192 protein-coding genes and 6 tRNA genes are annotated in these 228499 nt (G+C 34.5%); 105 read left to right on the top strand and 93 right to left on the bottom strand.

Going from position 1 to position 228499, the window contains the following annotated elements:
- Positions 1 to 213: 213 nt before the first annotated feature.
- On the top strand, positions 214 to 495 hold the full coding sequence (locus IRZ80_RS05395) for a hypothetical protein (RefSeq protein WP_194640533.1): 282 nt from the start codon (positions 214 to 216) through the stop codon (positions 493 to 495).
- Between the two features lie 302 nt (positions 496 to 797).
- On the opposite strand, the gene IRZ80_RS05390 is transcribed toward IRZ80_RS05395, so the two are convergent.
- The 3 genes from IRZ80_RS05390 to IRZ80_RS05380 form a co-directional block, all read right to left on the bottom strand.
- Positions 798 to 2060 carry a pyridoxal-dependent decarboxylase gene (locus IRZ80_RS05390; RefSeq protein WP_194640532.1) on the bottom strand — a complete coding sequence of 421 codons (1263 nt, stop codon included), beginning with the start codon at positions 2058 to 2060 and terminating at the stop codon, positions 798 to 800.
- A 63-nt stretch (positions 2061 to 2123) separates the two neighbouring features.
- Entirely contained in the window at positions 2124 to 3101 is a 978-nt protein-coding gene (locus IRZ80_RS05385; RefSeq protein WP_194640531.1) for a succinylglutamate desuccinylase/aspartoacylase family protein, read from the bottom strand.
- A gap of 131 nt (positions 3102 to 3232) precedes the next feature.
- Positions 3233 to 3709: a hypothetical protein gene (locus tag IRZ80_RS05380; protein ID WP_194640530.1), complete on the bottom strand. Its 477-nt coding sequence runs from the start codon at positions 3707 to 3709 to the stop codon at positions 3233 to 3235.
- Between the two features lie 326 nt (positions 3710 to 4035).
- On the opposite strand from IRZ80_RS05380, the gene uvrC reads away from it, so the two are divergent.
- The 12 genes from uvrC to IRZ80_RS05320 all read left to right on the top strand — a co-directional run bounded on the left by uvrC (position 4036) and on the right by IRZ80_RS05320 (position 21807).
- The gene (uvrC, locus tag IRZ80_RS05375; protein ID WP_194640529.1) at positions 4036 to 5832 is read left to right on the top strand and encodes an excinuclease ABC subunit UvrC; all 1797 of its coding nucleotides are present in this window, start codon (positions 4036 to 4038) and stop codon (positions 5830 to 5832) included.
- Between the two features lies 1 nt (position 5833).
- Positions 5834 to 8125, top strand: coding sequence for a patatin-like phospholipase family protein (locus IRZ80_RS05370; RefSeq protein ID WP_194640528.1), 2292 nt, complete (start codon positions 5834 to 5836; stop codon positions 8123 to 8125).
- A 271-nt stretch (positions 8126 to 8396) separates the two neighbouring features.
- Positions 8397 to 9554: a homogentisate 1,2-dioxygenase gene (locus IRZ80_RS05365; RefSeq protein ID WP_194640527.1), complete on the top strand. Its 1158-nt coding sequence runs from the start codon at positions 8397 to 8399 to the stop codon at positions 9552 to 9554.
- 166 nt (positions 9555 to 9720) lie between these two features.
- On the top strand, positions 9721 to 10881 hold the full coding sequence (gene hppD / locus IRZ80_RS05360) for a 4-hydroxyphenylpyruvate dioxygenase (protein ID WP_194640526.1): 1161 nt from the start codon (positions 9721 to 9723) through the stop codon (positions 10879 to 10881).
- A 282-nt stretch (positions 10882 to 11163) separates the two neighbouring features.
- Positions 11164 to 11937, top strand: coding sequence for a DUF3108 domain-containing protein (locus tag IRZ80_RS05355; protein ID WP_194640525.1), 774 nt, complete (start codon positions 11164 to 11166; stop codon positions 11935 to 11937).
- Positions 11934 to 12866, top strand: a complete 933-nt coding sequence (locus IRZ80_RS05350) for a tryptophan 2,3-dioxygenase family protein (RefSeq protein ID WP_194640524.1) — start codon at positions 11934 to 11936, stop codon at positions 12864 to 12866. Before IRZ80_RS05355 ends, IRZ80_RS05350 begins: the two co-directional genes overlap by 4 nt.
- 17 nt (positions 12867 to 12883) lie before the next feature.
- Complete coding sequence (locus IRZ80_RS05345; RefSeq protein WP_194640523.1) at positions 12884 to 14101, top strand: M23 family metallopeptidase; 1218 nt, start codon at positions 12884 to 12886, stop codon at positions 14099 to 14101.
- Between the two features lie 233 nt (positions 14102 to 14334).
- Positions 14335 to 15978, top strand: a complete 1644-nt coding sequence (gene pgi, locus IRZ80_RS05340; protein ID WP_194640522.1) for a glucose-6-phosphate isomerase — start codon at positions 14335 to 14337, stop codon at positions 15976 to 15978.
- A gap of 302 nt (positions 15979 to 16280) precedes the next feature.
- Positions 16281 to 19634, top strand: coding sequence for a TonB-dependent receptor (locus IRZ80_RS05335; protein WP_194640521.1), 3354 nt, complete (start codon positions 16281 to 16283; stop codon positions 19632 to 19634).
- A gap of 52 nt (positions 19635 to 19686) precedes the next feature.
- Positions 19687 to 20718, top strand: a complete 1032-nt coding sequence (locus tag IRZ80_RS05330) for a fasciclin domain-containing protein (RefSeq protein WP_194640520.1) — start codon at positions 19687 to 19689, stop codon at positions 20716 to 20718.
- A gap of 90 nt (positions 20719 to 20808) precedes the next feature.
- A complete protein-coding gene (locus IRZ80_RS05325) occupies positions 20809 to 21231 on the top strand; it encodes a hypothetical protein (RefSeq protein ID WP_194640519.1) in 423 nt (140 codons plus the stop codon).
- 81 nt (positions 21232 to 21312) lie between these two features.
- Positions 21313 to 21807, top strand: coding sequence for a septal ring lytic transglycosylase RlpA family protein (locus IRZ80_RS05320; RefSeq protein WP_194640518.1), 495 nt, complete (start codon positions 21313 to 21315; stop codon positions 21805 to 21807).
- Positions 21808 to 21839: 32 nt separating this feature from the next.
- Here the strand turns inward: IRZ80_RS05320 and IRZ80_RS05315 are convergent, their stop codons facing one another.
- A complete protein-coding gene (locus tag IRZ80_RS05315; RefSeq protein WP_194640517.1) occupies positions 21840 to 22316 on the bottom strand; it encodes a CYTH domain-containing protein in 477 nt (158 codons plus the stop codon).
- Between the two features lie 366 nt (positions 22317 to 22682).
- Between IRZ80_RS05315 and dinB the strand changes: the two genes are divergently transcribed.
- The gene (dinB, locus tag IRZ80_RS05310; protein ID WP_194640516.1) at positions 22683 to 23765 is read left to right on the top strand and encodes a DNA polymerase IV; all 1083 of its coding nucleotides are present in this window, start codon (positions 22683 to 22685) and stop codon (positions 23763 to 23765) included.
- Positions 23766 to 23783: 18 nt separating this feature from the next.
- Here dinB and IRZ80_RS05305 read toward each other — a convergent pair whose 3' ends face one another.
- From IRZ80_RS05305 to rseP, 8 genes are all read right to left on the bottom strand, one after another.
- Positions 23784 to 24725, bottom strand: coding sequence for a transglutaminase domain-containing protein (locus tag IRZ80_RS05305; protein ID WP_194640515.1), 942 nt, complete (start codon positions 24723 to 24725; stop codon positions 23784 to 23786).
- A gap of 6 nt (positions 24726 to 24731) precedes the next feature.
- Entirely contained in the window at positions 24732 to 25685 is a 954-nt protein-coding gene (locus IRZ80_RS05300; protein ID WP_194640514.1) for an alpha-E domain-containing protein, read from the bottom strand.
- A 125-nt stretch (positions 25686 to 25810) separates the two neighbouring features.
- Complete coding sequence (locus IRZ80_RS05295) at positions 25811 to 25987, bottom strand: hypothetical protein (RefSeq protein ID WP_194640513.1); 177 nt, start codon at positions 25985 to 25987, stop codon at positions 25811 to 25813.
- A gap of 58 nt (positions 25988 to 26045) precedes the next feature.
- Entirely contained in the window at positions 26046 to 26420 is a 375-nt protein-coding gene (locus tag IRZ80_RS05290) for a hypothetical protein (protein WP_194640512.1), read from the bottom strand.
- A 30-nt stretch (positions 26421 to 26450) separates the two neighbouring features.
- Entirely contained in the window at positions 26451 to 27887 is a 1437-nt protein-coding gene (locus tag IRZ80_RS05285; RefSeq protein ID WP_194640511.1) for a circularly permuted type 2 ATP-grasp protein, read from the bottom strand.
- A 636-nt stretch (positions 27888 to 28523) separates the two neighbouring features.
- A tRNA-Asn gene (locus tag IRZ80_RS05280) sits at positions 28524 to 28597 on the bottom strand.
- Between the two features lie 39 nt (positions 28598 to 28636).
- Positions 28637 to 28710, bottom strand: a tRNA-Asn gene (locus tag IRZ80_RS05275).
- Between the two features lie 82 nt (positions 28711 to 28792).
- Entirely contained in the window at positions 28793 to 30130 is a 1338-nt protein-coding gene (gene rseP / locus IRZ80_RS05270; protein WP_194640510.1) for an RIP metalloprotease RseP, read from the bottom strand.
- Between the two features lie 354 nt (positions 30131 to 30484).
- On the opposite strand from rseP, the gene IRZ80_RS05265 reads away from it, so the two are divergent.
- The 4 genes from IRZ80_RS05265 to IRZ80_RS05250 all read left to right on the top strand — a co-directional run bounded on the left by IRZ80_RS05265 (position 30485) and on the right by IRZ80_RS05250 (position 35496).
- Positions 30485 to 31555, top strand: a complete 1071-nt coding sequence (locus IRZ80_RS05265) for an NADH:flavin oxidoreductase/NADH oxidase (protein WP_194640509.1) — start codon at positions 30485 to 30487, stop codon at positions 31553 to 31555.
- Positions 31556 to 31660: 105 nt separating this feature from the next.
- Positions 31661 to 32701, top strand: coding sequence for a Gfo/Idh/MocA family oxidoreductase (locus IRZ80_RS05260; protein WP_194640508.1), 1041 nt, complete (start codon positions 31661 to 31663; stop codon positions 32699 to 32701).
- A 370-nt stretch (positions 32702 to 33071) separates the two neighbouring features.
- Entirely contained in the window at positions 33072 to 34364 is a 1293-nt protein-coding gene (locus tag IRZ80_RS05255; protein ID WP_194640507.1) for an aminopeptidase P family protein, read from the top strand.
- 328 nt (positions 34365 to 34692) lie between these two features.
- The gene (locus IRZ80_RS05250; protein WP_194640506.1) at positions 34693 to 35496 is read left to right on the top strand and encodes a TIGR00266 family protein; all 804 of its coding nucleotides are present in this window, start codon (positions 34693 to 34695) and stop codon (positions 35494 to 35496) included.
- 49 nt (positions 35497 to 35545) lie between these two features.
- Here IRZ80_RS05250 and IRZ80_RS05245 read toward each other — a convergent pair whose 3' ends face one another.
- Complete coding sequence (locus IRZ80_RS05245; RefSeq protein ID WP_194640505.1) at positions 35546 to 36730, bottom strand: AbiH family protein; 1185 nt, start codon at positions 36728 to 36730, stop codon at positions 35546 to 35548.
- Between the two features lie 89 nt (positions 36731 to 36819).
- Here IRZ80_RS05245 and IRZ80_RS05240 point away from each other — a divergent pair, with 89 nt between their 5' ends.
- Positions 36820 to 37620 carry an alpha/beta fold hydrolase gene (locus tag IRZ80_RS05240; protein WP_194640504.1) on the top strand — a complete coding sequence of 267 codons (801 nt, stop codon included), beginning with the start codon at positions 36820 to 36822 and terminating at the stop codon, positions 37618 to 37620.
- On the opposite strand, the gene IRZ80_RS05235 is transcribed toward IRZ80_RS05240, so the two are convergent.
- From IRZ80_RS05235 to IRZ80_RS05215, 5 genes are all read right to left on the bottom strand, one after another.
- The gene (locus IRZ80_RS05235) at positions 37600 to 38271 is read right to left on the bottom strand and encodes an ATP-binding cassette domain-containing protein (RefSeq protein ID WP_194640503.1); all 672 of its coding nucleotides are present in this window, start codon (positions 38269 to 38271) and stop codon (positions 37600 to 37602) included. The genes IRZ80_RS05240 and IRZ80_RS05235 overlap by 21 nt on opposite strands.
- Before the next feature lie 296 nt (positions 38272 to 38567).
- Positions 38568 to 41330, bottom strand: a complete 2763-nt coding sequence (locus tag IRZ80_RS05230; protein WP_194640502.1) for a PD-(D/E)XK nuclease family protein — start codon at positions 41328 to 41330, stop codon at positions 38568 to 38570.
- A gap of 63 nt (positions 41331 to 41393) precedes the next feature.
- Entirely contained in the window at positions 41394 to 42821 is a 1428-nt protein-coding gene (locus IRZ80_RS05225) for an OmpA family protein (protein ID WP_194640501.1), read from the bottom strand.
- Positions 42822 to 42932: 111 nt separating this feature from the next.
- Positions 42933 to 44126 carry a glycine C-acetyltransferase gene (gene kbl / locus IRZ80_RS05220; protein ID WP_194640500.1) on the bottom strand — a complete coding sequence of 398 codons (1194 nt, stop codon included), beginning with the start codon at positions 44124 to 44126 and terminating at the stop codon, positions 42933 to 42935.
- Positions 44127 to 44196: 70 nt separating this feature from the next.
- Positions 44197 to 47370 (bottom strand): UvrD-helicase domain-containing protein, encoded by a 3174-nt coding sequence (locus IRZ80_RS05215; RefSeq protein WP_194640499.1) that lies wholly within the window; start codon positions 47368 to 47370, stop codon positions 44197 to 44199.
- A 273-nt stretch (positions 47371 to 47643) separates the two neighbouring features.
- On the opposite strand from IRZ80_RS05215, the gene IRZ80_RS05210 reads away from it, so the two are divergent.
- Entirely contained in the window at positions 47644 to 48252 is a 609-nt protein-coding gene (locus tag IRZ80_RS05210; RefSeq protein WP_115813149.1) for a superoxide dismutase, read from the top strand.
- Positions 48253 to 49489: 1237 nt separating this feature from the next.
- Here the strand turns inward: IRZ80_RS05210 and IRZ80_RS05205 are convergent.
- From IRZ80_RS05205 to IRZ80_RS05190, 4 genes are all read right to left on the bottom strand, one after another.
- Positions 49490 to 51388 carry an amidophosphoribosyltransferase gene (locus IRZ80_RS05205; RefSeq protein WP_194640498.1) on the bottom strand — a complete coding sequence of 633 codons (1899 nt, stop codon included), beginning with the start codon at positions 51386 to 51388 and terminating at the stop codon, positions 49490 to 49492.
- 141 nt (positions 51389 to 51529) lie between these two features.
- Positions 51530 to 52453: a PfkB family carbohydrate kinase gene (locus tag IRZ80_RS05200; RefSeq protein ID WP_194640497.1), complete on the bottom strand. Its 924-nt coding sequence runs from the start codon at positions 52451 to 52453 to the stop codon at positions 51530 to 51532.
- A 75-nt stretch (positions 52454 to 52528) separates the two neighbouring features.
- Complete coding sequence (rnhA, locus tag IRZ80_RS05195) at positions 52529 to 53008, bottom strand: ribonuclease HI (RefSeq protein ID WP_194640496.1); 480 nt, start codon at positions 53006 to 53008, stop codon at positions 52529 to 52531.
- A 9-nt stretch (positions 53009 to 53017) separates the two neighbouring features.
- Entirely contained in the window at positions 53018 to 53587 is a 570-nt protein-coding gene (locus IRZ80_RS05190) for a phosphoribosylglycinamide formyltransferase (protein ID WP_194640495.1), read from the bottom strand.
- 178 nt (positions 53588 to 53765) lie between these two features.
- Between IRZ80_RS05190 and IRZ80_RS05185 the strand changes: the two genes are divergently transcribed.
- The 7 genes from IRZ80_RS05185 (at position 53766) to IRZ80_RS05155 (ending at position 62424) form a co-directional block, all read left to right on the top strand.
- Positions 53766 to 54002, top strand: a complete 237-nt coding sequence (locus IRZ80_RS05185; protein WP_007137004.1) for an acyl carrier protein — start codon at positions 53766 to 53768, stop codon at positions 54000 to 54002.
- A 186-nt stretch (positions 54003 to 54188) separates the two neighbouring features.
- Complete coding sequence (fabF, locus tag IRZ80_RS05180) at positions 54189 to 55448, top strand: beta-ketoacyl-ACP synthase II (RefSeq protein ID WP_194640494.1); 1260 nt, start codon at positions 54189 to 54191, stop codon at positions 55446 to 55448.
- A 1-nt stretch (position 55449) separates the two neighbouring features.
- Entirely contained in the window at positions 55450 to 56190 is a 741-nt protein-coding gene (gene rnc, locus IRZ80_RS05175) for a ribonuclease III (protein WP_194640493.1), read from the top strand.
- Between the two features lie 115 nt (positions 56191 to 56305).
- Positions 56306 to 56794 (top strand): IPExxxVDY family protein, encoded by a 489-nt coding sequence (locus IRZ80_RS05170; RefSeq protein ID WP_194640492.1) that lies wholly within the window; start codon positions 56306 to 56308, stop codon positions 56792 to 56794.
- Positions 56795 to 56799: 5 nt separating this feature from the next.
- Positions 56800 to 58230 carry a pyruvate kinase gene (pyk, locus tag IRZ80_RS05165; RefSeq protein WP_194640491.1) on the top strand — a complete coding sequence of 477 codons (1431 nt, stop codon included), beginning with the start codon at positions 56800 to 56802 and terminating at the stop codon, positions 58228 to 58230.
- A 105-nt stretch (positions 58231 to 58335) separates the two neighbouring features.
- Complete coding sequence (locus IRZ80_RS05160; RefSeq protein ID WP_194640490.1) at positions 58336 to 59982, top strand: DUF6377 domain-containing protein; 1647 nt, start codon at positions 58336 to 58338, stop codon at positions 59980 to 59982.
- Positions 59983 to 60306: 324 nt separating this feature from the next.
- Complete coding sequence (locus IRZ80_RS05155; RefSeq protein ID WP_194640489.1) at positions 60307 to 62424, top strand: glycoside hydrolase family 97 protein; 2118 nt, start codon at positions 60307 to 60309, stop codon at positions 62422 to 62424.
- 74 nt (positions 62425 to 62498) lie between these two features.
- On the opposite strand, the gene IRZ80_RS05150 is transcribed toward IRZ80_RS05155, so the two are convergent.
- From IRZ80_RS05150 to IRZ80_RS05135, 4 genes are all read right to left on the bottom strand, one after another.
- On the bottom strand, positions 62499 to 63848 hold the full coding sequence (locus tag IRZ80_RS05150; protein WP_194640488.1) for a DUF5689 domain-containing protein: 1350 nt from the start codon (positions 63846 to 63848) through the stop codon (positions 62499 to 62501).
- 18 nt (positions 63849 to 63866) lie between these two features.
- Positions 63867 to 66704, bottom strand: a complete 2838-nt coding sequence (locus IRZ80_RS05145) for a TonB-dependent receptor (protein ID WP_194640487.1) — start codon at positions 66702 to 66704, stop codon at positions 63867 to 63869.
- A 207-nt stretch (positions 66705 to 66911) separates the two neighbouring features.
- Positions 66912 to 68126, bottom strand: a complete 1215-nt coding sequence (locus IRZ80_RS05140) for an MFS transporter (RefSeq protein WP_228520810.1) — start codon at positions 68124 to 68126, stop codon at positions 66912 to 66914.
- Positions 68127 to 68483: 357 nt separating this feature from the next.
- Positions 68484 to 69845 carry a hydroxymethylglutaryl-CoA synthase family protein gene (locus tag IRZ80_RS05135; RefSeq protein WP_194640486.1) on the bottom strand — a complete coding sequence of 454 codons (1362 nt, stop codon included), beginning with the start codon at positions 69843 to 69845 and terminating at the stop codon, positions 68484 to 68486.
- A 431-nt stretch (positions 69846 to 70276) separates the two neighbouring features.
- Here IRZ80_RS05135 and IRZ80_RS05130 point away from each other — a divergent pair, with 431 nt between their 5' ends.
- The 4 genes from IRZ80_RS05130 to IRZ80_RS05115 all read left to right on the top strand — a co-directional run bounded on the left by IRZ80_RS05130 (position 70277) and on the right by IRZ80_RS05115 (position 74839).
- A complete protein-coding gene (locus IRZ80_RS05130) occupies positions 70277 to 70945 on the top strand; it encodes a succinate dehydrogenase cytochrome b subunit (protein WP_194640485.1) in 669 nt (222 codons plus the stop codon).
- Between the two features lie 12 nt (positions 70946 to 70957).
- Positions 70958 to 72967, top strand: coding sequence for a fumarate reductase/succinate dehydrogenase flavoprotein subunit (locus tag IRZ80_RS05125; RefSeq protein ID WP_194640484.1), 2010 nt, complete (start codon positions 70958 to 70960; stop codon positions 72965 to 72967).
- 7 nt (positions 72968 to 72974) lie between these two features.
- On the top strand, positions 72975 to 73736 hold the full coding sequence (locus IRZ80_RS05120) for a succinate dehydrogenase/fumarate reductase iron-sulfur subunit (RefSeq protein WP_115813277.1): 762 nt from the start codon (positions 72975 to 72977) through the stop codon (positions 73734 to 73736).
- A gap of 188 nt (positions 73737 to 73924) precedes the next feature.
- Positions 73925 to 74839 (top strand): helix-turn-helix domain-containing protein, encoded by a 915-nt coding sequence (locus IRZ80_RS05115; RefSeq protein WP_194640483.1) that lies wholly within the window; start codon positions 73925 to 73927, stop codon positions 74837 to 74839.
- Positions 74840 to 74986: 147 nt separating this feature from the next.
- Here the strand turns inward: IRZ80_RS05115 and IRZ80_RS05110 are convergent, their stop codons facing one another.
- The 5 genes from IRZ80_RS05110 to IRZ80_RS05090 all read right to left on the bottom strand — a co-directional run bounded on the left by IRZ80_RS05110 (position 74987) and on the right by IRZ80_RS05090 (position 81508).
- Positions 74987 to 75616, bottom strand: a complete 630-nt coding sequence (locus IRZ80_RS05110; protein ID WP_194640482.1) for a response regulator — start codon at positions 75614 to 75616, stop codon at positions 74987 to 74989.
- Positions 75613 to 77514: a histidine kinase gene (locus tag IRZ80_RS05105; protein ID WP_194640481.1), complete on the bottom strand. Its 1902-nt coding sequence runs from the start codon at positions 77512 to 77514 to the stop codon at positions 75613 to 75615. Before IRZ80_RS05105 ends, IRZ80_RS05110 begins: the two co-directional genes overlap by 4 nt.
- A 97-nt stretch (positions 77515 to 77611) precedes the next feature.
- Complete coding sequence (locus tag IRZ80_RS05100; protein ID WP_194640480.1) at positions 77612 to 79468, bottom strand: thiol-activated cytolysin family protein; 1857 nt, start codon at positions 79466 to 79468, stop codon at positions 77612 to 77614.
- 15 nt (positions 79469 to 79483) lie between these two features.
- Positions 79484 to 80311 (bottom strand): hypothetical protein, encoded by an 828-nt coding sequence (locus IRZ80_RS05095; RefSeq protein WP_194640479.1) that lies wholly within the window; start codon positions 80309 to 80311, stop codon positions 79484 to 79486.
- A gap of 51 nt (positions 80312 to 80362) precedes the next feature.
- Entirely contained in the window at positions 80363 to 81508 is a 1146-nt protein-coding gene (locus tag IRZ80_RS05090; RefSeq protein WP_194640478.1) for a hypothetical protein, read from the bottom strand.
- A gap of 215 nt (positions 81509 to 81723) precedes the next feature.
- On the opposite strand from IRZ80_RS05090, the gene IRZ80_RS05085 reads away from it, so the two are divergent.
- Complete coding sequence (locus IRZ80_RS05085; protein WP_194640477.1) at positions 81724 to 82491, top strand: amidohydrolase; 768 nt, start codon at positions 81724 to 81726, stop codon at positions 82489 to 82491.
- Here IRZ80_RS05085 and IRZ80_RS05080 read toward each other — a convergent pair.
- Positions 82480 to 84159 (bottom strand): Ig-like domain-containing protein, encoded by a 1680-nt coding sequence (locus tag IRZ80_RS05080; protein WP_194640476.1) that lies wholly within the window; start codon positions 84157 to 84159, stop codon positions 82480 to 82482. The two genes, IRZ80_RS05085 and IRZ80_RS05080, sit on opposite strands and share 12 nt — an antisense overlap.
- Before the next feature lie 263 nt (positions 84160 to 84422).
- Here IRZ80_RS05080 and IRZ80_RS05075 point away from each other — a divergent pair, with 263 nt between their 5' ends.
- The 3 genes from IRZ80_RS05075 (at position 84423) to IRZ80_RS05065 (ending at position 86624) form a co-directional block, all read left to right on the top strand.
- Positions 84423 to 84875, top strand: coding sequence for a 6-pyruvoyl trahydropterin synthase family protein (locus IRZ80_RS05075; RefSeq protein WP_194640475.1), 453 nt, complete (start codon positions 84423 to 84425; stop codon positions 84873 to 84875).
- Positions 84876 to 84894: 19 nt separating this feature from the next.
- The gene (locus tag IRZ80_RS05070; protein ID WP_194640474.1) at positions 84895 to 85650 is read left to right on the top strand and encodes a UDP-2,3-diacylglucosamine diphosphatase; all 756 of its coding nucleotides are present in this window, start codon (positions 84895 to 84897) and stop codon (positions 85648 to 85650) included.
- A gap of 77 nt (positions 85651 to 85727) precedes the next feature.
- Positions 85728 to 86624 (top strand): GyrI-like domain-containing protein, encoded by an 897-nt coding sequence (locus IRZ80_RS05065; protein WP_194640473.1) that lies wholly within the window; start codon positions 85728 to 85730, stop codon positions 86622 to 86624.
- Positions 86625 to 87086: 462 nt separating this feature from the next.
- On the opposite strand, the gene IRZ80_RS05060 is transcribed toward IRZ80_RS05065, so the two are convergent.
- The 6 genes from IRZ80_RS05060 to IRZ80_RS05035 form a co-directional block, all read right to left on the bottom strand.
- Positions 87087 to 88361 (bottom strand): MFS transporter, encoded by a 1275-nt coding sequence (locus IRZ80_RS05060; protein ID WP_194640472.1) that lies wholly within the window; start codon positions 88359 to 88361, stop codon positions 87087 to 87089.
- A gap of 8 nt (positions 88362 to 88369) precedes the next feature.
- Positions 88370 to 90058 carry a single-stranded-DNA-specific exonuclease RecJ gene (gene recJ / locus IRZ80_RS05055; RefSeq protein ID WP_194640471.1) on the bottom strand — a complete coding sequence of 563 codons (1689 nt, stop codon included), beginning with the start codon at positions 90056 to 90058 and terminating at the stop codon, positions 88370 to 88372.
- A gap of 251 nt (positions 90059 to 90309) precedes the next feature.
- A complete protein-coding gene (locus IRZ80_RS05050) occupies positions 90310 to 90654 on the bottom strand; it encodes a HopJ type III effector protein (protein WP_194640470.1) in 345 nt (114 codons plus the stop codon).
- A gap of 46 nt (positions 90655 to 90700) precedes the next feature.
- On the bottom strand, positions 90701 to 91135 hold the full coding sequence (locus IRZ80_RS05045; RefSeq protein ID WP_194640469.1) for a hypothetical protein: 435 nt from the start codon (positions 91133 to 91135) through the stop codon (positions 90701 to 90703).
- 1 nt (position 91136) lies between these two features.
- Positions 91137 to 91850 (bottom strand): 16S rRNA (cytidine(1402)-2'-O)-methyltransferase, encoded by a 714-nt coding sequence (rsmI, locus tag IRZ80_RS05040; protein WP_194640468.1) that lies wholly within the window; start codon positions 91848 to 91850, stop codon positions 91137 to 91139.
- Between the two features lie 50 nt (positions 91851 to 91900).
- Complete coding sequence (locus IRZ80_RS05035; protein ID WP_194640467.1) at positions 91901 to 92833, bottom strand: hypothetical protein; 933 nt, start codon at positions 92831 to 92833, stop codon at positions 91901 to 91903.
- A gap of 234 nt (positions 92834 to 93067) precedes the next feature.
- On the opposite strand from IRZ80_RS05035, the gene IRZ80_RS05030 reads away from it, so the two are divergent.
- A complete protein-coding gene (locus IRZ80_RS05030; RefSeq protein ID WP_194640541.1) occupies positions 93068 to 93661 on the top strand; it encodes a thymidine kinase in 594 nt (197 codons plus the stop codon).
- Between the two features lie 75 nt (positions 93662 to 93736).
- Here IRZ80_RS05030 and IRZ80_RS05025 read toward each other — a convergent pair whose 3' ends face one another.
- Complete coding sequence (locus tag IRZ80_RS05025) at positions 93737 to 95233, bottom strand: S41 family peptidase (RefSeq protein ID WP_194640466.1); 1497 nt, start codon at positions 95231 to 95233, stop codon at positions 93737 to 93739.
- Between the two features lie 54 nt (positions 95234 to 95287).
- On the opposite strand from IRZ80_RS05025, the gene IRZ80_RS05020 reads away from it, so the two are divergent.
- From IRZ80_RS05020 to IRZ80_RS04960, 13 genes are all read left to right on the top strand, one after another.
- The gene (locus IRZ80_RS05020; RefSeq protein ID WP_194640465.1) at positions 95288 to 95668 is read left to right on the top strand and encodes a hypothetical protein; all 381 of its coding nucleotides are present in this window, start codon (positions 95288 to 95290) and stop codon (positions 95666 to 95668) included.
- Between the two features lie 143 nt (positions 95669 to 95811).
- On the top strand, positions 95812 to 96054 hold the full coding sequence (locus tag IRZ80_RS05015; RefSeq protein ID WP_194640464.1) for a hypothetical protein: 243 nt from the start codon (positions 95812 to 95814) through the stop codon (positions 96052 to 96054).
- Positions 96045 to 96362: a type II toxin-antitoxin system RelE/ParE family toxin gene (locus IRZ80_RS05010; RefSeq protein WP_194640463.1), complete on the top strand. Its 318-nt coding sequence runs from the start codon at positions 96045 to 96047 to the stop codon at positions 96360 to 96362. The genes IRZ80_RS05015 and IRZ80_RS05010 overlap by 10 nt, the downstream gene beginning before the upstream one ends.
- A 31-nt stretch (positions 96363 to 96393) precedes the next feature.
- Positions 96394 to 98859, top strand: a complete 2466-nt coding sequence (locus IRZ80_RS05005; protein WP_194640462.1) for a bifunctional UDP-N-acetylmuramoyl-tripeptide:D-alanyl-D-alanine ligase/alanine racemase — start codon at positions 96394 to 96396, stop codon at positions 98857 to 98859.
- Positions 98860 to 98924: 65 nt separating this feature from the next.
- Positions 98925 to 99353 (top strand): large-conductance mechanosensitive channel protein MscL, encoded by a 429-nt coding sequence (gene mscL, locus IRZ80_RS05000; RefSeq protein WP_194640461.1) that lies wholly within the window; start codon positions 98925 to 98927, stop codon positions 99351 to 99353.
- Between the two features lie 590 nt (positions 99354 to 99943).
- The gene (locus IRZ80_RS04995) at positions 99944 to 100714 is read left to right on the top strand and encodes a threonine/serine exporter ThrE family protein (protein WP_194640460.1); all 771 of its coding nucleotides are present in this window, start codon (positions 99944 to 99946) and stop codon (positions 100712 to 100714) included.
- A gap of 1 nt (position 100715) precedes the next feature.
- On the top strand, positions 100716 to 101237 hold the full coding sequence (locus IRZ80_RS04990; protein ID WP_194640459.1) for a threonine/serine exporter family protein: 522 nt from the start codon (positions 100716 to 100718) through the stop codon (positions 101235 to 101237).
- A 139-nt stretch (positions 101238 to 101376) separates the two neighbouring features.
- Positions 101377 to 101598, top strand: a complete 222-nt coding sequence (locus tag IRZ80_RS04985) for a helix-turn-helix domain-containing protein (RefSeq protein ID WP_194640458.1) — start codon at positions 101377 to 101379, stop codon at positions 101596 to 101598.
- Between the two features lie 2 nt (positions 101599 to 101600).
- Complete coding sequence (locus IRZ80_RS04980; protein WP_228520809.1) at positions 101601 to 102860, top strand: DNA cytosine methyltransferase; 1260 nt, start codon at positions 101601 to 101603, stop codon at positions 102858 to 102860.
- Positions 102861 to 102872: 12 nt separating this feature from the next.
- On the top strand, positions 102873 to 104399 hold the full coding sequence (locus tag IRZ80_RS04975) for an McrB family protein (protein WP_194640456.1): 1527 nt from the start codon (positions 102873 to 102875) through the stop codon (positions 104397 to 104399).
- 1 nt (position 104400) lies between these two features.
- Positions 104401 to 106083, top strand: a complete 1683-nt coding sequence (locus tag IRZ80_RS04970) for a hypothetical protein (protein WP_194640455.1) — start codon at positions 104401 to 104403, stop codon at positions 106081 to 106083.
- 97 nt (positions 106084 to 106180) lie between these two features.
- Positions 106181 to 106627, top strand: coding sequence for a very short patch repair endonuclease (locus tag IRZ80_RS04965; RefSeq protein ID WP_194640454.1), 447 nt, complete (start codon positions 106181 to 106183; stop codon positions 106625 to 106627).
- Between the two features lie 104 nt (positions 106628 to 106731).
- A complete protein-coding gene (locus IRZ80_RS04960) occupies positions 106732 to 107046 on the top strand; it encodes an HPF/RaiA family ribosome-associated protein (RefSeq protein ID WP_115814697.1) in 315 nt (104 codons plus the stop codon).
- A 54-nt stretch (positions 107047 to 107100) separates the two neighbouring features.
- On the opposite strand, the gene IRZ80_RS04955 is transcribed toward IRZ80_RS04960, so the two are convergent.
- From IRZ80_RS04955 to IRZ80_RS04940, 4 genes are all read right to left on the bottom strand, one after another.
- Positions 107101 to 107667 (bottom strand): hypothetical protein, encoded by a 567-nt coding sequence (locus tag IRZ80_RS04955; protein WP_194640453.1) that lies wholly within the window; start codon positions 107665 to 107667, stop codon positions 107101 to 107103.
- Positions 107668 to 107686: 19 nt separating this feature from the next.
- Positions 107687 to 108388 (bottom strand): peptide chain release factor H, encoded by a 702-nt coding sequence (gene prfH / locus IRZ80_RS04950; RefSeq protein ID WP_194640452.1) that lies wholly within the window; start codon positions 108386 to 108388, stop codon positions 107687 to 107689.
- A gap of 9 nt (positions 108389 to 108397) precedes the next feature.
- A complete protein-coding gene (locus IRZ80_RS04945) occupies positions 108398 to 109789 on the bottom strand; it encodes an RtcB family protein (protein WP_194640451.1) in 1392 nt (463 codons plus the stop codon).
- 528 nt (positions 109790 to 110317) lie between these two features.
- Entirely contained in the window at positions 110318 to 110842 is a 525-nt protein-coding gene (locus IRZ80_RS04940) for a porin family protein (protein WP_194640450.1), read from the bottom strand.
- Positions 110843 to 111255: 413 nt separating this feature from the next.
- On the opposite strand from IRZ80_RS04940, the gene IRZ80_RS04935 reads away from it, so the two are divergent.
- The 15 genes from IRZ80_RS04935 (at position 111256) to IRZ80_RS04865 (ending at position 132388) form a co-directional block, all read left to right on the top strand.
- Entirely contained in the window at positions 111256 to 111762 is a 507-nt protein-coding gene (locus IRZ80_RS04935; RefSeq protein ID WP_194640449.1) for a nuclear transport factor 2 family protein, read from the top strand.
- Between the two features lie 76 nt (positions 111763 to 111838).
- A complete protein-coding gene (trmB, locus tag IRZ80_RS04930; RefSeq protein ID WP_194640448.1) occupies positions 111839 to 112513 on the top strand; it encodes a tRNA (guanosine(46)-N7)-methyltransferase TrmB in 675 nt (224 codons plus the stop codon).
- Between the two features lie 60 nt (positions 112514 to 112573).
- The gene (locus IRZ80_RS04925) at positions 112574 to 113206 is read left to right on the top strand and encodes a LysE family transporter (RefSeq protein ID WP_194640447.1); all 633 of its coding nucleotides are present in this window, start codon (positions 112574 to 112576) and stop codon (positions 113204 to 113206) included.
- Between the two features lie 9 nt (positions 113207 to 113215).
- Positions 113216 to 113548, top strand: a complete 333-nt coding sequence (locus IRZ80_RS04920; protein ID WP_194640446.1) for an MGMT family protein — start codon at positions 113216 to 113218, stop codon at positions 113546 to 113548.
- 184 nt (positions 113549 to 113732) lie between these two features.
- Complete coding sequence (locus IRZ80_RS04915; protein WP_194640445.1) at positions 113733 to 114860, top strand: Mrp/NBP35 family ATP-binding protein; 1128 nt, start codon at positions 113733 to 113735, stop codon at positions 114858 to 114860.
- A gap of 104 nt (positions 114861 to 114964) precedes the next feature.
- Positions 114965 to 115204 (top strand): NifU family protein, encoded by a 240-nt coding sequence (locus IRZ80_RS04910; RefSeq protein WP_194640444.1) that lies wholly within the window; start codon positions 114965 to 114967, stop codon positions 115202 to 115204.
- Between the two features lie 291 nt (positions 115205 to 115495).
- Positions 115496 to 115966, top strand: coding sequence for a hypothetical protein (locus tag IRZ80_RS04905; protein WP_194640443.1), 471 nt, complete (start codon positions 115496 to 115498; stop codon positions 115964 to 115966).
- A gap of 50 nt (positions 115967 to 116016) precedes the next feature.
- Complete coding sequence (locus IRZ80_RS04900) at positions 116017 to 116334, top strand: 2Fe-2S iron-sulfur cluster-binding protein (RefSeq protein WP_194640442.1); 318 nt, start codon at positions 116017 to 116019, stop codon at positions 116332 to 116334.
- 722 nt (positions 116335 to 117056) lie between these two features.
- Positions 117057 to 119279: a fasciclin domain-containing protein gene (locus IRZ80_RS04895; RefSeq protein WP_194640441.1), complete on the top strand. Its 2223-nt coding sequence runs from the start codon at positions 117057 to 117059 to the stop codon at positions 119277 to 119279.
- Entirely contained in the window at positions 119276 to 122563 is a 3288-nt protein-coding gene (locus IRZ80_RS04890; protein WP_194640440.1) for a SusC/RagA family TonB-linked outer membrane protein, read from the top strand. The genes IRZ80_RS04895 and IRZ80_RS04890 overlap by 4 nt, the downstream gene beginning before the upstream one ends.
- Before the next feature lie 16 nt (positions 122564 to 122579).
- The gene (locus IRZ80_RS04885; protein WP_194640439.1) at positions 122580 to 124079 is read left to right on the top strand and encodes a RagB/SusD family nutrient uptake outer membrane protein; all 1500 of its coding nucleotides are present in this window, start codon (positions 122580 to 122582) and stop codon (positions 124077 to 124079) included.
- Between the two features lie 14 nt (positions 124080 to 124093).
- Positions 124094 to 125887, top strand: a complete 1794-nt coding sequence (locus IRZ80_RS04880) for a fasciclin domain-containing protein (protein WP_194640438.1) — start codon at positions 124094 to 124096, stop codon at positions 125885 to 125887.
- 40 nt (positions 125888 to 125927) lie between these two features.
- Positions 125928 to 127397: a fasciclin domain-containing protein gene (locus IRZ80_RS04875; protein WP_194640437.1), complete on the top strand. Its 1470-nt coding sequence runs from the start codon at positions 125928 to 125930 to the stop codon at positions 127395 to 127397.
- Positions 127398 to 127417: 20 nt separating this feature from the next.
- Complete coding sequence (locus IRZ80_RS04870) at positions 127418 to 130597, top strand: SusC/RagA family TonB-linked outer membrane protein (RefSeq protein WP_194640436.1); 3180 nt, start codon at positions 127418 to 127420, stop codon at positions 130595 to 130597.
- Between the two features lie 87 nt (positions 130598 to 130684).
- A complete protein-coding gene (locus IRZ80_RS04865) occupies positions 130685 to 132388 on the top strand; it encodes a RagB/SusD family nutrient uptake outer membrane protein (protein WP_228520808.1) in 1704 nt (567 codons plus the stop codon).
- Positions 132389 to 132726: 338 nt separating this feature from the next.
- Here the strand turns inward: IRZ80_RS04865 and leuB are convergent, their stop codons facing one another.
- The 8 genes from leuB to IRZ80_RS04825 form a co-directional block, all read right to left on the bottom strand.
- Entirely contained in the window at positions 132727 to 133788 is a 1062-nt protein-coding gene (gene leuB / locus IRZ80_RS04860; protein ID WP_194640435.1) for a 3-isopropylmalate dehydrogenase, read from the bottom strand.
- A 166-nt stretch (positions 133789 to 133954) separates the two neighbouring features.
- Positions 133955 to 135475: an alpha-isopropylmalate synthase regulatory domain-containing protein gene (locus IRZ80_RS04855; RefSeq protein ID WP_194640434.1), complete on the bottom strand. Its 1521-nt coding sequence runs from the start codon at positions 135473 to 135475 to the stop codon at positions 133955 to 133957.
- Positions 135476 to 135743: 268 nt separating this feature from the next.
- Complete coding sequence (locus tag IRZ80_RS04850; protein ID WP_194640433.1) at positions 135744 to 136532, bottom strand: methyltransferase domain-containing protein; 789 nt, start codon at positions 136530 to 136532, stop codon at positions 135744 to 135746.
- A 14-nt stretch (positions 136533 to 136546) separates the two neighbouring features.
- Positions 136547 to 136846 carry an antibiotic biosynthesis monooxygenase family protein gene (locus IRZ80_RS04845; protein WP_194640432.1) on the bottom strand — a complete coding sequence of 100 codons (300 nt, stop codon included), beginning with the start codon at positions 136844 to 136846 and terminating at the stop codon, positions 136547 to 136549.
- Positions 136847 to 136925: 79 nt separating this feature from the next.
- Entirely contained in the window at positions 136926 to 137522 is a 597-nt protein-coding gene (gene leuD, locus IRZ80_RS04840) for a 3-isopropylmalate dehydratase small subunit (protein ID WP_194640431.1), read from the bottom strand.
- Between the two features lie 153 nt (positions 137523 to 137675).
- Positions 137676 to 139070: a 3-isopropylmalate dehydratase large subunit gene (leuC, locus tag IRZ80_RS04835; protein ID WP_194640430.1), complete on the bottom strand. Its 1395-nt coding sequence runs from the start codon at positions 139068 to 139070 to the stop codon at positions 137676 to 137678.
- 602 nt (positions 139071 to 139672) lie between these two features.
- Positions 139673 to 140437 carry a hypothetical protein gene (locus IRZ80_RS04830; RefSeq protein WP_194640429.1) on the bottom strand — a complete coding sequence of 255 codons (765 nt, stop codon included), beginning with the start codon at positions 140435 to 140437 and terminating at the stop codon, positions 139673 to 139675.
- 45 nt (positions 140438 to 140482) lie between these two features.
- The gene (locus tag IRZ80_RS04825; protein ID WP_194640428.1) at positions 140483 to 140920 is read right to left on the bottom strand and encodes a hypothetical protein; all 438 of its coding nucleotides are present in this window, start codon (positions 140918 to 140920) and stop codon (positions 140483 to 140485) included.
- Positions 140921 to 141177: 257 nt separating this feature from the next.
- On the opposite strand from IRZ80_RS04825, the gene dnaE reads away from it, so the two are divergent.
- The 6 genes from dnaE (at position 141178) to IRZ80_RS04795 (ending at position 149144) form a co-directional block, all read left to right on the top strand.
- Positions 141178 to 145701 (top strand): DNA polymerase III subunit alpha, encoded by a 4524-nt coding sequence (gene dnaE, locus IRZ80_RS04820; protein ID WP_194640427.1) that lies wholly within the window; start codon positions 141178 to 141180, stop codon positions 145699 to 145701.
- A gap of 280 nt (positions 145702 to 145981) precedes the next feature.
- Positions 145982 to 146944: an outer membrane beta-barrel protein gene (locus IRZ80_RS04815; protein ID WP_194640426.1), complete on the top strand. Its 963-nt coding sequence runs from the start codon at positions 145982 to 145984 to the stop codon at positions 146942 to 146944.
- Between the two features lie 301 nt (positions 146945 to 147245).
- Positions 147246 to 147563 carry a thioredoxin gene (trxA, locus tag IRZ80_RS04810; protein ID WP_007805142.1) on the top strand — a complete coding sequence of 106 codons (318 nt, stop codon included), beginning with the start codon at positions 147246 to 147248 and terminating at the stop codon, positions 147561 to 147563.
- Between the two features lie 173 nt (positions 147564 to 147736).
- Positions 147737 to 148663: a DUF58 domain-containing protein gene (locus IRZ80_RS04805; protein ID WP_194640425.1), complete on the top strand. Its 927-nt coding sequence runs from the start codon at positions 147737 to 147739 to the stop codon at positions 148661 to 148663.
- Between the two features lie 86 nt (positions 148664 to 148749).
- Positions 148750 to 148823 (top strand) — tRNA-Asp (locus tag IRZ80_RS04800).
- Positions 148824 to 149070: 247 nt separating this feature from the next.
- A tRNA-Asp gene (locus tag IRZ80_RS04795) sits at positions 149071 to 149144 on the top strand.
- 125 nt (positions 149145 to 149269) lie between these two features.
- Here the strand turns inward: IRZ80_RS04795 and IRZ80_RS04790 are convergent.
- From IRZ80_RS04790 to mce, 3 genes are all read right to left on the bottom strand, one after another.
- Positions 149270 to 149482 (bottom strand): hypothetical protein, encoded by a 213-nt coding sequence (locus tag IRZ80_RS04790; RefSeq protein WP_194640424.1) that lies wholly within the window; start codon positions 149480 to 149482, stop codon positions 149270 to 149272.
- A gap of 369 nt (positions 149483 to 149851) precedes the next feature.
- A tRNA-Ile gene (locus IRZ80_RS04785) sits at positions 149852 to 149925 on the bottom strand.
- 126 nt (positions 149926 to 150051) lie between these two features.
- Positions 150052 to 150453, bottom strand: a complete 402-nt coding sequence (mce, locus tag IRZ80_RS04780) for a methylmalonyl-CoA epimerase (protein ID WP_194640423.1) — start codon at positions 150451 to 150453, stop codon at positions 150052 to 150054.
- Positions 150454 to 150828: 375 nt separating this feature from the next.
- On the opposite strand from mce, the gene rbfA reads away from it, so the two are divergent.
- Positions 150829 to 151221: a 30S ribosome-binding factor RbfA gene (rbfA, locus tag IRZ80_RS04775; protein ID WP_194640422.1), complete on the top strand. Its 393-nt coding sequence runs from the start codon at positions 150829 to 150831 to the stop codon at positions 151219 to 151221.
- Between the two features lie 3 nt (positions 151222 to 151224).
- Complete coding sequence (locus IRZ80_RS04770) at positions 151225 to 152424, top strand: ABC transporter permease (RefSeq protein ID WP_194640421.1); 1200 nt, start codon at positions 151225 to 151227, stop codon at positions 152422 to 152424.
- On the opposite strand, the gene IRZ80_RS04765 is transcribed toward IRZ80_RS04770, so the two are convergent.
- Together IRZ80_RS04765 and dusB are read right to left on the bottom strand one after the other, a co-directional pair.
- Positions 152421 to 153008, bottom strand: a complete 588-nt coding sequence (locus IRZ80_RS04765; protein ID WP_194640420.1) for a DUF3575 domain-containing protein — start codon at positions 153006 to 153008, stop codon at positions 152421 to 152423. The genes IRZ80_RS04770 and IRZ80_RS04765 overlap by 4 nt on opposite strands.
- A gap of 59 nt (positions 153009 to 153067) precedes the next feature.
- Positions 153068 to 154060 (bottom strand): tRNA dihydrouridine synthase DusB, encoded by a 993-nt coding sequence (gene dusB / locus IRZ80_RS04760; RefSeq protein WP_194640419.1) that lies wholly within the window; start codon positions 154058 to 154060, stop codon positions 153068 to 153070.
- A 397-nt stretch (positions 154061 to 154457) separates the two neighbouring features.
- Here dusB and lepA point away from each other — a divergent pair, with 397 nt between their 5' ends.
- From lepA to IRZ80_RS04740, 4 genes are all read left to right on the top strand, one after another.
- Complete coding sequence (gene lepA / locus IRZ80_RS04755; protein ID WP_115814728.1) at positions 154458 to 156254, top strand: translation elongation factor 4; 1797 nt, start codon at positions 154458 to 154460, stop codon at positions 156252 to 156254.
- A gap of 237 nt (positions 156255 to 156491) precedes the next feature.
- On the top strand, positions 156492 to 157043 hold the full coding sequence (locus tag IRZ80_RS04750) for a DUF2306 domain-containing protein (protein ID WP_317174725.1): 552 nt from the start codon (positions 156492 to 156494) through the stop codon (positions 157041 to 157043).
- Positions 157040 to 157912, top strand: coding sequence for a YARHG domain-containing protein (locus IRZ80_RS04745; protein WP_194640418.1), 873 nt, complete (start codon positions 157040 to 157042; stop codon positions 157910 to 157912). Before IRZ80_RS04750 ends, IRZ80_RS04745 begins: the two co-directional genes overlap by 4 nt.
- Before the next feature lie 62 nt (positions 157913 to 157974).
- On the top strand, positions 157975 to 158934 hold the full coding sequence (locus tag IRZ80_RS04740) for a helix-turn-helix transcriptional regulator (protein WP_194640417.1): 960 nt from the start codon (positions 157975 to 157977) through the stop codon (positions 158932 to 158934).
- A 48-nt stretch (positions 158935 to 158982) separates the two neighbouring features.
- Here the strand turns inward: IRZ80_RS04740 and IRZ80_RS04735 are convergent, their stop codons facing one another.
- The 3 genes from IRZ80_RS04735 to IRZ80_RS04725 all read right to left on the bottom strand — a co-directional run bounded on the left by IRZ80_RS04735 (position 158983) and on the right by IRZ80_RS04725 (position 161480).
- Positions 158983 to 159462 (bottom strand): DinB family protein, encoded by a 480-nt coding sequence (locus IRZ80_RS04735; RefSeq protein ID WP_194640416.1) that lies wholly within the window; start codon positions 159460 to 159462, stop codon positions 158983 to 158985.
- A gap of 208 nt (positions 159463 to 159670) precedes the next feature.
- A complete protein-coding gene (locus tag IRZ80_RS04730) occupies positions 159671 to 160192 on the bottom strand; it encodes a hypothetical protein (RefSeq protein WP_194640415.1) in 522 nt (173 codons plus the stop codon).
- 355 nt (positions 160193 to 160547) lie between these two features.
- On the bottom strand, positions 160548 to 161480 hold the full coding sequence (locus tag IRZ80_RS04725; protein WP_194640414.1) for a 1-phosphofructokinase family hexose kinase: 933 nt from the start codon (positions 161478 to 161480) through the stop codon (positions 160548 to 160550).
- 167 nt (positions 161481 to 161647) lie between these two features.
- Here IRZ80_RS04725 and thiL point away from each other — a divergent pair, with 167 nt between their 5' ends.
- Positions 161648 to 162694 (top strand): thiamine-phosphate kinase, encoded by a 1047-nt coding sequence (thiL, locus tag IRZ80_RS04720; RefSeq protein ID WP_194640413.1) that lies wholly within the window; start codon positions 161648 to 161650, stop codon positions 162692 to 162694.
- Positions 162695 to 162778: 84 nt separating this feature from the next.
- Here thiL and IRZ80_RS04715 read toward each other — a convergent pair whose 3' ends face one another.
- The 4 genes from IRZ80_RS04715 to IRZ80_RS04700 form a co-directional block, all read right to left on the bottom strand.
- Positions 162779 to 163474, bottom strand: a complete 696-nt coding sequence (locus tag IRZ80_RS04715; protein ID WP_194640412.1) for a response regulator — start codon at positions 163472 to 163474, stop codon at positions 162779 to 162781.
- A complete protein-coding gene (locus IRZ80_RS04710; RefSeq protein ID WP_317174723.1) occupies positions 163474 to 165519 on the bottom strand; it encodes an ATP-binding protein in 2046 nt (681 codons plus the stop codon). The genes IRZ80_RS04715 and IRZ80_RS04710 overlap by 1 nt, the downstream gene beginning before the upstream one ends.
- A 93-nt stretch (positions 165520 to 165612) precedes the next feature.
- A complete protein-coding gene (locus IRZ80_RS04705) occupies positions 165613 to 165861 on the bottom strand; it encodes a hypothetical protein (RefSeq protein ID WP_194640411.1) in 249 nt (82 codons plus the stop codon).
- A gap of 174 nt (positions 165862 to 166035) precedes the next feature.
- Positions 166036 to 166845: a LytR/AlgR family response regulator transcription factor gene (locus IRZ80_RS04700; RefSeq protein WP_194640410.1), complete on the bottom strand. Its 810-nt coding sequence runs from the start codon at positions 166843 to 166845 to the stop codon at positions 166036 to 166038.
- Between the two features lie 600 nt (positions 166846 to 167445).
- Here IRZ80_RS04700 and IRZ80_RS04695 point away from each other — a divergent pair.
- Positions 167446 to 167862 carry a hypothetical protein gene (locus IRZ80_RS04695; RefSeq protein WP_194640409.1) on the top strand — a complete coding sequence of 139 codons (417 nt, stop codon included), beginning with the start codon at positions 167446 to 167448 and terminating at the stop codon, positions 167860 to 167862.
- 56 nt (positions 167863 to 167918) lie between these two features.
- Here IRZ80_RS04695 and IRZ80_RS04690 read toward each other — a convergent pair whose 3' ends face one another.
- Positions 167919 to 169457 (bottom strand): glycine--tRNA ligase, encoded by a 1539-nt coding sequence (locus IRZ80_RS04690; RefSeq protein ID WP_194640408.1) that lies wholly within the window; start codon positions 169455 to 169457, stop codon positions 167919 to 167921.
- Positions 169458 to 169553: 96 nt separating this feature from the next.
- Here IRZ80_RS04690 and IRZ80_RS04685 point away from each other — a divergent pair, with 96 nt between their 5' ends.
- Positions 169554 to 170237 (top strand): ComF family protein, encoded by a 684-nt coding sequence (locus IRZ80_RS04685; protein WP_194640407.1) that lies wholly within the window; start codon positions 169554 to 169556, stop codon positions 170235 to 170237.
- A 129-nt stretch (positions 170238 to 170366) separates the two neighbouring features.
- Here the strand turns inward: IRZ80_RS04685 and IRZ80_RS04680 are convergent, their stop codons facing one another.
- From IRZ80_RS04680 to IRZ80_RS04665, 4 genes are read right to left on the bottom strand one after another with little or no spacing between them, the layout of a single operon-like run.
- Entirely contained in the window at positions 170367 to 172628 is a 2262-nt protein-coding gene (locus tag IRZ80_RS04680) for a hypothetical protein (RefSeq protein ID WP_194640406.1), read from the bottom strand.
- A complete protein-coding gene (locus IRZ80_RS04675; protein WP_194640405.1) occupies positions 172588 to 173592 on the bottom strand; it encodes a hypothetical protein in 1005 nt (334 codons plus the stop codon). Before IRZ80_RS04675 ends, IRZ80_RS04680 begins: the two co-directional genes overlap by 41 nt.
- Before the next feature lie 22 nt (positions 173593 to 173614).
- Positions 173615 to 173785, bottom strand: coding sequence for a hypothetical protein (locus IRZ80_RS04670; RefSeq protein ID WP_194640404.1), 171 nt, complete (start codon positions 173783 to 173785; stop codon positions 173615 to 173617).
- A 2-nt stretch (positions 173786 to 173787) separates the two neighbouring features.
- Positions 173788 to 174546, bottom strand: a complete 759-nt coding sequence (locus IRZ80_RS04665) for an enoyl-CoA hydratase/isomerase family protein (RefSeq protein WP_194640403.1) — start codon at positions 174544 to 174546, stop codon at positions 173788 to 173790.
- A gap of 128 nt (positions 174547 to 174674) precedes the next feature.
- On the opposite strand from IRZ80_RS04665, the gene IRZ80_RS04660 reads away from it, so the two are divergent.
- From IRZ80_RS04660 to IRZ80_RS04645, 4 genes are all read left to right on the top strand, one after another.
- A tRNA-Ala gene (locus tag IRZ80_RS04660) sits at positions 174675 to 174748 on the top strand.
- A gap of 239 nt (positions 174749 to 174987) precedes the next feature.
- Positions 174988 to 177084 (top strand): prolyl oligopeptidase family serine peptidase, encoded by a 2097-nt coding sequence (locus tag IRZ80_RS04655; protein WP_410504215.1) that lies wholly within the window; start codon positions 174988 to 174990, stop codon positions 177082 to 177084.
- A gap of 164 nt (positions 177085 to 177248) precedes the next feature.
- A complete protein-coding gene (locus IRZ80_RS04650) occupies positions 177249 to 178238 on the top strand; it encodes an aspartate-semialdehyde dehydrogenase (RefSeq protein WP_194640401.1) in 990 nt (329 codons plus the stop codon).
- A 111-nt stretch (positions 178239 to 178349) separates the two neighbouring features.
- A complete protein-coding gene (locus IRZ80_RS04645; protein WP_194640400.1) occupies positions 178350 to 179504 on the top strand; it encodes a hypothetical protein in 1155 nt (384 codons plus the stop codon).
- 379 nt (positions 179505 to 179883) lie between these two features.
- Here the strand turns inward: IRZ80_RS04645 and IRZ80_RS04640 are convergent, their stop codons facing one another.
- Positions 179884 to 180105: a hypothetical protein gene (locus tag IRZ80_RS04640; RefSeq protein WP_194640399.1), complete on the bottom strand. Its 222-nt coding sequence runs from the start codon at positions 180103 to 180105 to the stop codon at positions 179884 to 179886.
- Positions 180106 to 180345: 240 nt separating this feature from the next.
- Here IRZ80_RS04640 and IRZ80_RS04635 point away from each other — a divergent pair, with 240 nt between their 5' ends.
- Positions 180346 to 182553 (top strand): TonB-dependent receptor, encoded by a 2208-nt coding sequence (locus IRZ80_RS04635; RefSeq protein ID WP_194640398.1) that lies wholly within the window; start codon positions 180346 to 180348, stop codon positions 182551 to 182553.
- Between the two features lie 205 nt (positions 182554 to 182758).
- Here IRZ80_RS04635 and mtgA read toward each other — a convergent pair whose 3' ends face one another.
- Positions 182759 to 183502 carry a monofunctional biosynthetic peptidoglycan transglycosylase gene (gene mtgA / locus IRZ80_RS04630; RefSeq protein ID WP_194640397.1) on the bottom strand — a complete coding sequence of 248 codons (744 nt, stop codon included), beginning with the start codon at positions 183500 to 183502 and terminating at the stop codon, positions 182759 to 182761.
- A gap of 3 nt (positions 183503 to 183505) precedes the next feature.
- Complete coding sequence (locus tag IRZ80_RS04625) at positions 183506 to 184618, bottom strand: NAD(P)/FAD-dependent oxidoreductase (protein ID WP_194640396.1); 1113 nt, start codon at positions 184616 to 184618, stop codon at positions 183506 to 183508.
- A 209-nt stretch (positions 184619 to 184827) separates the two neighbouring features.
- Here IRZ80_RS04625 and IRZ80_RS04620 point away from each other — a divergent pair, with 209 nt between their 5' ends.
- From IRZ80_RS04620 to IRZ80_RS04605, 4 genes are all read left to right on the top strand, one after another.
- Positions 184828 to 185241 carry a hypothetical protein gene (locus IRZ80_RS04620; RefSeq protein WP_194640395.1) on the top strand — a complete coding sequence of 138 codons (414 nt, stop codon included), beginning with the start codon at positions 184828 to 184830 and terminating at the stop codon, positions 185239 to 185241.
- A gap of 127 nt (positions 185242 to 185368) precedes the next feature.
- Entirely contained in the window at positions 185369 to 187270 is a 1902-nt protein-coding gene (locus IRZ80_RS04615; RefSeq protein ID WP_194640394.1) for an alpha/beta hydrolase family protein, read from the top strand.
- Between the two features lie 76 nt (positions 187271 to 187346).
- Positions 187347 to 188543: an aminopeptidase C gene (locus IRZ80_RS04610; RefSeq protein WP_194640393.1), complete on the top strand. Its 1197-nt coding sequence runs from the start codon at positions 187347 to 187349 to the stop codon at positions 188541 to 188543.
- A gap of 231 nt (positions 188544 to 188774) precedes the next feature.
- On the top strand, positions 188775 to 191216 hold the full coding sequence (locus tag IRZ80_RS04605; RefSeq protein WP_194640392.1) for a hybrid sensor histidine kinase/response regulator: 2442 nt from the start codon (positions 188775 to 188777) through the stop codon (positions 191214 to 191216).
- Here IRZ80_RS04605 and IRZ80_RS04600 read toward each other — a convergent pair.
- The 10 genes from IRZ80_RS04600 to pdxA all read right to left on the bottom strand — a co-directional run bounded on the left by IRZ80_RS04600 (position 191213) and on the right by pdxA (position 198928).
- Positions 191213 to 192553 (bottom strand): sigma-54-dependent transcriptional regulator, encoded by a 1341-nt coding sequence (locus IRZ80_RS04600; RefSeq protein WP_194640391.1) that lies wholly within the window; start codon positions 192551 to 192553, stop codon positions 191213 to 191215. The genes IRZ80_RS04605 and IRZ80_RS04600 overlap by 4 nt on opposite strands.
- Positions 192554 to 192685: 132 nt before the next feature.
- A complete protein-coding gene (locus IRZ80_RS04595) occupies positions 192686 to 193003 on the bottom strand; it encodes a PepSY-like domain-containing protein (protein ID WP_228520807.1) in 318 nt (105 codons plus the stop codon).
- Positions 192969 to 193265: a hypothetical protein gene (locus tag IRZ80_RS04590; protein ID WP_194640390.1), complete on the bottom strand. Its 297-nt coding sequence runs from the start codon at positions 193263 to 193265 to the stop codon at positions 192969 to 192971. Before IRZ80_RS04590 ends, IRZ80_RS04595 begins: the two co-directional genes overlap by 35 nt.
- Positions 193266 to 193317: 52 nt before the next feature.
- Complete coding sequence (locus tag IRZ80_RS04585; protein ID WP_194640389.1) at positions 193318 to 193614, bottom strand: hypothetical protein; 297 nt, start codon at positions 193612 to 193614, stop codon at positions 193318 to 193320.
- Between the two features lie 296 nt (positions 193615 to 193910).
- The gene (gene accC / locus IRZ80_RS04580; RefSeq protein WP_194640388.1) at positions 193911 to 195257 is read right to left on the bottom strand and encodes an acetyl-CoA carboxylase biotin carboxylase subunit; all 1347 of its coding nucleotides are present in this window, start codon (positions 195255 to 195257) and stop codon (positions 193911 to 193913) included.
- Between the two features lie 106 nt (positions 195258 to 195363).
- Positions 195364 to 195846, bottom strand: a complete 483-nt coding sequence (gene accB / locus IRZ80_RS04575) for an acetyl-CoA carboxylase biotin carboxyl carrier protein (RefSeq protein WP_194640387.1) — start codon at positions 195844 to 195846, stop codon at positions 195364 to 195366.
- 22 nt (positions 195847 to 195868) lie between these two features.
- Positions 195869 to 196867 carry a beta-ketoacyl-ACP synthase III gene (locus IRZ80_RS04570; protein ID WP_194640536.1) on the bottom strand — a complete coding sequence of 333 codons (999 nt, stop codon included), beginning with the start codon at positions 196865 to 196867 and terminating at the stop codon, positions 195869 to 195871.
- 177 nt (positions 196868 to 197044) lie between these two features.
- Complete coding sequence (rpmF, locus tag IRZ80_RS04565; RefSeq protein WP_035639771.1) at positions 197045 to 197242, bottom strand: 50S ribosomal protein L32; 198 nt, start codon at positions 197240 to 197242, stop codon at positions 197045 to 197047.
- Positions 197243 to 197251: 9 nt separating this feature from the next.
- Positions 197252 to 197794: a YceD family protein gene (locus tag IRZ80_RS04560; protein WP_194640386.1), complete on the bottom strand. Its 543-nt coding sequence runs from the start codon at positions 197792 to 197794 to the stop codon at positions 197252 to 197254.
- Between the two features lie 84 nt (positions 197795 to 197878).
- Positions 197879 to 198928: a 4-hydroxythreonine-4-phosphate dehydrogenase PdxA gene (gene pdxA, locus IRZ80_RS04555; RefSeq protein WP_194640535.1), complete on the bottom strand. Its 1050-nt coding sequence runs from the start codon at positions 198926 to 198928 to the stop codon at positions 197879 to 197881.
- A gap of 58 nt (positions 198929 to 198986) precedes the next feature.
- On the opposite strand from pdxA, the gene IRZ80_RS04550 reads away from it, so the two are divergent.
- A complete protein-coding gene (locus IRZ80_RS04550) occupies positions 198987 to 199574 on the top strand; it encodes a riboflavin synthase (protein WP_194640385.1) in 588 nt (195 codons plus the stop codon).
- A gap of 351 nt (positions 199575 to 199925) precedes the next feature.
- Here the strand turns inward: IRZ80_RS04550 and IRZ80_RS04545 are convergent, their stop codons facing one another.
- The gene (locus tag IRZ80_RS04545; protein ID WP_194640384.1) at positions 199926 to 200426 is read right to left on the bottom strand and encodes a DUF456 domain-containing protein; all 501 of its coding nucleotides are present in this window, start codon (positions 200424 to 200426) and stop codon (positions 199926 to 199928) included.
- 112 nt (positions 200427 to 200538) lie between these two features.
- On the opposite strand from IRZ80_RS04545, the gene IRZ80_RS04540 reads away from it, so the two are divergent.
- On the top strand, positions 200539 to 201015 hold the full coding sequence (locus tag IRZ80_RS04540; RefSeq protein WP_194640383.1) for a hypothetical protein: 477 nt from the start codon (positions 200539 to 200541) through the stop codon (positions 201013 to 201015).
- Between the two features lie 410 nt (positions 201016 to 201425).
- Here the strand turns inward: IRZ80_RS04540 and IRZ80_RS04535 are convergent, their stop codons facing one another.
- Positions 201426 to 202523 carry a glycosyltransferase family 2 protein gene (locus IRZ80_RS04535; protein WP_194640382.1) on the bottom strand — a complete coding sequence of 366 codons (1098 nt, stop codon included), beginning with the start codon at positions 202521 to 202523 and terminating at the stop codon, positions 201426 to 201428.
- Positions 202520 to 203464, bottom strand: coding sequence for a lysylphosphatidylglycerol synthase domain-containing protein (locus tag IRZ80_RS04530; RefSeq protein WP_194640381.1), 945 nt, complete (start codon positions 203462 to 203464; stop codon positions 202520 to 202522). Before IRZ80_RS04530 ends, IRZ80_RS04535 begins: the two co-directional genes overlap by 4 nt.
- Positions 203465 to 203543: 79 nt before the next feature.
- Here IRZ80_RS04530 and IRZ80_RS04525 point away from each other — a divergent pair, with 79 nt between their 5' ends.
- From IRZ80_RS04525 to IRZ80_RS04475, 11 genes are all read left to right on the top strand, one after another.
- Positions 203544 to 203966, top strand: a complete 423-nt coding sequence (locus tag IRZ80_RS04525) for a DUF1003 domain-containing protein (RefSeq protein ID WP_194640380.1) — start codon at positions 203544 to 203546, stop codon at positions 203964 to 203966.
- 8 nt (positions 203967 to 203974) lie between these two features.
- Positions 203975 to 204529, top strand: coding sequence for a crossover junction endodeoxyribonuclease RuvC (ruvC, locus tag IRZ80_RS04520; protein WP_194640379.1), 555 nt, complete (start codon positions 203975 to 203977; stop codon positions 204527 to 204529).
- Between the two features lie 36 nt (positions 204530 to 204565).
- Positions 204566 to 205456 carry a hypothetical protein gene (locus tag IRZ80_RS04515; protein WP_194640378.1) on the top strand — a complete coding sequence of 297 codons (891 nt, stop codon included), beginning with the start codon at positions 204566 to 204568 and terminating at the stop codon, positions 205454 to 205456.
- Between the two features lie 118 nt (positions 205457 to 205574).
- A complete protein-coding gene (gene hemW / locus IRZ80_RS04510) occupies positions 205575 to 206708 on the top strand; it encodes a radical SAM family heme chaperone HemW (protein ID WP_194640377.1) in 1134 nt (377 codons plus the stop codon).
- Positions 206709 to 206727: 19 nt separating this feature from the next.
- Positions 206728 to 208098 carry a glycine-rich domain-containing protein gene (locus IRZ80_RS04505; protein WP_194640376.1) on the top strand — a complete coding sequence of 457 codons (1371 nt, stop codon included), beginning with the start codon at positions 206728 to 206730 and terminating at the stop codon, positions 208096 to 208098.
- A gap of 87 nt (positions 208099 to 208185) precedes the next feature.
- On the top strand, positions 208186 to 208953 hold the full coding sequence (locus IRZ80_RS04500; protein ID WP_194640375.1) for a cyclase family protein: 768 nt from the start codon (positions 208186 to 208188) through the stop codon (positions 208951 to 208953).
- A gap of 10 nt (positions 208954 to 208963) precedes the next feature.
- Positions 208964 to 210016 (top strand): DUF4421 family protein, encoded by a 1053-nt coding sequence (locus tag IRZ80_RS04495; protein WP_194640374.1) that lies wholly within the window; start codon positions 208964 to 208966, stop codon positions 210014 to 210016.
- Positions 210017 to 210030: 14 nt separating this feature from the next.
- Positions 210031 to 210441 carry a GNAT family N-acetyltransferase gene (locus tag IRZ80_RS04490; protein WP_194640373.1) on the top strand — a complete coding sequence of 137 codons (411 nt, stop codon included), beginning with the start codon at positions 210031 to 210033 and terminating at the stop codon, positions 210439 to 210441.
- Positions 210438 to 210788 (top strand): DUF4260 domain-containing protein, encoded by a 351-nt coding sequence (locus tag IRZ80_RS04485; RefSeq protein WP_194640372.1) that lies wholly within the window; start codon positions 210438 to 210440, stop codon positions 210786 to 210788. Before IRZ80_RS04490 ends, IRZ80_RS04485 begins: the two co-directional genes overlap by 4 nt.
- Positions 210789 to 211157 carry an MmcQ/YjbR family DNA-binding protein gene (locus IRZ80_RS04480; protein WP_194640371.1) on the top strand — a complete coding sequence of 123 codons (369 nt, stop codon included), beginning with the start codon at positions 210789 to 210791 and terminating at the stop codon, positions 211155 to 211157.
- An 84-nt stretch (positions 211158 to 211241) separates the two neighbouring features.
- The gene (locus tag IRZ80_RS04475; RefSeq protein ID WP_194640370.1) at positions 211242 to 211949 is read left to right on the top strand and encodes a PH domain-containing protein; all 708 of its coding nucleotides are present in this window, start codon (positions 211242 to 211244) and stop codon (positions 211947 to 211949) included.
- An 82-nt stretch (positions 211950 to 212031) separates the two neighbouring features.
- Here the strand turns inward: IRZ80_RS04475 and IRZ80_RS04470 are convergent, their stop codons facing one another.
- The 4 genes from IRZ80_RS04470 to IRZ80_RS04455 all read right to left on the bottom strand — a co-directional run bounded on the left by IRZ80_RS04470 (position 212032) and on the right by IRZ80_RS04455 (position 218505).
- Positions 212032 to 213132, bottom strand: coding sequence for a DUF4407 domain-containing protein (locus IRZ80_RS04470; RefSeq protein WP_194640369.1), 1101 nt, complete (start codon positions 213130 to 213132; stop codon positions 212032 to 212034).
- A gap of 198 nt (positions 213133 to 213330) precedes the next feature.
- Positions 213331 to 214413, bottom strand: coding sequence for a phytase (locus IRZ80_RS04465; RefSeq protein WP_194640368.1), 1083 nt, complete (start codon positions 214411 to 214413; stop codon positions 213331 to 213333).
- Between the two features lie 29 nt (positions 214414 to 214442).
- Positions 214443 to 215711 carry a right-handed parallel beta-helix repeat-containing protein gene (locus IRZ80_RS04460; protein ID WP_228520805.1) on the bottom strand — a complete coding sequence of 423 codons (1269 nt, stop codon included), beginning with the start codon at positions 215709 to 215711 and terminating at the stop codon, positions 214443 to 214445.
- A gap of 25 nt (positions 215712 to 215736) precedes the next feature.
- Positions 215737 to 218505, bottom strand: coding sequence for a TonB-dependent receptor (locus IRZ80_RS04455; RefSeq protein WP_194640367.1), 2769 nt, complete (start codon positions 218503 to 218505; stop codon positions 215737 to 215739).
- A 466-nt stretch (positions 218506 to 218971) separates the two neighbouring features.
- On the opposite strand from IRZ80_RS04455, the gene IRZ80_RS21120 reads away from it, so the two are divergent.
- Genes IRZ80_RS21120 through IRZ80_RS04440 form a run of 3 tightly spaced genes read left to right on the top strand, consistent with a single transcriptional unit; the run spans position 218972 to position 221882 of the window.
- Positions 218972 to 220402, top strand: a complete 1431-nt coding sequence (locus tag IRZ80_RS21120) for a M4 family metallopeptidase (protein WP_194640366.1) — start codon at positions 218972 to 218974, stop codon at positions 220400 to 220402.
- The gene (locus IRZ80_RS21115; RefSeq protein WP_194640365.1) at positions 220339 to 221487 is read left to right on the top strand and encodes a M4 family metallopeptidase; all 1149 of its coding nucleotides are present in this window, start codon (positions 220339 to 220341) and stop codon (positions 221485 to 221487) included. The genes IRZ80_RS21120 and IRZ80_RS21115 overlap by 64 nt, the downstream gene beginning before the upstream one ends.
- A gap of 23 nt (positions 221488 to 221510) precedes the next feature.
- Entirely contained in the window at positions 221511 to 221882 is a 372-nt protein-coding gene (locus IRZ80_RS04440) for a DUF6970 domain-containing protein (protein ID WP_194640364.1), read from the top strand.
- A gap of 69 nt (positions 221883 to 221951) precedes the next feature.
- Here IRZ80_RS04440 and pckA read toward each other — a convergent pair whose 3' ends face one another.
- Together pckA and IRZ80_RS04430 are read right to left on the bottom strand one after the other, a co-directional pair.
- Entirely contained in the window at positions 221952 to 223553 is a 1602-nt protein-coding gene (pckA, locus tag IRZ80_RS04435) for a phosphoenolpyruvate carboxykinase (ATP) (RefSeq protein ID WP_194640363.1), read from the bottom strand.
- 65 nt (positions 223554 to 223618) lie between these two features.
- Complete coding sequence (locus IRZ80_RS04430; protein ID WP_194640362.1) at positions 223619 to 224020, bottom strand: DUF423 domain-containing protein; 402 nt, start codon at positions 224018 to 224020, stop codon at positions 223619 to 223621.
- A 288-nt stretch (positions 224021 to 224308) separates the two neighbouring features.
- Here IRZ80_RS04430 and IRZ80_RS04425 point away from each other — a divergent pair, with 288 nt between their 5' ends.
- Positions 224309 to 225679, top strand: coding sequence for a saccharopine dehydrogenase family protein (locus IRZ80_RS04425; RefSeq protein ID WP_194640361.1), 1371 nt, complete (start codon positions 224309 to 224311; stop codon positions 225677 to 225679).
- Positions 225680 to 225903: 224 nt separating this feature from the next.
- Here the strand turns inward: IRZ80_RS04425 and IRZ80_RS04420 are convergent, their stop codons facing one another.
- Genes IRZ80_RS04420 through IRZ80_RS04410 form a run of 3 tightly spaced genes read right to left on the bottom strand, consistent with a single transcriptional unit; the run spans position 225904 to position 228445 of the window.
- Positions 225904 to 227634, bottom strand: a complete 1731-nt coding sequence (locus IRZ80_RS04420; RefSeq protein WP_194640360.1) for a M56 family metallopeptidase — start codon at positions 227632 to 227634, stop codon at positions 225904 to 225906.
- The gene (locus tag IRZ80_RS04415) at positions 227631 to 228002 is read right to left on the bottom strand and encodes a BlaI/MecI/CopY family transcriptional regulator (RefSeq protein WP_194640359.1); all 372 of its coding nucleotides are present in this window, start codon (positions 228000 to 228002) and stop codon (positions 227631 to 227633) included. The genes IRZ80_RS04420 and IRZ80_RS04415 overlap by 4 nt, the downstream gene beginning before the upstream one ends.
- A 17-nt stretch (positions 228003 to 228019) precedes the next feature.
- A complete protein-coding gene (locus IRZ80_RS04410) occupies positions 228020 to 228445 on the bottom strand; it encodes a hypothetical protein (protein WP_194640358.1) in 426 nt (141 codons plus the stop codon).
- Positions 228446 to 228499: the final 54 nt, after the last annotated feature.

The raw sequence follows: 228499 nt of genomic DNA, 5'->3' as shown, positions 1-228499 counted from the left end.
GAGGAACTTATAGCACTTTTGTTGTTGTAATGAAAAAGATAAAAGGGAAATGGGTTCAAAAGTATTATATAAGTCCTCCTTGGCACAATTAGATTCAAAACTAGAAAAAGAAAATGAATAGCCCCAACCTATTGTTGCTTGGAAACATTTAACAAAAGAAGAACGTTTGCAGATTCTAGCAATTATCGATAATTTTATAAACACAAATTCGCCATGCCAATAGTATTAAGAAAAATATTAGTTTTATTTTGTTTGGTTAATTCTTGTTTATCCTTTTCTCAAGAAATAAAAAAGCAAGAATCAACAACGGTAGTTATAGACCTAAAAGACAAAAAAATAGCTAGTTACTTTATAAATAAAGACACTACAACTGCACAATTTAATTTTTATCTTAAGGGCTATGAAACAAAACAAGCAAGACACATAGGGTTAAAAAAATATAAAAACATATATCCTAGCCCAGGAAAACCAACTTTTATCTGTTTTTTTTTATAGTTCTTCTACCTTTTCATTAAATATCAAAAAGCCAGAAAAATTAAAAACTTTAGAAGGAATAAATTACATTTCATTAAAAGAATTTCAAAAAAACAATTATGAATGCACTCGTAGTATTTATATAATTCACCGACTGAAAGATGGAACTTATTTAAATTGGGAAAAGCGAGATTGTTAAAAATGCGATCCCAGAGGAAACCTACCTAAAACATGGTAATAAGTTTTGTCCCAAACATTTCACATTGGCAATAGCCAGACTTTTTTCTTCTATTTCAATTTCAGACAGTTCATTTCGCAGTGTCTTATACTTTGTCCGTAATGTTTTTTTTAACATAAAGTGTTTTTTTTAGATCGTCTATAAAAGTACTCAAATGATCTACTTCTACATGATCCATAATCACAATTTTATACCATGAATTTTCGCCGTTGTGTTTTTGTGGGACTAAATCAAATTTTTTGACCAAAGATTCTTTGATAAATTGCGCCTGAATAGTAACGATATTCATAAATGGCTCTCTAAAATAGGCAACGCCTAATTCGTCCAATTGATCACAAAGCCACTGCGTTCTCATTTGCAGAACCCGTATTTTTTCGCACCATCCGAAGGGTCCGTAAGCGAACAGAATCATCCATGTTGCAACTGCATTAGATCCTGACCGGCTGCCGCAAAGGGTTAGATCCATTCCTTCTATATATTCTGCTTCTTTGGTCAAAACGTTTTCTATTAATCCTTTACGGCAAAGAAAAATTCCGGTTCCATAAGGTGCCTGCAGCATTTTGTGAGCATCGATAGTTATGGAACTGATTTTTGGATTTTCGAAATTCAGCTCTGAATCCCGATTGCTGAAAGGATAGATAAAACCGCCATAGGCTGCATCAAGGTGTATTTTATAAATGAGATGGTGTTTTTCCAGAACCTGGACATAATCATTTGGATTGTCAATTGCCCCAAACATAGTAGTTCCCATATTTGAGATGATGATGAAATATTTTTTTCCTTGTTTTTTTGCCTTTATGATGATGTTTTCCAATCGAAAAGTATCAATTTCTCTCGTTTCAAAATCGACAGGTACTTTCAGCCAGTCCAGCATCAATATGTTAGATGCTTTTGGGATGGAGTAATGGGTGTCTTCAGATGCTAAAATCGCAATTTCATAAGGATTTGCGCCAAGTTTGTCAATAAAATAATTTCGGTACATCCAGACGGCCTGAATGTTGGCCTCGGTTCCTCCTGGTGAAATGTACCCATCATAGGATTTTGGCTGGGCTTTAAAAATATCTGCTGCAAGGACATCCAGTACTTCGCGTTCCATTTCCTGAGTGCCTTTGAATGCTTTTTCTGAACTGCCTAAAGTGTGGCATCCAATATGGTTTGGATTGGCCACATATGTTTTTAAAGTAGGGGCATCGGCTAAGAATGAGGCTTCCTCATAATATACCTTACTGTCTAATTTTGAAGCTGGATAACCCAAAGAAGTATCCAAAGTAAAGTTTACGTTTTCTTCAAGGGCTTTTTCGATTCGGGCTTGTCTTTCTTTTTGGGATAACTTTTTCCAATACAGCATAATCTCTATTTTTATTCAAAAATAAGAGTATTGACTGTTGAAAAATATGATAATTGTTAGGTTTTACTCGCTGTCTTCTTCGGCAGTGTTCGAAAGATGGTAAATAGCATCTCCTTGATACACGATGGGTGAGTGGTTGGCATTGAGTACATAACCGTCATTTGGAGCTTTTATTTTTCGTTCAAATTTTCCAAAAGGATCGGTTATCATTCCTAAAACGGTTCCTTTTTTTACAAATTCTCCAACCAGATTATTATCGATGAGCAGACCCGAACATTTAGCACGCAGCCAGCCCGATTTTTCAATATAAATTGTTGGTTTTTTTTGTGTGGGAGCATGATGTTTTGAATCCAGCATATCCAAATGTTTTAAAAGACGCTTTACCCCATTGATGCCTTCCTGTGCCACCTCATGATTTATGTCTAATGATTTCCCGCCTTCAAACAGCAGCATTTTCACATTCAGTTTTTCGCTTGCACTTCGAAACGAACCTGCTATATTTTTTGAGAATAAGGTAAAAGGCGCATTAAAAGCATCGGCTAATAACTGCACGCTGGGGTTATTTGGCGTAAGCCTGATCTGAGGGGCGTTAAAGCGGCCAGCACCGCCAGCATGAAAATCGACAGCATAATCTACAAGAGGCATAATGTCGGAAAGAATATGATAGGCAAACCGGCTGGCCAGTGATCCTTTTTTACTTCCAGGGAAAACACGGTTCAAATCTCTTCCATCCGGAAACTCTCTGGATTTGTTGATAAAGCCATAAATGTTTACAATGGGTATGCAAATGATGGTTCCTTTTTTGGGCTTATTTATTTTTTTTGTAATGAGCTGTCTCACGATTTCGATCCCATTAAACTCGTCACCATGAATCCCTGCCGAAAAAAGCACTACAGGTCCTTCTAATTTGGAACGTTTTACAATTATTGGAATCGTCAGTTTGGTAGTGGTATGCAATCGGGCAATTTCCAGCTGAATGGTTTTGCTTTCTCCCGGCAAAACAATTTCGCCAAAAATTATTAATGGTTTTGTGTCTTTCATCCTGTAAAATAAAAGCCTAAATATAGAAATTATTTTTTAGGCCAAATTACCAGATTACAGATAGAAACATAAATATTTAAAAAAGTTAAAAAACATGTACTCCGGCAAGGAATTGATTGTCATAGGAGCTTTTAGATCTTCTTTTTGGTTATTCCTGTCCGGGGAAAAAAACCTATCATATCTTCAATTTTTCTTTCATAGCCATATTCAGAAGCAAACCTGTTTTTGTATTTGGCATATTGATAATCTCTCAGGGCATCACTATAATTGTCGTAATCGCCCAGTATTTTAATATTTATGAGCTGTTTTTCGATAGATTTAATTTTGGATAGCATCTGCGAAACTTGGAAACGATTGTTATAATCACGATTAAACTCATCCCAGTCCACCTCGGGAGAGCTCAATTGGGGTTCGTTATCATGGTAGTTTTTTACCTTGTCAATGAGTAATTTGTTTTTCTCTTTTACGCGTCCATATTTTTGATGCTCTGATGGGCTCAGATTTACAGACATATTCTCTAGAGCAGCCGTTAAGACTGCCAAGGCTTGATTTATATCCTCAATCTGTGTATTCGAAAAATGAACTTTGCCTAAATTATCTATCGGCATACTGTATTGAATTTAAATATTTTATCTAAAATTATAAAAATTATTTAAAATTTTAATGTTACATTATAATATTTATTGTTTATAATTAAAAATTTTAAATAAAATAACTAAATTTTTAATTCTAGTTATTAAAAAATTAAAATTTATTATTAAAATTTTAAATAGGATTTATAATATTTTAATAATGAAAATTTAAAAATGGCGTTATTTATTGATATATCTTTCTGAAACATCTTATGAATGTTTTGGCAAAGACAGAGTTCGAACCAAAAAAGATTAATGATTATATTTGTATACTGAAAGTTAATCTGCATTCATAAAATCCAATGATCAACCCTAATGTAGCCCTGCAAATACAAACCCTGCCCGATGGTCCCGGGGTGTATCAATATTATGACAAGGAAGGGAAAATTTTATATGTCGGAAAAGCCAAGAATCTAAAAAAAAGGGTTGCTTCCTACTTTAATAAAATTCATGATACGGCAAAGACCAATGTGCTTGTAAAGAAAATTGTTACTATCAAACACATAGTTGTGCCTACAGAAACAGATGCGCTTTTATTAGAAAATAATCTGATAAAAACGCTTTTGCCAAGATATAATGTGCTATTGAAAGATGATAAAAGCTACCCTTGGCTATGTATCAAGAAAGAACCTTTTTCCCGAATTTTTGCCACCCGAAGAATGGTCAAGGACGGATCGGAATATTTTGGACCTTATACCAATTTCAAAACAGTGCACACGATTCTGGATTTAATAAAGGAACTTTATCCGTTAAGAACCTGCAACTATGATTTGAATCAGAGTAATATTGACAATGGTAAATTCAAAGTGTGTCTGGAATTTCATATCGGTAATTGCAAAGGACCTTGTGAAGGTTTTGAAACATTAGAACATTATCAAAAGCAGGTTGATGCCATCCGTGAAATCCTAAAAGGAAATTTCAAGGAGAGCATGAGAGATTTTAAACGTTTGATGACCAGTCTGGCGCAGGATATGCGATTTGAAGAAGCACAGAAAATAAAGGAAAAAATAGAAATTCTCGAGAATTATCAATCCCGTTCTACTATTGTAAATCCTAAGATTACCAATATTGATGTTTTTTCGATAGTTTCGGATGAGAGTGCAGCTTTTGTCAATTTTCTTCAGATATCACATGGTTCAATCATTCGATCCCATACAATGGAAATCAAGAAGAAACTTGAAGAAACGGATGAAGAATTATTAGAATTGGCAATTATTGAACTTAGAGAACGTTTCCAATTACTATCCAAAGAAGTTATTGTTCCGTTTGAAGTAGATTTAGGTGAAAAAATAAAGATTACGGTACCGCAGCTGGGGGATAAAAAACAAATATTGGATTTGTCGATTCGTAACGCCAAATTCTACAGAATTGAACAGCTGAAACAATTACAGATAGTAGACCCAGACCGTCATACCAACAGAATAATGGCACAGATGAAAAGCGATCTGCGTTTGCCGGTAGAACCAAGACATATAGAATGTTTTGATAATTCGAACATTCAGGGAACTAATCCTGTTGCTGCCTGTGTGGTGTTCAAGGACGGAAAACCCAGTAAGAAAGATTACAGGCATTTTAATGTGAAAACCGTAGTGGGGCCTGACGATTTTGCTTCGATGGAAGAAATTGTCTATCGCCGTTACAAAAGACTGCTGGATGAAAGTGAACCTTTGCCTAACCTGATTATCATTGACGGTGGAAAAGGACAATTGTCATCGGCCTTAAAAAGTATTGATGCCTTGGGACTGCGGGGTAAAATTGCTATTATAGGAATTGCAAAAAGACTTGAAGAATTATTCTATCCAGGAGATTCCATTCCATTGTATTTAGATAAAAAGTCGGAAACCTTGAAAGTTATTCAGCAGCTGCGAAATGAAGCACACCGTTTTGGGATAACATTTCACAGGGATAAAAGAAGTAAATCGGCACTAAATTCTTCGATTGAAAGCATTCCAGGAATCGGCGAAAAAACAATGCTTACCTTGATTCAGCATTTTAAAAGTGTAAAAAGATTGAAACTGGCGACAGAAAAAGAAATTTCGGAGGTTGTAGGTGTATCAAAAGCCAAAAAAATTACCGACTTTTACAATAAAAATACTTAATATGAGAATTGAGGCAACAGCCAAAAGGCAACAGCCAAAAGTAAAAATTGATTTTGTCTGCATTGAATGGGCAAAGGTTGGCAGCAGCCTGTTTTTTATATTAAAAGCCTTTTTTATCATTGCCTATTGCTTATTGCCTATTGCCTCAAACGCTCAGGATGCACCCAAAAGACCTAAAATAGGTTTGGTGCTAAGTGGAGGAGGAGCCAAAGGATTTGCGCATATAGGAGTATTAAACGTATTGGAAGATGCCGGAATAAAAATAGACTACATTGGCGGGACCAGTATGGGGGCTGTAATTGGAGGTCTTTATGCTATGGGATACAATGCAAAACAAATTGATTCTATTATTGATACTACTAATTTTAGTAATGTTATTAATGACTTTATTCCTCGGTCTTCCAAAAATTTCTATGAAAAACGAAATGATGAATTGTATGCTTTAATACTTCCATTCAATAAATTTAGTATTGGTACTCCCGAGGGATTGTCCAAGGGAATGTACAATTTTAATTTATTGAGCCGTTTGACATTTCCTGTAAGGCATGTTCGTAATTTTAATGAGCTGCCAATTCCTTTTGTATGTGTTGGAACCAATATCGCTCTAGGAGAGCAGGTGGTTTTTGACAAAGGAATTTTGTCTCAGGCCATAACAGGCAGTGCATCCCTTCCTTCCATATTTGCGCCTATTATCATTGATAACAATCTAATTATTGATGGAGGCGTAATTAATAATTATCCGATTGATGAGGTTCGTAAGATGGGTGCTGATATTATAATAGGAGTCGATGTTCAATCTGGATTATTGAGTAAAGATGAACTTAGAAGTGCCTCAAAAGTTTTTTTTCAGATTACCAATCTGCAGATGATTGAAAGAATGAAAAAAAATGCAAATCTGACTGAAATCTATATAAAGCCTGATGTTAAAAATTATGGAGTAGTATCTTTTGAAAAAGCGGCAGAAATTATTAAAAAAGGCGAGGACGCGGCTTTTTCTATATATGAAAAAATAGATCTTTTGGTAGATAAGGCTAATCCATATCACAAACCCAAACTGAAAGTGCAGACCGACAGCTTGAATATTGTCAGCATAAAAATAAATGAACTCAAAAATTATTCAAGGGATTATATTATTGGTAAATTAAATTTTAAGCCCAAGTCTAAAATTAGCTTTAGAGATTTGGAAACAGGAATAAATAACCTGAATGCCACACAGAATTTTAGCAATGTCAGTTATTATTTTGACAAAAACGGAGAATACGATGACTTGGTTCTTACTTTAACGGAAAGTCCTGTAAAGACAAATTTAAAATTTGCACTGCATTACGATGGCTTGTACAAAAGTGCTGTTCTTGCTAATATTACCAATAAAAAAACATTTTTTAAAAATGACTTTTTATCTGCCGATTTGGTTTTGGGAGATAACCTAAGGTATTATTTTGATTATTATATTGATAACGGATTTCAATTGAGTTATGGTTTTAAATCACAATTGAACCAGTTTAATAAAAATGTACCTGTCAGCGTAATAACATACAATATTAACGGTATAAATTCTATAAATATTGATTATTTAAATTTGTCAAATCAAGTATACATTCAATCCTTATTTGCGCAAAAATTTCTTATTGGTGTTGGAGCAGAGTTCGAATATCTTGACATTTCTTCGGAAACACTTGAGCTGAATTCAAATATTACAAAGAGTACATACGGCAGTGTTTTCGGGTATATCAAATACGATTCCTACGATAATAAATACTTCCCAAAAAAGGGATGGTATTTCTCAGCAAACCCTCAGTTTTATATGTTTTCTTCAGAGAGTGATGCTAATTTTAATCCTTTTTTTATAGTAAAAGGCGAAGCAGGTATTGCAAAAACAGTTTTTAAAAATGCAACCATTAAATTTCAAACCGAGGCAGGAACACCTGTTGGTGATAAAAGCATACCTTATTTCGATTTTATTTTAGGGGGTTATGGATATTATAATACCAACAATTTCAAGTATTTTTATGGTTATGATTTCTTAAGTATTTCAGGAAGCGGTTATTTGGAATCAACCATTACATTTGATTATGAAGTTTTCAAAAAAAACCATATTAATTTTTCTGCTAATTATGCTAATCTAGGCGATGATCTTTATAAATCGTTAGATTGGATTTCTTTGCCAAAGTATTCAGGATATGCTTTGGGTTATGGATTGGAAACTGTTATTGGACCAGTTGAGATAAAATATTCATGGTCACCGGAAATCTCCAATTCTTATCTTTGGTTTTCTGTTGGATTTATTTTTTGATTTACATTTTTTATTAAAAAAAATTACGACATTTGTAATTATGAAAGCAAATTGGAAAGGTTTATTAGAATATCTTCAATTCTTAATCAAGAGAAATCCAGAGTGATTTTTTTTAATTGGTTAATTCTTCAATTAGAAAATTAGATAATTCTATAAGGAGATCTGATTTGTAAAAACAGTTTTTAATTGTTTTCATTTCTTTTTTCAATGATATAGTAATTGTTATAATTTTCTAATTAACACATTTTCTAATTTTCTAATTTAAAAAGTCATGCCAATATATCATAAACTGGGAAATATCCCTCCAAAGCGGCACACCCAATTTGAAAATCCAAAAGGAGGACTGTATTATGAACAGCTTTTTGGGACAGAGGGTTTTCATGGCAATTCTTCATTGTCATATCATATTCACAGACCTACTCAGGTCAAGGAAATTTTAAAATCATATTCAGTCGAACCCAAAATAGCCATTGGGAAAAATATAAAATCACTATTATTAAAAGGTTTCGAATTAAAACCCGAAGACGATTTTTTGGACAGCCGTAAGCCCATGCTGGTCAATAGAGACTGCATCATCGGACTGGCCGCACCTAGAAGATCTCTAACCGCATATTTCTATAAAAATGCTGATGCCGACGAAATGATTTTCATTCACAAAGGCAAAGGAAAACTCCGCACCATGCTTGGAAATATCCCTTTTGAGTACGGCGATTATCTGATTATTCCGCGCGGTATTATTTACCAGATTGAATTTAATTCAGAAGTAAACCGCTTATTTTATGTAGAATCTTATTCTCCGTTTTACACGCCAAAACGTTACAAAAATGCATCGGGACAGCATTTGGAACATTCGCCTTTTTGCGAACGCGATTTTATTTTGCCTAACGAACTAGAATCTAATGACGAAAAAGGAGATTTCATCATCAAAATAAAAAAGGAAGGAATGATGCACGAAGTGGTTTATGCCACGCATCCTTTTGATGTTGTGGGCTGGGATGGTTATAATTTTCCATACGGTTTCAGTATACACAACTTCGAGCCTATAACTGGACGCGTACATCAGCCGCCGCCAGTTCATCAAACTTTTGAAACGGGAACTTTTGTGGTTTGCTCATTTGTGCCAAGATTATACGATTATCATCCAAAATCCATTCCGGCGCCATACAATCACAGCAATATTGACAGCGATGAGGTTTTGTATTATGTAGACGGCGATTTCATGAGCCGAAATAATATAGAGCAGGGACACATTACTCTGCATCCAAAAGGAATTCCTCACGGACCAGCACCCGGCGCGATGGAGCGAAGCATCGGACATAAGGAAACTCAGGAATTAGCCGTAATGGTCGATACTTTTCACCCGCTTATGGTGACCGAAGAAGCAATGGGAATAGACGATGGACAGTATTATAAATCTTGGACAGAATAAAAAAAATATTTAACCGCAAAGAGCTCAAGAAAAGTACACGCAAAGAACACAAAGCTTTGCGGAACTTTGCGTAAAACTTTGCGCTCTTTGCGGTAAGAAAAACACAATCTACAACAATATTTCGGTTCGTCAAATAAACGATTGACCGATTAAACAAATAAACATCATGAGTAAAGAAATAAAATCAGTAGAATACGGATTAGAGAAAATATTTGAAGGAGCACAGGATTTCCTTCCGTTATTAGGAACCGATTATGTAGAATTTTACGTAGGCAACGCAAAACAATCGGCTCATTATTATAAAACCGCTTTTGGTTATCAGTCATTGGCGTATGCCGGTTTAGAAACAGGCGTAAAAGACAAAGCTTCATATGTTTTGAGACAAGACAAAATCCGAATTGTTTTGACAACTCCTTTAACGCAGGACTCTCCAATCCATGATCATTTGAAAAAGCACGGTGACGGCGTAAAAGTAGCCGCACTTTGGGTAGAAGATGCCCGAAGCGCTTATGAAGAAACAATGAAACGCGGCGCTCGTTCTTTTATGGAGCCAACAGTAGAACAGGATGAGTATGGAGAAGTAGTGCGTTCAGGAATCTACACTTATGGAGAAACGGTTCATATTTTTGTGGAACGAAGAAATTATAAAGGTGTTTTCCTGCCAGGTTACAAAGAGTGGAAATCCGATTATAATCCAGAACCAACGGGGCTTAAATATATAGATCACATGGTAGGAAATGTGGGCTGGAACGAAATGAATACTTGGGTTAAATTTTATGAAGATGTGATGGGATTTGTAAATTTCCTGTCATTTGATGACAAACAAATCAATACCGAATACTCAGCTTTGATGAGTAAAGTAATGTCCAATGGGAACGGAAGAATCAAATTTCCTATCAATGAACCAGCCGAAGGAAAGAAAAAATCGCAAATCGAAGAATACCTGGATTTTTACGGAGGACCAGGAATTCAGCACATCGCCATTGCTACTGATGATATTATAAAAACAGTTTCGGAGTTGAAAGCGAGAGGAGTGGAGTTTTTATCATCCCCTCCTCACGCTTACTATGAAGCCATTCCCGAGAGATTGGGCGTACACATGAGTATGATGAAAGAAGATTTGAATGAAATAGAAAAACTGGCGATTATGGTTGATGCCGATGAAGACGGTTATTTATTGCAGATTTTTACCAAACCTGTTCAAGACCGTCCTACCTTGTTTTTTGAAATTATTCAGCGAATGGGAGCCAAAGGATTTGGTGCGGGGAACTTTAAAGCGCTTTTTGAATCTATTGAGCGTGAACAGGAATTACGAGGAACTCTGTAAAATTCAATTATTTTTACATTATCAAAAAAAATAATAGTTAAAGAACCCTTAAAGGTGCAAATGTTGTGTTAAACTTGGTTTTTTGCTAAAAATAATTCGATTTATGCAATAACTTTGCACCTGTAAACAACGAAGGGGTGGTTTCCTTCTTAGTTTCATATAAATTTTCATAATTTATAGTTTTTTGGTTAGTTAATAGCATAAAAACTCAGTCATTAATTTGACTGAGTTTTTTTGTTTTAATACATTTGAGATTTATTTTTTATAATATATCGAAATCCAATGAAAAAAATTATAATTTTCTTGTTAGTGATTATCACTTTAGGTTTCGATACACAAAAGGAAGAAGCTTTTGCTGCAGGCGAATTTCTAAAGTTTAGAGTTCATTACGGTATTATAAATGCAGGTTATGCAACTATCGAAGTTAAGGATGAAACACTGAATAATGAGCCAGTTTTTCATGTAATAGGAAAAGGCTTTTCAACAGGTATGACCAAATTCTTTTTTGAAGTTGAGGATGTTTATGAAAGCTATATAGACAAAGAAACCAGGAACCCGTATCGTTTTGTTCGAAAAATCAATGAAGGCGGTTATACCAAAAATCAGGAAGGATTTTTCAATCAGAGAACTAACAGGATATTGGTAAAAGATTATAAACACAAAACAGAAAAGGCTTTCGATTTTCCCAAAAACGCGCAGGATATTCTTTCCTCATTTTATTATCTGCGCAATTATCCCAATATCAATAAAATAAAAGCTGGAGAATCTGTTATTATCGACATGTTTTTTGATGGAGAGATTACAAAATTTAAGTTAAAATTTATAGGTAGAGAAGATATTAAAACTAAATTTGGAGTCGTTTCGACCATGATTTTTAGACCTTTGGTGCAGTCTGGACGTATATTTAAAGAAGAGGAAAGTTTAACTTTATGGATTTCAGACGACTATAATAAGATCCCCGTTCGGATAAAAGCAACACTTTTGGTAGGGTCTTTAAAAGCGGATTTGGAAGATTACAAAGGGTTAAATAATCCGTTTAAATTAAAAGCAAAATGACAATAAATGATACCACAGCATCAATTTTAGATGAAATTGATCAAAAATTCCAGCAGATTAATCAAAAAACGGAAACCCATCTTGAAGGATTGCTTTGGTCAAAACCAATAACATATTGGGATTATATACAGACAGATGCTTTATTGAATCTGCAGATTCAGAGAACAACACTGCCCGATGAAATGGTTTTTATAATGTATCATCAAGTCAATGAACTGCTTTTTAAAATGATACTTTGGGAAATGCATCAGATTTCCTATGCTGAAAAATTGACGGCAGTTTTTTTTACCGAAAGGTTAATGAGAATCAGCCGATACTTTGATATGCTTACCACTTCTTTTGATATTATGGGCGATGGAATGGAGGTAGAGCAATACATGAAGTTTAGAAATACGCTGACTCCGGCAAGCGGTTTTCAAAGCGCACAGTACAGAATGATAGAGATTGCTTCCACGGATTTAATTAATCTTATCGATTACCGTTTTCGTTCCACTATTGACCGAAATACGCCTTATGAACACGCCTTGGATCATATGTATTGGCAGGCTGCGGGAAAGGATCATCAAACAGGCGAGAAGTCCTATTTACTTTTAGAATTTGAACGTAAATACAAAGCGGCATTTATAACTCAAATGAAAGAATACAACACGATAAACCTTTGGCAGAAATTCAAACAGCTGCCAGATACTGACCGTGAAAATCCCGAATTAGTTAAGGCGATGCGTCATTATGACCATACAGTAAATGTTACTTGGGTTATGGGACATCTGAATGCTACCAGAAAATATATTGATAACGGTAAAGGAGACGGTGAAGCCACCGGCGGGAGCGATTGGAAAAAATATATGCACCCTAGATACCAAAGAAGGATTTTTTTTCCTGAGCTTTGGAGTAAGGAAGAACTAGCTAATTGGGGTGTAGAAAACTAAAGATAAAAAGAGATAATTTGAAAAAGATAATTGTAATTGCGGCAGTCCTTTTTTCCTTAATTTCTTGTGATAAAGATAAGGAAGCTGTAGAAAATCATGTGATTCCAAAATCTAAAAAAAGTGATTTTGGATTTAAGTTTTCGGATTTTAATGTTGTTCTGGATTCGGTAAAACCTGGAGATACTTTTGGAAGCATTCTGCAGAATCAAAATATTGGCGATAAAAAAGTATTTGATATTGTAGCTCAGGTAAAAGATACTTTTGATGTGCGTACCATTAGAATTAATAAAAAGTATACACTGCTTCGTTCCAAGAATAAAACGAACACTTTAAATGTTTTTATCTACCAGCCCGATGCGCTTCATTATTATGTAATAGATTTAAGGGATTCAATTGCAAAAGCTTCTAAAAAAACAAAACCTTTAACATTAAAACGCAGAACCATTGGCGGTGTATTAAAAGGATCCTTATCTGAAACTTTAGATAACGCAAAAGTGGAAGGTGCTCTAGCGAGTAAAATTTCTAAGATTTTTGCATGGTCTATTGATTTCTTTAAAGTTAAAAAAGGAGACCGTTTTGGTTTGACTTTTACTGAGCGCTATATTAACGATTCTATTTATGACGGTGTTGACAGTCTTCAGGCAGCTTTTTTTGAATATAAAGGCAAAATTATTTATGCTTTTCCATTCGAACAAAATCAAGGGTCAGGAAGTGTCGATTATTATGATGAAGATGGAAAAACACTGAAGAATTTCTTTCTTAAGACACCAATTAAATTTAGTCACATTACCTCTCATTTTAGTGCTAATCGTTTTCATCCTGTACAGCAGATCTGGAAAGCGCATAAAGGAACTGATTATGCAGCACCATATGGAACACCTATCTCAACTACAGCAGCAGGTATTGTAGAGCAAACAGGTTATACTGCGGGTAATGGAAATTTTGTAAAAGTGAAGCATAATAAGGTCTATTCGACTCAATATTTACATATGTCCAGAATATTAGTGCGACGCGGACAACATGTGACTCAAGGACAGACTATTGGTTTAGTAGGAAGTACAGGGCTGGCTACAGGACCGCATGTATGTTACCGTTTTTGGAAAAATGGAGTGCAAGTCGATGCTTTACGATTAAAATTGCCTAATGGAGAACCAATGAATCCAAAAAATAAAGCAAGATTTTTGAAGAAAATAGAGCATTTAAAATTTGAATTGGATAGCGTATCTAATTTGTAATAAAAAATTTCAGGGTATTTCAAGAGTTAAATTGTTATTCTCAAATTGAATTTATTTTTAGGGGGTTTAAGTGTTCTCACTTTCGAAAAATATTTTAGCCACAGATTCACAGATTAAAAAGGATTTAAAATTTGTGTATCTGAGGCTGTTTTTTTATTGTTATATAATTGTCTGATTTTAGTCCATTCAAACTTAATTCAGTAAATTTGCACAACATAAAAAATAAGAATAAAATGGCTTTAAATACAATAAACCCAACCGAAACTTCTGCCTGGAAAAAACTTCAGGCACACTATACTGAAATACAAAATGCTTCAATGGCAGCAATGTTTCAAGCTGACTCATCAAGAACCGAAAAGTTTCATTTGAAATGGAATGATTTTTTAGTTGATTACTCTAAAAACAGAATTAGTCAAGAAACTATTGATTTGCTGCTTGAATTAGCAGATGAAACTGGTTTGAAAAGTGCTGTTGCTGATTATTTTGGCGGAGAAATTATCAATCAAACGGAAGGCAGAGCTGTTCTGCACACTGCTTTGAGAGCTCCGGCATCTGCTGTAATCAATGTAGACGGCGTGAATGTGATGCCAGAAGTATATGAAGTAAAGAATAAAGTAAAATCGTTTACTAACGAAGTTACTTCAGGACAAAGAACAGGTTATACAGGAAAAGCATTTACTGATGTTGTTAATATAGGTATCGGCGGTTCTGATTTGGGGCCAGTTATGGCTGTTGAAGCTCTGCAATACTATAAAAATCATTTAAACGTACATTTTGCATCGAATGTTGATGGAGATCACGTAAATGAAATCATTAAAAAACTAAATCCTGAAACTACTTTATTTGTTATTGTTTCTAAAACTTTTACAACTCAGGAAACTTTAACTAACTCAGAAACTATAAAGGCTTGGTTTTTAAAATCAGCTAAGCAGGAAGATGTCGCTAAACACTTTGTGGCTGTTTCTACTAATATTCAAAAAGTAACTGAATTTGGTATCAACCCAGAAAACGTATTCCCAATGTGGGATTGGGTTGGAGGACGTTTTTCTTTATGGAGTGCAGTAGGTCTTTCAATAAGTCTGGCAGTTGGTTTTGACAACTTTAATGATTTGTTGGTTGGAGCTAATGAAATGGATGAGCATTTCAAAACAGCTGATTTTGACAAAAACATCCCAGTAACATTAGCATTGTTAAGCGTTTGGTACAATAATTTCTTTGGAGCCGAAAGTGAAGCCTTGATTCCTTATACACAATATTTACAGAAACTGGCTCCTTATTTACAGCAGGGAACAATGGAAAGTAATGGTAAAAGTGTTGGACGTGACGGGAAGCCTGTAAATTATGAAACAGGGACTATTATTTGGGGTGAACCAGGAACAAATGCACAGCACGCGTTTTTTCAGTTAATTCACCAAGGGACTAAATTGATTCCTTCGGATTTTATTGGATTCGTAAAACCATTATACGGAGATGAAGATCACCATGACAAATTAATGTCGAACTTTTTTGCGCAGACAGAAGCTTTGATGAATGGAAAATCTCAAGAACAGGTTCAGGCAGAATTTGATAAACAAGGATTAAGCGCAGAAAAGGCAAGTGCACTTTTGCCTTTCAAAGTATTTACAGGAAATAAACCAACTAATACAATTTTGATTCAAAAGCTGACGCCAAAATCTTTAGGTTCATTGATTGCTATGTATGAGCATAAAATTTTCGTACAGGGAATTATATGGAACATTTTTAGTTTTGACCAATGGGGAGTTGAACTAGGGAAGCAGTTAGCCAATTCAATATTGGATGAAATTAATTCTAAAGAAGTTAAAAATCACGATAGTTCTACACAATTTTTATTGAATCATTTTTTAAAAAACAAGTAGGTTTATTTGTTAACACAAATAATTAAAAAAGCCCTGATTTTTAAATATCAGGGCTTTTTTTTATGCAAAAAAAAGAGTGAATCTTTAAATAATTCAAATCAAAACGATTATTAACGAAATTTTAATTATGACATTCTTATTATTTACGCTTAAATTATGGTAAAAAAATAAAATATTAATTAATAAATATGGATATGCTTATTTAGTATGCATGTATAGTAAAATGAGCAATTTCTTAAAGTATTGTTAACATTTATTGCTTTAAATGTTATAATTTTGCCAAACTAAACAAACAAAATAATATGAAAAAAATCACCTTTATTTTTATTTTTTTCCTGTCTGTTATCGGTTATTCTCAGGTAACTACTTCAGGAATTTCAGGAACAGTGAAGTCTGTTACTGGCGAGAACATAGCGGGAGCGTCGGTGCAAGTGATTCACTTACCTACAGGAACAAAGTATAATGCAATTACAAATTATACAGGCGGTTACTCAGTACAGGCTATACGTCCTGGAGGTCCATACACTGTTAAATTTACCTTCATAGGTTCAAAACCGAGTGAAATTACTGATATTACAGCTCCATTAGGAAGTACAGTTACTGTAAACATAGTTCTTGTAGACGAAACAAGTCAACTAAAAGAAGTTGTTGTTTCATCATCAAAATCTAATGGTGCTTTTTCTAAAGGAAAAACAGGAGCGTCCCAACAGTTTTCTAACAGACAAATTAATGCTGTACCGATTATTGGAGCTCGTTCTATAAATGCTATTACAAAATATAATGCCAATGCAGGAAGCGGTGGTACTTTTGGAGGACAAGATTCAAGATTAAACAACTTTACAATTGATGGTTCTGTTTTTAATAATGGTTTTGGTTTAGGGAGTGATGCACAAGCGGGTGGTAGAACGGGTTCTACTGCAATTTCTCTAGATGCTATTGAACAATTACAAGTAAATATTGCTCCTTTTGATGTACGTCAAACTGGTTTTACAGGATCTGGAATCAACGCAGTAACTCGCAGTGGAACAAACGAAGTCGAAGGTTCAGTTTATAATTCTACTAGGAGTAATAAAAAAAGTTTTATAGGAACAAAGGCTGGTGAAGTAAGAATTGTTCCAGCTACTTTTGATGAAACAATTTGGGGCGCTAGGATTGGTGCTCCAATCATTAAAGATAAATTATTCTTTTTTGGTAATTTTGAAACTATTGATAATACAAGTCCTGCAACTAATTGGACTTCTACTAATTCTCCAAATGGAAGCGCTCAAGTTTCTGCACCAACATATGATCAAATGCAGGTACTTTCTGATTACATGCAAAAAAACTTCAATTATACTACAGGACCTTGGGAGAATTTTGATTCTAAAAAAGAGTCTAAAAAATTCTTAGGAAGAGTAGATTGGAATATAAATGATGATCATAAACTTTCTGTGCGTTATGTTCATAGTGATTCTTCTGCAGATCAAGGTGTTTCAAATTCAAGTTCTTTAGGCTTTGGAAATAGAACTGGGAATGTTAATTCTATGGCTTTTAAAAATAGTGGATATGTGATTGAAGATAACACTAGATCTATTGTTTTGCAATTGGATTCTAAGTTGTCTGAAACATGGAGTAATAACTTTATTGCGGGTTATGACAAGCAAATAGAAGACAGATCACTTCAAGGAGGAGGTCTGTTTCCAACTATTGATATTAAAAATGGCGCAGCAATTCCTGCTCCCGGAACAGGATATAGTGCAGGAAACACAAATTTTATCTCAGTAGGGTTAGATCCTTTTACGCAAGGAAATAAATTAAATTATTCTACTTTGCATTTTACAGATAACGTTACTAAATATTTAGGAAAGCATACTTTACTATTTGGTGCCAACTATGAAAATTTTAAATCAGAAAATTTATTTTATTCTGGTTCAAACGGAGTATTTATTTTTAACTCTTTAGACGAATTTTACAACGCCGCAAATGAATCTCTAGCTTTGGGTGGAGCTCCATCAAAAAATAATTTGCCAGTTAGAACTCAATTTAGATATTCTGCTTTATCAGGAGGCGCAGATCCATGGCAATTACTAGAGTCTAATAAAATTGATTTATACTTACAAGATGATTTTAAGGTAAATGATCAGTTTAAAATTATTTTTGGTTTGAGAGCTACAACAGTTTTCTTTAAAAACACAGCCATTGAAAATAAAGCTGTTACTGCTATGACTTTTGCAGATGGTGAAAAATTCAACACAGGTGAAATGCCAGATACACAGTATTTATTTGAACCAAGAGTTGGTTTCAATTTAGATGTTGCAGGAGATTCAAAAACTCAAGTACGAGGAGGAACAGGAATCTTTACAGGAAGACCTCCTTATGTATATTTGTCAAATGCTATTGGAAATAATGGAGTATTAACAGGTTTTGTTGATGCCAGCAATGCTTCAGTAGGTGCAGGAGGATATGGTTTTACAACTAGTCCAGCTCAGTATTTTACACCAGCTACACCAACTTTACCTTCTACTTTTGATTTGGCTTTCACAGACAAGGATTATAAATTTCCTCAAGTATGGAAAACTACTGTTGCAGTAGATCAAAAATTACCATTTGGTTTTGTTGGAACTGTAGAAGGAATATTTAGTAAAAATATTAATGAAGTAGGATATTATAATGCCAATTTAGCCAATCCGGTAGGATCAATCGCAGGGCCAGACAACAGACCGTTATTTGCAGGTACTGATAATGGAACTAGAATAAACAACAATGTTTCAAATGCAATTGTACTTACAAATACTAATCAAGGCTATTTTTATTCTACTACCTTTAAATTGGAATACCCATTTAAAAATGGACTTTGGGGGTCATTTGCCTATACGCATTCTGCTGCTTATGATTTGATTTCTCCGGGATCAACAGCTTCTGGTACTTGGCAGACAGGAACGAAGTCAGTTTATGGAAATAATGTTCAGGATTTAAGCATTTCTAATAACAATACACCAAACAGATATGTTGGTATTGTTGGATACAAAATTGATTATGGTAAAAAATATGGAGGAGCAACAACTATTAACTTAGGATATATCGGGGAACAAGCAAGCCCATTCTCTTATTCGTATGGAGGTGATTTGAATGGAGATTTAGTTACTGGAAATGATTTGCTTTTTGTTCCAGTAAAAGCAACAGATATTAGGTTTAATCCAATTACTCAAAATTTAGGAGGTTCAACATTAGTATTGTACACAGAAGCTCAACAACAAGAAGCTTTTGATAAATTTATTGATCAGGATCCTTATTTGTCTAAAAGAAGAGGGCAGTATGTGGAGAGAAATTCAAACATCTTACCAATGTTACACAGAGTTGATTTGTCAGTTACTCAAGATTTCTACGTGACTATTGCTGGTAAGAAAAACAGCTTTCAGTTTAGAGCGGATATCTTGAACTTTACAAACTTCGTCAATAGAGATTGGGGTATTTCTCAACGTGCTACCGCAACTAATATTTTGGCGGTGTCATCAGCTCCAAGTGTCGCTAATAATTTCACTCCTTTCTATACGATGGCTTTACAGACAGATAATGAGGGAAAAAGATTTTTAGCGAGAGATACGTTCCAAAAAAATACTTCAGTATCTGATGTTTGGCAGGCGCAATTTACATTAAGATATACTTTCGGTAAATAAAAAATATTTTTAAAAACTAGACGAATACTTTATAAACATAAAATAAATAATTATGAAAATTAAAAATCAAATTCTATATTTTGTTACCATTTTAGCGGTTGTATTAATGACATTTTCTTGTACTAATGATGACACTAAAGATGTAGTGAAACTTCCTTCTATACTTGAAATAGCAAAAGCAGATCCTAATTTTAGTATTTTGGTAGATGCATTAAAGAAAACAGGTTTAGATGTAACTTTAGGAAATCCAGGTTCATATACTGTTTTTGCACCAACTAATGCTGCGTTTACTGCTGCTGGAATTACAAGTGCTTCTATAAACTCATTGAATCCCCTTGTTTCTGCTGATGCTATTATAATTGCTAACTTAAAATTATCATTGCAGAATCACGTTATTGGTGTTGGAACTAGAACTTCTGATTTATTGGAGGTTGGGTATTATAAAACTTTTGGATATTACAAATCTACAACTACAGCTACTTCTGGTGCTAACTTGAATATATATTTTAATAAACCAGCAGCAGATATTTTAATAAATGGAGGTTCTGCAAATGGCGGAGCTAAAATCATAAAAGAAAATGTTGATGCAAGTAATGGTGTGGTACATGTTATAGATGCAGTTTTGTTATTGCCAACAATTGTAAATCAAATTGCTGCAAACCCAAGTTTGACTTCTTTGTTAGGACTAGTTAAAAGTGCTCCTCAAGCAAGTGTATTGGCTACTTTGAACGCAGCAACAGGAGTGGCTCCAGTTAGTGTTTTTGCTCCAAATAATGATGCATTTACTGCAGCATCAGGGACTGGCGGTTATTTAGTAGGTAAAACGGATGCTGACATTACTAAAATCTTAAACTATCATTTAGAGAAAAGTAATAGGGTTGCTGCTTCTACAACGGCTTTTTCAACTTCTGCAGATATAACTGTTACAACATTGTTTCCTACTTATACATTTGTGATAACTAAATCAACTTTGAAAATTGTTGACAAATCTGCACCGGCAGTAAATGCTAATGCAAAAGTTCTTAACATACAAGGTTCAAACGGTTCTATTCAGATAACCGACAAAGTTTTGCAGTCATTGTAATAAATAATTTTTTTATCAAAAACCCAGAATTAATTTCTGGGTTTTTTTATGGTCTTTTTTGCTATATTTGTTTAAATTAAAATAACATTTATGTACACGATTTTACAAAAATTTCACTCAGGCTGGGCTTATATTGCATTGTTAGTTCTTGTTATTGCAGTTGTTAATGCTATAATAGGAATGTCATCCAAAAAAGAATTTACCCCAAAAGACAGAAAAATTGGCTTATTCGGATTAATTGGAATACATGTTCAATTACTAGCTGGTATAATACTTTATTTTGTTTCTCCGGTGGGATTGGCATCTTTTGGACAAATGTCTGACAAAGCTTTACGCTTAACTTCTTTGGAACACCCGCTGATCAACTTAATTGCAGTCGCCCTAATTACAATTGGCTGGTCAAAACATAAAAAATTAACTTCAAGCGAATCAAAATTTAAAACCTTTTCTATTTTTTATGGTTTAGGATTGTTGCTTATTTTAAGCAGGATTCCTTGGTCATTGTGGTTATAAACCAAATTTAAAAATCCTGAAAAGGATTTTTTTTTACCCATATTTTTTTTGCCTTTCAAAGTTTCACCTAATAAACTATAAATGAAAAAAATAATCACACTTTCATTTTTACTAGCCAATGTTTGGGTAGTAAGCAGTCAAAGTACTATTATTACAAGCAAAAAATTTTCCATTAATAAAGACACTGTAAAAAAAACTGTAAAAGTTGCAGAAAAAGTTATTGAACCAGTTGCTATCGCCCCAGATACTGTAATTGTTGAAACTGGAAAGTTTGTATTTTTTAAAAAAGATGCCCACGCCTCTTATTACCATGATAAATTTAATGGTAAAAAAACGGCTAGCGGAAAACGGTTTGATAACCAAAAGTTATCAGCTGCACATCGAAAATTCCCCTTTGGAACCAAACTGCGGATTACCAATGAAGCCAATGGTAAATCTGTAATTGTGGAGGTAATTGACAGAGGTCCTTTTGCAAGAGGAAGAGAAATCGACTTAAGCAAAAGAGCTTTTATGGAAATTGCATCCAATAAAAGCAGCGGAGCCGTAATCGTAAAAATTGAAGAGTTACGAAAATGATAGTTTTTTAGTGATTTATGAAAAACTAATTACTAAGGATGCAGCCAGCTTTTAAACGGATTTTTGCTCAAATAAGCATTGTAATATCTTTTGTCACTGGTAACTTCTTTATCCAGCCAGATTGGTTTTTTGAAAGATTCAGTTTCTGACTTTAATTCGATTTCGGCCATAATTAAACCTTCGTTCTCACCATAAAATTCATCAATTTCTATAATATGACTGCCCGATTTTACTTCAAATCGGGTTTTGTCGATTACGCCTGTTTCGCATAATAGCAATAATTTTTCGGCATCGGCTGCAGGAATCTCTTTTTCCCATTCAAAACGTGACATGCCAGATTCATTAGAAATTCCTTTTATAGTCAAAAAACCTTTACTGCCTTTTATACGTACCCGAACAGTTCTTTCGGGAACAGAACTCAAATAGCCTTGCTTTATTCGGTTCTGAGCAAAAGCTTCTGCCTTAAATGCATCTGATGTAACCAAAAATTTTCTTTCTATTTCTATCATTTTGAATATTTTTTTAGGAGTTTTATCCAGCTGTACACTATGTCTTTTTTTTTAAAATAAAAAGGTAATTGCGAAAGTAATTTTGCATCTGGACTAGTAAAAATTCCAGAGCATTCGCTTTTAAAAGTTTCTGACACGAATTACACTAATTTGCACGAATTAAGATTGCTGTTTAATTACACAAAATATTCGAAACTGTAAAAGTTGTAAAATTTGATTTCAATTTTGATAAGAATTAGTGTTAATTGGTGAAATTCGTGTTTATCTTTTTTAAAAGCGAATGCCGTGTAAAAGCTCAAAGGTATTCATTTATTTTTTAACAGTTTTATCATTCTATCTCGTTTAAAACGTTTCTAAATTTGTGATATGCCAGAACCAATTCCACATAGAAAGATTATACACATCGATATGGATGCGTTTTATGCATCGGTGGAGCAGATGGATAATCCTGAATTACGTGGAAAGCCTATTGCTGTTGGAGGTGAAGAAAACCGCGGAGTAGTTTCGGCAGCAAGTTATGAAGCTCGGAAGTTTGGTGTTCGGAGTGCAATAAGCGGTGTTTTGGCCAAAAAAAACTGTCCTGAACTTATTTTTGTAAGACCCCGTTTTGATCGGTACAGAGAAATTTCAAAAAAAATACATACGATTTTCCAAGATTATACAGATTTGATAGAACCTTTATCTCTGGATGAAGCTTATTTAGATGTAACCAAAAATAAAAAAGGAAATCCCAGTGCTACATTATTGGCACAGGAAATTAGGATGCGGATATTTAAGGAAGTCGGCTTAACAGCTTCGGCTGGGATTTCGGTTAATAAATTTGTTGCCAAAATAGCAAGTGATTATAATAAGCCAAATGGGCAGAAAACGGTTAATCCTGATGAAGTTATTGCTTTCTTGGAACAGCTGCCTATTCAAAAGTTTTATGGAGTAGGGAAAGTCACGGCCGAAAAAATGTTTCAGCTTGGTATTTTTAGCGGTTTGGATCTTAAAAACAGACCTATCGAATTTCTAGAAAAGCACTTTGGCAAATCGGGAAGTTTTTATTATAATGTAGTGAGAGGCATTCACAACAGTGAAGTAAAATCCAATCGTATCGCCAAATCGGTTGCGGCCGAATACACTTTTGACAGCAACCTTTCTTCAGAGATATTTATGGTGGAAAAACTCGAGAAAATAGCATCTGAACTGGAACGCCGTTTAAAAAAGCATAAAATTTCAGGAAAAACAGTCACTCTCAAAATCAAATACAGCGATTTTACCCAGCAGACGCGCAGTAAAACCATGCCTTATTTTATTTCTGATAAATCATTGATTTTTGAAACAGTCAAAGAGTTATTGTATCAGGAAAGAATGAAGGATTCGGTACGGCTGTTAGGTATTTCTTTGAGCAATTTGAATACTGAAATCAAGAAAACAATTGTGGTACAGCTTAAATTTGATTTCTAGCCGAAGCTGTGAATTTCTTTATTGCTGTTGCTGCTGTTCGATATAACTTATCTGCTCGTTTATTTCCTGAGGGATTTTTTCGAGCTGAACATCATTCATTTCTTCATAATGACGCCCGTCTTCGTATCCTATTGAAACACTAACGGACAGCGTTTGCCTTGCTAATCCCTTGAAAGTCCCTTTGATTAAAGTACAATCATAAAAATTTCTGCCGACTGATAGTTTTACATGGTTGTCCATTGTCCAGATATTATTGGTCGGATCCAGTCCAAGCCAGCCTTGGATTGGGGAATAAATTTCGACCCAGGCATGTGTGGCACCTTCACCTCTTAGCCCGCTTTCGTTGGGGCATACATAACCGCTTACATATCGGGAAGGAATTCCGGCAGTTCTTAAAAACTGCAGTAAGATGTGAGCAAAATCCTGGCAGACACCTTTTTTTAACTCCAAAATTTCATCTATAGTCGTTTCTATATTGGTGATTCCTTTGGTATAGGTAAAATGGTTAAATATATATTCATTGCACAACTGGGCAACGGTAATAATTGAGCTGTTGGCGAGATCAAAACCTGCCAAAACAGTGTCTATATCCTGTTGTTTTGTGATCGTTTCGGGATAGCTGAGTCTTAATAAGGTGATGTCGTTATTTTTTTCTTTTTCTAAATCTTTTACAGTAATGGCATCGATTTCAGGAATTTTGAGCGAATGGCTTACCTTGACAGTCATTCGGGATTCGATAGCCATTTCATTATGAGATTCCAGATTATTGAAATTAGCGGCTAGGTTGCCGTAATAATCTCTAAAATAAGCTATTTCGGGATCATGTGAAATCAAGAGCTGATGGTCAAGTACTTCCTGGCCCTTAAAATGATGAGGAAATAAACGGATTTCGTTTATACTTTCTTTTATAGGCAAGCTGTATTGATATTTAGTGATATGTGTTATTTTAAATATTGCCATAAAATGTTAAGTATAGGAGAAAAATAATTTTGAAAAATCGACAGAAAACTGATTGAGCTGTGTTTTGGTAGTTTCTAAAACCTCTTCTAATTGTTTGTTGGTCATGTGATGATAATCCGTATAAACGATGTAGCTTTTTAACCTTCCAAATTGATTGTACAATGTTCGGGCTTCACTTATTTCGCTGTCTTTTACAAGGCTGTCCAAATATTTATTGATCAAGTCCAATGTAAAAATTACAGAATGTGCAAAATCATAATTAAAAATAACATGTTCAACTATTTTTCGGTTATGTTTAATGTTGCTGTAGCTCTTCAGATACAGTTCATAGCCAGATAATGAAAGCAAGAGCCTTTTCCAGTACATTACATCTTCGTTTCCGTCCAGATTGTAATTGATAGGAATATAATAGGCCTGCGTCATGGAAATCGTCTGCAGACATCGTTCAATTAATTTTCCAATATTCGAAAAACTCCAACCAAGCCCTCTAGGCATAGTAACATGGAAAATTCCGTTGTAAAGCAATAGTTCTTTATTGAGTTTGTTTACAACCTTTAAAGCATCGGAGCTTTCCAGTTTTCTAGGAAGATCGGGTGAATTCATATAATGGTAGAGCGAATTGATATGCTCCCAAAGTTCTTTGGTAATTTTATCCTGTGATCCTCTTGCATTTTCACGTGCTTTTACAACCAGATTTTTAACCGAATTATGATTTTGACTGTCACAAATAATATATTTCAAAATAAAGGCAGTATCATTTTGTACTTCTTCTATCTGATTGTACGTTAAATTGGTGTAATAGTTTAACAGGGGTTTGTAACCTTGACAATCATCGGTTTCTTTGTCAAATGACAGTATGTAACTTGTGTTAAGAGTAAGCAGCATGCCATCAGTTCTTTCCATATATCTGTTGAGCCAGAACATTCCGTCTGCAACACGGCTTAGCATATTTGCTTTCATTAGAATCGATTTTTAAAATTGGGATAAATTGCGTTAGATTTTTAGAAATCGTATGATTGTATTTTCTTCTGATGTTTCAAACTAGATTCATCAGAAGAAAATTAAGCTAAAACCAATCCTTTGTTTTAGCATTTGTATATAATCGGTTCGACTATAGTTTCGATAATGGATTCTATAATTGGATTATTCGATTCCATTTTAACTGTTATTTCTTTTTTCATCGAATGATTTGAAATGATTGAGGTTTCTGTGTTGAGTAAAAACATCCCGTTTGTAGCTCCGCTTGTCATAATTGTTTTCATAGATAAAAAATTTATTGGTTATAATTTATATTGAAATACTGTTTTGGTTTATTGCTGTTTAAAAATTAAAAAAGCTGCATTTGATTTTCTTTACAAATTCTATGATTTTATTTTCTGAAGTGTTGGTTGTGATAGTTTCCAATTTTGGTACAGTTACCGTTTCAGTAAACTTTATTTTCTGCTTTTTTATTTTTTTTGCTTTTTTTTTGCGTGGTTCTATTTCTATATTTATTCCGTCAAAAGGATCTGCAAGAGGATCAAAAACTATATTTTGTGATAATGTTGCATTTGAGGTTTCATCATCTTTTACATCATTAGTGATGACTTTAATTTTTTTTGGTTCAGGATGATTTATATGTTCAATAACCATCTCTGGTAAAAAGGCAAACATTGTTTTGTCTTTTTTTTCTGTGTTTGTTGTATTCTTTTCCATTTTGATTCATTTTAAAAAATTAAAACGAAATTACTTTATGATCCAAGTGTCTTTACTCCCTCCTCCCTGCGAAGAATTTACCACCAATGAACCTTCGGTTAGTGCGACTCGAGTAAGGCCTCCAGGTACAATTTCCACTCCATTGGGTCCGCATAAAGCGTAAGGTCTTAAATCAACATGGCGTAATTTCAATTGGCCGTCGATTAAACATGGGACAGTGCTAAGCTGAATAATAGGTTGTGCTATAAAATTTCTAGGGTTTGCAAGAATGGCAGTTTTTCCATTTTCAAGTTCTTCTTGTGTTGCTTTGTTTCCCATAATCATTCCGTATCCGCCGCTTCCATTGGTTTCTTTGATTACCATATTTTCCATGTCGGCAAATACTAGTTCTCTTTCTTCTGGGTTTTCCATTTGGTATGTTGGAACATTTTTAAGAATGGGTTCTTCGTTGAGATAATATTTTATCATATCCGGAACATAAGCATAGACAGCCTTGTCATCGGCAACACCATTGCCTACAGCATTTACCAGAGCTACATTTCCGTGACGATAGGCGCTGATTAGTCCTGGGACTCCCAGTGTACTTTCGGGTTTAAAAACCAATGGATCGAGATAATCATCATCCAGACGTCTGTAAATCACATCCACCTGCTGTAAGCCCGAAGTGGTTTTCATATAGACTTTGTTATTATTAACCACTAGATCCCTTCCTTCTACAAGCGGAATTCCCATTTGTCTTGCCAGAAAAGTATGTTCATAGTATGCCGAATTATAAACGCCAGGCGTAAGCAGCACCACATTGGGTTTAGATACATTTCGGGGTGAAAGCGAAATCAATATGTTGTGGAAAATATTTGGATAGTTTCCAACAGTGCTTACTTTATTGGTTGCAAGCATGTCAGGGAAAATACGTTTTGTAATTTCTCTATTTTCCAGCATATAGCTTACACCGCTTGGGCATCTGAGATTGTCTTCCAGAACATAGAATTCTCCTTTGGCACCGCGTATTAAGTCGATTCCAGCGATATGGACGTGTATGTTATGAGGCACTTTTATTCCGTGAACTTCTTGTATATAATGTGGGCACGAGGCAACTAATGAAGCGGGAATTACTCCTGCTTTTATAATATGCTGTCCGTTATAAACATCTTCCAAAAATAAATTAAGTGCTTTTAACCGCTGTTTGATTCCTGCTTCTACTTCGCTCCATTCCGTTTTTGTGATGATTCTGGGAATAATGTCAAAGGGAAAAATTCGTTCTATTCCTTGGTTGTCATCACTGTAAACAGTAAATGTTATCCCTTGGTTCATGAATAAATCTGAAGCTTGCAGCTGTTTGTCATTTAAATTTTCCTGGCTTAAGTTTTGCAGAGTATGCAGTACTTGAGTATAAGAATTTCTTACTCCTTCATTAGAGAACATTTCGTCCCAGCCTTTTGGGTTTAATTGCGGCATCAGTTTCATCATGTTTCCCTAGTATTAAATAATTAACAATTTCGTGTAAAAGGGTCTATTTTGCCTAGTCTTTGGTCTAAGTTATTAAATTATTATTAGTAAAAATGATATTTGTGTGATTATTTTTTAATTTATGTTATTTTGTGTTTTAAGCTGTTTTTTTTTAATAATTCTAATTTTTTTGATTGCATTTTTTTTAGAATTCGCATTATAAAGTTTTGGAAACCAGAAGATCTTTTGTTTTAATAAACGAATGGAATATATCTTTGGGACTAATGTTTTTACAAGGAAACAAGAGAAATGAAACAGGAAGTATATTATTTACTTGTATGTTATAATGTTGAATTTTTACTGTTCCATCTTGCTGAGTTTTGGTATAAGAAGATTGACTGCAATGCGGAACTAGATTTATAAGTTAGCAAATTCTTCACAGAAAACGTATGGACAGTACTTCGTTTTTGGAGTAAGGAAATAAATAAAGATTTGGATGCATGCTTGTCTGTGATAAAAGTGCTTCTTGATAAATAGCATAACTTTTGTTCTTGATCTTATTTTTGCCTAATCCCCAACTTTTGCTCCTGATCCGATGTATTTTTGTTCTTTAGCGTTTAAACAAAAAAAGACCATCATTGCTGATAGTCTTTTTTGCTCCCCCTCTTGGGCTCGAACCAAGGACCCTCTGATTAACAGTCAGATGCTCTAACCAACTGAGCTAAGGAGGAATTACCTTAAAGGTATGTATGTTTGCTAAAAAAAGTTTGCTCCCCCTCTTGGGCTCGAACCAAGGACCCTCTGATTAACAGTCAGATGCTCTAACCAACTGAGCTAAGGAGGAAGTTGTTGCTCTTTTTAGCGAGTGCAAATATAGTCGAATTTTTAATTCTCCAAAAATATTTTCACTCTTTTTTTAAATATTTTTATTTGCCTGCGATTGCCTTGTAAATATCATTCCCATTAGCAAACAAAAGCAATGAGATAAGAAGTACAAAACCAACCATTTGGGCATTTTCAAGGAATTTGTCGCTTGGTTTTTTACCGCTTACGATTTCAAACAATAAAAACATTACATGACCGCCATCAAGCGCAGGAATAGGCAATAAGTTCATTACACCAAGGGCAATTGATAAAAATGCTGTTAATTTCCAGAAAATTTCCCAACTCCATGTGTCTGGAAAAGCTTTGTAAATAGCATGAAAACCGCCTACTTGTTTATAAGCTTTGGTTTCTGGATTGAACATCATTTTTAATTGTTTCCCATATCCTAAGAATTGATCTTTTCCTCTTTTCAATCCTGCAGGAATTGATTCAGCAAAGCTGTATTCTATTTTAGTAACTTTAAATAGACCTAATTTTTTTAGAGAATCCAAATCAAGATTTAGCATAACGCCCAGTTTACCTTCCTTGGTAACCTTCACCTCAATTGGAACTACTTTATTGTCTCGTAAAACCGTTGCTGATAGTGTTTTTCCTTTATTTTCCTTTAAAATTGAAGTGACCTCATCATAATATCTGGCTGGTTTGCCATTTAATGTCTGCATAATGTCTTTTTCCTTCAATTGTTTATTTTGTGATGATGAAACATCCGAAATAACAAATGGCATTCTAATAGAAAACAATGATCCTTTTTCTTCTTTCGATAATTTATCTACCAAATCGATTGGCATTTTTATCGTTTGCTCTGCACCGTTTCTTTCAATCAAAACTTGTTTTGCAGTCAAGACTTTCATAGGCATATCGCTGTCAAACTTTAGAATTTTTTCACCGTCAACAGCAACAACTTTATCCCCAGTTTTAAATCCTGCATTTATCAAGGCTTTATTTTCTATCAAAAGACCGTCTTTCATATCAGCATTCGCAATGTAGGAATCCCCATAAACAAAAGCCATACCTATATATATAATGAAAGCCAGTATAAAGTTTACTGTTACCCCGCCCAGCATAATAATCAAACGCTGCCAAGCCGGTTTAGAACGAAATTCCCAAGGCTGTGCAGGCAGGGCCATTTGTTCTTTGTCCATGCTTTCGTCAATCATTCCCGATATTTTCACGTAACCACCAAGAGGCAGCCATCCGATTCCGTATTCGGTTTCACCAATTTTCTTTTTAAACAGTGAATATTTTACGTCAAAAAATAAATAAAATTTTTCAACTCTGGTTTTGAATGCTTTGGCGGGAAGGAAATGCCCTAATTCGTGAAGTATAATAAGTAATGATAAGCTCAATAAAAATTGAGAAAGCTTGATAACTATTTCCATTTTTTAATTTTCGGTTCTTTAATGACGGACAAAAGTACTGTTTTCTATTTTATTAATTACGCAATATTTTTTGGTATCGCTTTAAAACTTTGTTAATTAATGTATTTTTCATTTTTAATTTGGCGTTAGTGCAATAACTTTGTTACAACTGGACTCTTATATTTTTTTAGGAGCTGAAAGATTTGGCATTTTAGGAATAATGGTTCCCGCTCTTCGTTACAATCTTTTTATTTTTAAAGAAAAAATAAAAAGGATTTCCACTTCGATCGGGGCTAAAGATAAACATACTGCCTTTTTGCCAGTATCTACAATTACAATCAAATTCAGGTTTAAGTACTAACTATAATTTCATTTATGGCATCACAATTATTTTCTCCACTGCAAATAAAGAGTATCACGCTCAAAAATAGAATAGCAATTTCCCCAATGTGCCAGTATTCCGCCGATGAGGGTTTTGCCAACAATTGGCACTTAGTGCATCTTGGAAGCCGTGCCACAGGAGGTGCGGGTTTAATCATTCAGGAAGCGACAGCCGTTTCTCCCGAAGCCAGAATTTCTCCCTCCGATTTGGGTTTATGGAGCGATGACCACATCAAAAAGCTAAAAAAAATTACCAAATTTATTATCAGTCAGGACTCCGTTCCTGGAATTCAACTCGCTCATGCCGGCCGAAAAGCCAGTGTTTCATCACCTTGGTACGGTAATAAAAAACTAGCTCAAAATCAAGGCGGGTGGGAAACTTTTGCTCCAAGTGCTATTGGTTATCATGACAATGTGCCGGCTCCTACAGCCTTGGACAAAGAAGGCATTCAAAAAGTAATCACCGATTTCAAACTGGCAACCCGAAGAGCAGTTGTTGCAGGTTATCAAGTATTGGAAATTCATGGAGCACACGGTTATTTACTGCACCAGTTTTTGTCTCCTTTAACAAATACAAGAACTGATGAATACGGAGGCAGTTTTGAAAACCGAATCCGATTTACACTAGAAATTCTCAAAGCAGTACAATCAGAATGGCCGAAAGAATTACCATTACTTGTACGAATCTCCGCTAGCGATTGGGCTGAAGGCGGATGGAATGTCGAAGAATCTATTGAATTATCCAAAATCTTAAAAGAAAGAGGAGTTGATTTAATAGATGTATCTTCAGGCGGATTGGTGTCGCATCAGCAGATTATTTTAGAACCAAGTTACCAAGTTCCTTTTGCCGAGCAAATAAAAAAGGAATCCAAAATAATGACAGGAGCCGTTGGTTTGATTACTACTTCGCAACAGGCTGAAGATATTGTAGCAAGCGGTAAAGCAGATTTAGTTTTGTTTGCCAGAGAGTCATTAAGAAACCCAAATATGGGCTTGGATTTTGCCCGTGAATTAGGAGTTGATGTTCAATGGCCGAAACAATACGAACGAGCAAAAAAGCAATAAGTGATTTTCCTGCAAGGTTTCCAAAACCTTGTAGGTATTAAAATTTAAAAGTACACCTACAAGGTTTTCGAAACCTTGCAGGATTGCAAACTAATAATAAAATATATGCAAAAAATAAAAACCGCACTATTATCATACGGGATGTCTGGAAAAGTTTTCCATGCACCATTTTTAGAACTGCATGAAGGATTTGAGTTGCTTGGTTCTTGGGAAAGAAGCAAACAATTAATTCAATTGGATTACCCAAATGTAAAAAGTTTTGCCACGTTTGAAGAAGTGCTTCAAAGCGATGCTGACTTGGTTATTGTAAATACGCCAACCAGCACTCATTTCGATTACACAAAACAGGTTTTACTCGCAGGAAAACACGCCATTGTCGAAAAAGCATTTACCTCTACGGTTGCCGAAGCTCAGGAATTGGCAGATATAGCCAAAGAAAAAGGAATGAAACTTTCGGTATTCCAAAACCGCAGATGGGACAGTGATTTGAAAACTGTACAGCAGATTGTTTCGAGCGACGTTCTTGGAGAATTAGTCGAAGCCGAGTTTCATTTCGATCGTTACAATCCAATTTTGAGTCCCAAAGTGCATAAAGAAACTGCTAATGCTGGAGCTGGAATTCTAAAGGATTTAGGACCGCATATCATTGATCAGGCATTGTATTTATTTGGATTTCCAAAAAGTGTTTTTGCCGATATCCGCATAACGAGAGAACATTCGTTGGTAGATGATTGGTTTGATATTCTGCTTTTTTATTCGGATTTTAGAGTGAGATTAAAAGCTGGTTTTTTTGTTAGAGAAGCCAATCCGGCCTATGTTGTTCATGGCAAAAAGGGTACGTTCCTGAAACCTCGCGGTGATGTGCAGGAAGACGAATTGAAATTGGGCAAAAAACCAAACTTGGATACTTGGGGAACCGAACCAAAGGAACTGGAAGGCTTTTTGCATACCGAAATTAATGGCGAAATCATTAAGAAAAAAGTTCCAACACTTCAAGGGAATTATTATGATTATTTTGATGGTGTTTATCAGTCGATTGTAAATGATTCGTTCGAACCTGTCACAGCGCAGGACGGCACACGTGTAATGCAGATTATCGAGGCTTCCATTCAAAGCAGTGAACAGAAAAAAGCAATCGGCTTATAAAATTAAATATTTTGGATTCTAAAAATAGTCGACCACAGATTAGTTGATGGAAATTCTTTAAATCTGGCGGCAGATTACGAACTCGAATCATTGCTTTTTTTTCAAATTCTAAAAAAGCAAAATGTTGATTTTTAGCCCCGATGGAAGTGAAAATCCTTGTGGGCTGGGGTTCAGCCCACAAGATTGCAGCGGACAGCGGGAACCATATCTCCTAAAAATGACCCAAGCTTTCTGCTTCAAAAAAATTAACAATCAAATTATTGTCATTATTAAAAGTCCGTTATAAAAACCTTAAAAAAATCACTCAAAGAACTAATTTCGTTATAAAAGTTTCTATTTTTGAAGATTAAATACCAAAAATCATTTTCTTATGAAATATCATCAAATTGACTCTGCTCTTTTTATTAAAAACAGAGCAAAATTCATGTCTGCAATGAAACCTAATAGTGTAGCTGTATTTAATTCTAACGATATTTATCCAGTTTCTGCCGACAGCACCCTGCCTTTTGCACAGCATCGCGATATATTTTATTTGTCGGGAGTTGATCAGGAAGAGAGCGTTTTACTGCTTTTTCCAGATGCTCCGTATGAGAACCAAAGAGAAATTTTATTCCTAAAAGAAACCAGTGAGCATATTGCTATTTGGGAGGGCGAAAAACTAACCAAAGAGCACGCTTTTGAAGTTTCGGGAGTTAAAACGGTTTATTGGCTGCAGGATTTCGAGAAAATCCTGAACGAAATGATGACTTATGCCGATACGATGTACATCAATACCAACGAACACTACCGTGCTTCGGTCGAAACGGAAACCCGTGAGGCACGCTTTGTAAAATGGTGGAAAGACAAATATCCTGCGCATCAGGTTGCGAAAAGTAATCCAATATTACAGCGCATTCGTTCTGTAAAAGAATCGGAAGAATTAGATTTAATTCAAAATGCCTGTAATATTACCGAAAAAGGATTCAGAAGATTACTTTCATTTGTAAAACCAAACGTAACCGAATATGAAATTGAAGCAGAATTGATTCACGAATTCATACGTAACCGTTCCAAGGGTTTTGCCTACACGCCGATTATTGCTTCTGGAAATAATGCCAATGTTCTGCATTACATCGAAAACAATCAGCAATGCAAAGCAGGTGATTTAGTATTACTTGACGTTGCCGCCGAATACGCCAATTATTCGAGTGATTTAACACGTACAATTCCAGTTTCGGGACGTTATTCTGACAGACAGAAAGCGGTTTACAATGCGGTTTTGAGAGTTAAAAATGAAGCCACCAAAATGCTCACACCGGGAACACTCTGGAAACAATATCATGTAGAAGTGGGTAAAATCATGACATCGGAATTGCTTGGTTTGGGATTGATTGATAAAGCTGATGTGCAAAATGAAAACCCAGATTGGCCGGCTTACAAGAAATATTTCATGCACGGAACCTCGCACCACATGGGCTTAGATACGCATGATTACGGACTGTTGCACGAACCAATGAAAGCTAATATGGTTTTTACGGTTGAACCAGGAATTTACATTCCGGCAGAAGGCTTCGGAATCCGTTTGGAAGATGATGTCGTGGTTCAGGAAAAAGGAGAGCCTTTCAACTTGATGAGAAACATCCCGATTGAAGCAGAGGAAATCGAAAGTTTGATGAATTCTTAGTTTTATAGAAAATAGATTTTAGATAATAGACGGCTTGCGGTAATGCGAGCCGTTTTTTTTCAATAAACCCAAATTTTTCATTTGAATTAATCACTTTTTCTATTTGCTGTATTATTTGTTTCACAAAGTCTCACAAAGAACATTCAGAGAAACACAAAGAATTAATGTGAATATTTTAAAGAAGCCTTTCTTTGAGAATCTTCATTTTTCTTTGTGTATCTCTGTGAAATAATTTCATCATTAAGAAATTTTGAAATTAATTCACATGCTGTTTTGTAACATTATAAATTCATTCCCGACTCATTCATAAAATCAAAACACAGAAATCATGCAAGCACACGAAATAGATTATCAAATATTTGGGGAAGAAATGCAGTATGTCGAAATAGAGCTGGATCCGCAGGAAATAGTAATTGCCGAAGCGGGCAGTTTCATGATGATGGGAAACAACATACAAATGGAAACCATATTTGGCGATGGTTCACAACAGCAGGGTTCGGGTTTGTTTGGCAAGCTTTTAAACGCAGGAAAGAGAGTCCTTACTGGCGAAAGCTTGTTCATGACGGCATTCCTAAACCAAGGCTACACTAAAAGCAAAGTTTCGTTTGCCTCACCCTATCCCGGAAAAATTCTCCCAATAGATTTAACGCAGTTTCAAGGGAAATTTATCTGCCAAAAAAGTTCTTTTTTATGCGCTGCCAAAGGCGTCTCGGTAGGGATTGAATTTTCCCAAAAACTAGGACGTGGTCTTTTTGGCGGTGAAGGTTTTATTATGCAAAAGATAGAAGGAGACGGAATGGCATTCGTACATTCGGGAGGAACAATGGCTAAAAAAGAACTGGCTCACGGCGAAGTCCTGAAAGTCGATACGGGCTGTATTATTGGTTTTACTAAAGATGTCGATTATGATATCGAATTTATAGGCGGCATCAAGAATTCCATCTTTGGAGGCGAAGGCTTGTTTTACGCAACCCTTCGCGGTCCGGGAACTGTTTATATTCAATCTTTACCTTTCAGCAGATTGGCGGACAGAATCATCGCTTCGGCACCAAGAGCGGGCGGCAACAGCCGTGACGAAGGAAGTTTACTTGGCGGGCTAGGAAATCTTTTAGACGGCGATAATCGGTTTTAATTTTTTACAAATAACAACAAGAACGGCTTTCAGAAAATGGAAGCCGTTTTTATTTTTTAGGTAATTGAATTTGAGGTAATGGCTGACAAAGAGTTTTGTTGACTATTTTTTCTCTCATCAATTTTTTCTTATTGAAATGTCTAGAGATATTTTGAATGATCTCTGTATAATTATCAGTTCCATCTTCTCTTTGATGATAAAAAACCTTTATCGACCTACAATTTGGATGCTCAAAAATAGTATTAAGCATTGTTCTATCTGACAACCCACAAGAATGTCCCATTATATAAACTTGAAATTTTTGATCACTTTCTACAAAATCTAGAAGCTGTTTATAATTTGAATTTTGTAAATATTGAAAAGATTTAAAATTCTTTAAATATTCATTATCATCTAAATTTTCAATTGTCTTGTAATCATCATCCATTTCATCTCCAAAACCGAAATTAATTTTATTTTCAATAATATTCCCAATTTCTCCATGAATAAAATTAATAGATGTTTCAACCTTCTCATTATATTTCCCATTATGTAGATAACGATATAAAGTTGGAGTATAATTAAAGTTTAAAAAAAATAACTTTGTTTCTGTCATTCCTAACTTTTCCTTATTTAGTTGACTTGTAATTTCGGCATGATCCTCTTTTGAAAATTCTTCTAGTATTTTATCTTCATTACTAAATATTGAAATTGGCTTTATAACATTTGAAAATTTAAAAATTTCTCCTTTCGGATCCTTGAAATTTCCTAACTGAAACGAATTTAAAACATTATCTTTTAAATATTTTTCTAAAAGAGCTTTAACTTGGTCAAATTCTTGGTTTAAAATTATAGTTTGTTTCTTTTTTTCTTTCGATGACGATGCTAATTTTACTATTCTTTTTAAGTCTCTGTAATATTCATTTTCAATATCAACCCAATTCTCAATTGAATTTTCACAAATTTTCTTAAAAAATGAATTTTTAAAACCTATTTCAAAATTACCTGAAATATCTTCTCTATTCCTTTCACGAAATTGTTTTAATTCTTTATAAGAATTTATATTATCAATAGTTAAATTATACCTCCCACGTAACTCACAATTGATTTTGACAAAATCATCTATATGTTCTATTTTTTTACCCCCATTTGTGTTGCATGCTTTTTTCCAATAATCATCAATAAAATTTTTATAAGAAGTTGGCAATCCATGAGCCAAATCAAAACCGTTTCCAATAATTACAAGTCTGTTCATATTCTATTAAATGCTTTCTTCAAATGTAGCATTTTGGATTATAAAGAATTAATTTTGCAGATATAAATTCTCACTTAATTAATTTTACTTTGGAAACGCTTCTCTACAAAAACACACAAATATCCTATACTGATAACGGAAAAGGCACTGCAGTAGTCATGCTTCATGGATTTTTGGAAAATAAAACGATGTGGGATGTTTATGTTTCCGAATTAAGTAAAAAAAACCGAATCATAACCATCGATTTATTAGGTCACGGAGAAACCGAAAGTTTGGGCTACATCCAAACCATGGAAGAAAATGCCGATGTGGTTCATGCCGTTTTATCCAAATTAAAAATTCGAAAAGCAATTCTTGTAGGACATTCGATGGGTGGCTATGTTTCTTTGGCTTTCGCCGAATTGTATCCGGAGAAAATGAAAGGATTGGTGTTGCTCAATTCCACTTCCAAAGAAGACAGCTCCGAAAGAAAGAAAAACAGAGACCGTGCCATCAAAGCGGTCAAAAAAGATTACGAAACTTTCATCAGGCTTTCCATCGCTAATTTATTCAGTGAAGACAATAGAGAAAAACTAATCAAAAAAATCGAAGAAGTAAAAATTCAGGCTTTAAAAACACCTTTACAAGGAATAGTAGCGTCTCTAGAAGGAATGAAAATCCGTAAAGACAGGGAATTTCTGTTGCATACAACCACTTATCCAAAATTATTGATTTTAGGAAAAAAAGATCCTGTTCTCAATTATGAAGAAAATCTCGAGCAAATAAAAGGTACCCATATCGAATTGGTGACTTTTGGTGATGGTCACATGAGTTCGATAGAAAACCGAGAAGAATTACTTGCAGTTTTAAGTTCTTTTATCAAAAACAATCTAAAGCATTCCTTTTTTTAGATATCCTTTTTCAATCAATTCTTCTTTGCAAAGCAAATGGTGTGCTTTGGCTTCTTTGAGCAAAATCAATCTGTTTGACACTTTGATTACATTTTCATAATTATGATCGGAAATGATTATCCCTTTTATTTTTGAATTTTCCATTATCAATTCATTTACCTTTTCGACCATCAAAGGAGATAAACCATTATAAGGTTCATCGAGCAGAATAAATTTAGAAGAATTATTGAGAATAATTTTTATTTCTAAATACCGTAATTCACCACCAGATAAATGGGAGATTTTCTTCTCTAGCATCGTACTAATCAATTGATCAGTATAAAACTCGGAAATCCTATCTTTGGAAACGGACAGTTCTATTGCTTTTTTTACTGAAAATACTTTAGGAATATAATTGTCCTGTGGCAAATAACTAATCTCGTTAAATAAATCCTTGGTCTTAGTTTTTACACTGCCATCAATTCTAACAAATTTAAAATCGGCAGATTCAATTCCGAAAATAATTTTTAGCAAAGTTGATTTGCCCGAACCATTTCTGCCCAAAAGGCCAATGATATCACTTGTCTCGCATTTCAAATAAACATCTGACAATATGTTTTTATTCTCAAAAGTTTTCTGAACACTGTCTATCTCCAATAAATGCTTTTTCAAAACAATAGCTTTATTAGATTAAAAACACACACAGAAATCAATAAAAAGACAAACGTAATACACCATGATGAAACCCAAAGCTGTATTCTGGAAATTTGATTGTTAAAATAAAACACGTATTCATTTTTAGAATATACTTCTTTAAAAAGCAGACTTAAAACAAAACCAAAACTGAGAATTGAATAATTAAAAGCGATAGATCCTCCAAAAAGAAAAACAAAAAAACTAGCCACAAGATTAATTGAAATTGTGCTTTTGAAAAACTCAAATAAGTTGAACCATTTCTTACTCATTTTTTATACAATTTTCTCCTCAAAAGGAATCGTCTGATCCAATATTTCACTCAATAACGAAACAATCTGCTCCAAATAATTCGATTGAATTTCACTGTTGATAATAGCGATACTTTCCTTATCTTCTTTAAAATTAAAAGGCAGAAAACCAGATTTTAAATTTTTAAAAGAGACAATTCCGGCTTCTATTGGTTTCCCATTAGCATTTGCTTCATACATGTAAGCGTAAGCCAAAACTTGGATAATTTTATCGTTTTTAATATCATCTGCCAATCCTTTCCAAGATTTAAGGGTAACATTCGTTTTTTCAACTTTACCGGTTTTGTAATCAATGATTCTGATGTTTCCGTTGCGTTCTTCAATTCTGTCCACATTCCCTTTTATCAAAACCGGAAATGGCAAACTTGGGTGTTCTAACTTTCTTTCAAAAGTCTTTTCAAGCTCTAGAATTTTTATGGCATCTCCACTTTTAATGCTTTCCAATTCCGTTTTCAGGAAATTGAAGACATTGCGTTTTGCTACTTCAAAAGCCAATAAATTTCGCCCCTTTTTTATTTCACCTTCTTTGTAAACCAATTTGAATTGAATCAAAACTTCGGAATCAATTTTCTCGATACAATTTTTAATATCGATTTCCGAAATAAATTTGCCAATAAAAGGTTCATACAAAACACGCAAAGTCTCGTGAATAATTGTCCCCAAAGTGTTCAACGCAATATTTTCTTCAACCTCTTCCACTTCACTAATCCGCAGAATCTTTTGAAAATAAAACTGAATCGGATTCCGTATATAACTCGTCAACGCTGAAGGCGAAAACCCTTTTTCTGCAATTTCCTTCAAACGTTCCATTACCTTTTCTGATTTTGGAATTACCATTGGTGAATAGGCAGTGTCCGGCAAAACGGCATTATAAATTTCGTGAGTCAAAGTGTGATTGGGTTGTTTTTCAACTTCCAATTGCGTAATAAAACGGCTTTTTTCACCAGCATCCAACCCTTCGCTTTCGGTATTGTAAAGCAGATAAATGTTTTTGGCCCGTTGCAGCAAATGATAGAAATGGTAAGTATAAATAGCATCCTTTTCCTTGAAAGTAGGCAATCCCAACTCTCGCTTTACATCATAAGGAATGAATGAATTTTGCGATTTACCCGCTGGAAATTTCCCTTCATTCATCGAAGTTATAATCACGGTTTCAAAATCCAAAACCCTGCTTTCAAGTACACCCATAATCTGTAATCCATTTAAAGGTTCTCCCTCAAAAGAGACTTCTGCTAAATCAATTATTTGTTTATAAATTGCATAAAGTGTCTCTATTGAATCAATTACATTGTATTTGGAAAAGTAATTAATAAGTTTGTTAATCACTTTAAAAATAGCATACACAAAAGTTTTAGCTATTTTTTCCTCTTCATTTTCATTATTTAAATTATTCTTAACCTTTAACAGCAAACTAGAAATAATTTCAAGAACGGCAATTGAACCGTTCTCCCATTTTTGAAATAAAAACAAAAATAAATCATCCGCATTATTGTTTAAGTCCAATAATTTGTGATGGCTGATAAACGTATAGTTATTTGAATTGATAATTCCAACTAATGCTTTAGTATTTGCATAAGGCTCAATCAAGGGATGGGTTAACACATCCAAAACATCCTTATAATAAAAAACATAACTGCTGTTTGTTCTGGACAATGCATTGGTATGCATTTTGAACAACTTGGCAATTAAAATTTGTGCAGGATTGTTTTTCCCGGAATAACCCATAGTAATGTTTAACGCATTAACTGTAGTAGGTAATGAATATAACAGCGGAATTAACAAATTCTCCTCACCCAAAACAATGGCCACGTTATCTAGAGACTCCCTTGGATTATCTTTATTGATGCTTTCTATAATACTTCCAGCTATTTTGGCTTGACCAATTGTTTTTGGAGTACCGATAACTTGAATATTTTTAGTATTCGAAAAATCATCAGCTATCCATTCAAAAGGGTTTGACTTATAATGTTTCCAGCTTTCTTTAAAACGGCGGACAAATAAACCAGCATCATGATAAGGATCATTGAGAAATGTTTGATCAGCATCCCAATAAATTTTTGCCTGATCTGAAGCGATAAGATGCTGAATAATTTTTTCTTCAGAAGCATTCAAAGCGTTAAATCCAGCAAAAATAAATTGTTTGCCCGTTATCGATTTTGAAAAATTATTACTGTTTTTAACTGCCTCCCTATATATTAACCCTTGATAACCAATGCCTTTTTCGAGTAAATGATCATAGAGAGAATTATAATATTTAGGCAATAGTTTCCAGAAATCAATGTAATTTTCCAATAATTGGGTCTTGTTTTCAACTTCAATACCCCATTTCTTGATGTCCTCAATATCTTTTAAATAAGAAAGAACGTGATCTGGATCTAACAAATAGCGATCTATTTCATTAAAATCTTGCAGTAAAGTTTTTGCCCAATTGGCAAAAAGCTCAAAAGACTGTTGGTTTTTTTCTGTAATAGACAAATAGACTGCGTAAAATTCAAATAACAATTCTATGGGATCAATTGCTCTTATTCCGGAAATATCTTGTACAAAATCCTCAATACTTATAATTTCAGGTGAAAATATATTCTCTTCTGTTTGATTTTTTAATGCTTCTACAAGAAATATTTTTGCTCGTTTATTAGGTAAAACTATAACTGTTTCAGTTAGCTTATCATTATAATCTTGTAGTATTACCGTTGCTATTTTGTCTAAAAAAGAAGTATTTGTCATTTTATAAATATAAAAAAAGCCATTCAATTAAGAATGGCTTTTTAAAATTATTTAGATAATTGATTACAATTTACCTTCGGATATTGTACCAATGTGTCTAATTTCAGTTCTTCTGTTTAATGCTTTACCTTCTTTAGTTTTGTTGTCAGCAACTGGCTTAGTAGATCCAAAACCAGCTGAAGTTAAGTTAGCAGGATTAACACCTTTTTCGATTAACTTATCCATAACAACTTTTGCTCTGTCTTCAGAAAGTTTTTGGTTCACTTTAGCGCTACCAGTGTTATCTGTGTGACCTTCGATAGCGAATTTAGCATTTGGATAGTTTTTAAGGATTTCTTTAATCGCTTCTAATCTGCCATCTGTTGCTCCTTTATCAGCTGTTTCAAGAACTGCTTTACCAGTTACAAAATACACAGCTCTAGCTTGAACTTTTAGTTCTTGCAATACTTGCTCAGTTACTTCTGGACATCCTTTATTACTTGCAGGACCAGATACTGTAGGACAAGCATCTTCTTTGTCAATTACACCGTCTTTATCAGAGTCTAATTCAGGACATCCTCCATTTGAAACTGGACCAGCTACAGTAGGACATTTGTCTGAAGCATCAGTAACACCGTCACCGTCAGTATCAGGACAACCTTGGAATTGTTTCAAACCAGCAACTGAAGGACAAGCGTCATCAGGATCTGCTACACCGTCACCATCTGTATCAGCACAACCTTGGAATTCTGCTGTACCTGCAGTCGTAGGACATTTATCTTTAGAATCTTCGATACCATCAGCATCAGTATCTGGACAACCGTTAAATTGTTTTAAACCAGCAACTTCTGGGCAAGCATCATCTTTATCATAGATTCCGTCACCGTCAGTATCTTTAGCGCCAAACTTGAAAGTAAGACCTGCAGAATATTGAGAATAAGATGGAGAGTCCGGTGTTTTTCCGTCAGCATATGTTCTGTCTCCGAAAGATGTTTTATATGTACCTAGCAATGAAAGACCAACATTCTCAGTAAACCAAATATTTAATCCAATTCCTGGATTAACTGTACCGTAGCTCTCATCTCCTAAGAAAGTATATCCAGCTCCAACACTTAATGTAGGCTCTAATACTTTAGATTTAATCAACTCCATAAAGCTATATGTAACTGTTGCATCAATACCATAGTACATCAAATCACCAGGATTTACAACAACATTGGGAGCAGTTACAAATTTATCAATCTTATTGATTGAACCTGTAAGCCCTACAATAAAATTACTCCCCACATATCTAGAAACGTTTATGTAAGAAACAGAAGGAAGGATATTCCAGTTATCACTTACATTAAATGGCTGATCAAAATGACTCTTAAAGTCACCACCTGCACTAGATCTGTAGTCAACCGCATTTACTCCAAAACCGATTGCCCATTTATTGTTACTGTCCTGTGCCTGAGAGCTTAATCCCATCACCATCGTTACAGCAACTAAAAGTTTGTTAAGATGTTTCATACTTTGTTATTTTAATTACAATTAGTTAATTTCAAACAAAAATAGCATGATTTTCTGTAATATCAAAATAATTTGTTAAATAAAACGCTTCTCAAATTGAAATTTTAACAATTATATTACAGCAAGTCTTTGTCCTACGATTATAAAAGCATCTATTGCTTTATCCAAATGTTCTTTTGTATGTGCTGCTGATAACTGCACTCGTATTCTCGCTTTCTCTTTAGGAACAACAGGAAAAAAGAATCCAATTACATACACTCCTTCTTTCAGCAGTTCATTAGCCATAGTTTGAGCTAATTTTGCATCATATAACATTACTGGCACTATAGCCGAATCTCCTTCTACTATATCAAAACCAGCTTTTTTCATACCCGCTTTAAAGTAATTAGTATTCCACTCTAATTGATCTCTTAAAACTGTATTCTTTTCTAATAATTCAAATACTTTTATAGACGCACCAACAATAGCTGGCGCCAATGAATTTGAGAACAAATACGGCCTGGAACGCTGACGCAGCAATTCAATTATTTCTTTTTTGGCTGTTGTATAACCTCCCATAGCACCTCCCAAAGCTTTTCCCAGTGTACCAGTAATAATATCAACACGACCCATCACTCCTTTAGCTTCGAGAGTACCTTTTCCCTTCGCTCCAATAAACCCAGCCGCATGGCATTCATCAACCATAACCAAAGCATCATACTTATCAGCCAGATCGCAAATTTTATCCAATGGAGCTACCAATCCGTCCATAGAAAAAACACCATCAGTAACAATTATTTTGAAACGGGCTCCTGATTCATTTGCTTTAATTAACTGCTGTTCTAAATCTTCCATGTTACTGTTCTCATAACGATACCGAGCTGCTTTACACAAACGCACTCCGTCTATAATAGAGGCATGATTTAAACTATCTGATATAATAGCGTCATTTTCTCCAAACAAAGGCTCAAAAACACCTCCATTTGCATCAAAAGCTGCAGCATATAGTATAGTATCTTCTGTTCCATAAAAATCCGCTATCTTTTTTTCTAATGTTTTATGAATATCCTGCGTTCCGCAAATAAAACGAACAGATGACATTCCAAAACCATGAGTATCCATCGCATCCTTTGCGGCTTGAATCACTTCGGGATGAGAAGAAAGTCCTAAATAATTATTGGCACAAAAATTTAGAACAGTTTCTCCTGTCGAAATGGTAATTTCTGCTCCTTGTGCAGAAGTTATAATTCTTTCTTTTTTAAAAATTCCGTTTTCTTCAATAGTTTGAAGCTCCGACTGCAAGTGTTGCTGAATTTTACCGTACATTTTTATTAATTTTTAAAAATCTAAAGACAAATAAGCTTTAAATTTAATTATTTGATAAATTATTTGTTTTTCACAAATGTACTATATCGATTTTGGTTCCAATGTATACCAGTGCTTTTTTTAATACTTTAAAGCCCATTTTTTCAATAGCCATTTGATAATTTTCTAATTGATATTTATATTTCTGATTAGGAAGCCCTGTTTTATAATCCAGCAAAAAAACTTCTTTTGCTTTATTAATCACAATCCGGTCAGGTTTAATAGTACCACTCTCTTTTTGAATAATCGTTTTTTCATTTAAAACTTCATTCCCTTCAGCAAAATGCTCAGCTAAATCCTGATGATTTACTATTTCAGTTATTGCATTATAAACTATTTCCTTTTGAAGTATTGTAATTAACCCATTTTCGATTGCTTTATTAATTGCCAATTCAACATCGTTTCTTGTCGCTACAAAAGAAAGTATTTCGTGTATTACATTACCAAACTCAATTGCCTCCAACTGATGAGTACCCCACATTAATGCTTCTCTTTGAGCTATTTTTATGTTTTTAGGATTCAGGACTTCCAAAACTGCAGGAATATTTTTGGTAGTGTCAATATGTATTTCTTTATCTGATAACTTTGTTGAATTACCAAATTGATATTCTAATTTATTCTCCTCATAAAGTCTTTGCTGCATCAGATATTTTATAAAAAAAGAAGCCATATTACTTGGATATTCACCATCTTTTCTAGGCTTTACATTTTGAGAAATAATATACAATTGTTCTTCTGCCCTTGTCAAAGCAACGTACAGCACATTAATATTATCCAGCAGTTCTTCCTGTTTTTTTAAATTATAAACAGCAGAAGCCTCCTCGCCAAATTCCTCAATAGCACTGCTGTTATCTACCAATACTTTCGGCATATTAAGATCTTGCTCTTCAGAATTGAGCCATAACTTGTCTTTTGGTTTTCTATTATAATCTTCTTCAGCAAAAGGCATAATCACGACCGGAAACTCCAACCCTTTCGATTTATGAATGGTCATAATCCTTACCGCATTTGTTCCCTCGGGAGAAGGAATACTGAATTTCTCGGAGTTTTTATCCCAATAATTCAAAAAATCTGAAATCCCTGCCTGATTACGAACATCACGCTCAAGAACAATATCCAAAAAATACTGAACATAAGCTGTCCCTACAGATTGATCTGCTTCATTTTTATTCATTGTTAGAAACTTAGAAATAATAACTTCAGCTGCTTCATACAAAGATTTTTTTCTAATATTTTGAAAAGAGAGTTCAATATTACAGTTCTCGAGCCATTTTTCGAAAGTTGTTTCTTCTTTCAATTCCATTCCTTTGGCGATGAAATCATGAACAGGCAATTCATTTTGTTTATTTTGTGCCAAATACTGCAAAAAATTGGCTTTCGACTCTAAATCGGAGCTGTTTTTTAAATATTTCAGAATATGGATTATCAGCCGGACTTCAGTTGCATTTTGAATCATCAGTGTTTCGGAAGACAAAAGCGGAACCCCTTGTTCCGTCAAATAATTGGCAACTGCAATTCCCTGACTTCTTTTTCGAGTCAGGATTACAATATCTTTATATTCGAAACCCTCTTTTAATACTTTTTGAATCGTATTTAATGTCGCCAAAACATATAGTTCTGATTTATCGAGAGTTTCTTCATCATCTTCCGAAGATTCTATTTCGGGTAAAAATGAAATATTCACATAACCGCCTACTTTATTATTTATCTTTTGATGACTATGGTTTTCGTATAGATCTTTGTAATCTGGATTATCGAATTCACCTGATAACAATTTAAAAAAACTATTATTAAATTCGATTACCTGCGAATAACTTCTATAATTTTTATCTAAATGTTCTAATTTTTTTTCAGGATTACTGAACGGATTTTGATCTTTACTAAGCTCAATAAACTGTTCGGCTTTACCGCCACGCCAGCGATAAATAGACTGTTTTGGATCACCAACTATCATCAAAGTTCCTTTTTGGCCGGAATCATCCTGACCAGCAAGCGCATTATCAATAAGCGGAATCAAATTTTGCCACTGCATTTCGGAAGTATCCTGAAATTCGTCAATAAAAAAGTGACGGTAGCGCTCTCCCAATCTTTCATATATAAAAGGAGCCGGCTGATTTTGGATTTCACGGTGAATAATAGCATTGAATTCGGTAATAGACAACGTATTTTGCTCGTTTTGAATTTTTGTCAATTCATTACTTACCGTATTCAACAATGACAAAGGTGTAATGTTCTTCAAGAAAGCTTTATAGAAATTTCGTTTTTCGAAGTTTTTGTAAATTCCCGAAAGACTCTGCAGCAAATCAGGAATAATATTTTCTATTAAAGCGCGGTCTTTTGCCGTTTTATTAATTGCAATATCATCAAACTCCCGAAACATTTTATTCTTGGAATTAAATCTTCCATCCGTTATGCTTTGAAGATGATTAGGAAAAGTTCCTCTGGAGAATGATTTCAAATCAATTCCGTTTTTATCAATTAATTGCAGCAATTCACTAGAACACGCCGCATTTTCTTTTTCCAAATTTTTGCAGACCTGAACTAATTTATCTTTTACAGCTATAAAATCACTTATTGATTTATCTTGAAAATGGACAATTTCGTTTCGGTTATTTTCATTGAGTACTAATTTTCCTGTTTCCAGAATTTCCCGCGAGATGTCCCAAGATTTATCATCATCGGTTTTTTCCATCGTGAAATCGATAAGTAATTTGGTCAGCGTTTCATCTTCGCCCGCTTGTGCAATTATCGCATCCACGGCTTCGATTAATAAATTTTCGGTATCCAAAGTCACCTCAAAAGTCATAGGCAGTCCCAAATCGTGTGCAAAAGCCCGAATCACTTTGTGGGTGAATTTATCAATCGTAGATATATCAAAAGCTGCATAATTATGAATAATATGCTTGATAATCTGCTGTGATTTGGTCTTAATCTGAATTATAGAAAGTCCGGTATCTACGGATAAATCCTGCATTAAATCAGAAGCTTTTGCATTTGGTTCATCTTTAGCAAATTCGGACAAACTGCCTACAATACGGCTTTTCATTTCATGAACCGCTTTATTGGTAAAAGTAATGGCAAGAATATTTCGATAGGCATCATTCTTGTTTGCCGTTAAAATAATTTTTAGATATTCTTTGACAAGTGCATATGTTTTTCCGGAACCTGCTGAGGCATCATAAATGGCGAAAGATGGTCTTTCCATATATTAAGTACTGTTTTTATTTTTGAAAACAAATTTTGTTGAAATCACAAAATCCCAAGCCCCGATAGAAGTGGAAATCCTTTTTGTCTCGGCTTTTGGGACGAGATAAAAAGATTGAAACGAATAGCGGGAAACAGCTCCAAATTACTGTTTTTTTGACCGCCAAAAGGAACTATCATTTTATTTGATAAAATTATAACAAAATAGAATTTTCAATTCCAAAGTTAAATGTTTAATTTTGAAATTATTTATAAATCATTAAACAACTATACTATGGCTTTTGAATTACCACAATTACCTTATGCGTATGACGCATTAGAACCACATATTGATGCCCGTACAATGGAAATACACCATTCAAAACATCACAACGCTTACACTACAAATTTGAATGCAGCTATAGCAGGAACTGATTTGGAAGGAAAAACAATTGAAAATATCTTGATTAACTTAGATAAATCTAATGCTGCTGTTCGTAATAATGGTGGTGGTTTTTACAATCATAACTTATTTTGGACTGTTATGTCAGCTGATGGAGGCGGATTACCAACTGGTGAACTGTTAGAGGCTATCGAAAGCTCTTTTGGAACTTTTGAAGAATTTAAAGCAAAATTTGCTAAAGCTGGTGCTACACAATTTGGCTCTGGATGGGCTTGGCTATGTGTACAAAAAGGAGGTAAATTAGACGTTTGCGGTACTCCAAATCAAGACAATCCATTAATGCCTGAAGTAGGCTGCGGAGGAACTCCAATTTTAGGTATGGATGTTTGGGAACATGCTTATTATTTGAATTATCAAAACAGAAGACCTGATTATATTGAAGCTTTTTTCAGTGTAATTAACTGGACTGAAGTATCTAGACGTTTTGCTTTAGAGAAGTAAGAAAATAGAATAAAGGACATACAATACATGATAGACGGACGAACCTAGAGTTTGTTCGTCTATTTTTTTTAAGACACTTTTAATTTTATTTCTATTTTCTTTTTTGACTTTATTCCAATAAAAAAGGTGAAATGTTACTTTCACCCTTTTTGCCCCAAATCTACCATAAACTTAACCTACTAAAAATTATGGTACTCAAATTTACTTTGTAAAAACGTATTTCTAAATTATTCTCGATAAATACCCAATAAAGTCGTTTAACTAAAGAATTTGCTCATATTCAGTAAATTTTATTACTGAATATTCTATTTGTACGATATAAAACAGAATCATAAAAAGCAAAAACCTGACTTTATTCCAATAAAAAAGGTGAAATGTTACTTTCACCCTTTTTGCCCCAAATCTACCATAAACTTAACCTACTAAAAATTATGGTACTCAAATGTACTTTATAAAAACGTATTTCTAAATTATTCTCGATAAATACCCAATAAAGTCGTTTAACTAAAGAATTTGCCAGAATTCAGTAATTTTATTACTGAATATTCTATTCGTACGATATAAAACAGAATCACAAAAAGCAAAAACCTGACTTTATTCCAATAAAAAAGGTGAAATGTTACTTTCACCCTTTTTGCCCCAAATCTACCATAAACTTAACCTACTAAAAATTATGGTACTCAAATGTACTTTATAAAAACGTATTTCTAAATTATTCTCGATAAATACCCAATAAAGTCGTTTAACTAAAGAATTTGCCAGAATTCAGTAATTTTATTACTGAATATTCTATTCGTACGATATAAAACAGAATCACAAAAAGCAAAAACCTGACTTTATTCCAATAAAAAAGGTGAAATGTTACTTTCACCCTTTTTGCCCCAAATCTACCATAAACTTAACCTACTAAAAATTATGGTACTCAAATGTACTTTGTAAAAATGTATTTCTAAATTATTCTCGATAAATGCCCAATAAAGTCGTTTAACTAAAGAATTTACCCATATTCAGTAAATCTTATTACTGAATATTCTATTTGTACAATATAAAATAGAATCATAAAAAGCAAAACCTGACTTTATTCCAATAAAAAAGGTGAAATGTTACTTTCACCCTTTTTGCCCCAAATCTACCATAAACTTAACCTACTAAATTATGGTAGAGCAAACATAATTTGATATTAATGATTTTTAAAATAAATTCGACAAAGTACCTACATACCCGATAATCGGACAATTTAGTATGCTCTGGCGTCTTTACCTTCATAAAAATTCATAAAAGCTCTATTTACTACACGATTACCGCCTGGAGTAGGATAATCACCTGTAAAGTACCAATCTCCTAGGTTTTTTGGACAAGCTACATGTAAATCTTCTACTGTTTGGAAAATAATTTTTACTTCAGCATTAATATCCGATGAACTAAGCATTTCGGCAATTTTATCTGAGATTTCCTGGGAAGTGAAAGAATCATATATTGCTGTAACATAATTTACAACATCTGTATCATGATAATTTTCCTGCGCTTTACATTTAGCATACACTTCATCAACAATATGATACAGATTTCTTTCTTTCAATAACTCTAAAGCTGCTCTAAATGCAACAAGTCCTTCTAATTTTGCCATGTCAATTCCATAACAATCAGGAAAACGTATCTGCGGTGCAGACGAAACGATTACAATTCTTTTTGGTTTTAAACGATCCATCATTTTAATGATACTCATTTTAAGAGTTGTTCCTCTTACAATACTATCATCAATAATAACAAGATTATCCGTTGGCTTGATTACTCCATAAGTTACATCATAAACGTGAGCCACTAAATCATCCCTGCTGCTGTCTTCGGTAATAAAAGTTCTAAGTTTAGCATCTTTTATAGCAACTTTTTCAGTTCTAATTTTTACTGAAAGTAATTTTTCTAAAGAATCAACTGTTAATGTATCCTTATTTTCAAGAATAAAATTTTTCTTTCTTTGATTTAAAAAATCCTGAGCCGCTTCTACCAGACCATAAAAGGAAGTTTCAGCTGTATTTGGTATGTATGAAAAAACAGTGTTGTCAGTATCGTTATCAATAGACTCTAATACTGCAGGCAAAATCAATTTCCCTAAATCTTTTCTTTCCTGATAAATCTCTGCGTCGCTTCCTCTTGAGAAATAGATGCGTTCGAATGAACATGCTTTTTTTACAGTTGGAGTTAAAATTTCTTTCATCGAAATATCTCCATTTTTTTTGATGATTAAAGCATTACCAGGATCAATTTCTTTTACTTTTTCAAACGGAACATTAAAGACTGTCTGAATCACAGGGCGTTCAGAGGCTACCACCACAATTTCATCATCTTGATAATAATAAGCCGGACGTATTCCTGCAGGATCTCTAAATACAAATGCATCTCCATGACCCAAAAGACCTGCCATAGCATATCCTCCATCAAGATTTTTGGCAGAACGCATAAGTATTTTAGCGATATCCAAACGCTCTGCAATTACTGGAGAAGCATCTCTTTTAGAATAACCTTCGGCTTTACAGTCCTGATATAACTGCATTACTTCTTTATCCAAAAAATGGCCGATTTTTTCCATTACAGTAACAGTATCTGCCATTTCTTTTGGATGCTGTCCTAATTCAACCAGATTCTGAAAAAGTTCTTTAACGTTAGTCATATTAAAGTTTCCAGCCAAAATCAAATTCCTGTGCATCCAGTTGCTTTGACGCAAAAACGGGTGCACGCTTTCTATACTATTTTTACCAAAAGTTCCATAACGGACGTGTCCTAAATACAGTTCACCTATATAAGGAATATTTGCTTTCAGCTGTGCAACATCATCCGAATATTCAGGATGAGCCGCCATCACTTCGTTTACTCTTTCGTTTATCTGTTTGAAAACATCCTGAATAGGCTGTGCATGATTAGAACGGACACGGCTTATGTATCTTTCACCCGGTTCTACATCCATTTTAATGCTTGCAAAACCAGCACCGTCCTGACCGCGGTTGTGCTGTTTCTCCATCATCAGGTACATTTTCTGTATACCATAGAATGCGGTACCATACTTTTCTTTATAAAATTCAAGAGGTTTTAAAAGTCTGACTAAAGCTATTCCACATTCGTGTTTTAAAGCGTCGCTCATTGTTTTGTTGTTTGTAGTTGTTGGTATTTATTGGTATCTGTATAACTTTTCTTTAAACCAAATACGAAGCAAATTCGTACTGTTTCTTATAAATATTAACTGTGTTAATTAAAAAAAGCCTCATATCGAGGCTTTAGAACATTATAATTCTATATCAAACTGGGTCAGAGATTTAAACTGTTTAAGTCTTGAGACCACTTCATCCTCTTCTAAACCAATCATCCTTTCTGTTCCAAATTTCTCTACACAGAAAGAAGCTAAATTCGAACCGTAAATAATTGCGTTTTTCATATTCTCGAAAGAAACATTTTCACTTTGTGTTATATATCCTGAAAATCCTCCTGCAAAAGTATCTCCAGCACCAGTTGGATCAAAAACTTCTTCTAACGGTAATGCCGGTGCAAAGAAAATTTCTTTTCCATGAAACAACAAAGCTCCATGTTCACCTTTTTTGATTACCACATATTTTGGTCCCATTTCGTGAATTTTTGTTGCTGCTTTAACTAAAGAATATTCTCCAGAAAGCTGACGCGCTTCTTCATCATTTATAGTAATAACATCTACTCTTTTTATGATGTCTAATAATTCTGGCAAGGCGCAATCCATCCAAAAATTCATAGTATCAAGAACTACTAATTTTGGTTTGGTTTCCATTTGGTCCAAAACACTGCTTTGTACCAATGGATGCAGGTTACCTAACATTACAATTTCGGCATTTTTATAATCCTGAGGCACTTTTGGCTGAAAATCTGCTAAAACGTTTAATTCAGTTACCAAAGTATCTCTTGAATTCAAATCGTTGTGGTACAATCCGCTCCAGAAGAAAGTTTTACCTCCCTTAACAACTTCGATTCCAGAAATATCTATATTTCTATCTGTTAGCAAATCTAAATATTCCTGTGGAAAATCATCGCCAACAACAGAAACTACTGCCGATTTAACATTAAAAAAAGAAGCCGATATTCCTATATAAGTTGCTGCTCCGCCTAGAATTTTGTCTGTTTTCCCAAAAGGAGTTTCAATTGCGTCGAAAGCTACTGTTCCAACAATCAATAATTTATTCATTATATGAGTTTCGAATTAGGGTGCAAAGATAGTTTATAAGTTGCAATATTGCAAAGGGTGTATTTTGCAAAGTTTTCATAAAAGTTTGCCCTCTTCTTTTTCATAAAAGGCATCTATCGAAAGCTGTTTCTGCATAGAAGCCATAACAGCCAGTTCATCACATCTTTCATTCTGAGGATGATTATTATGCCCTTTTATCCATTTAAAATCAACCTGATGCTTTTTATAAACAAGCAGAAAGCGTTTCCACAAATCAGGGTTCTTCTTTCCGGCAAAACCTTTTTTTTCCCAGCCAAACACCCATTTTTTCTGAACCGAATCCACAACATACTTTGAATCCGAAATAACCAGAACGGCTGTATTCTCTTTTTTTAGTTTTTCAAGACCAACAATTACTCCCAGCAATTCCATCCGGTTATTGGTTGTGTGCCTGAAACCCTCGTAAAACTCCTTTTTATAAGGTTTTCCAACCCATTCCATAACAACACCGTAACCTCCATTTCCGGGGTTTCCCTTAGCAGCGCCGTCTGTATATATATGTACGTCGTAATTCAAGAGCGGTAATTAAAGATTATTAAGAAGCAGTTTTTCTATAACTTCAGGAAAATGTTTTTGTTCCAGTTCATGGATTTTTGCAGCAACCGTTTCTGGTGTATCACTTTCAAAAAGACTGACATGCTGCTGAAATATAATATTCCCTTCGTCATAATTTTCATTCACATAATGAATAGTAATTCCAGTTTCAATTTCTTTATTTTCTACTACTGCTTTGTGAATATGCATTCCATACATTCCTTTTCCGCCAAATTTTGGCAGCAGGGCAGGATGTATATTTATGACTCTATTTGGATAAGTTTCAATTAAATCATCTGGAAATTTTAATAAAAATCCCGCTAAGACAATTAAATCCGGTTCAAATTGAATTACATTCTGTAATACTTTTCCTGAATTTAATTCTTCTTTAGAAAAAATCACGGTAGGAACATCTAATTTTTTTGCTTTATCAAGAACAGTAGCTGCTGCATTATTGGTAAAAACAGCTGCTACCTTCCCAATCTCCCCATTGCCAAAATATTTTATAATGTTTTCAGCGTTAGTCCCCGATCCAGAAGCAAATATCAGTATTCTTTTCATAATTCTATTTTTAGATTTTATGCAAAAAAAGGAATAAAAAACGAAAATAAATAGGTTTACAAAATCTTTGTTGGAATAAATTTTATAAATTAGTACTCACATTTATTCACTAAATAGTTGTTTTAAAATAAAGTTGTTTTATTTTTGCCAACAAATTAAATTCTAAAATTAAAAGATTATGTCAGACATTGCATCAAGAGTAAAAGCGATTATCGTAGACAAATTAGGTGTTGACGAAAACGAAGTTGTAACAGAAGCAAGCTTCACTAATGATTTGGGAGCTGACTCATTAGACACTGTTGAGCTTATTATGGAATTCGAAAAAGAATTTGACATTCAAATTCCAGACGATCAAGCAGAAAACATCGCTACTGTAGGTCAAGCTATCTCTTACATCGAGGAAGCTAAAAAATAATAATTACACACCCGATTTCTAAAATTTCTTAATTTTAAATCGGGTGTTATTATTTAAAAAATTAAATTCCGATTGAATTTCAATCAAATTATATTTACAATAAATCCCCATGACTCTTTAGTTACTTTTTATAGTATAGAAAGCATGGGCTTTATTTGTTAAAAGATAACAAAAATAAAAACGTTTATGGTTTTAAGAAGAGTTGTTGTAACAGGCCTTGGAGCCCTTACTCCCATTGGTAATACTGTTGAGGAGTTTTGGAATGGCTTAATTAACGGTGTTAGCGGCGCTGCACCAATAACCTATTTTGATGCTTCAAAGTTTAGAACAAAATTTGCCTGTGAAGTAAAAAACTTCAATGTAGAAGATTTTATTGATAGAAAAGAAGCCAGAAAAATGGACCGTTATGCACAATACGCTATGGTTGCATCTGACCAAGCCGTAAATGATGCTAATTTTGACTATGACAAATTAGATAAAGACAGAGTCGGTGTTATTTGGGGTTCAGGAATTGGAGGATTAGAAACTTTTCAAATTGAAGTTCTTAATTTTTCAGAAGGGGATGGTACACCTAAGTTCAATCCTTTCTTTATACCAAAAATGATTGCAGATATAGCTGGCGGTCTTATTTCTATGAAGCATGGATTTAGAGGGCCAAATTTCACAACAGTTTCTGCTTGTGCATCATCAACAAATGCTATCATCGATGCTTTCAATTATATCCGTCTTGGTCATGCAGATGTTATTGTAACTGGCGGCTCTGAAGCTGCTGTAACAATTGCTGGAATGGGAGGTTTTAATGCTATGCATGCCTTATCAACAAGAAATGATGATCCAAAAACAGCTTCAAGACCGATGGACAAAGGAAGAGATGGATTTGTACTTGGAGAAGGTGCTGGAGCATTAATTTTAGAAGAATACGAGCATGCGGTAGCCCGTGGTGCAACAATATACTGCGAAATAGGAGGAGGCGGAATGTCTGCAGATGCATATCACATTACTGCACCGCATCCTGAAGGATTAGGAGCTAAAAATGTAATGTTAAACTGTTTAAGAGATGCTGGCTTAGAGCCAACAGATGTAGACGGTGTAAATATGCATGGAACTTCAACTCCGCTTGGTGATATTGGAGAATCTAAAGCAATTCTTCATGTTTTTGGTGAACATGCATATACAATGAATCTGAATTCAACAAAGTCTATGACTGGTCATTTACTTGGTGCAACTGGAGCAATAGAAGCAATATCATGTATTCTTTCATTAAAGCACGGAATTGTGCCTCCAACAATAAATCATTTTACAGATGATGAAAATATCGATCCAAAATTAAACTTTACTTTTAACGTTGCTCAAAAAAGAGAAATGAATGTTGTTATGAGTAATACATTTGGTTTTGGCGGCCATAACGCCTGCGTTTTGGTTAAAAAATTAGATTACAAAGCATAAAATGCGTTTTCTAAAAAAAATATTCTCAAAATCCCGTTCTCAAGAAGACGGGATTTTTTTTACTGCTATTCAATCCATCCTTGGATTTGACCCTATTTCTCTGGAATTTTACAGAAAAGCCTTTACGCATCGTTCATCAAACCGCATCGATTTAAAAGGCAATCCAATTAATTATGAGAGACTTGAGTTTCTAGGTGATGCGATGCTGAGTTCGGTTATTGCCGCCTACTTATTCAATGAAGCCCCATTAGGAGATGAAGGTTACTTAACGAAAATGCGTTCAAAAATAGTAAGCCGGGAGCATCTGAATGAACTAGGCAAAGACTTAAACCTAATTGAATTTGTTGAAAGCAAAGTTCCTGTGCATCACTTTGGAGAGAACATACATGGAAACATATTTGAATCTTTAATAGGTGCAATTTATTTAGATAAAGGGTACGAATACTGTGAAAAATTTATACAAAAAAGGGTTGTTATTCCCTATGTGGACATTGCAAGACTGGAAGGTAAAGTAATCAGTTATAAAAGCCTAGTGATAGAATGGTGTCAAAAAGAGAAAAAACAATTCCATTATGATATTTTTGACGACAATGCAATTGATGGTCAGCGGCTGTTTGGTGTTAAACTAAGTATTGATGACAAAGTAGTTGCAAAAGCCAGAGCTACTTCAAAAAAGAAAGCAGAAGAGAAAGCTTCGCAACGCGCTTACTTTGCTTTTCAGGAAAAAATTGAAAGAAAATAGCTAAATGATTATTAATGCTACATCGTTTTCGTTAATAAAATATCATAATCCTAGTCAGTAAGCGTCCTTTTACTAATTTAGAAATATTATATTTACAGCTTATTTTTTAATGACCATGGCGATTCATAAACTGAATTTTGGTGAATTTGACGAGATAGATTATAGTCTTATTGCTATTCACACCACATTAGAAGATTACCGATTGGCTTATTTTATCAATCAAAAACTTCATGTAAACCTGAATAAATCTATCAAAGAAATTCAAATTACTGATAAAGAAGGAGAAGTTCATTTTTCTAGATTTCATTATTATGAAAAGAAAAAAGATATTTCATGGGATTTGATACAAAATATAAACGAAGTCATTCAACAAAAAAAAGAAGACAATCAAAGTTTGTTTACAAATTTTGACATTGAAGTAGCAAAAAAAGTGTACATGATTCCTGAATTTAAAAAAGTAAATTACTTTTTGAAAATTGAAAACAGCGAAGACGACACCAATCTTTTGAAAATTCAAAGTGAGCTGAATTCAATAGATCAAATAGCTGCCAACTATATTGTTGAAATAAATAAGATAAAATCAAAAAACAATCTAATTTTTTAAAAAAAATGCTTACAAACAAAAAAACCAAAATTGTAGCCACTCTTGGGCCTGCATGTAGTACACGAGAGATCATTAAAGATATGATCGAGGCAGGTGTAAATGTATTTAGAGTGAATTTTTCTCATGCTGATTATGAAGATGTTAAAAACAAAATCAATATTATACGCGGCATAAACGAAGAATTTGGATACACTACTGGTATTCTTGGAGACTTACAAGGCCCTAAACTTCGTGTTGGGGTTATGGAAGATGGAGTTGTTGTTAATGATGGTGATTTGATTACTTTCACAACTGCTGAAGATATAATAGGTACTTCTAAAAGAGTATTTATGAAATACCAAAATTTCCCTAATGATGTTAATCCTGGAGAAAGAGTATTATTGGACGATGGTAAATTGATTTTTGAAATCGTTGAAACCGATAAAAAATCTGAAGTTGTTGCACGTGTTATCCAAGGAGGTGAATTGAAATCCAAAAAAGGAGTGAATTTGCCAAATACTAAGATTTCATTACCTGCATTAACAGAAAAAGACATTGCTGATGCCATTTTTGCAATAGAAATGAAATTAGACTGGATCGCTCTTTCATTTGTAAAAACACCTAGAGATTTACAAGATTTACAAGAATTGATTGCAAAACATTCTGAGCATAAAATTCCAATTATTGCCAAAATCGAAATGCCGGAAGCATTAGACAATATGGATAGAATTGTTGCTTATTGTGATGCTTTGATGGTTGCAAGAGGTGACCTTGGAGTTGAATTACCTGCGCATGAAGTACCATTGGTTCAAAAAGAATTAATCCGCAGAGCTAAAACTGCCAGAATCCCAGTTATTGTTGCTACTCAAATGATGGAAACAATGATTACCAGCTTAACTCCAACCCGTGCAGAAGTAAACGACGTAGCCAACTCGGTTATGGATGGAGCTGATGCCGTGATGCTTTCCGGAGAAACTGCTACAGGTAATTATCCAGTACAGGTAATCCAAAAAATGACTCAAATCCTTGAAGCTGTTGAAGATTCACCGCTTATTCAAGTTCCACAAAACTCACCTCAGGTAAGAACAAACCGTTTTATCACAAAAACAGTTTGCCAGCATGCAGCTATCATGGCCAATGCTATCAAAGCAAAAGCAATTTGTACTTTAACCAACAGTGGTTATACCGCATTTCAAATTTCGGCTTGGAGACCATCTGCACATATTTTGGTTTTTACTTCAAATAAAAGAATTTTGACTCAGCTTAATTTACTTTGGGGAGTAAAATCATTTTATTACGAAAAATCAGTTAGCACAGATGATACTGTTGTAGACGTAAATAATATCGTAAAAGAGAAAGGTTTTGTGAAAAAAGGAGATTTCTTAATCAACCTTGCTGCTATGCCTATTGTTGAAAAAGGTATGGTAAATACCTTAAGAGTTTCTGAAATAGAGTAACTTTTAGTACATCAAAATATAAAACCGTCTTAAATCTTTTAAAGATTCAAGGCGGTTTTTCATTTCAATTTTTAATTATTTTTACAGGAAACAAATCTGCGTTCAATGAATAAATTTTTACTGTTTGCTGCCATTTTGTTACTGCCCTACTATTCATTGGCACAAAAAAAACCAGATGACTTATTGTCTGAAATAGATCAGACAATTGAAAATAATTCCTTTTACACTCAAAAAAAAGAACGTGAGATTTCCCAGCTCAAATCACTTTTAAAAAACACCCATACTCCTATTTCTGAATATGAGGTTACCCAAAAACTGTACAATAGATATAATTCATATCAGTCTGATTCTGCTTTAGTATATGCCAGAAAGAATCTCAAAATAGCTGAAAAACTAAATGAAACTGAAAAACTGAATCAAGCCAAATTAAATCTCATAACAATAATGGGAACTTTAGGCATGTACAAAGAAGGTATCGACGCTTTGAATTCTCTTAAAACAGTTTCTATTGCAAACTTAAAAGGTTCTCTTTTTAGTGTGAGCAGAATGATTTATGGACAAATGGCTGACAATGCTTCTTCTAAACAAGAAAAAGAAAAGTACCAGCTGCTTTCCAAAAAATATCGGGATTCCTGTGTGAATTTTTATCCTGTCAATTCCATTTCATACATTATCGCAAAGGCAGATTGGTATCTTGACAATAAAAAACAAGATGAAGCTCTTGATTTATTACTTCCTCTTTTTCCAAAAATTCATCAGGATGACCCTAACCGAGCAATTATAGCCTATGTTATTTCCCAAGCTTACAAGCAAAAAAAGAATAGAGATAAAGAAAAAAAATGGCTCGGTATTTCGGCTTTATCAGACTTACAGCTGTCCAAAAAAGAGTATATTTCTCTTCGTTCGTTAGCTTTTTTACTATATGAAGATGGCGATATCGATCGGGCTTATACGTATATCAAACGTTCAATGGATGACGCAGTTCTGTGCAACGCACGCTTAAGAACTTATGAAATATCAAAAATGCTGCCCATCATCAGTGAATCCTATCAGCAGCAAAATGAAACTAATAGATTCCAATTGATTATCTTTTTAATTAGTGCCAGTTTCTTAGTACTGATTTTATTAGCTCTTTTGCTTTTGTTTTTTAAGCAGATGAAAAAATTAGCAGCCGCAAAAAAAGAGCTGAGTTTGGCAAATGATAAACTTTCTGAATTGAATTCCGAGCTAAATACTTTTAATGAAAAATTAAATTTTTCAAACAATACTTTATCTGAAGCCAATTTTTTAAAAGAAATTTATATTGGCCGTTATATGGACCAAAGTTCAGATTATTTAGGAAAACTGGATGAGTATCAGCGAAAACTAAATGTATTGGCAACGACCGGAAAAATAAACGATCTTGTAAATACGGTGAAGTCAAAAGAATATATCGAAAATGAATTAAAAGAATTTTATACCAATTTTGACAAAACTTTTTTACAGTTATTTCCAGATTTTATCAATGCTTTTAATGCGCTGTTACTTCCCAGCGAAGCTATTCTGCCAAAAGAAGGCGAACAGCTCAATACTGAACTGCGGATTTTTGCACTCATCCGTCTGGGTATAAAAGACAGTGCTAAAATTGCTGTTTTCCTTCGCTACTCGATTTCGACTATATACAATTACCGCTCCCAGCTCAAAAACAAATCTGCCGGTCCCAGAGATGAATTTGAAGAAAGAGTAATGCAGATTGGAAAAACTGAGGAATAAAACCTTTCATTTTTTAAATTTATTGAACACAGTTTTACTTGTTTTTGGAATTCTAAGCTATTCCTGTACCACTTTTTTTTAAAACTAAATAAATTCAACTTATTGATTTTTAGTAATTTATTTTGTATTTTTAAAAAACCAATCTACTTTTTATAAAAATCAAAATTTTCAGGACTTCAAAGCGTATACTTTTACTTTTTCGAAAACGATTTTTTTTTGAATATCAAAATACGGCATCTTTGGTCAATTTGATCAAGACTAATGATTTAAAAATAATCGATTTTGAAAAACTTAGATTTGAAATAATAACCAAATTTTATTTATATGAAACAGTTAGTCTATACCGCTTTATTTTATTTTTTGGCTTTGCAGTATGCCAATTCACAGCAGCTGAAATCTCCCAATGGTAATTTTATTATGGAGTTTGCATTACAAAATGACGGAACTCCAAGTTATAGTTTAAGCTACAAAAACAAAACAATCATAAAGCCGAGTAAATTGGGGCTTGAACTAAAAAATGATAAAAAGTCATTACTCAATGATTTTACAGTAATAGATCATAAAACTTCAACTTTTGATGAAACCTGGAAACCGGTCTGGGGAGAAACGGAGTCGATCCGCAATCAGTATAACGAACTGGCACTTACATTAAATCAGAAAGAAACCGATAGACAAATAATCATCCGTTTTCGGCTGTTTAATGACGGTCTTGGTTTCCGCTATGAATTCCCGGCACAAAAGAACTTAGTTTATTTTGTTATAAAAGAAGAAAGAAGCCAATTTGCCATGACAGGCGATCATACTGCTTTTTGGATTCCAGGAGATTATGACACTCAGGAATACGATTATACCACTTCAAAATTATCTGAAATAAGAGGATTGACCGAAAAAGCAAAAACCGCCAACTTATCACAGACATCCTTTTCATCAACTGGAGTGCAAACCTCTCTTATGCTGAAAACAAATGAAGGGATTTACATTAATCTGCACGAAGCCGCATTGATTAATTATTCCTGTATGCACTTGAATCTTGATGATAAAAACATGGTATTTGAATCATGGCTGACTCCAGATGAAAAGGGTGCCAAAGGATATATTCAGGCACCTTCACATTCTCCTTGGCGAACCATCATTGTAAGCGATGATGCCAGAGAAATTTTAGCTTCCAAAATGACTTTAAACTTGAATGATCCCTGCAAAATAGAAGATACTTCATGGATTAAACCTGTAAAATATGTAGGTGTATGGTGGGAAATGATTACAGGAAAAAGCTCATGGTCCTACACTGACGAATTCCCATCAGTACAGCTTGGCGTTACCGATTTTTCAAAAGCAAAACCAAACAGCACGCATGGCGCTAACAATGCCAACGTAAAAAAATATATTGATTTTGCTGCTGCAAATGGTTTTGATGCCGTATTAGTCGAAGGATGGAACCAAGGCTGGGAAGACTGGTTTGGCTATTACAAAGACTTCGTTTTTGATTTTGTGACACCTTACCCAGATTTTGATGTGAAAGGACTTCATGAATATGCAAAATCTAAAGGCGTAAAAATAATTATGCACCATGAAACATCTGGATCAGTTCGCAATTATGAACGCCATATGGACAAAGCATACCAGTTCATGAAAGATAATGGATATGATGCTGTAAAAAGCGGTTATGTAGGCGACATCATATCTAATGGCAATAATCATTACAACCAATTTATGATTAATCATTATCAATATGCGATAGAAAAAGCGGCCGATTATAAAATTATGCTCAATGCACACGAAGCAGTCCGGCCAACAGGTATCTGCAGAACCTATCCAAATCTAATCGGTAATGAGGCGGCGAGAGGAACAGAATACCAAGCTTTTGGAGGTTCAAAACCCAATCACGTGACATTATTACCTTTCACCCGATTGATTGGCGGACCAATGGATTATACTCCCGGAATTTTCGAAATGGATTTAAGTAAATTCAGTCCAAACAATAAATCGCATGTAAACAGCACTATTGCAAATCAATTAGCACTGTACGTTACGCTTTACAGTCCTTTGCAGATGGCGGCCGATTTCCCTGAACATTACAATAAGTTCCCGGATGCTTTCCAATTTATCAAAGACGTAGCAGTAGACTGGAGCGAAAGCAATTATCTGGAAGCTGAACCAGGACAATACATCACTGTTGCCCGAAAAGCAAAAGGAACAAATAATTGGTTTGTCGGGAATGTAAACGGATATGAACCGAGGACTTCGAACATTAATTTTTCTTTTTTGGATAAAGGAAAAAAATATACCGCTACTATTTATGCTGATGCAAAAGATGCTGATTACAAAACAAATCCGCAGGCTTACATCATTCGAAAAATAGAAGTGACCAATAAATCTAAGCTTTCTCAACTGAGCACCGCAGGAGGCGGTTATGCGATTAGCATTATTGAAAATAAAAAGTAATTTTCTTTTTGAACCATTAAGGAATTAAGGTTTTAATTCTTAATGTACCCTTAATTCCTTAATGGTTAATTTAATTATTTTTCTCCAAAAATCTTGACATCATCGACCATAAAAGCACCGTTTAAAGTTTTGTCTTTGCCAGAACCAATATATTTAAATGCGATGTGAATATTTCCTGTATAAGAAGACAGATCAATACCGCCGGAACTAATAAATGTGCGGGATGGTGTTGATAAGGACGGTACTTTGGCAGTTAATTTTGTCCATTTTGCCTTGGTTATACTGGAACCGTCAAAATTGGCTGACACATACACTTCTAATGTGTTGAGAGGAGAATCGATTTTCAAATCATGCTGTGCGCTTCGAAAAGACAATACAGACTTTTTATAATCTTTCAAATTAATTTTTGGGGAAACCAGCCAGGCAATATTTTCTGCTGCGGTAGTACTTGTCGTATTGAACTCGGCATAGCCATTACCACTATAGACTATGCTTTTCCATAATTTGGTGGCTTTTTCGACAACATTGCTCCAGCCAGGCAACGCAAAATTTACATTATTTTTAACGGATTGAAAATCTTCAGCAAAGAAGGGAATACTTCTATTTCCGTTCATTACAATATCTTTTTCAGACCTTACCATTAATTGATAATCGGTGCCGAATTTTGTCAAAACTCCACGGATTGTACCGCTTCCTTCTGGTACTAAATGATCTGAAAAATCGGCATAACCGCTTGTTCTGAAAATAATCTGACTTCCTGTTTTGTCCCGCAGATTCCAGTTTGTTGCTCCGCCAACATCATTGGTTTCTTCATAATAATGCCGTCCCAGCGCCGATTCGGTAAACTCCACATCTTTCAATTCGATTAATGTATTAATCTTGGCATCATCTAAAGCCTCTTCAACACTAACCAGCTTGACCAATTGGCTTTCATCAATCATTGTACAGGAAGCATTCAGTACTTTTTTATAATCGTTTTGAGAAATTCGGCCAACACCGCCTTCGTTATAGCTATTAACAAAAATATCCCCAATGCGCAGACCGCCATAATAAATATCGGTATATTGTTTTTTCATTTTGATATAAACTTTATTGCCCAATCTAAAATCAATATAGCTATTCGAGGCATCAACAGGAACACTAAAACCCGTCGCTGGTGCTTTGGCTGTTGCCAAAGTCTGAAACGAAATAGTCTTAAAAAAATTCCCTTCCTCATCACTGGAAACCACATAGGCTTCAATAATATCATCATATTTGTATTGTGTCACTATGGAACTTGTAACAGCGCGGACTTCTTCAACAGTACGGTTTACATTTAGGTCAGGCTGATTACAGGCTAATTTTGGCACATCAAATTCTTCTTTGGTACAACCATTTAAAATCATTACAATTCCTAAAAAAACAGTGCAGCATTTTAAATTCATATTCATTAATTTTTATATTTATAAATTGATGTACAGGTTTACAAAATAGGTTCTTCCATAACCATAAAAATATTTGTTACCAAAATTGGGAGTCCCGCTGGAAACATCCTGATTGAGCTGTCTGAAATTGGCATTTCTCGCTTGTTCATATCCTCCCGTTTTATATTTCAAATCGAGAACGTTATTCAGCGTTGCAAAAAGCCCGACGTTCTTTCCTTTTATTTTCCAAGATTTTCCGCCAGAAATGTTCAACAAATTAATAGGATCAAATTTTTCCTGTGTCAATAATTCACGAGCTCTTTCTTCTGAAGCTTCAGGGAAATTCAAACCGCTCGCCGGATTTTTATAAAATGTATCGGTTCTGGAAATAGGAGAAACATCTATAAAACACTCGGCCAGATAATTGATATTGGCACCAATCCACCAATATTTTGGATCGCGGTATTCGATCCCTAATGAAACGGCCTGCTGTGGCATTCCTGCCTGATGGTAATTTTTTAATGCAGAAGTTCCAAAATTGAATACTGGGTTTGGATTTTCTTCAGTGGCTTGGGCGTCATTGGTTATAGTGACATTGGGATTGCTAGCATAAGTATATTGCCCATACGCCACCGAAAAATTAGTCATCAGTGTCGGACTTAATTGATATTGAAAACTGAACTCGGCACCCAAATTCCTTTTGTCCAAATGTGTTAAAGTCTGGCTTACAAAAGCATCAGTGCTGGCATATCCTGCTCCGTCATCAAAAATTCCTTCGGCATAAAAGAACGAAGTTTGTGTGATGTTTTTTATTTTGGTATAAAAAAGAGTGAGGCGTGTTTGCCATTTTGGGGTACGATAAAAATAACTCGCATCCAGACTGCTTATGTTTTCATTCTCCAATCCAGCAACAACCGAATTATTCAAACGAGAATTCGGAAAAGCATTCCTAATTGTCGGTGCATTCGAAAGATAGGCTCCGTTAAAATTCACCTGTTGTCTGCCCGAAATTTTGAAAAGAATTCCACCTTTGAAGCCAAAATTCTCCAATTGCACTTTCTCACTTTTGCCAAAAGAATTCGTTGGATAAATTCCGTTTTGATACAAACCTTCCCGTTGATAATTGGTACTTACAAAATTTTGTGCCAAATAAAAATCGACTTTGTCGTAGGTGAATTTAAAATTGGTAAACAGATTTAAAGAATTCGCCACATAATTAAAATTGTAGCCGTAGGTGTCCCCCTCCACAACTTGTCTGTCGGGATGGTTCAAATCCGACTGCGCTTGATCTCCATTATAAAAAACATCAATATCTTCAAAATACAAACCTCCCAATAAATCTGTTAATTGCTGGTAATTATGAGATTTTAAATGGCTGTAAAAACCACCCGCCGTCAAAAAAAGATTATCATTTATCTGTGTATTGAAAGAGGAAGTTGCCGTCATAGTTTGGTCGTCAGTATGATCTTCATACAAAACATAATTGCTTTTTGCGGGTTTATAGGCAGTTATATTTCCGTTTCCATCCAAAACCGGCGACTGATTGGCATAATACAAAGCATTCCAATCGATTTGATTATTGGTCAAAAACTGCTCTTTGCTTTTCTCAGCTTCCTCATAATCAGGAGTAAATGCTCCCGAAAATTCACCATCATCCGAAGCATACATTGAAGAGTAATAGCTTGGCATTTTTTTGTAATAAGTTGGATCCGGACTAATGGCGTTTTGATAGTCAATATTACTGTTTGTGATTTTTCCAAATTGATACGTCAAACTTGAATTTAGCGTTGAATATTCATCGATGGTAAAAAAATGATTCAGCATCAAGATCGGTTCTTCGATGGTTTTTATTCTGGCATTTCGTTTTTTCCCGTCCTGCATCCCCCAATAAGAATTGTACTTTTCGCTTGTCAATTCGGTAACTTCGGCGGTATTTGGCGAATTTTTGGCTCGGGAATTGGGTGTGTAAAATCCGGAGAAATTTAAAGAATGCTGATCGTTTATTTTCTTTTCGACACTAATAAAACCAGCAATAGCATTATAATTCGTCCCTTCAAAATAACCTTCTTCAGCCCAGCGGGTACCTGCAGAAACTACAAATGCCCATCCTTTTGCATTCATTCCCGAGGCATACATTCCGACCATCCGCCAATCATAATTGGTATTGGTTCCCGAGAAGGAAAGCACCGTTCCTTTTCTGTAAATAGAAGCTCGGGTATTAATCTGCTGGGTTCCCAAAATTCCACCAAAAACATAGTCCGAAGGGAAAGAACCAATTGTGAATTCCTGATTCCGAACGGCATTATTCAGTCCGCTCCAATCACCCCATTGCGGACGGCCGTCGTACAATTTGTTCATTGTAACGCCATTAATGGTTGTGGTAGCATATTGACTGTCCAATCCTCGAATTCTAAATCGAGCCTGACCCCAATTGAACGCTGACGCCTGCTGAAAAGCATCTCTGGAAGACTGCAAAAGTCCCGAAGTACTTTCGGAACCGCTGTTGTCATCACTCAAATCGGTTTCGAGAAGCGTGATTAAGCCCGTCTGCTGTTCGACCATTTGACTGTCTTCCATCGGAATAACTCCCAAGTCAAGCATTTGATCTTTTGTAATCACAATAGAAAGCAGCAGATCCTTAAAACCCTGACTATGTAAAAGCACTAATTGATTTCCCGACAAAACATTATAAAAACTAAAAATGCCATCACTCGAAGTGAGTTGTATCAACTGAGTATTTGCAACAGTAACTACTACATTTTCTAATGGCTTCTGAGTTTTAGAATCTATTATTTTCCCTTTAACACCTGTTGGTTTTTGAGCAAAAACAAAAGTTATTTTCCATAAAAAAAGCATTCCTAACAAAAATTTCTTCATACCTATTTTGTAAACAAATGGAATGCACTGCGACAAAACACAAACAAACCCAGAGATTAAATTTGTTCAAAAAGGATAAAAAATGTTTTGGAAAAATAAAATGGTATTTTGAATATCAACCAAATAGAAATAGCTCCCGATTAACTTCGGGAACAAACATAAGAAAAAAACTATTTAAAAAAAGAAGCAAAAACTTATTTTTTGTGATTATTCACTAATCACTTTTATGCGTCCTACCATGAAAGCGATAAGAAAACCGAAGATTCCAATAAACGCGAAAGAAAAACGCAGACTTGAAAGTTCGGCTATATGGCCTATAACGGGCGGCCCCATCAAAAAGCCTAAGAAACTCACACTTGAAACAGTAGTCAGAGCTTCACCAGTTGGTATTGTCGGGTGTTTTCCTGCGATACTGTACAAAGTAGGAACTACGGTAGAAACTCCCAATCCGATAACCATAAAAGCAAGCATTGATGGAATTATATATGGAAAAGCCACTGCAGTAAAGAAACCAGATGAAATCATGATTCCGCTAATCTGCATTACTTTTTTTCGCCCATATTTATTGATTAATTTGTCCCCAAAAAAACGCCCGCTGGCCATCATAATCATAAACGAAGTATATCCCAAGATTATTAAAGCGCCAGGTGCTTTGACAATATCTTTAAAGAATACGCCACTCCAATCAAACATAATTCCTTCGCTGGCCATACTGCAAAATCCTATAACTCCAAGTAAAATCAAGGTCTTATCTGGTTTACGGAATCCTTTTTTCTTCTCCGCCTTAACCGTTTCCTTGGCTTTTATCAAGAGTTTGAAATTGAGACCAATTAACAAAAAAGCTGTAAAAGCAACGATTAAAAAATGAGTATACGTACTAAGCTGTAACGCTAACATCCCCAAACCTACCAGCGCACCGGTAAATCCAGCTAAACTCCACATTCCGTGAAAAGAGGACATAATGGTTCTTTTAAAAAGACCTTCGGTATAAATGCCCTGAGTGTTTACAGAGATATTAGTCAGGTTACCAAAGATTCCGAAAGTATACAATGCAAGTGCCAATTGCCATGCATTTTGTGCCAATCCCAAATTGGTTAAACTTACTGCATACATTGAAATAGCAAAAGGTAAAATCCGATGACTGCCGAAACGGGTCACTAATTTTCCCGAAAAATACATCATCGTTAACTGCCCGACTGGCAACGCAAAAAGAATAGTACCTAATTGCCCGTCACTTAAATGCAAAGTTGATTTAATAGTTGGAATACGGCTTGCCCAAGTCGCAAAACACAAACCCATAGCAAAATAAAACATAGAAACCGCCATACGAATCCTAAGCAGATAGGATGCTTTGACATCTCGATAGTTTTTTTTGTATTTTCCTTTGGCTTTATACCACCCTATAAAATTAAAATATTGCAAAGTCGTCGCTCTTTAAAATGAAATACAAAGGTACTAAATGAATTTGTTTAAATCCGTAGCTAACAATTACTAGCTGCATTATAACGTTATTGTTTATAATTTTGATCCCGATTATTTTTTTTGAAGCAGAAAGATTAGGCATTTTTAGCAGGTATTGGTCCCGCTTTCCGTGCCGAACCCCGGCACATAATGATTTCTACTACAATCGAGGAAATTTTGCTTTTTTGCTGTCATTAGAAAAACGTTAAACAAGACGTAAGACCTAACAGGTTCTTAAAACTTGTTAGATCTCAAAAAATAAAATGCCACAAAAGAATAATTCCATTGTGGCATTTTGTTTTTTTAAAGATAAAAAAATTAATCAATCCATTTGTAATAACGAGCTCCAATTAAATTTGGAATTTCGCTTTCTATTCGGTCAAGAATCCATTCGTTTTTTGGAGTTTGAATACTTTGCTTTTGTTCTTTTTTGTGTAATTTTTCATAAGTTTCAAAATCAATTTCAAAACTTTTTTCCAGCGTTTCAAAAAGGTTGACATTCGTTAAGGCCGATTTCCACTCAGACTGAATAGTTCCTTCAAAAACTTTCGATTTGGAACCGCTTCCGTAAGCCAGAAAACCGAATTTTTCATCTGTTATTTCTTTTTTGGTATCATAAAAATGAGCCAGAGTAGAAAGCAGTCCCATGAAAATAGAACCAGTATAAAGGTTTCCAATTAATGAAGAAGCCAGTTCCGCAGGCTGTAATTTCTCTGAAACAAAAGTTTTGTAATCATCCGATTTACTGATTTCCTTCAGTTTATTTTGGTATTCAGAAGCATTTTCATTACCAGATAAAATTGGCGCTGCTGCATCGAGAGCATAAATTTCAGATAACATTCTGCGTCCTTGAAAAGCATATGGCAAATGCATCACAATACTTTTCCAGGAATTATAAACAGTATCAGTAGTATTTTTTAATTTCTTGAAAGAGAAGTAAGCTTCTCTGGTACGGTCCATATAGCATTGGTTCGAATATTGGCCGTCAAAAACGGGCTGATCCTTGTGGATTTCGATTTCGCTTTCCAGATTATCAAACCAAGATTCGTTGTTTGTATTTCCTGTAATTTCCTTTTTCGAAATAGTTCTGTACGGTTTAAAAAAATCAAAAACACCTTTCGTGCTTACTCCCCAGTGATTTTCAAAAGTGATAATTCTCGGATTTGAAGAAATCAGCATAGCAGCTGCGCCAGCACCTTGTGTGTATTCTCCAGTAGAATTTAAATCGTATTTGGCAAAGTCTGTTGTAACAACAATTGCTTTTTTGGTCGGATTGAGATGAACAAAATCAAGACAGTTCTGCATGGCGTCAACACCGCCAATGCAGGCGAAAGTAAAATCGACAACATCACATTCAGACAAAGTATTTTCTCCAAACTTCTGCTCTATCAGTGAAATTAAGTAGGAGCCTATTGGTTTTGAACTGTCAATGCCGCTTTCGGTTCCGACATATATCCGGGCAATTTCGTCTAGCTTGATGTTATTATCCAGAATTAGTTTGGTCAAAGCATTGGCACCAAAAACCACAGTGTCCTGATGCGTATCAGGCAATGTCATCTTCAATAACCCTAAGCCTTTCTCGAGTTTTTCAGGTTCTATATTTCTAGCTGTGGCTAATGTTTTTATAGGTAAATGCAATTTGGCAACATCAAATGCAATAGCGTCAATTCCAGTTTTCATGTGTAAAATTTAAAAGCGGTAAAGTTAAAATTGCTTTTGGGGAAATACAATTTTTTAGAGGCTATAAAATATGTGTTTTACAATTTTTAGTGAATAAGCTGTAAATACTGTTTTGTATTATAGGATTGTCAGTTTTTAAGCCTTTTCTTCGTCAAATATAATTCGGAGTATGATTTTAGTATTTAATTTTTATGTGACAGCTGATTTTTGTCATTTAATTTCAGAAACAATATTTTTTTAGATATGTAATCGATTACAATTTGTTATAAAAATATCAAAACTACGTATTTTTATAAGTATTTATTACGTATTTTTTACGTACTTTAAAATGATTATAAATTGCGAAGTAAAATTGCATATTTGGTTGTTATTCTTTCCTAATTACCCTAAATTTGTTCGACTTTTTAAAAAAATATAATATTTATAACATTATGGCAAAATCTGCAATATTGAAGTCGTCAATAGCTAAAAAAGTGGCTATGGCGCTTTCAGGACTTTTTCTGATTTCGTTTCTATCGCTTCATTTCTTCATTAATTTCGTATCTGTTTTTAGTGAGAGTTCATTCAATGCGATGTCACATTTCATGGGTTACAACCCGTTAATTCAATTTGTTATGCAGCCTGTTCTGGTTGCGGGAGTAGTTTTTCACTTCGTTATGGGATTCGTCCTGGAATTGAAAAACAGAAAAGCAAGACCAGTTGCTTACGTTAAGTATGATGGTGCTGCAAATGCTTCATGGGCATCTAGAAACATGATTATCTCTGGATTGGTTGTCTTGGCATTTTTAGGATTGCACATGTACGATTTCTGGTTTCATGAAATGCTTTATAAATATGTTGAAGTCAATTCAATTGATGAAACAAGATATTACCATGAATTAGTTGCTAAATTTGAAAGCCCGGTTCGTACAGGATTGTATGTTGTTGCTTTTGTTTTATTAGCGTTACACCTTTGGCATGGTTTCACTTCCTCATTACAATCTGTAGGATTCGATAATAAAATTGGGAAGTCATTGCATAAAATCTGTTATGCATTTGCAATCATAGTTCCTTTTGGATTTATTTTCATTGCATTATTTCATCATTTTATAAATAATTAATATCAATCTATAATGAAGTTAGATTCTAAAATACCAGAAGGTCACATTTCACAAAAATGGACTGATTATAAAGACCATTTAAGGTTAGTTGCTCCAAATAACCGACCAAAAATAGATATTATCGTAGTAGGAACTGGATTGGCTGGAGCTTCTGCAGCAGCATCTTTTGCCGAAATGGGTTATAATGTAAAAGCATTCTGCTATCAGGATTCTCCACGTCGTGCGCACTCAATCGCTGCACAAGGAGGTATCAATGCTGCAAAAAATTACCAAAATGATGGAGACAGTACTTTCCGTTTGTTTTACGATACAATTAAAGGAGGGGATTACAGAGCACGTGAAGCAAACGTTCACCGTTTAGCTGAAGTTTCTGGAAACATCATCGACCAGTGTGTGGCTCAGGGAGTTCCTTTTGCCCGTGATTACGGCGGAATGTTAGACAACCGTTCTTTTGGAGGTACGCAGGTACAGCGTACTTTTTATGCTGCAGGACAAACTGGACAACAGTTATTATTAGGAGCTTATTCTTCTTTATCAAGACAGATCGGTTTAGGAAAAGTCGATATGTACAACCGCCACGAAATGCTGGAATTGGTAAAAGTGAATGGAAAAGCCCGCGGAATCATTGCCCGTAACTTGATTACTGGAGAAATCGAAAGACATTCTGCTCATGCTGTAATTATTGCAACTGGTGGATACGGAAACGTTTATTTCCTTTCTACAAATGCAATGGGATCGAATGTAACTGCAGGATGGAAAATCCACAAACAAGGAGCTTTGTTCGCAAACCCATGTTATGTACAGATTCACCCAACTTGTATTCCAGTTCACGGAACGAACCAATCTAAATTAACTCTGATGTCTGAGTCGTTAAGAAACTCTGGACGTATTTGGGTTCCAAAGAAAAAAGAAGATGCAGAAGCGATTCGTGCGGGTAAATTGAAGCCAACACAGATTGCCGAAGAAGATAGAGATTATTATTTAGAAAGAAAATATCCGGCATTTGGAAACTTAGTTCCTCGTGACGTTGCTTCAAGAGCAGGAAAAGAAGTTTGTGATGAAGGCCGCGGAATCGAAGCTAACGATACTAACGAAGGGGTTTACTTGGATTTTGCTACAGAGGTTCAATCTAAAGGAAGACAAACAGCTTACGCTAAAGGAAATCACAATCCTACTCAAGAAGAGATTCTTACTTTAGGAAAAAAATGGTTGGAGGAAAAATATGGTAACTTGTTTACTATGTACCAAAAAATCACCGATGAGAATCCTTATGAAACTCCAATGAAAATTTATCCAGCCGTTCACTACACAATGGGTGGTGTTTGGGTTGATTATAACTTACAATCAACTATTCCAGGCTGTTTCGTTGCAGGAGAGGCTAACTTCTCTGATCACGGAGCTAACCGTTTGGGAGCTTCGGCTTTAATGCAGGGATTGGCTGATGGATATTTCGTATTGCCTTATACTGTTTCTGATTATTTAGCTGACGATATCCGTACTGGAAAAATCTCTACAGATTTACCAGAATTCGTGGAAGCAGAGAAAAATGTAAAAGATCAAATCAATAAATTCTTGGCCAATAATGGAACTAAATCAGTGGATCATTTCCACAAACGTTTAGGAAACATTATGTGGAATAAAGTTGGAATGGGCCGTAATGAAAAAGGTTTAACAGAAGCTATTGAAGAAATTGCAGCTTTGAAAGAAGAATTCTTCAAAGAAGTTTACGTTCCAGGAAGCTCTGATGAATTGAACCCAGAATTGGAAAAAGCACTTCGTGTTGCCGATTTTATAGAATTGGGACAATTAATGGCTATGGATGCTTTACAGCGTAAAGAATCTTGCGGAGGACACTTCCGTGAAGAATATCAGGATGCTGAAGGAGAAACGCTTCGTGATGACGAAAATTTCAAATTTGTGGGAGCTTGGGAATACAAAGGCTACGACATCAAAAATGAAGAACTTCACAAAGAAGAATTGAATTACGAGTTTATCAAAATCGCAGCTAGAAATTACAAATAATAGGATCATGAGCGCAGCAAAAAATATAAATATAACCCTTCAGATTTGGCGTCAAAAGAACTCCAAAGAGAAAGGAAAAATGGAATCATATAAATTGAATGATGTTTCTACGGCAAGTTCGTTTTTGGAAATGTTAGATCAATTAAATGAGCAGTTAGTAAACGAAAGAAAAGAACCAGTAGCATTTGACCACGATTGCCGTGAGGGAATCTGCGGAATGTGTTCTTTGTACATCAACGGACGTGCGCACGGACCAGATACAGGAATTACTACTTGCCAGTTACACATGAGAATGTTCAACGACGGTGATACAATCGTTATAGAGCCTTGGCGTTCAGCAGCATTTCCAGTAATTAAAGATTTAATTGTTGACAGAACATCTTTCGACAGAATCCAGCAAGCGGGAGGTTTCGTTTCTGTAAATACTTCTGGAAATACTATTGATGCAAATGCAACTCCAGTTCCTAAAGATGATGCTGATAAAGCTTTTGAAGCAGCAGCTTGTATCGGTTGTGGTGCTTGTGTGGCTACTTGTAAAAATGGTTCTGCAATGTTATTCGTTGGTGCAAAAGTTTCTCAATATGCTTTGTTACCACAAGGTAGAGTAGAAGCAACAGCCCGTGTTTTAAACATGGTACGCCAGATGGATGAAGAAGGTTTTGGTAACTGTACAAACACTGGAGCTTGTGAGGTTGAATGTCCAAAAGGAATTTCTTTGGAAAATATCGCCCGTATGAACAGAGAATATCTTTCTGCAAGTTTGAAATAATAATCTGCTTTGTCATTCTGATGAAGTAAGAATCTAAAACGTCCCCAGAAATTGGGACGTTTTTTTGTTTGAAAATCTTTATAGAATCTTTTTTTCTCAAAATAAGGAAAATGACGTAAAGATGACATAATCAGATTTCATTAATTACAACAGATTTGAATTAATTTTGGAGGATTATTAATTGATTTATGGAAAACCAGAATTTAGCACAAGGAGTAAAAGAATTAAGAAAAAGAGAAGCTTTATCGCAGGATGAATTAGCCAGAAAAGCAGGATTATCATTGCGTACAGTTCAGAGGGTTGAAAATGGGGAAACGATCCCAACAGCTGAAACACTTAAAAGATTGGCTTCTGTTTTGGGTGTTGCACCAAATGAATTAATCGAATTTGAATCTGAAAAAGAAGTGCCTAAAATTGTTTTAAAAACTAAACATGAATATGTGCATTTTTTTGAAGACAAATTGGTTTTTAGTAAAACTCCAGATATTAATTTAGTAGCGGATTATAGCAAATCGGTAACCTATGTTTTTAGAACACTAATGGTATTTTTAATATCAATTCCTTTATTTACTGCGATGGGTATTTATTTTTATACTATATCAAATATTCCAATGGCCATTTACGGAACTACATTCGCTTTCATGTTCTTAACAGCAGCGTTAAATATTATGTTATTTAGCTCGGGATCACCAGTTGTTAGTTTTGCCAATATTACCAGCATAAAAGTGAATAGTAAAATGTCTCAAAATATTTTATCTATTTCTTTTATGGAATCGGGAAGAATTAAGCAAAGAGGAATGATTCTAGAAAAAGATCAAGTACAACCTATGATGGATGTCTTATTGACATGGAATATATTTGATAAAAAAGATATGGAAATGAATAAAAAACCACAAATACTCAAAGTGATTTTTTTCTGTTTATATATTCTAACGTCTAGTCTATTTGTGTTTTATAATCCAAAACAGCTTTATTTAACAACATATTTGCAGTCAGGATTATTACTTGTTATTTGTTTTATTTTGATTGGAAAAATGTTACGGAATTCTGTTTTTTTAAATCGTGATACGATAGCGATAGCAAACAGTCCCATTGATCGATGAAAAAAGGCTTTGCAAAAGTTAGTAAATGATGTATATAATCTGTCTGAATCTGTCATATCTGTATAATCCGTGGCTAATTTTTTAGTATGAAAACCGCCTTAATTCAATACTCACTAATTTAGCAAAATCTGAGAAATGGGCACTTTGTTATATCAAGCCTTTCTCAAAAGCGACTCGAACTAGACCAGCAGTGTTTTTTACTCCCAATTTTTGAATCAAATTACTTCGATGGGACTCCACTGTTTTAGCACTTACGAATAGTTTTGTTGCCATTTCTTCTGTCGTGTATTCTTGGATAATGAGATTTAAAATTTCTTTTTCTCTTGCGGTTAGTTTTGGGATAAAATAGCTAGAGGTTTCTAAACCTATCGAATCATTTAATAATATCTCACTTATTCTCTTAGGGAGGTATCTTTTGCCTTCCATTACTTCTTTAATGGCTTCTATCATTTCTGTTTTACTAGTGTTTTTCAGCAAATAACCAGAAGCACCATTTTTTAAAATCTGTTTGATAAACAAACTGTCTTCAAAATTTGTGAGGGCTATAATTTTTAGATTTGGATGTTTCTTCAATAACTCTTTGCAGGCATTGATTCCATTTCCATCAGGAAGGTTTATATCCAAAAGTAAAACAGCAATTGAAGCATCCAGATGCTCAAAGGTATCTTTTAGGTTTTCAAAAGATTGTACAATTTCGACTTCTTTATTAGATTTCAGCATTGTTTTGATGCCTTCGATTACAATTGTGTGGTCGTCTGTGATGGCTACTGGGATCATTTCGTTTTGTTTAAGTCGATGGAAAGCGTGTAGGAAGTTCCTGAATCGGAGCTGTTACTGTCTAATTGTGCATTCAAAAAGGCAACTCTGGTTTTGATGTTTTTATGACCTATTCCTTCAGTAATTGCATTTTTGTCAAAACCAATACCATTATCTTCAACGGTAATAAAAAGTTCCTCTTCTCTGTAATTGAATTGGATCATCGCTTCAGTGGCTTTAGAATGCTTGAGCATATTGGTTACCATTTCTTGAATGATACGATAAATAACAGTCTCATTTTTTTTGGCGAGAGCGATATAATTGCCAAAATATTGAAAATCAATTTTGATTTTTTTGGAACTATTAATCTTGAAACAATACTCTTTTATGGTTTCAATTAGTCCGTATTCCAGAATTGAAGCAGGCATTAAATCATGTGAAATATTCCGAACTTGCGCACAAGATTCGTCAATCATATCAATGACTTTGTTCAAATTATCGGCATCTATTGGGCTTAGTCCAGCTTCTTCTAATGTGGATAATCGGTATTTTATTGCAGATAAATCGCCATTGAGTCCATCGTGAAGTTCTTGAGCAATACGGCGTCGCTCTTTTTCTTCCCCGTCCATCAGGGCTTCGAGTGTATTGATTTCTTGTTGTTGTTGTAAGGCGAGTATTTCTTTGTTTTTGATGTTCTGTCTTTGTTTAAAGAAATACCAAATACCAATAGAAATGACAACCAATGCTATAAAAGCGATAAAATACAGTTGTTTTTCTTTGTTACTTTTGATTAAATCCAACTCTTGCTGTTTGAGCATTATTTGTTGTTCTGCAATTGATTTGTCTTTTTTTTCACTTTCAAATTTGGTTTGGAGTAAAGTAGTTTCTTTTACATGGTTTTGAGAGAAAACAGTATCCATAAGTATATAACTCTCTTCTAAATAATTATAAGCTTTTTGGGGTTGATGCAGTTTATTATGAATATCAGAAAGACGTTTCAAGGATTTATATTCTAATTCACCAGAACCTATTTTCTTGGAGAGTTCTAAGGATTGATTGGCCAACTCCAATGCTCTAGTATAGTTTTTTTGTTTTAAATATACATCACTTACAATGTATATCAAATCTGCTTTTCTTATAATATCGACCGATGAATCAGCTAATTTGAAAGCTTTTTCATAATATGGAATTGCTTTTGTGTAGTCTTTCTTTAATCTATAATATTCTCCAAAATTACGATAGACATAAAACCATAATTCATTGTTTTGTTCTTTGAGGGCAATAGTTTCTGCTTTCTTGAAATAATCAAAACTTTCGACAAAATTTTTATATTTAATATGACCAAGGCCAATATCTCCATACAGTAAAGCTAATTGCACTGCATTTGTTTTTGGAACAAATTGCTCTGCTTTTTTTAAATAAAAAAATTCCAATTCCTTGTTTTTGAATTGAGTATATATTGCTGAAAGATTTTGATAGCTCTGGCTGATTATACTGCTATCTTTTGTTTTTTCAAATATTTTAATAGAGGCTAAATAATTTTTGACAGCCCTAGAATAATCTCCTTTATATTGATGCATATTGGCTAAGTTGGCATATCCTTTTGCTTCTCCTATAAGAATTTTTGTTTTTTTACAATAGTTGATGCATTTGTTGTAATAGTATTGTGCGGAGTCATATTTTCCGATATTACTGTACACTATTCCACTGTATAATAGGGATTTGTAAGCTCCATCACTGTAGTTGGATTTCAAACTTAATTGATGACTTTTGGTATACAATCGCAATGCTTTTTGAGGTTGGTTTTGCTCAAAAGAATACGCTTCATCCATTATTTTTTGGATGGTTAAGCTGTCTTTTTGAGCTATGGCACAGAAAGAAAACAGATAGATGATGATGAAAAAATAATGCCTTTGCATTTGATATTTTTTTTCTAAAGTTATTAATAAATATAGTTGCAAATTGCTAGCAAAAGTAATTTGCAGCTATTTTAAATTTGAAGTAGCAAATCAAAAATTATTTTGCAGTGACCTCAATTGACCAATAGGTTTTAATATGCGAACTATTTTTATCTCCGTTTTCGAAAAAATTCAATTCAAAAAAGGAGTCATCACCTATTTTTAACTTTTTGGTTTCATTTGGTAGTAATGCATTTATTTGGTTGGCATAAGCACTAAGATTAATTTCTCTTGGTCCTCCATTACATTCTTTACAAACATATTTCGGATTCATCAGGTCTTTGTCATATAACTGTCCTTCTATGAAAATGCTACTTGCTAATAAATCGCCATTGGTACAATTAGAAAGCAAAACCTTTGATGAATTTATTTTAGTATCCGTTCCATTATATGCAGATGTTACTCCTTTTGCTGAATTGGTGTCATAGGTTTCTCCTTTTCTTTCCCAAAATGTATAATTCGTAATTTTTGTTATTCCATTTGTTTTGAAAGAATCTAATTTTAAATTTCCGTATAAATCTTCGGTATTGTCATTGTCAACTACTTTTTTTGCATTTAATTTTTCCAAAATAAGCTTTACTTCATAAAGTCTGTTGGCTAAACTGATTCCGCAATTTGTTGTGGCATAACTCAAATCCGTATTAATCCATACTGGTGTATGGTCTTTTACAAAACATAGTGTATAGCTCAAAGGAGCTCCAATATTTGTTTTGCTAAATTTAAGGTCAAGTTTACTTTTCAAATTATTTAGTACGTCTTCCAGTTTTTGACCTAAATCAATAGGTGCTCCACCATATTGAAAGGTTTTTACAGTTGTTGACCCTGAACTTAAAATACTTTCGGTACTACTTTTTGTTTCATTTGATGTCCCAACATTCACACTTCCAGATACAGGAATTCCTGTTACAGAGGCACCTAATTCTGATTTGGTTGATACTTTATCCATAACTGCATTCAAAATACTTTCTTTAGAATAATCAGAAGTTACAACAATGTAAAATTCCTGGCCGTAGTCCACACTTTTTATATAAACCAAATCTTCTTCTAATTCTGCTGGATTTACACCAGGAAATACACTAATATCGCCTGAATCGATATAAGATACAGATGAAGAATAAAATACTTGTTTTATTTTAATAATCACGCTGTTTTTTTCAAGTGTAGAAGAATTATTTTGGGTTGTAGTATTTTGAACCGAAACGGTATTAGAGGCACTTACGGATACAGGAATATTCGGTAATGGAACTTGCAATTTTGCACCAACATCCACACTCGAAGCCGTATTTAGCAAACTGTTTAATTGTTTACTGGATTCTATTAATGAAATCTCTGTGACGACATTGGCAGGAGTGACCCCATTAATGTACTTAGCCAACATATTTTTCCATTTGTTACTGATAGTTCCATAATCAAATTGGCTTATAGTTTCACTAGCATTACTTTCAATTATATTGGGATCAAAGATGTCAGTATTCAAGTTCATTGCACTCCTTCTTGTAAAACGTGTGTATGGAGTTGGAGCCAAATTTTTTAGTGTGCTAAATCGATATATAGCACCCGGATAAATAGACTGAGAATAGCCGGTAGGAGGGAAAAACAATCCTATTTCTTGCTGTGATGATTTGTAATTTACTGGTAAAGCACTGCAATTTCCGTTTATTAATTTTGCTGTGAATACCTGTTTTTTTTCTTCTGGAAATTTAGCAAAGTTGGACAAATCAACTACTTCAGTGGCGTTATTAGATAAACTAATTGATTTGTTAATAAGCGGTTTGGTTAATTTGGATTTATTGAGTTGGTTTTTCTTAAAGATTAAATATTTTTGATTTTTTGGAGATATTGGCTGTGCTATACAAATAGGTATTCCAATTATTACAAATAAAATTGTGATTGTGAGTTGGTTTAAATTTTTCATAATGTTTTTTTTAAATTAATTTACGCGTTGGTATATTTTTGTGCTTCCTCCTTTGAGCAGGAATCTGTTTTCGTCTGCCAGGAAAGGAATGCTTGTTTCCTCATTGGTATTTAGGTCATAAAAAATCACATTCTTACCTTCTGTATACCATCCTTCTTTGGTTACATTACCAGTGCCTCTGCTTTCTATAGTGGCATCGCTTGAGCCTCCGGCACTACTTCCTGTCCAAGATAGACATTCGCCATTGGGCTTGAATTGTATAAAGTAATCCGTTGCTAATGAAGTATAATTACTGCCATAACCGCCACTGCTTAGCACCTCGGTATAGCGCCAAGTACCAATAAGCCGTCTGTCTTTTGTTTTTGAATTAATTGTAGCACTCGGTTTAGAATTTGAAATTGGTGCATTTTCTATCGTAGTTAAACTGCTTTGCTTGGTTAAAATAAGAGCAATAACTTGATTGTTTAATTCTGGGAAAGTGATGGAAAAATGAAGCACACTATCTTTTAATACTGCCGAAAAATCATAATGAATGTTTTTGCTTTTGTCCTTCAGTTTTCCTTTCATAGTATTGCGATCACTTATGGCAATCATTTCATTTTTTACACCATCCATATAAAAAAACCCTCGCACAACATTTTGATTTTCTGTCATTTCTGCCGAGATAGCTGCGTTTTCATAGGAGGCTGCATAGTTTCCTGTAAATAAACCGCTGGCTGCCATTGTTTTTTTGGTTTGGGTCAATGGTTTGGATTTCTTGTTTTGCGAATTGGTTTCATTACAAGCCGATAAAAACAAGAATACAATACAAAGAAAAAAGGGTTGTATAGTTGTAGTTTTCATAAGTTACTTTTATTAATTTACAGCTAGAAGAGGATGTTTTTCCTTATGTTTTTAATTCACTACAAAAACATCAAAGGCTTCAGGATTAGTTCCAGGCAGGATTGTTGGGGTGTTATTCAGAAAATATTTGTTTTTACCTGTAATATGTACATCGCCATTTTTAGAAATGGCCATAGCAGGATTGAAGATATTGCCATCAGCATCAGATGTTAAAACAGTTTCTTGACTGTTTTTCCAGTATTTCAACACTGACCTTCCATTTGTGCCAGGATTTCTTTCGATACCAATAATGTGGACATCATCCCCTATAACTTCCATGTCAAGGGGTGAGGAAGAAGTGATTCCTGAGGTTAAATTTGTTTTTAAACCATTTTTCCAAAACCCAATTTTGCTGTTTTCATTATTAACAGCTAAATGCGCTGTGGCAAAAATGGTATTTGTTCTAGTTACTATTTTTCCTCGTCCAATACTAAAATCATTATGTATTCCAGATTCAAGAGTAGTAATGGTTCCGTTTTTCCAAACTTTTAGAGTATAGGTGTTTTCAGCGGTCAATTCGCGAAACAGAATGGCAACATCGGTTCCATTTACATCAATTCCATTGGCAAAAGCTCTTAGATTAGGATTTGAGACAGTGGTTGCGGCTCCATTTTTCCAATATTTTACCACGTTTTTAGCTCCATTATTTTCAGAGCCTGTAATATGAACATCACCATTGATGACTACCATATCACTAACAAAGTTGTTACTTAGCCCATTAGTAAGTATAGTCTCTACTCCGTTTTTCCAATATCTGAAAGAATTACCGATTCTGCCTAAGATATAAACATCACCGTTTTCGACTATTAAATCTTCGGCAATGGCATTTTGTGCCACAACACTTGAGATTCCGTTTTTCCACAATATAATAGCATTTGTTTCGTCAAAGTTTCCGTTTATGGCATAAACATCATTTCCGCTTACAGCTATTTTAAAGCCCGTAGTATTGATGTTTGTATCTGAGGGCAAGATTGTTGGGACTCCATTTTTCCAGATGGTTGGAATGGCTTTGTTGGCACTATTTCGAGTAATGCCTACGATGTAAACATCTGTTGCTTTTGAATTTGAAGGAGTAGAATCGTCATCACTTGAGCAGGAGATTAGTATAAAAGGGAAAGCTATTAGAATAAAGAAGATTGTTTTAAATTTTGTTTTCATTGTGTACATTTTTTTGTTGATACTGTTTTGAAAAAAGAGAATTAATAAATTCTTATTTACCATGGCAAGCTAGTACTACTTAATAATTTAATTGTCAGGGTAATTATTGATTTTTTCATCTAGGGGTTTTCCCTGATAGTAGCTGCGAATCAAAAAAAAATTTGGGTTGAGAGATAAATGAAAAGTGTTTTTTATCTTTGAATAAAATCCTAAAGTTGAAAACAGCTATCCTGCAATCTGCATTAGTTTGGGAGAATCCCCAAGCCAATCGAAATCATTTCGAAAAAAAAATCAATGCTATTGATGAAACAGTAGATTTGATTGTACTTCCTGAAATGTTCTCGACGGGTTTCACGATGAATCCATCAGCAGTTGCCGAAACCATGCAGGGTGAAACGGTTTTGTGGTTACAATCATTGGCGAAAGCCAAAAAATCAGCGATTACGGGAAGTTTAGTCATCAAAGAAAACGATAATTTCTATAACCGATTGTTGTTTGTTTTTCCATCTGGTGAAATCCAGTTTTATGATAAAAGGCATTTATTTACACTGGCAGGTGAAGACGAAATCTACACTGCAGGCAATAAAAAATTAATTGTTGAATATAAAGGCTGGAAAATCTGTCCGTTAATCTGCTATGATTTACGATTCCCAGTTTTTGCCCGAAATGTCGAAGAATATGATTTGTTAATTTATGTTGCCAATTGGCCAAAAATAAGGATAAATGCCTGGGATTCTTTACTCAAAGCACGAGCCATAGAAAATGTGAGTTATACTATTGGAGTTAATAGGGTTGGGGAAGATGATAATAAATTTGTACACAACGGACATTCCCAAGCGGTTGATTTCTTGGGAAATTATATTTTAGAACCTGTAGAGAATGAAGGCGTTTTTAAACTCGAATTGAATAAAGCTGAACTGCTTCTGGCCAGAAAAAAATTCAATTTTTTAAATGACCGTGATGCTTTCACGCTAAAAAGCTGATTTCTTTTTCTTCTTGTCAGCGTCTTTAGGTTTCTTCTTTTTGGGTTCTGGAGTATACGGAATACTTAAGTCGAAGGTTTCCTGCTGATCAAAATTAGCATGAAGTTCTATATCCTTAGAATAAACAACTTCTTCGGCTTGTCGTTTTTCAAGATAATCTCCGGTATCCCATTCCTTATTTTTATTGTCATCATAAATTGCCCTAACACCATATACGCCGGGTTCTAGCAAATTAAATTCAAGTTCGGTTTTTCCTTCAGTATATTGGCTTGCTTTTATAATATCTCCTTTATCATTGGTCAGTTCGATAATAACCGGAAAGCGATTTACATTTTTTAAAGAAAGAATGATGTTTCCGTAATCAGCAAAATTTCGAGTCTCTGTTTTAAAATCTAAAGTGTCATTCTTTTTTTCAAAAAAATCGGTAACAGCGCCCGGCATCATCTTAAAATTATATTTCTGCGCTTCATCGATTTTAAAATCAACATATAACTGCTGGTTAAACTCATCATAAGCTGTAGTAAAAGGCACAGCAGCTGAATCTTTGTCTGTAAGCGTCATTTTAGATTTGTCAAAATTAATAAGAGGAAGACTGGATTCCAATGTAAATCGGTCTCTAAAATTAAGTGAACCAGCTTGCAGGGCTTTGATGCTCAACGTGTCGTTTTTTTGTTTTTTAATTTTAAAAGAGAAGTCTTTCGAGTATTTACCTTTTTCGATATGCATTGAGAGAGAATCAGTCTTCAGCGGTTTATACCAAACCTGCAGAGAGTCTTTCTTACCCATTTTAGTAATAATAGCCGGCACTATTTCGTTATGATTTTTCAAAGTTAGTTTTGCCAGTTCACTATTCTTTCCAGAACTTCCTTCATAACCTACTATTAATCGGTTTCCAGATGCCTGAGTGGGTCTAATTGCTTTAAATGGTAATGTCATTTTAAATAATTCCAACTCAAAAACGGTGTCATTTGGAATCGTTACAATGCCTTTGTTAAACCCAATTAAATCCGATTTTGGATTGAATTTATTATTGCTGTTATTGTCTTTAAGTGCAACCAGAAAGTATTTTCCAGCTTTTAAGTTCTCCAATCGGAACGTTTTTAAACTATCCAAAGTATTGGTAATGTAACGCGGATTTTCTTTGTAAATAGTCGAATCATTAAATTTTTCGTTTGCTTCATAAAGCATAATAGAAACAAACGAAGCCACTTCTTTCTCATGAGCATCTTTTACTCTCCCGCCAAGAGCTAGTGAATCAATATAATTTCCCGTCGAAAACACATATTTAAACTGGTTGTAGGGATTGCCCTCGTTGTTATCGGCAATACTTTGGCCAAAATTCATGCTGTAAGTAGTATCTGGTGCCAAAGTATCATTAATAGTAATTGTTAATGTTTTCGAGGCCGTCGTAGGAAGAACAAGTAATTCATTTTTCATAGGAGGCGAAACAATCAATTGCTTATTTAAATTTTTAAGTTTGATATTTTCGTCAAAAGTAAGTTTGATTTTATTCCCGGTAAATTTAATAGAATAATTTTCGGGGTAACTGGATTTCAAAGTAGGTGCAATGGTGTCTTTCGCGCCGCCGGTAATAGAACCTCTTTTGGCACAGCTTATAAAAAAAATCAGAAGCAAAAAAGGAATATATTTAAAATGTTTTTTGAACATAATGTGCTAAAATTTTATTTTACAAAATAACAATTATATTTACTGTAATCGAAATATTTTGCAAATTATTAGGAGCTGTTTAACTTTGTTGAATCTTCGATTTCCTGCTTTCCGCTGTATCTTTTTATAAAGGAAAGAAAAATTGCTTTATAAAAAGGATGGAGTTTCGATCAGGGCCTATGGATTTGTAGTGACTGAAACCCTCTTTTTAATGACCATTTCTCGTGTGAATTCATTAAATTTGCACCCAAAATACAACTTCAATGAGCAATATCAGAATCACCAAACAATTTAATTTTGAAACCGGCCACGCTTTGTATGGTTACGACGGGAAGTGTAAAAATGTGCATGGCCATAGTTATAAATTATCTGTTACCGTTATTGGAAAACCAATTACTGATCGTAATAACGTAAAGTTTGGTATGGTCATTGATTTTTCGGATTTAAAAAAGATAGTAAAAGAAGAGATTGTTGATCAGTTTGATCATGCGACTGTTTTTAATGAAACTACTCCTCATATTGAATTGGCTAATGAATTAAAAGATCGCGGTCACCATGTAATATTGGTTGATTATCAGCCTACAAGTGAAAATATGGTAGTTGATTTTTCGCAAAGAATTATCAAAAGATTACCTTCGAATATTAAACTTTTTTCTTTGAAACTGCAGGAAACCGAGTCATCTTTTGCTGAATGGTTTGCAAGTGACAATCAATAATTTATCTACAAAGTAATTCATGCAGTTATCCAATAATAAAAAAATTTACTTCGCATCCGATCAGCATTTTGGTGCGCCAACACCTGAATTAAGTTTTCCAAGAGAACAAAAATTTGTCGCTTGGCTAGACGAAGTAAAAAAAGATGCGGAAGCTATTTTTTTACTGGGCGATTTATTTGATTTTTGGTTCGAATATAAAACTGTCGTTCCCAAAGGATTTGTCCGTATTTTAGGCAAGCTGGCCGAAATCCGTGACAGCGGAATACCGATTTATTTCTTTGTAGGAAATCATGATTTATGGATGTCTGATTATTTTGAAACAGAGTTAAATATTCCTGTTTACCACGATAATAAAGAATTTACTTTTAACAATAAAACCTTTTTGATTGGTCATGGCGACGGAAAAGGTCCTGGCGATAAAGGATACAAACGAATGAAAAAGGTATTCACTAATCCATTTTCAAAATGGCTGTATCGCTGGCTTCATCCGGATATTGGAGTTAAATTGGCACAATATCTTTCAGTGAAAAACAAACTGATTTCCGGCGAGGCTGATGTCAAATTTCTTGGTGACGAAAATGAATGGCTTATACTTTATGCGAAGCGTAAATTAGAAACTAAGCATTATAATTATTTTATCTTTGGACATCGCCATCTGCCAATGATTAAAACAGTAGGTGAAAACTCAGAATATGTTAATCTGGGTGATTGGATTAGTTATTTTACTTATGGTGTTTTTGATGGAGAAACATTTGAAGTGAAAAAATTCGAATAAATGCCTTTGACGATATAAGTCTTTTTAAGGATATTTAGTTTTTACTTTAAATAACATCAAAGTTTAGAAATTAAAGAATGAACGAAGATTATATAAAAAGGATAAACACCATTTTACTGTTCATAGATGACAATCTGGACTCAGATTTATCTTTAGAAATTGTTGCCAGCGCCGGAGCTTATTCTCCATTTCATTTTCATCGGATTTTTAAAGCGATAACAAATGAAACTTTAAACGCATACATCACCCGAAAAAGAATTGAAAAAACGGCATCGATACTTTTGCATCAAAAAAACGTAAGCATAGCTGAACTTTCGCTTCAGTATGGATTCAACAGCAATTCCTCATTTACAAAAACATTCAAAAAATTTTACGGAATCAGTCCTTCAGATTTTCGAAAATCTAGCAGTAAATTTAGCAAGATCCGAGAAGCAGAAAGCAAGAATGGACAAGAAAATGGATTGTTTGAAGAATATATTTGCAGCATTATGAACCACATTAATTGGATTAAAATGAATGCAAAAATTGAAATTATAGAAATGCCAAAACTGGATTTGGCTTTTATTACTCAAATTGGTCACGAAGGATTAGGAAATGCTTACGGCAGATTAATGAAATGGGCAATTCCTAAAGGTCTTTTGAAAGAAGGTTCTAAAATGCTGACTATTTATCACGATAGTTTTAAAATTACCGATCCTAATAAAGTCAGAATGAGTGCCTGTCTTATTTTAAAAGAAAAAATCAAAGCGGATGGCGAAATTGGATTGACAGCAATCGAAAAAGGAAAATGTATTGTGGGGCATTTTGAAATTGGAATTCATGAATTTGAAAAAGCTTGGACTGGTCTTTTTATTTGGATGAACGAAAATGGTTTTAAGAAAGCAGACCGAAATCCGTTTGAAATCTATCACAACAACTTTAATGAGCATCCTGAAAAAATAGCTATTGTTGATTTTTGCATTCCTGTGGAATAACTAACCGCTAAATCAATTCTTCTTTAAAAACAAAAGAGATACTCCATAGACCCGACAGGAATAGGAACTGCCGTCGGCCGCCAGCCTTCTAAACCGCACAGTAATTCAAAAGAAAGAGAGTTTAGTGTCTGGGGAAAAATATTTTAAAAAGAATTGATGATTTCTTGTGCTGTATGATGAGTTTACGGCACCGAAAAAATAAATTTTCTAACTTTTATAAAGGAATTATCAATAAGATTTGTATTGGCCACATCAAATAGCTAATAGCAATCATTATTGGCAGATTCAATTTCTTTTTAATGGATAATGCAGTCAGGAGAAAAGTGCTGACACCTAAAATTGAAATTATCGAAAGCGTCCCCGATACAATTATGCCTTGGTTTAAGTGAATGGGACTTAATCCTTGTTTAAAAAGAGAAGCTATTTTGTTTTTTAATGTATTGTATTGAATCTTTTTTTTAATTATTTATGGTTTTCGTGCTCTTCCAAGTCTTTTTGTAAATCCAGCGTTCTAAATCCTGGTAGTTTCAGTCCTGTAAAGATTACGACCAACAATGTCATGCTTCCTCCAAAAACAACTGCCGAAACAGCTCCCATAAGCTTTGCTGTCAATCCGCTTTCGAAAGCGCCTAATTCATTCGAAGAACCCACAAATATCGAATTCACTGCAGATACACGCCCTCGCATATGATCCGGAGTTTTTAGCTGTAAAATCGTCTGGCGGATCACTACTGAAAAACCATCGGTAACACCGCTCATAAACAAAGCAAAAACAGATAACCAAAACCAGGTTGAAAGCCCAAAAACAATAATACATATACCAAAACCAAAAATAGCAGCCAAAAGCTTAATTCCTGCGTTTTTGTAAAAAGGCAGATGAGTAGAAACGAACATCGTCAGCAATGCACCTACAGCCGGAGCAGCTCTTAAAATACCAAAACCTTCGGGACCTACTTTTAAAATATCCTGTGCGAAGATAGGCAGTAATGCCACTGCACCGCCAAAAAGAACTGCCACCATATCGAGAGTCAATGCTCCCAAAATAGATTTATTGGTAAAAACAAATTTCACTCCTTCCTTTAAACTTTCCATCACTGGCTCTCCGATTTTTGTGTTTAAAATAGGCTTCTTGGAAATTTGTGTTAGAATCAATAAAGCAAAAACGGAACAGGCAAAAATAGAACACATAGACCAATGAACTCCAATCCAGGTAATCGAAAATCCCGCCACAGCAGGTCCCGCCACAGATCCAATCTGCCAAACCGAACTGCTCCAGGTAGCAGCATTCGGATAAGCTTTTTTAGGAACAATCAATGCCAAAAGAGAAAAGATTGTCGGCCCAAGAAAAGACCGAACCAATCCGCCTAGAAAAACCAAAAAATAAATAGAATACAAAATCGCATTGGTAGACCATCCGCTCACAATTTTTGGACAAGTAAGTAAAAATAATCCAAAACTTATGATTGAAAACCCTAGAATACATTTAAGAAGCATTCCTTTTTTCTCTTTCTGATCTACAATATGACCGGCAAATAATGCCATTCCAATGGCCGGAATCACTTCCATCAATCCGATCATTCCCAGCGAAAGTGCGCTTTTTGTTAAACTATATACTTCCCATTCTATGATGATAAACTGCATTGACCACGCAAAAACCATAGCAAAACGCAATAATAAAAACACGTTAAATTCTCTATAGCGCAGGGCTGCATAAGGATCATTTTTCTTCTTACTCATAATCTTTTCTATTTAATATCTTTCAATCGCAATTGAATGCTCACTTTGTCATTCCACTCATTTTCATCGATACAGTATACGGCATCGAATTCCTGCTGACTGTTAGTTAAATCTTTTTTATTTCCCAACCCAAAGCCAATTGCAGCAAAACCTTCGGAGTTGTTTTGTTTTACAAACAGTTTTAAATGTTCGTCCTCGGATCCTAATGTTTTGGCATAACCTGTATCTTTTATTTTTTTTGTCAAAAAAACAGGCGTCATATTTTGAGGGCCAAAAGGTTCAAATTGTTTTAAAATCCGGATTAATTTTGGTGAAATGTCTGCAAAATTAATTTCGGCGTCAATGGTGATTTCTGGGGTTAAATGATCGGGATGAATGGTTTCCTGCACTGTTTTTTCAAATGCATTTTTAAAGATTTGATAATTTTCTGCTGCCAAAGTCATACCAGCCGCATACATATGTCCTCCAAACTGTTCTAAATGTTCCGAACAGGCTTCGAGCGCATTGTACACATCAAAACCTTTTACAGATCGTGCAGAAGCGGCATATTTGTCCCCGCTTTTTGTAAAAACCAACGTAGGGCGGTAATAAGTTTCAATTAATCGGGAAGCCACAATTCCAATCACGCCTTTGTGCCAATCTTCTTGAAAAACTACCGAAGTAAAGTTTTTTTCTTCCTGATTTTGGGTAATCTGCTGGAGTGCTTCTTTAGTGATTTGTTTGTCTAAATCCTTTCGATCCGAATTGTATTGTTCAATTTCGGAAGCGAATTGCTGTGCCTGTTCAAAATTAAATTCGGTTAACAATTCAACGGCATGATTACCGTGTTTGATACGTCCGGCAGCGTTGATTCGAGGGGCAATTATAAAAACAACATCGGTAATATCGAGTGTTTTCTTTTTTATCTGATGTATTAAAGCTTTAATTCCGGGTCTTGGCTGTGTATTGATTACCTGTAATCCGAAATAGGCCAAAACACGATTCTCACCAGTCATGGGAACAATGTCTGCAGCAATGGCAGTGGCTACTAAATCAAGATATAATACTAAATCTTCAATAGTTTGGTTTCTATTTGCACCCAAAGCCTGAATAAGCTTGAAACCCACTCCACAGCCGCACAATTCGTCATAAGGGTAATTACAGTCTTCGCGTTTTGGGTCTAAAACGGCAACTGCTTCAGGTAAAAATTCTCCTGGTCTGTGGTGGTCACAAATGATGAAATCAATGTTTCGTTCTTTTGCGTAAGCGATATGATCAATTGATTTTATACCGCAGTCCAAAGCTATGATTAATGAAAATCCGTTGTCGTCGGCAAAGTCAATTCCCTTGAAAGAAATTCCATAGCCTTCATCATATCGATCGGGAATATAAGTAGCGATATTTGGGTAATAGCTTTTCAAATAGGACGAAACCAGCGAAACAGCCGTCGTTCCATCAACATCATAATCGCCAAATATGAGTATGTTTTCCTGATTTTGAATTGCTCTTTCGATGCGTTCGATAGCTTTGTCCATATCCTTCATCAGGTAAGGATCGTGCAGATCGTCTAACGTTGGGCGAAAAAATTGTTTGGCCTGCTCAAAAGTTTCAATTCCTCTTTGGATTAGTAAAGTGGCGACAAAGTCTTCTATGTTAAGAGCCTGAGCTAAGTGTTTTATTTTTTCTTCTGAAGGTTTTGGCTTAATTGTCCAACGCATTTTTTATGGAGGTTTGATAAATTGTATATAAAATCAAGTGTATTCTAGCAACAATTTTTAGGATACGAATTTAATTTTTTAAAATCAAAACAGACGACAATTGTTTCTTAAATTATTGAGACAAAAGTAAAATATAAAACAATCAAATAGAGCAAATTGACAATCAGATTGTTTTGTTCAAATTGTAACTTTTTTGATTCAATATATATTAAAAACACACATAATGAATCAAAAAAGCTACAATTTTAAAATTATTTAAGTTCTAATGCTTTACCTTCAAATTTAATTCCATCCCAGCCGGTTTTCATAAAGTTGCGGATATTTTGGTGATTAGTACCATTTGGGTCTCCCAAAGTTTCTTCAAAATAATACGCTCCAAAACAAGCCAATGTTTCCTCAACGGATAATTTTTGCAACAGCGCAAAAGAAAATAATTTACAAGATCCTGAATTGGTTCCTGCTTCATTATGCGTGTCTCCGTTTTGAAAAGCGGTAGGGGTAAAATTGTAATTTTCCTCTATTACTGCAATTGTTTCTGCAAATGTGTTGGCTGTTGGGTTTTGTTTTAGTTTGTCTAAAAAAGATGTAATGCTCATTATGTATTTATTTAATTTTCGGTTATAGTTTTAAAATGGAAAAAATTTATTCAACTGTGTAAATGTAAAATGAACCATTCTTATCAAAAATATCTTGAAAATCTTCTCCCTTTATTGTAGTTTGTTTTTTATTCGAACGGATAACGATTTCTTCAATTTCATCAAAATCATTTGACTGACGAATTCCTCCCCAAATTTGCAATGTGTCTTTTTTATTCAACTTAATAGTTACAGTATATTTAGACGAATCCATTTTAATTAAATTTCCGTTTGAGCTATTATAATCTCGAATAAACTTTACAAATTCTTCAAACCCATTATAACTTTTGATATTTTTTTTAATCATTTCGTCATTCTGATTATACTTAATATCTACTGTAATTTGTTGATTACTACTATTTACAACAAACGAACCTGTATAGGGGTCGCATGAAACTAATGGGATCCAAAGAAAAAAACATATGATTTTTAATATTTTCATATTATTCTTCTTTCTGAAATTTATTTTTTTTGGCTTCTTTTACAATTGGTTTCCCTGCAACAATTACAACAATTTCACCACGAGGAGCTGTTTTCTCAAAGTGTGTCAGGACTTCACGAGCCGTTCCGCGACGATTTTCTTCGTGCAGTTTGGACAATTCACGACAAACACAAATTTGCCGGTCTTCGCCAAAATAAGTAACGAATTCAGCTAAGGTTTTCACCAATTTATGAGGCGAAACATACAGAATCATTGTTCGGGTTTCTTCGGCAAGTTCTAGATATCGGGTTTGTCTTCCTTTTTTTTCCGGAAGAAAACCTTCGAAAACAAACTTGTCATTCGGCAGTCCGCTGTTGACTAATGCTGGAACAAAAGCCGTTGCGCCAGGTAAACATTCCACCGCAATTCCGTTTTCGATACAGGCACGAGTCAATAAAAAACCAGGATCGGAAACAGCCGGTGTTCCTGCATCCGAAATTAAGGCTATGGTTTCTCCTGCCTTTAATCTCGAAATCAAATTTTCGATTGTTTTGTGTTCGTTATGCATGTGATGGCTGTGCATGTGCGTGCCAATCTCAAAATGCTTGAGCAGTTTCCCGCTCGTTCGAGTGTCTTCGGCAAGGATTAGATCTACTTCTTTAAGAATCCTAATAGCCCGAAAAGTCATGTCTTCGAGGTTGCCGATAGGAGTGGGTACGATATATAATTTTGACATTTTTCTTGTTTAAAGAAGGGATTTAATAAAATATTTTGAACCAAATGCCTTTAAAACGACAAGAATTTTTTCTCTATGATTTCCATAAAACGCTGTTCATATTCTTCTTTTCCTTCCCAATTATCGTAATCCGGTTTTACCATTTCATCGATAAAACTTTTAGTTTCCAGAAAAGTGTCAAATGTTATCAGCTGATTAAGAACACGGTTATAATCTTCATTGCTTCCGCCAAATAAATGTTTTACAAATGCAATTCGGTCGTTTAGGCCAATGGTAATTTCTTTTGCCAGCTTCTCATTCAAAGTAGCTGATTTAGGTTCAGCTTTTTCGAAATTAGTTTGCGGAGCGGATAAAATTGGTTCTTTTTCAAGCTGAAAAGAAGGAACAGTTTTGATAGCTTCCGGCTCTTGTTTTTTATCTGAAACTTTTACAAAATCAGGATCGGTATAGTGGCCTCCAAGAAGATCATCAAACGAAATCTGAACGGCTTCTTTTTTCTTTGGAGTTTCGGGTATTATGGTTTCTATAGCGTCAACAATTGGTTCAAATGCCATTTTTTCAGAAACGACTGGCTCTTCAATTGGTGCTGGTTTTTCGATAATTTCAGAAACAATAATTTCAGGTTCTTCGGCAACTGCAATTGGTTCAGGAGATACAACTTCTGCAGTCTCAATTTCAACAGTTTTGTCCTTTATTTTCTCAGTTATAGGTGTTTCTTCTATAATTGGTTCACTGACCGGAATTGGTTTTTGAAACTCCGGTATAGCCATGTTTTCAAAAAACTCTTTCATTTTCTCTACAACTTCAGCTTGACCAATGGTAGGTTTTGGATCTCCAAAATGCTCTTCAACAAATCGTAAAACAGCTAATTTTTCATATAATTTTTGTGTTTCCAAATAAAGCTGATTGATGTCTGATTTATTTTTAAGTTGTAAAATTCTATGAGCAATGCTGATTAAATCGGCTTCTAGTTTTTTTTGCATAACTTTTGAAATTATATGAATATGTGGCTTTATATAAATTGTTCTTTGCTGGTAATCGATGAAGCGGGTTAAATTTCTTTTTCAATTTTATTATTGAAATAAGACTTCTCAGATTTTCGAATTGATAAAAATTATCTACTTTTGAAACGAGGTAAAACAGAAATTTACCCAATTGATTTATTACCGATACAAAGTAATAAAAACTATTCATTTTTTAAGGCAGAAAAAAACAAAATGTTTCTCGAAAACACAGTAAATCATAAAGAGCAGTTTGGATGGATTGAAGTCATTTGTGGCTCAATGTTTTCGGGAAAGACCGAAGAACTTATCCGTAGATTAAAACGGGCTCAGTTTGCCAAGCAGAAAGTAGAAATTTTCAAACCCGCCATTGATACCCGTTATCATGACGAAATGGTAGTCTCTCATGACAGCAATGAAATCCGTTCAACGCCAGTTCCTGCAGCGGCTAATATTGCTATTTTGGCACAAGGCTGTGATGTAATCGGGATTGATGAAGCCCAGTTTTTTGATGACGAAATCGTGACGGTCTGCAATGATCTTGCCAATCAGGGGATTCGTGTAATTGTAGCCGGTTTGGACATGGATTTTAAAGGAAATCCTTTTGGTCCTATGCCCGCACTTATGGCTACGGCTGAGTATGTAACCAAAGTACATGCAGTATGTACCCGAACCGGAAATTTAGCCCATTACAGTTTTCGAAAAACCGATAATGATAAACTCGTAATGCTTGGTGAAACCGAGGAGTATGAGCCTTTGAGCCGTGCCGCTTATTATCATGCCATGCGGAAAGACGAGGAAAAGAATTAAAATAATAACCCCTTTCGAATCTTTGAATTTTGAAAGGGGGTATTTTTTTAAAAAATAGATTCTCTTTGAAATTATTTATTGTTTTTTCAGCCTTTTAAAATCTTCGATATATAGACCTTTGGCTGTATTTGTAGGGTTAAATGCAGTAAGATTGTCAATTTTAAAAGGCAAAGAGAGATCGGTGTTTTTTGCTGTCGTTCGCAAAGTCTGGCCCGTAATTAATTCGATGGCTTTCTTTAAACAAGGATCTTTTACGTTTCCAAATTCAACCAGATTTAAGAAAATGCTATAAGGATTGATTTCGTAATCGGGTGTGATATTCGCTGGATTTGCATCTTTATCTTTGTTATAATATGAAAAGGTAATGGGCTGCAATTGCCATTTGTGTTTGGTACTTCGATTAGTATAGGACGTATAATCATAAGCAGGAGAATCGTATAGTGTGTTAGATCCTACAAATTTGCCAACTGTTTCTTCACCTATTGTTATTACACTGATGTATTTTTTTAAGCATTGTATCGTAAGCTCACTCGCAGAAGCAGTTTGAAAACTTACCAGCACATATATTTTTGTCAAAGCGAGGCTGTTTATACTTTCTTCTCTCTGAAAAGTTGGCTGATTATCAACTAAGTTAAAAATTTTCACTTTTTCCGAAAGATTTTCATAGCCATCTTCACTATTGTGTTTATCATTGAAGTCCAAATAAATATAAGGCTTATTGGTAAAACTGCCGTTAATCATCTGCGCCAAAGCAATTGCCGTTTCTACTGAGCCTCCTCCATTGTATCTTAAATCCAAAACCAATTCGTTAATTCCATCCGATTGCATTTTAGCGAAAGCCAAATTGAGTTCATCATTATAATCTGATTTGAAACCATTAAAAACCAGATAACCAATGTTCTTCGCTCCATATATTTTCTTTTCGTAATAAGCAACTGGGTTTTCGTCAATTTCGGTTTTGGTTACAGTCACAGTTCCTGCTTTGTCTGTGGTTACCAAACTGCTGCTTGTAAATTGTACGCTTGCTGCCAGAGTAATTGTGATTTGTGTGTTTTCCAGCTGGTCATAATTGCTTGAAGTTAGCTGGCTTCCATTTATTTTTGTAATAACGTCGCCTCTTTTCAATCCTGCCAAAGCTGATGGTGAGCCAGGCACAACGTAGTTGATTAAGGCTACCATATTTATACTGGATGCGTCTTTAGGATAAATTCCATAGCTAAAACCACCATTTTTTTCGACTTCTGCAATTTTTGTAGCATACACTACCTCATTACTGTTTTCAATCCAAGAAAATCGATCGACAGTTCCTCTTTGATACAGGAGTGAATAAAAAAGCGCATCGGGAGTTTTTCCGTTAATAAAATTGTTATATGCTGCGGTAGAAGTGATTTTGCTGTCGGACAAATCGGTAACGTTGGGCTGCCAGTAGTACCAGGAATTCATCGCTTTCCAAACAAAGTTGTTAATCTCGTCTGGTTTGGTAGCTGTTGTTTCATTAGAGTCAGAATCCTTGCTGCAAGCTGTAAAGACCAATCCTAGAATTAATGTTGGAATAATATATTTTAATCTCATTGTTTTTTCAATGTTTAAATTAAGTTAGCTTTGTAGATATAAAACTCTAAAAGTATGAAGAATAGTATTTCAAAAGCCGTGTTTTTATTATTTTCTTTCGGAATTCTTTTTCTTTTCTCTTGTTCCAGACAACTTTTAGATATTCAAAATCAAACGTATAAAAGTTATAACAGGAATAGCGAGAAAGGATATGTAGTTAGTTTTGAATTAAATAATACTGCTGTTATTCCTAAATCGGTTGTGATTAATGGTATTGTTCAGGATATATCCGAAGTAAACAAAATTGGAGATACTTATACAGTAAATGTGATTGCACAAACTGCCATAATTCATAATTATCAAGTAAAATTAGATAAAAAAGAAAACGGAATTTATTTTGAGAAAAATTCCAATATATTTTTTCAACCTGTAAAATTTAGATTAATCGCCGATTAATTTTCTTTTTTAATAAAAATCAAAAGGAGTAAAAAATCTAAAATTCTGGTAATGATTTCAGAGGTTTTTTTAACTTAATAAAACTCTAAAATAAGGACTATTCCATTGCTATTTTTTTTAACTTTGATGTAAAATTAACGGCAATGGATTTACAAGCAAGAAAAATAGCATTTGTTCAAGAATTTCTTTCAATTGAAAGTGAGGAAATGATTTCCCGCTTAGAAAAATTGTTAAAAAATAAAAAAAGCGGAATAGAAGACATCAATTTCCAGCCGATGACAATGGAAGAGTTTGAAAGTAGAATTGACCAGTCAATGGATGATTCAAAAAATGGACGAGTTATTGAAGCAAACGAGTTATTGAAAGAGATTGAAAAATGGAGCTAAAATTAAATTGGACGGAATATTCCAAAAATGAATTGCGAAAAATATTTTTATATTATAAAAGCAAATCCAATTTAAAAACTGCAAAAAATAAAGTAAAAGAAATTTCAAAAGAAGTACTTATTCTTGAGAAGTACCCATTTATAGGTCAAAAAGAAAAGCTTTTAGTAAATAGAGAACAAGAATTTCGTTATTTTTTATGTGGAAATCATAAGATAGTTTATTATGTAGATTTAGAAATAAACTTAGTTGAAATTGTCGATATCTTTGATTGCCGGCAAGAACCTTTAAAAATTAAAAGAACAAAATAATGTGTTTTACAATTTTTAAATCTTCTTCAAAATGAATTTATCCTTAAAAAAAATCATTTCAATTCTGGATGCTAAAACAATCGACATTCAGGATATTATTGAAATTGATACTATCTCCATCGACAGCCGTTCCCTGCAAAACAACGAAAAAACACTCTTTTTTGCATTAGTCGGAAGCAATCACGATGCCCATATTTATATAAAAGACTTAATTGCAAAAGGCGTTCGTCATTTTGTGGTGACCCATATTCCAGATGGTTTTGAGGGAAAAGCCAATTTTTTGGTTGTCAAAAATACCCTTGAAGCTTTACAGCAAACGGCGTCCTATTACCGAAGTCTTTTTTCGTTTCCTATTATCGGCGTGACGGGAAGCAACGGCAAAACCATTGTGAAGGAATGGCTCAATTTCCTGCTGAGTCCTGACTATAATATCATCCGAAGTCCGAAAAGTTATAATTCGCAGGTAGGTGTGCCTTTGTCTGTGCTTGCGATTAATGAACAGCATAATCTTGGAATTTTCGAAGCTGGAATTTCGACGGTTTCAGAAATGGATAAACTCGAAAAAATCATTCGGCCAACGATCGGAATCCTTACTAATATCGGTTCTGCGCACGATGAAGGTTTTGAAAATCTGGAGGAAAAAATCAAGGAAAAAATGTTGCTTTTCCAAAATTCCGAAGTGGTGATTTATCAAAAAAATGAGTTAACAGATAATTTCATATCAAGTTCTTCCTTTGGAGAGGGGCGGAGTGAGGCTATTTCTTGGTCTTTTACCGATAAAACCGCTACGGTTTTTGTAGCCAAAAAAGAACATTCACTCGATCATACTCTTATTGAATATACCTATAAAGGGAATATTTCGACCTTGCAGATTCCTTTTGTGGATGATGCATCTGTCGAAAACGTGATTTCCTGTCTTTTGGTTTTACTGTATTTGGAATACGATGCTAAAACGATTCAAAGCCGAATCGAATTATTGTTTCCGATAGAAATGCGCCTGAAAGTGAAAAAGGGAATCAACAACTGCAGTCTGATTGACGACAGTTACAGTTCCGATTTTCAGTCATTGAAAATAGCTTTGGATTTTTTGGAAAGTCAAAAACAGCATCAGAAAAAAACGGTGATTCTTTCGGATATTTTCCAAAGCGGATTGTCGAATGAACAGCTGTATTCTAAAGTGGCCGAGCTGATAGTTTCCAATAACATCGGTCGTTTTATCGGAATCGGCGAAACGGTTTCGACATTAAAAACAAAACTTGACAATGCCTTCTTTTTCAAAGATACCGACGAATTTTTATTGCAGTTGGAACAGCTTAATTTTGAAAACGAAACCATTCTGATAAAAGGAGCAAGATCGTTTCAATTTGAAGAAATCGTGTCGGCATTGGCTGAGAAAACACACGAAACGGTTCTCGAAATCAATCTAAATGCGATAAGCCATAACTTTAATTTCTTTAAATCAAAACTGAAATCCGGTACCAAAATGATGGCGATGGTCAAAGCATTTGGTTATGGAAGCGGAGGATTTGAAATTGCAAAACTATTGGAACATCACAAAGTGGATTATTTGGGTGTGGCTTTCGCCGATGAAGGAATTTCGCTGAAAACAGCAGGAATCAAATTGCCGATTATGGTTTTGAATCCCGAAAACACAAGCTTTCCAGCAATTATTCAGCATCAGCTGGAACCTGAAATTTACAGTCTGAAAGGCTTGAATGCTTTTCTGAAAATTGCGGAACAGAAAAAACTAAAAGACTTTCCCATTCATATAAAAATGGATACCGGAATGCACCGTTTGGGTTTTGAGTTAAACACGATTGATGATTTAATTGCCACTTTGAAAGGAAACCAAACGGTTAAAGTAAAGAGTATTCTGTCCCATTTAGCGACTAGCGATGATTTACAGCAAAAAGATTTTGTTCAATACCAAATCGGGTTATTCGAAAAACTGTCCTCAAAATTGATGGATGAACTTCAAATTACTCCTATTCGTCATATTTTGAATACTTCGGGAATCAGCAATTTTCCCGAGGCACAGTTTGATATGGTTCGTTTGGGAATTGGTCTTTATGGCGTTTCTAATGATGCCGAAGAGCAAAAATATTTGGAAAACGTGGGAACGTTAAAATCGATTATTTCTCAAATAAGGACGATTCAATCGGGTGAAAGTGTTGGCTACGGAAGGCGATTTATCGCAGATAAGGAATCGAAAATTGCTACAATCCCTATTGGTTACGCTGATGGAATTTCGAGACATTGGGGAAATGGTATTGGCTTCATTACAATAAAAAATCAAAAAGCTCCCATCCTAGGAAGTGTATGTATGGACATGCTGATGGTTGATGTAACTGATATTGACTGTAAAGAGGGAGATTCGGTAGTGATTTTTGGCGAAAGCCCGACCGTGACTTATATGGCGGAACAATTGAAAACGATTCCGTATGAGATTCTTACCAGTATTTCCCAGCGTGTTAAGCGTGTTTTTTATAGGGAGTAACGCGGTTATTATGTTAAAAAATCACTATATTCGTTACATTATAAACTAACCAAAATCAATATATTATGGGATTTATCAGTGATTTCAAAGCCTTTTTGATGAAAGGGGAAATAGTAAATTTGGCAACAGCGGTAATCGTTGGTGGGGCTTTTGGCAAAATTGTGACTTCATTCACGAATGATATTTTGATGCCTCCCATTGGATTATTATTAGGAAAGGTTGATTTCAAAAACCTGAAACTTGTGCTTCAGGACGGTATTCCCGCAGTAATGGAAAATGGAGTTGAAAAAACGCCTGCAGTTGCAGAAGTTGCACTCAATTATGGTGCTTTCATACAAACCGTTTTTGATTTTGTGATTATCGGTTTCTGTATCTTTATAGTACTGAAAGCTTATGAAAAAACCAAGAAACAGGAAGTCGTTGCAGAAGCTCCGCCTGCAGGACCTACTCAGGAAGAATTACTTACCCAAATCAGGGATTTATTGAAAAAGTAATTCCTAAAGATTCTAAGAAAAAATCTTAACAACTTAGTATCTCAGTAACTTTACAACTTTAAAAAGAAATTATACCGCTCAACACTATATATTCTAACTAAACCACTCTATAAACGGGTGGTTCTTTTTTTGTTGATGATTCTAAGTGTCTAAAACAAAAATTTAGAAACTTTTGGTAATTTAGTTTCTCTGTTTTCTCTTCTAATTTGTTTAATCGGTGTTATCCGCGTACCACTTATCTGTCCCATGCGTAATGCATGAAATCCATAAAAGATTAAATTATCCTCTTTTTAACTTCAAAAAAAGAATAATTCATTAAAAAGTTGTGTTGAAAAATGAATTTTCGGCAAACGAAAGTCGTTTTGCTGACGTTTTTTGGGCCGTTAAAAACCTAAAATGAAGTTCAAAATCGAAAAATTGACTCCAAAAAAAGCAGATTCAAGCCCGATTTTTACAATTTATGGCAAGCGAAATCGATAGAAAGCACTTGTTATTTATTCTCTAAATAAATTATTGATTTCAGACAAAAATCAGCCTTTTTGAGAGGCCAATTCGTTAAATTTGAGAGTAAAATTAACAACCGCATTTATATGGAAATTGCAAAACCAAACAAATATGAACTGGGAGAAATGCTCCTGGAAATAGGTTCCCTACTCATTGTTTCGGGCGCCAATACCGAACGGGTCAAATTAACCATCAGCAGAATTGCCGGTGCTTTTTGCTGCGATTCGGATTTAATGATTAGCAATCATGCTTTGATGATTACCGTAAAGTATAAAGATCAGATTAAAACATTCACCAGCGTAAAATGGGTGCCCAATATGCATCTTAATTTCAATCTCATCTCCGATATCAGTACGATGAGCTGGAAAATAGTCGAAGAGAAATGGTCACTGGAACGTATAAATAATGAACTGAAACTGCTTGACCGAAAACCATTATATCCAAGAGCGTTGGTTTTATTTCTCGTTGCCTTGGCAGGGGCCTCTTTCTGCAGACTCTTTGGCGGGGGATTAGCCGAAATGATTCTTTGCTTTTTGGGAACTTTCCTAGGCTTGTTTGTAAGACAGGAAACGGTAAAGCTCAAATTCAATTTTTACCTCTGTATCTTTTTTGCGGCTTTAACCTCATCTTTTTTAGTTGGAGCCTGGTGGCATTTTAATCCTGATCAAGATTTTATACATGCCTTATCCACTTCTGTTCTGTTTTTGATTCCCGGAGTGCCAATGATTAATTCTTTCTCTGATTTTATTGACGGAAACATATTAAACGGAACCACACGAGGCGTTAACGTTTTGGTTATCGCTTTTGCCATTGCATTAGGGCTGATGGTTTCATTATTAATTTTTAAATTACATTAAAATGGATTTCGCATTATTAGAAAAAGGAATTTGGTTAGGATGTGCTGGAATTGGTTTTGGAGCATTATTTAATGTTCCCCGCCGCACTTTAGCAGCTATTTACATTATGTCGGCACTTGGAGGATTGCTCAAGTTTTATATGATTTCACTCGAATTTGGATTGGTTTTTGCTGCTTTCTGCGGATCGAGTCTTATCGGTTTTTTAAGTGTTTTGGCTGCTCATTACCGCAAAGCACCGCCAATGACCTTTTCGCTTCCTGCTTTAATTCCTATGATTCCTGGTTTTTTTGCCTATAAAGCGATGGTAGGCGTTATGAAATTAACCGCCGAAAAAGATCCGGATGTGTATTCCAAACTTTTCTTTGAAACTGCAAACAACGGACTTTCAGCTTGTTTTATCATTTTGGCTTTATCAGCTGGGGTTGCTATCCCACTGCTCATAGCCCGTAAAGAAACCGTGAAGCGGATTAAAACAGATAAAGTTTTAGAAATGCAGCTCGAAAACTTAGAAGAGGAAAATTAAAATAAACCTTTCTATAAATACAAAACGCCAGTCGAAAGATTGGCGTTTTTTTTGGTTTGAAAAACAAGTTGAAAACTAATCCTGAATGAGGACAATTGTAAGCAGGTCAATTGTCCTCACAAAACTATTTTTATAAACTATGAATATAAAAGAAAAATTCGGATTTAAAGTCAAAGAACTGAGAGAACAAAAAGGGTTCTCTATTGAATTTTTGGCAAATGTTTCAAATGTAGATAGAACCTATATCTCTGATATAGAGAAAGGAAAAAGAAATGTCTCTATAGAAATTATGGAAAAAATAATCCTCGCATTGGACAGTGATTTTGCGACTTTTTTTAATGATAACAGTTTTAAAAAATGAAAATGAAAGAGCAAATATCAATCGATGAGTTTGATAATAAAAAATTCAAAAAACATATTGGTGATATAGATGAAAGTAACAGAAAAGCTGTAGTTACTCATTTTCTTCATAATTATCATAATGGAGTGAAAAAGCATTATGAAAAAGAAGCCAATAAATATATTAAAGAAATTGTTGAATATAAAAATGAAGAAGAAAAGCTAAATATTCTTTACGATGATGCAGAGCAGTATTTATTATTTGAAGTAGAGAAAGTTCCTTTTCCAACACCAAAAGATTATAGTTTTAAATTTATTGACTTATTTGCAGGAATTGGTGGTTTTAGACTAGCATTACAAAATTTAGGAGGCAAATGTGTTTTTACTTCTGAATGGGATAAATTCGCACAAACAACTTACAAAGCTAATTTTGGTGAAACTCCTTTTGGTGATATCACAAAAGAAAGTACAAAAAAATATATCCCAGAAGAATTTGATGTTTTGTGTGGCGGATTTCCATGTCAGCCATTTTCTCATGCAGGATTGAAAAAAGGGTTTGAAGATACTAGAGGGACTTTGTTTTTTGATGTGGTTGATATTATTAATAGAAGAAAAGAAATTGGTAAGCCAGTTAAAGTAGTTTTTTTAGAAAATGTAAAAGGTTTAAAAAACCACGATAAAGGAAATACATTAAAGACCATAATTGAAACTTTAAATGAATTGGGGTATGAAGTAGCTACTGAAATTTTAAATTCTAAAAATTTTGGAATACCTCAAAACAGAGAAAGAATTTTTATAGTTGGTTGGTTAAAAGAGAAAAACAAAACATTTAGATTCCCATTTGGAATTGATTCAGAAGATGCTGTTATATACGAAAAAGAAAGTTTAGTTAATATTAAATCAACTGCTGTTGGTGATATTTTAATAAAAAGACCAGATGTAAAATATACGATTTCGGATAAATTATTTGCGGGACACATCCGAAGAAGGAAAGAACATAAAGAAAAAGGAAATGGATTTGGGTTTTCATCAGTAAATGAAAAAACTCAATATACAAGTACAATATCTGCACGATATTACAAGGATGGAAGTGAAATTTTGATTGAGCAAACTGATGCAAATCCAAGAAAATTAACTCCAAGAGAAGCTGGAAACCTGCAAGGTTATCCAGAAAATTATGTTATTCCGGTTTCAGATAATCAGGCTTATAAACAATTTGGAAATAGTGTTTCGGTTCCTGTTATTCAAGCAGTTTTTAATGAAATTAAAAAACAATTACTTTAAAATTTACATCATATGAGTTTAGTTGACATATCGGAATTAGGAAGCGAATTAAAAAAATATTTTCTACAAAATACTGACTGGCCTGAAGTTACATTTAATAATAGTGACAAAGTTGCTTTAAATGAATTGCCAAGTGTTGAAAAAGTAGAATCACATTCAATTAAATTTCAATCTGAAAACAACATCATTTTTGTTCCAAGTCAGTATATTTCATTTGCTGTTAAAATAAAACCTTTTGCGACAGAATTAAAAAAATATTCAGATTCGTTTGATAATATAAAGGCTCTAAATGATAAAAATGTTTTAGGGGAATTTATTAATAACAATGGTGATTTAACAAATACAGGAGATTTAGATTTAGCCGATTTGGAATTGTTTAAAAGTATGTTTGCGAGTTCTGAACATCAATTAAATTTTGGTGCTAAATCTATTTTAAATGGGACGCCTGATAATTATAAAGTTAGAGGGACTTCCGATTTTTTTGGGTCAGTTATTTTAAAAATCATTAATGTACCCGATGCATCATCTGCAAAATTAGGTAGTTTGATTTATAGTCTTACCCAAAAACCTGATGTTTATGATTATTTAGAGACAAGATTTTCAGGCATTCAAACTTCAGGGACTATAAATAATGAAGAAACTCTAAACACCATCTACTACGGTGCGCCAGGAACAGGAAAATCATTCAAAGTAAACGAAACATTAAAGGTTTTGGACAAGAAATACTATGAAAGAATAACATTTCATCCAGAATATGACAACGCTTGTTTTGTAGGTGGTTATAAACCTATTTCAAGAGATGGGGAAATAAAATATGAATTTGTGCCACAGGTTTTTACAAATATTTACACCAAAGCTTGGTTAGATTTAGATAATCAATATTATCTTGCTATTGAAGAAATTAATAGAGGTAATTGTGCCGAAATTTTTGGAGATATTTTTCAATTATTAGATAGAAACAGCAATTATGATGTAACACCCTCATCGGAATTGCAAGAACATTTGATTGCAGAACTTGGAGTAGAACACAGTGGTATAAAATCAGGTTTGAAATTACCACCAAATTTGAGACTATTGGCTACAATGAATACTTCTGATCAATCTCTTTTTCCGATGGATAGTGCATTCAAAAGGCGCTGGAATTGGGAATATATTCCAATTTGTTATGATGATATTCCAGAAAATGAATCATTTGAATACAGAGTTAAAATTGATGAAGCAACTTATTTTAAATGGATTGATTTTATTAAAAATGTAAATGCAATAATCAAAACGAATCCAAATCTTGGCATGGATAAGTGCATTGGTAATTATTTTATAAAATCGGACTCTAAAGAAATATCTTTAAAAGAATTTACAAACAAAGCAATATTCTATTTATGGAATGATGTTTTTAAAGATGAAGATAGTTCAGATTCTATTTTTGCAAAAGATGTTTCATATGAAGATTTTTTTCCAGTTGAAACAAATGGGAAGGATGAAGTTATGAGGATTCTAGAAGCTTTAAAAATAGGAACTATTGTAAAAGCGACTATCTAAAATGAAGATTCTAATTGAAGGCGAAGATTATTTAATTGACAACTTAACTTCTGTATTTGACGATCCAAAATTTTACAATCAAATCGGAAGTATTGGCAAGATAATTTCGGTAGGATACTACCATTCTTTCGAAAAAAAGGAATTGGTTTATATGTTGCCTAAAGTCTTTATGAGGGATAATCAAGAAACTGTTTTTGGAATTTCTAAAGATGATCTGTTTGATTTTGAAAAATCAGAAACTTTTAAACGTGATGAAAAGTATAAATGGATACGTCAATTATTAGTTTATTTTTACAATAGCCTTACAGAATATAAACGAAGAATTAGAGAGACTTCAATTATTGAATCTTCATTAGCTTTTGAGTTAAATACTAATCTGGGTGATTTAGAATATTCCTATTTGGATTTGCTTTTAAGTTTTGTTAATTTTTATAAAAAGAATAAAAACACTATTCTATATAAACATATTGAATATAAATCCAATCAAGTAAAGAAACCTAAATGGGATAAAACTATTAGAAAATCTTTACCTATATTTTCTTCAAAAAATACATCGATTTATATTGAAATAAATAATAAAAAGAAGATTGTAAATACAGAAGAAGAACTTTTAACTTACTTTTTTTCAATATTAAATCATTTTAATAAAGAACATCAGCTTCATCTTAAAATTGATTCAAGCTACAATATTATCAAAGGCGAAAGTTTTGAAAAACTGCAAAAAAATGGATTGTCAAAATTAAAAAAAATAAAGTATCGTTATTTCTCTGATACTTTAAAACGAATGTATGTTTTATGTGAACTGTATTTTTCAAAAACCGATACAAGCAGTAGGAAAAAGAAAAAAGAAGAATTTATATCGGTAAGAAACTACAATCTTGTTTTTGAAGATATGATTGATAAGCTGTTTTCAGACAAATTAGATGAAAAGAAAGAAATAAACAGCGTCTCTTTAGATGAATTAAAATATAATGAGGATGGCAAAATTATTGATCATATTTTTGATTATAAATCATTAATAGATACTTCCGATATATTTTATATTGGGGATTCTAAATATTATAAATCTGGAAGCGAAGCTGGTAAATTATCTAAATACAAACAGTTTACATATGCTAAAAATGTAATTCAGTTTAACATCGATTTACTAAATAATAATGATGTTTATAAAGAGAACATTAGATACAGAGATGAAATAACAGAAGGTTATAACATTACTCCAAATTTCTTCATTTATGGTTATATAGAAGATATTCATGATTTTGAAAAACATTCGTTAAAACATAAAAAAGAAATTCCTGTAAAATCTTTTCATTTTGTGGATAGATTATTTGATAGGGACACGCTTTTTGTTCATCAATATCAAATAAATTTCCTGTACGTTTTAAAATCGTATTCTGCATTTAATGAAACTAAAATTAAAGATTTCAGAGATAAAACGAAACTAGAGTTTAGAAATAAATTTATGAAATTCTTTAATAATTCAGCCGTTTCAAAATTTGAGATTTATGAAAAAGATTTATCAAATGAAGATGCTAAAATTTTAGTAGAAAATAATTTCAAACTTTTAAACGGAAAATGTTTTTATACAAATGATAATAAATTATTAATTGGAAAGCATGAAAATGATAAATTAATAGAGAAGTTTATTAAGGCTAAGGATTTTGTGTTAAAAATGTTGTAATCATTAGTTTTTCATGGATTTAAAAATATTTCCTTCTTAAACAACCTTACAAATAATCTCTCTAACTTTACAGTAACAGTTTTTAAACGGTTACGCCATGGACAATCTAACTTCAGTACAGCGTTCCAAAAACATGCGTGCTATAAAAAGCACAGAAACAAAAGCCGAAGTGCGTTTGGCCAAAGCATTATGGCATATAGGATTACGATACCGAAAAAACAATAAAAAAGTTTTTGGTTGTCCAGATTTGACTTTTCGAAATCTAAAAATTGCCATTTTTGTTGATGGCGAATTCTTCCACGGTAAAGACTGGGAAACGATAAAAAAACCAAAAACCAATTCAGAATATTGGATAAAAAAGATTGAACGAAATATACAACGTGATCTTGAAGTCAATCATTATTTAGAATCTCAGAATTGGAAAGTTTTGCGTTTTTGGAGCAATGACATCAAAAAAAATCTAGGTGCTTGTATTGCTGTAATTCTGAATACTATTAATTACAGGACGCAGCAATTAATGAATATTCCTCCTTCATGGGAATAAAAAAACAACTTTTTTCTTTCATAATCTTTTGCTAAAAGAGAGCTGTTTTAGGGAATAATTTTTAACTTTGAGAATAAGCATTAAAAACCAATAAATTCAATATAATGAAAGTACAAATTAACACCGACAAGAATATAGAAGGAAGCGAAAGATTAGAATCTTACTTTTCTAGTGAAGTATCAAGAGTATTATCCCGTTTTGATGATAAAGTAACGCGTATCGAAGTGCATTTTGGAGATGAAAACAGTGCTAAATCAGGTTTTGGAGATAAACGCTGCGTTATTGAAGCACGCCCTGCCAATATGCAGCCGATAGCCGTTACAGAGCACGCCGATTCGATTGAGAAAGCATTCAACGGAGCTTTGGACAAAATCAAAAAAGTACTAAATACTACATTCGATAAGCAGAAAGCTCATTAAGCAAATTATCAAGCATATATAAATTAGGCTGTCTTTTTGGGACAGCCTTTTTATTTATAGAAAAAACCACTTTCTTCTGCTTTTCTTTTTCTTTTCTTTTTCAGGAACCTCTTTTTCAGATTTTTTCTTCTTCTTGGGAGCTAATAATTTCTTTTTGGTTTTAAGACGTTTTTCGGTTTCTTCTATTTCTTCCAGATTGTCATTGGCAGTCATCAAAAGTCTTATTTCTTTTATCAGTTTCAAAGCTGGTATGATTTCCTGCTGTTTTTCTAACAGCATTACTTTTTTGAGCTGAATAGCGGTTTTATCTGTCCCTTTTACCGTTAAGGCAAAATCAATTAATTTTGAAGCTTCCTCATAATCTTCATTCAAAAGCAGGGCATTCAAATAATAAGGATAAACTGCAACTGCGTGAATATTGATGGCCAGCGCTTCCTGAAAGTAACGCTTGGCCTCCTCATAATCCTGCAGCTGTTCGGATTGCACTCTGCCGTATAAGCATAACGCTGTAGTGTCTTTTTCGTTATATGACAAAGCATAATCCAATGATTCTATGGTTCCTTCGAGCCAGTATGGATAATTGTCCAGTGCCTGAAAAATATATTTATCTGCTGTTTTCATATTGTTTTTAAGATTAGAATCATGAATCGATATATTCAGTTCTATGATTCAATTGCTGTTTTAATTTTTGTCTTTCGGATTTGTAGCTCTTGACTGTTTTTTCATTTTTAAAATCAGATCCGGTAAACGTTCTCGTTGGATTTCCTCTGGCCACATTCAATTGGTTTTCCCATTGATCACTGGCTTGTTTCCTGATCATTTCCAGTTCAAAAACTTTGAATTTTTCAAGCAGTCTTTCCGTAGCTAGTTTTTTGTTTTGGTGCTGCGAACGCGAATCCATAGCCACTGTACTCAATCCTGTGGGTACATGTGTAGCGCGGATGGCCGAGCTTACCTTGTTGACATGCTGTCCGCCCGCACCGGAACTTCTCATGGCCTGATACTGAATATCTTTTTCGGAAATGGATTTTATGGCTAAAGCATCCATTTCGAAAATACCGATAAACCAGTTTTTTCTTTTGTGCATTTTCCTGAAACTGCTTTGTCCAATCCATTGAATAGTTCCTTTCCAAGAGTTCACAAATTCGGCTACCGTTTTTCCTTTCAGCAGAATCAAAGCCGTTAAAACTGTTCCGTTCTCGTTTCCGGCTTCCCGCTGCAGGACTGTGGCTTCAATTTGACAGGTCTGTGCTTCATCCAGGATTTTTTTAAGCACTTGGGCAGCTACCCAAGTGCATTCCGCAGGACCCCGTCCTGCTGTTATTTGAATTATTTTTTCCATACTTTAAATTTATCGGTCCATGCGGACAATTTTTGGCGTAAACGTGCCTAATACAGTGACTAGTTCGTTTTGCAGTCCCATGACTTTGTGAATGTCTTTGTATGCCATCGGTGCTTCGTCAACATTGCCTCCAATCAGTGTAACATCATGGTCTTTCAATGTTTTTTTAATGTCACTTTGCGTAAAAGTGCTTTTGCATTTGGCTCTCGAAAACAATCTTCCCGCTCCGTGTGAAGCGGAGTTTAATGAATCAGGATTGCCTTTTCCCATAACCACAAAGCCTGGCGCAGTCATAGATCCCGGAATAATGCCCAGCTGACCTTCGTGGGCAGGAGTGGCTCCTTTTCTGTGGACAATGCATTCTTTTTCGTTCACCATTTCTTTCCAGGCAAAGTTGTGATGGTTTTCGATCGTTACAACCACTCTTTTGCCAATGGCTTTGGCCACTCTTCGGTGAATATCGTCGTGGCAGGCTTTGGCATAATCGCCAGCTAAATTCATTGCCAGCCAATATTCCTGTCCATCATGCGTGTTCAAATCGAGCCACGCCAGATGCTGTACATTCTTTGGCAGTGGACATTGTTTGGACGCCAGATAGGTGTAATGCTTTGCAATATTGGCTCCCATGCCGCGCGAACCGCTGTGTGATAAAACGCAAAAATAACTGCCCGGTTCCAGTTTCCATTCCGGCAGAACGGTATCCAGCTGTACGGTTCCAAATTCCACAAAATGATTGCCGCCTCCCGAGGTTCCCAATTGTTTGTATGCCTTAGAAAGTAATCCTTTAAGCAATGGAATGTCCTGAAACTCCGGTCTGCTGAAAACTTCATGATCGGCTTTGTTAGCGTGGGTTTCGTTCATTCCAAATTTGGTGTGCTCTTTTAAAATGGCCTGCAGCTGATAATCTTTTCCTTTGATAAAGGAAGCCGGCAGGTCAAATATTGACAAACTCATTCTGCATCCAATATCGACTCCTACACCATACGGAATAACCGCATTGTCTGTTGCCAAAACACCGCCAATCGGCAATCCATAACCAGAGTGAGCATCAGGCATTAAAGCACCTGCTACAGAAATTGGCAGTTTTAAAGAATCATACAATTGAAATTTTGCCTGTTCATCAATTTCATTTTCTCCAAAAATAGAGAATGGTGCACGCGTGGTCTGCAGCTGATGCATTCTAACCACGACAGGATTAATAAGACCTTCGGCCACTTTTCCCCAAGTACCGTCATTTTTATAATTCTCCGGATGCAGTAATACATCTTTGGCTTCATTGATGATACGCTCTTTTTTTTCTTTTTTTCGGTATCTGCTAATCTGACCTAAGGCGATATTGATACTATTGTTTTTTGGGAAGCCTAATTTTATTAGATCTCTTCCCGATAATTTATTTCCCATGAAATTTTTACTATTGTTCGTTTTGTTTGCAGCGCTGCAAATCGCCAATCTGAAATACAGAAAATGAGATGTAACGGCAAAGTATCTTAATCCCGTTTGGGATAAAGTAAGGAGCTGTATTCGGGAATTTTTTGAGAAGAGTCTAGAATAAAATCAAAAAAGCCCGAATCTAAATTGCTTCGGGCTTTTTCATATAGTATAAAATTGAATTTCTAAGATTGAAATAAGCCACGAAGATGTGCTGCACCAATTCCAACTGGTGTGAAGCCTTGTAATGATGATTTGAATACAAACATTGTTCTTCGTTTTTAAAGGGTTAATTATTTTTTCGTGTGCAAAGATTTAAATATATTTTTTAAATATCCTAATTTTTTGTTAAAATATTTTTGAAGTCAATCAAGATTTATTTTTAAATTATTGATTTGTAGTTTCTTGTATTTTTTTGTGAAAAATAGAAATGTATAAAAAAATGCCTTAAAGTATACTGCTTTAAGGCATTTTTCAGTAAAATTGAGTTAGTTGGTTTTCTTAGAATTGTAAAGCGGCACCTACTTGAAAAACCTGATTTTTTCCTGAAATACCATCGTAGGTATCATCCAAACCCGTAATATATCGGGCATTTATAGATAAACCTAGAGGCAGATTCAAAGAGGTTCCAAAAGCCCATGAAGGCACAAAACTGTTTGCATCGCCAAAATTATCATCATTAACTAGAAATTCAAATTGAGGACCAGTTTCAAAACTCAATAACTTGGCAGCGTATATTTTTGCTAAAATAGGCACCGTAAGATAATCTATTTTTACATCATCAATATTTGTGGAGAAACCTTCTTGAGAGTATTGAACCTCAGGCTGTATAAACAACAGGCTTTTTACCAATGGGATTTCTTTGTAAACACCCACATAAAGTCCTGTTTTGGCATCAGTGTTCCAGCCATCTCCATTGATGTCTGAAAAATTGGCACCAGCTCTAATTCCAAATTTTTGTGCTGAAACTGTTGTAGACACTAACATTAGGAAAGCACCTATCAGTAAAATTTTTAATGATCGCATATTTTTTGTTTTTAGATTATAACCCTTGCTTTCAGGGCTGATTACTTTAAAAATACTACAAAATTTTAATTCTGTTGTTCATAAAAATTACAAAAGAGCAAAAACAATATCTCATTTTTTGATGAAAATTATTATGTAACTGCCAAGTAATAATTAGAATAAAAGAATCAAACATTTGATATATAACGCCAGTTTTTGTAAATATATTATGTTAACTTTGAAATGGAGGTATCTCTTTACCTCTTGATTCAGTTATTTTAAAGTTATAGATCTCCGTTTAATTTTTATAATAAATTATACAGTATGAGTGAATTTTTTCAAAAAGGGAAAAGCATTTATTGATAGTAGACGGGAAAGACGGCAAAATGAAAATAAAACAGGGAAGCCTTCCTGATAAAAACAAAAAGTAATTTATGAGAGTACTATTTTTAAGTTTAGCGGTATTGATATTAGTTAGTTTTGATTCTCTGAATTATAAAGAATCAGATGAAAAACAGCAGATAAACCGTATGCTCGATGCCTGGCACAAAGCAGCAGCCGAAGCTAATTTTGATAATTATTTCGGAATGATGACCGAAGATGCTATTTTTATTGGAACAGATCCATCTGAGAATTGGGGTGTAAAAGCATTTAAGGCATTTGCCAAACCCTATTTTGACAAAGGAAAGGCATGGAACTTTAAGATGATAGAACGTCATATTTATTTTGATAGTTCGGGGAAAACAGCGTGGTTTGATGAGCTTTTAAATACTCAGATGAAAATCTGCAGAGGTTCTGGTGTTGTTGTAAAAATAGGTAAGGAATGGAAAATTAAGCATTATGTTCTGTCAATTACTATTCCAAATGACAATGTTGATGAAGTGGTTAAAATCATTGCACCGATAGAAGATGTATTAATTCAGAAAGGAAGTTCCAAATGATAATTTTTGATTTTTTCAGTACCGAGGCGTTCATTCTTATATAATTCCTTAATTTTGCCGAAACAGTAATTATATCGTGGGAAGTAAAAATAAATTAAAAAGGTTCAAAGAAAACGAAACATTCAATAACGTTTTTCAGCCAACAAGGGAAGAAGTGGTCGGAGATTTATTTCCGCTGAGAGGAAAATGGAATTCAGATTTTTTTAAAAATGAAAATCCCTTGGTGCTTGAATTAGGATGTGGAAAAGGCGAATATTCTGTTGGACTGGCTGAGAGATATCCAAATAAAAACTTCGTAGGAATCGATATTAAAGGTGCCCGTTTTTGGCGCGGAGCAAAAACTGCTGTTGAAACAGGACTGCATAACGTGGCTTTTATTCGTACGCAAATTGAATTAATCAATCATATTTTTGCCGAAAATGAAGTGGATGAAATCTGGATTACTTTTCCGGATCCTCAAATAAAATACAAGAGAACAAAACATAGAATGACCAATTCGGAATTTCTAAAATTATATAAAAAAATCCTCAAAAAGGATGGTGTTGTAAACCTTAAAACGGACAGCGAGTTCATGCACGGATACACACTTGGACTGCTTCATGGTGAAGGGCATGAGGTTTTGTATGCTAATCATAATGTGTATGTAAACGAAGGAAGTCCTGTAGAAGTTACCGCTTTTCAGACATTTTATGAAAAGCAGTATTTAGAAATTAACAAGGCGATTACGTATATTCGTTTTAAAATCAAATAGTTCATAGCGGCGGTTTTCAGTTTGTAAGCTGAAGCTGCAGACTGGAACAGCTAATTAAGTATGACGCTACTATTACCTTTTTTTCTCGGATTTATTGTTGCAGCTATCGGGATAACACCTCCCGGTCTGATCAATATGACCGCTGCAAAAGTAAGTCTGAAAGACGGCAGAACTGAAGCTGTTTTTTTTGCTGCTGGTGCTACGGTAATAGTTTTTTTTCAGACATTTTCAGCTTTATTATTTGCTAATTTTATCAATAGCCATCCTGATGTAATAAATAAACTGCAGGAAATAGGGCTGTTTATTTTTATAGGGCTTACGGTTTATTTTTTTTGGAAAGCCAAAAGACCAAAACTGACTAAAGCTGAAACAAAGATACGCAGTAAGACAAACAGGTTCTTTCTGGGAATGCTGCTTTCTGCACTGAATTTATTTCCTATTCCATACTATGTTTTTGTTTCCATTACACTTGCTGCTTATGGCTATTTTTATTTTGTTGAGTCTTTCATTTATGCATTTGTAATGGGAGTTGTAGCAGGTTCTTTTTTGGTTTTTTATCTTTATATCGTGTATTTTAAAAAAAGAGAGGCCAAATCTTCTTTTTTACTCAATAATGGGAATTATATTATTGGAACTCTTACAGGACTTGTTTCTATAGTTACACTTTTTAAGCTTATTAAAGGATATTTTTGATTAAATGCTATGAACCCAGCAAATGATAATTTTTTTGAAAGAGTTTACACTGTCGTACGGCAGATTCCGTATGGAAAAGTTACTTCGTATGGAGCTATTGCAAAAACTTTAGGAGCTGCACGTTCTGCAAGAATGGTCGGCTGGGCTATGAATGCCGCTCATAATTTAGAAGATGTCCCTGCTCATAGAGTTGTAAACAGAAAAGGATTGCTAACGGGAAAACATCATTTTGACGGAACCAATCTTATGCAGCAATTGCTGGAAAGCGAAGGAATTGTTGTTGTGGATAATCAAATCATGAATTTTGAGGCGGTTTTCTGGATTCCGATGATGGGCGTTTAAATTCTTTATACTTGTGTCCTGCAGTAAAAAAGCATTGGCAGTTATAGCTGTTATTGAGTGTACTCATCGATAAAACCAATCCAAATCCTTTAGAATAAGAACTTAATCCGTTATCTTTGCAATCTGAAATTAGTTTAAATAAAAACACGTTTTTTAAAAACGCAAACAGATAGAGATTAAAAAAATGAAATTAGATAAAAATAACATTCTGAAAGCATTAGAAACAATTACTATTGCTGGTGAAGGTAAAAATATGGTAGAAAGCGGCGCAGTTACAAATGTAGTCACTTTTGGCGATGAGGTTGTAGTTGATTTGGTATTGCACACTCCGGCAATGCATATAAAGAAAAGAGCTGAAGACGATATTAAAAAAACAATCCAGGATTTGGTTTCAGCAGATGCCAAAATTAAGGTAAACATAAAAGTTGAAGTTCCTGAAAAGAATGAAATCAAAGGAAAAGCGATACCGGGAATAAAAAACATTATTGCAGTAGCTTCTGGAAAAGGCGGAGTGGGGAAATCTACAGTTACAGCAAATTTAGCAGTAACATTAACAAAGATGGGATTTGCAGTTGGCGTTCTTGATGCCGATATCTATGGGCCGTCTATGCCGATTATGTTTGATGTAGAGAGTGAGAAGCCTATTTCTGTTGAAGTTGATGGAAAATCAAAAATGAAGCCAGTTGAAAGTTATGGAGTAAAAATGCTTTCTATTGGATTTTTTACTTCTCCAAGCCAGGCTGTTATCTGGAGAGGACCAATGGCTTCTAAAGCGCTGAACCAGATGATTTTTGATGCAAACTGGGGAGAATTAGATTTTATGTTAATCGATCTGCCTCCAGGAACCGGAGATATCCACCTTTCGATTATGCAGTCGTTACCAGTTACGGGAGCAGTTGTGGTAAGTACACCTCAGGCAGTAGCATTGGCCGATGCTAAAAAAGGAGTCTCAATGTTTATGTCAGAAGCGATTAATGTGCCGGTTTTGGGAATTATAGAGAACATGGCTTATTTTACTCCAGAAGAATTACCTAACAATAAGTATTACATTTTTGGAAAAGAAGGAGCCAAAGATCTTGCACAGGATTTAGGAGTAGCTTTCTTAGGTGAAGTGCCGATAGTTCAGTCTATCCGCGAAGCAGGGGATTATGGACGTCCTGCAGCATTGCAGACAGGATCGGTTATTGAAAATGTTTTTGATGAGATAACGCGTAATGTTGTTAGCGAAGTTGTAGACAGAAATGAAAATTTAGAACCAACGGAAGCGATCAAGATTACGACAATGGCAGGATGTTCAGCAGTTAAGAAATAATTCTGAAACTTGAATATGAATTCAAATGCCGTCAATAGATAAAATTAAAATTATTGTCAGTGATTTTGATTGAATTAAAAGATGGTGAACAATAGATACCAATTATGAAAACAGAAGAATTAACAAATAATGTTTTGAAAGCGCTGGATGAAATCAGACCTTTTTTGAATTCAGACGGCGGAGACATTAAGCTCATTTCAATTGATGAGGGAAAGCATGTCAAAGTTAGGCTTGAAGGAGCCTGTACTAGCTGCAGTGTTAACCAAATGACTTTGAGAGCAGGTGTAGAAACAACTATAAAGAAGTATGCACCTCAAATTGAAACAGTGGTAAATATCATGTAAACAGTATAAAAAGAAGGACATTTTATTTTGAATAAAATTTAAATTTTTTTTAACGAAAAAAATCATTAACAAAACGAAAAATGTCATTTTTACACTTCTTGGATTTGAAACCTATACTTGTTAAAATAGAGTAAAAAGGGGGTTTTTAGAAGATTATCATTAAGGAATTGCCAATATAACAGCATTTTTTTTCACTATGTGTAAAAAACAGTGTAAATAATTCAAATTTATTTCGACTGGTTTTTCGAATAAAAATTTACATTTGTAACACTAACTTACAAATTTTGAATTATGAAAAAGCTTTATTTATTGACCGTTTTATTATGTCTTTTTAAAACATATGGACAGGAACCAATTCAAGAGGCATTTGTTACTAAAACTTATGTGAATGTTGATGATGAATGGAATGAAATAAATTTTAGTAAGATTATAGATATTTGGTCTAATAGAACAGGACAGTTAAAAATATCTAATGCTGAATTTTTGAAGGAACTTAGTGGCGGTAAGGCAAATATGTTAGAGAATAGCGCCTATGTAACTGCTGAATTTTCTTCTCAGGTGCAGACCAAAACTAAAACGGATAAAAATGGTTTAGTAAATTTGACATATGAAGGAAAACTCATTTTTAAAACACATGACGGGACATATGCCCCAAATGCAGTAGTGGTTTTTGTAATTCATAATGCAGATGTTATTGGTTTAAAAATATTAAACAAAGAAAATAGAAAAGAAATGGCAGTAGATCTTGAGGTAAAAGGTTAAAAAAACAAGGGCTGCCGTTTTATAAAGAAATAAATAAGATAGTATAATAAATGGATGTTTTAATTAAGATTAAAGATAGAGAAGGGATAATTCATGATTTACAGGCGCCTACAGATATGGCGATGAACATAATGGAACTTTGCAAAGCTTATGAGCTTCCTGTAGAAGGAACTTGTGGCGGTATGGCAATGTGTGCATCTTGTCAGTGTTATGTTCTTAATGATGTTGAGCTGCCAGAAATGGGAGATGACGAAGAGGCTATGCTGTCAGAAGCATTTTATGTAAAATCAAACAGCAGATTAGGCTGTCAGATTCCTATAACTGAAAGTCTTGACGGATTAGAATTAGAACTAGCTCCAGAAAATTAATCTTAAATATATTAAAGCAAAATAAGCATAAAAAAGCAGGTTTGATTTTTATTAAAAAATTAGATTCTGTTTTTGTTATAGTTTAGTATTTATTGTGTCTAATATCAGAAAAGCTGTCTCCCATTTTTGCGGAGGCAGCTTTTTTTGTTTTTATTAGGTTTCTCCAAACGCTAATAAGGATTTGGTTATTGAGCTAAAAAAGCCGATGGTATTAAAAATTTGAAAGAAAGACCTGTCTTTGGCTGTAAATTGATACTTGTATTTTTTGAGCTCTTTTGTTATTTTGAAGCGCAATTCCGTTTTTTCTATAGTACTTCGTTAAGATTTTGGCTGTATTTGAAATCCTCTCCGGATTAAACAGTATGTAAAATCTTATTTTTTATTTGCTCCCTTTTTAATTTACAGGTGATTTTTTCATTGTTTTTGTTTGGTGTCTTCTGTTTTCATAAGGAAAAGTTAATTGTTTAGTATGGGTTAATTATTAGGATTGAAAATCACTTTGAGCCAATAAAATCAGGGCTTCGTAATGTGTAATATTATGGTTAATTACTTGAAGCAATATCTTTTTATTATGCATTTTTTTATTGATAATAAAAAAATAATTAAAATTTACAGGACGGGGCAGGATAGTCTGAGGTAGGTGAACATGTATATTTGATTGTTAAGAAATAATTAAAAAAGTTAAAAAAAGTATAAATATTTATCAGCAATTTTATCTAAAAATGAAGAAAAAATTACACTACTATTTACTTGTCATACCTCTTTTAGCCATGTCTTTTGGCTGTAGTTCCGATGTATATGATGAATACTATGCACGACCTGCAGGTCTTGAAGATCCTATTTATCAGCAATTGGAAGCAAGAGGGAATTTTAAAAATTTAACAGCCTTAATTGAAAAGGCGGGTTATAAAGATATTTTAGGAAAAGCAGGATATTGGACCATGTTTGCACCCAATGATGAAGCTTTTGCTAAATTTTTCCAAGAGCAGGGTATCTCAGATGTAACTAAAATAGATGATGCAACCGCTGCTAAAATTGTTAAATATGCGCTTGTTTATAATGCTTTTATGAAAGACAGGCTGTCTGATTACCAATCGGCAAAAGGATGGGTAGCAGATAATGCTTTCAGAAGAAGAACTGCTTTTTATGATGGTTTTGTTACTAAAACTATTGACGGTCAGCCGATGGTTATAGTGGGATCTAATCGTAACGGCGGTTATGTTTCAGGAGACTATAACAATAAATACATTACCTATTTTACGGATGAATATTTTAAGACTAAAAATTTAAGTTCTTATGATTTTAATTATTTCTATCCAGGAAAAGAGTATACAGGATTTAATGTTTTAGAGTCAAAAGTATTAGAAGCTGATGTTGTTGCTGAAAATGGTGTTATTCATGAAGTAGACAAAGTAAGTCTTCCATTAATGAATATCGATCAGTACCTAGAGCAAAACAGTAAATACAGCTTGTTTCGTCAGATATTAGAAGACAATCTTACCAGCTATGTTTATTATCAGCCGGCAACGGCAGAATATTATAATTACACTGGCAAATCTGATAAGGTTTATGTCAAATTGTATGATCCTACTTTGGCATTTTCACCTAATAATGAAAATTTTGTAAAAGCAGAAGACAATGATGGTCAAGCAGACGCTTATACGCTGATTGCTCCAGAAAACACTGTTTTAGAAGAGTTTATAAATAAAGTTCTTCTTAAACATTACCCTACACGTGATAAATTACCAAAATATATTTTTCAGGATTTAATAAATGCACACATGGTGCAGGGCGCTTTATGGCCTTCAAAGAATGATTTAGCAAACGGTTTGAAAGAAGATTTGACATTTAATTTTGCAACTGACATTATTGAGAAGAAAGTTTTAAGTAACGGATTTTTTTATGGCGCCAACAAAGTGCAGAAATCAAATTTATTTTATACTGTTTATACTTCTGCTTATTTAGATCCTAAATACAGTTTTGCAACCAAAATATTTAATGACGGATCTGGTATCAAAGAAATGATTAGTAATATAAATACTAAATATACTATTTTCCTTCCATCTGATGCGGTATTAGGAGCTCTTGGTTTCAGCTGGGATTCAAGATTTCTGCAATGGGTATACATTAATCCTGTAACGGGACAAACTGAAAACGGAAGTGCAGCCCGAAATAGATTAGTAAGACTTTTTTACAATTGTATCGTTCTTACGCCTAATGGGGAACTGAATAACATTGCAACTACTTCTGGAATTATCCGTACAGGAGATAATGAATTGCCTGGGGAGTACATACAATGGTCTAACAACAAAGTTTATGCAGCCGGTGATGTTGCAAATGGCACTGTAACGAAAGTAATTGGCAAAGAATTACAGGAAAATGGAATCACCTATTATGTTGATAGTTTTCCACAATTTTCTACTGAATTTCAAGGTTTGGTTATTAAACGTTTAGCGGCAAGCAACACTGAATACAATAGTTTCTATCAATATCTTGCAAATTCTAAAATTTTCAATGTTGCAACAGGAAAAATTGAAGGGGTAGATCTGGGTACTTCGTATACTTTCATAGTCCCAAATAAAGCGGCTATTGCAAGAGCTGTTGCGGCTAAACTTCTTCCGGCTTCACCTAATCCAGCTTTACAGACTACAGGAGAAAGAGATTTGGTTGTCGAATTTATACAATACCATATTATTACTAATAAAACGGCTTCAAATGATGGATTGACAACTGGACAATGGGAAACCTTAAGAAAAAATGGACAGGGAGACAAGACATATGTTGCAGTAATTAGTGATGGTACAGCTAGAACATTATCGTTTAAGGATGAATCCGGAGATGAAAATGTGGCTGCTAATTTTGTACCGGCAAGCAGTAATAATTTAGCAGACAGGTCTTTAATCCATTTAGTAGACAACTATCTTAAACTTAGAGAATCAAAATGAGACAACAAATTACAAATATATTTTACAGTTTAACATTTGCTTACATTATTCTGGCAGCTTTACCAGCTTTGGCACAACAAGGCAATAAAACTTTTTTAGTTCGTGGCCAGGTTATTGACGCAAGTGATAAACTCAGTATACCAGGAGCAACTATTGCAGAACAAGACGCTGAAAACCGTACTGTTTCTGGAGCGATATCGGATATTGACGGGAATTTCGCTATAAAGGTAAAAGATCCAAATAACAAGTTGTTTATTTCTACTATAGGATATAAATCGCAGCGTATTGATATTAAAGGAAGAGAATCAATCAAAATTTCACTAGTTTCTACTACAGAATCTCTTAATGAAGTAATTGTAAACAGTTCAAAAAAATCAGATAATGGTTTATTGAAAATTGATGAACGTAATAGAACTACTAGTTCTGTTTCTATAAACGCTGCGGACTTAGCTTACACCCAGGCACCAAGTATTGATGAGGCATTACAAGGGCGTCTTGCTGGTGTAGATATTACCTCAGATAGTGGTGATCCAGGAGCAGGTATGCAGATTAGAATTAGAGGAACTTCTTCAATTTCTGGATCTTCAGATCCTTTAATTGTAGTTGACGGAATGCCTTATGAAACAGCTGTGCCGCCAGATTTCAACTTTGGTACTGCCGATGAACAAAGCTATTCTGCTTTATTGAATATTTCCCCTACAGATATTGAAACTATAACTGTTTTAAAAGATGCTGCTGCTACAGCAATGTGGGGTTCGCGTGCCGCCAGCGGGGTTTTATTGATTACTACTAAACGCGGAGGTGTAAGTGCTCCAAAAATTTCATACACTTATAAATCAACTTATGCCAAAACGCCTCCTACAGTTCCTATGTTAAATGGAGATCAATATTCTCAGCTGATCCCAGAAGAATATATGAACAGGAATGGTGTACCATTGAATACGCTGTTCATTAAAGAGTTTCAATATGATCCTCAGGATGTTTACAATTATAAGAATTACAGCCAAAATACAGATTGGATAGGCGCTATTACGCAAACCGGTAAAACTGGTGAGCATACTCTTTCTTTATCAGGAGGCGGTGAAAAAGCAAGATATTTTAGCTCGGTTGGGTATTACAATTCTAAAGGTGTAACTAAAGGAACTGGTTTAGAGAGATTAAATACCAGATTGAATTTAGATTATGTTGTTTCTGATCGTATTCGATTTAGAACTGATATTTCTTATACGCATACTAATACACAGCGTAATTATGTGAATAGTTTTAACAATAGTGATGATAAGGATCTTTTGCGTGGAGTTGCTTACATTAAAATGCCGAATATGAGTATTTATGAATATGATGCGCAGGGTAATCTTACGCCAAATTATTTTACGCCAGCTTCAAATATTCAAGGTCTTTATCCTGGGACTTATAATCCAGTTGCAATGGCAGAATTTGCAACAAATGATCAAGTGGTAGATCGTATAACACCCCATTTTAACGTGAATGTTGATATTATTCCTAAAGAGTTATATGCTTCATTTGATCTGCAGTTTGATTATAGCAGTACAAAAAATAAATCTTTTTTACCACAGAATGCCACCGGAAGGCCTTTTACAGAAACTGTTGTAAATAGAGCATCTGATGCTGATATTGACGGTTCTAATATAGTAACTAAAACTAACCTTGTTTATCAGCCAAATATTGGAAAAAATCAGACTTTGCAAGCTTTAGTGTCATTGCAGACCAATGATTATAAGTATAGCTCTCATGAAGCATTGACATCAAATACTGCTTCGTCTTTATTAACAGATCCATCAGTTCCGTCAAGAACTCAAAATTCTGAATTAAAGCTCGCAAGCGGTAGTAGTCAAGCTAGAAGCGTTGGTGCTTTAGCAAGTGTGAACTACGGCTTACTAGATCGTTATCTTATTAGTGCTGGTCTGCGTGTGGATGGAAATTCTAAATTTGGACCCGAAAACAGATATGGTTATTTTCCTTCTATATCTGGCCGTTGGAGAGTTTCTGGTGAACCCTTCATGAAAAATGTTACAGCAATTAATGATTTGAGTATTAGAGCCAGTTACGGAGAATCTGGCAGGGCTCCTAAAAAGGATTATCGTTACTTTAATACTTATAAGAACTATTCTACTCAGTATCTAGATCTTAATGGGGTTATTCCTTCTAATATTGAATTGAGTAATTTACGCTGGGAAACATTAAAAGGAACCAACTTAGGTTTTACTCTTCAAATGTTTAAAAACCGCGTGTCGTTAGATGTAGATTTGTATAGAAACCTGACTACCGACTTGATTTTTGAAGATATGGCGGTAACTAGTATTTCGGGTTATTCCTCACTTGACCAAAACGCAGGGACAATGCAGAATACAGGATATGAAGTAAATCTTATTACAACTCCTTTTAAATCTAAAGACTGGAAAATTGATTTTAATTTCAATGTTTCAAGTAACCAAAACACTATTAAAGAAATTTCAGAATACTACCAAAGTGAGAGTGGAAATACTGATAAAAATGGTGAATATAAGCGTTTTCTTCAAATTGATAACCCGTTTGGTTCATTTTATGGCTACCGTTTTAAAGGAGTGTATTCAGATTTGGAAGCTACAAAAGCTACAGATGCCAGCGGAAATAAAATCACAGGGCCTAATGGTGAAGAAGTTTTGATGCGTTTTAATTATCCGCTTACAGATTATGTGTTTCAGCCTGGAGATGCTAAATATGAAGATATTAATCATGATGGTAACATTGATAGTCGTGACGTAGTTTATCTAGGGAATAGTAATCCTAAATTTACTGGAGGTTTTGGACCTAATATAGCTTATAAAAACCAATACTTTTTATTGTTTTATTTTACTTACAGATTGGGTTATGATGTTATCAATGGTGCCGATATGTATGCTACCAATATGTATGGATATAGCAATCAAAGCACAGCTGTATTATCGAGATGGCGTAATCCTGGTGATGTAACAGATATGCCAAGAGCTGTTTTTGGAGCAGGGTATAATTGGTTAGGTTCAGATCGTTATGTTGAAGACGCTTCTTTTGCTCGTCTTCGTTCTGTAACATTCCGCTACGCATTTAACGCAAACTTCATAAAAAAGATAAGACTTACTGAATTGAGCTGTTATGCAACTGCAGATAACCTATTTACTTTTACAAACTATAAAGGACAAGATCCTGAGGTGAATATGAGTAAAGGAGCGTTTGGTTTAGCAATTGATAATTCTAGCACTCCGCCGACAAAACGTGTTACCCTTGGACTTTCTGTTCGTTTCTAATAATAAAATTTGAATTATGCAAACTAAAATAAAAACAATTTTATCAATATTCATCTTATTAGTCTCCACAATTTCGTGTGATTCTTATTTAGATTTAAAACCGCAGGACGGAATTATTCGTGCTGAATTTTGGCAGACTAAAGAAGATGTTCAAGCTGCTGTTGCCGGAATTTATTCTTCCTTGTTACAATCACCTCCAGGCGTAAGTGATTTGCCAATAAGCCAATATTTGTTCATGTATGGAGATTTAAGAGGTGACATGGTAGCTCCAGGGAGTTTTGCAAGCGATGACCAAAGAGGTATTATGAACTCAAATATTACACCTTCTAATACCCTAACAAATTGGGATGCCTTTTACAGGACCATTAATTACTGCAATACTGTAATAGATTTGGCACCTGCTGTTTTACAAAAAGATCCAACTTTAACTCAGGGTCAATTAAATAATTTTCTTTCTGAAGCTTTAGCAGTAAGAGCCTATTTATATTTTACACTGGCTCGTACTTTTAGAGATGTCCCTTTAAAATTAAATGCTACATTAACCGATCAGGATAATTTTCAAATAGCAGCTTCACCTCAAGCCGAAATATTTGCTCAGGTAATCAAAGATCTTAAATCAGCTGAAGGATATGCGGTAGAAGATTATGGATCCAATCTATATAATAAAGGACGTATCACCGTTTATGCCATTAATGCGATGCAGGCAGATGTTTATTTATGGACAGATAATTTTCAAGAAGCACTGGTTGCTGCAAACAAGGTAATAGATTCTAAAAAATTCAGTTTGTACCAATCTACAAGTTACGGTACTTGGTATAATACGGTTTTTGCTAATGGAAATTCTGTTGAAAGTATTTTTGAATTCCAATATACAACAGCCAACTTAGGTCCTTTTTATAGTATTTTTTTTCAAAGACCGCAGTTTATGATTTCTGGGAAAGTCGCAGAAAAAGTTTTTGGAGTTGACTATGATGATCTAAGTAAGAGAGATATTCGTGGTGAAAATTGTTCTATAATAGCTTCAACAAATCAGATTTGGAAATTCGTTGGTAACAGTGAAGGTTCCAAAGCCTTACAAGATTCAGATACCCACTGGTTTCTCTATCGTTATGGTGATGTGCTGCTATTGAAGGCAGAAGCTCTTGCTGAATTAAATCAAGGAGCAGAGGCGCTTGCAATTGTTGATGATATTAGGCTGAAACGCCGTGCAATCACTCAGACTGCTCAGTCTCCTGGTGCTTCAAGTAAAAATGGTGTTATAGATTATATATTGGCAGAGCGTTCCCGTGAATTGGCTTTTGAAGGTAAACGCTGGTTCGATATGCTTAGAGTTGCCAGAAGAAACAATTATGAACGAAAAGACATTCTTATTAATGCAGCTGTTGAGAATGCTCCAGCCGATCAGCAGCAATCAATTATAGCCAAACTGGAAGATCATAATAGTCATTATTTACCTGTTAATATTGGCGAACTATATACTAATAAAGCACTAGTACAAAACCCATTTTATAAATAATAAATAAATAAGACATGAAAAGATTATTAAGATTACCTAGCTTCTTGAGACTTACTTTAGTGTTTTTGATTGTTCTGATATTTCAAAACTGTACTGAGCAAAAAATAAAAGAAGGCACTGATAAAACTCCTAATATCACCGAATATTTAAGAGAGAATCCAGACTACTCTATGTTTTTAGAAATTCTGGATATAACGAATTATGCTTCCTACATGAATACGTATGGGACTTTTACATTATTTCTTCCGACTAATGATGCCGTAAAACAGTATTTAAAGGATTTGGGAGTTAGTTCATTGAAAGAAGTTCCTATAGAAGATTTGAAAAAAATAGCTAAACTGCATATTTTAGACAAAACCATAGCAACTACTTCATTTACTGATGGCAAAATTGCTCCCCCTACTTTTTATGGTCAATATTTAATAACTGGAGCTGCTAATATCAATGGTGTTTCAAGCACAACTGTTAATAAAACATCAAATATTGTAATTTCTAACATTTTAGCTGGAAATGGTGTTATTCATGTTATTGATAAAGTGTTGCGAGTTGCTGATAAAACACTGGTAAAGACCATTGAAGCAGATAAGAATCTTTCCTTGTTTACCGAAGTTTTAAAAGTTACTGGTTGGTATGATAAATTAAATCTGCCTCTTACTTATGACGCTAATAATGTGGGTAGTTTTTTAACTGTTTTGGCACAAAGCAATGATGTCTTTAGTAAAGCAGGTTTTAATAGCTTAGATGATTTAAAGAATAGATACAGTCATTTAAAAGATCCAACTAATCCTGCAGATAGTTTAAATTTATTTGTGCAGTATCACATATTGCCTAATTTAAATTATCTAAGTGATATGGCAACGACTCCTACATTTATAACTAAGGCGCCGTTAGAGGTTATTAGTTCTCAGTTAGATAAAACATCTATTTTGTTAAATCATGATATTTTTAATGGAGTACAAGAGCAGGGTGTTGCAATAGTAAGAGATCCAAGTAATACAACTTGTTCTAATGGAGTACTGCATTATGTAGATGGACATTTCACTATTAAAAAACGCGCTCCATCACCGGTTTATTTTGATTTATGTGATCAACCTGAATTCGCTGCGAATGTTGCTAATTATAGAAAATCTGCTGGGGCAAATATTTTTCTTGGAAATGGAGCATTTAAAGATATTACTTGGGTAGGACAAGGAACTCTTTCCTGGAATAATAATGCTGGATCAGTTAACGGAGATCTTTTAAATATTTTTCGTTTTCGTATTCAAACTTCTAATAATAGTAATGGTAATAATGATATTGAATTTAGAACCCCAGTAATTGTTAAGGGGCGTTATAAAGTTTGGGTTTCCTATCGTACAGCAAGTTCTAAAGCTTCTACTACTACAAAGACATATTTTGATGGTGTGCAAACCTCTAGAATTGTCAATGGTTTAGAATATGCAAATGACCCTAGTAGTACTACAACGGGTATACCGGACAGGGTGTATGAGTCGCAAGGCTATAAGCGTTATATTTTTCCATTTGTTAAGAGCGATAATATGATTTCTAGACTTGTGGGTATTGTGGAAGTGACAACCACAGGGAGACATTTAATTAAATTTACCACGGAATCTTGTACTGGTTGCGGCGGAGGTGATACGGACAGATTCGACATTGTAGAATTCCGTCCTGTAGATATGGATCAAATATGGCCAAAATTCATAAAAGGCATTAAAACTGGAGTTCCTAGTGGTAATGATCTTAATGGTGATGGTTTAATACAAAGATCAGAAGCAACTAAAGGGGATAATGGTAACAGCGGATATTAATATTATAAATGAATATAAGTTCAAACTTAATCAAGTAAAAATGATCATATTAAATTTAAATTATAAAAGACTATTGGTTAGTTTGTTAACTGTAGCTTTAGTTTCTTGTTCTAACCCTTGGGATGATCGAGAAAGTAATGGAGATTCCAATCTGGATGTTACGCTTAATGAAGCCATTACAAGTACAGCTGAAGTGTCGCAGTTTGGGAAATTATTGACCCAAACAGGTTATGATAAGGTTTTGGCAGCTTCAAAAACGTATACCGTTTTTGCTCCAACCAATGAAGCACTGGCTAAGGTAGACGCAGCGATACTCAATGATGCTGAGTCGCTTAAAAAATTTGTGGCCAATCACATTGCATTAACTTCTTTTTCATCAGTAAGAAAAAATACTGAGGACAAAATCTTAATGTTAGATGATAAATATTTAATATTTAAAGGAAGTACAGCTATTGGCGATGCAGCTATTGTTACTGCTGACCATTATGCTGCAAACGGCGTGTTTCATATTATTAATAAAGCACTTACTCCAAAATTAAATATTTGGGAATATATTAATGCTAATAAAGGTACTTCGGCAATGAGTGCGTATTTAGTGTACTTAAAAGAATTCAGTATTTACAAAGAGGATGCTGATGCAAAAGCCAAAGCTGCCACTGGATTTCTTGCAGATTCTTTATCTAATTCCTATTTAAGAAATGTGTATAATCTTAACAATGAGAAAAATTCATATACCCTTTTCTTAATGGAAGATGCCGGTTACAATGCCGAAGTAACTAAAATGAAACCGTATTTGACTAAAACATCAAATGATCCTAAAAAGGATTCAACGGCAATTTACAGTAGCTATTTCACGACTAGAGATTTGGCTTTTCCTAAAGCTTACAAAAAAAGTGAACTACCTAAAACATTAACATCAAGATTTGGAGTTCAGTTTGATGTAGATCAAACGCAGATTGTAGGTGAGCCAATACAGTTAAGTAACGGAATTATTTACATCATGAAAAAAGTTGATGTTAAACTTTCAGACCGTTTAGTTCCTACAGTAATCCAAGGAGAAGCTTATACAGGTTATGGTAATGGATCCCGCAGTAGTTTTTCGTCTCGCGAACTGATAGATCCAACAACTGGACTGCCTTATAACGATATTATGGCGCCAGCTCCCGGTGCGGCTCAGTTTTATATGACTTATGCTGCAAAGGACATGTTCAGTACTACTTATAAGGTGTATTGGCGCGCAATAAACGATCAGTTAACTGTTCCTATTTCTCAGAGATTGCAAGTAGGCGGAAAATTGCAGATAACGGGTATTGTAATTTCGGTGTTAAATCCTTTAAAAGATTTTGGATATAAAGATGTTTTGGTCAAAGATTATAACCCATTCTTGTTAGGCAGTTTTGATATCACTCAATCTGGAAATATTGATTTGATTACATTATGGGCTGGTACTGTGGCCAAAAACCCGCTCACTATTGATTATTTGAAATTTGTTCCAGACGTTAAAAAATAATATATTATAAAAAATTAGTTATGCTAAAAATTATAAAACTAACTTGCCTTGTAAGCCTATTTTTTGCTGGTGGTCTTGAAGCGCAATTGTATGCGCAGACAACAAAGGATTCAACTGCAATAGTTCCCCAGAAAAAAGTACAGGGAATTTTAGTACAAGGTGTTGTTAAAAGTGCAAAAACCAATACAGCTTTATCAGGAATCAATATTGCTGTCGAAGGATTTTCAGCAGCCATTTCCAATAATGACGGTAGTTTTGAAATTCGGGTTCCAAATTTACAGGCACTGCTTACTATTAGCGGGCAGGATTTTCAAACTAAAGTTTACCCTGTTAAAAACAGAAAATCAGGTTTGAATATAGTATTAAGTGAAGCCTATTATTCTCCTACTTATCTTAATGCGAGTTTGCCGTCTGGCGACCTTATGCAGTATAATAATACCAGCGCAGCAAGTGTAGTTAATTTTAAGAAAGAGCAATGGTCAGCTCCTGTAACAGAATCTGTGGCAGGATTTCTTCAGAGCAGAACTACTGGTTTAACCAGTATTAAAAATTCAGGTGCTCCTAATGCAGGCAGTTATTTGGCTTTAAGAGGTTTTAATTCATTATATGGAAGTAATAGACCCTTAATTATTGTAGATGGAATGATTTATGATGATGAAGATTATGGATCTGGAATCATAGCAAATAACGATTCTTCTCCTTTAACGAATATTGATGTTAAAGATATCGAAGACATAACAATTATGAAAGATGGTACTTCATTATATGGAACCAAAGGAGCCAATGGAGTAATAAATATTACAACTACCCGTGCTGCCGAGTTATCAACTAAAATTGATTTCACGATGTATGGAGGAGTTAATCAAACTCCGGATGAAATGCCTTTATTAGATGCTGATGGCTACCGTACTCACCTTTCTCAGTTAGAAGCTACACGTGGTTTATCACAACAGCAAATTGCCAGTTTGCCGTATATGAATGATAATGTTGGTTCTCCAGGGTATTACAAATACCATAATCTGACCAATTGGCAGGATAAAGTTTTTAAATCCAGTATTAATCAAAATTACTTCCTTAAAGTTCGCGGAGGCGATGATATTGCAAAGTTTGGTTTATCTGTAGGTTATCTTGACAGTAAAGGAATAATCGATAAAACAGATTCAAAACGTTACAGTGTTCGCTTGAATGCCGCTTTACGATTAACCGAAAAATTGAGCGTTGATGCTAACCTGTCGTTTATTAACAACCAACAAAACCAATGGAATCAAGCATTTTCAAACACTAGCCCGCTCTATTTAGCACTAACTAAATCTCCTTTATTATCAGAAAACATTGTTAGTGACGCAGGTGAATTTTCTCCTAACTTAGCTGATGTTGATTATTTTAATGTAAGTAATCCCAAAGCTATTTTGACAAACGGATTTGGTACAAATAATAACTACCGCTTTTTTGGTAATTTAAAATTCAATTATGAGTTAAGCAAAGCTTGGAATATTACTTCAATAGTTGGTTTGAGCTTCAATAAAGAAAGAGAATTATTTTTTATACCTGATAAAGGAGTTGCTGATTTTATTTTACCAACTGCAGTTGGTAAAAACAGCTCTGGAAGTGAAGTTCAAACTTATAATGGTCTTTATACAGATACTTTTGCCAGCTACATGAAAAAGTTTTATAATGATCATAATTTAGATGTTCGTTTTGGATTTAGGGCTCAAAGCAATAAAACTGAAACTGATTTAGGCTTAGGATTCAATTCTTCAACCGATGATTTTACTAGTGTAACCGCAAGCTCAAGTTTGCTGCGTGTTGTAGGAGGAGAATTAGGAGAATGGCACTGGTTAAATATGTATGCCAGCGGGAACTATAATTTCCGTAATAAATATTTTCTTACTGCCAATTATGCTGTAGATGGTTCAAGCCGTTTTGGAGATGATCCGGAAACTGGAAAAAGTAAATATGCATTAATGACTTCCATTTCTGGAGCTTGGCTGATTTCATCAGAAGATTTTATGAAAGGTATAAATGATATAGATTATCTTAAATTAAGAGTTGGATTCGGAACAAGCGGAAACGACGATATTGGGAATTATACAGCACAAACTTATTATGTTTCTCAAAATTTATTAGGAATGCAAGGTTTGGTTCGAGGTAATATAGGAAACACTAACTTACAATGGGAGACAGTTTTAAAAACGAATTTAGGAGTAGATTTCGGATTGTATAAAGAACGTATTAATGGTAGTTTTGATGTGTTTTCAAACAAAACATCTAATATGATTGTTTATGAAAAAACTGCTGCTGAAAATGGATTTGATTCCGTAGAGTCTAATAGCGGTGCAATGCGCACCTATGGGGTTGAATTAGGCATGAATGCCCGTGTAGTTAATACTCCAGATTTTACTTTTGACTTTGGATTTAAAGTAAGCCACTATAATAATGAGGTGCAGAGTTTACCAAGCGGCGATATTCTAACAGAATTTGGCGGTGCTACTTATTTAACATCAGAAGGTAAAGATGCGAACTTATTTTATGGATTAAGAAGTAATGGAGTTTATAGTACTACTGCAGAAGCTGTTGCAACTGGATTGTCAAAGCGTTTAACAAATGGTGATTTAGTTCCTTTTGGCGGAGGTGATATGCGTTTTACTGATGTTAATGGAGACAAAATTATTGATGATAAAGACCGTGTGGTTATTGGTAATCCAAATGCAGCGGTAACAGGAAGTTTCAATACTGATTTTACCTATAAAAGATTTAGTCTAAAAGCTTTATTTAATTTTTCAGCTGGTAATGACCTTTATAATGGAGTGCGTTACAATCTTGAAAAAATGAGCGGTTATGAAAATCAAAGCGCTGCTGTTGCAAACCGCTGGAGAGCTGAAGGTCAGCAGACAGATATTCCAAAAGCAGTTTGGGGAGATCCAATGGGTAATGCAGTATTTTCAGACAGATGGATTGAAGACGGTTCTTACTTAAGGCTAAAAAACTTAGTGATAGGCTATGATGTGCCTGTGAATGACAGTAAGCACGTTAAGTATATTCAGCTGTATGCTACTGCAAATAACTTGCTGACTTTTACTAAATATCTAGGATTCGATCCTGAATTTAGCGCTACTTCATCCATTTTTGGTCAAGGAGCAGATGTAGGTTTGGTTCCTCAGTTTACAAGTTACCAGCTTGGATTGCGTTTAGGACTTTAAAATTATTTTTACAACATAGAGAACAGATCGATGATGACAATAATCAGAAAAAAAACAAAAAAGGTTGCCAAAACTTTCTTATTGGGGATGGCACTACTTCTTAGCCTAAGCTCTTGCGAAGAATATCTGGATGTACAGCCTCAGGATAAACTTGTTGACGAGCAGATGTACCGCAATGTATATGATGCCGATGCTGCAGTTATTGGGATATATGGTAAGTTTATGGGACTTGCAGGCAAATACGTTATGCTTAATGAAATGCGCGCAGACCTAATGACCACAACCGGTAATTCAGATCCCTATTTAAAAGAACTTTCAGAGCAAAATATTTCAGCAGAGAACCCTTATGTAAATCCAAAAGATTTTTACGAGGTTATTCAAAGCTGTAATGATGCCCTTAAAAATTTTGATATTATGGTTGCTGAAAAGAAATTTACACAATCACAATACGATCAGCGTTATGCCGATATCGCCTGTATCCGTTCCTGGATTTATTTACAGTTAGGAATTCAATATGGTACTGTTCCTTATATTACTGAGCCTATAACATCATTAGAGGATGTTAAGGATATCAATAAACACCCAAGACTTTCTTTTAATAAACTTCTTGAAGAACTTGTTAAGTTTACAGAAGCATTGCAGTATAAAGATTTATATGATTCTACCAGCAGCTTATTAACAACTGTTGATGGTTTTTATACAGATAGACTCTTTATTAACAAGCAATGTTTGTTAGGTGATTTACAACTTTGGAAAGGCAACTATCGTCAAGCTGCTGAGCATTACAAAACCGTAATGGAAACAGCTTCATGGAGACCAAGCAGTAATGATCTTTATCAAATATATCGTGTTACATACTCTGATTTTACAGTTGCATATCCAACCGGGCAAGCACAAGATGCTTCAGCATTGATTAATTCAGATACGCAGGGATGGAGATCTATGTTTTCTAGAACTAGAGATGCAACATGGAATTCAGAATGGATTTGGTCACTGCCTTTTGACAGTAGATTTGCACCAAAAAACCCATTTATAGCTATTTTTTCAAAAACTGGAGGTCAATATTTAGCAAAACCATCTCAAAGAGCAATAAATCTTTGGAAAAGTAATACACAAAGTAATGGTATTCCATATGATGCACGCGGTTCAAAAATGACTTATAAAATGGTAGGTAATGATCCTGTTATCATGAAATACCTTTACAAGTATGAAGCTGCAGCCGATGTTTTTAAAACAGATGGAGATTGGTTCTTATACCGCGCCGAAAAATTGCATCTGCGTTATGCAGAAGCAGCTAATAGAGATAATCAGTATAGAATTGCTGATGCAATTTTAAATAATGGGATACTGCGTGCTTTTAATCGTGGAAATCTTTCCGTTAGTGCGGATGATGTAACTAATGCTATGAATACGGTCGTACCAGGAAAAAACCAAAGATCTTTTCCTTATGATTTTGATGCCCGTCAAGGAGAACATCCTTATTATAGAGGTAACTGGTATCGTGGGACAGGTGTTAGAGGCCGCGCAAATTTACCAAACGCTGCTGTTGTTTTGACAGATAGTTTAACATCTATTGAAAATAATATCATCGATGAAGCCGCACTTTCACTTGCTTATGAAGGTAACCGTTGGGAAGATTTAGTTCGTATTTCATTACGCAGAAATAATCCAGCCTTTTTAGCAGATAAAGTGTATGATAAATTAGATAAAGAAGGAAATACTCATGCCGCAGAAGTTCGAGCTAAATTAATGAATATTAATAACTGGTACCTGCCATTTACTTGGAAATAATTTCATGATTTAACCTGTCCATATTTTTAAATTTTCTGTACCGAAAAACCTTAGTTGTGATTTAATATTACAGCTAAGGTTTTGTATTTAAAAACATGTGATAATAATTTTAATGTAGTTTAGTGTGGTGGTATAATATTCTTGTCTTTTTTGACGGCATATATTTCATTTAGGTCAATGATTTTTTGGAATAACAAACAATAAAATTTTAGTGATTTAAAATTCTGTATGTTCGATTGTATGGCTTTATGACAAAACAAGAGGCTGTTCTAAATTTAGGAACAGCCTCTTTGTTATCTAGAAATATATGGCAGTGCATTTCTACGCACAATATATTATTATAGATTAGCAACTAACCAGTCACCAACTTCGCTGGTTGAATATGCTTTTGCACCTTTTCCAGCCAAATCTTCAGTAACAATTCCCTGTTCTAATGACTTGTTTACAACAGCTCTGATGGCTTCAGCTTCGTCTTTTAATCCGAAAGCGTCTTCAAACATCATGGCAGCAGATAAAACAGTTGCCAATGGATTAGCAATATTCAATCCAGTTGCTTGCGGGTAAGAACCATGAATTGGCTCATAAAGAGAAGTATGCTCTCCAACAGATGCAGACGGCATTAATCCCATAGAGCCTGAAATCACAGACGCTTCATCAGTTAAAATATCTCCGAACAAGTTTTCAGTAATCAATACATCATAAGAGTTTGGCCATTGTACCAAACGCATTGCAACAGCATCAACAAACTCGTAAGAAACGGTAACTTCTGGGTAATCTTTTTCCATAGCTTGTACTGTTTCTCTCCACAAACGGGAAGTTTCTAGTACGTTTGCTTTGTCCACACAGCATAATTTTTTTGAACGCGTCATAGCCAGTTCAAATCCTTTTTTAGCCAAACGCTGTACTTCAGCTCTAGTGTATACACAGTTGTCAAAAGCAGTGTCTCCGCCGTCTTTTCTTCCTTTTTCACCAAAATAGATTCCGCCGGTTAATTCTCTTAGGAAAACTAAATCCGTTCCTTCGATTCTTTCTCTTTTTAATGGAGAATTGTCAATCAAAGAAGGGAAAGTAAAAGTCGGACGTACATTAGCAAACAAACCTAATTTTTTACGCATCAATAACAAACCTTGCTCTGGTCTTACCGGCGCGCTTGGATCATTATCATATTTTGGGTGTCCGATAGCTCCAAAAAGAACAGCATCGGCAGCCATACAAACTTCGTGAGTCTCATCTGGGTAAGGCACTCCAACAGCATCAATAGCACAAGCTCCAGTAAGTGCTGGAGTCCAAGTGATTTCATGGTTGAATTTTTTAGCAATAGCATCAGATACTTTAACTGCTTCGTTAACTACTTCTGGTCCGATTCCGTCTCCGGCTAAAAGGGCAATGTTGAATTTCATTTTTTTTAAGTTTTAAGTTTCTGAGTTACAAAGATTCTAAGTTTTTTGCTTAGTCTTTTTTAAATATTTTTTAGTTTTATAGTTGTATACGTTACTTAATTACCAATATTTTAAGAAAGTTTAGAAAATCTTAGCAACTTACAATCTTGGTAACTTAGCAACTTTTTTAATGAATCACATTCAGCATTTTTTGTGTTGCAATGATTGCAGCCACAGTCTGGTCTGAATCTAATCCTCTTGTTTTAAATTTCTTTTCGTTGTCTGTCCAAGTGATAATCGTTTCGCACAAAGCATCCGAGCTGCTTCCAGGAGGTATGCGAACTACATAATCGATCAGTTTTGGCAGAGTCATTTTTCTGCCTTTATATATTTTTGAAAGTGCATTCATAAAAGCATCAAACTGACCATCACCCTGTGCACTTTCTTCAAAAACTTCACCGTCAATTTTTAGGCAGAGTGTTGTCGAAGGGCGCAGTCCTTTGGCATGAGATAATAAATACGATTCCACTACAACTTTTTCCTTATACGTCTGGCTGTCCAAAACATCTGAAATGATGTATGGCAGATCTTCTTTGGTAACTGTTTCTTTTTTGTCGCCCAGTTCAATTATTCTCTGAGTAACTAATTTCAAATCTTCAGGGTTTAGTTTTAATCCTAATTCCTGCAGATTTTTTTCGATATTGGCTTTGCCTGATGTTTTTCCTAAAGCATATTTTCGTTTTCTCCCAAAACGTTCTGGAAGCAGATCATTAAAATATAAATTGTTTTTATTGTCTCCATCTGCATGAATTCCTGCAGTTTGTGTAAAAACATTGTCGCCAACGATAGGTTTGTTGGCAGGGATTCTATAACCTGTAAAAGTCTCAACCAGTTTGCTTACCGAGTATAAGGACGATTCTTTAATATTGATTTTCACCTCTGGAATAAAATCATTAATCACCGCAACCGTACTTTCCAGCGGTGCATTTCCAGCACGTTCTCCCATTCCGTTTACAGTAACATGCAGTCCGCTGATACCTGCTTTTATGGCTTCCATCACATTAGCAACACTCAGATCATAATCGTTGTGTGCGTGAAAATCAAAATGTATGTTAGGGTATTTTGAGGTAATTTTTGAAATAAATTCGAAAGTGTCTGATGGAATCAAAACTCCCAAAGTATCAGGCAGCAATATTCTTTTGATAGGCTGAGTCGTTAAAAAATCTAAATATTGAAAAACATATTCTGGAGAATTACGCATGCCATTACTCCAGTCTTCAAGATATACATTAGTAGCAATTCCGTTTTCATTTGCCAATGCAATAGACTGTGCAATTTCGGAAAAATGCTGTTCAGGTGTTTTTTTTAACTGATGAGTCAAATGGTTCAAAGAACCTTTCGTCAAAAGATTCTGTACTTTCGCTCCCGCTTTTTTCATCCATTCGATAGAAATGCCGCCATCTACAAAAGCCAATACTTCGATACGATTCGTATAGCCTTTTTCTGCGGCCCATGACATGATGCCGCTTACCCCTTGAAATTCACCTTCGCTCACACGAGCCGATGCAATTTCAATACGGTCAATATGTAATTCTTCAAGCAATAATTGCGCAATGGTTAATTTTTCTGCTGCCGAAAAGGATACTCCCGAGGTTTGTTCACCATCTCGAAGCGTCGTATCCATTATTTCAATTTTTCTTTTTTCCATTATTGTTTAATTATTGACTTATATTTTTTGTGTCAATTTTGGTTGTCAAAAGCCTTATGTCGAGCTTTAACAGATTTGTTTTTTATAATTCTTTAGGCGTGCCACCAATACAAAAACGGCAAAAGCTACTTTGTACATAGCCGTTTTTTATTGCTGTCGGGCTTTACGCTGCAATCTTTTTTATAAAATTCCAAGCTCCATTTTATAAAAAAGGATTTCCGCTTCAATCCCTCACGCGGTCGTCCGAAGAGAATTTATTGATTAAATATTATATTCTGCCTCGCACTTCATTTAATTTCATTGTCATCGAAATCGCTTCCGTTTCTACCCAATGATTATATTCTTCAATTGCTTTTAATCGCAAATCATTGTCTAAATAACCTTCTTCCACCATTTGAGGTGAACCGGCAACTTTAGACCAAATACCTATTTTCGATTTGTAATCTTCTCTTACTTTGGTATAAAACTCATCCGAATTGATTTTTTCAACCGAATGAAAGCCTACTTCTTCTAATAAAGCTGGCAAATCTTCTGCAATTCTATTGTTCATTCCGGCGTCCTGTCTCCATTTCAAGAATATATTATAAAATTCCTGCATGCTTTCCGGAGGCAAAGGATTCCAGTTTAAGTTTGTATGATCATAGTCCAAAATCGAAATCTGACCATTTGGTTTCAGCAACGATTTCATTTTTACTAAAGCCTCTTTCGGATTATTCAGCCATTGCAGCGTTCTTGCTGAAACGATTAAATCAAATTTTTCTTCAGGATTAAAATCGAATAAATCAATATGAATTAATTCCAGATTAGTTACTTCTTTATGTAATTCACGTCCATTTAAAATCAAACTTTCGGTGTTATCAATTCCAGTGACTTTTCCGTTTTCGCCAACTATGTTTGCAATATCTTTTGAAATAAAACCAGTAGCACATCCAATATCCAGAACTTTCATCCCTGGTTTCAGAATAGAAGACAAATGCCTGTAATCATTGGCAAGGCTTCTATCAAATACCTTAGTAGATTCCTGTCCGTCTCTTTGGATATGTTTGTTAGCTTTCATTTGTCTTAAAAATGCTATTTATTCTCCAAAACCATTTCATAATGTTCTACAACCGGAAACGGATTATAATAAGGATGCAACAATTTTTTCCATTCTAAATACGCTTCGGATTCTCTAAATCCAATGGTATGGTCGTCCAGTTTTTTCCAATCGACTAATAACAAATATTTGTTTTCTTCCTCGATAGATTTTCTTAAACTATGATTTAAATAACCTGGAATGGACTGTATATATTGACTGGCAATGGTAAAATCTTTTTCAAAATGAACTTCTTCTCCTTTGATTACCTGTAGAACAGCCACTTCTAAAACCATATGTATTTTATTTATAAACCCGACAGATTTTTTAAAACCTGTCGGGTGTTATTAAAATTAACCTGTAATTTTTATAATCTTAGTAAGGAAGTTTGTCAGCAAAAGCTACAATATCTTCTTTAATATTCTGTAAATAATCAATATCATCAAATCCGTTGATCATATTGTTCTTTTTGTATCCGTTGATATCGAAAGATTCTTTTTCGCCAGTACTTAATAAAGTAATAGTCTGTGCTGGTAAGTTAATTTCTAATTCTGTTTTTGGATCAGCTTCGATTGCTTTGAAAATTGTCTCAGCAAATTCAGGGCTTACCTGTACTGGTAAAACACCAATGTTCAGACAGTTTCCTTTGAAAATATCTGCAAAGAAAGAAGAAACCACAGCGCGGAAACCGTAATCATAAACTGCCCAAGCAGCGTGCTCACGAGAAGAACCTGAACCAAAGTTTTTTCCTCCAACCAAGATTTTTCCTGAGTAAGTTGAATCGTTTAAAACGAAATCTGCTTTCGGAGTATCGTCTCCATTGTATCTCCAGTCACGGAAAAGGTTGTCTCCAAAACCTTCGCGCTTCGTAGCTTTCAGGAAACGGGCTGGGATGATTTGATCTGTATCTACGTTTTCTATCGGTAGTGGCACTGCACTACTGGTAAGGATATTAAATTTATCGTATGCCATTTGATTTTTGATTTTTGATTAACGATTTCTGATTTTAGATTTAAAATAAAAATCGTTAATGTTTTTTGTAAAATGTAAATTGAATTTTAAAATATTTTGATGCGGTTAACGAAATCTGAAATCAAAAATCGTTGATCTGCATTCATAAATCCTTTAAAAAAGCTCTCTAGGATCTGTTAATTTTCCAGTAACAGCAGCGGCAGCGGCCATAATTGGACTCGCAAGAAGCGTTCTTGAACCAGGACCCTGACGGCCTTCGAAGTTTCTGTTGGAAGTACTTACTGCATATTTCCCAGCAGGAACTTTATCATCATTCATTGCCAAACAAGCTGAACATCCTGGCTGACGCAATACAAATCCTGCATCAGTTAAAATATCCAAAATACCTTCTTCTTTGATCTGTGCTTCAACAACGTGTGAACCTGGAACTAACCAAGCAGTAACGTTGTCTGCTTTTTTACGGCCTTTTACAATTTCAGCGAAAGCTCTAAAATCTTCAATACGTCCGTTTGTACAGCTTCCCAAGAAAACATAATCGATTTGTTTACCGATCATTACATCATCCTCCTGAAAGCCCATATAAGCTAACGATTTTTTGTAAGTTTCCTCTCCGCCTTCAACTTGGTCAGCGTTCGGAATATGTTTAGTAATACCAATTCCCATTCCAGGGTTAGTACCATAAGTAATCATTGGTTCGATATCCTCAGCTTTGATGTTTAATTCAGCATCAAAAACAGCATCAGCATCGGTTTTTAAAGTTTTCCAGTATTCAACAGCTTTAGTCCAAGCTTCACCTTTAGGAGCATATAATCTTCCTTCAAGGAAATCAAAAGTAGTCTGGTCAGGAGCAATCATACCTCCACGGGCACCCATTTCGATACTTAGATTACAAACCGTCATACGGCCTTCCATAGTCATTTCTTCGAATACATTTCCTGCATATTCAGCGAAATATCCTGTACCTCCAGAAGTAGTCAATTGAGCAATAATATAAAGAGCAACGTCTTTTGGTCCCACACCTTTGCTTAATTTACCATTTACGTTGATACGCATTTTCTTTGGCTTAGGCTGCATAATACATTGAGTAGAAAGTACCATTTCAACCTCAGAAGTTCCAATACCAAAAGCAATCGCTCCAAAAGCACCGTGAGTAGAAGTGTGTGAATCCCCACAAACAATAGTTGCACCTGGCAAAGTAATTCCGTTTTCTGGACCTACTACGTGTACAATTCCATTTTTTTGATGACCCAATCCCCAGTGAGAAATTCCGTATTCAGCTGAATTATCTTCCAATGCCTGTAATTGATTGGCAGAAAGCGCATCAGCAACAGGTAAATGCTGGTTTATAGTTGGTGTGTTGTGATCGGCAGTGGCAAAAGTACGCTCTGGGTATAAAACCTTTACACCTCTGGATTTTAATCCTAAAAATGCAACAGGGCTCGTAACTTCATGAATGAAATGGCGGTCAATAAAAAACACATCTGGCCCATCTTCAATTTTACGCACTACATGTGAATCCCATACTTTGTCAAATAATGTCTTACTCATTTTGTTTTTTTTTAATTGTAATTGGTATAACCACAGAAACTTTGGTGTAATTATAATAGAAGTTCAAAAGTAAAAAAAAGTTATATTGCCGTCAATTGCCATATTTGGTTTTATACGATACCCAAACATTTCTGTATTTTGGACAGCAAACTTTTACTGCTTTATTTTAGAAAGTGTACTATTTACTATAGCCGATACTTTTTTTTAAATCGAATAACTAACACTAGGTTTACTGTTGTTTTTAATAATTGGCAAATTTATCGCTATTGTGTTATAAAATAGCGGTTTTTGGTTTAAAAAATATAACATTTTAAAATAAAATAGTAACAAATGCCGGTTGTGAATTTTGGTTTATGTTCTATTTTTGACAAAGTAATTTTGTCTTTTTTAAAGGAAATATTATTAATAAAAATGATTTTTTTTGAAAAAATACTACGACATCCAAAAAGGAGATATTTTGGTTTTTTAAGAAAATTTATAAGAAGTTTTATTGTTTTTTGAAAGTGACGTTGGTTTTCTTTTTAGAAAAATTAAACTTGGTTCAGCGCATAAAAAATTACTGATTTCTTAACGGTTAATATTTTATTGGTTCGTTATTAATCTTACAAATACATTAAGTGATCACCGTAATCCATACGATACGTTTTAATTTTAATTTTATTTCCAACAAAATTTAATTGATAAATACGAGCATATCTTTCATCAAAATAACAATTATAATTAATATAGTATTCACCTGGATGCCATTCCGGTTTCATTAATTCGTAGTTTTTTCGAAGTCTTATTAGGGCTGAGTCCGAATCTTCATCCGGAATATCATAATTCATGCGTAATGTTTTGTAAACCATTGCACTGTCTTTTTCCTGAATGTTTTTACAATTTAAAACAGAAGTAAGTATTTCATTTATTATTATATAACTCTTACGTTCTTTTCTTCTATCGCTGTTTGGGACTAAAGAGTCTATTGCGCTATTAATTTGTTTTGTAAAAGTGGTATTGATTTTAGTAACATTTGGAATCAGTTTATCATTTGGAAACTCCCAATAATCTTTGTATTTATTAGCGAATAACGGAATAGAATACACTTCATTTTTAGAATTAATTAGGACAATTATTTGATTTCTTTCTTTGAAGCCTTCGGGTTGTGAATAAAGCTGAATTTCAAAATTAAATTCTCCATTTCGCAAACTTTTTTCGAATTTAAATTCATTTTCTGGAACTTTTTTGTTAGCCTTTAGTTGAGGAAATTTTTTGTTAATATTTTCAATTGAAAGATTTACTTTTAAATCATTATTCTTTTCACAGCTAATGATTAAAAAGAAGGTTAGAAAGAAGCCGAATATTTTTACTATTGTTTTTTTTATCATTATTATAAATGGATATAATTTCTTTGTAAAGAATTTGATTTTTTATTATTTTGACAAAAGATATTTTTCAGGATTGTATTTTCTTTTTGCATAAAAACCTGATACAGTTGGATTGTTTTTGTTTTCTTTAATTAAAAAAATATATCTAGTATATGGTTCGTTTTCTGTTAAAGCCAAAAGGACAACAACTTTATCATTATAACTCACTACATCATATTTAAAATGTCTAAAAGTCATTATACTGTCATCAGTTACAGACCATTTTTCATGTTGTTCACTCATAACGCCATCAGTTGCATCCTCATAAAATTTATAATCTTCATCTTTACTACATGGATAACTTAAATGGTCGTCTTTAAATTGGTAATAAGAAGTGTAGTCGGAAGTTGAAGTATAATATTTCCAATATTCCCCAGAATTAGCAATTAAGGTTTTTTCTATAGGATTTTGTTTTGTACAACTTACCAATGTTAGTATTAGCATTATGTGAATAATGTTTTTCATAATAATTGGTTTGGTTAATTTTTAATATTTCAAATATATAAAAAAGCTATTGAAATAAGGAAAAATCTTATTTAAGTAATTTTATAAAGAAAGCATATTTTGCAATACCTCTTTTTAAATGCATGATATTTCATTTTGTTTGTTAATAACTTCACTTTCCATTCCCTTAAAAATAACCTAATTTTGAAATTCACTTTTTGTAATTTTAGAAAATTACAATCACTTCATTTGCAATTATGTACTTAATATTCGATACCGAAACTACTGGATTACCTAAGCGTTGGGATGCGCCCATTACCGATTCTGATAACTGGCCCCGCTGTATACAAATAGCCTGGCAGCTGCATGATGAGATGGGAACACTTATCGAACATCAGGATTATTTGGTAAAGCCGGAGGGGTTCAATATTCCATATGATGCCGAGCGTATTCACGGAATTTCGACCGAATTGGCGCAACACGACGGTATTTCGCTGATGGAAGTTTTGGAGAAATTCAATATCGCTTTAAGCAAATCGAAGTTTATAGTAGGTCAGAATTTAGGTTTCGACGTTAATATTATGGGAGCCGAGTTGCACCGAATGGGAGTTGATTCGCCAATGAGTTCGATGCCCGTTTTGGACACCTGTACCGAAGTAACTGCTTCATTATTGAAACTGCCTGGAGGTCGTGGGGGGAAATTCAAATTACCAACCTTAACGGAATTGCACGAATATTTATTCAGTGTTCCTTTTGCGGAAGCGCACAACGCAACTGCCGACGTTGAGGCAACCACGCGTTGTTTTCTGGAGTTAATTCGTCGTGAAGTTTTTACAAAAGAAGAATTGGATGTTCCGAAGGATTATTTTCAAACCTTTCAGAATAAAAACCCAAGGGAAATTCCGTTAATCGGACTGAAACACATCAATCTTAAAAAAGCTTCGGATGCTGTTAGAGAACAGCTGAAAGCATTAGCTTCGGATGATAAACAGACCGTCGTTTCCGATTCGGATAAACAGGGATTAAAAGAAGCCAAGTTTGCGCATCTGCACAATCATACACAGTTTTCGGTTTTGCAGTCGACTATCGGAATTGGGAATCTGGTATCGGCTACAGCCAAAAATAAATTTCCTGCAGTTTCGATGACCGATACTGGAAATATGATGGGAGCTTTCCATTTTGTTAGTGCGGTGATGAATCATAACAAAGGGGCTTCTGCTAAAAATAAAACGTTGGTTGAAAGCGGTGAAGAACCAACCGAAACTGAAATCAAACCTATTGTAGGCTGTGAATTCAATATTTGCGAAAATCATCTGGATAAGTCCAAAAAAGACAATGGTTACCAAGTTGTTTTATTGGCCAAAAATAAAAATGGCTATCATAATCTGGCCAAAATGGCTTCTATAGCCTATGTGAATGGTTTTTATTATGTTCCCAGAATCGATAAAACGATAGTCGAAAAATACAAGGAAGACATCATGGTGCTGTCTGGAAATTTATACGGAGAGATTCCGAGTAAAATTCTGAATATTGGTGAAAACCAAGCTGAGGAAGCTTTGATTTGGTGGAAACAACAATTTGGAGATGATTTTTATCTCGAAATAATGCGCCACAATCAGGAAGATGAAAACCGTGTCAACAAAACCTTAATCGAATTTTCGCAAAAGCACGATGTAAAGCTGATTGCGACCAATAATACTTTTTATTTAAACAAGGAAGATGCCAATGCGCACGATATTTTATTGTGTGTAAAAGACGGTGAAAAACAAGCCACACCAATTGGACGCGGACGTGGCTACCGTTACGGATTACCCAATCAGGAATACTATTACAAGTCGGAAGAGGAGATGAAAAAACTCTTTTCTGATTTGCCCGAAGCTATTATCAACATTCGGGAAATTGTAGACAAGGTCGAAACTTACTCGCTCTATCGCGATGTATTACTTCCAAAATACGACATTCCCGAAGAATTTGTTGATCCCGAAGACGAAAAAGACAATGGTGTTCGCGGTGAAAATGCCTATTTGAGAGAATTGACCATGATAGGTGCTAGAAAAAGATACGGTGAGATTACCGAATCGATTCAGGAACGTTTGGATTTTGAGTTATTGACGATTTCCAATTCCGGATATCCGGGTTACTTTTTGATTGTACAGGATTTCATCGCCGAAGCCCGAAAAATGGATGTTTCGGTTGGACCGGGACGTGGATCTGCAGCAGGTTCTGCGGTGGCATATTGTTTGGGAATTACCAATATAGACCCGATTAAATACGACTTACTTTTTGAGCGTTTCCTAAACCCGGATCGTGTGTCGATGCCCGATATTGATATCGATTTTGATGACGAGGGTCGTGGTCGTGTAATGGATTATGTAATCAATAAATACGGTGCCAATCAGGTGGCACAGATTATTACTTATGGTAAAATGGCAACCAAATCGGCGATTCGTGATACGGCTCGTGTATTAGATTTGCCGTTGTTTGAAGCTGATAGAATTGCAAAACTGATTCCGGGAATGATGCCGTCCAAATGGAATTTGGCGCGTTTTCTTTTTGAATCAGAAGATGAGGTTAAAAAAGCATTAAAAGGTGCTGATGAATTTGAATTGGTTAAAGAATTAATCGCTATTGCCAATGAAGATGATCTGGCTGGAGAAACCATTCAGCAGGCAAAAATTTTGGAAGGTTCTATGCGAAATACAGGTATTCACGCCTGCGGGGTGATTATCACGCCATCGGATATTACCAATTATGTGCCTGTTACTACCGCCAAAGATTCCGATTTATATGTAACGCAGTTTGATAACTCGGTTGCAGAGAGTGCGGGACTGCTGAAGATGGACTTCTTGGGTCTGAAGACCCTGACCCTGATTAAGGACACGGTAAAATTGGTAAAATACCGAACCGGAATTGAACTCGATCCCGACACTTTCCCGATTGACGATGTCAAAACCTATGAGCTGTTCCAAAGAGGTGAAACCGTCGGAATCTTCCAATATGAGTCACCTGGGATGCAGAAATACATGAAGGATCTGAAGCCAACAGTTTTTGGGGATTTAATTGCAATGAACGCCTTGTATCGTCCGGGACCTTTGGAGTATATTCCGTCTTTCGTTCGAAGAAAAAATGGTGATGAGGAAATCCAATACGATCTCGATGCCTGTGCGGAATATTTGTCAGAGACTTATGGAATTACTGTTTATCAGGAGCAGGTAATGCTTTTGTCCCAGTCGCTGGCAGGATTTACCAAAGGTGAAGCTGACGTTTTGCGTAAAGCGATGGGAAAAAAACAAAAGGACGTTCTGGATAAAATGAAACCTAAATTTGTCGAGCAGGCTTCTGCCAAAGGCCATGACGCAAAGGTTTTGGAGAAAATCTGGAAAGACTGGGAAGCTTTTGCTAGTTACGCCTTTAATAAATCGCACTCGACCTGTTATGCATGGATTGCGTACCAAACCGCTTTCCTGAAAGCGCATTATCCAGCCGAATATATGGCGGCGGTACTTTCGAATAACATGAATGATATCAAGCAGGTATCGTTTTTCATGGAAGAATGTAAGCGTATGGGACTGCAGGTTTTGGGGCCTTGCGTGAACGAGTCATATTATAAATTTACGGTAAATGATGATTATGCGGTTCGTTTCGGAATGGGTGCTATAAAAGGTGTTGGATCCGGTGCTGTTGCCACGATTGTCGAAAACAGAAAAGACGGAAAATATAAGTCAATTTTTGATTTGGCGAAACGTATCGATCTGCGTGCCGCTAATAAAAAAGCGATTGAAAATTTAGCGTTGGCTGGCGGTTTTGACTCTTTTGAAGGAACTACAAGAGCACAGTATTTTCACGATGATGGCGACGGAATTACCTTTTACGAAAAAGCCATGCGCTATGGTTCCAAGTATCAGGAAAACGAAAATTCCTCACAGGTAAGTCTGTTTGGCGAAAGCAGTGATGTGCAGATTGCCGAACCGGTTGTGCCTCCGTGTGAAGACTGGAGCACGATGGAAAAATTGGCCAAGGAAAAAGATGTTGTCGGGATTTATATTTCGGGACATCCATTGGACGACTATAAATTTGAGATGAAATATTTTTGTAATGCAAAGCTTGAGGCTTTGAAAAATATGGAACAATATGTAGGCAAGAACCTGACTTTTGGCGGAATTATTACAAACGTTCAGCACCGGGTTGCAAAGAACGGAAAAGGATGGGGGACTTTTGTTTTGGAAGGATATGACGAAAGTTATGAATTTAAAATTTTTGGAGAAGAGTATTTAAAGTTTAGGCATTTCTTTATTCAGAACAATTTCACTTTCATGAAAGTGCTGATTAAGGAAGGCTGGGTGAATCAGGAAACCGGTAAAAAAGCAGAACCTAGAATGCAGTTTGTTTTGGTGCAGTATCTGCAGGATGTACTGAGCACTTTTGCTAAAAAATTGATTCTTTTGTTGAATATTAAAGATATTGAAGCTGAATTTGTTCATAAGCTGAATCATCTTTTCCAAGAGTATAAAGGCGACAATACTGTAGCTTTTGAAATCATGGAACTCGAAAAAATAAAGCGTCTTGTCGAAACAACACCCGAGTTTGAAACTGACGAGGAAACATTTGCGGATGAAAATGAAGAAGCCGTTGAGGCAGCAGAGGCCAAACAAGTCACCGAAGTCGAAGAAATAAAAGTAGTTACTAAATTAGCGATGCCGAGCCGAAAACTTAAGGTTCAGATATCGAATGAACTCTTATTCGAATTGGAGAAAATGCAGATTAATTTTAAGCTTAATTAGGTTTCTTCAATGTGATTTTTATCAAGTCTTGCTGTAAAAAACTGTTAAAAACATAGATTAAAAGCGATTTTTTAATTAAATTGTAGTATTAGTATTTCTTTTTTGATTTGTTTAAATAATTATTTTTGTAATATAGATGGATAATTATTTTAATTTTAGTAATAATTATAAGTTTTTATTAAAAAAATTAACTAATTAGTATTTATTTTTGTTATTTTTTCATCAATTCACGAAGTATCTGTAAATTAAGTATATTTTTGTCTGAAATTAAATTTTAAAAATGAAGACAAAAATATTTTTATTAGGGTTGTTAGTATCTACAGTGACTATGGTAGGACAGACTAAAAGTACAGCTGATAGTAAGCCGGAAACTTGGTATTTTAAATTAGGAGGTTCTTATTTTATCCAGACTGCTGCTACAGAATTTCCAATTGTTTCAGGAGCATTGCCAAACACAGATGTGTATGCTGCTGACGGAACTACATTGGTGTCTAGAGAAACAAATCATGGCTCATTTGGAGAAGGACTCCGTACGAGTTTAAATGTTGGATATCGTTTTACTACACGTTTAGGTGTTGAGATGGGAATTAATTATTTCTCAGGGAAAGATAAAACGATGGTTGAAACTGTACATAAACTAGCGGCAGCAGGCCCTACTTTTGTGTCTGGAACTGCTGAAGGGAAAATCAATGCTCTAGATTTGGCACCAGCTGTTGTTTTGTTTTTAGGAGAGACCAACGGATTTGAGCCATATACTAAAGTGGGGGTTATTGTTCCTGTTTATGGAGATTTAACTATTGAAACAAAGAGAACTTACAGTAATGCAGCCGGGACTACAAATACATATGCAAAAGATGTAGTGCTGCCAAATCCAACAGTTGGTTTTATGGCGGCTTTGGGTACTTCTTATAAATTAAGTAAAAATATTTCTCTTTTTGCTGAATTAGAATACCGTAATTTCACTGTTCACGGAAAAAGCAAAGAAACAAAAGAGTATACAGAAAACGGAGTAGATAAATTGAATACGCCTACTGCTTTCCGTTCAGATGCATCTTATTCTGCAAGTCATGTGGATTATGTAGAACAGCTTAACAGTAATTCAAACAGTTATTTATTTAATCCTAATACTGCAACATCAAATCCTACTGATACAACGAGACCAAACGACGCAATGAATGATATTAGTTCTTATGTTGGGATTTCTGGATTAGGTTTGACTTTTGGGTTGAAATACAGTCTGTAATTAAATATGCTTGAAAATAGAATGAAGACCTTCTGAAAAGAGGGTCTTTTTTTTGGAAAAAAATATCTTGAATACACAAATGCCCTAGCCCAGATGGAAACGGCATCCTATAGTCCCGGGGTTCGGGACTATAGATATAGTGTACAGCTGGAATTAGCTCCAAATTATTCGGAAATAACAATTAGCAATACATTTATAATGAAAACTAATTTTGGAATGGCATTTGATTGGGTTTTAATTTCTAAATTTGTGCCCTAGTTAAAAACAAATTAGCATTTTTTAAACATAAAATAAAAATAGTATGGCATTAGCAATAACAGATGCTACTTTTGATGAAGTAGTTTTGAAATCAGATAAACCGGTAATGGTAGATTTTTGGGCAGCATGGTGCGGGCCTTGTAGAATGGTTGGACCAATCATTGACGAACTAAGCAGCGAGTACGAAGGGAAAGTGGTTGTAGGGAAAGTTGATGTAGATGCAAACCAGGAATTTGCTGCAAAATACGGTGTTAGAAATATCCCGACTGTATTAGTTTTTCATAATGGAGAAGTAGTAGGAAAACAAGTTGGAGTAGCTCCAAAACAAACATACGCTGATAGTTTAGATGCTTTATTGTAATCTAAATTGAAATAAGCTGAAAAGGTCTGACGAAAGTCGGGCCTTTTTGTTTTTAAATATTTTGTTGTGTTAGGATTTTTATAGTTAAGCATAATGATACTTAATTAATGGTTTGCTTTTAAATTGTTATTAGCACGATGTAGTGTGTTCAAACTTTTTTATACATTTGGAATATGAAGATCGAATCGCAGATAGAAAAAATATCCAGTTTTCAGCATTTGGAACTGTTGGCCAATCAAGTGGTGGAAGGCTTTATTTCGGGAATGCACAAAAGTCCTTTCCATGGATTTTCGGCTGAATTTGCTGAGCATAAAGTGTATAATACAGGGGAAAGCACCAAGCATATTGACTGGAAGTTATTTGCCAAAACAGACCGTTTGTATACCAAATGTTTTGAGGAAGAGACCAATTTGAGATGTCATATTATCATTGACAATTCCTCGTCGATGCATTATCCTAAATTGAAGGACAATCAGCCGTTTTATGAAAGCAAAATTGGTTTTTCGGTATTGGCATCGGCAGTTTTAATGAACCTGCTGAAAAAACAGCGTGATGCTGTGGGATTAAGCATTTTTTCAGACAGTTATGAATATTATGCACCGGAGAAAGGAAGCGACCGCCATCACAGAATGATATTGAATAAGCTGGAAGGTCTTTTGGAAGTCACCAAAGAAAAAAAACAGACAGATACGATAACCTATTTGCATCAGATTGCTGAGAAAATTCATCGCCGTTCGATGATAATTCTCTTTACTGATATGTTTCAGGGTGAAAATGAAGAAAAGCTTTTTAATGCGTTGCAGCATTTGAAACACGACAAGCACAAAGTGGTTTTGTTTCATGTTGTTGATAACGAAACGGAACTTAAATTTGATTTTGACAATGCCCCGAGAAAGTTTATTGATGTCGAAACAGGAGATGAGGTAGTGATTTTTGCAGATAATGTGAAAGAGGAATATGAAAAACAAGTTGATGCATACTTTAAAAAGCTGGCGTTAACCTGTGCTCAGAATAAAATAAAGTACATTTCTGTGGGGGTTAACGAAAGTTTTGAAAAGATTTTGACAGCCTACCTCGTTGAAAAACAAAAGTTTGGATAAACGGTATAAAATTTTTTTAAAATTCTCTAATAAAAGGCTTGCGTAAACGAAAATCTATTGTATCTTTGCCACCGCAATAAAGCAGAGGTTTGGTAGTTCAGTTGGTTAGAATACATGCCTGTCACGCATGGGGTCGCGGGTTCGAGTCCCGTCCAGACCGCAATATTGGGAAAAGCCTTTCGTAACAGAAAGGCTTTTTTGTCCAAATACGGTATCTAAAGCTAGTTGTGTTGTTTCTCGTCCAATAATAATGACGGGATCGGTTTGTAGTTAGACCAATGAAAAGCTTTCCACTTTGTGGATAGCTTTTTTGATTTTAAGGGAGTTATAATTTTTTTTGATTCTTGTGTTATAAAATAGTTGCATAAACAAAAAATTATTGTATTTTTGCACTCGCAATAAAACAGGGTTTGGTAGTTCAGTTGGTTAGAATACATGCCTGTCACGCATGGGGTCGCGGGTTCGAGTCCCGTCCAGACCGCAAATATTTTTTAAAGCCTTTCTTAACAGAAAGGCTTTTTTTATGAATGTGTAATGTCCTGAAATCAGGGATCGATCTCTTGTTGTAAAGCGGAAAAAAGTAAAATTAAATAAAAAAGACCAATTTTATATTGGTCTTTTTTTGTTTAATTTGTAATTATATATGATGTATATGCCGAATAGGACAGCTATAAAGACTGCTATTGTCATATTTTCGTTTATTGGAAGCGGGTCTTCTGGAGGTTCAGGAGCTGGGACGTCTGCATGGGCGACATGTCCAGATAGGCAAAAAAACAGAATGCAGCCTTTGAGTATTATTTTATTTAAAAATGTTTTCATTTTGGGGATGTGGTATTATGATTTTTTAAATAATCCTTGAGTGCAAAAATATGTTTTTTTTTATATTGAAAATAAATTAATTACGATTAAATACAAAATTATACGGTAAATCAACTATGTGAATTGTGAAATAAGAGTAAAAACCTACATAAAAACAAATTTAAGTAAGTGTATTTTTTAATATTATAAAATTAAAATTCCTTTGAGGGAATATTTTTTACAAAATTAAAGATAAGATTTTAAAATTTAATTTGTCTTATTTTTTTTAAAAAGTTGAAGAGTATTTGGAATTTTTGAAATAATTTTAAATGCAGAAAATAAAAAAGCCCTACAAACGCAATGTTTATAAGGCTTTATATTCTTAAAAAGTGGTCCCACCTGGGCTCGAACCAGGGACCACCTGATTATGAGTCAGGTGCTCTAACCAGCTGAGCTATAGGACCGGTTAAGAGTTTGCAATATTACTACATTTTTTTGATTGTCACAAGCGTTTTTTATGTTGATTTTGAATTATGTTATTAGAATGTAAAATCTTTTTTGAAAAGAACTGATTATGAATTGACTAGTTTTTATTTTATTTCCTGGCAGAGTTCAATTAATACACCATTTGTGCCTTTTGGGTGTAAAAAAGCGACTAATTTATTGTCGGCACCTTTTTTGGGGATTTCGTTTAGGACGATGAATCCTTCGGATTTAAGGCGTTGAATTTCGGAGAGGATATTTTCGACATCAAAGGCAATGTGATGGATTCCTTCGCCTTTTTTTTCGAGGAATTTGGCTATCGGACTATCTGGGTCGGTGGCTTCGAGGAGTTCTATTTTGTTAGGACCGTTCATGAAGAAAGATGTTTTTACACCTTCGCTTGCAACTTCTTCTTCTTTATAAGCAGGTTTGCCAAAGAGTTTTTCGAATAACAGATTGGATTCTTCAAGGTTTTTGACTGCGATGCCTATGTGTTCTATTTTTTTCATTTTGAATGTTAGTTTAGAGATTTGCTGATTCAAAGAATAATTTCACGCGGATTGTATATATTTTGCTTTGCTTATTCGCTATTGCTCGGGATGCAGATTGAAAATGCGAATTTAGAGCGTATTGCTTGAACTGCTTTTTTTGAAATTTTCCCAAAAATGCCAATTATTTACTCTTTAGCCCCGACAGCAGCGAAAATCCTCCTGTGCTGGGGTTCGGCACGGGAGATTGCAGCGGATGGCGGGAACCCATGTCTGCCGAAAATGCCTCAATCATTCGCTCCTTATTTGGTTTATAAAACTTAAAACAAATATAAAAAACTTTAGGAGTTTATGACTTTGTGGGGCTGTCTCTCAAAAAAATAGTATTTTTGCGCTATGGAAACAAATAGACAGAAAAAAATAGGCGGGGTGATCCAAAAAGATTTGGTTGATATTCTGCAGGGTGAAGTGAGAAAAAACGGAATTACGAATTTGATAATTTCAGTATCCAAGGTTACGGTGACTACAGATTTGTCTGTGGCGACGGTGCATTTAAGTATTTTTCCTCAAGATAAAGCGCAGGAAACGCTTCAGGGTATCAAAACAAATACTACTTTAATTAAGCACGATTTGTCGCAAAGGGTGCGTCTGCAATTGCGCAAAGTGCCTAATTTGGTTTTCTTTATTGATGATTCTTTGGATTATATCGAGAAGATTGATAATGCATTGGCAAACAAGGAGAATCCTATAGAGAATAGAGATTTGTTGGATAAACGCAGATTTAAATAAGATTTGAATTTTCCTCTTTACATAGCCAAGCGGTATATTTTTAGCAAAAGTAAAAGTAATGCTATCAATATTATTAATCGTATTGCGAGTCTTGCGACTATTGTGGGAGCGATGGCGCTGTTTGTGGTGCTTTCGGTTTTTACTGGGCTGAAGGAATTCAGTCTTTCCTTTACCAGCGATATTGATCCTGATCTTAAGGTGAGCAGTACGCTTGGAAAATCTTTTTTTATTGAACCAAAACAGGAAAAAGACATTAAGGAGATTGATGGTGTCGCTTCATATTCGAAAATTGTAGAGGAAAGGGTCTTGTTTACGTTCAATGGAAAACAGGAGGTTACTTTCCTTAAAGGAGTTGATTCTTCTTTTAACAAAGTTAGTCATTTCGACAAAAAAATATACAACGGACAATGGCTGGAGCCAAATACTTTTCAGGTTGTGGTTGGATATGGTACGGCGCAGAAATTTTCGATGGGATTGCTTGATTATAAAAATGCTTTTGAGGTTTTTGTTCCAAGACCCGGTAAGGGAGCTATAGAAAATCCTGAACAGGCCTTTAATAAAACCGATATTTTTCCAGTTGGAATTTATGCCATCAGTGAAGATCTGGATTCCAAATATGTGTTTGCCGATTTAGGTTTGGCGCAGGAATTATTGGAATATAAGGAAAATCAGGTTTCGGGTATAGAAATAAAATTAAAGAAAGATGCTGACGAAAACGCTGTGACTGCAAAACTGAATTCAATCTTCAAAAATAAAATTACGATAAAGAACAAGGCACAACTTAACGAGGCCTTGTATAAAATGCTGAATACAGAAAATATAGCAGTCTACCTCATATTTACTTTGGTGATTGTGGTGGCGCTTTTTAACTTGGTTGGAGCACTTATCATGATGATTTTGGATAAAAAAGGAAACCTCAAAACCCTTTTTAACCTAGGAACCGACATCAAGGATTTGAGAAATATTTTTCTTCTTCAGGGTGTTTTGCTGAGTGTTTTTGGCGGGATCATTGGATTGTTGTTGGGAGTTGTTATTGTGTTGCTGCAGCAACAGTATGAACTGATAATGATAACTCCAACACTGGCTTATCCAGTGGTTTTTACTTTTGAAAATGTTGGGATTGTAATGGCGACTATTGTTACGCTTGGTTTTTTTGCTTCGATGATTGCAAGCAGCAGGGTGAGCAAGAAGCTGTTGGATTAAAAATCGTATCCAATTCTTATTTTAAGATCGACTGCAGTATTGTTGTGGTCACAGTCACAGCCTTTGCTTTTATTAAATATATTATATTGGTAACCCACGCCTCCTGAAAATTCATAATTGAAATGTTTTGCAAAAGCTCTGCGGATTCCATATTTAGGAATAATAGTAATTGATGAAACAACATCAAAATCACCGTTATTTATTAATGGAGTCTTGTTAGAAATATATGACGTTTCCAATGAAATATAATTGGAAGAATTGTTATAGGTCTTTTTTCCAAGTCTTTTACGTCTATCTAAACTATAGTACCATCTTGGCTCAAGTGTTAGATAAGGACTAATAAGTGTCGCAGTTTCATCTTTAATTTCAGGATCTTTATAATCTCTCGTAGAAGATATTAATGTCAGCCCTATTTCTGTTCGAAGTGAAATTTTTCTTTGCAATTGAGTTTCATAATAAAAACTTGTACTTAGCAAACCCAACTGAACGCCATATAAATTTTTCTCAACCGAAATTTTTTCTGCTTCTTGTGCATTTGCGATGAAACTGATTAAAACGAAACCTAGTACTATAATTTTTTTCATTAACTCTTTTTTTGCAAAAGTAATTTTTATTTTACAAAATCAAAGAGAAGGATTAATTATTAAACAGCCTCATAATTAGCATAAGCTTCTTTAATATCATCCAAGTGGGCAAATAATTCTTCGGGGCGGTCTAGCGTTACTAGTTTTTGTCTGAAGGTTTTAAATGAATGAATTCCTTTGAAATAATTGGTGTAATGAGGTCTGGTTTCTACAATTCCGAGTCTTTCTCCTTTCCATTGCATTGCCCATGTTAAATGGTTGCGAACTGCTTCAACTCTGTCGACAACTGTTGGTTTAGGCAAATGTTCTCCTGTTTTGAAGTAATGCTTAATTTCGTTGAAAATCCAAGGATAACCAATGGCGGCACGGCCAATCATTATTCCGTCGATGCCGTATTCGTTTTTATAAAGCAATGCTTTTTCGGGAGAATCGATATCTCCGTTTCCGAAAATAGGCATCGTGATTCTTGGGTTGTTTTTCACACGGGCAATGTGAGACCAATCAGAGTGACCTTTGTACATTTGGGCACGAGTTCTGGCGTGAATGCTCAAAGCGGCAACGCCAATATCCTGCAGGCGTTCGGCAACTTCGTCGATATTTATCGAGTTGTCGTCCCAACCCAAACGGGTTTTTACGGTAACCGGCAAATGCGTGCTGTCGATAACGGCTTTGGTCAGACGGATCATTAAATCTACGTCTTTCAGAACTCCGGCACCGGCGCCTTTGCAGACTACTTTTTTAACAGGACAGCCAAAATTGATGTCTATTAAATCTGGATTTACCGTAGAAACTATTTTAGACGATAATGCCATAGCTTCTTCGTCTCCTCCAAAGATTTGGATTCCTACAGGTCTTTCGTAATCGAAAATGTCCAATTTCATTCGGCTTTTGATGGCGTCACGAATTAATCCTTCGGAAGAAATAAATTCAGAATACATTAAGTCGGCTCCATGCTCTTTACACAAACGGCGGAATGGAGGGTCGCTCACATCTTCCATAGGTGCTAATAGTAATGGGAATTCGGGTAATTCTATATTGCCAATCTTAATCATTGTCCTTGAAATTTTTTGCAAAATTACAACTTTTAAGTGAATAGAAAACAGCCCAACTGATAATAGGGGGTTAAAACCTTGATTTTAAATGCTGTTAGAAATGAATCAAGCTTTTTTTTGAAACATATTAGGACATATAAGTTTTTTAAAAGCTATGACTGTAAATTATTTTCAAACCATAATAAGGAACTTAAGGTCATTTAAGATTTGTTGGCTGAAAACTAAAACTTTACATGAGTTATATGGTAAATAAATAGTTTCGTGTTTTGAAACTTTGAAACTGTTGAATTTAGAGTATATTTGCAGATTAATTGTCGTAACGACGGGTTTGCGTGAGATTTGATATTAAGAGGAGAACAGCCAGTGGCTGTTCGGAATAACATAGACATTATCATAAATGAAACATATTAGGAATTTTTGCATTATTGCACACATTGACCACGGAAAAAGTACATTGGCTGACCGATTATTGGGTGCTACCCAAACGGTAACGGCTCGTGAAGAAAAGGCGCAGCTGCTGGACAATATGGACTTGGAGCGTGAACGAGGAATCACGATTAAGAGTCATGCGATACAAATGGAATATAAATATAAAGGGGAAGAATATATTCTGAACCTGATTGATACTCCTGGTCACGTGGATTTCTCTTATGAAGTTTCGCGTTCGATTGCTGCCTGCGAAGGTGCATTATTGATTGTTGATGCTGCGCAGAGTATTCAGGCGCAGACGATTTCTAACTTGTATTTGGCTTTGGAAAATGACTTGGAAATTATTCCGGTTTTAAACAAAGTCGATTTACCAAGCGCGAATCCAGAGGAAGTAAGTGACGATATAATTGATTTGCTTGGCTGTAAACTGGAAGATATTATTCATGCTTCGGGGAAAACCGGTTTTGGTGTGGAAAATATTTTGGCTGCGATTATTGAAAAAGTTCCTGCGCCGAAAGGAAATAAAGAAGAGCCTTTGCAGGCTTTGATTTTTGACTCACATTATAATCCTTTTAGAGGAATTGAAGTTATTTTTAGAGTTGTAAACGGTGAAATAAAGAAAGGCCAGAAAATTAAATTTATGGCTACCGGCAATGAATATTTTGCTGATGAAGTAGGAACTTTGAAATTAAATCAAGTTCCTAAAAGTGTGATTTCGACAGGAGATGTTGGGTATTTGATTTCTGGAATTAAGGAAGCCAAAGAAGTAAAAGTAGGGGATACTATTACTGATGCCAAAACGCCTACAACTAATATGATTACTGGTTTTGAGGATGTAAAACCAATGGTATTTGCCGGAATTTACCCTGTAGATACTGAAGATTTTGAGGAGCTGAGAGCTTCGATGGAAAAACTGCAGCTGAACGATGCTTCGCTGGTGTTTGCTCCTGAAAGTTCGGCGGCTTTAGGGTTTGGTTTCCGTTGCGGATTCTTGGGAATGCTGCACATGGAAATTATTCAGGAACGTTTGGAGCGCGAATTCGATATGACTGTAATTACTACGGTTCCTAACGTTTCGTATTTGGCTTACACCAAAAAAGAACCTGAAACAGCTGTTATAGTCAACAACCCTTCAGATCTGCCGGAACCTTCAAAACTAGACCGTGTGGAAGAGCCTTTCATCAAAGCGACTATCATTACCAAAGCTGATTTTGTGGGTAACGTAATGAGTTTGTGTATTGAAAAACGTGGTATTATCACGAATCAAACGTATTTGACTACGGAGCGTGTGGAATTGAATTTTGACATGCCATTGGCCGAAATTGTATTCGATTTTTACGACCGATTGAAAACCGTTTCCAAAGGTTATGCGTCTTTTGATTACTCTCCAATTGGAATGCGTGCTTCCAAACTAGTAAAACTGGATGTATTATTGAACGCTAATCAGGTGGATGCTCTTTCTGCTTTGATTCACGAAAGCAACGCTTACAACATTGGTAAAAAAATGACCGAGAAATTGCGTGAGCTGATTCCGAGACAACAGTTTGATATTCCGATTCAGGCGGCTATTGGTGCCAAAATCATTGCCCGAGAAACGATCAAAGCCTTACGTAAAGACGTTACTGCCAAATGTTACGGCGGGGATATTTCGCGTAAACGTAAATTATTAGAAAAACAGAAAAAAGGTAAAAAACGTATGCGTCAGGTAGGAAATGTTGAAATTCCGCAAGAGGCGTTTATGGCTGTTTTGAAGTTGAATGATTAGATTTTTTTTAGAGAATAGAAAAAAGAAACAAGAATAAAGAGGAAACCTGATGATGTAAAAATTGTCAGGTTTTTTTGTTTAATTTAAAAAAAATAAAACGATTTTATCAAACAAATTCATTTACTTTGGCATTCAAAAAAACCTATATTTTTTTTAAAAGTGATTCTAAAAAACTACAAACAAACACTTTGGCTAATAGTCTTTGTCTGGTTTTTTGTTTTAATGCTGCTCATAACATTGAAATATTTTCCAATTAGTTCAAATGTTGCTTTTTTACAAATAAAACAGACTGAAGTTATAGAGATTAAATCCTATCTCTTTATTTTTTATATCCATGTCTGCTCTTCTATATTTACATTACTTGCTGGCTTTACTCAATTTAATCCGAACATTTTAAAACAATTTCCATCTGTACACAAATGGATTGGGAAATTGTATGTTTTTGTGACTTTAGTATTAGCGTCTCCATCTGGATTCTTTATTGGAATCTTTGCTAATGGCGGATTTTATTCTAAAATTTCTTTTGTTATTTTATCCATTCTATGGTTTTACTTTACATTAAAAGGATTTATTTTGATAAAAAGAAACAATATCAAATGTCATAAAGCATTTATGATGCGGAGTTTTGCTTTGACTTTTTCAGCAGTAACCTTACGGTTATGGAAAGTTATCATTGTATCTTTATTTCATCCTGCTCCAATGGATGTTTATCAAATTATCGCTTGGTTAGGCTGGGTTCCTAATTTATTATTTATAGAATATTGTATATTTAAACAAAAATATAAATGAGAAAAATATTCATTCTATTGTTTATTCTAGGATTGATTTCCTGCAAAAAAGAAAAATTAGAAATTTCAGAAAAAGGTGAAAATGTAAATGATCCTTATAAAGATTTATATGGTAATTGGGTTGGCGATTTTGTAGCAAGTGTACATGATACTACCGACGATTTTGTTTATGTAAACAAAATAAATATTGTTATCAAAAAAATAGAAAAAAATATAGTATCTGGCCGAAGCATTGTTGCAGGTAGCAGCAGACCATTATCTGGTGAATTTAAAAAGATAGCTAACGGTTACGAGTTTATATTAAGAGAACCAGGAAATAGCAAATATGATGGGGAATTCAAATTTTCTATTGAAAATAAAGTATTAAAAGGAACTTGGTTTTCAAATGATAAAAACCAGCATGTTACACAACGTACTTTTGAATTAAAAAAACAAGAATTCGAATATAATCCAAATGCTATGCTGCCTAAAGATGGAGCTTATATGGATTATTATAGTGCAAGAATCGATACTATAATTGAGCAGCAGACTGATACGACCGAAGTTGCAGAAGTCTATACCGAAGAAAGCTATCGTACTGCTTCGGATATAATTAAAAAAATAAATTCTTCTACAACTAAATTGACCGAAAAAGGTCTTAAAAATTTGAAAAAGTTAGAGCTGGAAATTCTCCGAAATACTATTTATGCTCGACATGGTTATACTTTTAAGAAAAAAAGCTACCGCCAGTTTTTCGATTCAGTAGAGTGGTATATCCCTATTTCTGAAAATGTTGATAAAGAATTAACCTCTTTGGAAAAAAACAACATTAAGCTATTGGAACGTTTTGAAAAATATGCTGAAGACAATTATGATAGTTTTGGAAGATAATCAACAAATGATTCAATCTTTCCGAAAATCCATAATATAAACTAAATAAACATCCCACTAGTATGCTCGACGAGACCCCAAAACGTTTTGACCGCATTGTTGCCATTTTGATTCAATTGCAATCCAAAAAGATTGTAAAAGCACAGGAATTAGCCGATCGTTTCGAAGTGAGTTTACGGACTATTTATCGTGATATCCGCACCTTGGAAGCTTCGGGAGTTCCAATTTACAGTGAAGCTGGAGTGGGTTACGCTTTGATGGACGGCTACCGATTACCTCCTGTAATGTTTACCCGTGAGGAAGCCGGCAGTTTTATTGCTGCCGAAAAATTAATGCAGAAATTCATTGACACAGCTCTTGGAAATCATTATGCGTCGGCGATGTATAAATTAAAAGCGGTACTACGGAGCGATGATAAAGACTGGGTTTCGAGTATAGAATCCAGTATTTTGATGCAGTCTTCGGAGAAGCTTTTTAATGATAAAGCTCCCAATACTTTAGCCACGCTTTTTGAAAGTATTGCAGAGAAAACACAGGTCATTCTTTCGTATGAAGCAATTCAGTCAGAGGGAATTACTGTGAGGCATATTGAACCTGTTGGCGTTTTTCACGATAATAACAATTGGTACATGTTTGGTTATTGTCATCTGCGCAAGGATTACAGGCAATTTCGTGCTGACCGTGTTCATGGAATCCAAAAAACAGAAATCCCTTTTTCAGTAGAACATAATGCATTAGAGACGTATCTGGATAAAGATAAAAATGTTTCGACTACCAAAGTTCGGATTCTTGTGGAGAAAAGAATAGCCAGTTATCTGGCAAGCGACCGGAAATATTACGGCTTTGTTTCGGAAAAGGAAATGGATGGCAAAATTGAAATGACTTTTATGTCTTGTGATTCGATGGAAGGCCTTTCGCGCTGGTATCTGATGTTTGGAGATTATGCAACGATACTGGAACCAGAAAGTTTAAAAATCAAAACTTTGGAATTACTGGAAAGAAACAGACAGCGCCTTTTATAAAAAAAGCTCCTAAAACAAAAAATATTTTTTAGGAGCTTTTTTAGTTTTTTATCTTTCCCAGAAAAAAGGAGGTTCAATTCCTAATGCACGCAAGTACACATAACCCTGACCGCGATGATGAACTTCATTATCAATAAAATACAAAATATTATGGATAATTGGGAATTCGTACTGCCCAAATAAATTGAAAGTTTCGTTAAAATCTTCGATGGTTAATTTCTGCCAATTTTCATTAATTTCTGCTGTAGCTTCATCCCATTTTTCAAGATATTGTGCTTTGAAAATTAATTTTCCTTCTTCTGGATTATAAGGCTTAATTTCTCTATTTACAATTCCTTTTAAAGCAGGTGCGCCAATGGCTAGAAGTTCGTCGGCCAATTTTGCAAAAGGTCTCATACCGCCAATTGAAAATTCAAAAAAATCTTTTTCTGGAAACAATTCTATTACACGGCGTGTCAAGGCGCGATGTCCTTGCCAGTGTTTCAATAAATCTTCGGGAGTAATAACTTGTGCTACTAATGTTTTCATAATTTTAAAGTTTTTATTTTACTTCTTCAAAATTAGAGAGGGCTGGTGACAACAGTTTGTCAGCAGCTTTTCAATTTTTATAAATTATTTAAAAACCTTAGTGTTATTGTTTCTTGGAGCAAAAAGATTAGGTTTTTCACTTGTAAGCAAAAAAAAACCACTATGAACAAAATGTCTTTAGTGGTTTGATTATTCTTTAATCGAATGTTTAATCTTCGGAGTACATTATTTTTGATAACAGATATTTTATCAAAAGTGCTGGTCCAAATGAGATAAATGTTGGGATTAATAGCTCAATATTCATAAATGTATCTCTGCTGTTAAAATAAAATTGGCAGGCAAATGGCATTATGATTGCGCCAATAGTAAATCCTATCATTGCTGGAATTGCTTTTTTAGGGTGTCCATAGTAACCAGCAAAACATGCAAGAACGATAGAAAGCATAACCATCGAAACGCTATTACCTCCTAGTACACCTACAGATATCGAAGAAACGATTGCTAAACCTAAAGCAATAATGTTTCTGTCGTTATAGTCCCTTTTTTCATTAGCTTTATCCAAAAGGTCATGTTTGTGACTTCTAATTACATCCATCACCAGCTCTTTGGCTGTTTGCTGTTCAAATCCTAAACAAATCAAGTTGTTTTTTTCGATGTCGATATCAAAAGCTCCTGCTTTGATCTTCTTTTTTAAGTCTTCTATTTGACTATGGGTTAATTCATTATTCATGTTTTCTATAAATTTGGGGTATGCTAAAAATATAAAAAAAAACATACAATATCAAATTTTTTAACTATTTATTCAGATTTTTTGGAGGTTACAATTAGATTTATGTATAATTAACTGTTTGTTAGTGCTTTATAGCAAAGGAGGTGATTTGAAATTCTAATATTTTTGTTTAAATATGAGTTAATTCGTTCCAAATAAATAAAATATTAGAGAATTTATCTTACATATATATTCATTTAGTTAGTCTTTAAAAACTGTTTTTCGTCTAATTTTATCTAATAAAGATAATTCTTAACAATTTTTCAGGTCATATTTTTAAATCTTTTGAGGATTACTAAATGGTATTAGGAAGGTTTTATTTGTCTTTTAGCCAGTCGAATAATCGCTGAGCATCGGTCCCTTTAAATAATTGTGTTCCTTCATTCATCGTAGCGGCTGATCCACATGCAACTCCCCAGCGGATTACTTCTTTTAGGTTTTTATTTTGCGAAAGCGCCCAGACCATTCCGCCCACCATGCTGTCTCCAGCACCAACAGTGCTTTTTTTGGCAACATTTGGCGCGGGAACAAATTCATATTTATCTTTAGTTACCAAAACTGCTCCTTGGGGACCAAGCGAAACAACCACAATTTCAGCACCGCCTTTGGCAATAATCTGTTTGGCAGCCTCATTTACCTCTTCCATTTCTAACCGTTCTACACCGATTAATTTAGCCAGTTCTCCTACATTTGGCTTAATCAGATAAGCGCCCGTTTCAAGTACTTTTTTCAAAGCTTCTCCTGATGTATCCACTATTAATTTTGCACCTGACTGTTTTGCTATTTGCGCAATTTTTTGATAAAAATCGGAGGACAGACCTTCGTTTAAACTGCCGCTGGCAACAATAAACCCTGATTTTAAATTAGTAACAGCATTAAGGAAAGCTTTTTCTTCTTCATTAGTAATTTCTCCGCCGGTAAACCCAAAGCGGTATTGTGAATTAGTATTGTCGTCTACAGCTACGAAACTTTCTCTTGTCCAGGTCTGGATTGGTATAGCCAGAAAGTCGATAGATTCTTTGGCAACTAATTCTTCCAGCATTTTTCCCAAAGGGCCTCCCGATGTGAATACTGCTAATGAATTACCTCCTAAACGTGAAATAGCTTTAGATACATTGATTCCTCCTCCGCCAGCATCAAAGCGGGGTGCAGAGCAGCGAATTTTTTGTTCGGCAGCTAATCCTTTAAAATGAGTGCTTTTGTCTAAAGCTGGATTGACAGTAAGAGTAATAATATCGTATGGATTCATTTTTATGATGTTTTGATTAATAAAGATGCGAAAAAAATCATAAAAAACCATTCAAATAGGTGCGAATATTTCTTTGTATATTTGCACTCTCAAAATTTTGTAAAATCAATAATATTGAATGAAGAGTTACACTGCAGTGTAATTCTATCTCATTCTTCTCAATAATCATGATTGAAGATAAAAACCCGCAGCGTACTAATATTGGTCAACTAGGTGAATTTGGTTTGATAGATCATTTAACCAAAGACTTTGAAATTACTCAGCCTTCTACACTAAAAGGAATTGGAGATGATGCGGCTGTCTTGGATTTTAAAGAAAAGAAAGTAGTTGTATCAACCGATTTATTGATTGAAGGCGTTCATTTTGATTTGGCTTACGTGCCTTTAAAACATTTAGGATACAAATCAGTAGTAGTGAATGTATCCGATATTTGTGCGATGAATGCCAAACCAACCCAAATTACAGTTTCGATAGCTGTGTCCAACCGTTTTCCATTGGAAGCTTTGGAAGAACTGTATGAAGGTATTGAGCGTGCTGCACAGGAGTATAAAGTTGATGTAATAGGAGGTGATACTACATCTTCCCAAAAGGGATTAATTATTAGCATTACTGTTCTCGGCGAAGCTGAAGAAAATGAAATCGTATATAGAAACGGGGCCAGTAAAACTGATTTATTGGTAGTAACGGGAGATATTGGTGCGGCGTATATGGGACTGCAGGTATTGGAAAGAGAGAAACAGGTTTTTCAGGTTAATCCTAATTCGCAGCCTGATTTAGATGCTTATACGTATTTGATAGAGCGGCAATTAAAACCTGAAGCACGTACAGATGTGCGTACCTTATTACATGCGTTAGAAATAAAACCAACGTCAATGATTGATATTTCAGACGGATTATCTTCGGAGATTATACATTTATGTAAACAATCGGGTGTAGGCTGTAATTTATATGAAGATAAACTGCCGATTGATCCTCAGTTTATCAATGTGTGCGAAGAGTTTAATATCGACAGTACTACTGTTGCTATCAATGGTGGAGAAGATTATGAACTGCTCTTCACTATCGCTATGGAAGATTTTGATAAAATAAAAGGAAATCCGAATTTTTCAATAATTGGCCACATGACTCAGGAAAGCGAAGGGGTACACTTGGTAACTCGTGCTAATACTAAAATACCTTTAAAAGCTAGAGGCTGGAATGCTATCAGTGAATAAAAGGTCTGTTATATAGCATGTCAGTTGAAAACCAAAAAACGGCACTCATTATATGCAGTTTTTTGGTTTTTAATTTTGGAAAGGTTATAAAATAATTCCTCTAATCTTTGCTTCCTTTATTAAATCTACATCGCTTCCATCTTCAATTTTAAATAATTCTTTAAGATTGACTTTTCGCTGTTCAATAGCATGCAGTGAAATAGGAATGTATTGGGTAATATCTTTAGTCTTTGTTCCTTTAGAAATGTGGAATAAAATCAATTTGTCAAATTGGTCAATTCCATCAATATCTTTATTGTTTTGATTGGCCATTTTAATTACAGAATGGCTGTAATAAATTTCATCTTTCAATACGACATCAAATCCGAAAAGTAATTCATCAAAGGTTAAATCATTTTTAATTACTAGTCCCGCTGGATTTATAGTGTCAATTATATTTTTTATTTTGAGCAATTCAGTATACATGGTTAGCAGAATTATTTTGCAGCTGGGCATGTATTCCATAATTAGTTTGGCTAAATCTTCACCAGAATGAATTCCTTTCTCTTCATATACAGGCATACTGATATCTAAAAAAGCAACATCAAATGGAAGAGTTTCCGGATTTGTAATGATGTTATAGCCCGTCATGCAGTCCTTTCCCTGCGTAAATGAATATTCATAGCATTCGGGTTTATAACGGGTAATGGCGTTTTTATATCCGTCAATTATAAAAGGATGATCGTCTACAATTAAAATGTTCTTTTTAATTAATTTTTGTGCATTTGCATCGATAGTCATTATGCAGTGGTTTTTTGTGTTTCTTTGATTGGAATTATTATTGTTATAGAAGTTCCTTCTCCTTTTTTTGATTTTATTTCGAGGGTCCCTTCGCATTCTATAGTTCTCGTTTTTATATTTTGGAGACCTATTCCTTTCTTTGTACGGTTGACGTTGTATCCTAACCCGTCATCACTAATCTTTAAAACTAAATTATCATTCTGTTTTCTAAATTCTACTTTTATCTTTGTTGCATTGGCATATTTATTACAATTTTGAAGCGATTCCTGAAGAATTCGATATATATTAATCTTTACAATATTGTCGATAGAATCCCATTTTATAGATGGATCTACATGGGCCAGAAATTTTGTTGAAAATGTTTTTTTCTGTTCTTCAAATAAATTAGTTACTATTGCTACGAAGTTATTAATTAATTCTGATTTTTCTCTATTTAGATTATGAGAAATTTCGCGGATATCCTGCTCGATATTTTTTAGCTCGGTTAAATAATTTAGCCTCATTTCGATTCCTGAGTCATCTTTTAGTTTATTTAAACCATCTAAATTGATACGAACCCCAAACATCCTGCCAAGAACTCCATCGTGTAATTCCCTTGCTACTCTTTTCTTTTCTTTGATATTGTTTTTTTCAATAGTATTCTGCTGATTGATTAATAGATTATATATTTCAGCATTTGCCTGTTGCTGCTGCTGTATAAATAGTAATTCTCTTTGTTTAACTTTTTGATTATTAATTATATAAAGTAATAATGCTAAAATAACAAAACCTCCAAAAAATAACAAAAGTTTTTTGTTTTGACCTTCAAGATTTGTGTTTTCTACTTTAATTTCATCTGTTTCATACTCTATACGAGTGAATTTTTCGCCAATTTTTCGTTCTATTTTTTGCAGACGGTCATTAATAAGAATGTATTCTTTAGAATATGTTGAAGCATTTTTTGGATCTACCACTCCCATTTGTTTAAGAGTTTCGAGTATGCTTCTCAATCGCTTGGTACTGCGTGATAGAGCAAGTGCTTGTTTTGCATATTGAATTGCTTTTAAAGTATCTTTTTGAAATGCGTAGTACTCTGACAAGTGTGTTTTATTGATAATTATTCCTGAAGTAAGATGTAAGCTATCCCTAATTTTTAATGCTGAATAAAACATATTAGGGAGTTCTTTTGTCTCTTTAAGTTTAAATTTGGCATAAGCCAGATTATCCAGCAGCATAGCATATAAAGACGCTTTTTCGACAAATAGGTTTTCTTGTTTTAATCCTTCTTTAAAATAATTCTTGGCTTGCTCATATTTTTTTAAGTTTAAATATACATAACCAATATTGTTTAGAGAAGTGGCTTTCGACTGAAATTCTGCGGGTATTGTATTTCCGTCTAAACTCGCCAAAGCTTTGTTATGGAATTCTAAGGACTTGCTGTATTCTTCCCTTTCATTGTATAAAATTCCTAAAAGATTGTAAGACTGGTATAATAAATCGTCTGCTTTTATTTGTTTTATAATCCGTAAAGCTTTAAAAATAGTAATCTCGCTATCGAATAAATCATTTTCACTGAATCTCAGGTTGGCTTTACTCATTCGTGTTTTGGCAATGTTATAATTGTCATTAAGTTTGAGATAAAATTTTTCAGCTTTATAATAGCAATAAAAAGCGCTGTCAGAAATGGATTTTTTTTGATAATAATCCCCCAGATATACATATGCTTTGGCTGCATGTACTGTATCTAGGCTGTTGTTTGACCGCTCTAAAATAAGTTTAGATATTTCAAAATATCTTTCCCAGTCATTCATATTATAATAGCGGTTGGCTACTTTGAAAAGATTGACTTTATTAATTGAATCATCTTTTTGATTAATTATTATATCAAAGGCTCTGCGGGTGTATTTTTGTTTTAATTCTTTAGTTACGTTGTTATCATTGGCTAGAGACAGATAGGTGGTTAGGCTGTCTTCAGAGGATACAATATTTTTTCTGGATTTGTTTTTATTAGTGCAACCCATAAAAATTGCTAAAAAAAAGAGCAATATGTAGTAATTTTTTTTCAATTTCGAATTTTGAATTGTATCAAAAATACTAAATCTTTTTGTATAAAAAAAGGCTGTCAATTTTTTGACAGCCTTTTTTTATGTTTTGTATTTTTAGTCTACTTTTCTATTGTCTCCGCTTGATTGTCCTCCAGTTCCATCAATTTCAACAATTTGATTTTTTAAAGAGGCACCGGTATAATCTACTTTTCTGTTATCACCGCTTGATTGTCCGCCTGTTCCATCGATAGAAGTGATTACTGAAGAGTCATCAATTACAGTTGTTGAATTTTGAGGAGAAGTGAATGAAGTTGATACTAATACTAATGTAAATAATCCGATTGTTAAGACAGCTTTTTTCATGATTTCTGGGCTTTATGTTGTTGTTATTTTTTACTTTTTTGATTCCGTTTGTGTTGGAATTCTTTAGTAAAACTAAACAGTAAGCCTGGATAAACAATTTAAAAACAGCTGTTTATGGTCAATGGTATTCGTCTGATAGTGAATGGATAGCAATTCTATGTGAACGGCTATTTTTTAAGTTTCTATATAATTTTCATTTGCAAATTCACTAATTATAAAGTCAATATTGCTTTTGTATGACTTAGAAAAAGGAAGTTTTATCGTAGTTTTTTTTATATAACACAAAGAGTTTCCTGTATGGATTCTAGAAATAAAATTACGGTTTACTATATAACTATTATGGATTCGAACGAAAGGGTTTGTCAATACACTTTCAAAATGTTTCAGCGTTTTGAAAGCCGTTACCATTTCCCCATTTTTTAAATGGATATCTGTAGAATTATTATCGGCTTGAAAATAGCAGATTTCATCAGAATCAATGTATCTATGATCGCCATATGATTTGACACATAAGATGAATGATTTTTTACTATTCCTAGATTCAATTTTTTCCAGATTCTGTTTTTCCTGAGAACTTGGGTTCTGAACAAGAACTATTTCGTTTTCTGTGTTTATTTTATTCAGTTTGTGAACCAGTTTTACAAAATCAATTACTAATAATGGTTTTAATAAATAATCTACAACTTCATATTTTATGCAGTCAAAAGCAAAATCTTTTTTCTTGGTTGTAATAACAATTTTTGGTAATTCTTTTAAATACATTAATAATCCGTTTATTAACTGTAATGATAAATTACTGTTTTTGTCAATTGGATCTATTTCTAAAAATATGAGCCTTGGCATATGTTCTAAAATTAGATTCACGCCGTCTGCATAATTATCAGTGGAGGCAAGAAAACTTAATTCTGAAAATTCGCTGGCAATTGCCTTCGTTCTCAAAACGCTTTCCGAATCGTCATCAATAATAATGTAGGTGTAATTCATTCTTTGGGACTTAATTTTAATACTTAATTTTATTCTTAATGTTTGTGATTTCTACATCAAAAGTGCAGATTTCAAAAGAATAATTCAAATTTAAAAAATGATGATAATTGCAAAATATAAAATAGAAACTCTCAAAGTTATGATTTTTTTATTATAATTTGGTTCAAAATAGTATAAATATTTTATCTATATATCTGTTAATTAAGTATGTAGGTTTTTGTAAGTGCTGTTCTTAAATTGTCTTAGTTTAATTTATTTTTAAATTTGTTTGTTTTTTATTAAATAATCAATCTTCTTTGTAGGAATTTTTAAATTAAAAAAAGAGCAGTTAGTCTTTTTTGGAATTTTAATGAGCAAAAAGCGATTTTGACAAAAAATGTTTATTGCAAAAGACTGTGGTGAAATTAAGATATAAAATTTACTAACAATCATTAATAAAAGCGACATATGAATACTAAGATTTTAATTTTGCTGTTTTTGACAATAAGTTTCTGTGGTTACAGTCAGGAGAAAGAACCAGTTTCTTCTACTAATAGAAATGAAATAAAAAATTAATGCAGTAAGTTAATTGCAGGTGCATTTGAGGTTACTTATGAGCGATTGCTGAATGATGAGTCCGGATTGGGATTAGCTTTATTTCCACGTTTTGATAAGGATATCGATGTTAAGTTTAGTGCTGTGCCTTATTATCGATTTTATTTTGGAAAAAAACCTGCATCAGGATTTTTTGTTGAAGGATTTGGGATACTTAATGCTTATGAGATGGAAGGTTATAATGTGTACGATTTTAGCACAGGAGTGTCTACGATGAGCTTCCCAGATAAGGTAGTTACTGATTTTGCTCTAGGATTTGGTTTAGGCGGTAAATGGGTGACTAAAAAAGGTTTTGTATTTGAACTAAACGGCGGTGTTGGAAGAAATTTATTTAATAGTTCAAACGATACTAATAATGATTATTATGAAGATGATTATCAGATAGTAGGACTCGACAGTTTTTCTATGGGATACCGATTTTAATTATAAAAAAATGCTTCTCGATTGAGAAGCATTTTTTTTATCCTGATTTGATGTGATTACATTTTCATTAACCAGTTTTTCATCGAAACTTCATTTTCGATAATTGATTTTAATTCAGAGATCGCTACGCGGTCTTGTTTCATTGTATCTCTATGGCGGATAGTAACAGTCTGATCTTCGATAGTCTGGTGATCTACTGTGATACAGAAAGGAGTTCCTAAAGCATCTTGTCTTCTGTAACGTCTCCCTACAGCATCTTTTTCATCATAAGACACATTGAAATCCCATTTTAAATCATCGATGATTTTTTTGGAAATTTCAGGTAATCCGTCTCTTTTAATTAATGGCAAGACAGCTGCTTTTGTTGGAGCTAAAACTGCTGGTAATTTTAAAACTGTTCTAGTCGAACCGTCTTCCAATGTTTCTTCTTTTAATGAAGTAGAGAAAATCGCCAAGAACATTCTGTCCAGTCCTACCGAAGTTTCCACTACATAAGGAACATAGTTTTCATTCAGTTCAGGGTCAAAATACTGAAGTTTTCTTCCTGAATATTGTTCGTGCGCTTTTAAGTCAAAATCTGTACGAGAGTGAATACCCTCTAATTCTTTGAAACCAAAAGGAAAATTAAATTCAATATCTGCTGCAGCGTTTGCATAGTGCGCTAATTTTTCGTGATCATGAAAACGATAGTTTTCTTTTCCTAAACCTAGGGATAAATGCCAGTTCAAACGAGTGGTTTTCCAGTGCTCGTACCATTGCATTTCTTCGCCTGGACGCACAAAAAACTGCATTTCCATTTGTTCAAACTCACGCATACGGAAGATGAACTGTCTCGCTACGATTTCGTTTCTGAACGCTTTTCCAGTCTGTGCAATTCCAAAAGGAACTTTCATTCTTCCTGATTTCTGTACATTCAAGAAGTTTACAAAAATCCCCTGAGCCGTTTCCGGACGTAAATACAGATCCATTGCAGAATCTGCGGAAGCTCCTAATTTGGTTCCGAACATCAAGTTGAATTGCTTTACATCAGTCCAGTTTCTTGAACCAGTTTCAGGATCAGCGATTTCTAATTCTTCGATTAAAGCTTTTACATCCTGTAAATCTTCGCTCATACCTTTTGCAAGTCTTTCCAGAATTTCTTTTTTCTTAGAAAGATATTCTACAACACGTGCATTTGTGGTAATAAATTCCTGCTCATTGAAAGCGTCTCCAAAACGAGCCTTTGCTTTTTCAATTTCTTTTACAGCCTTCTGATTTAACTTTTCAGCATAATCTTCGACTAAAGTATCAGCTCTATATCTTTTTTTAGAATCTTTGTTGTCTATCAATGGGTCATTGAAAGCGTCCACGTGACCAGATGCCTTCCAAGTTGTTGGATGCATCAATATAGCCGCGTCCAGTCCTACGATGTTCTCATTCATTTGAACCATCGACTTCCACCAATATTCGCGTATGTTCTTTTTTAATTCTACTCCGTTTTGTGCGTAGTCATATACTGCACTTAAACCATCGTACACTTCGCTTGACGGAAAAATAAATCCGTATTCTTTTGCATGCGAAACTACATTCTTAAATAAATCTTCTTGTTTTGCCATAGTGGTGCAAAAATATAAAAAGGGAAATTAAAAAAAGAAAAAAAATGAAGTTTGAAGAGGAGGTTTTCTTATTTTTATGGATAAATCAATTTTTTTATGTTTAATTCCCTGATAAATTTGTTTTTCCCAAAGGTTTGTGCTGGCTGTAAATCATTTATAGGCGGTAACGAATACATAATCTGTACGTCCTGCAGGCATGAACTGCCCGTAACGAATCATCATTTAAATCCTGAAAATGAGTCTTTTAAAAAGTTTTATGGCAGGGTAGCGGTCGAACATGTTTCAGCATTTTTATTTTTTCATAAAAAAGGAATGGTTCAGGAAATGATTCACGGTTTGAAATACAAAGGTCATGAAGAAATTGGTACTTTTTTGGGCGAATGGTACGCATCCGATTTGAAAGACAATTCTATAATGAATAATGTAGATGCTATTATTCCTGTGCCATTGCATAAAAAGAGAATGAAAGAACGGGGTTATAATCAGGTTACGAATTTTGGGATGGCTTTGTCCGAAAATTTTAAAATTCCGCTGAATGATTCCATTTTAAAGCGGAAAGTATATTCTAAAACGCAATCAAAGAAAAGTTTTTTGGGAAGAACTGAAGGGATTGAAACTATTTTTGATGTTACTTTTTCAGAAAAAGATGCTAATAAACATTATCTTTTAATTGATGATGTTTTGACCACCGGAGCCACTCTTGAGGCCTGTTCGAAAGCGTTATTAAAAATTCCTGGAGCCAAGATTAGCATTGTTTGTATGGCGATGGCACATTCCTGATTTCGTTTATCCTAACAGGTTTTTTCAACCTGTTAGGTATTTTATTTATCCCGAGATGTTAATAAATTCATACCTAACAGGTCTCCAAGATCTGATTAGGACAAATTGTTGACAGTCCCAATTCTAAAATTATTTCTGAACATAGGTTCTGAAATACCCGCATTCGTTGATGATTTCTTTATAATATTTGGTTTTTGAATAATTAGCTTTCAGATTTTTGAAACCCTGCCAAGCGATAAAATTAGTCTTGTCGTCCTGAATATCCCAAGTTGACAAATTAAGCGAATAGTATTTTTTGTTATAATAATCGTTGCGTTCGCATTTGGCAATCATATATTGAGTTTTGGCTTTTTGTTCGTTGTTTTTGGACGATGCAAATGCTTTTTGATAGTAGGCTTTCGCCAAAGAACAGTCGGTAATCATTTTCATAATTGGCTCTCTGAAAAAATCAGGGGTTGAACCGTATCCTGCAATATTTCCTTCATAGAATATACGTCCGTTGCCAAAATGCGTAATGTTGTAAAAAGCATTTCCGAGTATACCACTGTTGCTATAGACATCGGTTTGTTTGTCAATATTATCTTGTAATTTTTGAATAATCATAAGAAAATCAAGCATGGTGTATTTCTTTTTCTGCGGCGCTTGATGGTCGCAGTCATGACAGTCTTTGATGTTTCCGAGGAATGGATTGCCATAAAAAACTGTGTTTTGCAGCTTATCCGATTGTTTCATGAAAGCGATAGCCTCAGGAATTTTGTTATTGAAAGTGGCTTTTACCGCTTGAAAATAGTTGATGTCATCCAGTTTTAAGGAATAGATAGAAACACCAATTTTTTCGATTTCGGTTTTGTTGGTTTTTGACAAAAAAGCCTTCATATCGAGCAGCTGTTTTTCATTATCATAAAAACCAGAATCATGGTTGAAAATTTCTGCCATTACCGTATTTTTTTGTGCGCGGTATAATGCAGCCAAATAGTTTTGGCTCCAAGCCGCAGCATTTTCATACCTGAAATTATCTATTGGGTTTTTGGGCAGTTCTAAATATAACCAAGACAGATCGGCAAGGATTGTTTTTTCGTTTTCGGGAGTTAACTTGTCTATTTTGCTGAGATTATTTACTAATCGCAATAAGCGGATCTGACTGATTGCTAAAGGTGTTTTTGGCATTTTGTTTTCGGCATCATCAAAATCTTTGTCGGCTTGTTTGAAATCTCCATTTAGAGTTTCTAGGTAACCAGCAGCAATATTCCATAAATAGGGCTGTGAAGTTTTGTTGGACTGTGCAATTTTGGTAACCAAATCAATAGTCGATTTGCGTATGCTGTCTTTAGTTCTTTTTTTGTTTTCAAGAACGGTTTTGTCTTTGAAAGATTTATCTATTTTGTTTTCCTGATTGTTGATTAATCGGGTCAATAAATAATCGATATGCAGACTTTTTGGCTGTAGTTTATAGATTTCGGCAATGGCTTTTTCTTCGTCATTATAATAACCTTGAATCGCCCAAAGAGCGGCTTTTTCTTCATCGTTTTTGGTCATAGACAGCGATTGTTTCCAGTCTTTTTCCTCCTTAGGATGAAAACAATAGGCCGAAACCACACGCATTGCAGGACATTTGTCGAATACTTTGCTGTATAGATAATTGGATTTGGCATAATTTTTCTGCCTGTATTCAATTCCGGCCAAATAGGCTAATGCTCTGTAATACAAAGTGTTTTTTGGTGTGGATTTTTCAGTCTGGTTAAAGAAAGTAATTCCATTTGCCGGTTTGTCGCTGTAAAAATCTGCTTTTATAGTCAAAAACCAATATCTGTTTTTTATAAAAGGATCTTTGGAGTCGCTGTATTTCTGTTCCAATGTTTTGATCCATCTGGGATCGGATATGACTTGGTTTTTTATAGTCTCGTCATAACTCCACGAATCGAATCGCTGAGTAGAATAAGTTTCAACTGTTTGGGCATCATTTAAAAAGAATAGAAAATCCTTGGTTTTGGCATCATCTAACTTTATTTTTTTGCTCCATTTTTCAGATGTTTTATTCGGCTTTCCTTTTTTGTAATACATATATAAATTGGAAACATCGGCACTGCTGGAATCGGTCAGGAAAAAGGTTAAGTCTTTTTCGTTGATTCGGTCTTCCAGATATGCTGACCAGTCTTTGATATTTTCGCTGTTAAATCTGGTAAGATGTTCGGTATCGAAACCTATTCCGTAAAAGACATCGGAAGATAAAAACAAAGGAGAATAGGACTTATCCACAAAAGCTTCGGGAGTGAAATTGGAGTCAAACGACCAGCCCCAATCACCATCCGAACAGGCATAAATAGTTCCGTAAACTAAAAGTGTCAGAGCGCTAAAAGCAACTAGTAATTTTTTTAAAAATGGCTGTATCATAGTTTTTTAAATTGAATTCGTCTAAATCATAAAAGATTATTTCCTTCGGATTTTGAATTGTATTTTCTTCAAGATCATCTGCTATTTCAAACAGATCATCTTTGGATATGGATTCTATTTTTAACTGGTCGTTTTCCTTGTAAAAAACACCTTCTGCAAAAGCGGATTTTTTTACGGTAAACCAATTCTCTTTTGTAAGAACAAAACTATTGTTATTTTTTAATTTATCGACATCAATTTTGTTTCTGAGACCAATTATTTTTCCGTCCCGAATGTGAATTCCCCAAGAATAAATTGGCAGTGCAATGTTTATTGGCAATGGATAATTTTGCAGACTTGATAAATAGCGTTTGGCTATGTTTCTGTCGTAGATCGAATTCAGTGAATCAGAGGCAATTTTACCCATATTGTAATACATCAAAACGCCTCGGTCCACGTTTGGTATTTTTGTTTTTTCGAAATATTTTATCTGATGTAAGCGTATGGTGGCTGAGAGTTTTTTATTGGAAATTTTTTTGAAAGCTTCTATAAAACTTAAATAATTGTCTTTGCTTTCCAGGGTCCAGTCGCAGTCAATCTGGATTTCCTGAACTGAAATATTATTTTTGGAATTAATCTGTTTTATGAAACTGTCTGTTTTTTGAGCCAAATCAATCACGTTTAAATTCTTGTCCAGCATCACCTTATTTTTGATGTAAACCACTGGAATAATTTCAAAACCTGAAGCTGAATCCTCAAAACGAATTGGAGTTCTAGGAAACGGTTTTCGGCTTTGTCCGATCAAATCAATATCAAAATATCGGATATACAGTCTTCTGACCTGATTTTCAGTCAGTGTACTTTTTTCCTTTGGCGAAAGCCTGAAAATAGTTTTCCAATAATAAAAAGAAACCGCTGGCTGTTCCTGTTGCCGGCAGGAAATAAAGAAACAGAAGATTATGCCAAAAAGAATTGTTTTTTTCAAAAGAGAAGCGGTTTGAAATGAATTACTCTTTTCTGTTTTTGGCCCGATGATAAGTCCAATAAGCCAATAAAACCAATACGACAAACGGCAGATATGAGCCAATAAGAACGCCTATCTGATAGCCGGAATCTGGAGCATTTTTAATCTTTTCTTCGATATTTACTTTCTGAAGCAATAGAATTACAGCTGTCATTTTTATTGAATTAAAGCATTTTTTGTAAAATCAGAAAGTACTAATCTGCCGGAAATTGCAGCTCTTTCTTTTAATAATTTGTCCCAATGTGCTGTTCCTTCCCAAAATATTTTTTTCGTTTCAGAAAGCGCTTCAGGATTGTAACCCGCGAGTTTTTTGGAGAAAACATCAACTTCCAAATCAAGTTCTTCTTTTGTTTCCAGAACTTTAGAATATAGACCTTTTTGTAAAGCCCAAGTCGCCGTTTTCCATTCGTGAGCAGCCAAAGTCATTTCGGACATCGCCGTTTTTCCTATCTTTCTGCTTACGGCAGGTTCAATCACAAAAGGACCGATTCCAATAGCCAGTTCTGATAATTTAATACTGCTTTCCAGATTAGCCAAAGCATAATCGCAGGCTGCAATAATACCAACGCCTCCGCCAACAGCTTTCCCTTGAATGCGTCCTATAATTATTTTTTTGCAGGAACGCATCGCATTAATCAGATTGGCAAAACCTGAAAAAAAACGGGTTCCTTCTTCAAGGGTGCTTACCGCCAATAATTCATCAAAAGAAGCTCCTGCACAAAAAGTGCTTGTTCCTTCACTCTTTAAAACAATTATCGAAACGTCTTCGTTACTGCTCAAATAAGTAAGTTCATTGGTCAATCTGTCAAGTAAAATTCTTGGAAAAGAATTACTCGCTGGATGCCCAAACTGCACTGTAGCAATTTTGTTTTCAATCGAAGTTAAAAGTGTTCCGTTTTTATCAGATGCAAGCATAAGCCGTATTTTGATGTAAAGTTAAAAAAGTAACCGAAGTAAAATGGTATTATTTTTGGATTTCAAGAATAGTCTTTTTGAAATTTGCATATTGCTATAATTATATGTTATATTTGCGCCATCATACTGGGGGATTAGCTCATTTGGCTAGAGCGCTTGCCTGGCAGGCAAGAGGTGGTCGGTTCGAATCCGATATTCTCCACAAAAGACTCAAACATTGTTTGGGTCTTTTTTTATGTTTAAAAACTAGATTTTTCCTTGATTTTCTTAATAGTTCAAAAGAATAAAAACCTGTAATATCTTTAGTAAAACATTGTTGTTCTTTGTGAATTTTGGTTTTAATTAAGTTAAAATGAATTTTTAGCTTTAATTTCTCAAAAAACTTTCCTTATTTTGTTAGGCACTTAACCTAACTTTAAAATGAAAAAAATCCTATTTCTGATGGCTGTATCAACTTCAATGGCTTCTTTGGGGCAGACCCAAAAATCAAGTCCAATAACGTATCCCAAAACAGCAAAAGGCGAAACAGTCGATGTGTATTTTGACACCAAAGTAAGCGACCCATACCGCTGGCTTGAAGACGACAGATCGGCAGAAACTGCTGCTTGGGTAAAGGAACAGAACAAAGTTACTTATGATTATCTGTCCAAAATTCCTTTTAGAGAGGCTTTGAAATCAAGACTCGAAAAACTTTGGAACTACGAAAAAATAAGCGCACCATTTAAAGAAGGGGATTTTATTTATTATTATAAAAACAATGGACTGCAGAATCAATCAGTTTTGTATCGCAAAGATTCCAAAGGCAAAGAAGAAATCTTCCTGGATCCAAATACATTTTCCAAATTAGGCACCACATCATTGGGCGGAGTAAATTTCTCCGAAGACGGATCCAAAGCAGCCTATTCCATTTCAGAGGGCGGAAGTGACTGGAGAAAAGTAATTCTGATTGATGTTTTCAGTTTCAAAAAACTGGAAGATACACTGGTCGATATCAAATTTAGCGGTGTGTCCTGGAAAGGGAACGAAGGGTTTTATTATTCCAGTTACGACAAGCCAAAAGGAAGTGAACTGTCAGCTAAAACCGATCAGCACAAATTATATTATCATAAATTAGGAACATCGCAAAAAGATGATCAGGTTATTTTTGGCGCAGACCAAAAACGCCGTTATGTGGGCGGTTATGTTACCGAGGATGGTCATTATCTGGTAATCACAGCATCCAATGCTACTTACGGAAACGAGCTTTACATTCAGGATCTGACCAAGCCTAACAGTCCTATTGTAACAGTAGTTGATAATTTCAATAGCGACAGCAGTATTATAGAAACCGAAGGCAGTAAATTGTTCATAGAAACCGATTGGAACGCTCCTAACAAACGCATCGTGAGTGTGGATTTCAGCAGTCCAAAACCCGAAAACTGGAAAGACGTAATTCCCGAAACCGAAAATGTTTTGACACCAACGACGGGAGCTGGTTACATTTTTGCTAATTATATGAAAGATGCCGTGTCGATTGTGAGGCAATACGATTATTCAGGCAGATTAGTACGCGAAATTCAGTTGCCGGGCTTAGGAACAGCTTCTGGATTTGGCAGTAAAAAAGAAGAAAAAACACTTTATTATTCGTTTACTAATTACGTAACTGCGGGAACGATTTATTCATTCGAACCAAAATCAGGAAAATCGGCGGTTTATGAAAAACCAAAAGTAGATTTTAAAAGCGAAAATTACGTTTCGTCACAGGTATTTTACACTTCTAAGGATGGTACAAAAATCCCAATGATAATCACTCACAAGAAGGGAATAAAACTCGATGGTAAGAACCCAACAATACTTTACGGTTATGGCGGATTCAATATTAGTTTGACGCCAGCCTTCAGTGTTTCCAATGCGGTTTGGATGGAAAACGGCGGAATTTATGCCGTTGCCAACCTTCGCGGAGGCGGGGAATACGGGAAAAAATGGCACGATGCAGGAACTAAAATGCATAAACAAAACGTTTTTGATGATTTCATCGCAGCTGCCGAATTTCTTATTGCAAAAAAATACACTTCTTCCAGTTTTCTAGCCATTCGAGGCGGGTCCAATGGGGGATTATTGGTAGGAGCTACCATGACACAGCGTCCCGATCTGATGAAAGTCGCTTTGCCAGCCGTGGGTGTGATGGACATGCTGCGCTACCACACCTTTACCTCTGGCGCAGGCTGGGCTTTCGATTATGGAACATCGGCAGACAGTAAAGAAATGTTCGAATACATCAAAAATTATTCGCCTGTTGCTAACGTTAAATCAGGTGTTCAGTATCCCGCGACAATGGTCACTACGGGCGATCACGACGATAGGGTAGTTCCGGCACACAGTTTCAAATTTGCTGCCGAGTTACAGGAAAAACAGTCGGGAATTAATCCCGTTTTAATCCGAATTGATATTAACGCAGGGCACGGAGCAGGAAAATCATTGGCTGCAACTATTCAGGAAAGCTGCGATATTCAGGCTTTTACACTTTATAACATGGGATTTACAGCATTACCAAAATAAGAGGCAGGTGATTTTTGTTCCAAAAAGGTTAGTATCTCAGTAGCCTAACAACAACTTTGTTTGATTTATAACAATTTGTTAATTTTTGTGAAGACCATTGTTTTGTTTTGAATATTACATACTTTTGTCCTTCAAAATAGAAATACACAATAAAAATATATAGAATGAAAATAGCAGTTGTAGGAGCTACCGGAATGGTTGGCGAGATCATGTTGAAAGTATTAGAAGAAAGAAATTTTCCATACACAGAATTAATTCTTGTAGCTTCTGAAAGATCAGTTGGTAAAGTAATTGAATTCAAAGGGCAAAAACATACCGTGGTTGGATTGCAGACAGCAGTAGATATGAAAGCGGATATAGCTTTATTTTCTGCAGGCGGGGGAACTTCATTGGAATGGGCTCCAAAATTTGCTGAAGCAGGAACTACTGTTATTGACAATTCATCAGCTTGGAGAATGGATCCAACTAAAAAATTGGTTGTTCCTGAAATCAATGCCAATCAATTGACAAAAGAGGACAAAATAATTGCCAATCCAAACTGTTCTACCATTCAAATGGTATTGGCTTTGGCTCCATTGCACAAAAAATATAATGTAAAACGTGTAATCGTTTCTACTTACCAATCGATCACTGGAACTGGTGTAAAAGCGGTTCAGCAATTCGAAAACGAAGTGGCCGGAGTAAAAGGCGATATGGTTTACAAATACGAAATCAACCGTAACTGTATCCCGCAATGTGACGTTTTTGAAGATAACGGATACACTAAAGAAGAGATGAAATTGGTGAAAGAAACCAAAAAAATCTTAAGCGACGATTCTATCAAAGTAACGGCTACTGCGGTTCGTGTGCCTGTTGTAGGCGGACATAGCGAAGCGGTGAATGTTGAATTCAGCAATGATTTTGACGTAAACGAGGTTAGAACTATTTTGAGCCAGACTGACGGTGTGGTGGTTCAGGATAATTTAGATACTTTTACTTATCCAATGCCAAAATATGCCGAAGGTAAAAATGATGTTTTCGTCGGCCGTATCCGTCGTGACGAAAGTCAGGACAATACTTTGAATATGTGGATTGTTGCCGATAACTTAAGAAAAGGTGCCGCTACAAATACTATTCAGATTGCAGAATACTTAATTGCAGCAAAATTGGTTTAATCCATTTTTAGAATTAATAAATAAAGAAACTACAACTTTAAATAGTTGTAGTTTTTTTATTTATTTTCGGGTGAAAACTTCTTCAGAATGTTAATATATAGTTGGGATAAAATGAAAAATTATAAGTTGTTAATTCTACTTTTTTCAATTGCTGTAACTTCTAATGGACAAAATATTGTGCCAAATATTTCGGCGAGAGTAGATACCTCTAAAGTATCTGTAAAACAAGTATATCATCTATACAAAAACTACCTTAATTCAAGACCAGACAGCATTTATCAAAATCCCAATTGGAACATAAAGGAAGCGAAATACTATTTAAAAAATAAAATGGTCGTCGACAGGTCCGCCGGTAAAATGTTTTTTTACAACAATTCGATTAAGTTTTTTGCTAACGATATTCCTAAAATATTGCAAATTGACAGTATTGCAGCAAATAGATATCAAATCAAAACTATTTTTGCTGCCAAATGTCCAGACGCTGAAGATGAAAAATTCAATCCGGATTATATTACGAAATTGTATGCTGTGAGAGATGCTGCAGGGCAATTTAAATTAGAGAATACAATTTCCTATGACACTCGAAAATGGGAGAAATACCAATATAAATTTATTAATTATGTAATACATCCAGATTGTGATTTCAACAAAAAAGAAGCGTCAAAGGCGATAGCTTTTTGCGAAAAAACAGCGAAGCAGTTTAATCTCAAAGTGGAACCTTTTACATATTACATATTGCCGAATTCAGATGAAATGGGTAAACTTTATAATTTTGATTATTGGATGTCGTATTTAGGAGGGCAAACATTGACTTCTATTCGAGAAATTTTTACAACCTATGGCAAAGAGAGCTATCCACACGAGTTTGTTCATATGTTATTTCCTGCTTCAAAAGATAATGTTTCAGGATGCCCAATGATTATTACTGAAGGCATAGCTACATGGCTGGCAGGACCAAACAGTAAGGAAACTTTTGAAGAAGCATTAAAAGGAGTTTCAAAAACATTTCAAAAACAGGAAAAAATTACATTAGATGATATAATGACTTTTAAAATCAGGAATAAATTTGATAACAGTATTTTATATGTCACCGGCGGAGTAATTTGCAAACTTGTTTATGAAAAACAGGGCAAAGAAGGAATTTGGAAATTGTACAATTCCAACAAGGAAAACTTTAATTCGGTTTTAGAAAAACAATTTGGGATGAGCTATAGAGAAGTGGAAACATTAGTTATAAAGACAATAAAAGAGTATAATGTAAAATAGAAAGAAAATTGCTTTAATTCTTTTTACATTTTAATAACTACAAAAACTACAATTTAAACGGTTGTAGTTTTTTTGTTTTACTACCTTTGCAGCGTGAAAAGGAAACAGCTCATAATAAATCTCTCATTAGTTGTTACAATATTGTTCTCAATATTGTTTCAGTCTTTTGATAGTATAAGCCACCTTCAAGAGAAGTTTTCCGAAAAAGAATGTCATCACACTTATAATTCCAGTGCCGAGTTTACACACCAGCATCATAGTTTTGACCATTGTTATGTTTGCCAGTTTGGTTTTAGCAGTTTTATAACACCAATAAAATATTCCTATGCATTCTTCGCTGGGAAATATAATATTCCTTATTTCTTTACATACACCGAATCTATTTTTTCATTTTCGGGCAGTCTGTATTCCCATCGCGGCCCCCCAATTCATAACTGCCGCTAAAATTATTTGAAGCGAAAGAATTGGCTTTATCGGCAATAATAGTTCCGTTTTCCGTTGCACCCGAGCGATAGCGAACTGACGAAGTAATCTTGTATGCCGAACACCGGCACACAAGGATTTTTGCTGCAATCGGGGCTAAAGAGCCGTCGTAGTGCATTTTTGGAATTATTGCCAAACGTTATCAAATATTTTTGGCATAATCCATAAATCCGCGCAAATCTGTTTGATCTGCGTCATCCGTGTTCTATTGCGGAATTTGTAAATTTTTCAAATAAAAAAAGCACCACAAAGGCTAAATCCAATAAGAGATTTAGTCTCTAATTCAACTATTCACAAAACATTTTCAATCATTGCTGTCTTTTAAAAAGATCATTGATTGGAAAATAACATACATTATATGAAACAATATTTATTAGTCCTCTTTCTAGGACTTACCACTTTTTTACAGGCACAAAACACCGTAACGGGAAAAGTAACCGATACCAAAAACAGTCCTTTAATTGGAGTTGTCGTTTATGCTGATGAGGCGCATAAGTCAGCAAAAACAGATGAAAACGGAATGTATACTTTGAGCGGACTTCCAAACGGAGAGGAAACTCTGGTGTTTTCATATGTAGGTTTTGCGGGGCAAAACAAAAAGATCCAAAAAGTTCAAAATACGCAGACACTCGATATCGTTATGGATGAAATGGCTTTTCAAATGGACGAGGTTATTGTCTCCACCCCTTTCTCCAAGTTACAGTCCCAAAACGTGATGAAAGTCGACCGCGAAAGCGTGAAATCTATGCAGGAAAAAGGAAGCGCCACTTTGATAGAAGGCTTGGCAGCAATTCCTGGAGTTTCGCAGGTTTCTACGGGAACATCAATCGGAAAACCAGTAATCCGCGGATTGAGCGGTAACCGTGTTTTGGTTTATACACAAGGAATTAGATTGGAGAATCAGCAGTTTGGTGACGAACACGGTTTGGGATTAAATGATGCCGGAGTGGAAAATGTTGAAGTTATAAAAGGTCCGGCTTCTTTACTGTATGGTTCGGATGCGCTGGGCGGCGTTCTGTTTTTTAATCCCGAAAAATTTGCTTTGGCCAATACTTTTCAAGGTGATTTTGGACAGCGGATGTTTTCAAATACACTTGGATCAAACACAACTTTAGGGCTGAAAGCATCTACTGATAATTGGAAATATTTAATCCGCGGTGCTTACAGCACCCAATCTGATTATAAAATTCCCGATGGTGACCGTGTGACTAACACCCGTTTTCAGGAAATGGATTTCAAAGCAGGAATCGGGTATAGTAATGCCAAATTTTCGAGCGTTTTGAGATACAATTACAATAACTTGGATTTAGGAATTCCCGAAGATGGAATTGCGGATCAAACTACAACTAAAAAAACCGCTTTCCCAAAACAAGGTGTTTCCAATAATTTATTCTCTCTGAACAACACGCTATTTTTTAGTAATTCAAAAATGGATGTGAATTTGGGATTTATTCAAAATGACCGGAGCGAGTTTGAAGACAGTGATGTGGCGGTCCTTCATATGGTTTTAAACACATTCGATTATAATGTCAAATACTATCTGCCGGCAATAGGCAAAGTAGAGACTATTGTTGGCGTTCAGGGAATGTCCCAAAGCAATAAAAACTTGGGGGAAGAATATTTAATTCCAAATGCAGCGACCAATGATTTTGGGATTTTTGCAACAGGGATTTATGGCTGGGGTTCAAATTCTTTACAGGCAGGTATTCGATTTGATAACAGACATTTAGTTTCTGACGAACATGGAATTGCTGATGAAGAAGGTTATTTTGAAGCACTTGATAAAAAGTATGACAGTTTCAATGCCTCATTGGGATACAAAACAAATTTTGCTAAAGATTTGACTTTTCGATTAAATGCAGCAACAGGTTTTAGAGCTCCAAATCTGGCGGAACTTTCGTCCAATGGTGTTCACGAAGGCACATTTCGTTATGAAATTGGAAATTCTAATTTGAAAACTGAGCAAAACCTCCAGACCGATTTGGATTTGGAATACAAAAGCACTCATTTTGAATTTAGCGTAAGCGGTTTTTACAATCATATCAGCGATTATATCTATTCCTCTCCAAGCGGTGCCGAAATAGATGGTTTTAAAGTGTATGATTATATTCAGAACAATGCCAGTCTTTACGGTGGAGAAGCTGCACTGCACATTCACCCGCATCCGTTGGATTGGCTGCATTTTGAAACCAATTTTGAAACCGTAACCGGAAAACTGCAGGATGGAGGTTACTTGCCTCAAATTCCGGCGAACAACTGGGACAACACAATAAAAACCGATTTTAAACTTGGTAAATGGCTTGAGGACAGTTTTGCAACTTTGAATGTTTCAACTACTTTGAGTCAGAAGAAAATTAGCGGTTTTGATATTCCTTCGGATGGCTACACTTTGCTGAATATGGGTTTTGGCGGAAAAGTAAATCTCGGAAAAACTGCTTTTGACGTTAATCTGAATGGAAACAATCTGCTGAACAAAACGTATATTCCGCATCTGTCACGATTGGCAGCTTCTGGAATACCTAACCTGGGAAGGAATTTTGTTTTGGGTGTTGCGTTCAAATTTTAAAATTTTAAAAAAGCAGAATGTTGATTTTTGCCCCGATTACAATGGAAATCCTTATAAGCCGGGGTTCGGCTTATTATAAGATTACTTTGTCAGTTCGCTATTGCTCGGGAGTAATGGAAACGGAGAGGATTCTTGTTGAAAATGGCTAATCTTTCTGCTCCAAAAAAAACAAACCCCAATGGCTAATTGCTATTGGGGTTTTGTTTTAATATTCCACTTTTCCGATCTGTCTCATAATCCGGACAATTTTTGTCTTTCGATTGTTGATGTACGATGAGGAACTGGTTGCTTTGTATTTCCTTGGATTGGGCAGAATAGCTGCGATTCCGGCGGCCTGCTGCATCGTTAAACTGGATGCGTCTCTGCGATACCAATGCTCGGTTGCGGCATAAGCGCCGTATACGCCATCGCCCATTTCGATGCTATTGAGGTATACTTCCATGATGCGTTTTTTGCCCCAAATGAGTTCTATCAAAACGGTAAAATAAGCTTCCAGACCTTTACGAAGGTAGCTTCGTCCCTGCCAAAGGAAAACATTTTTGGCAGTCTGCTGCGATATAGTGCTTCCGCCTCTTACCTTTCGGCCTCGTTCATTGCTTTTATAGGCTTTTTGCATAGCTATAAAATCAAAACCGTTATGTGTTAGGAAAGTACCGTCTTCGCTTGCAATCACTGCTTTTTGCAGGTTCATCGAAATTTTATCAATGGGTTCCCAATCGTGGCTGAAATGATTTTCTTTATCAGCCGAATTGTTTTCGAAGTAACGGATAACCATTAAAGGAGTGAATGGAACGGGCACGAATTTAAAAAGTACAACAGATGCTATTGATAGTCCAAAAAACCATAACAATACTTTGAGTAAAAACCATTTTACTTTAGTCATAAAGCCTCCCTGTTTTTTTTTTGCGGGCTTCTTTGTTGTTTTTTTGGGTGTTATTTTGGTTGCCATTTTTTATGCTAAATCTGCTAATTCTGTTCCTATTAAACTGCCTATTGCTACTCCCATGCCACCAAGACGAACGCCACAGTACACATTTTCAGAGAGTTGTTCGATAATTGGTTTTTTACTGTTGCCAATGCCCATAATGCCGCTCCATCGGTGTTCAATCTGAACTTCTTGGTTAGGCAAAATTACTTTTTTTAATAAGTCTTCCAATTTTTTTTGCACAATTTCTGTCTGGCCGAATTCGGTCGTGTTTTCGGTTTCAAAATCCAGATTTCTGCCTCCGCCAAGCAATATTCTATCACCAATATTTCTAAAATAATAATAGCCTCTGTCCAAATGAAAAGTTCCCTTTATATCAAGATTTGGAATTGGTTCTGTGATTAGAACCTGTGCTCTTGCGGGTTTTACACTGCCTTTGGTGAGTTCGTTGGCGAAACCATTGGTTGCAAACAATAATTTTTTGGCAGTGAAGCTAAAATCTCCCAAGGCAACTTCAACACTGTTTTCGTTATCAATATAAGAAGTTAGAGTCTGCTGGTTGAGAATTAAAATATCTTCTGAAATTGCTTTTTTCAGCAAAGCCTGCATCATATTTCCAGTGTCGATTTGAGCTTCAAAGGGATTGAAAATTAAATAGTCATGGATGTTTCCAAAACCAAAGCGGTCTACTTCTTTGGCAAAAACATCCGCTTTAAAAAAAGGTTTTAAAATATCGTTTATGAAAGATAATTTATTCGAGCATTCTGAAAAACTGCTTTCATCATCTTTTAAAAACAATTCATAACCTCCATAAGGCTTGAAGTCAATCACGTTGTCACCAAGATTTTTTCTTAATAACTGCAGTCCGTTCCATCTTTTTTGAATGAGCTGAATTACTTCTTCTTCGGTATGTGATTTTAAATCTTCTATGATTTCTGAAATACTTCCAAAACAGGCGAATCCTGCATTTTTAGTACTGGCACCTTGCGGAAGCATTCCTTTTTCGAGTATTAATATTTTACTGGCTGGATACTTTTCGCGCAGGCGTAATGCGGTATGAAGCCCTACAATACCGCTTCCCGCAATGGCAAAATCTACGTTAGTAAACCAATTCTTTATTTCCCAATAGCTTAACTGCATTTGACTTTTTTTATAAAATTAAATATTTTTTTAGTTTTAAACACCTTCTATCTAATATCATCCGAAGATACAAGTTTTTTGAAATACGTAATTATTTCAAATGTGATATAATTTGGCATTATAATTGTGACGTAAATAAAGGCTTTATTAATAAGATTTTTTCATTTGATGAAATCTGAACCTGAAAATTTAAATTAAAATACTTTGTTATGTTTGAAAATATTGATGAGCTCATAGAAGTTAATATGAAGCTGCTGTATGCATCGAAATCCCAATATATGATGCGTATTAATTTCAAGGATGAATATGGTTTTAATCTGAAAAATTCCAAAGCCTTTGCAGATATTTTAGTTAAAAAAGGACTTGTTTTGCTGGAAAGCAGTCAAGGTTTTAGATGTGATCTGACAGATTTAGGAAAACAGATTTATGAGAACGGCGGATGGATAAAGTATATGCAGACTGTTGAAACATTTTCAAAAATTAATTCTGCATCTGCATTTGATTCTCAAGCAAAAAAAATGGAGAAATCACTCTTAAAAAAAATAATGATTGCAAGTATAATTATATTAGTATTGTGCTTTTTTTTCACCCTGATTACTGCTGAAATACTACATAAACAGTAAATTTTTATCTCCATTTTTCGGCCAGAAAATGTTTCAATTCTTTTAAGTTTTTTTTAAGTGCAGTCATTTGTTCTTATTGAAGATTATATTGCTATATTTGAAAACTGAACATATATTTTCAATAATTATGAAAAAAACACTCTTTTTAATGATAACTATGATGGGTTTAACCGCGAGTGCTCAAAATGTAATGACTCCAGAATTACTTTGGAAATTAGGACGAATTTCTCCATTAGGAATTTCAAAAGACGGCAGGAATGCTGTCTATAAAGTATCAACTCCTTCTGTCGATGAAAACAAATCCAGTTCGAAGTATTATACCGTAGCTATTAATGGCGGAGCTGCTGTAGAAATTAAGGATACAAAAGAGATTTTGGCTGATAAAAGTATCTCTCCTGACGGAAAATTTATTGTTTACAATGAGGAAGTAAAAATCGATAAAGTATTAGGGAAAGATTTTTACCCAGATTTAGACAAATCCAATGTTCAAATCTATAACGGTTTAGATTACCGCCACTGGGATACTTGGAACGAGGGGAAATTTAATCACGTTTTTTACAAAGAAAATAAAGAAGGTGCTGTAGGAATTGATATTCTAAAAGGAGAAAATTTCGACAGTCCGCAAAAACCTTTTGGCGGTGATGAAGATTATATCTGGTCGCCGGACAGTAAAAGCATTGTATATGTGTGCAAGAAAAAAGCAGGAACTCAATATGCGATTTCTACAGATACTAATATATACGAATACAATCTGGAATCTGGAAAAACGATCAACAGATCTGAGGGGAATTTGGGTTATGATACAGCGCCACAGTTTTCTCCTTCTGGAGATTTGACTTGGCTGCAGATGAAACGTGACGGATATGAATCGGACAAAAACGATTTGATTGTTAGTTTCAAAGGCATGAAAATGAATCTGACTGCAAATTGGGACGGAACAGTAGACAGTTTTATGTGGAGTCAGGATGGCAGAAAAATTTACTTTATTGCGCCAATAGACGGAACAAAACAATTATTTGAAGTGAATTTCCCTGGATTGACCAGAATAGCAGTTCAAGTTCACCAAATTACAAATGGTGATTTTGATGTAAGTGATTTGGTAGGCTTTTCAGGAGATAATATCATTGTTTCAAGAACTGACATGAATCACGCAGCAGAATTATTCTCCTATAATTTAAAGAAAAATACTTGGAAACAGCTCACGAATGTTAATACTGCGACTTATTCATCATTAGTATTAAGCAAAACTGAAAGACGTTATGTAACAACTACTGATGGCAAAAAAATGCTGGTATGGGTAATTCTTCCTCCTAATTTTGATGCTTCCAAAAAATACCCGACACTTTTATTCTGCCAAGGAGGACCGCAGTCTCCATTGACACAATCGTATTCTTTCCGTTGGAATTTTCAATTAATGGCTGCTAACGGATACGTTGTTGTAGCACCAAACCGCCGCGGTATGCAGGGACACGGGGTGGAATGGAACGAACAGATCAGTAAAGATTGGGGAGGACAGGTAATGGACGATTACTTGTCGGCTATTGACGATGTTGTCAAAGAGAGTTATGTAGATAAAACCCGTTTGGGCTGTGTTGGCGCTAGTTACGGAGGGTATTCTGTATTTTATTTAGCAGGAATCCATAATAACAGATTTAAAACTTTTATTGCTCATGACGGAGTTTTCAATACTCAGAGTATGTTTGGAACTACCGAGGAAGTTTTCTTCAACAATTGGGATTTTGGCGGTGCATACTGGGAGAAAGACAATGCTGTGGCACAAAAAGCATACACAAAGTTCAATCCTATTAATTATGTCCAAAACTGGAACACACCTATTTTAATAATTCAGGGAGGAATTGATTTTAGAGTGCCAATTGGTCAGGGGCAGGAAGCATTTCAGGCGGCTCAATTAAGAGGAATCAAAAGCAGATTTCTTTATTTTCCAGAAGAAAATCACTGGGTGCTGCATCCTCAGAACGCTCAGATCTGGCAGAAAGAATTTTACAAATGGCTTAATGAAACCTTGTAAATCTTAAATGAATCAATATTTTTGTAACAATATTTCGTCTTTTGTTACATATTAAAAAATCTTAACCTATTTGAAAATGTATAAATTATCAATCAAACCGTTTTTTATTGCGACAGCTTTAGTTGTTGGAATGCACACTATGACTGCTCAAGACGGGTTGGTCAACTCATTGAAAGTAAATGCCAGCGCAAAAAGTGCTGAGAGTTTCCAGTTTACCGATGTAATTAATTTAGGGAATACTTCTATCAAAAATCAAGGTTCATCAGGAACCTGCTGGAGTTATTCTACTAATTCCTTTTTAGAATCAGAAATGATCAGAATTGGAAAACAGCCAGTAGAATTGTCTCAGGTTTTTTCTGCTAGAAACGCTTATGTCGAAAAAGGAAAAAACTACGTGCGTATGCATGGTGCAGTAACCTTGGGCGACGGAGGAGAATTACATGACGTCATCAATATGTACAGAAAGTACGGAGCAGTTCCTCAATCAGTTTACACCGGTTTAAACTATGGAACTTCCAAAAATAAATTTGCCGAAATGGCTTCATTGACTGAAGCAGTATTGACTGCAGTAGTTAAAAATCCAAACGGCGAACTTACTCCAAACTGGGAAAAAGCGTATGCTGCTGTAATAGATTCTTATTTGGGACAGGTTCCAGAAAACTTCACATACAAAGGTAAAAGCTACACACCTCAAAGCTTTGCCAAAGAAGTGGTAGGAATAAATCCGGATGAATATGTTGAATTTGCTTCTTATGCGAATCAGCCTTATTATTCCAAAACGATGATGATGGTTCCCGATAACTGGTCATTTGATTTGGTGTATAACATCAAAATGAATGACATGACGGCCATCATTGACAACGCTTTAAAAAACGGTTATACAGTAGCCTGGGCCTCAGATGTGAGTGAGAAAAGTTTTAGCTGGAAGAATGGGGTGGCTTACGTTCCTGCCAAAAAGTTTGACGAAATGACTGCCGAGGAAAAAGAGAACATGTTCAACGGTCCAAAACCAGAATTGGAAATCACTGAAGAAATTCGTCAGAAAGCATTCGACAATTACCAAACAACCGATGATCACGCCATGCATATCGTAGGTATTGCCAAAGATCAAATGGGCAAAGAATATTATATCGTAAAAAATTCTTGGGGAACTACAAATGATTACAAAGGATATTTATACGTGAGCAAGAATTTTGTAAAATACAAAACCACTTCCTTGATGGTAAATAAAGGAGGGGTTCCATCAGATATCGTTAAGAAAATTGGTGCTTAAAACTAATTTAAACACTACTTCAAAAGCCGTTTCATAAATCTGAAACGGCTTTTTTTTTGAAATGTAAATTGACCTACTATTGGCTTCCTCTCCTTTGGAAAGGGCTTGGGGTGAGGTAAAAAACTATTTCATATTTCTGGTTTTATTTATAATTGGAATGGGACATCAGTGTAAAAGATAATTCTTCTAAATACTAAGGACTAAAGCTTCCAAAACAGCGTTATATAGTTTATGGAAAACAAAAAAAGTTATACGCCCGTTAAAGTCCTTTTAGGTTATCTTGCACTGATAGCATTAGTCCTTACTGTAGGCTGGGTTTTATATTCTGAAAATGTGGTTTACAGCAGACTCGAAGATAAAATTGCTTTCGAAAAAACGAAGATTTTAAAAGTCAGCAAGCTTTTCTCGAATATTTACAAGACTGAAAGTTTAGGACGCAAAACAATCCAGACAAATTCCGAAAAAGATTTTAAAAGCTATCTTGTCGAAACCGATTCCTTAAAATCGAGAATAGATACGCTAAAACAAATTGTTACAACACAATATCAAAAGACTTTATTGGATAGTGTAACTTATTTATTGTCCGAGAAAACTAAAAATATCCGTCAATTAAAAGCTATAAAAAATAAGGCCGATGATGAAGTTTCAGTAGATAATGCCATTAATGAAATCACCAGAATGGAGTCCAAACTCCGTAAACTGGTTTTAAAGGATTTTGCCAAAAATCCAGAACAATTAGGAAGTTATCAGCGGAACGTACTCCGAAAATATGTCGATTATCTTAATCAGAACATTCCAGACGACAGCACAAATACACTCAGCAAAAAAGCTTCGGATTCTATTCTTGCCAATTCGAAAAAGCTCTTAACATCAGTAAAAGTAAAAGCGGAAAAGAAAAAGGTTTCGCTAAATTTTCAGGAAAACAAACTGCTCAAAAATGAAATCGCTATCTCCGAACAGCTTCGGAAAGTGCTTCGGATTATTGAACGTGAAATCATTATCAGCTCTATAAAAAACAATACACTTAAAGAAAAATCATTAAAAAAAGTCAACGAAGTCGTAATGACATCGGCAATAATAGGTTTAGTATTGACATTGATTTTCTCGATTTTAATTGTGAGCGATTATTCTAAGTCACAATTGTATAAAAAACAGCTGGAAATCGCCAATTTCAAAACCAAAAATCTGCTAAAAAGCCGCGAACAGTTAATCTCAACTGTTAGCCATGATTTGAAAACGCCTTTGAGTACCATTGTTGGCTACACTGAACTTTTAGGCAATTCTGATGTCAATACAAAACAGTCGTATTTTGTCAAAAACATTAAGGATTCTTCCACATACATTACGCAGTTAGTTCAGGATTTATTGGACTTTTCCCAAATAGAAGCAGGAAAAATCACAATTGAAAAAGTTCCTTTTTTATTGCCCGAAGTTATCGAAGAGGCAGCCAGAAGCATTCAGGCAGTTTATAAACAAAAAAATATTGATCTAGTCATCGATATTGATGAAAATCTGCAAGCTAGAATTGTAGGCGATCCGTTTCGCCTCAAACAGATTCTGAGCAACATTATAGGGAATGCCTATAAGTTTACAGATGAGGGATATATTAAAATCAACGCTAGGAAAAATGCAGACGATAGTTTTTATAGCATTTCTATTGCAGATTCTGGAATTGGAATCGAGAAAGAAAACCAGAAATTTGTCTTTGAAGAATTTACTCAGGCCAACGAAAACATCGAAAAAAAATACGGAGGAACAGGCTTAGGGCTGTCCATCTGTCAAAAAATCGTCACTATTTTAGAAGGAAATTTAAAACTGGAAAGTGAGTTTGGCAAAGGAAGTACTTTTATAATTAATCTTCCTTTGCAATTTGACAATAGTGTAAACACTTTTCCTCAAGCAGAAAAACCAATTTTTGCCGATACAAAAAAATATACTTTTATAGTTATTGATGATGACATCAATCTGCTGCATTTAACCAGCAGTGTCTTAAAACAGGAAGGTCACACGGTTTTATCATTTGACAGTGCTGTCAAAGCTTTGGAAATAATCGAAAATACTGATTTTGATTTTATAATTACCGATATTCAGATGCCTGTAATGGATGGATTTTCATTTGTTGAAAAATTAAAAAACTCTAATTATTCCACATACAATAACCAGCCGATAATTGCACTTACAGGCCGTGCCGATTTGGAATATTCTGATTGTATCGATGCTGGATTTACAACCGTAATCAAAAAGCCGTATTCGCCAAAAGTACTGCTGGAAATCATGCAGTATATTTTACAAAACAAAGATTTTACAGATATTAGAATCAATACTGCTGAGGAAATTTCAATTCCGAAACTATATTCTTTAAAAACCTTAAAACAATTTTTAGGAAACGATACTATAGCTTTAAATGTATTTTTAAAACAATTTATTGAAAGCAGTAAAAACAACATTGCTTATCTGGAAAATGCGGTTCATGAAAAAAACACTTTAGAAATCAATGCAATTGCACACAGAATAGCACCAATGTTCCGGCAGATTGAAGCAGATGAAATAAGCAGAATTTTGGAGTTATTAGAGAAAAGTGAGTTAGCCGTCTTGGATTTAGGAAGTCTGCTGAACTCTCTAAAAATAAAAAGCGGCTTGCTTTTTTCAGCTTTAAATAAGGAAATGGGCTAAGTGATATTGTATTGCTTTAATTTATTGTAAAGCGTTTTTCGGGTTATTTTTAGCAATTTTGCTGCTTCCGATTTGTTATTCTGAGTTTTTGACAAGGCATTAATAATGGTTTCTTTTTCATTTTCGGATAAAGAAAAAGCATCGCTTGAACTCTGCTGTTTTTGTATTTGAAAAAATTCTGAAGGCAAAACATCGCTTTCAATATAATTGCCACGGGTTAAAAGAGTGGCGCGTTTTACACAATTCTGCAGTTCACGCAGATTGCCCGGCCAGCTGTATTTTTGAAAAATAGCAACAACTTCCGGCGAAAAGCCTATTATTTCTTTATTGAGCTGCTGATTAGCTTTCTCCAGAAAATAATCGGCAAAAACCATTAGATCCTCGTCCCTGTCTGTTAACGAAGGGGACAGAATGGAAAACTCATTTATTCTATGATATAAATCTTCTCTGAAATCACCATTTTTGACTGCTTCACGCAAATCTTCATTCGTCGCGGTAACAATTCGGATATCAACATTAATTTCTTTGTTGCTGCCAACTGGCTTAATTTTCCGCTCTTGCAAAGCTCTCAGCAATTGGATCTGGTTTTCATAAGAAAGATTTCCAATTTCGTCCAAAAAAAGAGTTCCTCCATTTGCTGCTTCAAAATATCCTATTTTATCGCTGATGGCTCCAGTAAAAGATCCTTTAAGATGGCCGAAAAATTCACTCGCAGCCAATTCTTTTGGTATTGCACCACAATCTACAGCAATAAAATTATTGTTCTTTCTGCTGCTCTGCTGATGGATGCTTTTTGCTATAATTTCTTTTCCTGTGCCGCTTTCCCCAATAATTAAAACAGACATATCAGTTGGGCTCACCAGCTGTATATGATCTAATAATTTTTTTGAAGCAACTGAAATACCTTTTACAAATTCATTTTCAGAAGCTGTTTGTCTTTTAATCGCTTTCTTTTCTTTGACTGGAATTTCTTCTTGTGAAGACTGCATTGCATTTGTAATGACTAATAAAACCTCGTCTGGATTAAAAGGCTTCGAAATATAATCAGCAGCGCCGTTTTTGATGGCTTTTACGGCAGTATTTACATCCGAATATCCAGTCATGAGGATAACTGGTATTTCTGGATTTGAATTTTTGAATTCTGTCATTAACCCAATTCCGTCTGAATCTGGTAAACGGATGTCCATCAAAATCAGATTAAAGGATTCATTTTTGATGGCTGTTCTAGCTTCGGATGCAGAAAAAGCAATGGTCACATCGTATCCTTTCTTTATTAGAAATTTTTCTAATAATCTGCAGAATGAAATATCATCTTCTATTAGTAATATCTTTGACATGTGTTTTTTAGTCCTTTTCTGCTAAAATAGCACTAATAAACTTGGATTGTCATAAAATTATGCAAAAAAAGAGATTGCCCTAACAATCTCTTTTTCGTCAAAAACATAAATCCAATTCCCCCAAATATGGTTTTACCGGTTGCCATTAACATCTGTATAAACAGTAGCTTTCTGGTTATTAACTGATAATTCTAGTTTGTATTCTTTTTTCTGGTTCACATATGTTTTGATAAGCTTCGTGCCAGAATATGCTTTTTCTAAGGCTGCTTTTATTGTGGCAGGGACTGTATTCACGCTGACTTCTGTGTATTGAGATTCAATATCAGATTGGATCTTTGTATACCTGTCAGCGTAAATTGCTGCGCATCTTAAAATAATAGCCGCTGTTAAGATCAGCATTTTTATAATGTTTGTTTTATTTTTTGATCCATGTCCCATCTGCATTTGCATACAGAGAACCTATTTTGTCACCAACAGTAACTTCGAGTTTATATTGTGATTTTGCATTTTTATATGCTTTCGAAAGAACCCCGTCTGGATATGCTTTTTTAAGAGCATCGGTCACTGCAACAGGAACTTCCTCTAATTTTATTTCAGTGTATTCCTCTTGAAGGGAAACTGCTTTTACAATTGTATTTGAAATAGGAGAAACTGAAGCGTAAGAAGCCAAACCTCCTAAAACTATTGTGGCTGATAGAAATAAATTTTTCATAATGATTGTATTTAGTAATGTTTATTGTTTAAATTTTTAAAACTCGGTGAAATTATTTTTTAATCCAGGTTCCGTCTTCATTTGCAAAAAGGGTTTCTGTTTTCCCGCCGGCAGTAATATCTAATTTGTATTCCTTTTTTTCGTTTTTGTATGCTTTAGTAATTACTGCATCAGCTGGATATGCTTTTTTGAAAGCGTCATTAACAGCAGTTGGTAATTCTTCTAATTTAATTTCAGTGTATTCATCTCCGATAGAAATGGTTTTTACAATAGTGACTGGAGCTGTAGTCGAAGCAAATGAAGTTAAACTTCCTAAAGCAATTGCGGCTGATAAAAATAAATTTTTCATAATGTTTTATTTTAATTATTTAAATTGTTGTTTACGCTTTAGATAATGAAAATAGTATGCCATTAATTAAAATAAAAGTATCAAAGGCTGTCAGGGCTTGTTTTTAAAGGGGTTTTTTGAAACATGCCAAAATTCAAAATAAATGAAAAGTGTATAATTCTATGGATAGCTGTATAAAAAGTATACACAAATAGTGTTTACTTTAAAGCATAAAAAAGAAACCCTTTCAGAATTTTGAATTCTAAAAGGGCTTAAAATAAAAAAGGCTGTCTAATATTGACAGCCTTTAAAAATTATTATTCTACTGGATTCATTTTGAAAGTATCCATGAAAGCAGTTGTATAATCGCCTTCAATATATTTAGGATTATCCATCAATTGTCTATGAAACGGAATAGTTGTTTTGATTCCTTCGATTACGAATTCATCTAATGCTCTTCTCATTTTACTAATAGCTTCTTCACGTGATTGAGCAGTAGTAATCAATTTAGCAATCATAGAATCGTAATTTGGCGGAATAGTATAACCAGAATATACGTGAGTGTCTAGACGTACTCCATGACCTCCAGGCATATGTAATGTGGTAATTTTTCCTGGCGAAGGTCTGAAATCATTATAAGGATCTTCTGCATTGATACGAACTTCGATAGCGTGTAACTGCGGAAGGTAGTTTCTTCCTGAAATTGGCACACCAGCAGCAACTAGAATCTGCTCACGGATCAAGTCATAATCAACAACCTGTTCAGTAATCGGGTGTTCAACTTGGATACGGGTATTCATTTCCATGAAATAGAAGTTTCTGTGTTTGTCAACCAAAAATTCAACAGTTCCAGCACCTTCGTATTTTATAAATTCAGCTGCTTTTACAGCTGCTTCACCCATTTTTGTACGCAGTTCGTCAGTCATAAATGGAGAAGGAGTTTCTTCAGTCAATTTTTGATGACGGCGCTGAACAGAACAGTCTCTTTCAGAAAGGTGACAGGCTTTACCGTAAGCATCACCAACAACCTGAATTTCGATGTGGCGCGGCTCTTCGATTAATTTCTCCATGTACATCCCATCGTTACCAAAAGCTGCAGCCGCTTCCTGACGGGCACTTTCCCAGGCTTTCAAAAGTTCTTCTTCTTTCCAGATAGCTCTCATCCCTTTTCCGCCGCCGCCGGCAGTAGCTTTCATCATTACTGGATAACCTATTTTTGCAGCAGTTTCTTTCGCGTCTTCATAAGAATCTAAAATTCCTTCAGAACCAGGAACGCAGGGAACACCAGCTTCAATCATTGTTGCTTTTGCAGAAGCTTTGTCTCCCATTCGGTCAATCATTTCTGGAGAAGCACCAATGAATTTTATATTATGTTCCTGACAGATTTTTGAAAATTTTGCGTTTTCAGACAAGAAACCGTAACCAGGATGAATTGCATCTGCATTTGTAATTTCGGCAGCAGCAATAATATTAGACATCTTTAAATAGGAAAGGTTACTTGGAGGCGGTCCTATACAAACAGCTTCGTCAGCAAATTTCACATGCAGGCTTTCAGCATCTGCAGTAGAATAAACAGCTACCGTTTTGATACCCATTTCTCTGCAGGTTCGGATGACACGAAGCGCAATCTCTCCTCTATTTGCTATTAGTATTTTTTTAAACATTTTTTTTCAATTAGATAATTAGGCAATTTTGATAATTAGATAATTAGTTTTTTAGTTTGATTTAAAATCAGTCAGTAATCTAAAATCTGCAATCTAAAATCTAAAATTATGATGGATCTACTAAGAATAAAGGCTGGTCAAATTCTACAGGAGACATATCGTCTACCAATATTTTTACGATTTTACCAGATACTTCTGATTCAATTTCGTTGAATAATTTCATTGCTTCAATTACGCAAAGAACATCTCCTTTAGCAATGGCTTTACCGACTTCAACAAACATAGGTTTATCTGGAGCAGGTTTTCTGTAGAAAGTACCAATGATTGGTGATTTTATAGTAATGTAATTGTTTTTCTCAACTGGTTCAGCTGCAGGAACAGCTGCTACAACAGGAGCAATCTGCTGTGGAGCGGCAGCTTGCGGAAGAATGTTTTGGGCAGGTAACTGCTGCACATAAGTCGCTTCGGTAACGTTACCTTCTAAAGTAGTTCTGATGGTGATTTTTACATCGTCCATTTCTAATTTTACTTCTGCAACACCTGAATTTGCTACAAATTTAATTAGATTTTGAATTTCTTTTAAATCCATAATTTTTTCTTTTTAGTTTAATTTATTTTTTGTCGTAGGCCCAAGTTAAGTAAATTGATCCCCAAGTGAATCCGCCTCCAAAGGCAGCAAAAATGATAGTATCTCCTTTTTTGAAAAGATGTTCAAAATCGTATAATACTAAAGGTAATGTCGCAGATGTAGTATTGCCGTATTTTTCAATATTCATCAATACTTTCTCGTCTTCCAGATTCATTCTGTGGGCAGTTGCATCAATGATGCGTTTGTTTGCTTGATGGGGTACAAGCCAATTTACATTTTCGTTGGTTAAATTGTTTCTTTTTAAAATCAATTCGCTTGCATCAGCCATATTGGTTACTGCATATTTGAAAACAGTTTTTCCGTCTTGAATAATGTTATGCTTGTTGTCATTTACGGTGTCAATACTTGTTGGTAAGAGTGATCCGCCAGCAGGTATTTTTAAGAAATCACGGCCTACGCTGTCGCTTCTTAAGTATTCATCTTGTAATCCGTATCCTTCGTAGTTAGGTTCAAATAATACTGCACCTGCACCGTCTCCAAAAATAATACAAGTAGATCGGTCTTTGTAATCAACAATAGATGACATTTTATCGGCACCTATCAGCAGTACTTTTTTGTATCTTCCGGATTGAATATAAGCTGCTGCAGTTGACATTCCGTAAAGGAAACTTGAACATGCTGCCTGTAAATCATAAGAGAATGCATTTGTAGCTCCTATAGATGTTGCTACATGTGCTCCCGTTGAGGCTACTGGCATATCTGCAGTTGCGGTTGCCATTAAAACTAAGTCTATTTCAAGAGGGTCAATATTTGATTTTGCGATTAAATCCTGCGCTGCTTTTATAGCAAGAAAAGAAGTTCCTTTATCAGCATCTTTTAGTATTCTTCTTTCTTTAATTCCTGTGCGTGTGGTTATCCATTCATCATTAGTGTCTACCATTGTTTCCAGAACTTTGTTGGAAAGAACAAAATCCGGAACATAACCACCAACAGCGGTAATTGCGGCTGTAATTGTACTCATTAATATGCGATTATTTATTGCAAATGCTGCCATTTGCAAAATTTTTAAAAGTCTCTAAAATTACAATAAAAAAACTAAACTAATATTGTTAAGTTTTTCTTATTTGAGGGGGTAAATTATAAACAACAAAAAAAACTCTCACGAGGTGAGAGTTCTAGTATAATTTACAAAAACGTATTAAGCAAGAGCTACTTCAGATTTGTCGATAACAACTTGTCCTCTGTAATACATTTTACCTTCATGCCAGTAAGCTCTGTGGTATAAATGTGCTTCTCCAGTAATTGGGCATGTAGCGATCTGAGCTACTGTAGCTTTGTAATGTGTTCTTCTTTTGTCTCTTCTTGTTTTTGAGGTTTTTCTCTTAGGATGTGCCATTTTACTATATTATTTATCCGTTAATAGTTGCTTTAATTTGTCCCAGCGCGGGTCTGTATTTTCTTCTTCTTTTTTTTCTTTTTTTTGCTCTTTAATTGTTAACTCTTTCAGTTTTGTCAAAGCTTCAGTGTTTAAACTGCCATCCTTTATACCGGGATGGATTCTTTTTTGAGGAACTGAAAGTATTATCATCTCATATATATATTGAGCGATGTCTATTTCAAATTCTCCAAAAGGAAGTATTAGCAGCTCTTCATTGTCATTGTTGAAAGTTTCTCCAAACCGTACAATTAGTTTTAATTTTCCTTTTATTGGTAAATCAAAATCTTCACTTGTAAGGTCACACGGAACATTGATAGTTCCTTCATGTTTGAAACTTAACTCTAACAGGTTGCTTTTTTTGTCTAAAACTACAGTTACTTTGATGTCTGAATTTTGAAATTCATTATAATCAAAGATTTCAAAGAACGCATTATCTATTTGATACTCAAATTTGTGTTTTCCTAGCTTCAATCCTACGAAAGGGATTGTATATTCTTTTGTCTTGCTCATTTCAACAACAATTTGCCCTAAACTTCGGGAGTGCAAAGATATAAAATAATTGTAAATCCAAGAATGTTATTCACCTTTTTTTGTTTATAACTGTTTTTCTTTTGTTTTTAGGGGTTTTTGGCTGATTTCTGCATGCAGATTTCTGGAATTATATACATCAATTGCAAGATAGACAGCTTCTTTGAAAGAATTATAGTCGGCTTTATTCTTTCCTGCGATGTCATATGCGGTTCCGTGATCTGGAGAAGTCCTAACTTTGTTAAGTCCAGCTGTATAATTTACGCCATTTCCAAAAGATAATGTTTTGAAAGGGATTAATCCCTGGTCATGATATGCAGCAATAATAGCGTCGTATTTTTCGTATTGGCTGCTTCCAAAGAAACCATCGGCGGCAAAAGGACCAAATACTAATGTTCCTTTGTCGAATAATTTTTTCAATGCTGGCTTTAATACTTTGTCGTCTTCAGTTCCGATAACGCCTCCGTCACCACAGTGAGGATTAAGGCCGAGTACTGCAATTTTGGGTTTGTTGATGCTGAAATCCTGAATTAGAGTCTGATTTATAGTTTCAATTTTTTTGAAAATTAACTCTTCGGTTAAATGTGAAGCAACTTCGTTGATTGGGACGTGATCTGTTAATAAACCAACTCTCAGATTGTCCTGTACCATCAGCATTAACGCATTGCCTTCTAATTCTTGATTTAGATAATCAGTATGTCCCGGAAATTTAAAATCTTCAGACTGAATGTTGTATTTATTTATAGGTGCTGTAACTAAGACATCGATATCTCCCTCTTTTAACGCTTTGGTGGCAGCAGTAAATGATTTGATTGCATATTGTCCTATTTTTTCGTCATTGGTTCCAAGGTTTAAATCGACTCCTTCTCTCCAAAGATTGAAAACATTTACTTTACCAATCACAATTTGGTCTAGTTTGTCGATACCGTGTAAGGGAACTGTGGATTCGAAACTCTTTCTTATAAATGACAAAATTTTTACATTGGCAAAAATAACAGGGGTGCATAATTCTAACATGCGGCTGTCTTCGAATGTTTTTAGAATTACTTCGCTTCCAATACCGTTTAAATCTCCTATTGAAATTCCTACGATTATATTTTCTGCTTTTTTCATAATGTCCTCTAGTTATTTATTGCTAATTTTGAACTGCAAATTTAGTAAAATAAAATAAGAAATGTTTACAGGGATTATTGAAACACTTGGCAAAGTTCAAGAAGTTAAAAAAGAGCAGGATAATATTCATATCACTATAGATTCAGTGTTGGCTGATGAATTAAAAATTGATCAAAGCGTTGCTCATAACGGAATATGTCTGACTGTTGTAGCTATTGAAGGAACACTTTATACGGTTACCGCTATTGGAGAAACTATAAAAAAAACTAATATTTCAGATTGGAAAGCTGGAGATAAAGTTAATCTGGAAAGAGCGATGAAACTAGGAGATCGTCTGGACGGGCATATTGTGCAGGGGCATGTGGATCAAACGGCGATTTGTATTGTGGCTGAGGAAACCCAAGGAAGCTGGCTGTATACTTTTGAATATGACACTGCTTTGAAAAATATTACTATCGAGAAAGGTTCTGTTACTGTAAACGGAGTTAGTCTGACTGTGGTGGATTCTGGTAAGAATAATTTTAGTGTAGCTATTATACCTTATACCTATGAACATACTAATTTTCATTCGTTTGTTGTGGGAACCAAAGTAAACTTGGAATTTGATGTAATTGGGAAGTATGTTTCTAGGCTTTATGCAGATAAATAGAGGGATTGAACGTTGCTCAAAGATTGCTGTATCATAATGAAAACAGAAGTATATACTTCCAACAAAGGAATTTGGGAATTTAGTATATCCTATGCCGTTTGAAACTAAAAAAGAAGCTTTAATCGAAGAGCTGCTATTAAAAAAGCTCAATAGAAAACCAATTGAATTATTAATCCAAAGTAAAAAATTCGAATTATAGTTTTAAAATACAGGTCTGCGGGTTCGAGTTCTCCCGTTCTAAAACCGAGATAAATATTGTTAGAAGCCTTTCTTAACGGGAAGGTTTTTTTATTCTGTGTTTCCCTGAACAAACAGTAAAGATGCACCGCAGCGTATCTTTGTAATGTGAATTTAAAACAAACCGCCTCTATTCTGCCACACAATCCAAAGAAACAGTCCTAGATACATCATACAGACAACAAACTTCATAAAAGACGAAGCCAGAAAGCCTATCAATGAACCTGTAGCCGCTTTCAAAGCACGCTGATGGTCTTTGTAATCATAAATAAGTTCTCCAACAAAAGCCCCTGCAAAAGGTCCGATAATAAATCCCAGCGGAATGGGTGCAAAAATCCCGACAATCAATCCAATATTGGTTCCCCAAATACCATAAGAACTTCCGCCAAATTTTTTGGTTCCTTTAGCGGGGATAACATAATCCAAAATGGTCAGAACAATCGTAATCAATAAGGAAATCCCCAAAATCCAGTAATTGGCAGGAACAGCTTTTGTAAAATACAGCAGTACAATTCCGATCCAGCTGACGCTTGGCCCCGGTAAAACTGGTAAAAAACTTCCAAAAACTCCCACAATAACACAAACTAAACCCAAAATCAAAAGCAGGATATCCATAAAAATATTTTTAGTAATTTTGAGACCGAAAATACAATGTGTATTCCATATACGAATATGAGAAAAATAATTGTATTTTTATATAATAGTATTCCCATTCAAAAAACAAGCCTTGAAGCAGTATTTCCTTTTTTTAGTTTTTATATTTTTTAATTCCTGTCAGTATTTTGACAAGCAGATTCCTTCAGAAAAAGAATTATTGCAAAAGGAATTGAAAGCTATTAATTGGAAAGAAGTTGACGAATATCCCTCAATGGTAGACTGTGATAAAATTGAAGATAAAAAGCAGCGTCAGCAATGCTTTTTTGAGGTTTTGACTCAGTTAATTCAGGAAAAACTGTGCAATGACACACTTGCAATGCTATATCCAGAGCTGGACACCATCGAAGTAAAAGTAACCGTTTTTCCAAACGCAACTATGAAATTTGAACCGCAGTTCCCGAAAGATTCTGTGGCTTATGATAAAGTCAAAATTGACAGTATCCTCAAAGTCCGCCTAGTGGATTTCCCAAAAATCAATCCGGCAATAAAGAGGGGAATTCCAGTAAAAACTCAGTTTATTCTTCCAGTAATTTTAAAAGTGGAGTAGAATAGATTTAAGAATTCAGATTTCATCATAAATTTTCAACTTGAGTATTGTTTAGATAAGGAGCTATTTCCAGCTGTACACTATATCTGTTGTCCCGAACCCCGGGACAACAGGATGCCGTTTCCATCCTACCGTGTGGACACATCTTTTAATAGGCCACAGATGACACGGATTTAAATCGATAAATTTGTTGTTTTTTAAAAAATGTATTGAAAAAAACATAAGTTTTATACATAATATTTTTAGTATACAACCAAAAAATCAGCGATAATCTGCCCAATCTGCGTGCTATTTTAACATAAAATATTTGTGTCCACACGGTAGGTTTCCATCTGGGCTAGAGCATTCGTTTTCATGACAAGATTTGTTTAAGATTAAGAATATTGAGAAACAATCTAACAATCTAAATTCTAAAATCTTCTCCCTTTCCATTCGTATTTTCCAAAAAGAGAATACAAAGCCACGACAGTGCTGAAAAACGGATACCACAAACTGCTTAAAAGTAAAAAACGAATTTCATGTTTAGTTAAAAATTTATTTGTTTGATTTATTAGCACAGTATCAATTCCAAATTTAACCAGGAAATACATTCCGATAAAAAAATAAGGAAGCATTCCCAAGAAAGTCATCACAAAACAATACACAAATCCGAAATTCATCAAAAATACAATTAGTCCTAACCTTTTCCCAAAAAGACTTTGATACGAAGTGGTTTTGGAAGCCCAGCGCATGCGTTGGTAGAACAACGATTTCCAATCATCGACTGGTTTTGTAGTAACGATGGTATTTTTGGATTTTAAATAAACGACTTTTTCAGGGTATTCGATTACGGCCTTCTGTAATAAAAAAACATCATCACCACTCGCAATTGAATTATTGCCTTCAAAGCCGTTTAACTTTTGAAAAAATGATTTGGTATAGGCAAAATTGGCTCCATTGCACATAAACCCTTTGTCGATTCCAAAACTGCCAATAGTTGCGCCTTGCAGACTCGCCAAATCCAATTGTTGAAAATGATGCAAAAAAGAATTTTGGCAAGCATAAGTAACCGCTCCTGCAATCATTGAAACATGATGCAGCTGAATGAAATTGTCCAATGCCAGTAACCAATTTTTGTGAACCACACAATCCGCATCGGTGGTGATGACCCAATTGGTTTTTACAATTTCCATAGCCGTTGTAATGGCATCTTTTTTTGGTGAATTTGATTTTCTAATGTTCTCAATCAACGAAATCTTAAATCTTAAATCGTTAATCTTAAATCTTAAATCTGAAGCATCATCCACCAAAATCACTTCAAACAAATCCGTCGGATAATTCAATTTTGAAATACTTTCCAATAGAATCGGCAAATTCTCTTCTTCATTTCTGAAAGGAACAATAATACTAAAGCTGGTTTTTGGCGCCAAGCCAATATATTCAAATTGATTTATTTTGGTAAAACCATAAATGAGCAAGCTAATAGTCAGCATATAAAGGATTGCTATGCCAAATAAAAACAAAATCATTGCTCTGTTTTTGTTTTAAAATTCAAGACATAATAGCTTCCCCAAATAACAGGTAAAACCACGTTCAGGAACCACATCAATGTAGAGACAAAGACAACCACCCACTCGTTAACGCCCAATATTCCAAAGAAATATACGGCTACGCTTCCTTTTACGGCAAAATCCAAAAATTGGAAAGTAGGTAAAGCCGAAGCCAGTAAGTAAACGCTCGTTATGACTGACATCAAAATGAGGTATGGCAAATCCACATCAAAAACGAGAAACAAAAAATAGTATTGATGAGAGAAAACCAAATAGCGCAAAATAGCCAAAAGCATATTTTTTTGATGAATCGATTTTGGGATTTCATTAATTTTATGGATCAGTTTTTCAATGGAATAACCTTTGATATTTACTTTTTTCGAAAAAAATAAAGCGACAGAAACTAAAAAGCAAATTCCAAAAAGGATAGCAATAGATTTTTGAGTGATCACATTGTATTGTGCATTGAAATAAAGCAGTCCAAAAATTCCAAAAATAACCGTCAGTATCATCTGTATTCCGTTGCAGATCAGGTTTAGAAACACTATTTTTTTGGTTTCCTTTTTATCAAAATACAATGCTTTTCCCGCATATTCACCCACGCCGTTTGGTGTAAACAGACCCGCTGTGAGTCCTGCGAGAACTTGTTTGGTCGCTTCGCCCAAAGAAATAGGACGGAGATAAGAAACTAAATATTTCCATTTTAAAATTTCAAATAAGCGGTTCAAAACACTCAGAAGCAAAATAAAACTGATTCCGGAAACCGACTGATTCTTATGAAACAGCACTAAGAATTTTTGCCAGTTCAGTTTGTCATTGTTCGCTAGCTGATTGTAAATAAAATAAAAGGCACCGCCTACAATCAAAAGTTTGACTAGAAGTACGAGGAATTGTTTAGCTTTGTGTGGTATTGAAATCATACCGCAAAGTAAAGGAAAAACTATTATACAAGATAGCATAAAGTCAAACAGAGATTCGTAAATCTAATACTAAAAAGAAATGAGCAACAACAAAACGTGGCACGAAAAACACCATGAAGCATTAGGCTTTGGGAGCCGTTTGGCCGATTGGGTGGCCAAGGGAATGGGATCTTGGAAGTTTATTATTCTTCAGACCATTTTTGTGATGATTTGGATGGGATTGAACCTCGTTGGTTATGTGTATCACTGGGATGCATATCCTTTTATATTACTGAATCTTCTTTTCTCGACTCAGGCTGCTTATGCTGCACCGATTATTATGATGTCGCAAAACAGACAGAGCGAAAGAGACAGGATTCAGGCGCAATCGGATTATCAGACTAATGTTGATGCAAAACTCGAAATTGAAGCACTGGCAATTCGATTGGATAAAATCGAAGTCGAAAAATTGGATAAAATAATTAAGATGCTCGAAGAAATGGAAAGCAATTCGGCTAAATAAAACAAACTTTGACAAAAGAACGCATTATATTAGGAATAGACCCCGGAACCACGATTATGGGTTTTGGATTGATAAAAATTGTTAACAAGAAAATGGAATTCTTGCAGCTCAACGAACTGCAGCTGTCCAAATACGACAATCATTACCAAAAACTGAGAGTTATTTTTGAACGTACCATCGAGTTAATCGAAACCCACAATCCAGACGAAATAGCGATTGAAGCTCCTTTCTTTGGCAAGAACGTACAATCCATGTTAAAATTAGGAAGAGCGCAGGGCGTAGCAATGGCTGCAGGACTTTCCAGAGATATTCCAATTACCGAATACGAACCCAAAAAAATAAAAATGGCAATTACCGGAAACGGAAATGCTACCAAAGAACAAGTTGCCAAAATGCTTCAGCAGTTATTAGGTTTAAAAGAACTGCCTAAAAATCTGGATTCTACAGATGGCTTGGCGGCTGCGGTTTGTCACTTTTTCAATTCGGGTAAAATTGTTGCGGGTAAAAGCTATTCTGGCTGGGATGCTTTTGTGAAACTGAATGAAGATAGAGTAAAAAAATAAGTATATTTGTAAAAAATAACTTAACCTTTTTAAATAATGATTAAAATTAAATTTATTGCTTTTATTCTATTTACAGTTCTTATCACATCATGTTCTTCGGGAGATGATAGTAATGACAATAATAATCAAACAACAGGCGGATCTTTTGACTTAGTTTATAATAACGAAACAAAAAAAGTAAGTTCATGGGAAGCAAAAAAAATAGATGATTACATACAAGTTGAAGGTGTAACATCTGACGGAATTGGAGTTAATTTTGTATTTAATGTTTATGGGAACTTGTACGAAGGATTTACTGATGGTACTTCAGTAACAAGTTCTGTAGTTAAGCATGAAGTTTCAGATGTTTTTACCTCTAATACTTTTACTTTTACTTTAGAGGAACTTAATACAGCCAATAAAACGGTAAAAGTAAAATTTTCGGGTAAATTATATGAACATGGATACGATTACGAGGCAAATTATATTACAGATCCAACAAAATTCATTCCAGTAAGCGGTTCGTTTACCGTTTCTTATAAAGATTTGACTGCTGATATTCCCGGATTGGGAACTTTTGCAAAGTTGGATGGCAAAGACTGGCATGGTATGTCGCTTGACAGTTCTACTGAATTGATAGGTTTTGACAAAATTACAACACTTAATGTGGAGAATGATGGAGAATATAGTTTAGGAATTGTTTTTCCAAAAGCTGATGTTAAAACGGGTACATTCCCTTTTACAAGCAATGCTTCTTACAACAGAATTTCTTTTATGAAATTTGATTTAGCAACACATGAATATGTAGTTTATAATGTTTCAGGCACTATAACTTACACTATTGTAAATGATGTTTATGTGGAGGGGACTTTTAGTTTGACAGCAACTAATCCTGTTAATAATTCAAAAATTGTCATTACAAATGGAAAGTTTAAAGAAGGGAGATAAATAACAATATACCTAAATATAAAATTAATCTCTGAAGAGAAATTAAAGATATTTTTAATTTTATCGGAGATTAATGGTAATTATTCAAGAGCAAGATTTAACTTGCTCTTTTTTTATTATGTCAGGAATCTATATACACATACCATTCTGCAAGCAGGCTTGTCATTACTGCGATTTTCATTTTTCGACTTCGATGAAGAAGAAAGATGAAATGGTTTTGGCTATTGCCAAAGAAATCCGAATGCGTAAAAATGAGTTTGAAAACGAAGTGGTAGAAACTATTTATTTCGGCGGAGGAACACCTTCAGTATTGCAGATTTTAGATATTAGATTTTTGATTTCAGAAATATCTGCTTACTACAGAGTTTCTGAGAATCCCGAAATCACTCTAGAAGCCAATCCCGATGATTTATCAAGAGATCGAATAATCGAATTGTCCAAGACTTCAATTAATCGGCTAAGCATCGGAATCCAGTCTTTCTTCGAAGATGATTTGAAAATGATGAATCGCGCTCATAATTCGGCGGAAGCCAAAGAATGTTTAGAATTTGCAACCCAATATTTCGATAATATTTCATTGGATCTGATATATGGAATTCCGGGAATGAGTAACGAAAGATGGAAACAAAATATCGAAACCGCTTTGAGTTTTGGAATACCGCACATATCAAGTTATGCTCTAACGGTCGAACCCAAAACAGCTTTGAACAAACTCATTCAAACTGGAAAAATAGCAAAACCTAACGATGAATCGGCTCAGGAACATTTTGCAATTTTAGTCGAGACATTGGAAGCAAATGATTTTATTCATTATGAGCTGTCTAATTTTGGAAAGGAAAATTATTTCTCGAAGAACAATTCGGCTTATTGGCTGAGGAAAAAGTATATTGGAATTGGTCCGTCTGCTCATAGTTATGACGGAGTTTCCCGCAGCTGGAATGTTTCCAATAATCCTCTTTATTTAAAATCTATTCAAGAAGATAAATTACCGAATGAAATAGAAGTTTTATCCATCGCCGACCGTTACAATGAATATATTATGACGGGTCTTCGAACAATTTGGGGTGTTTCTTTGGAAAGAATTGAAGCGGAATTTGGAATTGATTATTTAAACTATTTGCGTAAACAAGCTCAGAAATATCTAAACGACGGCTTGCTTTCAATTGAAAACAATATTTTGAAACCAACTTCAAAAGGAAAATTCCTGACAGATGGAATTGCTTCGGATTTATTTTATTTAAATTTGGAATGAAATAGTTAAAATAATAAAAATGGATAGCACCCTTTGGGCAAAAATTGAAGCCTATAATTTTGATTTTCCAATATCAGAATACGGTTTTTCTACAAGATTAGCTTATGAAAACAAATGGACAATTAATTATACCCAAAAAGCAATTTTGGAATATAAAAAATTTATGTTTTTGGCAGCTGCTTCAAATGTGATGGTTTCTCCCTCAGCTATTGTTGACATTGTGTGGCATCAGCATCTTGTTTTTACCCAATTGTATAATGAGTTTTGTGGTGTTTTGGGCAAGAGAATAGAACATATTCCATCTACGCATAATAGAGCAGAAAAAGAAAAATTTGCTCAGGCTAAGGAATCTACACAAGTGTTTTATGAGAGATCTTTTGGTAAACAGCCTGAAGAATTTTGGAATTATGATAATTTGTCTGATACATTTCTTTTAGATGAATCAAAGTATAGTTATAATCAATATCTTCAATTGAGCATCGGAATATTGATTGTACTGTTTTTGCCATTTTGCTATTTTATAAAGCCTGTTTATCTCAGAATAAACAATCCTTTTTTTGTAATCGGATATATCGGAATAATAATCTTCTCATTGCTTTTTTTAAACCAGTACAATAAAAACTTTTTAAATAACCTTTATACAAAATTGTCTTTTAATACCATATTTAGCAACTTAACACCAACGGAGTTAATCTATATGCAGACTGGAAAATTAGACAATGTAATTCATGGATATGTAAATCAGTTAATAGTTGATGAATTTGTATCTATTTCGGCTGATAAAAAGGTAAATATTTTAAAAAACAAAGAGGAGGATAATCCATTTGATAAAGCAATAATGGATGAGCTGAAAGCCTATAAAAATATTCAATATTTTTATATTTTGAATAAAATGAAGATGAAACCGGTTTTTATTCAGATAAAGAATTCTACAAATTATATTGATGAAATTATTTTGAACTCTAAACAATTTTCAAAATTATTAGTTTTGAACTGTGCTGTAATTTTTAGTTTGTTTTTAATTGGATGCTCACGGATGGCGATTGGTTTTCAAAGGGGGAAGCCAATACTTTTATTGGTTTTTATTTCGGTCATTTTAGTTTTTATCAGTTTTACATTTTTAAGAAGTTTAAGGAGCAAATTCACTAAATCGATAATTCCTGAAGTATATAAAAAGCTAGTACAATTATACCCGGAAAGAAATAATTTTAGTTCTTGGGATTGGCAGTATTTCTTATTAGGCAGTATTTATTTAGGCAGCTCATTTGCACCCATAATAAATGAAAGTAATAATAATAGCAGTTATGGAGATTCAAGCAGTTCGTCTTCCTGCGGATCAAGCTGTGGATCAAGCTGCGGAAGTTCCTGTGGAGGGTGCGGGGGAGATTAGGTGGAAGTTTTTAATTTTGTAATACAGTAAAATTACTTTGCGAACTTCTCGACTAAAGTAAAACATAAACCTTGCGGTTAAATAACTATGAAAGCATCAATCCAACATAACAATAATATGTTTAAAGTCGATTTATCAAAACCCATTGATATTTCAATTCCATTGACGAATACTGATGAAAATCCGATTGCCTGGTATTTAGAAAAACCCATAATTGAGCCTGTTGTTTTTGGCGATTGGATAGGTAAGGTTTCCGAAGGGAAATCATCGACCAATTTTAATAATATCTTTTTTAACCCCCATGGACACGGAACTCATACTGAATGTCTCGGTCATATTACACGGGATTTTTACAGCATTAATCAATGGCTGAAGCAGTTTTTCTTTTTGGCTGAATTGGTTTCGGTTGTGCCGGAAATGCAGGGAGAAGATTTGGTAATAACGAGAAATCAGATAAAGAAAGCATTAGGCGTTAAAACTCCCGAAGCAATAATTATCCGAACATTACCCAATTTCAAAATAAAAAAATCACTGAAATATTCGAATACCAATCCGCCTTATCTGGCAGAAGATGCAGCACATTTCATTCGCGAAAGCGGCATCAAACATTTGCTGATCGATTTGCCGAGTGTGGACAAAGAACATGACGAAGGGAAATTATTGGCACATAAAGCTTTTTGGAAAGTAAAAGATGTTAATGATTTAAATCCTGATGCGCGATTAGATTGTACGATAACTGAAATGATTTTTGTTCCTGATGAAATCGAAGACGGTAGTTATCTGTTGAATCTTCAAATCGCTTCTTTTGAAAATGATGCGAGTCCAAGCAAGCCTGTTTTATATTCTATTTTGTAAAATCTAAGGATTGAAAACACGGAAATATAGAAGTTGCCATAACCAATATTTGCTTAAAATAGCATTGTTTTTTGCTATTTTGCTTTTAGGAAACGGGACTGTTTTTGGTCAAAAAAAAGAACGAGACAGTTCTAAATTTGTGTTTTATCCCGATGAGATTTTGATTAGAACTAATCTTAGTACGCAAACTGACTCACAAATTTTGGAAGACAAAAATGGTGGCAATCTGGATTTGGAAACCAATAATAATTACAAAGTGTTTTTATCTGCAGATTATAAATTTATAGGTTTTAGTTACGGATTTTATCCTCAGTTTATAGGAGGAAATAAAGATGAAGATGTAAAAGGAAAATCTAAATTTTCAGAATATAATTTTCGTTTTTTTCTTGGAAAATGGCTTCAGACGGTTGATTACAGCAGGATCAAAGGATATTATATCGCAAACACTCAGGATTTTTTACCAGATTGGAAACCTGATATTGCCCCTTATATTCAATTTCCAGATTTAAAAATAACCAAATACGGAATGTCAACATCGTATATTTTCAATCCCAATTTTTCATTAAAAAGCATCACATCGTTTACTGAGTGGCAAAAAGAAAGTGCAGGAAGTTTTATCCCAACACTAATATATGATTATAAAAAGATTTCTTTGGAAACTGATATTTTAAAGACGTATCAAAATGAATATGATGTAAGTGTGGGGATTGGTTATTTTTATAATTTTATTATTCATAAAAAGTTTTATGTGGCGCCTAATTTAACAACAGCTCTTGGAGTAAAATTCCTGAATTCTACAACAGATGAATTAGGAATTCAAAAAAAAGAAAAGCATGATTATTTTTTGACCACTCTTACTGGCGGGCTAAGACTTGGATATAATTCGGATCGAATTCTATTTGGAGTCAACTTTAATTTCAATTCCAGTTTTTATAATGAAAGTAAAAACCAGGTTGTTTCAAATGGTGGTTCGTTTGGATTGTTGTATTTTGGTTACCGATTTGATGCGCCAAAATTTATCAGCAAGCCAGTGAATAAAATCGGTTATAAATTAAGACTTTAATTTTTATTTAAAATATGGACAGTAAGATTTACGTTTCTACAGATAAACAACAATTAAATGTTCCTTTTATCCAGGATTTTTTGAAAGATATTTATTGGGCTGCGGGAAGAACCATTGATGAAGTTCAAAAAACAATTGATAGTTCGATTTGTTTTGGGATTTATAAGGACGATGTCCAATTTGGTTTTGCGAGGGTTATCACTGATTATGTCGTTTTTGCTTATGTAATGGATGTTTTTATAGCCGAAGAACACAGAGGAAAAGGATATTCTTCGATTTTAATTGACGCTATGATGAAAGAACCGCAATTGCAGGAAGTAAAAATATGGCGTCTGGCTACATCTGATGCTCATTTTTTATATGAGAAATTTGGTTTTAAGGCCTTGGCGCACCCAGAAAAAATGATGGAAAAAATAGTATCATGAAAACAGTTATCAAACTCGAAGAATTAGGATTGTTTGTACTCGGTATTTACTTTTTTAACCAATTGAACTATGCTTGGTGGTGGTTCTTGGTTTTAATTTTAGTACCTGATTTTTCTATGATAGGTTATCTCTTTGGAGATAGAATTGGCGCATTTTGTTATAATTTAGCCCATCACAGAGGCATAGCGATTGTTTTTTATCTTGTCGGTATTTTTTGTTCCAATGAAACGGTTGAGCTTATTGGTGTTATTTTATTTGCGCATTCGTCTATGGACAGGATGTTTGGTTATGGATTAAAATATGAAACAGGTTTTAAATATACCCACTTGGGTGAAATTGGAAAATAAATGAACTTAGAAACGTATTACGAATATTGTCTTTCCAAGAAAGGAGTTACGGAACATTTCCCTTTTGATGAAGATACTTTGGTATTTAAAGTAGGCGGAAAGATGTTTGCTCTATCATCTTTATTGCAGTGGGAAAAAGGAAATCCGCATATGAATCTGAAATGTGATCCTGAGCGTGCACAAGAACTGCGTGCCGAATATGATGCCATACAGCCCGGTTTTCATATGAGCAAAGTGCATTGGAACACAATTAGCGTAAATCAAGATGTTCCGAATGCACTGCTGAAAGAATTAATTGATCATTCCTATGAATTGGTTTTTAAAAGTTTAACGAAGAAAATTCAAACTGAAATTATTGACCTAGAGTAAAATATTTTACAGAATAGCAGAAGCAATTAGAAAAATAGACATTACTTTTGTTCAAAAACATCAGACACTTTCAAATAAAATACTATGATTGATAATCTTAAAAAGTTCCTTAACGAAGAACAAGATCCAAAAGCCATCGAAAAAATTACTTCAAAACTGAATGATTTATTGATGAAAAATGAAGAAGTAGGGTATATCGCCGTTCAGAAAAAACCAGCTATTACTGTTTTTCCGGATAGTATTGTGGTGACCAATAAAAGAATTATTATTTGTCAGCCTAAAAATATGGGGCTTTCAATGAATTTTACCGATTTTACCTGGGACGAAATTGAAGGCACGTTTATGAAAGAAAATATTTTAGGTTCTGAATTTTCATTTTCGACCAAAACACAGGTTCAGGTTTCTATCGATTATATTCCTAAAATTCAAGCTAGAAAAATTGCTACGTTTGCCAAAGAACAATTGGATATTTTGAAAAACGGAACAGCAGCTCCTGTAGCGGCATCAGTAATTAACGAAGAAAATGTTCCAGAATTGATTCAGGAATCGGAGCTGATTGAAGAAATGGAAACGGAAGAAGTAACTGATTTTGCCGAAATTATGCCGGTTGTTTCTAATCAAGCCGAACCTTTTGCTGAAAGTTCAGCTGCTTCTAGAGAGAAAATTAACAGCGGATTATCGCAGGACGAACTTTTTGCAAAATTGCAGAATTATAAAAAACTCCTTGATAACGGATTGATTATGCAGGGTGAATATGATGCTTTCAAAAAAGAGATTTTGAGCCAGATGTAATTTATAGCCGAAAGTCATAATGTTGAAAGTCTTAAAGTCAGAAGTTAATTTCTTTTGACTTTAAGACTTTTGTCTTTAGAATCTATAAAGTTTTTATTTGCTTTTCAACAAAATTATTGGATTGCTGTTCCAGTAATTCCGTTGCGTTTTTTCGCTGCAGATCGTATAGTTTCTTATCCTCAGCGATATCTGCATATACTTTATCGTGCATCGAGGCACTGGTTTTTATCAGCAATTCACGTTGGTATTTGTCCTGTTCGATTGTAGCTTTGAGCGCAGTTTCTAAATCTTCCAGTTTATAATCGTATTCCCCTTTTGGAGATAATAACTTTGCAATAATTGGTGAAGTTTCAATAGCAAGGAACAACAGCATTATAAAAAATGAAGGCAGCCAAGGCAGTTTATTCAAAGCGTTAATCCGCGCCATCAAACCGTCAAATCCGTCAATAACTGGCTGTGTCTCGGTGACTTTTTTGTCTAAATCTGTCTGCAGTGTTTTGGTGCTTTTTTCCAGAACAGCGATTTTGGCTAAATTGTTTTTTTGAATGGTATCTAATTCTTTTTTTGCTAAATCGTGTTTCGCTATTTTTTCTTTAAACACGGGACCTTTGCCCATTAATTTTGTTCCTGCAGTTCCTTCGGCTTCTTGAATATAAGTCTGATAAAGCGTATTTACCTCTTTTTCTTTATTGGCTATTTCGGTTTTTAGGTTTTTGATTTCGTTTTTGTTTTTGTCCAAATCCGATTTGAAATAACTGCTGACTTCTTTTTTATTATTCAAAGCCATTGCGTTTTTTTCTTTCAGTAAAACCGTATTGATTTCTTTTTCGAAAATTTTAATTTCCAAAGGTTTTGAAATTACGATTGCAATGATAATGGCCAAAAGAATTCGAGGAGTCGCTTGCAGAAATTCACTAGAAAAATTGTTTCTTTTTCGAATGGTGGAAACAATAAAACGATCCAGATTAAAAATAAGTAAGGCCCAAACGAATCCAAAAAGAAGTGCAGGAATAACATTATCGAAGACAGTAAAAAGGGCATAAGCACTGGCTATGAAAGCCATAACTGCAGTAAAAAAAACGGTAGCACCAATACCAACATATTTGGTTTGTTCGCCTTCGGAGCACCCTTCCAGCAGCGGTTTGTCTGCGCCTGAACACAGGATAAAAAATTGTTTTAACATGATTGATTGATTTTTGATTGATAAATTTGATTGGTACAAATTTAAGGTCAAAAATCCATATGTTTTTCAATTCGCTAATTTCTTTTGTGTTAAAAGTATTTAAATCAGCAAATTATTACTGCCAATAAGGTAAAAAAGAACTAATGTCAATTTTTATTGGCAGTAATATATTGAATAGAAAAATTCGGCTGCAATAAATTACTTTATTTTTAAATTTTTACCAGCGATATCTTCCCAACGGTAAAAATGAAATGTTTTATCGGTACTCATTGCTACAAACAAACCATGTTTAAAGTTCGAATTTAAAGGGATGCTGGTTATTTCGGAACCATCGCTTTCTGTGGCTGAAACATTTATCGTCTTTAAATATTTGTGCTCAAATGGATTGTTTTTTGTGCCTTCACGGCTAAAAATCTGGAAACGGTTAGCCCCTTGGTCTGATACTAAAATATAGCCTGTGGTATCAGTAAGTTTATAAATAGAAATACCTTCGTGGTCTTCGGCAAAACCTGTTGTGCCAAATAAGGATAATTGTTCGTCTCCTTTGGCTGGATCTGCATAATACTGGCGTACACCAAATTGCTCATCAGAATAGTAAACATATCCTAACTCATTATCAACAGCAATTGACTCTATTTCTTTTTTACCGCTGTATTCTCCAAATTTACGAACTAAAGTGGCTTTTACTTTTCCATTACCGTTGTCCTCTAATAAATATTGATAAAGATAACCGCCCGTTTTAGGTCCGGTTTTGCGGCCGACAATAGCATATATTTTTGCATCTTTTGAAGTATAAACAGCTATACCCATTGGAGCATTGTAATCTGCTTCGGTTTCGTTTTCAAATACTTTGATTCCTCCGTTGTCAACAGGTTTCATGTCCGGAATTGAAAAAAATCTAAGATCCTGACCTAATCTTTCTGTCGTAATGGCAACATCTGTTGGTTTTCCGTTAAGCACCAATCCGTAAGCAATATCTACATTATTGGGTCTTTTTAGATTTTTCACAGTCTTGTCTTTTAGTATTTTCCCTTGCAGGTCAAATACATAAAGTCCTCCATCTTTTTCTTTATCAGTTCCAATAACCAGACTTTTTGAAACATCAGCTTTATTAATCCAGATTGCAGGATCGTCACTGTCAAATTGTACGGGTTCAGAAATAAAAACTGGTTTTACTACATTTTTGGATGCGGTTTTGGTATTTTTTTTATCGTTTTGACAGCTGAAAGACAGCACTGCAAGCGTAAATAAACTTATAGAAAGTATTATTTTTTTGACCATTTTGAGGTATTGATTTAATTGTTTTTGATTTATTTAGCCACGCCATAAGCACCAATAAAAGCAGCTGGCGCCGGAGAAGCATATGCCAATCCGTTGCTAAAAGTGATAGGATTATTAAAATGTCTAACAAAATTAGTAGTTCCTTTACCAAGAGCAATAGAATTTGATTTTAAATGAAAATCCCAAGAAGTATTAAAATCAGGACTGCTTACAGGGTTGTTTAAAGGATAATTTACAAAACCTGGGTCGTTTTGGCCTGCAGCTGTTCCTTTCACTTCGTTTGTGCCGCCAATAACATCTTTAGAGGGCTGAAATTGATTAACAGTTGTCTGATCATAGCCATAATAAAGGTTATTACTAATTGTAGATCGGGCATCTTCCAAGCTTTTAGTATCTCTCTTAATACCAAAACGGGTATTGGCAAATAAATTATTATAGATGTGGGCTACTACAGCATTTTCGACCCAAATTGATCCTCCTTTTGCTGTTGGTCTGCGCCAGCCGGTATTTACAAAAGTGTTGTTATAAGCAACAATATCGGCTTGTGGATTTCTAAGTCCTGCATTAGATAATTTAAAAGCATTTGTATTGGCACTATAAATTAAATTGTAAGCGGCATCGACTAAACAGCCTGATTTGAAATTCATCGCCTCACCGCCAGATACGCCTGTAGTGTAGAAAATATTATTCGAAAAAATAATATTTCCGCCTTCGATATAAGTACAGTCTTCTTGAAAATTTCTAATAATAGAATTGGTTACTACCAATTTTCCGTTTACGTTAGAAAACCATAAAGCGGGTAAGTTTTCGCCGGCAACTGCTTTGTATAAACCTAATTTTACTGATGTTGAAGCATCTGAAGTTGTGCTTCCTCCATATTCTAAAATAGTGTGATCCAGAATGAGTTCGGCGCAGGTTTTAGCTGCCAAAATTCCGCCCCATTTTTTACCAAATTTATTCTCTTCGGTTCTGTCTTTTTCCGCTATGGTAAATTTCACAGGATTATCTGCGGTTCCTAATGAGTATAAATTACCTTTTACAATAAATTCGGTCTTTGCCACAGGATCCATAATTACGGTAACACCTTCTTCTATGGTCAGTGATTTTCCTTCGGGAATAATTACGTCACCTGTAATGTTGTGTGTAGTTCCTTTTTGCCAGATTCCTGAGATTTCACCCGAAGAAACTCCTCCATCTACATCAGTATATACGTCGCTATTCGCTTTTTCGCAGCCAGCAACAGTTATTATAATGATTAATAAAAGAGCAGCGTTAAGATTTTTAAAGATTGTTTTCATCTGTATGTGTTTTCTTTGGGATTAACTAATATTTGTAACGTACGCCAATGAGGTAACTCTGACCATAATAATCGTCTCTTATCAGTGTTCTGCCATTGTATTCTAAATTACTTTCAGCAATGTTTGTGTTTGCTGCGTTCGTGCCTTTTAAGAATAACTTGTGCGGCGTGTTTAGGATATTATTTGCTTTTAGGTAAATGCTAAACTTTGATTTAAATCGTTTTTCGACCGAAGCATCCATTTGCACAAATCCTTCCTGCCATAAATCATTATTAACAAATTGAGAAACAGTATTGATGCGAGGACCTGTATATGAAACAGAAAGCTGTGCATCCCAGCCTTTTTTGCTGTCATTATAAAGTATAGCGGCGTTGGCAATGTGTGCCGATTGACCATAAAGAGGTCTAGTCTGCATTACCGATATTTTTTGTAAGTTTCCGTTAGCGTCTAATACTTTTTGGTCTTTTGGAGTGGTAATTTTAGAGTCGGTATAGGTATAGTTTACTTTGACGCCTATTTTGTTGAAATAGGTGATATAATCTAATTCGATTCCGAAGTTTTTTGCGGTACCAAAGTTGCCTGGGCTGTAATAGGTGTCCTGCCCGCGGGTGGCATCTGCCAAAAAGGTATATTCGATAGGATCTTTAATGTTTTTATAAAAAGTGCCTAAAAATAATTGTGATCCGGCTTTTGGGAAAAACTCATATCTAAAATCATAATTATCAGCAACAGCAGGTTTTAAATCGGGATTACCTCTTTCCTGATATTCTTCGTTAACGACTTTGCTAGGTACAATTTCATAAAATCCAGGTCGGTTAAGCGAACGGAAATAAGAAGCATGCAATTGTTGTTTATTGCTTAGGAAATATTTTAAAGTTAAGCTGGGCAGGGTGTAGGTGTAAACCTGGTTTCCTATTGGTCTAGGCTCTCCGGCAGGAAAAAGCAGATTATAACCTTGGTCGGTATTCTCAATACGAACACCTCCTATTGCCTGCCATTTGTCTGTTTTATAATTAAACATTCCGTAACCGGCAGCTGTTTTTTCACTTGCATCGTAAGTCAAAGAGTTACTTACTGCTCCGGTTGGATTGCTTACTACTAAATCCAATTGCGTATAATCCGTAAAATCTACTCCATAAGCCGCATTTGGATTTGTTGGAGCCAAAGTATAATTATTGTAAAAACTGCTTCGCTGTTTATCTCTGTAAAGACCTCCAGCCGAAAAATCGATATTGCCGTCAAATAAAGGCAGCGTATATGTTAAATCTAAATATCCCGCTAAATCCTCGTCCGTATTGCGCTCCCAGCGATGCGTGATTGGGTTAATAGCCAGTTTTGTACGGGTACTAACATAATTTTTCTCTTCGCCGTTAACATTAATATTGGTATTGTCTGGAACTTGATTACTGGCAAAAGAGTAAGCTGCCGACCAATGAATTTTAAATTTATCGTTCAATAAGGTATTATTTCCCTGTAAAGTGTTGTTGTAAATCTGCTGCTTGGTAAAACGTGTACGTGTGGAGTAAAGCAATTTTGCATTACCTGTTTCTGGGTGATACTCGGAGGTATAATCGGTAGTAAGCGTATTTCTAGTCTGAATATTATCTAGATTCAAGAACACACTGTACAAACTAATTTTGTTAGACGAATTGAACTGGTAATCTGCCTTTCCCTGTACCCCGTATCTTTTTTGCTGTTCCGAATATTCACGGTAATTTTTACTGACAATGCTGGCAAATTCATCTGTACCAATAAGCTGGGTATTGTAAAGCGTAGAGTTACTGCCTCTATAAGAATTTTGAAAACTGCCCGCAATCAGCACGCCAAATTTGTTGTCAAAAAATCGTTTCCCTAATGAGATATTAGATAAAAAATTGGGTGCAGGATTGGAGTATTTGTAAGCTAATGTTCCTTTTGGAAAATCTTGTGAAGCAGCTTCGTAGCTCTTAGGATTTAATTCATACGGAGATTTTTTGTTAATCTCATCATATCCGTAACTCATAAATTTCCTGTCAAAAAACATCTGGCTGTAACCTCCAGAAATAGTAGCACTGAAAAGCGGTTTAGAAGCCGGCGCATCTTTCATTACCATATTTACGGCACCGCCTATCGCATCACCTTCCATATTTGGCGTTAATGTTTTATAAATTTCTAATCGGTCCAGTAAGTCAGAAGGAAAAATGTCTAAAGGAACATAACGGTATTTATTATCAGGACTTGGAATTTTCACGCCATTAATCAGCGTGTAGTTGTATCGTTTGTCCATTCCTCTAATAATAGCATATTGTCCGTCTCCATTACTGTTCCTTTCTATAGACACACCCGAAACGCGCTGAATTACGTTGGCTACAGTAAGATCTGGGGATATCTCTATTGCTTTGCCAGATACAATATTGATAACTTGGCTGTATTCTTTTTCTAATCTTCGGGCTGTATGTTCTTCACTGGCACCGCCTTTACTGTCTACGATGACTTCTCGCAATGATTTAGTTTCAGCTTGCAGGTAAAATTTTAAATCCTGAGAAGTTTCTTTATCAATTGTAATTTCTTTCGAAATACTTAGATAACTGGCATAACTGATTTTTATGGTATAAGTTCCAGATGATAATTCGTTAAGTTTAAATGAACCATCAAGTCCGGTAATGTCATTATGTTTGCTGTTTGTCAGCGAAATCGAAACGCCGGCCAAAGGCTCTCCTGTTTCCGAATCGTAAACATTACCTTTAATAGTCGATGCTTTTGCGGTTACAGTAAGAAAAAAAGAAAATGTAAAAAGAAGTATAAATTTTTTCATGTAATTAATTTTTTGCAAATGTAAAAGCGCGATGTTAAGCCAATGCAACCTAATAGTTAAACATAGTCTATTGTTAAACTGAATTTATCTGCAGGAATATTACACTAAAATTTATTGATATTAGAGCTTAAATTGTTAGGAGTGAATGATATATTATTGATGTTATTTTGATGAATTTTGAAAGAGCATATATATATATTTTTATCAGGGTATAAAAAAAGCTGTTCGATAACAGCCTTTTAATTTTGAATTAGTAATCTTCCTTTATTTGGTAATTGGTGCGCCTGCTAATATTTCAGCATTGGCAAATTCTTTAAAATGCATATATTAAATAAGAGAATATAAATTTATGAAAGAAAATATTGCATCATTCGTTGTGTTTATTGCATCGTTTGTTGTTTTTTTCTTATAATTTAAAAGGTATGTTTGTGTAAATCATTTACAAATTTTATTTTTTTAATCTGTTATGAAGAAAGTTATACTATTTCTTATTGTCACACTATTTTTTAGCGACATGAATTATGCACAAGTAAAAGACGAGGAGATTTCTGTTAAAAATTCTAAAGGAAAGGCGGAATATATTAAATTTAAGGTAACAAGAATTAATTCAGATGAAAAATCGGTTAAAGATTTTTTTAAAAAACAATTTGACTTAAAAAACGATGATGACTTTAAATTAGAACCAAAGCATAATCTAACTCAAAATAATTTAGAGTCAAAAAAATATCAACAATTTTATAAGGGAATCAAAGTTGAATATGCCATAAAGAGTATAGTTTCAGAAAATGGTAATTTAAAAACAATAACGGGTAAACACATTGCTATTTCAAATATGGATATAACTCCTAAATTAAGTGAAAATGAAGCATTATTAATCGTATTGACAAATATTGGTGCAAAAAGTTATATGTGGCAAGATAAAGAAAGTGAAAAATTAATAAAAAAAGAGCAAAATAATGAAAAAGCTACGTATTATCCGAAAGCGGAGTTAGTAATCATTGAAAAGGATTTATTTGAAGAAAATTCAACACCCGTTTTGGCATACAAATTTAATATTTTGGCAAGTTATCCTTATGATTCACTTGAAGTTTATATTGATGCTCAATCTGGAGATATCATTTATAAACGCTCTCAAATTGAAAAAATAATGGGTATTGCAGATACAAAGTATAGCGGAAATAGAACTATTGAAACCCAACAGGTCTCAATTAGTCAATATAAATTAAGAGATTATTCACGTGGACTCGGTATTGAGACCTTCAATATGAACAATACTGGAAATTATGCTGGTGCTATAGACTTTCTTGATAATGATAATAATTGGTCTACAGCAGAATTCAATAACGCCAACAAAGATAATGCTGCACTAGATGCTCATTGGGGAGCTGGAAAAGAGTATGATTATTTTTTTCAAATACACAACAGAAACAGTATAGATAATCAAGGTTTTAAATTGAAAAATTATGTTCACGCTAATTTGCCACAAATAAATCCAACTTATTTTACAAATAATGATAACGCTTTTTGGGACGGACAAAGAATGACTTATGGCGATGGAACATATATTTTTTCTCCATTAACTTCGATGGATGTTGTTGGCCACGAAATTGCACACGGATTATGTGCCAAAACAGCAGGTTTAATTAAAGAAGGTGAATCTGGGGCTATAAATGAAGGATTGAGTGATATATGGGGAGCTATGATTGAATATTATGCCGATCCAAACAAGCAAACATATTTAATTGGTGAGGAAATAAAAATTGGTGGTGGTGCTTTGCGTTCTATGAGTAACCCGAAAACTTTTTATCAACCGGATACTTACAATGGTACATATTGGTACATATTGGTACATATTGGTACAGTGATGGCGACGCACATACCAACAGTGGTGTTTTGAATCATTGGTTTTATATACTGGCCGAAGGAAAAGCAGGAACAAATGATATTGGAAACTTTTATAATGTTGTTGGCATAAGCAAAGAAAAAGCTGCTAAAATAGTTTACAGAGCCGAAACCGTATATTTCAATGCTACTACGAATTATTTACAAGCAAGAAATTATACTATTCAAGCCGCAGAAGATTTATATGGTTCTAACTCTATTGAATCAATAACGGTAGCAAAAGCTTGGTATGCAGTTGGTGTTGGTTCAAATGCGACAATTAATTATAATTTGAATGGTAGTTATGTACTTTGCTATGAAAATACAGTAACTTACTCTCTGGCTGCTCCCCTGCCTCCTCTGGGTAGTGTACCAGTTTGGTCAACTTCTAGCAATTTTACCATAATTTCTTCTAACAATTCAAGTATAACTGTCAAGTCATCAAACACAGATGGCTCAGGTTTCATTAAAGCAACTTTTTCAGACGGAAGTATTGCAAATAAGGAGGTTTGGGTTGGCAAATTCAACTCAGGTTCATTAACAGGTACTTCAGCTGTATGTAGATCAGTTGCTTATTATTATGCTAACGTTCCAGGCGGACATAAAGCAGGATATACGTATCGATGGACTATGCCAAACGCAAACTGGCAAATATTTTCACAACAAGATAATAGAATATATGCAGGTCCATCTGGTCCGGCTGGAACAAATACGGCAGGACAAATGCTTGCTGAAGTAAATAACGGTTGCGGATGGTCTGTAATAGGAGGGATAATTGTCTATCCTAATTCCAGCTGTACTATTGGATATTCCTATATAATTTATCCTAATCCAATCAATAGTTCTAATTCTTTAACAGTAGAAAAAATAAATACTAATGCTGAATCGAATCTAAGCGAAAACACTTTTAAAACAAATGCAATTACAGAAACAGAAATTTTTGAAGTTGAAATAAAAGATTTAACCGGAAATACCCGAATACCTAAGAAAACTATAAAAAACAAATCTCAACTAGATATTTCTGCTCTGCAAAAAGGGGTGTACCTTTTATTGATAAACAATAAAGGAGAAGTTTCACAACAAAAAATCATAATAAACTAAATTATTAACGTATAAAAAATAAAATGAGAAAGCTAATAATATTATTTTTTATTGCTACACTGCTAACAAAATGCAGTAATGACAGTAAAAATTTAGAAAATTCAAATCAATGTAAATATCCAGAATGTTTTACTCCTTCAATTAATGTGATATTGAAAAGACCCGTTGAAAATCCTAGGGCTAGCATAAAAAAATATTTATATAATGGGCAAAATGTTTATATTGTAGATGATCAATTTGCAAGTATGGGTAATGATATTCCTTTGGGTTTAGTTAGAAACGAAAACTGCGAAACTGTATGTGATTTTGGTGGAGGCATAGCCGGTACTAAAAGCACTTGTTTAAATTGGGATAAGGCGGTATTTATAGAAACTGTTTGGACTGACCCAAGATAAGAGCAAAGAAACAAAATGAGGTCGTCTATACTTTTAGACAGCCTCATTTAGTATTGAATTAAAAATTAACTATGCAATCGGTGCGCCTGCTAATATTTCAGCATTGGCAAATGCTGCAAATTTTGCAAAATTAGCTTCGAATTTATGAGCCAATTCAACAGCTTTTGTATCGTATAAATCTGTATTCTCCCAAGTATTTCTTGGATTTAGGATTTCGTTTGGAACATTTGGGCAAGACTGAGGAACTGCGATTCCAAATACGTCATGGTTCATAAATTCTACAGAATCTAATTCCCCTTTCAAAGCGGCCGTAATCATGGCACGGGTATATTTCAGTTTCATTCGGCTTCCGGTTCCATAAGGTCCGCCAGTCCAGCCTGTGTTGATCAGCCACACTTTTACATTAGCGTCTTTCATTTTTTGACTCAGCATTTCAGCATATTTTGTTGGATGCAAAGGCATAAAAGGTGCGCCAAAACAGGCTGAAAAATTAGGCTGAGGTTCCGTTACTCCTGCTTCTGTTCCAGCTACTTTGGCGGTGTAGCCTGATATAAAATGATAAGCGGCCTGTCCAGCAGTCAGTTTTGAAATTGGAGGCAGAATGCCAAATGAATCAGCAGTTAGGAAAAAGATGTTTTTTGGATTTTTGCCAATAGATCCCGGCTGAATATTTTCGATATGCTCAATAGGATAGCTGACTCTAGTATTTTGTGTAATCGAAATATCCTCAAAATCAACTTCATTGGTGCCTGATTTGAAAACTACATTTTCTAGAATTGCTCCTTTTTTGATGGCTCTGAAAATATCCGGCTCATTTTCTTCGGTAAGATTGATTACTTTGGCATAACAGCCGCCTTCAAAATTGAAAACAGTATTTTCATTGGTCCATCCGTGTTCATCATCACCAATAAGTTTTCTGTCCGGATCTGCTGATAAAGTTGTTTTCCCTGTTCCTGATAATCCAAAGAATATTGCGGTATCACCATCTTCTCCAACATTAGCACTGCAGTGCATTGGAAGCGTGTTTTTGAACACAGGCAGGATAAAATTTAATGCTGAAAAGATTCCTTTTTTCATTTCGCCGGTATAGCCTGTTCCTCCAATCAGAGCAATCTTTTTTGTAAAATTTAGTATTGCAAAATTACCTTGTCGTGTTCCGTCAACTGCAGGATCAGCATGAAATCCGGGAGCACAGATTACTGTCCATTCGGGAGTGAAGTTTTCTAATTCGTCATTAGCCGGTCTCAAAAACATGTTGTGACAGAATAAATTTGCCCAAGCTCTTTCGGTAACTGCACGTACATTTAATCTGTAATTGGTGTCGGCGCAGACATAAGAATCTCTAACATAGATTTCTTTTCCGGATAAATAAGCTGTTACTTTTTTATAAAGTGCATCAAAAGCGCTTGGTTCAAAAGGAATGTTTATGTTTCCCCACCATACTTTATCCTCCGTAATGCTGTCTTTAACGATAAAACGATCTTGTGGAGAACGCCCGGTAAACTCCCCAGTATTAATTGCCAATGCTCCCGTATTGTTTTCGAGTCCCTGTCCTGATTTAATCGTAATATCATGTAACTCATTCGGGCTTAGCTGATACTGAACTGCAGCATTTTCAATTTCTAGTTCTTTTAACGAAATCGATTTCGTAAACAAAGCGTAGTTGTCCATAAAAATAAATTTTTTTGAGTGTGTTTTATTTCACTGCAAAAGTATAATTTATTTTTATAACTGCATTATAATTTATTTTTCTTTTTTAAAGGCTTAATTAAGTCAAATAACAAAACGAACCATGCAGAAATAAGAAATAATCCGCCGATAGGTGTTATGAAGCCAATTACCTTAAAGTCGATTGGCATCAATGAATTGGTGGCTAAAAGATAGATGGAACCTGAAAAAAATAAAACTCCCAGAATCGTCAGATTGAGGATGGTTTTTTTTAATTTTTGGTTAATTATAGAAGTTGTTCCAATAAACAATAAAAACAGAGCATGATACATTTGATACCTTACTCCAGTCTCAAATGTGGTAAGCTGTCCAACAGTGAGAACATTTTTTAGTCCGTGAGCACCAAAAGCACCCAATATTATCGCAATCATTCCAAAAACCGCTGCTGTAGAAATTATTTTCTTATCCATTTCTTTTTATTTAAAGTATGGCAAAAGTATTTCATATATTTTAAAATGACTGCATTTTTTATATGACTTTTGCAGTAGTTTTTAATATTTAAGCCCGATTGATTTTATTATCGTTTGATTTGAATGTTTTTAATTGAAATAAATAAAATGCCAAAATCATTTGTTATAAATGCAACAATAATATATATTTGTGTTATATTTTTGTAAAATCAGATGTTTTAAATAAAGATAAAAATATCTTATTTATCAAAATTGTAATGTCCGCTTTGGATTTTGAATTAAACAGCTATGAGAACAATTCTAATTATAGGAGCAGGAAGATCTGCTTCATCTTTGATTCAATACCTTTTAAACAAATCGGAAGAGGAGAAGCTGCATGTTATTATTGGGGATTTATCTTTGGCTTTAGCCCAAAAAAAGACTAATAATCATCCCAATGCAACTCCAATTGCTCTTGATATATTTGATGAAAACCAAAGGAGAAATGCTATTCAAAAAGCAGCTATTGTGATTTCGATGCTGCCGGCCCATCTGCATATAGAAGTAGCAAGGGATTGTATTGCGTATAAAAAGCACCTTGTTACTGCATCATATATTAGTGATGCCATGCAGGAATTAAATGAAGCGGCTAAAACTAATAATTTGATTTTCATGAATGAAATTGGACTCGATCCAGGAATTGATCACATGAGTGCGATGAAGACTATTGATGAGATAAGGGAAAAAGGTGGCAGAATACTTTTGTTTGAATCTTTCTGCGGCGGACTTGTAGCACCAGAATCTGATAATAATCTGTGGAATTATAAATTTACATGGGCGCCAAGAAATGTGGTGTTGGCAGGACAGGGCGGAGCTGCAAAATTTATTCAGGAAGGGGCGTATAAATACATTCCGTATGTGAATCTGTTTCGCAGAACCGAATTTCTTGAAGTGGAAGGTTATGGGAAATTTGAAGCGTATTCCAATAGAGATTCGCTTAAATACCGCAGTGTTTATGGTCTTGACGATGCGCTTACTTTGTATAGAGGAACCATTCGGAGAGTTGGTTTTTCCAAAGCCTGGAATATGTTTGTACAGCTGGGTATGACGGACGACAGCTATATTATGGAAGATTCGGAGAACATGAGTTATCGGCAGTTTGTGAATTCCTTCCTTCCTTATCATCCTACGGATTCGGTGGAAATAAAAATGCGGTTGATTCTGAAAATTGACCAGGACGATATTATGTGGGATAAACTGCTGGAACTGGATTTGTTTAACCCCAATAAAAAAGTGGGGATGAAAGATGCTACTCCTGCCCAGATTCTTGAAAAAATCCTCACCGACAGCTGGACTTTACAGCCTAAGGATAAAGATATGATTGTAATGTACCACAAATTCGGTTTTGTCCTCAACGGGGAAGAAAAGCAGATCGATTCCAAAATGGTCTGCATAGGCGAAGACCAGACTTATACAGCTATGGCAAAAACTGTTGGATTGCCGGTTGCAATGGCGACTCTGCTAATTTTGAATGGTAAAATCACTACTCCTGGAGTACAGCTTCCTATTAAGAAAGAAGTGTATCTTCCAATTTTGAAAGAACTGGAAGAATATGGTGTTGTGTTCCATGAACAGGCGAAGTCTTATGTGGGATATAATCCTGACAAGGTTTTTAATTAATTTTAGAGCCTGTTTAAGTTTTATTTATTGGCTCTCTTATTACGATTTTTGGCTACAACTTCGTTAAATTTTCATACAATAGCTCTGCTATTTTATAAAATTTGCCTAGTTTCACTCAAAAATCATCTAATAATAAATCTCAAAAATAAAATTTAAACAGGCTCTTAGATTTTTATTTTTTTAGGCAAACCGCATTAAGAAATGCGGTTTTTATTTTGAAATTATTAATCGGCGCTTTGAATAGTTATTGGTAAGCTGTATAATGTTCTAACCGGTTTGTTATTGATTTCTCCTGGATTCCAATTCGGACATAATTTTAAAACTCTAAGAGTTTCTTTCCATGTTCCATATCCAATATCTAATGTCACTTTTATATCCGATAATGAACCGTCTTTTTCTATTACAAATGTTGTATAAATTTTCCCTTTAAGTTTAGCTTCATCTGCTGTTTTTGGCAGTTTAAAATTCTCACCTATAAATTGATAAAACTTTTCAATTCCACCTGGAAACTCTGGTTCTTTGTCTACTTCAGGAAGGCTGTGTACTATTTCATCTTGTTTTTTTACTGAATCTGTTTTGTAAACAGGATTTTTTTTAAGATTCTCTTTGTTCTCTGGAATACTTATTTTTATAGTGCTTCCACCAAATTTTAGATGGCTGTTTTTTAGATTTTCATCAAAATATTTGGAAGTATATAAATGGAATTGAAAAGGCTGTGGAAACTTTGCTTTTCTAGCATTATTAAGAACATTACTTCCAGAATAATAGGCAAAATCGCCAGTTGAATAATTGTTTAATATTGAATTGGATATGTGTTTGTTATCAATCCAGATGGCATATTTTTTTGAGTTTTTAAAATCTTCAAGTTCTTTTTTTGTTGGAGATTTTTTTTCGAATGGTTTAATTAGTGTGGAAACTTCGTTCAGATATGTTTTCTTTTCTTCTAAAGTGAGTTCTTCATACATTTTGTCAATTTTTACTTTTCGCAATTTATCTGTAATAATTACCCGAACTCCTGCAAAATAAGAATCTCTATGTTTTTCCAGAGAATCTGCAGGTTTTTCTTTGCTATCCAAATTAGCTAAAATAGATTTTCCTTGAGCGATGGTTTCAATACATAAAAAGAGGATAATTCCAGAAAACAATGGTAGTAATGTCAACTTTTTTAAAGTAATTCTTGTTTTAGAAACGGTTTTTGTCATCATAATTAATCGTTTTTTGGTTATAGAATAGTTTAAATTACTGGCTAAATAAAAAGGTTGGTTCTCGTTTGCTTTCGATAGTAATAAATTTTGATAAAACGGGACGTTATCATGGGCGCATACTACTTTCTCATCGGCCAGAAATTCGTGATTAAGCTGTATTGCTTTTTTGTAGAAAATAAAAATTGGATTAAACCAAAACAGCGTTTTCAATATTTCAATAAATAAAACATCCAAAGTATGTTTTTGAGTTACGTGTATCAATTCGTGTGTATATAATTCAGCTTCAATTTTTCTATTTCGGTAATCGGTTTCGTTGATAAAGATGCTGTTCCAGAAAGTATGTGGCAAGGTTTTTTCCTTGAGTAAAACTAGTTTTGCATTTTTATAATCTATAATGGTGTTCGATTTTATTTTGGAATTTATTTTTAGAATGTTTCTCATAAAACGAAACAGCAATAACAGAGTGACCAAACTATATATGCTCCAAATTATAATTGCTGTGTAATTGACGGTTTCCGGCATGATTACTATTGCTGCTTCTCCAGTCATGACGGCATTCGTTTGCATTAATGTATCTGCAGATTTATCAATAACCTCAATAGTTACGAATGGAACTATAAAAGAAAATACAATGCCAAATAGCAAGTAAAACCTATTGAATTGGTTCATTTTTTCTTTTTCTAATACCAAATGATAAAAGATAAGAAGAGCCAGCAGGCTGATGGAAGATTTAATTAAAAAGGCTGTCATTTTTTCTTTTTTTGAATTTCACCATCAATAATTTTTCTGAGTTCCTCTAGTTCCGATGTAGATAAATTCGTTTCGGTAGTGAAGAAGGAAGCAAATTGTGAAGCCGAATTGTTAAAGAAATTACTAATCAATCCGTTGACGTGTTTGGAGAAATAATCTGTTTTTTTGACCAATGGATAATATTCGCGCGAATTACCAAATTCGTTGTAAGCAACAAATTTTTTATCAATCATTCTTTTTAACAATGTGGCAACAGTTGTTGTGGCTGGTTTTGGATCTGGGTGTGCTTCGAGCAAATCTTTCATGAATGCTTTTTCAAGCTTCCAGAGATGCTGCATTAATTGTTCTTCTGAGTTGGATAGCTGCATGGTTTATTTTTTAAGAGTTATTTTTTTACACTTTGTTCGGAGATTAATTCTCCTTTATTATACTTTTTGATTTCAGTTAATTTCCCTTTATCGGAATAGAATTGCCATTCTCCAAAATAAAACCAATGTGTTTCGACTGAATCAGTTTCAATTTTAGTTTTTCCTTTAGATTGAAGCTTTCCGTTTTCATGATAATATTTTACAATACAAACACCGTTTTTATATTTCTCCGTTTTATAAATTTTATTATTGATATAAGATTTCCACTTTTTTACTGGTATATCATTTTTATAATATTCGTAAGATTTGTAATGAAGATTATCTTCCGAATATTCTTGAATCCAAACACCTTCTTTTCTCTTATTAATCTTTTGATTAATTAAAGTGTTTTTACAGGCAGAAAATAAAACTCCGAATAAGAATATTACAAAAAGGTTTTTCATTTTTCAACTCTACATTTATAGATTTTACTCTACAAATGTAGAGTAAAATTTTTC

It is taken from the genome of Flavobacterium sp. HJJ (assembly GCF_015351475.1).
GTDB classification, from domain to species: domain Bacteria; phylum Bacteroidota; class Bacteroidia; order Flavobacteriales; family Flavobacteriaceae; genus Flavobacterium; species Flavobacterium marginilacus.
This window is presented reverse-complemented; position numbering and strand designations above follow the sequence as displayed.

Coding starts and splice junctions, on each gene's coding strand:
- IRZ80_RS04990 (WP_194640459.1), top strand. CDS start 100,716: ATGGATTTCGCATTATTAGAAAAAGGAATTTGGTTAGGATGTGCTGGA.
- IRZ80_RS05160 (WP_194640490.1), top strand. CDS start 58,336: ATGAATAAATTTTTACTGTTTGCTGCCATTTTGTTACTGCCCTACTAT.
- prfH (WP_194640452.1), bottom strand. CDS start 108,388: ATGGAAAAAATAATTCAAATAACAGCAGGACGGGGTCCTGCGGAATGC.
- IRZ80_RS04870 (WP_194640436.1), top strand. CDS start 127,418: ATGCTAAAAATTATAAAACTAACTTGCCTTGTAAGCCTATTTTTTGCT.
- IRZ80_RS05395 (WP_194640533.1), top strand. CDS start 214: ATGCCAATAGTATTAAGAAAAATATTAGTTTTATTTTGTTTGGTTAAT.
- IRZ80_RS04865 (WP_228520808.1), top strand. CDS start 130,685: ATGGCACTACTTCTTAGCCTAAGCTCTTGCGAAGAATATCTGGATGTA.
- IRZ80_RS05225 (WP_194640501.1), bottom strand. CDS start 42,821: ATGAAACATCTTAACAAACTTTTAGTTGCTGTAACGATGGTGATGGGA.
- IRZ80_RS04650 (WP_194640401.1), top strand. CDS start 177,249: ATGAAAATAGCAGTTGTAGGAGCTACCGGAATGGTTGGCGAGATCATG.
- IRZ80_RS04735 (WP_194640416.1), bottom strand. CDS start 159,462: ATGAAAACATTAGTAGCACAAGTTATTACTCCCGAAGATTTATTGAAA.
- IRZ80_RS04460 (WP_228520805.1), bottom strand. CDS start 215,711: ATGAAAACAATCTTTAAAAATCTTAACGCTGCTCTTTTATTAATCATT.
- thiL (WP_194640413.1), top strand. CDS start 161,648: ATGATTGAAGATAAAAACCCGCAGCGTACTAATATTGGTCAACTAGGT.
- IRZ80_RS04550 (WP_194640385.1), top strand. CDS start 198,987: ATGTTTACAGGGATTATTGAAACACTTGGCAAAGTTCAAGAAGTTAAA.
- IRZ80_RS05070 (WP_194640474.1), top strand. CDS start 84,895: ATGCAGTTATCCAATAATAAAAAAATTTACTTCGCATCCGATCAGCAT.
- IRZ80_RS05185 (WP_007137004.1), top strand. CDS start 53,766: ATGTCAGACATTGCATCAAGAGTAAAAGCGATTATCGTAGACAAATTA.
- rseP (WP_194640510.1), bottom strand. CDS start 30,130: ATGGAAATAGTTATCAAGCTTTCTCAATTTTTATTGAGCTTATCATTA.
- IRZ80_RS05145 (WP_194640487.1), bottom strand. CDS start 66,704: ATGAAGAAATTTTTGTTAGGAATGCTTTTTTTATGGAAAATAACTTTT.
- IRZ80_RS04475 (WP_194640370.1), top strand. CDS start 211,242: ATGATTGATAATCTTAAAAAGTTCCTTAACGAAGAACAAGATCCAAAA.
- IRZ80_RS04985 (WP_194640458.1), top strand. CDS start 101,377: ATGAATATAAAAGAAAAATTCGGATTTAAAGTCAAAGAACTGAGAGAA.
- IRZ80_RS04885 (WP_194640439.1), top strand. CDS start 122,580: ATGCAAACTAAAATAAAAACAATTTTATCAATATTCATCTTATTAGTC.
- hemW (WP_194640377.1), top strand. CDS start 205,575: ATGTCAGGAATCTATATACACATACCATTCTGCAAGCAGGCTTGTCAT.
- IRZ80_RS05295 (WP_194640513.1), bottom strand. CDS start 25,987: ATGAAAACAATTATGACAAGCGGAGCTACAAACGGGATGTTTTTACTC.
- IRZ80_RS05060 (WP_194640472.1), bottom strand. CDS start 88,361: ATGAGTAAGAAGAAAAATGATCCTTATGCAGCCCTGCGCTATAGAGAA.
- IRZ80_RS05325 (WP_194640519.1), top strand. CDS start 20,809: ATGTACACGATTTTACAAAAATTTCACTCAGGCTGGGCTTATATTGCA.
- IRZ80_RS04585 (WP_194640389.1), bottom strand. CDS start 193,614: ATGAAAAATTTATTTTTATCAGCCGCAATTGCTTTAGGAAGTTTAACT.
- IRZ80_RS04700 (WP_194640410.1), bottom strand. CDS start 166,845: ATGAATTACACCTACATTATTATTGATGACGATTCGGAAAGCGTTTTG.
- IRZ80_RS05245 (WP_194640505.1), bottom strand. CDS start 36,730: ATGAACAGACTTGTAATTATTGGAAACGGTTTTGATTTGGCTCATGGA.
- IRZ80_RS05330 (WP_194640520.1), top strand. CDS start 19,687: ATGAAAATTAAAAATCAAATTCTATATTTTGTTACCATTTTAGCGGTT.
- IRZ80_RS05205 (WP_194640498.1), bottom strand. CDS start 51,388: ATGAGCGACGCTTTAAAACACGAATGTGGAATAGCTTTAGTCAGACTT.
- IRZ80_RS05100 (WP_194640480.1), bottom strand. CDS start 79,468: ATGAAAAATTTAAACCAACTCACAATCACAATTTTATTTGTAATAATT.
- IRZ80_RS04765 (WP_194640420.1), bottom strand. CDS start 153,008: ATGAAAAAAATTATAGTACTAGGTTTCGTTTTAATCAGTTTCATCGCA.
- IRZ80_RS04635 (WP_194640398.1), top strand. CDS start 180,346: ATGAAACAATATTTATTAGTCCTCTTTCTAGGACTTACCACTTTTTTA.
- leuC (WP_194640430.1), bottom strand. CDS start 139,070: ATGAGTAAGACATTATTTGACAAAGTATGGGATTCACATGTAGTGCGT.
- IRZ80_RS04680 (WP_194640406.1), bottom strand. CDS start 172,628: ATGATACAGCCATTTTTAAAAAAATTACTAGTTGCTTTTAGCGCTCTG.
- IRZ80_RS04560 (WP_194640386.1), bottom strand. CDS start 197,794: ATGAGCAAGACAAAAGAATATACAATCCCTTTCGTAGGATTGAAGCTA.
- IRZ80_RS04440 (WP_194640364.1), top strand. CDS start 221,511: ATGAGAAAGCTAATAATATTATTTTTTATTGCTACACTGCTAACAAAA.
- IRZ80_RS04415 (WP_194640359.1), bottom strand. CDS start 228,002: ATGCAGCTATCCAACTCAGAAGAACAATTAATGCAGCATCTCTGGAAG.
- IRZ80_RS04425 (WP_194640361.1), top strand. CDS start 224,309: ATGAGAACAATTCTAATTATAGGAGCAGGAAGATCTGCTTCATCTTTG.
- IRZ80_RS04665 (WP_194640403.1), bottom strand. CDS start 174,546: ATGCTTGCATCTGATAAAAACGGAACACTTTTAACTTCGATTGAAAAC.
- lepA (WP_115814728.1), top strand. CDS start 154,458: ATGAAACATATTAGGAATTTTTGCATTATTGCACACATTGACCACGGA.
- IRZ80_RS04940 (WP_194640450.1), bottom strand. CDS start 110,842: ATGCGATCATTAAAAATTTTACTGATAGGTGCTTTCCTAATGTTAGTG.
- IRZ80_RS04645 (WP_194640400.1), top strand. CDS start 178,350: ATGAAAAATTATAAGTTGTTAATTCTACTTTTTTCAATTGCTGTAACT.
- IRZ80_RS04805 (WP_194640425.1), top strand. CDS start 147,737: ATGAAGATCGAATCGCAGATAGAAAAAATATCCAGTTTTCAGCATTTG.
- IRZ80_RS04910 (WP_194640444.1), top strand. CDS start 114,965: ATGAAAACAGAAGAATTAACAAATAATGTTTTGAAAGCGCTGGATGAA.
- IRZ80_RS04965 (WP_194640454.1), top strand. CDS start 106,181: ATGGACAATCTAACTTCAGTACAGCGTTCCAAAAACATGCGTGCTATA.
- rbfA (WP_194640422.1), top strand. CDS start 150,829: ATGGAAACAAATAGACAGAAAAAAATAGGCGGGGTGATCCAAAAAGAT.
- IRZ80_RS04825 (WP_194640428.1), bottom strand. CDS start 140,920: ATGCTAATACTAACATTGGTAAGTTGTACAAAACAAAATCCTATAGAA.
- IRZ80_RS05300 (WP_194640514.1), bottom strand. CDS start 25,685: ATGAAAGCAAATATGCTAAGCCGTGTTGCAGACGGAATGTTCTGGCTC.
- IRZ80_RS04530 (WP_194640381.1), bottom strand. CDS start 203,464: ATGATTTCAATACCACACAAAGCTAAACAATTCCTCGTACTTCTAGTC.
- IRZ80_RS05370 (WP_194640528.1), top strand. CDS start 5,834: ATGAGAATTGAGGCAACAGCCAAAAGGCAACAGCCAAAAGTAAAAATT.
- IRZ80_RS05020 (WP_194640465.1), top strand. CDS start 95,288: ATGAAGAATAGTATTTCAAAAGCCGTGTTTTTATTATTTTCTTTCGGA.
- IRZ80_RS05265 (WP_194640509.1), top strand. CDS start 30,485: ATGGCATCACAATTATTTTCTCCACTGCAAATAAAGAGTATCACGCTC.
- IRZ80_RS04980 (WP_228520809.1), top strand. CDS start 101,601: ATGAAAGAGCAAATATCAATCGATGAGTTTGATAATAAAAAATTCAAA.
- IRZ80_RS04500 (WP_194640375.1), top strand. CDS start 208,186: ATGAAAGCATCAATCCAACATAACAATAATATGTTTAAAGTCGATTTA.
- IRZ80_RS04615 (WP_194640394.1), top strand. CDS start 185,369: ATGAAAAAAACACTCTTTTTAATGATAACTATGATGGGTTTAACCGCG.
- IRZ80_RS05355 (WP_194640525.1), top strand. CDS start 11,164: ATGAAAAAAATTATAATTTTCTTGTTAGTGATTATCACTTTAGGTTTC.
- dnaE (WP_194640427.1), top strand. CDS start 141,178: ATGTACTTAATATTCGATACCGAAACTACTGGATTACCTAAGCGTTGG.
- IRZ80_RS05170 (WP_194640492.1), top strand. CDS start 56,306: ATGGCGATTCATAAACTGAATTTTGGTGAATTTGACGAGATAGATTAT.
- IRZ80_RS05125 (WP_194640484.1), top strand. CDS start 70,958: ATGAAGTTAGATTCTAAAATACCAGAAGGTCACATTTCACAAAAATGG.
- IRZ80_RS04515 (WP_194640378.1), top strand. CDS start 204,566: ATGATTAAAATTAAATTTATTGCTTTTATTCTATTTACAGTTCTTATC.
- IRZ80_RS05385 (WP_194640531.1), bottom strand. CDS start 3,101: ATGAAAGACACAAAACCATTAATAATTTTTGGCGAAATTGTTTTGCCG.
- rpmF (WP_035639771.1), bottom strand. CDS start 197,242: ATGGCACATCCTAAGAGAAAAACCTCAAAAACAAGAAGAGACAAAAGA.
- IRZ80_RS04925 (WP_194640447.1), top strand. CDS start 112,574: ATGACGCTACTATTACCTTTTTTTCTCGGATTTATTGTTGCAGCTATC.
- IRZ80_RS05250 (WP_194640506.1), top strand. CDS start 34,693: ATGCAAGCACACGAAATAGATTATCAAATATTTGGGGAAGAAATGCAG.
- IRZ80_RS05315 (WP_194640517.1), bottom strand. CDS start 22,316: ATGATAGAAATAGAAAGAAAATTTTTGGTTACATCAGATGCATTTAAG.
- IRZ80_RS05215 (WP_194640499.1), bottom strand. CDS start 47,370: ATGGAAAGACCATCTTTCGCCATTTATGATGCCTCAGCAGGTTCCGGA.
- IRZ80_RS04850 (WP_194640433.1), bottom strand. CDS start 136,532: ATGAAAGCTAACAAACATATCCAAAGAGACGGACAGGAATCTACTAAG.
- IRZ80_RS04875 (WP_194640437.1), top strand. CDS start 125,928: ATGATCATATTAAATTTAAATTATAAAAGACTATTGGTTAGTTTGTTA.
- IRZ80_RS04640 (WP_194640399.1), bottom strand. CDS start 180,105: ATGCACTACGACGGCTCTTTAGCCCCGATTGCAGCAAAAATCCTTGTG.
- IRZ80_RS05080 (WP_194640476.1), bottom strand. CDS start 84,159: ATGTTCAAAAAACATTTTAAATATATTCCTTTTTTGCTTCTGATTTTT.
- IRZ80_RS04745 (WP_194640418.1), top strand. CDS start 157,040: ATGAGAAAAATATTCATTCTATTGTTTATTCTAGGATTGATTTCCTGC.
- IRZ80_RS04895 (WP_194640441.1), top strand. CDS start 117,057: ATGAAGAAAAAATTACACTACTATTTACTTGTCATACCTCTTTTAGCC.
- IRZ80_RS05150 (WP_194640488.1), bottom strand. CDS start 63,848: ATGAATTTAAAATGCTGCACTGTTTTTTTAGGAATTGTAATGATTTTA.
- IRZ80_RS05350 (WP_194640524.1), top strand. CDS start 11,934: ATGACAATAAATGATACCACAGCATCAATTTTAGATGAAATTGATCAA.
- IRZ80_RS04535 (WP_194640382.1), bottom strand. CDS start 202,523: ATGATTTTGTTTTTATTTGGCATAGCAATCCTTTATATGCTGACTATT.
- IRZ80_RS05095 (WP_194640479.1), bottom strand. CDS start 80,311: ATGAAAACTACAACTATACAACCCTTTTTTCTTTGTATTGTATTCTTG.
- IRZ80_RS04915 (WP_194640445.1), top strand. CDS start 113,733: ATGAAATTAGATAAAAATAACATTCTGAAAGCATTAGAAACAATTACT.
- uvrC (WP_194640529.1), top strand. CDS start 4,036: ATGATCAACCCTAATGTAGCCCTGCAAATACAAACCCTGCCCGATGGT.
- IRZ80_RS05105 (WP_194640481.1), bottom strand. CDS start 77,514: ATGCAAAGGCATTATTTTTTCATCATCATCTATCTGTTTTCTTTCTGT.
- mtgA (WP_194640397.1), bottom strand. CDS start 183,502: ATGGCAACCAAAATAACACCCAAAAAAACAACAAAGAAGCCCGCAAAA.
- IRZ80_RS04485 (WP_194640372.1), top strand. CDS start 210,438: ATGAAAACAGTTATCAAACTCGAAGAATTAGGATTGTTTGTACTCGGT.
- IRZ80_RS04655 (WP_410504215.1), top strand. CDS start 174,988: ATGGCTGTATCAACTTCAATGGCTTCTTTGGGGCAGACCCAAAAATCA.
- IRZ80_RS05260 (WP_194640508.1), top strand. CDS start 31,661: ATGCAAAAAATAAAAACCGCACTATTATCATACGGGATGTCTGGAAAA.
- IRZ80_RS04730 (WP_194640415.1), bottom strand. CDS start 160,192: ATGAATAATGAATTAACCCATAGTCAAATAGAAGACTTAAAAAAGAAG.
- IRZ80_RS04955 (WP_194640453.1), bottom strand. CDS start 107,667: ATGAAAACAGCAGATAAATATATTTTTCAGGCACTGGACAATTATCCA.
- IRZ80_RS05200 (WP_194640497.1), bottom strand. CDS start 52,453: ATGAATAAATTATTGATTGTTGGAACAGTAGCTTTCGACGCAATTGAA.
- pyk (WP_194640491.1), top strand. CDS start 56,800: ATGCTTACAAACAAAAAAACCAAAATTGTAGCCACTCTTGGGCCTGCA.
- IRZ80_RS04690 (WP_194640408.1), bottom strand. CDS start 169,457: ATGGCAAAACAAGAAGATTTATTTAAGAATGTAGTTTCGCATGCAAAA.
- dinB (WP_194640516.1), top strand. CDS start 22,683: ATGCCAGAACCAATTCCACATAGAAAGATTATACACATCGATATGGAT.
- mscL (WP_194640461.1), top strand. CDS start 98,925: ATGGGATTTATCAGTGATTTCAAAGCCTTTTTGATGAAAGGGGAAATA.
- IRZ80_RS05130 (WP_194640485.1), top strand. CDS start 70,277: ATGGCAAAATCTGCAATATTGAAGTCGTCAATAGCTAAAAAAGTGGCT.
- IRZ80_RS04610 (WP_194640393.1), top strand. CDS start 187,347: ATGTATAAATTATCAATCAAACCGTTTTTTATTGCGACAGCTTTAGTT.
- trxA (WP_007805142.1), top strand. CDS start 147,246: ATGGCATTAGCAATAACAGATGCTACTTTTGATGAAGTAGTTTTGAAA.
- pgi (WP_194640522.1), top strand. CDS start 14,335: ATGGCTTTAAATACAATAAACCCAACCGAAACTTCTGCCTGGAAAAAA.
- IRZ80_RS05335 (WP_194640521.1), top strand. CDS start 16,281: ATGAAAAAAATCACCTTTATTTTTATTTTTTTCCTGTCTGTTATCGGT.
- IRZ80_RS04670 (WP_194640404.1), bottom strand. CDS start 173,785: ATGACAGCTGTAATTCTATTGCTTCAGAAAGTAAATATCGAAGAAAAG.
- IRZ80_RS04975 (WP_194640456.1), top strand. CDS start 102,873: ATGAGTTTAGTTGACATATCGGAATTAGGAAGCGAATTAAAAAAATAT.
- IRZ80_RS04505 (WP_194640376.1), top strand. CDS start 206,728: ATGGATAGCACCCTTTGGGCAAAAATTGAAGCCTATAATTTTGATTTT.
- IRZ80_RS04490 (WP_194640373.1), top strand. CDS start 210,031: ATGGACAGTAAGATTTACGTTTCTACAGATAAACAACAATTAAATGTT.
- accB (WP_194640387.1), bottom strand. CDS start 195,846: ATGGATTTAAAAGAAATTCAAAATCTAATTAAATTTGTAGCAAATTCA.
- IRZ80_RS04855 (WP_194640434.1), bottom strand. CDS start 135,475: ATGGAAAAAAGAAAAATTGAAATAATGGATACGACGCTTCGAGATGGT.
- rnc (WP_194640493.1), top strand. CDS start 55,450: ATGCGTTTTCTAAAAAAAATATTCTCAAAATCCCGTTCTCAAGAAGAC.
- IRZ80_RS05110 (WP_194640482.1), bottom strand. CDS start 75,616: ATGATCCCAGTAGCCATCACAGACGACCACACAATTGTAATCGAAGGC.
- IRZ80_RS04845 (WP_194640432.1), bottom strand. CDS start 136,846: ATGGTTTTAGAAGTGGCTGTTCTACAGGTAATCAAAGGAGAAGAAGTT.
- IRZ80_RS05285 (WP_194640511.1), bottom strand. CDS start 27,887: ATGATGAAACTGATGCCGCAATTAAACCCAAAAGGCTGGGACGAAATG.
- IRZ80_RS04740 (WP_194640417.1), top strand. CDS start 157,975: ATGCTCGACGAGACCCCAAAACGTTTTGACCGCATTGTTGCCATTTTG.
- IRZ80_RS04945 (WP_194640451.1), bottom strand. CDS start 109,789: ATGGGAAATAAATTATCGGGAAGAGATCTAATAAAATTAGGCTTCCCA.
- IRZ80_RS04430 (WP_194640362.1), bottom strand. CDS start 224,020: ATGGATAAGAAAATAATTTCTACAGCAGCGGTTTTTGGAATGATTGCG.
- IRZ80_RS04705 (WP_194640411.1), bottom strand. CDS start 165,861: ATGAAAAAAGCTGTCTTAACAATCGGATTATTTACATTAGTATTAGTA.
- IRZ80_RS04465 (WP_194640368.1), bottom strand. CDS start 214,413: ATGGTCAAAAAAATAATACTTTCTATAAGTTTATTTACGCTTGCAGTG.
- IRZ80_RS04470 (WP_194640369.1), bottom strand. CDS start 213,132: ATGTTAAAACAATTTTTTATCCTGTGTTCAGGCGCAGACAAACCGCTG.
- leuB (WP_194640435.1), bottom strand. CDS start 133,788: ATGAAATTCAACATTGCCCTTTTAGCCGGAGACGGAATCGGACCAGAA.
- IRZ80_RS04935 (WP_194640449.1), top strand. CDS start 111,256: ATGAGAGTACTATTTTTAAGTTTAGCGGTATTGATATTAGTTAGTTTT.
- IRZ80_RS04480 (WP_194640371.1), top strand. CDS start 210,789: ATGAACTTAGAAACGTATTACGAATATTGTCTTTCCAAGAAAGGAGTT.
- IRZ80_RS05015 (WP_194640464.1), top strand. CDS start 95,812: ATGGATTTACAAGCAAGAAAAATAGCATTTGTTCAAGAATTTCTTTCA.
- IRZ80_RS05135 (WP_194640486.1), bottom strand. CDS start 69,845: ATGAAAACTGGAATTGACGCTATTGCATTTGATGTTGCCAAATTGCAT.
- fabF (WP_194640494.1), top strand. CDS start 54,189: ATGGTTTTAAGAAGAGTTGTTGTAACAGGCCTTGGAGCCCTTACTCCC.
- IRZ80_RS04600 (WP_194640391.1), bottom strand. CDS start 192,553: ATGTCAAAGATATTACTAATAGAAGATGATATTTCATTCTGCAGATTA.
- IRZ80_RS04410 (WP_194640358.1), bottom strand. CDS start 228,445: ATGAAAAACCTTTTTGTAATATTCTTATTCGGAGTTTTATTTTCTGCC.
- IRZ80_RS04830 (WP_194640429.1), bottom strand. CDS start 140,437: ATGATAAAAAAAACAATAGTAAAAATATTCGGCTTCTTTCTAACCTTC.
- IRZ80_RS04970 (WP_194640455.1), top strand. CDS start 104,401: ATGAAGATTCTAATTGAAGGCGAAGATTATTTAATTGACAACTTAACT.
- IRZ80_RS05365 (WP_194640527.1), top strand. CDS start 8,397: ATGCCAATATATCATAAACTGGGAAATATCCCTCCAAAGCGGCACACC.
- kbl (WP_194640500.1), bottom strand. CDS start 44,126: ATGTACGGTAAAATTCAGCAACACTTGCAGTCGGAGCTTCAAACTATT.
- IRZ80_RS05230 (WP_194640502.1), bottom strand. CDS start 41,330: ATGACAAATACTTCTTTTTTAGACAAAATAGCAACGGTAATACTACAA.
- IRZ80_RS05090 (WP_194640478.1), bottom strand. CDS start 81,508: ATGAAAACAAAATTTAAAACAATCTTCTTTATTCTAATAGCTTTCCCT.
- IRZ80_RS04725 (WP_194640414.1), bottom strand. CDS start 161,480: ATGAATCCATACGATATTATTACTCTTACTGTCAATCCAGCTTTAGAC.
- IRZ80_RS04605 (WP_194640392.1), top strand. CDS start 188,775: ATGGAAAACAAAAAAAGTTATACGCCCGTTAAAGTCCTTTTAGGTTAT.
- IRZ80_RS04455 (WP_194640367.1), bottom strand. CDS start 218,505: ATGAAAAAATTTATACTTCTTTTTACATTTTCTTTTTTTCTTACTGTA.
- IRZ80_RS05025 (WP_194640466.1), bottom strand. CDS start 95,233: ATGAGATTAAAATATATTATTCCAACATTAATTCTAGGATTGGTCTTT.
- IRZ80_RS05045 (WP_194640469.1), bottom strand. CDS start 91,135: ATGAAAATATTAAAAATCATATGTTTTTTTCTTTGGATCCCATTAGTT.
- IRZ80_RS05120 (WP_115813277.1), top strand. CDS start 72,975: ATGAGCGCAGCAAAAAATATAAATATAACCCTTCAGATTTGGCGTCAA.
- IRZ80_RS04620 (WP_194640395.1), top strand. CDS start 184,828: ATGTTTGAAAATATTGATGAGCTCATAGAAGTTAATATGAAGCTGCTG.
- IRZ80_RS04420 (WP_194640360.1), bottom strand. CDS start 227,634: ATGACAGCCTTTTTAATTAAATCTTCCATCAGCCTGCTGGCTCTTCTT.
- IRZ80_RS04685 (WP_194640407.1), top strand. CDS start 169,554: ATGTTTAATTCCCTGATAAATTTGTTTTTCCCAAAGGTTTGTGCTGGC.
- IRZ80_RS05305 (WP_194640515.1), bottom strand. CDS start 24,725: ATGGCAATATTTAAAATAACACATATCACTAAATATCAATACAGCTTG.
- IRZ80_RS04590 (WP_194640390.1), bottom strand. CDS start 193,265: ATGAAAAATTTATTTCTATCAGCCACAATAGTTTTAGGAGGTTTGGCT.
- IRZ80_RS04815 (WP_194640426.1), top strand. CDS start 145,982: ATGAAGACAAAAATATTTTTATTAGGGTTGTTAGTATCTACAGTGACT.
- hppD (WP_194640526.1), top strand. CDS start 9,721: ATGAGTAAAGAAATAAAATCAGTAGAATACGGATTAGAGAAAATATTT.
- accC (WP_194640388.1), bottom strand. CDS start 195,257: ATGTTTAAAAAAATACTAATAGCAAATAGAGGAGAGATTGCGCTTCGT.
- IRZ80_RS05075 (WP_194640475.1), top strand. CDS start 84,423: ATGAGCAATATCAGAATCACCAAACAATTTAATTTTGAAACCGGCCAC.
- IRZ80_RS04525 (WP_194640380.1), top strand. CDS start 203,544: ATGAGCAACAACAAAACGTGGCACGAAAAACACCATGAAGCATTAGGC.
- IRZ80_RS04595 (WP_228520807.1), bottom strand. CDS start 193,003: ATGCAAATGCAGATGGGACATGGATCAAAAAATAAAACAAACATTATA.
- IRZ80_RS21120 (WP_194640366.1), top strand. CDS start 218,972: ATGAAGAAAGTTATACTATTTCTTATTGTCACACTATTTTTTAGCGAC.
- IRZ80_RS04890 (WP_194640440.1), top strand. CDS start 119,276: ATGAGACAACAAATTACAAATATATTTTACAGTTTAACATTTGCTTAC.
- IRZ80_RS05210 (WP_115813149.1), top strand. CDS start 47,644: ATGGCTTTTGAATTACCACAATTACCTTATGCGTATGACGCATTAGAA.
- IRZ80_RS05030 (WP_194640541.1), top strand. CDS start 93,068: ATGTTTCTCGAAAACACAGTAAATCATAAAGAGCAGTTTGGATGGATT.
- recJ (WP_194640471.1), bottom strand. CDS start 90,058: ATGCGTTGGACAATTAAGCCAAAACCTTCAGAAGAAAAAATAAAACAC.
- dusB (WP_194640419.1), bottom strand. CDS start 154,060: ATGATTAAGATTGGCAATATAGAATTACCCGAATTCCCATTACTATTA.
- IRZ80_RS04790 (WP_194640424.1), bottom strand. CDS start 149,482: ATGAAAACATTTTTAAATAAAATAATACTCAAAGGCTGCATTCTGTTT.
- IRZ80_RS04545 (WP_194640384.1), bottom strand. CDS start 200,426: ATGGATATCCTGCTTTTGATTTTGGGTTTAGTTTGTGTTATTGTGGGA.
- IRZ80_RS05190 (WP_194640495.1), bottom strand. CDS start 53,587: ATGAAAAGAATACTGATATTTGCTTCTGGATCGGGGACTAACGCTGAA.
- pckA (WP_194640363.1), bottom strand. CDS start 223,553: ATGGACAACTACGCTTTGTTTACGAAATCGATTTCGTTAAAAGAACTA.
- IRZ80_RS04900 (WP_194640442.1), top strand. CDS start 116,017: ATGGATGTTTTAATTAAGATTAAAGATAGAGAAGGGATAATTCATGAT.
- IRZ80_RS04715 (WP_194640412.1), bottom strand. CDS start 163,474: ATGACTATCGATGCAAATGCACAAAAATTAATTAAAAAGAACATTTTA.
- IRZ80_RS04905 (WP_194640443.1), top strand. CDS start 115,496: ATGAAAAAGCTTTATTTATTGACCGTTTTATTATGTCTTTTTAAAACA.
- IRZ80_RS04625 (WP_194640396.1), bottom strand. CDS start 184,618: ATGCAGTTAAGCTATTGGGAAATAAAGAATTGGTTTACTAACGTAGAT.
- IRZ80_RS05290 (WP_194640512.1), bottom strand. CDS start 26,420: ATGGAAAAGAATACAACAAACACAGAAAAAAAAGACAAAACAATGTTT.
- IRZ80_RS04995 (WP_194640460.1), top strand. CDS start 99,944: ATGGAAATTGCAAAACCAAACAAATATGAACTGGGAGAAATGCTCCTG.
- IRZ80_RS05390 (WP_194640532.1), bottom strand. CDS start 2,060: ATGCTGTATTGGAAAAAGTTATCCCAAAAAGAAAGACAAGCCCGAATC.
- IRZ80_RS05155 (WP_194640489.1), top strand. CDS start 60,307: ATGAAACAGTTAGTCTATACCGCTTTATTTTATTTTTTGGCTTTGCAG.
- IRZ80_RS05050 (WP_194640470.1), bottom strand. CDS start 90,654: ATGAGCATTACATCTTTTTTAGACAAACTAAAACAAAACCCAACAGCC.
- IRZ80_RS05380 (WP_194640530.1), bottom strand. CDS start 3,709: ATGCCGATAGATAATTTAGGCAAAGTTCATTTTTCGAATACACAGATT.
- IRZ80_RS05320 (WP_194640518.1), top strand. CDS start 21,313: ATGAAAAAAATAATCACACTTTCATTTTTACTAGCCAATGTTTGGGTA.
- IRZ80_RS05255 (WP_194640507.1), top strand. CDS start 33,072: ATGAAATATCATCAAATTGACTCTGCTCTTTTTATTAAAAACAGAGCA.
- IRZ80_RS05005 (WP_194640462.1), top strand. CDS start 96,394: ATGAATTTATCCTTAAAAAAAATCATTTCAATTCTGGATGCTAAAACA.
- IRZ80_RS04880 (WP_194640438.1), top strand. CDS start 124,094: ATGAAAAGATTATTAAGATTACCTAGCTTCTTGAGACTTACTTTAGTG.
- mce (WP_194640423.1), bottom strand. CDS start 150,453: ATGAAAAAAATAGAACACATAGGCATCGCAGTCAAAAACCTTGAAGAA.
- leuD (WP_194640431.1), bottom strand. CDS start 137,522: ATGGCATACGATAAATTTAATATCCTTACCAGTAGTGCAGTGCCACTA.
- IRZ80_RS05035 (WP_194640467.1), bottom strand. CDS start 92,833: ATGCAAAAAAAACTAGAAGCCGATTTAATCAGCATTGCTCATAGAATT.
- IRZ80_RS05115 (WP_194640483.1), top strand. CDS start 73,925: ATGGAAAACCAGAATTTAGCACAAGGAGTAAAAGAATTAAGAAAAAGA.
- IRZ80_RS04570 (WP_194640536.1), bottom strand. CDS start 196,867: ATGAGTACAATTACAGCCGCAATTACCGCTGTTGGTGGTTATGTTCCG.
- IRZ80_RS05010 (WP_194640463.1), top strand. CDS start 96,045: ATGGAGCTAAAATTAAATTGGACGGAATATTCCAAAAATGAATTGCGA.
- IRZ80_RS04920 (WP_194640446.1), top strand. CDS start 113,216: ATGAACCCAGCAAATGATAATTTTTTTGAAAGAGTTTACACTGTCGTA.
- rsmI (WP_194640468.1), bottom strand. CDS start 91,850: ATGTCAAAATTATATATCGTACCCACTCCTATCGGCAACCTCGAAGAC.
- IRZ80_RS05065 (WP_194640473.1), top strand. CDS start 85,728: ATGAACGAAGATTATATAAAAAGGATAAACACCATTTTACTGTTCATA.
- IRZ80_RS04960 (WP_115814697.1), top strand. CDS start 106,732: ATGAAAGTACAAATTAACACCGACAAGAATATAGAAGGAAGCGAAAGA.